The 188,681-nt window shown below is 39.6% G+C and carries 180 protein-coding genes, 1 tRNA gene, 3 pseudogenes, 1 riboswitch and 1 other annotated feature (1 of these 186 cut by a window edge); of the genes and pseudogenes, 46 read left to right on the top strand and 138 right to left on the bottom strand.

The window, feature by feature from the left end; genetic code table 11:
- Window positions 1–81 precede the first annotated feature (81 nt).
- Together AC1Z3S_RS04870 and AC1Z3S_RS04865 are read left to right on the top strand one after the other, a co-directional pair.
- Entirely contained in the window at window positions 82–486 is a 405-nt protein-coding gene (locus AC1Z3S_RS04870) for a VOC family protein (protein ID WP_461739406.1), read from the top strand.
- Between the two features lie 332 nt (window positions 487–818).
- Window positions 819–1,436, top strand: a complete 618-nt coding sequence (locus AC1Z3S_RS04865; RefSeq protein WP_461739405.1) for a helix-turn-helix domain-containing protein — start codon at window positions 819–821, stop codon at window positions 1,434–1,436.
- A gap of 277 nt (window positions 1,437–1,713) precedes the next feature.
- Here the strand turns inward: AC1Z3S_RS04865 and AC1Z3S_RS04860 are convergent, their stop codons facing one another.
- The 3 genes from AC1Z3S_RS04860 to AC1Z3S_RS04850 all read right to left on the bottom strand — a co-directional run bounded on the left by AC1Z3S_RS04860 (window position 1,714) and on the right by AC1Z3S_RS04850 (window position 4,577).
- Complete coding sequence (locus AC1Z3S_RS04860; protein WP_461739404.1) at window positions 1,714–2,337, bottom strand: DUF6796 family protein; 624 nt, start codon at window positions 2,335–2,337, stop codon at window positions 1,714–1,716.
- Window positions 2,338–2,570: 233 nt separating this feature from the next.
- Window positions 2,571–3,569: an effector binding domain-containing protein gene (locus tag AC1Z3S_RS04855; protein WP_461739403.1), complete on the bottom strand. Its 999-nt coding sequence runs from the start codon at window positions 3,567–3,569 to the stop codon at window positions 2,571–2,573.
- Between the two features lie 447 nt (window positions 3,570–4,016).
- Window positions 4,017–4,577: an LOG family protein gene (locus tag AC1Z3S_RS04850; RefSeq protein ID WP_461739402.1), complete on the bottom strand. Its 561-nt coding sequence runs from the start codon at window positions 4,575–4,577 to the stop codon at window positions 4,017–4,019.
- A gap of 71 nt (window positions 4,578–4,648) precedes the next feature.
- On the opposite strand from AC1Z3S_RS04850, the gene AC1Z3S_RS04845 reads away from it, so the two are divergent.
- A complete protein-coding gene (locus tag AC1Z3S_RS04845) occupies window positions 4,649–4,963 on the top strand; it encodes a MazG nucleotide pyrophosphohydrolase domain-containing protein (RefSeq protein ID WP_461739401.1) in 315 nt (104 codons plus the stop codon).
- A gap of 128 nt (window positions 4,964–5,091) precedes the next feature.
- Here the strand turns inward: AC1Z3S_RS04845 and AC1Z3S_RS04840 are convergent, their stop codons facing one another.
- From AC1Z3S_RS04840 to AC1Z3S_RS04760, 17 genes are all read right to left on the bottom strand, one after another.
- Complete coding sequence (locus AC1Z3S_RS04840) at window positions 5,092–6,108, bottom strand: linear amide C-N hydrolase (RefSeq protein ID WP_461739400.1); 1,017 nt, start codon at window positions 6,106–6,108, stop codon at window positions 5,092–5,094.
- Window positions 6,109–7,024: 916 nt separating this feature from the next.
- Window positions 7,025–7,417, bottom strand: coding sequence for a VOC family protein (locus AC1Z3S_RS04835; protein ID WP_461739399.1), 393 nt, complete (start codon window positions 7,415–7,417; stop codon window positions 7,025–7,027).
- A gap of 113 nt (window positions 7,418–7,530) precedes the next feature.
- A complete protein-coding gene (locus AC1Z3S_RS04830) occupies window positions 7,531–7,983 on the bottom strand; it encodes a GNAT family N-acetyltransferase (protein WP_461739398.1) in 453 nt (150 codons plus the stop codon).
- 359 nt (window positions 7,984–8,342) lie between these two features.
- Complete coding sequence (locus tag AC1Z3S_RS04825) at window positions 8,343–9,179, bottom strand: Cof-type HAD-IIB family hydrolase (RefSeq protein WP_461739428.1); 837 nt, start codon at window positions 9,177–9,179, stop codon at window positions 8,343–8,345.
- A 96-nt stretch (window positions 9,180–9,275) separates the two neighbouring features.
- Window positions 9,276–10,247: a tagatose-bisphosphate aldolase gene (gene lacD / locus AC1Z3S_RS04820; RefSeq protein ID WP_461739397.1), complete on the bottom strand. Its 972-nt coding sequence runs from the start codon at window positions 10,245–10,247 to the stop codon at window positions 9,276–9,278.
- Window positions 10,248–10,264: 17 nt separating this feature from the next.
- Window positions 10,265–11,194: a tagatose-6-phosphate kinase gene (lacC, locus tag AC1Z3S_RS04815; protein ID WP_461739396.1), complete on the bottom strand. Its 930-nt coding sequence runs from the start codon at window positions 11,192–11,194 to the stop codon at window positions 10,265–10,267.
- A 17-nt stretch (window positions 11,195–11,211) separates the two neighbouring features.
- Window positions 11,212–11,727, bottom strand: a complete 516-nt coding sequence (gene lacB, locus AC1Z3S_RS04810; protein WP_461739395.1) for a galactose-6-phosphate isomerase subunit LacB — start codon at window positions 11,725–11,727, stop codon at window positions 11,212–11,214.
- A gap of 14 nt (window positions 11,728–11,741) precedes the next feature.
- Window positions 11,742–12,170 (bottom strand): galactose-6-phosphate isomerase subunit LacA, encoded by a 429-nt coding sequence (gene lacA, locus AC1Z3S_RS04805; protein ID WP_461735526.1) that lies wholly within the window; start codon window positions 12,168–12,170, stop codon window positions 11,742–11,744.
- A 34-nt stretch (window positions 12,171–12,204) separates the two neighbouring features.
- Entirely contained in the window at window positions 12,205–12,981 is a 777-nt protein-coding gene (locus AC1Z3S_RS04800) for a DeoR/GlpR family DNA-binding transcription regulator (protein WP_461739394.1), read from the bottom strand.
- 113 nt (window positions 12,982–13,094) lie between these two features.
- On the bottom strand, window positions 13,095–14,501 hold the full coding sequence (gene lacG, locus AC1Z3S_RS04795; protein ID WP_461739393.1) for a 6-phospho-beta-galactosidase: 1,407 nt from the start codon (window positions 14,499–14,501) through the stop codon (window positions 13,095–13,097).
- Window positions 14,502–14,517: 16 nt separating this feature from the next.
- A complete protein-coding gene (locus tag AC1Z3S_RS04790; protein WP_461739392.1) occupies window positions 14,518–16,212 on the bottom strand; it encodes a lactose/cellobiose PTS transporter subunit IIB in 1,695 nt (564 codons plus the stop codon).
- Between the two features lie 31 nt (window positions 16,213–16,243).
- On the bottom strand, window positions 16,244–16,561 hold the full coding sequence (locus tag AC1Z3S_RS04785; protein WP_461739391.1) for a PTS lactose/cellobiose transporter subunit IIA: 318 nt from the start codon (window positions 16,559–16,561) through the stop codon (window positions 16,244–16,246).
- A gap of 26 nt (window positions 16,562–16,587) precedes the next feature.
- Window positions 16,588–17,421, bottom strand: coding sequence for a PRD domain-containing protein (locus AC1Z3S_RS04780; protein ID WP_461739390.1), 834 nt, complete (start codon window positions 17,419–17,421; stop codon window positions 16,588–16,590).
- A gap of 292 nt (window positions 17,422–17,713) precedes the next feature.
- Window positions 17,714–18,559: an aldo/keto reductase gene (locus AC1Z3S_RS04775; protein WP_461739389.1), complete on the bottom strand. Its 846-nt coding sequence runs from the start codon at window positions 18,557–18,559 to the stop codon at window positions 17,714–17,716.
- Between the two features lie 16 nt (window positions 18,560–18,575).
- Window positions 18,576–19,922: an MFS transporter gene (locus AC1Z3S_RS04770; RefSeq protein WP_461739388.1), complete on the bottom strand. Its 1,347-nt coding sequence runs from the start codon at window positions 19,920–19,922 to the stop codon at window positions 18,576–18,578.
- Between the two features lie 49 nt (window positions 19,923–19,971).
- The gene (locus AC1Z3S_RS04765) at window positions 19,972–20,817 is read right to left on the bottom strand and encodes an aldo/keto reductase (RefSeq protein WP_461739387.1); all 846 of its coding nucleotides are present in this window, start codon (window positions 20,815–20,817) and stop codon (window positions 19,972–19,974) included.
- 73 nt (window positions 20,818–20,890) lie between these two features.
- Window positions 20,891–21,739 (bottom strand): aldo/keto reductase, encoded by an 849-nt coding sequence (locus AC1Z3S_RS04760; RefSeq protein WP_461739386.1) that lies wholly within the window; start codon window positions 21,737–21,739, stop codon window positions 20,891–20,893.
- 126 nt (window positions 21,740–21,865) lie between these two features.
- On the opposite strand from AC1Z3S_RS04760, the gene AC1Z3S_RS04755 reads away from it, so the two are divergent.
- On the top strand, window positions 21,866–22,759 hold the full coding sequence (locus tag AC1Z3S_RS04755) for a LysR family transcriptional regulator (protein WP_461739385.1): 894 nt from the start codon (window positions 21,866–21,868) through the stop codon (window positions 22,757–22,759).
- Between the two features lie 79 nt (window positions 22,760–22,838).
- Entirely contained in the window at window positions 22,839–23,372 is a 534-nt protein-coding gene (locus AC1Z3S_RS04750; RefSeq protein ID WP_461739384.1) for a P-loop nucleotide/nucleoside kinase family protein, read from the top strand.
- Window positions 23,373–23,554: 182 nt separating this feature from the next.
- Here AC1Z3S_RS04750 and AC1Z3S_RS04745 read toward each other — a convergent pair whose 3' ends face one another.
- The 5 genes from AC1Z3S_RS04745 to AC1Z3S_RS04725 all read right to left on the bottom strand — a co-directional run bounded on the left by AC1Z3S_RS04745 (window position 23,555) and on the right by AC1Z3S_RS04725 (window position 28,820).
- Complete coding sequence (locus tag AC1Z3S_RS04745; RefSeq protein ID WP_461739383.1) at window positions 23,555–25,021, bottom strand: hypothetical protein; 1,467 nt, start codon at window positions 25,019–25,021, stop codon at window positions 23,555–23,557.
- Window positions 25,018–25,560 carry an RNA polymerase sigma factor gene (locus AC1Z3S_RS04740; protein ID WP_461739382.1) on the bottom strand — a complete coding sequence of 181 codons (543 nt, stop codon included), beginning with the start codon at window positions 25,558–25,560 and terminating at the stop codon, window positions 25,018–25,020. Before AC1Z3S_RS04740 ends, AC1Z3S_RS04745 begins: the two co-directional genes overlap by 4 nt.
- A gap of 362 nt (window positions 25,561–25,922) precedes the next feature.
- Window positions 25,923–26,963: a zinc-binding alcohol dehydrogenase family protein gene (locus AC1Z3S_RS04735; protein ID WP_461739381.1), complete on the bottom strand. Its 1,041-nt coding sequence runs from the start codon at window positions 26,961–26,963 to the stop codon at window positions 25,923–25,925.
- Between the two features lie 134 nt (window positions 26,964–27,097).
- The gene (locus AC1Z3S_RS04730; protein ID WP_461739380.1) at window positions 27,098–27,922 is read right to left on the bottom strand and encodes a prenyltransferase/squalene oxidase repeat-containing protein; all 825 of its coding nucleotides are present in this window, start codon (window positions 27,920–27,922) and stop codon (window positions 27,098–27,100) included.
- 37 nt (window positions 27,923–27,959) lie between these two features.
- Entirely contained in the window at window positions 27,960–28,820 is an 861-nt protein-coding gene (locus AC1Z3S_RS04725) for a LysR family transcriptional regulator (protein ID WP_461739379.1), read from the bottom strand.
- A 149-nt stretch (window positions 28,821–28,969) separates the two neighbouring features.
- On the opposite strand from AC1Z3S_RS04725, the gene citD reads away from it, so the two are divergent.
- Genes citD through citF form a run of 3 tightly spaced genes read left to right on the top strand, consistent with a single transcriptional unit; the run spans window position 28,970 to window position 31,710 of the window.
- A complete protein-coding gene (gene citD, locus AC1Z3S_RS04720; RefSeq protein ID WP_461739378.1) occupies window positions 28,970–29,266 on the top strand; it encodes a citrate lyase acyl carrier protein in 297 nt (98 codons plus the stop codon).
- Window positions 29,267–30,160: an aldolase/citrate lyase family protein gene (locus AC1Z3S_RS04715; protein ID WP_461735508.1), complete on the top strand. Its 894-nt coding sequence runs from the start codon at window positions 29,267–29,269 to the stop codon at window positions 30,158–30,160. It begins immediately after the preceding gene.
- Complete coding sequence (gene citF, locus AC1Z3S_RS04710; protein WP_461739377.1) at window positions 30,157–31,710, top strand: citrate lyase subunit alpha; 1,554 nt, start codon at window positions 30,157–30,159, stop codon at window positions 31,708–31,710. Before AC1Z3S_RS04715 ends, citF begins: the two co-directional genes overlap by 4 nt.
- On the opposite strand, the gene AC1Z3S_RS04705 is transcribed toward citF, so the two are convergent.
- The 11 genes from AC1Z3S_RS04705 to AC1Z3S_RS04655 form a co-directional block, all read right to left on the bottom strand.
- Window positions 31,700–32,218: a DUF2922 domain-containing protein gene (locus AC1Z3S_RS04705; protein ID WP_461739376.1), complete on the bottom strand. Its 519-nt coding sequence runs from the start codon at window positions 32,216–32,218 to the stop codon at window positions 31,700–31,702. The two genes, citF and AC1Z3S_RS04705, sit on opposite strands and share 11 nt — an antisense overlap.
- A 131-nt stretch (window positions 32,219–32,349) precedes the next feature.
- Window positions 32,350–33,738: a gluconokinase gene (locus tag AC1Z3S_RS04700; protein ID WP_461739375.1), complete on the bottom strand. Its 1,389-nt coding sequence runs from the start codon at window positions 33,736–33,738 to the stop codon at window positions 32,350–32,352.
- 75 nt (window positions 33,739–33,813) lie between these two features.
- Window positions 33,814–35,232, bottom strand: a complete 1,419-nt coding sequence (locus tag AC1Z3S_RS04695) for a glycoside hydrolase family 1 protein (RefSeq protein ID WP_461739374.1) — start codon at window positions 35,230–35,232, stop codon at window positions 33,814–33,816.
- Between the two features lie 15 nt (window positions 35,233–35,247).
- A complete protein-coding gene (locus tag AC1Z3S_RS04690; protein WP_461735503.1) occupies window positions 35,248–36,543 on the bottom strand; it encodes a PTS sugar transporter subunit IIC in 1,296 nt (431 codons plus the stop codon).
- Window positions 36,544–36,633: 90 nt separating this feature from the next.
- Window positions 36,634–37,323: a FadR/GntR family transcriptional regulator gene (locus AC1Z3S_RS04685; protein ID WP_461739373.1), complete on the bottom strand. Its 690-nt coding sequence runs from the start codon at window positions 37,321–37,323 to the stop codon at window positions 36,634–36,636.
- A gap of 194 nt (window positions 37,324–37,517) precedes the next feature.
- Window positions 37,518–37,685: a KOW domain-containing RNA-binding protein gene (locus AC1Z3S_RS04680; protein WP_461739372.1), complete on the bottom strand. Its 168-nt coding sequence runs from the start codon at window positions 37,683–37,685 to the stop codon at window positions 37,518–37,520.
- Between the two features lie 20 nt (window positions 37,686–37,705).
- Window positions 37,706–38,065: a hypothetical protein gene (locus AC1Z3S_RS04675; RefSeq protein ID WP_461739371.1), complete on the bottom strand. Its 360-nt coding sequence runs from the start codon at window positions 38,063–38,065 to the stop codon at window positions 37,706–37,708.
- On the bottom strand, window positions 38,058–38,267 hold the full coding sequence (locus tag AC1Z3S_RS04670) for a helix-turn-helix transcriptional regulator (protein WP_461739370.1): 210 nt from the start codon (window positions 38,265–38,267) through the stop codon (window positions 38,058–38,060). The genes AC1Z3S_RS04675 and AC1Z3S_RS04670 overlap by 8 nt, the downstream gene beginning before the upstream one ends.
- A 219-nt stretch (window positions 38,268–38,486) precedes the next feature.
- Window positions 38,487–38,783, bottom strand: a complete 297-nt coding sequence (locus AC1Z3S_RS04665) for a hypothetical protein (protein ID WP_461739369.1) — start codon at window positions 38,781–38,783, stop codon at window positions 38,487–38,489.
- Between the two features lie 157 nt (window positions 38,784–38,940).
- Window positions 38,941–39,552 carry a superoxide dismutase gene (locus tag AC1Z3S_RS04660; RefSeq protein WP_265455576.1) on the bottom strand — a complete coding sequence of 204 codons (612 nt, stop codon included), beginning with the start codon at window positions 39,550–39,552 and terminating at the stop codon, window positions 38,941–38,943.
- A gap of 87 nt (window positions 39,553–39,639) precedes the next feature.
- Entirely contained in the window at window positions 39,640–40,074 is a 435-nt protein-coding gene (locus tag AC1Z3S_RS04655; RefSeq protein ID WP_461735497.1) for a GtrA family protein, read from the bottom strand.
- 269 nt (window positions 40,075–40,343) lie between these two features.
- Between AC1Z3S_RS04655 and AC1Z3S_RS04650 the strand changes: the two genes are divergently transcribed.
- The 4 genes from AC1Z3S_RS04650 (at window position 40,344) to AC1Z3S_RS04635 (ending at window position 46,235) form a co-directional block, all read left to right on the top strand.
- Window positions 40,344–41,153 (top strand): DUF1189 domain-containing protein, encoded by an 810-nt coding sequence (locus AC1Z3S_RS04650; protein ID WP_461739368.1) that lies wholly within the window; start codon window positions 40,344–40,346, stop codon window positions 41,151–41,153.
- A 465-nt stretch (window positions 41,154–41,618) separates the two neighbouring features.
- Window positions 41,619–42,569, top strand: a complete 951-nt coding sequence (locus tag AC1Z3S_RS04645) for an NAD(P)-dependent oxidoreductase (protein ID WP_461739367.1) — start codon at window positions 41,619–41,621, stop codon at window positions 42,567–42,569.
- Window positions 42,570–42,797: 228 nt separating this feature from the next.
- Window positions 42,798–44,342, top strand: a complete 1,545-nt coding sequence (locus AC1Z3S_RS04640; protein ID WP_461739366.1) for a glucosyltransferase domain-containing protein — start codon at window positions 42,798–42,800, stop codon at window positions 44,340–44,342.
- A 255-nt stretch (window positions 44,343–44,597) separates the two neighbouring features.
- A complete protein-coding gene (locus AC1Z3S_RS04635) occupies window positions 44,598–46,235 on the top strand; it encodes a 6-pyruvoyl-tetrahydropterin synthase-related protein (protein ID WP_461739365.1) in 1,638 nt (545 codons plus the stop codon).
- 323 nt (window positions 46,236–46,558) lie between these two features.
- Here the strand turns inward: AC1Z3S_RS04635 and AC1Z3S_RS04630 are convergent, their stop codons facing one another.
- The 3 genes from AC1Z3S_RS04630 to AC1Z3S_RS04620 all read right to left on the bottom strand — a co-directional run bounded on the left by AC1Z3S_RS04630 (window position 46,559) and on the right by AC1Z3S_RS04620 (window position 48,603).
- Window positions 46,559–47,503, bottom strand: a complete 945-nt coding sequence (locus AC1Z3S_RS04630) for a glycosyltransferase family 2 protein (protein WP_461739364.1) — start codon at window positions 47,501–47,503, stop codon at window positions 46,559–46,561.
- 123 nt (window positions 47,504–47,626) lie between these two features.
- On the bottom strand, window positions 47,627–47,917 hold the full coding sequence (locus AC1Z3S_RS04625) for a HesB/YadR/YfhF family protein (RefSeq protein WP_461739363.1): 291 nt from the start codon (window positions 47,915–47,917) through the stop codon (window positions 47,627–47,629).
- A gap of 14 nt (window positions 47,918–47,931) precedes the next feature.
- Window positions 47,932–48,603 (bottom strand): potassium channel family protein, encoded by a 672-nt coding sequence (locus AC1Z3S_RS04620; protein ID WP_461735492.1) that lies wholly within the window; start codon window positions 48,601–48,603, stop codon window positions 47,932–47,934.
- A 218-nt stretch (window positions 48,604–48,821) separates the two neighbouring features.
- On the opposite strand from AC1Z3S_RS04620, the gene AC1Z3S_RS04615 reads away from it, so the two are divergent.
- Together AC1Z3S_RS04615 and AC1Z3S_RS04610 are read left to right on the top strand one after the other, a co-directional pair.
- On the top strand, window positions 48,822–49,481 hold the full coding sequence (locus AC1Z3S_RS04615; protein ID WP_461739362.1) for a GOLPH3/VPS74 family protein: 660 nt from the start codon (window positions 48,822–48,824) through the stop codon (window positions 49,479–49,481).
- Window positions 49,482–49,735: 254 nt separating this feature from the next.
- Window positions 49,736–50,800, top strand: a complete 1,065-nt coding sequence (locus AC1Z3S_RS04610; protein WP_461739361.1) for an AbrB family transcriptional regulator — start codon at window positions 49,736–49,738, stop codon at window positions 50,798–50,800.
- Between the two features lie 74 nt (window positions 50,801–50,874).
- Here the strand turns inward: AC1Z3S_RS04610 and AC1Z3S_RS04605 are convergent, their stop codons facing one another.
- The 3 genes from AC1Z3S_RS04605 to liaF are packed head-to-tail and all read right to left on the bottom strand — an operon-like array spanning window position 50,875 to window position 53,308.
- Window positions 50,875–51,510, bottom strand: a complete 636-nt coding sequence (locus AC1Z3S_RS04605) for a response regulator (protein WP_265455596.1) — start codon at window positions 51,508–51,510, stop codon at window positions 50,875–50,877.
- On the bottom strand, window positions 51,507–52,577 hold the full coding sequence (locus AC1Z3S_RS04600; protein WP_461739360.1) for a sensor histidine kinase: 1,071 nt from the start codon (window positions 52,575–52,577) through the stop codon (window positions 51,507–51,509). Before AC1Z3S_RS04600 ends, AC1Z3S_RS04605 begins: the two co-directional genes overlap by 4 nt.
- The gene (gene liaF / locus AC1Z3S_RS04595; RefSeq protein WP_461735488.1) at window positions 52,574–53,308 is read right to left on the bottom strand and encodes a cell wall-active antibiotics response protein LiaF; all 735 of its coding nucleotides are present in this window, start codon (window positions 53,306–53,308) and stop codon (window positions 52,574–52,576) included. Before liaF ends, AC1Z3S_RS04600 begins: the two co-directional genes overlap by 4 nt.
- 359 nt (window positions 53,309–53,667) lie before the next feature.
- On the opposite strand from liaF, the gene AC1Z3S_RS04590 reads away from it, so the two are divergent.
- Complete coding sequence (locus AC1Z3S_RS04590) at window positions 53,668–54,291, top strand: CPBP family intramembrane glutamic endopeptidase (RefSeq protein ID WP_461739359.1); 624 nt, start codon at window positions 53,668–53,670, stop codon at window positions 54,289–54,291.
- Between the two features lie 82 nt (window positions 54,292–54,373).
- Here the strand turns inward: AC1Z3S_RS04590 and greA are convergent, their stop codons facing one another.
- A complete protein-coding gene (gene greA, locus AC1Z3S_RS04585; protein ID WP_461739358.1) occupies window positions 54,374–54,853 on the bottom strand; it encodes a transcription elongation factor GreA in 480 nt (159 codons plus the stop codon).
- Between the two features lie 152 nt (window positions 54,854–55,005).
- The gene (gene mltG / locus AC1Z3S_RS04580; protein WP_461739427.1) at window positions 55,006–56,424 is read right to left on the bottom strand and encodes an endolytic transglycosylase MltG; all 1,419 of its coding nucleotides are present in this window, start codon (window positions 56,422–56,424) and stop codon (window positions 55,006–55,008) included.
- Between the two features lie 601 nt (window positions 56,425–57,025).
- Here mltG and AC1Z3S_RS04575 point away from each other — a divergent pair.
- Window positions 57,026–58,075 carry an acyltransferase family protein gene (locus AC1Z3S_RS04575; protein WP_461739357.1) on the top strand — a complete coding sequence of 350 codons (1,050 nt, stop codon included), beginning with the start codon at window positions 57,026–57,028 and terminating at the stop codon, window positions 58,073–58,075.
- A gap of 232 nt (window positions 58,076–58,307) precedes the next feature.
- On the opposite strand, the gene AC1Z3S_RS04570 is transcribed toward AC1Z3S_RS04575, so the two are convergent.
- The 17 genes from AC1Z3S_RS04570 to AC1Z3S_RS04490 all read right to left on the bottom strand — a co-directional run bounded on the left by AC1Z3S_RS04570 (window position 58,308) and on the right by AC1Z3S_RS04490 (window position 76,240).
- Window positions 58,308–58,895 (bottom strand): VanZ family protein, encoded by a 588-nt coding sequence (locus tag AC1Z3S_RS04570; RefSeq protein ID WP_461739356.1) that lies wholly within the window; start codon window positions 58,893–58,895, stop codon window positions 58,308–58,310.
- Between the two features lie 25 nt (window positions 58,896–58,920).
- On the bottom strand, window positions 58,921–60,087 hold the full coding sequence (locus AC1Z3S_RS04565) for a nucleotide sugar dehydrogenase (protein WP_461739355.1): 1,167 nt from the start codon (window positions 60,085–60,087) through the stop codon (window positions 58,921–58,923).
- Window positions 60,088–60,140: 53 nt separating this feature from the next.
- On the bottom strand, window positions 60,141–61,538 hold the full coding sequence (locus AC1Z3S_RS04560) for a lipopolysaccharide biosynthesis protein (RefSeq protein WP_461739354.1): 1,398 nt from the start codon (window positions 61,536–61,538) through the stop codon (window positions 60,141–60,143).
- A 2-nt stretch (window positions 61,539–61,540) separates the two neighbouring features.
- Window positions 61,541–62,605, bottom strand: a complete 1,065-nt coding sequence (locus tag AC1Z3S_RS04555; protein WP_461739353.1) for an NAD-dependent epimerase/dehydratase family protein — start codon at window positions 62,603–62,605, stop codon at window positions 61,541–61,543.
- 164 nt (window positions 62,606–62,769) lie between these two features.
- On the bottom strand, window positions 62,770–64,527 hold the full coding sequence (locus tag AC1Z3S_RS04550) for a thiamine pyrophosphate-binding protein (RefSeq protein WP_461739352.1): 1,758 nt from the start codon (window positions 64,525–64,527) through the stop codon (window positions 62,770–62,772).
- Between the two features lie 34 nt (window positions 64,528–64,561).
- Window positions 64,562–65,698 carry a polysaccharide pyruvyl transferase family protein gene (locus AC1Z3S_RS04545; RefSeq protein ID WP_461739351.1) on the bottom strand — a complete coding sequence of 379 codons (1,137 nt, stop codon included), beginning with the start codon at window positions 65,696–65,698 and terminating at the stop codon, window positions 64,562–64,564.
- A 4-nt stretch (window positions 65,699–65,702) separates the two neighbouring features.
- Window positions 65,703–66,761, bottom strand: a complete 1,059-nt coding sequence (locus tag AC1Z3S_RS04540; protein ID WP_461739350.1) for a glycosyltransferase family 4 protein — start codon at window positions 66,759–66,761, stop codon at window positions 65,703–65,705.
- Window positions 66,762–66,763: 2 nt separating this feature from the next.
- Window positions 66,764–68,029, bottom strand: coding sequence for an O-antigen ligase family protein (locus AC1Z3S_RS04535; RefSeq protein WP_461739349.1), 1,266 nt, complete (start codon window positions 68,027–68,029; stop codon window positions 66,764–66,766).
- Between the two features lie 21 nt (window positions 68,030–68,050).
- Complete coding sequence (locus AC1Z3S_RS04530) at window positions 68,051–68,899, bottom strand: glycosyltransferase family 2 protein (protein ID WP_461739348.1); 849 nt, start codon at window positions 68,897–68,899, stop codon at window positions 68,051–68,053.
- 118 nt (window positions 68,900–69,017) lie between these two features.
- Entirely contained in the window at window positions 69,018–70,130 is a 1,113-nt protein-coding gene (locus AC1Z3S_RS04525) for a glycosyltransferase (protein WP_461739347.1), read from the bottom strand.
- 2 nt (window positions 70,131–70,132) lie between these two features.
- On the bottom strand, window positions 70,133–71,311 hold the full coding sequence (gene cps2T / locus AC1Z3S_RS04520; RefSeq protein WP_461739426.1) for a beta 1-4 rhamnosyltransferase Cps2T: 1,179 nt from the start codon (window positions 71,309–71,311) through the stop codon (window positions 70,133–70,135).
- Window positions 71,312–71,320: 9 nt separating this feature from the next.
- On the bottom strand, window positions 71,321–71,953 hold the full coding sequence (locus AC1Z3S_RS04515; protein ID WP_461739425.1) for a sugar transferase: 633 nt from the start codon (window positions 71,951–71,953) through the stop codon (window positions 71,321–71,323).
- A gap of 109 nt (window positions 71,954–72,062) precedes the next feature.
- On the bottom strand, window positions 72,063–72,764 hold the full coding sequence (locus tag AC1Z3S_RS04510; RefSeq protein WP_265455630.1) for a CpsD/CapB family tyrosine-protein kinase: 702 nt from the start codon (window positions 72,762–72,764) through the stop codon (window positions 72,063–72,065).
- A 9-nt stretch (window positions 72,765–72,773) separates the two neighbouring features.
- On the bottom strand, window positions 72,774–73,622 hold the full coding sequence (locus AC1Z3S_RS04505) for a YveK family protein (protein ID WP_461739346.1): 849 nt from the start codon (window positions 73,620–73,622) through the stop codon (window positions 72,774–72,776).
- 35 nt (window positions 73,623–73,657) lie between these two features.
- Window positions 73,658–74,518: a hypothetical protein gene (locus AC1Z3S_RS04500; RefSeq protein WP_461739345.1), complete on the bottom strand. Its 861-nt coding sequence runs from the start codon at window positions 74,516–74,518 to the stop codon at window positions 73,658–73,660.
- A 318-nt stretch (window positions 74,519–74,836) separates the two neighbouring features.
- Complete coding sequence (locus tag AC1Z3S_RS04495; protein WP_461739344.1) at window positions 74,837–75,598, bottom strand: tyrosine-protein phosphatase; 762 nt, start codon at window positions 75,596–75,598, stop codon at window positions 74,837–74,839.
- A 117-nt stretch (window positions 75,599–75,715) separates the two neighbouring features.
- On the bottom strand, window positions 75,716–76,240 hold the full coding sequence (locus tag AC1Z3S_RS04490) for a GNAT family N-acetyltransferase (RefSeq protein WP_461739343.1): 525 nt from the start codon (window positions 76,238–76,240) through the stop codon (window positions 75,716–75,718).
- A 187-nt stretch (window positions 76,241–76,427) separates the two neighbouring features.
- Between AC1Z3S_RS04490 and AC1Z3S_RS04485 the strand changes: the two genes are divergently transcribed.
- Window positions 76,428–77,108 carry a TVP38/TMEM64 family protein gene (locus AC1Z3S_RS04485; RefSeq protein WP_461739342.1) on the top strand — a complete coding sequence of 227 codons (681 nt, stop codon included), beginning with the start codon at window positions 76,428–76,430 and terminating at the stop codon, window positions 77,106–77,108.
- Between the two features lie 63 nt (window positions 77,109–77,171).
- Here the strand turns inward: AC1Z3S_RS04485 and tsaE are convergent, their stop codons facing one another.
- From tsaE to AC1Z3S_RS04465, 4 genes are all read right to left on the bottom strand, one after another.
- Window positions 77,172–77,654, bottom strand: a complete 483-nt coding sequence (tsaE, locus tag AC1Z3S_RS04480) for a tRNA (adenosine(37)-N6)-threonylcarbamoyltransferase complex ATPase subunit type 1 TsaE (RefSeq protein WP_461739341.1) — start codon at window positions 77,652–77,654, stop codon at window positions 77,172–77,174.
- A gap of 209 nt (window positions 77,655–77,863) precedes the next feature.
- Window positions 77,864–78,844, bottom strand: a complete 981-nt coding sequence (pta, locus tag AC1Z3S_RS04475; protein WP_265455640.1) for a phosphate acetyltransferase — start codon at window positions 78,842–78,844, stop codon at window positions 77,864–77,866.
- A 148-nt stretch (window positions 78,845–78,992) separates the two neighbouring features.
- Entirely contained in the window at window positions 78,993–79,673 is a 681-nt protein-coding gene (locus AC1Z3S_RS04470; RefSeq protein ID WP_461739340.1) for a uracil-DNA glycosylase, read from the bottom strand.
- Window positions 79,670–80,296 (bottom strand): DUF1361 domain-containing protein, encoded by a 627-nt coding sequence (locus tag AC1Z3S_RS04465; RefSeq protein ID WP_461739339.1) that lies wholly within the window; start codon window positions 80,294–80,296, stop codon window positions 79,670–79,672. The genes AC1Z3S_RS04470 and AC1Z3S_RS04465 overlap by 4 nt, the downstream gene beginning before the upstream one ends.
- 178 nt (window positions 80,297–80,474) lie before the next feature.
- Between AC1Z3S_RS04465 and AC1Z3S_RS04460 the strand changes: the two genes are divergently transcribed.
- Together AC1Z3S_RS04460 and AC1Z3S_RS04455 are read left to right on the top strand one after the other, a co-directional pair.
- Window positions 80,475–81,344 carry a Cof-type HAD-IIB family hydrolase gene (locus AC1Z3S_RS04460; protein WP_461739338.1) on the top strand — a complete coding sequence of 290 codons (870 nt, stop codon included), beginning with the start codon at window positions 80,475–80,477 and terminating at the stop codon, window positions 81,342–81,344.
- Between the two features lie 31 nt (window positions 81,345–81,375).
- Window positions 81,376–81,894, top strand: coding sequence for an LURP-one-related/scramblase family protein (locus AC1Z3S_RS04455; protein WP_461739337.1), 519 nt, complete (start codon window positions 81,376–81,378; stop codon window positions 81,892–81,894).
- Between the two features lie 75 nt (window positions 81,895–81,969).
- Here the strand turns inward: AC1Z3S_RS04455 and AC1Z3S_RS04450 are convergent, their stop codons facing one another.
- The 6 genes from AC1Z3S_RS04450 to AC1Z3S_RS04425 form a co-directional block, all read right to left on the bottom strand.
- Window positions 81,970–82,533 (bottom strand): GNAT family N-acetyltransferase, encoded by a 564-nt coding sequence (locus tag AC1Z3S_RS04450; RefSeq protein ID WP_461739336.1) that lies wholly within the window; start codon window positions 82,531–82,533, stop codon window positions 81,970–81,972.
- Between the two features lie 48 nt (window positions 82,534–82,581).
- Window positions 82,582–82,758 (bottom strand): hypothetical protein, encoded by a 177-nt coding sequence (locus AC1Z3S_RS04445; RefSeq protein ID WP_461739335.1) that lies wholly within the window; start codon window positions 82,756–82,758, stop codon window positions 82,582–82,584.
- Between the two features lie 33 nt (window positions 82,759–82,791).
- Complete coding sequence (gene gloA2, locus AC1Z3S_RS04440) at window positions 82,792–83,172, bottom strand: SMU1112c/YaeR family gloxylase I-like metalloprotein (protein ID WP_461739334.1); 381 nt, start codon at window positions 83,170–83,172, stop codon at window positions 82,792–82,794.
- A 217-nt stretch (window positions 83,173–83,389) separates the two neighbouring features.
- Window positions 83,390–83,602: a DUF2922 domain-containing protein gene (locus AC1Z3S_RS04435; RefSeq protein WP_461739333.1), complete on the bottom strand. Its 213-nt coding sequence runs from the start codon at window positions 83,600–83,602 to the stop codon at window positions 83,390–83,392.
- Between the two features lie 22 nt (window positions 83,603–83,624).
- On the bottom strand, window positions 83,625–83,834 hold the full coding sequence (locus tag AC1Z3S_RS04430; RefSeq protein WP_265455656.1) for a hypothetical protein: 210 nt from the start codon (window positions 83,832–83,834) through the stop codon (window positions 83,625–83,627).
- Window positions 83,835–83,917: 83 nt separating this feature from the next.
- A complete protein-coding gene (locus AC1Z3S_RS04425) occupies window positions 83,918–84,397 on the bottom strand; it encodes a hypothetical protein (protein ID WP_461739332.1) in 480 nt (159 codons plus the stop codon).
- A 472-nt stretch (window positions 84,398–84,869) separates the two neighbouring features.
- Between AC1Z3S_RS04425 and AC1Z3S_RS04420 the strand changes: the two genes are divergently transcribed.
- Entirely contained in the window at window positions 84,870–85,631 is a 762-nt protein-coding gene (locus AC1Z3S_RS04420) for a hypothetical protein (protein ID WP_461739331.1), read from the top strand.
- Window positions 85,632–85,944: 313 nt separating this feature from the next.
- On the opposite strand, the gene AC1Z3S_RS04415 is transcribed toward AC1Z3S_RS04420, so the two are convergent.
- Together AC1Z3S_RS04415 and rlmN are read right to left on the bottom strand one after the other, a co-directional pair.
- Window positions 85,945–86,877 (bottom strand): LCP family glycopolymer transferase, encoded by a 933-nt coding sequence (locus tag AC1Z3S_RS04415; protein ID WP_461739330.1) that lies wholly within the window; start codon window positions 86,875–86,877, stop codon window positions 85,945–85,947.
- 86 nt (window positions 86,878–86,963) lie between these two features.
- Entirely contained in the window at window positions 86,964–88,031 is a 1,068-nt protein-coding gene (gene rlmN, locus AC1Z3S_RS04410; RefSeq protein WP_461739329.1) for a dual-specificity RNA methyltransferase RlmN, read from the bottom strand.
- A 256-nt stretch (window positions 88,032–88,287) separates the two neighbouring features.
- Between rlmN and AC1Z3S_RS04405 the strand changes: the two genes are divergently transcribed.
- Entirely contained in the window at window positions 88,288–88,461 is a 174-nt protein-coding gene (locus AC1Z3S_RS04405; protein WP_461739328.1) for a hypothetical protein, read from the top strand.
- Between the two features lie 59 nt (window positions 88,462–88,520).
- On the opposite strand, the gene AC1Z3S_RS04400 is transcribed toward AC1Z3S_RS04405, so the two are convergent.
- From AC1Z3S_RS04400 to AC1Z3S_RS04325, 16 genes are all read right to left on the bottom strand, one after another.
- Window positions 88,521–90,347 carry an ABC transporter permease gene (locus AC1Z3S_RS04400; RefSeq protein ID WP_461739327.1) on the bottom strand — a complete coding sequence of 609 codons (1,827 nt, stop codon included), beginning with the start codon at window positions 90,345–90,347 and terminating at the stop codon, window positions 88,521–88,523.
- Complete coding sequence (locus AC1Z3S_RS04395; RefSeq protein WP_461735454.1) at window positions 90,337–91,086, bottom strand: ABC transporter ATP-binding protein; 750 nt, start codon at window positions 91,084–91,086, stop codon at window positions 90,337–90,339. Before AC1Z3S_RS04395 ends, AC1Z3S_RS04400 begins: the two co-directional genes overlap by 11 nt.
- A gap of 380 nt (window positions 91,087–91,466) precedes the next feature.
- Window positions 91,467–92,480 (bottom strand): electron transfer flavoprotein subunit alpha/FixB family protein, encoded by a 1,014-nt coding sequence (locus AC1Z3S_RS04390; protein WP_461735453.1) that lies wholly within the window; start codon window positions 92,478–92,480, stop codon window positions 91,467–91,469.
- Window positions 92,481–92,499: 19 nt separating this feature from the next.
- A complete protein-coding gene (locus tag AC1Z3S_RS04385; RefSeq protein ID WP_461739326.1) occupies window positions 92,500–93,282 on the bottom strand; it encodes an electron transfer flavoprotein subunit beta/FixA family protein in 783 nt (260 codons plus the stop codon).
- A gap of 19 nt (window positions 93,283–93,301) precedes the next feature.
- Window positions 93,302–94,441 (bottom strand): acyl-CoA dehydrogenase, encoded by a 1,140-nt coding sequence (locus tag AC1Z3S_RS04380; protein WP_461735451.1) that lies wholly within the window; start codon window positions 94,439–94,441, stop codon window positions 93,302–93,304.
- Between the two features lie 632 nt (window positions 94,442–95,073).
- Entirely contained in the window at window positions 95,074–95,274 is a 201-nt protein-coding gene (locus AC1Z3S_RS04375) for a cold-shock protein (RefSeq protein WP_071862327.1), read from the bottom strand.
- Between the two features lie 149 nt (window positions 95,275–95,423).
- A complete protein-coding gene (gene radC / locus AC1Z3S_RS04370; protein ID WP_461735449.1) occupies window positions 95,424–96,131 on the bottom strand; it encodes a RadC family protein in 708 nt (235 codons plus the stop codon).
- 56 nt (window positions 96,132–96,187) lie between these two features.
- A complete protein-coding gene (locus AC1Z3S_RS04365) occupies window positions 96,188–96,847 on the bottom strand; it encodes an HAD family hydrolase (protein WP_461739325.1) in 660 nt (219 codons plus the stop codon).
- Window positions 96,834–98,156, bottom strand: coding sequence for a bifunctional folylpolyglutamate synthase/dihydrofolate synthase (locus AC1Z3S_RS04360; RefSeq protein ID WP_461739324.1), 1,323 nt, complete (start codon window positions 98,154–98,156; stop codon window positions 96,834–96,836). The genes AC1Z3S_RS04365 and AC1Z3S_RS04360 overlap by 14 nt, the downstream gene beginning before the upstream one ends.
- A 128-nt stretch (window positions 98,157–98,284) precedes the next feature.
- Window positions 98,285–100,930, bottom strand: coding sequence for a valine--tRNA ligase (locus AC1Z3S_RS04355; protein ID WP_461739323.1), 2,646 nt, complete (start codon window positions 100,928–100,930; stop codon window positions 98,285–98,287).
- Between the two features lie 77 nt (window positions 100,931–101,007).
- Window positions 101,008–101,249, bottom strand: a binding site (T-box leader).
- 46 nt (window positions 101,250–101,295) lie between these two features.
- The gene (locus AC1Z3S_RS04350; RefSeq protein ID WP_461739322.1) at window positions 101,296–101,787 is read right to left on the bottom strand and encodes a thiol peroxidase; all 492 of its coding nucleotides are present in this window, start codon (window positions 101,785–101,787) and stop codon (window positions 101,296–101,298) included.
- A gap of 125 nt (window positions 101,788–101,912) precedes the next feature.
- Entirely contained in the window at window positions 101,913–102,566 is a 654-nt protein-coding gene (locus AC1Z3S_RS04345; protein WP_461739321.1) for a redox-sensing transcriptional repressor Rex, read from the bottom strand.
- 224 nt (window positions 102,567–102,790) lie between these two features.
- Window positions 102,791–103,993, bottom strand: a complete 1,203-nt coding sequence (gene thiI, locus AC1Z3S_RS04340) for a tRNA uracil 4-sulfurtransferase ThiI (RefSeq protein WP_461739320.1) — start codon at window positions 103,991–103,993, stop codon at window positions 102,791–102,793.
- A 26-nt stretch (window positions 103,994–104,019) separates the two neighbouring features.
- Window positions 104,020–105,162 carry a cysteine desulfurase family protein gene (locus tag AC1Z3S_RS04335; RefSeq protein ID WP_461739319.1) on the bottom strand — a complete coding sequence of 381 codons (1,143 nt, stop codon included), beginning with the start codon at window positions 105,160–105,162 and terminating at the stop codon, window positions 104,020–104,022.
- 216 nt (window positions 105,163–105,378) lie between these two features.
- Window positions 105,379–107,106, bottom strand: coding sequence for a septation ring formation regulator EzrA (locus AC1Z3S_RS04330; RefSeq protein ID WP_461739318.1), 1,728 nt, complete (start codon window positions 107,104–107,106; stop codon window positions 105,379–105,381).
- 356 nt (window positions 107,107–107,462) lie between these two features.
- Window positions 107,463–107,879 carry a septation ring formation regulator EzrA gene (locus AC1Z3S_RS04325; RefSeq protein ID WP_461739317.1) on the bottom strand — a complete coding sequence of 139 codons (417 nt, stop codon included), beginning with the start codon at window positions 107,877–107,879 and terminating at the stop codon, window positions 107,463–107,465.
- 267 nt (window positions 107,880–108,146) lie between these two features.
- On the opposite strand from AC1Z3S_RS04325, the gene AC1Z3S_RS04320 reads away from it, so the two are divergent.
- Window positions 108,147–109,496 carry an aspartate kinase gene (locus AC1Z3S_RS04320; protein WP_461735439.1) on the top strand — a complete coding sequence of 450 codons (1,350 nt, stop codon included), beginning with the start codon at window positions 108,147–108,149 and terminating at the stop codon, window positions 109,494–109,496.
- Between the two features lie 87 nt (window positions 109,497–109,583).
- Here the strand turns inward: AC1Z3S_RS04320 and AC1Z3S_RS04315 are convergent, their stop codons facing one another.
- Genes AC1Z3S_RS04315 through AC1Z3S_RS04305 form a run of 3 tightly spaced genes read right to left on the bottom strand, consistent with a single transcriptional unit; the run spans window position 109,584 to window position 111,818 of the window.
- On the bottom strand, window positions 109,584–110,108 hold the full coding sequence (locus AC1Z3S_RS04315; RefSeq protein ID WP_461739316.1) for a pyrophosphohydrolase domain-containing protein: 525 nt from the start codon (window positions 110,106–110,108) through the stop codon (window positions 109,584–109,586).
- A gap of 7 nt (window positions 110,109–110,115) precedes the next feature.
- Window positions 110,116–110,955 carry a Cof-type HAD-IIB family hydrolase gene (locus tag AC1Z3S_RS04310; protein ID WP_461739315.1) on the bottom strand — a complete coding sequence of 280 codons (840 nt, stop codon included), beginning with the start codon at window positions 110,953–110,955 and terminating at the stop codon, window positions 110,116–110,118.
- 29 nt (window positions 110,956–110,984) lie between these two features.
- Complete coding sequence (locus tag AC1Z3S_RS04305; protein ID WP_461739314.1) at window positions 110,985–111,818, bottom strand: DUF72 domain-containing protein; 834 nt, start codon at window positions 111,816–111,818, stop codon at window positions 110,985–110,987.
- Window positions 111,819–111,903: 85 nt separating this feature from the next.
- Between AC1Z3S_RS04305 and AC1Z3S_RS04300 the strand changes: the two genes are divergently transcribed.
- Complete coding sequence (locus AC1Z3S_RS04300) at window positions 111,904–112,866, top strand: asparaginase (RefSeq protein WP_461739313.1); 963 nt, start codon at window positions 111,904–111,906, stop codon at window positions 112,864–112,866.
- Window positions 112,867–112,970: 104 nt separating this feature from the next.
- On the opposite strand, the gene AC1Z3S_RS04295 is transcribed toward AC1Z3S_RS04300, so the two are convergent.
- The gene (locus AC1Z3S_RS04295; protein WP_461739312.1) at window positions 112,971–113,711 is read right to left on the bottom strand and encodes an acyl-ACP thioesterase domain-containing protein; all 741 of its coding nucleotides are present in this window, start codon (window positions 113,709–113,711) and stop codon (window positions 112,971–112,973) included.
- A 266-nt stretch (window positions 113,712–113,977) separates the two neighbouring features.
- Here AC1Z3S_RS04295 and AC1Z3S_RS04290 point away from each other — a divergent pair, with 266 nt between their 5' ends.
- Together AC1Z3S_RS04290 and tenA are read left to right on the top strand one after the other, a co-directional pair.
- On the top strand, window positions 113,978–114,238 hold the full coding sequence (locus tag AC1Z3S_RS04290; RefSeq protein ID WP_265455702.1) for a hypothetical protein: 261 nt from the start codon (window positions 113,978–113,980) through the stop codon (window positions 114,236–114,238).
- 221 nt (window positions 114,239–114,459) lie between these two features.
- Window positions 114,460–114,561: riboswitch (TPP riboswitch) on the top strand.
- 78 nt (window positions 114,562–114,639) lie between these two features.
- Complete coding sequence (tenA, locus tag AC1Z3S_RS04285; RefSeq protein ID WP_461739311.1) at window positions 114,640–115,311, top strand: thiaminase II; 672 nt, start codon at window positions 114,640–114,642, stop codon at window positions 115,309–115,311.
- A gap of 76 nt (window positions 115,312–115,387) precedes the next feature.
- On the opposite strand, the gene AC1Z3S_RS04280 is transcribed toward tenA, so the two are convergent.
- The 13 genes from AC1Z3S_RS04280 to AC1Z3S_RS04220 all read right to left on the bottom strand — a co-directional run bounded on the left by AC1Z3S_RS04280 (window position 115,388) and on the right by AC1Z3S_RS04220 (window position 129,119).
- Window positions 115,388–116,038 (bottom strand): MIP/aquaporin family protein, encoded by a 651-nt coding sequence (locus tag AC1Z3S_RS04280; RefSeq protein WP_461739310.1) that lies wholly within the window; start codon window positions 116,036–116,038, stop codon window positions 115,388–115,390.
- Between the two features lie 197 nt (window positions 116,039–116,235).
- Complete coding sequence (locus AC1Z3S_RS04275; RefSeq protein ID WP_461739309.1) at window positions 116,236–116,646, bottom strand: GNAT family N-acetyltransferase; 411 nt, start codon at window positions 116,644–116,646, stop codon at window positions 116,236–116,238.
- Window positions 116,647–117,039: 393 nt separating this feature from the next.
- Window positions 117,040–118,368, bottom strand: coding sequence for a C1 family peptidase (locus tag AC1Z3S_RS04270; RefSeq protein WP_461739308.1), 1,329 nt, complete (start codon window positions 118,366–118,368; stop codon window positions 117,040–117,042).
- A gap of 197 nt (window positions 118,369–118,565) precedes the next feature.
- Window positions 118,566–118,994 (bottom strand): hypothetical protein, encoded by a 429-nt coding sequence (locus AC1Z3S_RS04265; protein ID WP_461739307.1) that lies wholly within the window; start codon window positions 118,992–118,994, stop codon window positions 118,566–118,568.
- Between the two features lie 301 nt (window positions 118,995–119,295).
- Window positions 119,296–119,934, bottom strand: coding sequence for a TetR/AcrR family transcriptional regulator (locus tag AC1Z3S_RS04260; RefSeq protein WP_461739306.1), 639 nt, complete (start codon window positions 119,932–119,934; stop codon window positions 119,296–119,298).
- 4 nt (window positions 119,935–119,938) lie between these two features.
- Window positions 119,939–121,540 carry an ABC transporter permease gene (locus AC1Z3S_RS04255; protein WP_461739305.1) on the bottom strand — a complete coding sequence of 534 codons (1,602 nt, stop codon included), beginning with the start codon at window positions 121,538–121,540 and terminating at the stop codon, window positions 119,939–119,941.
- Window positions 121,533–122,438: an ABC transporter ATP-binding protein gene (locus AC1Z3S_RS04250; RefSeq protein WP_461739304.1), complete on the bottom strand. Its 906-nt coding sequence runs from the start codon at window positions 122,436–122,438 to the stop codon at window positions 121,533–121,535. Before AC1Z3S_RS04250 ends, AC1Z3S_RS04255 begins: the two co-directional genes overlap by 8 nt.
- Before the next feature lie 191 nt (window positions 122,439–122,629).
- Entirely contained in the window at window positions 122,630–123,274 is a 645-nt protein-coding gene (locus tag AC1Z3S_RS04245) for a DUF6891 domain-containing protein (protein ID WP_461739303.1), read from the bottom strand.
- A 68-nt stretch (window positions 123,275–123,342) separates the two neighbouring features.
- On the bottom strand, window positions 123,343–124,323 hold the full coding sequence (locus tag AC1Z3S_RS04240) for a LacI family DNA-binding transcriptional regulator (protein ID WP_461739302.1): 981 nt from the start codon (window positions 124,321–124,323) through the stop codon (window positions 123,343–123,345).
- Window positions 124,324–124,355: 32 nt separating this feature from the next.
- Window positions 124,356–125,834: a UDP-glucose--hexose-1-phosphate uridylyltransferase gene (galT, locus tag AC1Z3S_RS04235; protein ID WP_461739301.1), complete on the bottom strand. Its 1,479-nt coding sequence runs from the start codon at window positions 125,832–125,834 to the stop codon at window positions 124,356–124,358.
- Window positions 125,835–125,917: 83 nt separating this feature from the next.
- Complete coding sequence (gene galE / locus AC1Z3S_RS04230) at window positions 125,918–126,913, bottom strand: UDP-glucose 4-epimerase GalE (RefSeq protein WP_461739300.1); 996 nt, start codon at window positions 126,911–126,913, stop codon at window positions 125,918–125,920.
- Between the two features lie 20 nt (window positions 126,914–126,933).
- A complete protein-coding gene (locus tag AC1Z3S_RS04225) occupies window positions 126,934–128,091 on the bottom strand; it encodes a galactokinase (protein ID WP_461739299.1) in 1,158 nt (385 codons plus the stop codon).
- 17 nt (window positions 128,092–128,108) lie between these two features.
- Window positions 128,109–129,119, bottom strand: coding sequence for an aldose epimerase family protein (locus tag AC1Z3S_RS04220; RefSeq protein ID WP_461739298.1), 1,011 nt, complete (start codon window positions 129,117–129,119; stop codon window positions 128,109–128,111).
- 261 nt (window positions 129,120–129,380) lie between these two features.
- Here AC1Z3S_RS04220 and AC1Z3S_RS04215 point away from each other — a divergent pair, with 261 nt between their 5' ends.
- Together AC1Z3S_RS04215 and AC1Z3S_RS04210 are read left to right on the top strand one after the other, a co-directional pair.
- On the top strand, window positions 129,381–129,551 hold the full coding sequence (locus AC1Z3S_RS04215; RefSeq protein ID WP_461739297.1) for an HIT family protein: 171 nt from the start codon (window positions 129,381–129,383) through the stop codon (window positions 129,549–129,551).
- Complete coding sequence (locus AC1Z3S_RS04210) at window positions 129,548–129,763, top strand: HIT family protein (protein WP_461739296.1); 216 nt, start codon at window positions 129,548–129,550, stop codon at window positions 129,761–129,763. The genes AC1Z3S_RS04215 and AC1Z3S_RS04210 overlap by 4 nt, the downstream gene beginning before the upstream one ends.
- A 146-nt stretch (window positions 129,764–129,909) precedes the next feature.
- On the opposite strand, the gene AC1Z3S_RS04205 is transcribed toward AC1Z3S_RS04210, so the two are convergent.
- The 3 genes from AC1Z3S_RS04205 to AC1Z3S_RS04195 all read right to left on the bottom strand — a co-directional run bounded on the left by AC1Z3S_RS04205 (window position 129,910) and on the right by AC1Z3S_RS04195 (window position 132,157).
- On the bottom strand, window positions 129,910–130,206 hold the full coding sequence (locus tag AC1Z3S_RS04205; protein ID WP_461735418.1) for a hypothetical protein: 297 nt from the start codon (window positions 130,204–130,206) through the stop codon (window positions 129,910–129,912).
- A gap of 233 nt (window positions 130,207–130,439) precedes the next feature.
- Window positions 130,440–131,486 (bottom strand): HAMP domain-containing sensor histidine kinase, encoded by a 1,047-nt coding sequence (locus AC1Z3S_RS04200; protein WP_461739295.1) that lies wholly within the window; start codon window positions 131,484–131,486, stop codon window positions 130,440–130,442.
- Window positions 131,483–132,157: a response regulator transcription factor gene (locus AC1Z3S_RS04195; RefSeq protein WP_265455731.1), complete on the bottom strand. Its 675-nt coding sequence runs from the start codon at window positions 132,155–132,157 to the stop codon at window positions 131,483–131,485. The genes AC1Z3S_RS04200 and AC1Z3S_RS04195 overlap by 4 nt, the downstream gene beginning before the upstream one ends.
- A 477-nt stretch (window positions 132,158–132,634) precedes the next feature.
- On the opposite strand from AC1Z3S_RS04195, the pseudogene AC1Z3S_RS04190 reads away from it, so the two are divergent.
- A pseudogene (locus AC1Z3S_RS04190) lies at window positions 132,635–133,555 on the top strand (ABC transporter ATP-binding protein); the annotation flags it as partial.
- Window positions 133,556–133,678: 123 nt separating this feature from the next.
- A pseudogene (locus AC1Z3S_RS04185) lies at window positions 133,679–135,001 on the top strand (ABC transporter permease); the annotation flags it as partial.
- A gap of 123 nt (window positions 135,002–135,124) precedes the next feature.
- Here the strand turns inward: AC1Z3S_RS04185 and AC1Z3S_RS04180 are convergent.
- A complete protein-coding gene (locus AC1Z3S_RS04180; RefSeq protein ID WP_461739294.1) occupies window positions 135,125–135,886 on the bottom strand; it encodes an alpha/beta fold hydrolase in 762 nt (253 codons plus the stop codon).
- A 330-nt stretch (window positions 135,887–136,216) separates the two neighbouring features.
- On the opposite strand from AC1Z3S_RS04180, the gene AC1Z3S_RS04175 reads away from it, so the two are divergent.
- Genes AC1Z3S_RS04175 through AC1Z3S_RS04165 form a run of 3 tightly spaced genes read left to right on the top strand, consistent with a single transcriptional unit; the run spans window position 136,217 to window position 140,309 of the window.
- Window positions 136,217–137,539 (top strand): citrate transporter, encoded by a 1,323-nt coding sequence (locus AC1Z3S_RS04175; RefSeq protein WP_461739293.1) that lies wholly within the window; start codon window positions 136,217–136,219, stop codon window positions 137,537–137,539.
- A gap of 12 nt (window positions 137,540–137,551) precedes the next feature.
- A complete protein-coding gene (locus AC1Z3S_RS04170; protein WP_461739292.1) occupies window positions 137,552–139,672 on the top strand; it encodes a hydantoinase/oxoprolinase family protein in 2,121 nt (706 codons plus the stop codon).
- Window positions 139,673–139,688: 16 nt separating this feature from the next.
- Window positions 139,689–140,309: a hypothetical protein gene (locus AC1Z3S_RS04165; protein WP_461739291.1), complete on the top strand. Its 621-nt coding sequence runs from the start codon at window positions 139,689–139,691 to the stop codon at window positions 140,307–140,309.
- Between the two features lie 176 nt (window positions 140,310–140,485).
- Here the strand turns inward: AC1Z3S_RS04165 and AC1Z3S_RS04160 are convergent.
- A pseudogene (locus tag AC1Z3S_RS04160) lies at window positions 140,486–141,682 on the bottom strand (PTS sugar transporter subunit IIC).
- A gap of 139 nt (window positions 141,683–141,821) precedes the next feature.
- Between AC1Z3S_RS04160 and AC1Z3S_RS04155 the strand changes: the two are divergent.
- Window positions 141,822–142,613 (top strand): MurR/RpiR family transcriptional regulator, encoded by a 792-nt coding sequence (locus AC1Z3S_RS04155; protein WP_461739290.1) that lies wholly within the window; start codon window positions 141,822–141,824, stop codon window positions 142,611–142,613.
- A gap of 4 nt (window positions 142,614–142,617) precedes the next feature.
- Here the strand turns inward: AC1Z3S_RS04155 and AC1Z3S_RS04150 are convergent, their stop codons facing one another.
- Together AC1Z3S_RS04150 and AC1Z3S_RS04145 are read right to left on the bottom strand one after the other, a co-directional pair.
- Window positions 142,618–143,994: a glycoside hydrolase family 1 protein gene (locus AC1Z3S_RS04150; RefSeq protein ID WP_461739289.1), complete on the bottom strand. Its 1,377-nt coding sequence runs from the start codon at window positions 143,992–143,994 to the stop codon at window positions 142,618–142,620.
- Between the two features lie 234 nt (window positions 143,995–144,228).
- Window positions 144,229–144,948, bottom strand: a complete 720-nt coding sequence (locus AC1Z3S_RS04145) for a GntR family transcriptional regulator (protein ID WP_461739288.1) — start codon at window positions 144,946–144,948, stop codon at window positions 144,229–144,231.
- Window positions 144,949–145,113: 165 nt separating this feature from the next.
- Here AC1Z3S_RS04145 and AC1Z3S_RS04140 point away from each other — a divergent pair, with 165 nt between their 5' ends.
- The 3 genes from AC1Z3S_RS04140 to AC1Z3S_RS04130 are packed head-to-tail and all read left to right on the top strand — an operon-like array spanning window position 145,114 to window position 149,300.
- Window positions 145,114–146,496 (top strand): glycoside hydrolase family 1 protein, encoded by a 1,383-nt coding sequence (locus tag AC1Z3S_RS04140; RefSeq protein WP_461739287.1) that lies wholly within the window; start codon window positions 145,114–145,116, stop codon window positions 146,494–146,496.
- A gap of 32 nt (window positions 146,497–146,528) precedes the next feature.
- Window positions 146,529–147,842, top strand: a complete 1,314-nt coding sequence (locus tag AC1Z3S_RS04135) for a PTS sugar transporter subunit IIC (protein WP_461735408.1) — start codon at window positions 146,529–146,531, stop codon at window positions 147,840–147,842.
- Window positions 147,843–147,884: 42 nt separating this feature from the next.
- Window positions 147,885–149,300: a glycoside hydrolase family 1 protein gene (locus AC1Z3S_RS04130; protein ID WP_461739286.1), complete on the top strand. Its 1,416-nt coding sequence runs from the start codon at window positions 147,885–147,887 to the stop codon at window positions 149,298–149,300.
- Between the two features lie 185 nt (window positions 149,301–149,485).
- Here AC1Z3S_RS04130 and AC1Z3S_RS04125 read toward each other — a convergent pair whose 3' ends face one another.
- From AC1Z3S_RS04125 to AC1Z3S_RS04105, 5 genes are read right to left on the bottom strand one after another with little or no spacing between them, the layout of a single operon-like run.
- Entirely contained in the window at window positions 149,486–150,817 is a 1,332-nt protein-coding gene (locus AC1Z3S_RS04125) for a glucosaminidase domain-containing protein (RefSeq protein ID WP_461739285.1), read from the bottom strand.
- Window positions 150,818–150,869: 52 nt separating this feature from the next.
- Complete coding sequence (locus tag AC1Z3S_RS04120) at window positions 150,870–151,241, bottom strand: hypothetical protein (RefSeq protein ID WP_461739284.1); 372 nt, start codon at window positions 151,239–151,241, stop codon at window positions 150,870–150,872.
- A gap of 3 nt (window positions 151,242–151,244) precedes the next feature.
- Window positions 151,245–151,742 carry a signal peptidase I gene (gene lepB, locus AC1Z3S_RS04115; protein WP_461739283.1) on the bottom strand — a complete coding sequence of 166 codons (498 nt, stop codon included), beginning with the start codon at window positions 151,740–151,742 and terminating at the stop codon, window positions 151,245–151,247.
- A gap of 12 nt (window positions 151,743–151,754) precedes the next feature.
- The gene (locus AC1Z3S_RS04110; RefSeq protein ID WP_461739282.1) at window positions 151,755–153,065 is read right to left on the bottom strand and encodes a hypothetical protein; all 1,311 of its coding nucleotides are present in this window, start codon (window positions 153,063–153,065) and stop codon (window positions 151,755–151,757) included.
- Window positions 153,066–153,107: 42 nt separating this feature from the next.
- Window positions 153,108–154,334, bottom strand: a complete 1,227-nt coding sequence (locus AC1Z3S_RS04105; protein WP_461739281.1) for a hypothetical protein — start codon at window positions 154,332–154,334, stop codon at window positions 153,108–153,110.
- Window positions 154,335–154,868: 534 nt separating this feature from the next.
- Here AC1Z3S_RS04105 and AC1Z3S_RS04100 point away from each other — a divergent pair.
- Window positions 154,869–154,950, top strand: a tRNA-Leu gene (locus tag AC1Z3S_RS04100).
- 315 nt (window positions 154,951–155,265) lie between these two features.
- Here AC1Z3S_RS04100 and AC1Z3S_RS04095 read toward each other — a convergent pair.
- Complete coding sequence (locus AC1Z3S_RS04095) at window positions 155,266–155,517, bottom strand: hypothetical protein (RefSeq protein WP_461739280.1); 252 nt, start codon at window positions 155,515–155,517, stop codon at window positions 155,266–155,268.
- 144 nt (window positions 155,518–155,661) lie between these two features.
- Here AC1Z3S_RS04095 and AC1Z3S_RS04090 point away from each other — a divergent pair, with 144 nt between their 5' ends.
- The gene (locus AC1Z3S_RS04090; RefSeq protein WP_461739279.1) at window positions 155,662–156,531 is read left to right on the top strand and encodes an aldo/keto reductase; all 870 of its coding nucleotides are present in this window, start codon (window positions 155,662–155,664) and stop codon (window positions 156,529–156,531) included.
- 261 nt (window positions 156,532–156,792) lie between these two features.
- Here AC1Z3S_RS04090 and AC1Z3S_RS04085 read toward each other — a convergent pair whose 3' ends face one another.
- The 3 genes from AC1Z3S_RS04085 to AC1Z3S_RS04075 are packed head-to-tail and all read right to left on the bottom strand — an operon-like array spanning window position 156,793 to window position 160,611.
- Window positions 156,793–158,103: a dihydrolipoyl dehydrogenase family protein gene (locus tag AC1Z3S_RS04085; protein ID WP_461739278.1), complete on the bottom strand. Its 1,311-nt coding sequence runs from the start codon at window positions 158,101–158,103 to the stop codon at window positions 156,793–156,795.
- Entirely contained in the window at window positions 158,090–159,076 is a 987-nt protein-coding gene (locus AC1Z3S_RS04080) for an ABC transporter ATP-binding protein (RefSeq protein ID WP_461739277.1), read from the bottom strand. The genes AC1Z3S_RS04085 and AC1Z3S_RS04080 overlap by 14 nt, the downstream gene beginning before the upstream one ends.
- 2 nt (window positions 159,077–159,078) lie before the next feature.
- Window positions 159,079–160,611: an ABC transporter permease/substrate-binding protein gene (locus tag AC1Z3S_RS04075; RefSeq protein WP_265455773.1), complete on the bottom strand. Its 1,533-nt coding sequence runs from the start codon at window positions 160,609–160,611 to the stop codon at window positions 159,079–159,081.
- A gap of 311 nt (window positions 160,612–160,922) precedes the next feature.
- Between AC1Z3S_RS04075 and ppdK the strand changes: the two genes are divergently transcribed.
- The 3 genes from ppdK to AC1Z3S_RS04060 all read left to right on the top strand — a co-directional run bounded on the left by ppdK (window position 160,923) and on the right by AC1Z3S_RS04060 (window position 165,604).
- On the top strand, window positions 160,923–163,529 hold the full coding sequence (ppdK, locus tag AC1Z3S_RS04070) for a pyruvate, phosphate dikinase (RefSeq protein ID WP_461739276.1): 2,607 nt from the start codon (window positions 160,923–160,925) through the stop codon (window positions 163,527–163,529).
- A gap of 231 nt (window positions 163,530–163,760) precedes the next feature.
- A complete protein-coding gene (locus AC1Z3S_RS04065; RefSeq protein WP_461739275.1) occupies window positions 163,761–164,303 on the top strand; it encodes an NUDIX hydrolase in 543 nt (180 codons plus the stop codon).
- A gap of 95 nt (window positions 164,304–164,398) precedes the next feature.
- On the top strand, window positions 164,399–165,604 hold the full coding sequence (locus tag AC1Z3S_RS04060) for an MFS transporter (protein ID WP_461739274.1): 1,206 nt from the start codon (window positions 164,399–164,401) through the stop codon (window positions 165,602–165,604).
- A gap of 72 nt (window positions 165,605–165,676) precedes the next feature.
- Here AC1Z3S_RS04060 and AC1Z3S_RS04055 read toward each other — a convergent pair whose 3' ends face one another.
- The 6 genes from AC1Z3S_RS04055 to AC1Z3S_RS04030 are packed head-to-tail and all read right to left on the bottom strand — an operon-like array spanning window position 165,677 to window position 171,193.
- The gene (locus AC1Z3S_RS04055) at window positions 165,677–166,336 is read right to left on the bottom strand and encodes a 3-oxoacid CoA-transferase subunit B (protein ID WP_461739273.1); all 660 of its coding nucleotides are present in this window, start codon (window positions 166,334–166,336) and stop codon (window positions 165,677–165,679) included.
- Window positions 166,337–167,020: a CoA transferase subunit A gene (locus AC1Z3S_RS04050; RefSeq protein WP_265455779.1), complete on the bottom strand. Its 684-nt coding sequence runs from the start codon at window positions 167,018–167,020 to the stop codon at window positions 166,337–166,339.
- A 9-nt stretch (window positions 167,021–167,029) separates the two neighbouring features.
- Window positions 167,030–168,208 (bottom strand): acetyl-CoA C-acetyltransferase, encoded by a 1,179-nt coding sequence (locus AC1Z3S_RS04045; protein ID WP_461739272.1) that lies wholly within the window; start codon window positions 168,206–168,208, stop codon window positions 167,030–167,032.
- Window positions 168,209–168,232: 24 nt separating this feature from the next.
- Entirely contained in the window at window positions 168,233–169,525 is a 1,293-nt protein-coding gene (locus tag AC1Z3S_RS04040; RefSeq protein ID WP_461739271.1) for a CitMHS family transporter, read from the bottom strand.
- Window positions 169,526–169,535: 10 nt separating this feature from the next.
- On the bottom strand, window positions 169,536–169,835 hold the full coding sequence (locus AC1Z3S_RS04035; protein WP_461739270.1) for an AtuA-related protein: 300 nt from the start codon (window positions 169,833–169,835) through the stop codon (window positions 169,536–169,538).
- Between the two features lie 2 nt (window positions 169,836–169,837).
- Window positions 169,838–171,193: an acyclic terpene utilization AtuA family protein gene (locus AC1Z3S_RS04030; protein ID WP_461739269.1), complete on the bottom strand. Its 1,356-nt coding sequence runs from the start codon at window positions 171,191–171,193 to the stop codon at window positions 169,838–169,840.
- A gap of 223 nt (window positions 171,194–171,416) precedes the next feature.
- On the opposite strand from AC1Z3S_RS04030, the gene AC1Z3S_RS04025 reads away from it, so the two are divergent.
- Window positions 171,417–172,757 carry a sigma-54 interaction domain-containing protein gene (locus tag AC1Z3S_RS04025; protein WP_461739268.1) on the top strand — a complete coding sequence of 447 codons (1,341 nt, stop codon included), beginning with the start codon at window positions 171,417–171,419 and terminating at the stop codon, window positions 172,755–172,757.
- 10 nt (window positions 172,758–172,767) lie between these two features.
- Entirely contained in the window at window positions 172,768–173,250 is a 483-nt protein-coding gene (locus AC1Z3S_RS04020) for a DNA-deoxyinosine glycosylase (RefSeq protein WP_461739267.1), read from the top strand.
- A 156-nt stretch (window positions 173,251–173,406) separates the two neighbouring features.
- Here the strand turns inward: AC1Z3S_RS04020 and AC1Z3S_RS04015 are convergent, their stop codons facing one another.
- The 6 genes from AC1Z3S_RS04015 to AC1Z3S_RS03990 all read right to left on the bottom strand — a co-directional run bounded on the left by AC1Z3S_RS04015 (window position 173,407) and on the right by AC1Z3S_RS03990 (window position 180,523).
- Complete coding sequence (locus tag AC1Z3S_RS04015; RefSeq protein WP_461739266.1) at window positions 173,407–174,093, bottom strand: ABC transporter ATP-binding protein; 687 nt, start codon at window positions 174,091–174,093, stop codon at window positions 173,407–173,409.
- Complete coding sequence (locus tag AC1Z3S_RS04010; protein WP_461739265.1) at window positions 174,090–175,349, bottom strand: hypothetical protein; 1,260 nt, start codon at window positions 175,347–175,349, stop codon at window positions 174,090–174,092. The genes AC1Z3S_RS04015 and AC1Z3S_RS04010 overlap by 4 nt, the downstream gene beginning before the upstream one ends.
- Window positions 175,346–176,410 (bottom strand): hypothetical protein, encoded by a 1,065-nt coding sequence (locus AC1Z3S_RS04005; protein WP_461739264.1) that lies wholly within the window; start codon window positions 176,408–176,410, stop codon window positions 175,346–175,348. Before AC1Z3S_RS04005 ends, AC1Z3S_RS04010 begins: the two co-directional genes overlap by 4 nt.
- Window positions 176,411–176,441: 31 nt before the next feature.
- Window positions 176,442–177,098, bottom strand: a complete 657-nt coding sequence (locus tag AC1Z3S_RS04000; protein ID WP_461739263.1) for a hypothetical protein — start codon at window positions 177,096–177,098, stop codon at window positions 176,442–176,444.
- Window positions 177,099–177,574: 476 nt separating this feature from the next.
- Window positions 177,575–179,218 carry a DUF2075 domain-containing protein gene (locus AC1Z3S_RS03995; protein WP_461739262.1) on the bottom strand — a complete coding sequence of 548 codons (1,644 nt, stop codon included), beginning with the start codon at window positions 179,216–179,218 and terminating at the stop codon, window positions 177,575–177,577.
- 129 nt (window positions 179,219–179,347) lie between these two features.
- Window positions 179,348–180,523, bottom strand: coding sequence for an MFS transporter (locus tag AC1Z3S_RS03990; RefSeq protein ID WP_461739261.1), 1,176 nt, complete (start codon window positions 180,521–180,523; stop codon window positions 179,348–179,350).
- Between the two features lie 519 nt (window positions 180,524–181,042).
- On the opposite strand from AC1Z3S_RS03990, the gene AC1Z3S_RS03985 reads away from it, so the two are divergent.
- Genes AC1Z3S_RS03985 through AC1Z3S_RS03975 form a run of 3 tightly spaced genes read left to right on the top strand, consistent with a single transcriptional unit; the run spans window position 181,043 to window position 185,198 of the window.
- The gene (locus tag AC1Z3S_RS03985; RefSeq protein WP_461739260.1) at window positions 181,043–182,917 is read left to right on the top strand and encodes a beta-glucoside-specific PTS transporter subunit IIABC; all 1,875 of its coding nucleotides are present in this window, start codon (window positions 181,043–181,045) and stop codon (window positions 182,915–182,917) included.
- Window positions 182,918–182,929: 12 nt separating this feature from the next.
- A complete protein-coding gene (locus AC1Z3S_RS03980; protein ID WP_461739259.1) occupies window positions 182,930–184,330 on the top strand; it encodes a glycoside hydrolase family 1 protein in 1,401 nt (466 codons plus the stop codon).
- A 16-nt stretch (window positions 184,331–184,346) separates the two neighbouring features.
- Window positions 184,347–185,198: a PRD domain-containing protein gene (locus tag AC1Z3S_RS03975; protein WP_461739258.1), complete on the top strand. Its 852-nt coding sequence runs from the start codon at window positions 184,347–184,349 to the stop codon at window positions 185,196–185,198.
- Between the two features lie 256 nt (window positions 185,199–185,454).
- On the opposite strand, the gene AC1Z3S_RS03970 is transcribed toward AC1Z3S_RS03975, so the two are convergent.
- The 4 genes from AC1Z3S_RS03970 to AC1Z3S_RS03955 all read right to left on the bottom strand — a co-directional run.
- Complete coding sequence (locus tag AC1Z3S_RS03970) at window positions 185,455–185,685, bottom strand: hypothetical protein (RefSeq protein WP_265455809.1); 231 nt, start codon at window positions 185,683–185,685, stop codon at window positions 185,455–185,457.
- Between the two features lie 120 nt (window positions 185,686–185,805).
- Window positions 185,806–186,564: a hypothetical protein gene (locus AC1Z3S_RS03965; protein ID WP_461739257.1), complete on the bottom strand. Its 759-nt coding sequence runs from the start codon at window positions 186,562–186,564 to the stop codon at window positions 185,806–185,808.
- A 12-nt stretch (window positions 186,565–186,576) separates the two neighbouring features.
- Window positions 186,577–187,746 (bottom strand): WxLIP family cell surface protein, encoded by a 1,170-nt coding sequence (locus AC1Z3S_RS03960; protein ID WP_461739256.1) that lies wholly within the window; start codon window positions 187,744–187,746, stop codon window positions 186,577–186,579.
- Between the two features lie 328 nt (window positions 187,747–188,074).
- On the bottom strand, window positions 188,075–188,681 hold the 3' portion of the coding sequence (locus tag AC1Z3S_RS03955; protein WP_461739255.1) for a WxL domain-containing protein. It continues 200 nt past the right edge of the window; 607 of the gene's 807 nt are visible here — the last part of the coding sequence; its start codon lies off the right edge, out of view — the gene reads right to left on this strand; its stop codon occupies window positions 188,075–188,077.

Genomic DNA, 188,681 nt, shown 5'->3' with positions numbered 1-188,681 from the left:
GGTTTTATGGACTCAAAGGTAAGAGCTTTCATGATATACTGAGGGGGAATAAGCGAAAAGAGATAAAGGAGCTGAATTATTTTGGACGGAAAGAAAGTTACAACAGGAACAGGGTTACTTGTTGGTGACATTGACACAATGGTCAAATTTTATCGAGATACCTTAGGACTTCATACCGATTGGGAGGGTGGAGACTTTGCTAAGTTTGAAACAGGTAGCGGTGATTTATCTCTATTTATGTATAGTAGAGAACAATTCGTTAAGGCTATCGAGCAAAACTATATCCCACCAAAAGGAATCAACCAGACATTTGAACTTGCTTTATGGCTACAGAGTTATGAAGATGTAGATGTGGAATATAATCGTTTGTCGAAATTAGATGTTGACTTTCCAACTGGTGCTCCAATCACTTATCCATTTGGCATACGTAATTTTTATGTAGCAGATCCTGAAGGTAACTTAATAGAAATTGGTAGTGTTACCTAACAATTCGTATTAGAAAAAAATTTATGAATGATTCTGGCTAATTTAGCTATATCGATTGAATTTTTTAGTCTCCTGTGTCCACTAATGACGGATTTCATCTACTCAGTAAAATTACTATCCACCAAGATAATTCTTGGTGGATTATTTGTTTTTCCTTGTGTATCAAAAACGGATATTTCTGATATAGATTTTGAAGAGTAACATAAAATTCCTTATATTAATAGCCGTAAAAAGGTCTCTATGATTTGTAGAGAGCTTTTTTGACGCACTATTCAACTCATAGATAGGTTATTATTTAGTTACTAAGCATAATTAAGTCAGGAGGTACTATTTTGGAGATTAGCAAAAGAATCAGAGCTTACCGAACAGAAAAAAAATTAACTCAAAAACAATTAGGTGATAAATTGAATGTGTCTGATAAGACAATTTCAAGTTGGGAAAACGGTAGGACCTATCCTGATATTCAAATGATTATTCAAATAGCAGAATTTTTTGATTTATCCCTAGATGAATTTTTAAAGGAGGATAAAAATATAGTGAAAAAAATTTCTACAGATACTTCACTCAGAAAAAAGCAAAGTATAAGAATTAGGTCACTATGGGCCATAGTTATCATTCTGCTATTTGTGGTAGGCTATATTGCTTATCAAAATATAGATATTTCAACCATTAATAAATCAGAAGACATTAGTCAGCTAACATTAGCTGAGGAATCTGTTAGGTTTGATGTAGATTTACCTGTCTACCGAAGTGTTAGAGGCTATATGATAGAATCTCCACCGACAGATGAGGAAGGGGTAGCTAGATTATCAATTATCACAGGTCTTGATTGGACATTCTCAAATATTGAATCTAAAACAGTTTTACTGGATAATTTTAAAGGTATCCATGAGATACAAGTAACGGATAGTGAAGGGAATATTTTAAAAAGTGTAGTAATTTCCAATTGATTTTAAATTATAAAAAGTCTATTAGACAATTAGTGTTAGCCCGCCGACGAGCGTTTGGTGGGTATTTGCTTGTGAAAAAGGCACTTAAATCATTGCTCTAAATAGTTGAATCCTGAGATTACGGACTTTGTAGGAAGAGATAATTAATGAAACAAATTTCCCCATAGATAACCATGTGTAATTTAATTATCTCGAAACTGTTAAAGAAAGTCTAAGTCTTGAGTAGATAAACTTAGGGTTTCATATATTAAGTCTAAAGGCATTAAAAATTTTGGAACTAACCATAGATTAGCAATGCCACATAGTAAATAGTGGATATAAGGTTTCCCCATCCGCCATAGAATATGACTAAAAATGGTTGTGGAAGATATTTCCACAGGGGGTTTAATAGATATAAAATTCCAGGTGAAATGAGACTAAAAAATCTGGGATAAATAGTTTTATCAAACATAAACAAGAGGAATAGACCAAAATAGCTGATTCCTATAAAAATAACTGAAATGGAGCCCATCAGAGTGATTGTTGAGGCTATTTTTTTCATTTGGAAAGAAGAGTCTTGTTTTTTAATTAGCCCAAGATAAATAAATTGCGAATGATAAGCACCACCAATTATAATCCCAAGGCAATAAGTGGCATAAATCATAAACACGAGACTACTGCTTACTGATTCAACAATAAAGAACAGATGATAAAAACCAAAGCAATAGATAAACGCAGCTACAGGACCTAGGATGCTTCCTAGCTTTAAGCGCCACTCAGGAATTTTTGTCATGATATCTATCACAGGATTTAAACTTCCATCAGATTTATAGGGAGTAGTAACAAAATAAAACAACATATCGCCGGAAAACATAATTAGAGAAGCAAGTAATCCTAATCCTAATGAAACTTCTAAGTTCATTTATTTCAGCCCCCTTTTGTCTAGTATAACAAAATTATCAGAGGAAATTGGTTCACTTTAAAGTTCACTAGCGACAGAATTACCAGACTAACTAATCCTCAATAATCCAATCAAAAAAACTAGCTCCCAAAAAATTACCGTAATGGGAGCTAGTTTCTTCATATTCAACCAATCGAATTCCTCATAAGCAAACCTAAAAAATATGGTAACTATTATTATCAAAGTATTTTAAATTACTCTTGGCCCTCTTTCTTTTTCTCGGAAATCGGCACTAATAAATCAAGCTGCAAATTTTCTTTGCTTATTTTTTCTATGTGATTGATAGCATTAAGTGTCTCTTCCATTGCTGGATCAGCATCTTTGGAAGAAGGCATTATTCTTGAGGCGTAATCAAACTCATATTGTCCATTGCTAAGCACCCATTGCCATAAATTTGCCCACTCATGAAAATCACCAAACTTAATCATTTTAGCGCCGTATAGTCCGCCTTGAAAATATTTTTTCACATAAGGCGGCTTCACCGTCAAATCATCGGGAATAGAAACCCACATTTCATATCCTTGGGAAATATTCTCGGCGGCCGCTGGATTATTAAACCCAAATAATCGAAAATCTGGTTTGCTTTTTCTTAATTGATTTTCTACGATAAACTCCCGAATTTTTTGTCCGACAGCTTCCTCATTATTTGGGCCCCCTAATTGAAATGCTGAAACGGTCATTGGCGGAACATAGATAATCCGTAAATCATTGATACTGGCAATCGTTTTGTTCGCTGCATCAAGGCTATGCATGGTTAAACTCTCCTTTCTTTTCAAATTCTGAGGGGAGATATCTCGAATGATACTTAGCACTTGCGTATCATCAAGGTAATTCATTTCAGAATGCTCAAGAGAAACTTTTTTTAGCTCGTCGACAATCATTTTTAAAGCTTGGCGGATGGTCTTCAACGCTACCATCTCACCGTCAACTCCGGCTATTGCCTGTTCCAATATACGAAAAATTTTCTCACTGTTTTTAGATTGGAGGATAATCTGAATCTCCTTTAAAGGAATGCGCAACTTTCGAAAAATTATTATTTGCTGTAAGATGATTAAATTCTCATTATCATACATGCGATAAGCATAGTCTTGAACTTTTTGACTTTGAATTAAGCCTAGTTCTTCATAATATCTCAATGTTCTTGTAGAAATCTCATAGTCTATTGACACCTGCGTGATAGTCTTTAACTCCATGATAGTCTCCTTTCTATCTTCACTATAAACTACGCCACGACGTTAAGGTCAAGTCTTTCTATAGAATAGCTTGTTTGTTTCGCATCTGGTAAAACCTATAAGTATGTATACTCATGAAATCTGCTGATTTTAACAGTATTTGTTTACCCGATTTAATTACAATAGAAAATGTAAACATACAATCTACTTTGCAATAGTTTTTAAGGGTAAATTCGCTATTCTCGTCTATATTCTTTCCATCACATATACATGATAATCTTTTCTATAACAAAATACCCGCCAAATTTTAAATTGGCGGGTTAGTAGACAGAATAATAGCAAATTCCATGTCCAAAAGTTGAATTTTGATTTCGCTAATTCATTTTCCATTGATTGCAACAATTCATCTAAGGAGATACCAAATAGAGCACTTAAACCAAATAAATACCATTGATTTAATCATTCAAATTAATATTTTCGCGTTTGAGGCGGCTGGTAATCTTTGATAAAACGTTCAATTTCAGTCAAATCAGCAGAAAACAAAATTTTACTCCGATCGCTGGAACTCAAAAAATTTTGCTTGACCATATCGTCGTACATTTTTTCTAAAGGTTGATAGTAGTCACCTTCATTAAACAAAATGCAAGGTGCATCATTTTGCCCCACCCTTGACCAAGAAATTGCTTCGGTAATTTCTTCCAATGTGCCAGGGCCACCGGGAAGCGCAATGCAAGCGTCCGCCAATTGCATCATTTTTTTGGTTCGAGTAGCCATATCATCGACAATTTCCAAATCCGTCAGCTTTGGATGTGCCAACTCTCTTTCTTGTAAAAATGTTGGTATAATTCCTTTGACTTTCTCACCATTTTCTAGGACGGTATCGGCAATAATTCCCATCAAGCCGGCCTTTCCTCCACCAAAAATTAAAGTGTATTGATTTTTGGCAATCCACTTTCCCAGTCGAATTGCAGCTTCGGAATAAATATCGGCGTTGCCAACACTAGCGCCGCAATAAACAGTAATATTCATGCTCCATCCTCTTTCTTTTCTGATTTTTTTAGTATACCATTTAAAGAAATGTCTTTGAAAGGAAAACCAACATGAATATTACCCAATACCAAGCATGGATTAGCGAATTTTATAAGGAACGCAATTGGTATCAATATAATGCCTTTATCCGTTCTAATTTTTTGTCGGAAGAGGTAGGCGAAATCTGTCGGGCAATTCGAACAATTGAAATCGGCCGTGATCGACCTGATGAAATAGCTACTAGTGATGCGGAAAATTTAGCAAATTTAACAGAAGAACTAGGGGATGTTTTGGATAATTTATTTATTATCGCGGATAAATATCAAATTTCCTTAGAAGAGATTATGGATAGTCATCAAAAAAAATTAAGTGCTCGCTATCAATAGTTTCTATTTATTTTAATAGACCGTTTTATTTCCGGATTAAACTCACGCTGGTTTCTTGGCCGCTAACTTCTGCTAGCGGCTTTTTCCAGTTAGGTAAAAATTAACATCCATTTTTATCTTTCTATAGTCTATATATAATAAAAATTGTTATCCAAATTTATATCCTCATAAGTGATGTTCTCTCCTGTTGCATCTAAGCTCTTTGCTGTAAAACAAAGGCCTTCAGCACTCTGAACGACCAGTGTTCTGTTTGACAAATCATAACCGGACCAATAGCGCGTATAATCAGATATGGCATCCGTCTCTTTCTGTTTGCCAATCCCTCTTGGAATAATAAATGGGCGGAAAATAGCATAGAGAGTTGTGAGGCCTTTTGCAGACTCAAAAGAATCAATCATATTTGAAAAGTAAAAGCTGCGTATAAATCGTGAAGGTGAAGTGTAATCACCGGGCATTCCTAGAAGACCGAAGCCCGTACCATTTTCAATTGGATTCAAAGTCACATCATTTTTGTAATTTTTCTTTGACACGTTGATATTTTCCAAACCAATATAATTACGAATATTGGTTTTATGGTAATCATATTCAGGGCTGTTTGTCATCACACCGATATAGTCATACTGTTTGAACTGCCCGTTTAACACGGGTTCTAAAACAATCCCGTCACCGGATTCATCCACAAAAGAGTAATGTAACGGATATTGCAGCTCAATCCCATTAAAATTATAAGCCTGATCAACCAATGTATAATTAGAATAAGCTTTTCTTATTTCTGCAACTGAACTGAAATTAGTTAAGATATAGGTTACAAATTCTTCTGCTAGAACTGGGATATTGCCGCTTTCCAGAATCTTGTCTTTTTCACATCTGGTAGCTTCAATTAACACTTGGGTATCCCCAACTAGACCGCATTCATTAATGCCGTCATATAAAATTGTCGTATTATTGGTGCCAATTCCTAAAACCGAATACTTGCTAACCCATTTATCCAATTGACTGGCTATCTCGTAGTTTTTAGGAAAAGCAACAACTTTTACATCCCCATTTAACCCGGGGTCCTCACCAAACATCGCTGCATTTAAATCCATCGTTCTCCCAAAGAAGATTTTTCCATCTTCGGCAATAAGTTTTATACCTGTACACATAAAAACCCCTCCATTATTGTAAATTCTTTTTGTTTATTATACTCCATCATTAGTTAATTTATAAAACCATATATTGAGACCATACTAGCTTTTATATGAAGTAACATTATTTATTAGACAAAAATTTAATGTAAAAATGACAAATACTATTAGGTTATTTACATTAAAGGAGCCCATCAACGGGACCGATGGGCTAGGATGCTAGTTCAACTTTCAGCAACGCCTAAACAATTTTTCCGCTCACTCCTAGTTGAACTGTTTACGTCCCGGTGTACCTGACAAAAAAGTATTTTTTCTCAGGACAAAAGGGAACCCGCCAGCGGGGACTGGCGGGTTTAGGATGCTAGTTCAACTTTCAACAACGCCTAAACAATTTTTCCGCTCACTCCTAGTTGAACTGTATACGTCCCGGTGTACCTGACAAAAAAGTATTTTTTCTCAGGACAAAAGGGAACCCGTCAGCGGGGACTGGCGGGTTTAGGATGCTAGTTCAACTTTCAGCAACGCCTAAACAATTTTTCCGCTCACTCCTAGTTGAACTGTATACGTCCCGGTGTACCTGACAAAAAAGTATTTTTTCTCAGGACAAAAGGGAACCCGCCAGCGGGGACTGGCGGGTTTAGGAGTAAAAAATGAAAAAGTGTTTTATTGGGTTTGTTTTATTGGGATGAGTTAATAATAGCCTGCAGATGTGAAGCTTCTATGTCTTTCCTATTGTAAAAGATTGAAAAAATATTGTGAATCTGTGAAATCTGTTGTTAGCTGTTTTAAAAACTGGCTTTTTCTTTGCTAAAAAATCCAAAGTTAGAGGTGTTCAGTTGGGAAATTAAATTGGGTTGTTAGATTGTCCTGCATTTTGTTAACAATCTAAAATTAGCTGACCATCTAAATAGGCTCATCAAATTTAAGTTGCTGCTTAACTATCACTATTGACTACCAGTTCGATTTTTATGCGATCTGGCTCTTCAAAAAAGGCTGCATAATAATCTTTGCTTTCAGCATATGGATAGCGCTCTGCATATAATTCATTGCTGCCTGCTAAAAGCAGTTTTTGCCGCAGTTCATCCACTGCCTGCGGGCTAGCCAAGGAAAAAGCCAAGTGATTTAGACCAATATTTTTTCTGTGATAGCCCTTTTCCACAAACTCTTTTTCAGCCTGTACAAAGACAATATATAAACTGTCCATTTTATAACTAAAGCCATCAGGCCACTCTTGAAAGAGCTGATAGCCCAGCTCTGACAACAGAAAGCTATAAAATTTTTTCGATTTTTCTAAATTGCTCACGTAAATTTCAATGTGATTGATCATCTGACTCACCTCGTGGAAATATTTTTAAGCTTTTTTTGCAGCATCTTACTATTCTTGCGAACTTTTAACTCAGTAAACTTTTTTCTGTTATTTTAGATGATTTGATTCACTACTTATAAACCCTTCATCATCTTAATAGTTTTCGTTTGATAGCCAAGCTTTTCATAAAAAGTAACAGCCTTGGTGTTTTGCAAAAACACGTTTAGTCCAATTGCCTTATACTCATTCTCCATAGCCCATTTTTCTGTCAAACTTATTAGTTTCTGGCCTAAGCCTTGGCCTTCTGCCTCTTTACTGACTACCAGCCGCGAAATATACCCATATTCCTCGCCACTAATCCAATCAACTTCTGCTTGAAGCTGAATAAAACCCAACAATTTCTTCCCATCTTTGATTGTCAAAATTTGGCCGGATTTATTTTTTAAGTCTTCTTCCATCATATTGACTTGTTTTAGAATAAATTTTTCCTTGTTCACTCTACTAGGCAACGGAAAATCAGCAAGTCTTACAACAAGGTTGATTAGTTCTGCCTTATCCGTAATTTCATTATAAATATCAATCTGCATTATTTTTCCCTCACAATTTATATAGAGGACTGTTCTTTTAAACACTCACAATTAGAAATTTGCCCATCTTCTATAAATGATAGCAAACTTTCAAAATTTTCTCTAAATGGACTCTTCATAAGCAATAAATTCCACGAGTATTTTCTATATATCAAGGGAATTTATTTCTGTTTCCTTAGCTTTTTGATTATTAATTTGCTAAATCCGGCTTCTGGGAAATTCCTAGCGAGTTTTTTAATCATGCAAAAAAACTCCTACAAATTGGCTTTGGTTAGTCATCTTGTAGGAGGTTGCTATTTTATAGTGTTACTTAAATTTGTGATACCTTATTTCATATTGAAAATAGTCGCAAATAGAACTTACTCAATCAAATCAAAGTGTTTAAAAGCATTATATAATCCGTCTTCGTCGACACTGTCTGTGATAAAGTCAGCCATTTCTTTAATTTCCGGTCCGCCGCTAGCCATGGCAACCCCAACTTCACAATATTCTAGCATTGGAATATCGACTTTCGCGTCACCAAAAGCAAATGTGTTTTTTCGTTCAAGGGACAGATGCTGCAAAATTAAATCAACACCAAAGGCTTTGTCAATATCTTGATTGCCCAAATCACCAAATAGAGCAACTTCACCTTTTCCACCCCATGTTCCAGCCTTTAAATGGGGGAAGTCAGCAGCGGCATCTAGGTAGTCTTGATAACTTTCGAGAATAAAACTGATTTTATTTACATCTCTTCGGCTTAAGTCTGCCTCAAAAATCATTTCTGGAAAAATATCTTTGACCGTGATTTGTTGGACACCTTGTTTCCCTTTGCGCCGGCTATACTCCTGCATAACTGGCTGTCCTCGTTTTGCAAAATTACGACTAGCAAATAAGCCTTCGGTACATTCTAAATAAAATTCGAGTCCTCTTTTTTGCAGCCAATCAACAATCGCCAAAGAATCTGCTGGAGCCAAGGTTTGTTGGAAAATAACTTCCTCTTGGCTTTCAATATAAGCCCCATTGGCACCGATAATACCATCAAAACCAATATCTAAAATCTCATCGTAAATCTCTGCTTTACTTCGCCCTGTACAAATGTAAACAAAATGTCCACGACTTCGTGCTTGGCGAATTGCAGTTACCGCAGAAGCCGGTAAGTGATTTTCATAATCTACCAGAGTCCCATCCACATCGATAAAAATTACTTTAGGCATAGTATCCTCCATCCTGATTCTCCTCTTTGTTTTCATTAAATTGTCAGCTTAAGTATTCCTGAAAACAAATCTATCTACATAGAAACCAGATTTAGCCTACATCTTAATGGGTGTTGCAGTTTCTTGTAGGACTTGATTGAGGGATTCAATATTCTTTTTACCTTGTGTTTGCATCCAGTCCTTGGCCGCTGCTTCACCACCAACGACAAATTGCTCCACTCCGTCAGCCCAGGTAGCTCTTCCGCATAAGACGCCGTTAAATGTCGAGTCAGCAGCTTTGGCAAATTTTAAAGTTTCTTGGAAAAGTTCTGCCGACACACCAGCACTTAAAAAGATAAACGGCAAATCGGTCGCTGCGCTTTGTTCTTTAAAGTATTGCTGAGCTTCTTTTTGAGAATAGACAGCTTCGTCAGAAAAGCCCTCAACAAAATTCATATTAACTGGCACTTCTACCTTTAATACATCCACTCCGTATCGAGGGTGGCTGAATTCCTTCATCGCCTCAATAACTTTTCGCGGCTTCACTAATGCATATTCTTTGGAAGTTGCATCAGGAATCTGCGCATCATAGGACACAACCTCTAAGAAAAAGGGGATATCCTCCGCACTACACTCTGAACCAATTCTTTCCATATAGGCTTTCTTTTGTTCATTGATTTCTGCTGGCTCATCAATATCATAATAAAGTAAGAATTTGCATGCATCTCCACCAGCTTCTTTTAAACGCTTGACTGACCATGTAGACAAACTATCCGGCAAGCGACCTGGTGTAGTCGCATCATAACCAGTTTTTTCATAGGCTAAAAGTAAGCCCGCCTTTGAATCACGAACAGCTGCCGCTGGCAAGCCATATTCTGGATCTAGTAAAATTGCTGAGGCAAAAGGTGTTAACTCAGCTGAGACGATTTTTTTGAAATCAACAATATCTTGGTCCTCTGCTCCAGTTGCTTTGTATTTTGAAATCATCTTTTTTAAAGCTCCCCGCTGATCGATAGCTAGAGCACTGATTATGCCTTTTTCATCACTTAACTGTTTGACGTAGGCATTTTTTCCCTCTGTTAAAACCATCTCTTGATTCCTCCAATTTAAACTTTAATGACTTTTATTTTTTCATATAGGCTCTGATAATTTGTCAGCTGAATCTTGCCTGTTGCGCTTTCCATAGCATTTAACATGCCAAAAGCATTGCCTTGCTTCAAGATTGCTTCGTCGCCTGCAGATTTCTCAATAGCGGCAGCTAAACCAGCAATTGTTGCATCTCCCGAGCCAACCGGATTAACAACGGGAATTTTAGGTATACTAACTTGATAAAAATTTTCACCATGTTTGGCAAAAGCGCCGTTTGCACCTAGGGATACCACAATCCATTCAACGCCATTGAAAATCGGCAGGTTTAAAAGATTTTTTAGTTCCGCTAAATCTCCTGAAACATCTCTAGAAAAAAGTTGAGCTAGTTCCTCACGATTTGGCTTAATTAAAAAGGGTTTGTGTTGCCCCTCTAAAACTGCTCGCAGGGAAGCGCCTGAGCTATCAAACAATACGGGAGTATTTGTCTGGTTGGCAATTGCCAACATTTCGACATAAAAGTCAGGCTCTAAACCAAGGGGCAAGCTTCCGGAAATAGTGACTATATCAGCAGTTTGTGTAAGTTTTTGAAATTTTTCTAAGAAAGCTGTCCCTTCATTCGCAGATACTGTGGGCCCGGCTTCTAAAATTTCCGTCTGTTGATCTTCATGCAAAATCGCAATACAGTTGCGGGTTTCTCCAGAGATTTCAGAGAACTCTTCCCTGATGCCAGCTAGCTTCAGCTCACTACGAATTTTGTCACCTAGAAAGCCCCCTAATAGCCCTGTAGCTGCAACTTCAACGCCAGCATCTTTTAAAACTCGTGTCACATTGAGGCCTTTACCACCAGGGGTTTTATGCGTCACAAATGCTCGGTTAACAGTATCGAGTTGCAGATTCAATTGATATGAGATATCAATTGAAGGATTCATGGTAACAGTGACAATCATTTAGCACCCTCTTTTCTTTAATCGTGGTATTCACCACGGTCCCATTTTTCAAGAAATTCATTAAAGAAATCACTATTAAATTGGTCGGGACTAGCTTGTTCAACGTGGTCGATTTTAGCTATTAATTTTTTGTTCTCTTCAGTTTCATGGTAGTCCGCCTTGATAAAAGCCTCAATGATGTCACAGATTAAAAATTCGCCCGTAATTTTCCCGCCAAAACCAATCACATTTGCATTTAGCTCTTCCTTAGCATAAACGGCAGTAGACATATCTCTGACTAGCGCACTGCGGATTCCCGGAACTTTATTAACAGCATTGTTAATCCCTACACCTGTTCCGCAAATACAGACGCCAAGGTCGGCTTCTCCGTTGACAACTGCCTCACCAACTTTTTTACCATAGATTGGATAGTGGGTCCGCGTAAAATCGTAAGTCCCCATATCCAAAACCTCATAACCTTTTGCTTTTAGAAAATCTGCTACAGCAATTTTCGTGTCTGTCACAATATGATCGCAACCAATCGCAATTTTCATGTATCTCGTCTCCTCTACGCCATTTTATTTAACATATCAACTCTGATTTGATGGCGACCACCATCATAATGGGCCTGTAAAAATTCTCTAACGATGTTTCTCGCTAATCCTTCACCGACAATTTCCGCTCCTAAAGTAATCATGCGGGCATTATTGTGTTCCCGCGTCATATAAGCTGAGCGTTCATCTGATACTTCAGCCGCCACCATGCCTTTGATTTTGGTAGCAGCCATAAAGCTACCTGCGCCATATGCATCAAAAGCGACACCTAGAGCGTCTTCTTCCTGATTGACTGCCTGTGCAATTGCTACTGTTGATTCTACAAAATCAGCAGCCGGCGTTAAACTAACATCAACAACTTCAAAACCAGCTGACTCTAAGTCTTCTTTAATAAAATTTTTTAATTTAATTCCTGCTTGGTCTGAACCAATGATTACTTTCATGTTCGTTCCTCCATTAACCTTCATTTGAAGTAGCTTAGTTGATAATTGTCGTATAAGCCTGATACCGCTTTTTCACATCAGCTGAAATCGTATAGTCCGTAAAGAGCATGTCGATTTGATTCAAGTCATAAAAATTATAAAAATCGCTGTAATCAAATTTGTTGGCATCCGCCACCAAAATTTTCTGGGCGGCTTTATCCAGAGCCAACTTTTGAATCTCGCCTTCTTCAACATTAAAGGTGGAAACAAATTGCTGATCAATACCATTGACACCGATAAAGGCTTTAGTGATGCCGATTTTTTGAATCATTTCATTAGCTGCTAGACCGACAAAAGCTCCAGTTCTCTTACGATAGCTGCCACCAATTAGATACAGCTCATATCCTTCTTTATCCTTTAGCAGATTGAAAACCGGTAAACTATTTGTGACAATTCTTAAACTAGCGTGATTTAAATACTCAGTCATCAACTCAATCGTCGTCCCAGGTCCTAAAAAAATCGTTTCATCGGGGCTATCAATTAGTTGCGCTGCTTTCTTTGCGATGTAATGTTTTTCTTCACTGCGGAGATTTTTCTTTTCCAGATGGGAGAGTTCATGATGGTCTGTTCCTGACTCATTGACTTCTCCATAGGTCACACTCTGGGCGCCACCATGAACACGAACTAATTTTTTGCCATGTTCCAGCTCTGTTAAGTCTCGTCTAATTGTCATATCAGAAACTTTTAGTTCCTCTTGGATAGACTTCACAGAAATGGCCCCAAACTGATTTGTTAAATCTACAATTGCCTTTTGGCGTTCACTCTTCAACATCTTCATCACTCCTCAAGATTATGATAGAACAAATTCAAACATCTATCAACATTAAAGAACACCAGAAGGGAAAGTGAGGGGATAGGCTTTTGCTTGCCTATCCCGGCTTAATCCTATTTCATTTTGGTTTCATTTGAAAGTTCTTTCCACCAAGCAGCACTTGCTTTCGGAATTCTTTCTTGCGTTTCAAAGTCAACATAGAAAAGGCCATAGCGTTTATTGTAACCATTCGTCCAAGAGAACATATCCTGCAACGACCAGATAAAGTACCCTTTTACGTTTACGCCGACCTCAATAGCTTTTTGGACAGCTGCTAAATGTTGAGCTACATAATCAATCCGCGGCTGATCATCGACTTTGCCATCAACAACTTGATCTTTATAGCCTAAGCCATTTTCAGTAATATAAATGGCTTTGTAGTTTGCATAACGATTTTTGATATAGACTAACATGTCATACAGGCCTTTAGGATAAATGACCCAATCCCAATCTGTGCGAGGAATCTCTGCATTATAGGTTCGTTCAGCGACACTTTTAATTCGAGATACAGCTGTTCCTTTTTCACCAGTTCCATTATGGTGAATATAGCTTTCCCCTTCATATGGTTTCACAAAGTGGCTTTGATAATAGTTCAAGCCAAGGAAGTCATTATATTTAGCAGCCTTTGCCAATGCGGATAAATCCTCTGCTGTCACTTCTAAAGTTCCATTATTTTTAGCTAGGACATCATTCACCACTAATAAAGTGTCGTTATCGTAGAAGCCTTTGTATAAGGCATCCAGCATAAATTGATTAAAAAGGACATTGCCGCTATTGGCTGCGGCCACGTTTTCCACTGCATCATCAGCAGGGTAATAAGATTCTAAGATATGAACGATACCGATTTCGCCATTGTAATCTTGCTCTTTAAAAGCATTGACCACTCTGGCATGAGCCACCATCTGATTGTGCATTGCCTGAACCGCTTTAGGAATATCATATTTGATATTCGGCGGAAAACTTCCCATGATGTATGCGGCTTGAGCTGTTGAAGCCGGCTCGTTAATCGTAATCCATTTTTTTACCTTATCGCCATATTCAGCAAAACAAAAATTAGCATAATCTACAAATGCATCAATCGTCTTGCGGCTTAACCAATCGCCGCCAGTATGCAGTGGTAAAGGTGTATCAAAGTGGTGCAGCGTCACATAAGGTTCGACACCTTGCTTTAAACATTCATCAATCAAATTGTGATAGAAGGCGACTCCCTTTGGATTTACCGCGCCAGTACCTTCTGGAAAAATCCGTGACCAGGCGATGGAAATGCGAATCGCATCCACACCAAACTCAGAGGACAACTGCAAATCTTCAGCGTAGCGATTATAAAAATCACTAGCCGGATCTGGTGAAAAGCGGCCATCTTTTTCCAACAAAACATCCCAACAAACTTGCCCTTTGCCATCAACTTTAGTAGAGCCTTCTACTTGATATGCTGCTGTTGCACCACCAAAGACGAATTCTTTCGGTAAGCTTAATTTCATTTATCTTTCCTCCAATTTAATTTTTGGTTTTTCTTTCCTTGATAATTTTTGAAACAAAATTCAATGCTTTTTCAGGATCTCGAGTCAAAGCGATATACTCAGCCCCTTCTGTAGCAATTGCTTCAATGTTTAACGGATCAGTTTCCTTCTTCAATTCAGGTAAATTTGTTGCAACTTGCGGTGCTAAGACGACTAAATCATAATCTGGGAGCATATCTTGGTGAACACCCCAAGAAGTGGCAGCCTCAGTTACCGCGGCATGATGTTCTTTTGCACCTTTATTTAAAGCATTGGCTAAGAGACCACTAGTACCGCCACCGGCACAAACGACTAAAACAGAAACCTCTTTGTCATCTTCTGTTGGCAATTCATCAATGGCTTCCATTAAATCGCCAGCGGCAACAGCTACGCTACCTGCTCCTGCAATAACTTCCAAATCTTCATTTTTCAGTTCTTCTTCGTATTTTTCCTGGTCATAAGCCTTAAAGAATGGATAATAGATTAAGACATCGACGACTATCAAGACTACAGCGAGAACAAAGGACATTGGACTGAAGCCTGTTCCCATCACTAATCCGATTGGTCCAGGGAATGTCCATGGCAAAACATACAAGAAACTGTTCATACCTAAAAAATCAACAAAGGCTTTGAACAACCAGACGTTTGCAATTGGCGCTAAAATAAATGGCACGAAGAATACTGGGTTTAACACCAACGGGCCCCCGAAAAGAATCGGTTCATTGACCCCAAAGGAAGTCGGCACGACAGCCGCCTTCCCAACGGCTTTATTCGCCTTGGACTTGGCTAGGAAAATAAACATAAATGGTACAACAAAGGTAGCACCTGTACCACCTAAAGTAGCTACAAAGTATTGTAAACCCGGTGTTAACAAATCAGTGGCTTGACCACCGGCTTGAAATGCGGAAATATTGGCGGCAATGTTGACATAGTAAATTGCCGAAACAGCAGGCTCAACAATCGACGGACCATGAATTCCGATAAACCAGAAGAAGGCCATCGCACCGTAAATTACCGCCAAACCAACCCAACCGTCTGCTGCGGTAAATAAAGGTTGGAAAAATTGAATAACCCCTTGTGCAAAATTGACACCGGTTAGATTTCTAAACACTAAATCGAACAACCAAAAGATGATGATGGAAAATCCAAAAGGAATAATATCTTTAAATGCTTGAGAAATATTCGGTGGCACTTCTTCAGGCAAACGGATAGTAATATTGCGTTTTACACAAAAACGATACACAATACAGGTAACAAAGGCCACAACAAATGCTGCCAATAACCCACTTGAGCCAAGGTAACTGGTGGAAATCCCACCGTCTAATGGATCGGTGGCTAACAATAAAATTCCACAGATAGCCGCCAGCATCGTGGCAACTGTGCTGATTTGATTGGTTTTCGGCATATCCCGATTAAAGTTTTCCGTTACAGCCTTGGCGGTTGTTGCCGCCACTCCAACGGATAGAAAGCCCATCGTAAAATTATATGGTTTTAGAAGAATGGCTTCCATTGATTCTGACCAGTAAAAATTAAAAATATTAGGTACATAGGCAATCAAAAGAAAAATACTAGAAAATACGACAATTGGCATACAGGCGATAAACCCATTTTTAATACCGCTTAAGTAATTATTTTTGGAAACCTTCTCAAAAAAGGGTTTCCATTTTTCAATTTGTGCAACTAACTTATTCATATTTGTCCCTCCTTAATTTCTTCGCCTCTTTTTATGACTCTGTCCGTTGATACAATTCAATCATGTCGAAAATGATATCCCGCAGTAGTAAAGTCGTCATTAGATGATCTTGTCCATGGACGAAAATAAAGCCAAGCTCCACCTCTTCCCCTCCTGATTCAAGCGCTAACATTTGGGTTTGTGATTCATGAGCCTGTTTCAGCAATTCATCGACTTTTGCCATCACCTCTGTCACGTTTTCACTATTTCCACCACGAACTTCCTTCAATAGATTCAATAATTTTGACCGGGCATCCCCTGAATAGGCCACGATTTCAAATCCTAACATTGCTACTTCTTCTTTATTCATCCTGATTTCCTCCTGTATATGACAATTTAAATGACTCGTTGTATATGAATAGTTAAATAAACTTTTTCATTGCTACTCAGCTCAATTCCCATCTTATTCACAACCGTTTGATAAATTTCTTCTGCTATTTGATACGCTTTAGGATAATTTTTCCGTAATTCTGAATCCATCTTCTGGGTGAACTCATCAATTTCAGAGATATTTTCATCCCGCTCCAACATGTAGCGGAGATGGATCATCATCCGGTCGTAGAAATTCTGGTTGTGACTATTCCGGGCAATTTGCTCTTTTTCAAAAATTTGTTCGATTAAATCAAGGGTTGTTTGTTTTTTATCGATTTTAGATTCATCATTTTTTTCCGTTTTCCCCTGGGCATTTATAAAATGAAGAGCGATGTTTTTTTGTTCTTCTACTGGAAAATCAATCGCCAAACGTTGTTTTAAAATAACTAAGGCATCTTTAGCAATTGCGTATTCAACGGGAAATTGAGCTTCGATTTCCGGTAACAGACTTTTTTGATACTCCCCTTTGATTAAACGCTGATAATTCCAAAAAATATGGTCTGTCAAGGTCACATAAATATATTCTTGGACAGAATAATTATAGTTTTTTATCGCATTATCAATAATCTCATAAGTAGTCGTGATAAAGTCTAACGGGACGTCCTTCAGTAGGGTTGAGAAGTTTTCTTGGGACTCTCGATTTTTTAGAACAAATAAATTTTGAATGATTTCATCGGCAATTAAGTCCCCCTTCTTTTTTTGAAAAACAATTCCTTTTCCCATTGCTATTGCTTGCTCATCAAACTGATTTCTTACAATAGCTACGTTATTATTTAAGACTTGAATAACACGATACACAGCCACCCCTCCTTTAAAAAATAAAAAAACCGCAAAATGACAGAGGTCGCCTCTGAGTCATTTGCGGTTTTTGCCTAATTGAATAGTAACAATCCACTTGATATTTATTATAGGGTTATACTAGCACATGAATTTTTAATTGTAAACCCTTTCTGAATATTTTTTTGTTCTTTTGTTTGATTTTGTTTGAAAAAAATTTATAGATATTCCATCACTAGCTGTCCAATATTCAGCTCTCTGCTATTTAAAATAGTCCAGCAATTATAAAAATTGCTGAACTATCTATTCATTCTTACTCAAACTGCCCTAAAATATCCAGCATCTTAGGATTATCATGTAATACATCGCCAATGGAAGTCTTTTGATCCATGCCTTTGATTAGAGCCATTTCCTCAGTGGACAAAGTAAAGTCGAAAATGTCAAAATTTTCTTGAATCCGTGTCAGATGACTGGCCTTTGGGATGGCGATGATGTTCCGCTGCATAAACCAGCGCAGGATGACCTGAGCCACCGTTTTATTGTGGGTACTAGCAATTGTTTTCAAAATGGGGCTCTGAAGAATTTCCTCCTTGCCGCGACCTAAAGGACTCCAGGCTTCTAATTGGACGCCGTCTTTAGCCAGCCATTCCTCTGTTTCCCATTGTTGATTCAAAGGATGGGTTTCTCTTTGGACCACCATCGGGGCAATCTCGTTGTGCTGTGCTAAGTCCCGCAGGCGGTCGGGATAAAAATTGCTGACCCCGATTGCGCGGATTAAGCCTTCTGCGTACAATTCTTCCATCGCCCGCCAAGCACCATAATAATCATTAAAAGGTTGATGGATTAAATATAAATCTAAATAGTCTAAGCCTAATTTTTCTAAGGAGAGCTTAAAGGCTTTTTTGGTATTTTCATAGCCGGCATCTTTGTACCACAGCTTAGTTGTGATAAACAGTTCTTCCCGCGGTACACCACTTTTTTTCAAAGCGGCGCCCACTTCTTCTTCGTTATAATAACGTGAGGCAGTATCAATCAGCCGATAGCCAACCTTGATTGCATCTAAAACGGCAGCCTCCGCTTCACCGGGTTCGTTCATCAGAAATACACCAAAGCCTAGTTTGGGCACTTGAACACCATTTCTTAACGTAATATATTCCATGTTTACTTCCTCCATATTAATTAATTTTTCGACTGCCACGATAAATAATGACCACAGCTGCGGCCAAAGACAAAATCAGCAGCAAGGTACACAGGATGATTTCCCGGTGATAAGTTGCAACGGCACCAGTTATCCCGCTGGATAAAGTCGTGATCAAAGCCAGACCGACTGAACCGCCCATTTGATGGATCGTGTTAACCAGTCCCGAAGCCGAGCCAGCTTGATCTTCAGAAGTTCCGATGACACCAAGGGAGGTCAACGGACTTAAAGTTAACCCTTGGCCAATACCGATGACCACCATTGGTAGCGCAACACCTAATAGATAACTTGTTTGCTCTGTTAAAAATAACGTCATGCCATAGCCTAATACAGATAACATCAAGCCAATGATTAAGATGCGGATGTTCCCATATTTTTCCGTCAAAGCAGCAGTTTGGTAAGAAAAGAAAAAGACAGCTAAGGTAAGCGGAAAAAAGGCAAAGCCTGTCAGCAGCGGCGAAAATCCAAAATGATTTTGCAACAACTGTGGCGTATTAAACCAGTAAGTGAAACTGGCGGCTGTAAATAAAAATCTAGCAAGATAAGCGCCACTGCGACGTTTATCATGGAATAAATTCATTGGGACTAACGGTGAGGCAATCTTATGCTCCACTAAGATAAACACGATTAAAATGACTACGGCGCCGAGAATAATCGACAGTTGATAAGCCTCCGCAGAAATACCATAAATCAAAGCTGACATGCCTAAGACGGATAGTAAACTGCCAAGCAAATCAATTTTGGCCTTCACAGCATGGCTGCTTTCAATAAACTTTAAACTGGCCAAAATCAAAATAATAGCGATTGGCACATTGATAAAAAAACCATCCCGCCAACTAAAGACGCTGGCAAAAAAGCCGCCTAAAACGAGACCAATGCTGGCACCGATTCCGGCGGTGGCGCCATAAAGGGCAATCGCCTTAACCCGTCTTTTTCCTTGATAATTATCCAAAATCAAGGCCAAGGTCGCAGGAGCTAAAATGGCTGAGCCGATACCTTGGAAGAAACGAGCAATGATAATTTGAGTAGCCGAGCCCGCCATGCCAACAAATAATGAGGCAATCGCAAAAATCACCATACCTAAAATAAACATCCGGCGGCGACCAAAAATATCGCCGGCCCGACCGCCAAAGAGCAATAGCCCGCCAAAGGTTAGCGCATAGGCATTGCTGACCCAGGTTAATTGCAGCGGATTTAAATTTAAATCTGCTGCAATTTGCACTGAGCCGGTGAAGACAATCGAGTTATCTAATAAAATCATAAAGTAGCTTACTAAAATAATCGGCAAAATCCAATCAATTTTTCTAACGCTTGTTGTTTCCATGGGTATCCTTAAACTTCCTTCCAAGAGGTAAATCTGTTTTTTATTTCGTTTAGCTGCCAAAGCTGGTCAAAAATTTGACCGTTTCTGGATCATAGTGGGAGAAAAATAGACTTTCCCTTTGATCCAGATTGAAAATCTCTGCCATTTCGCCATCAGTTAAGGCGAAATCAAAGACTGAAAAGTTTTCCGTCATGCGTTCTCGGCTGACCGTTTTGGGAATGACCACCACATTTCGTTGAATCAAATAACGCAGTGCCACTTGAGCAACTGACTTGCCATGATTTCCACCAATTTCTTTTAAAACAGTATTATTAAAGAAATCATTTTTCCCTTCAGCAAAGGGAGCCCATGACTCAATCTGAGTGCCGTATTCCTGCATAATTTCCTGAGCTTGGCTTTGCTGATTGAAAATGTGAGTTTCCACCTGGTTGACCATCGGCTTGATGCGACTATAAGTTGCGATATCAATGAAACGGTCCGGATAAAAATTGCTGACGCCAATGGCTTTCAATTTGCCAGCGTCATAAGCTTCTTCCATCGCCCGATAGGTGCCGTAATAATCATTGAAGGGCTGATGAATCAGCATTAAATCCAAATAATCGGTCTGCAGTAAACGCAGCGATTCCTCAATCGAAGCTTTGGCCTTTTCGTAACCGCCATTTGTAATCCAAATCTTTGAAGTGATAAAAAATTCCGAACGAGGAAGGCCGCTTTTTTTAACGGCATTACCGACAGCCGCCTCATTACCATAGGCTTGGGCGGTATCGATTGAACGGTAACCGGTTTGAATCGCTTCACTGACAACGCGTTTGCATTCTTCTAAATCGGGAATCTGATAGACGCCAAAACCTAAAATTGGCATTTTCAGACCATTGTTTAATGTTACATATTCCATAATTATTCCTACTTTCTGTTTTTTGAATCTAAGTTGCTTTGGGATAATTTCGATAAAAATTAGTTGCGAATTCTCAACTAATTTTCCACGAGTTCATATTGCGGGCAACTTTTGGATTTGTCTTTTCGTTAAATAAGCTGTGCTTTTGATCCAGTTGCTTTATTTGCGCCAGCTCGGCTCTGGTCAATTGGAAATCGAAAATTTCGTAATTTTCCTGCAGGTGATTTGGTTTCACTGATTTAGGAATCACGGGAATTCCTGATTGGATTTGCCAGCGTAGAGCAATTTGAGCCGGCGTCTTTTGGTATTTTTCGCCTATCTCAAAGAGCAGTGGATTGCTGAAGAAACAATTTTTACCTTCTGCCAATGGCGCCCAACTTTGAATCGTAAAACCAAAATTTGCAGCAATTTCCCTTTGCTGCTGCTGTTGAAAAAAAGGATGCAGCTCAATCTGGTTGATGGCCGGCTTCGTTTCTGTGTTCATAAAAAAATCGACCATCCGACTCGGATAGAAATTGGACACGCCAATGGCCCGAATTTTACCAGCGGCATAAAGTTCTTCTAAAGCTCGCCAAGCACCAAAAACATCATTGTAGGGTTGATGAATTAAATATAAATCCAGATAGTCCAAGCCTAGATTGTCCAAGCTTTTTTCAAAAGCGGCGCTGGCATGCTGATAGCTGGCATCTTGAATCCAAAGCTTCGATGTAATAAAAAGTTCCTCCCGAGGCAGGCCGCTTTGTGCAATCGCTTGGCCAACTGCGGCTTCATTGCCATAGGCGCTAGCGGTATCAATTAGACGATAACCAATGTCCAAAGCTGTGCTGACAGCCGCCTTGCATTCCGCCAAGTCGGTCATTTGAAAGGTGCCCAAGCCTAGCAGCGGCATTTCAACACCATTATTTAATGTTAATTTTTCCATGATGGCCTCCTCAAAACCAGCGTCCTAACTTGATGTGATTTATGATACTCCATCAGGTTTTGACAGGGAATCTCCAATAAGTTACCATTGCATCAACTAAAAGTTTATACAAAAGGTGTGATTCTTATGCTGAGTCCAGCAGTTCAAGTATTTCTAACCGTCGCCAAAGAAGGCAGCTTCAGTAAAGCTGCCCAAAAACTCTTTATCACCAGTACGGCTGTCATGAAGCAGATAAATAATTTAGAAGCCCAGCTGGGTTTTGCCCTTTTTACTCGGACAAATCAAGGTGTGCTGCTGACCGATGCCGGTGAGAGTCTCAATAAAGACTGCCTCAGCCTGCAAAAAACTGCCAAAGAAGCTCTCCAAAAGGCGCGTAAATTATCCGACACAACAACGATTATCCGCTTGGGGACCGCCTCGTTGTCACCGGGTAAACCCTTGATTGACCTGTGGAACAGCTCCTATGGTAATTTTCCCGACTTTCAGCTCAACGTGGTTCCCTTCAATGAAAATCATACCCAAATTCTTACTGTTCTAGATAATTTAGGCACTGATTTTGATTTATTTGTTTCCCCCTGTGATGCTAAAAGCTGGCTAGAACACGCCAATTTTCTACAATTGGGCAACTATTCAGTTGAAATGGCGCTGCCGCGAAATCATCCCTTGGCCAGCAAAAAAATGCTGGAGCCCGCAGACTTCAGCGGCAAAACGATTATTATTTTTAAAGAAGGCGAGTCCGACACTTTGGACCAAGTTCGCCGCCTATTGCAGGAAAAAAATACTAATATCACGATTGAGAGCACTGACTTTTATGACATCGACACCTTCAATTACTGCATTAAAAATAATTATTCCCTTTTGACCTTAGATGGCTGGCAGGACATCCATCCTGCTTTTAAAACCGTTCCAGTCAAATGGAACTTCCAGATTCCCTATGGCATTTTGTATGCAAAACAGCCCGCACCCTTAGTTGCAGATTTTATTGAAATTGTGACAGCGATTCAGACTTCACAGCCTTAGGGAGATAGAAAAATTCATGCTGGCCTAAATTTCAAATATTAAAGCTAATAAATAATATCTTATCTCAAAAGGAGACCTTATGATTATTTGGATTAACGGTGCATTTGGCGCTGGCAAAACAACGATGGCGGAGCTTTTAGTAGAAAAACTCGAAAATGCCTATTTATATGATCCGGAAAATGTCGGTGATTTTCTGCGAAAAAATTTGCCAAAAGAGCTGCAAAAGGCTGACTTTCAAGATTATCCTGAGTGGCGTCAGTGGAATGTTCAGATGCTGAAAAAAATCTATCAGGAATATAACGGAGATATCGTCGTGCCAATGACAGTGCATCGGCCGCAAATTTTTGCCGAGCTGATTGGTGAACTGCGGCAAAACGAGATTCCCTTGTGTCATCTCCAATTAGAGGCCAGTCAGGAAACCGTTTTGGCCCGCTTGCAAGAGCGTAACCCCGAGCTAATTGCTTGGGGAGTTAGCAAATTAGACGTGATATTAAATAACTTTCAAGCTTTCCCGTTGTCAGAAAAAATAAACAATGACAACCGTGATAAAGAGGTGGTTATTTCGGAAATGTTGGAAAAAATTGAGGAATATCGCCAAGGTGAAGATCTCTAACTGTGTTTTACAACACAGCAAACGCAAAAAAACTGGGAAAAGCCAGCTTTGTACCGACTTCAAAAATCTAACTTTTGGGTCGGTACATTTTTGCGCTAACTTTCACCAGTCGTTTTAATACTCATTCAAAAATTGACACTCATTTTTAACCTAATCTTCTCTTTTTTCTTCCTTCAATTTCCTTATTCAAACAACTTTACCCGTTCCAGTCCCGCTTCATAACCTTCTTCATAACTATAGGTCGTTCCATCTAAGAATAAATCCTCCATATCACTAGCGGGAACCAAGTAGCCAACTTCAAAGGTGACTGTTTCTTGCCCGGCAATAGTACCGATATTGTAATACCCCTTTCCCTCACCGTGATTACTGAGATAGACGAGGTCACTAGAGTTGCGATAGCCAATATCCGCATATTGCTGTTCCCAATCAAAGAGATATTTAGGCTGATAAAAACCAGCTACTGCTGTTAAGATTGAAGCATTGGCTTGAAAGTAAAAATCAGGAAAAGCCTCTGGACTCAAATTTTTCAAGGTAACATTTAGCTTAACTAGCTTCATCTGGTCTTGGGTTTCAGCGGCCACTGTATCTAAAGTATCTTTTCCATCACCACGGTTATACAAAGTATCTGTGTATGTCAAAAAATTACCTGCTTCATCAACTAAGCCCTGTTCCTTCAATCGCTCAAAGAACTCCTGCACAGACCAGTCACTATCAGCATTTTCAACCTCAAATAAATTGTCACTAACCGTCACATCATTGACCGTCAAGGCAAAATCCGTCTCATCATCTAGCTGCTGGCTCAAGCTAAAATGTTGTTCTTCGCCAATTTTTTTAATCAAATTGCTGTCCGTTGGTATGCGCCAAGGTGCTTCGTTGCTGCTCATTTCTGTATCAGAAGTCGTCGCTGTCTCTTCTTCAAAATCTGAAATCAGATAAGAATCTGAGGCGAGGCCATCACCAGCAGGAACTAAATCGAGATTACGAATAAATTCCAGCAGCTCCGATTCTGGAATATCTTTGCCAATGAACAATTGCAGCACATATCCTTCCTCCTCAAAAAGGACAAAGGCCGTTCGATCAAGACTGTTTGAGGCTTCATTAGTTTTTTTATGAATCAGCCAAACTTTGCGACCCGCTAGCGTCATTTCTTCAGCCGAATCGGTATAAAAAGTCTCCAAGTCCGTCTGCCCTTCATCAATTTGCAGCAACAAGGTGGAAATAGTCGCATCAGTAGCATCTGGATTGTAAAATTTCGCCGGAACTTCTCCTTCATTCTGGGGAATTGGTTGCAAGCCTTCCGGTAAATAATTTACTTCTAAGCGATATTTCTGTTCTTGTTTTTTTTCCTGATTGGTAATTGAAATCAAGCTACTATAATTATGTTGTGAAAAGTATGTTTGCCAAACTTTACTGGCCCCGTAAACTGTTCCAGGAATAATAAAAAAACTAGCTAGCGCAGCAACAATTGTCAAATTTCGTTTAGAATAACGAATTTTGTCTAGCCAAGTAAGCTTTTCACCAGCCAATAAAACCTGTCGCTGGATATTTTTTTCGCTATTAGTATCAAATTGATGGCCCATCATAGCGATAAATTGATCTAGATTTTCATCGGATAGGCGGCTTAAAGGTATTTCTTCATAAGCTTTCATTTATTTAGACCTCCTTGGGCTAATAATAAAAATTCCATCTCTTTACGAATTTTCTTCTTGCCTTGGTACAGACGATTTTTGACTTCCTTCAAATCCATACCCATATTTACAGCAATCACTTTCGGTTTTAATTCATAAAAAAACCGCTGCAGACAAATTTCCTTTGTCGGCTCATCAATTAATAACAGGGCTTCAAAAAAGATATCCCAAATATCCGCATTTTCTTTTTCCGCCTCCGGTAAATCCTCCAATGGAAAATCGGTGATTTTTTCAAATAGGCGTTTGTTTTGCTTGAGCTTGTTTAAGCTCATACTTTTGGTTAATAGCGCTAGGTAATTCTTTAAAGAGCCTTTTTCCGGATTGTAATTACTTTGATTTTGCCAATAGCGTAAAAAGACATCACTTACCAATTCCTCGACGTCTTCTTTGCTGGCATGACGGCCTAAAATTGATAATGCTACCGCATATAACAATTTAGAATATTCTTGAATCAAGTCTGCTAATTCGACTTCCTTTGTCGCAGCAATCTCTTCTTTCATCAATCTGCCATCCCCCCTTCGCCTATATATACAAAGAAATTTTCAAAAAGACTTAACTTATGCCAAATTTTTTCAATTTTATTTTAGTCCTTCTTCGCCAATGTGGATAGTCTTTACAATTAATAATATCTGCTACACTCGTTCAAATAAAAATAGAAATAGCAGAATACTTTGACAGCCTGTTTACAAATAAAAAATCGAGCATCCTCCCTCTTCGAAATAGAAACGAAGAAAGGTTAGATACTCGATTTTAAGTTATTTTTTTGTGAATTAGAAAGTTAGCTTACCTAAAAAGTTATTAGCTTCTTTTTTACTCCGGCAAAACTGGTCACTGACCTCATCTAAAAGTTAAACAGATTCTTTTATATGCCATTAAACGGACCGCTGACGACCACTTTTCCCAGCATATGACCGGTTTCCACATCTTTCGTTGCTCGTTTTAAATTTGCAGCGTTGATTCCATTGTCATAAACTTTATTGACAGTCGACTGCAGTTCGCCTTGCTCGGCCAAATCGGCAATTAAAGCTAGGGCGGCACCTTGAGAGTCCAGTAAATAATCATGATCGGTTTTGGCAAACATGTATTCCCAATCGAAACTCACGGACAGATTTTTCCAGGCGCTCAAATCAAGCGCTTGCGTGACGCCGACAATCGTACCAACGTGACCAAAGGGCCGAATCAAAGGGGTAATTTGTTCAAGATAGGCGGTAATATCAAATAAAACCGCAATATAATCAACTTTGTCAACGCCTAATTCCTGTAGGCTTTGGGCCAAATCCTGACGATAATCAAGGGGCTGGTCAGCGCCAAATTTTTGCAGCCAAGGGAAATTTTTCTGACTTGCTGTGGCATAGACCTCCAGTCCGGCCCATTTTGCCAACTGATTTAAAATCGAACCGACGCCACCGGCTCCATTAATGACCAGAATTTTTTTGCCAGAATTGGCATTTTTGGCTGGAATCAAGCCAAATTTATCAAAAAGCAGTTCATAAGCTGTCAATGAGGTTAAAGGTAATGCAGCTGCTTCTTCGTTACTTAAATTTATCGGGGCTAAAGCGACAATTCGTTCATCGACTAGTTGAAAGGCTTGGTTGCTCCCAGCTCGTGTAGTGGTGCCGGCATAAAAAACCCGCTGACCTACTTTAAATTTTTCGACTTGGCTGCCGATCGCTGCGACTTCGCCAACGGCATCAAAACCCAAAATCCGTAGATGCTGGCTTTTTGTGGTCGTTTGCCGCAATTTTGTATCGACAGGATTCACTGAAAGCGCCTGCACCTTGACTAAAATGTCCCGCGGTTTTGGTGTTGGAACTTCAACTTTTACATCAATAAAGCTTTCCTTTTCATCAATCGGCAGGCCTTCGTAAAAGCCGATTGCTGACATCATCTGTTTTTCTGGCATATTCTCCGCCTCCTTCTACTACTAAATTATGGAACAAAGGGGCCAAAATGAAAATAATTTTGCCTTTTAAACAGCAAACTATTCAATTCAGCAGCTAGAAGGCCTGTCTGAAAACCGATAAAAGTTCTTTTCAGCTACAGCCCGAGATTCTCTAAAATCTGCTGATAACGCTTGGTGGCCAGTTCACTCACCTGGCCTTTTTTACAAAATTCCAGTTTATTTAACTTGGGCGAATGCCGCTCCACTACAATTTTTCCGTCTTGCGTTTTGCTTTGTAAATAAGCAAAAGCTTCTAAAAAGCGGGCATCTGTTTGGGCTGTTGGATAATGGGACAACACGTAGACATATTGAAATAAATTGTAAACAGCAAAGGGATATTCCACTTGTTTAAACAGCTTGCCAATTCCATAATGGCAAGGACTGATGGGCGTTTTAATTTCCCAATGCTTTAACAAAAATGCCACTGCTGCAGCTGCTTGCGGATTTTTGCTAAATTTTTCTCGGTATAAAAAGGCATGCAAGACTAGTAAGGTGGTCAATGGCGTTGAAAACTCTGTTTCAGCTCCCCGGCCATAACTATATTTATTGCATTTCCAACCGCCATCAGATTCTTGTGTTTCCAAAAAATAGCTAAAGGTTTTATCTAATCGGAAATCCTGAGCCTGTCCCAGCTGGCACAGACTCAGTAAAGCTAAGGCTGTATAACAAGGGAAAATGCCGCCCTTTGGATAAAGTTTGAAACGACCATCTTCTTTTAAGACAGAAAACAACAGTTCCACACTTTCTTGAATGACAGGCTCTGAAACTGGAACCCCTAACTCCACTAAATACGTTGGTGCGATAACTGCATTTAAGGGACTGCCCTTCAACAGACGCAAATCAGGAGTGGTCCAATAATCAAAATCAAACTGGTTTTTATAGCTGAGAATCCATTCGATATCTGCTTGATGGGTGTGCATGTTTTGCCTCCTTTAGACTTCTAGTTGGCTATCCTCTTTACTTTAATTTTTCCTCCACCACTTCTTTAAATAACCGAGCCGGCGCAATTTCCAAGGCCCTCTCTTTGTACATCAAATAAGTGCGGCGGATAAAAGAGCTGCCATCTTTAAATGCAATCTCCTTTTTATAGCCTTCATAATTGACTAAGGTAATCTCGGGAACAATTGCCCAGCCCAGTCCTTGATGGACAAACTCAACACAGGAATTAGCGTTGTCCACCAGAATATTTTCACTGGATAAGGTCAGCAAGTCATTTTCAATCAGCCAGCGATTGACCTCTTCTTGAAAATAAAAATCGCTTTTACGGGAGATAAATGGCCGCTTGCGCAATTCTTCAAAGGATAATTCCTCTTGACTGATAAGATAAATGCGGTCCTCTGCAATCAATTGCCGCAGAAAATTCCCGCCAAATTCGCCCCGGATAATCGCAATATCAATCTCATCAGCCACTAATTTTTGATAAATGGTGCGGCTGTAATCCGCTGTGATATTTAATTTGACTAGCGGGTTTTGCTGATGAAAAACCGCCACTAGCTTGGGCAGTTCGTACTGGGAAAAATTAATCGAACAGCCGAGATTCAGGCTGCCCCGCACGCCATTTTCAGCAAATTGTAGCTGATCTTTCAGTTTGTTCAAGAGGTGCTGGATTTGAATGGCGACAGCTAAAACTTCTTCGCCTTCTGGTGTAAAGCTGACGCCGTTTTTTGAACGCAAGAATAATCTAACACCTAGCTTCGTCTCTAATAGTGACAGGCGTTTTGACAAAGACGACTGATTGATAAATAACAACTGGGCCGCCTGTGTAATATTGCGGGTCTGCTGTAAGGCCAGCAGCATCTCAATATCTTTTTCGTCCATCTCTCTCAACTCCTTTAAACACTCTTTATTTTCATATTTTACCATAACTGTCATTCCTTTTACGCATAGATACAATGCTTTTTTTACCTTTTAATCTCATGCTGAAATCGGTTACTTTTAAAGGGTAGAAATTTTAGAGGAGGCAGCATATGAAAATCGAAAAAGCAGCAATTGCCGGCACTTTGGAATCCAGTGACGTCCAAGTTACCATCACCCCGAGTCAAGCCGGCAACCAATTTTTAATTGAGAGCAGTGTCATGAGTCAATACGGGAATCAAATTACCGCCTTGGCTCAAAAGGTGGCGGAAAATTTGGAGATGGAAAATGCCCAGATTAAAATCGTCGATAAAGGGGCTTTGGATTGCACGATTAAAGCTCGGATTGAAACCGCCTATTTCCGCAGTATCGGCAAAAATAAAAATATCGCTTGGAAGGAGCTGATTTAAATGGCAGAAAAAATTAGACGTTCGATGATCTTCTTAAATGCGCAACGGGCGACTTTGGTCAAAGACGCCTTTGTCTATCAGCCGGACTGCGTGATTTTTGATTTGGAGGATGCCGTGGCGGAAAAGGAAAAAGATTCCGCTCGCATTCAGTTATTTAATACTTTGCGGGATATTGACTATCAGGGAGTGGAGCGCTGGGTGCGGATTAATGCGCTAGATTCTGATTTATTCGAAGAAGATATTCGGGCAGCTGTCGCCGGCGGAGCTGAGGGCATCCGCCTACCCAAAACCGAGACTGCCGCAGATGTTCAATTAGTTGAGAAACTCGTGGCAGCAGCCGAAAAAGAATTTAACGTACCAGTCGGACACACCATGCTGATGGCGGCGTTAGAATCGCCGCTTGCCATTATCAATGCTTACGAGATTGCCAAAAGCAGTGAGCGTTTGATGGGCATTGCTTTGAGTGGCGGCGATTTCACCCGCACGATGCATTCCAAACGGACGATTGCCGGTCAAGAACTATTCGTGGCCCGCTCCCAAATGTTGATGGCAGCCCGGGCAGCTGGCGTGATGGCTTTTGATACGGTGTATACGGATATTGATAATCCGGAGGGCTTTGTCGAGGAAGTCAACTTTATTAAAGACCTTGGCTTTGACGGCAAGTCGCTAATTAGTCCTAAGCAAATCAGCGTCACCCATGCAGCCTTTACGCCAGATGCTGCTGAAGTCTATCACGCTGAGCATGTGATTCAGGCAATTGAAGATAATAAAGAAGCCGGCATTGGTGTTTTGATTGTCGACGGCAAAATGGTCGATATTGCCCACGTTGAAGGGGCTCAAAGAATTTTGAAACTGGCAAAAGCTGCCGGTACCTATAAGGGGGAATTAGTGTGATTAATCAATTAGGTCGTGAGATTCCAGATAAATATTTAACTGATGGTCGGGAAGTTTTTCAAGGGCAATACTACCGTGATGGCTATGAGTTCACAAAGAGTGCCCCCACTGTTAAAGCTCACGTTAAACCACAAGAAAGTAAATTAGTCGCTTCTATCCGTGAAGCTGTTATCGCCGCTGAGCTAAAAGATGGCATGACAATTTCCTTTCACCACCACCTGCGCAATGGGGATTATGTTGTCAATCTAGTGATGAAGGAAATTCACGCATTGGGAATCAAGGATTTGTTAGTCTGTGCTTCTAGCTTAAATACCGCACATAATTATTTAGTGCCTTGTATTGAAGATGGCACGGTCACCGGCATTTCTACCAGCGGGATTCGTGATGAAATCGGCGAAACAGTTTCTGCTGGCAAATTAAAAAATCCAGCAATTATCCGCACCCACGGCGGTCGAGCTCGGGCAATCGAAGACGGTTCCGTTAAAATTGATGTCGCCTTCTTGGCAGCCCCAACCAGCGATAAATGGGGCAACGCCAGCGGAAAAGGCGGAAAATCTGATACTGGTGTTCTTTCTTATGTTGACGGTGACGCCCGTTACGCTGATAAAGTGGTCATCATCACAGACACTTTAGTTCCCGCACCAAATTTCCCTGCCAGCATCAAAGGGATTGATGTTGATTATGTGGTGGAGGTCGATTCAATCGGCGATGCGTCAAAAATTGCCACCGGCGTGCTGCGCCTAACGACGGACACTAGAGAATTAATGCTCGCTGAAAATGCCGCCAAATGTATGTATCACTCCGGCTTATTCAAAGACGGCTTCTCCTTTCAAACTGGCGGTGGTGGACCTTCTCTAGCGACCACGACCTTTTTGAAGGAATTTATGGACAAAGCCAATGTCAGATGCGGCTGGGCCATGGGGGGCATCACTGAACCTATCGTCAATTTATACCGTGACGGCTACATCAACACCTTATTAGACGATCAAGCCTTTGATTTGGCTTCGGTCGCTTCGGCCCATAGCGACCCACGGCATTTTGAAATCTCCGCTTCCCAATATGCTAATCCCTTTAACAAAGGAGCCTTTGTTAATCAGCTAGACTTTGTCATCTTAGGCGCTTTAGAGGTCGATATTGATTTCAATGTCAATGTTGTCCAAGGCTCCACTGGTATCCTTCAAGGAGCTCCCGGCGGTCATACCGATACTGCTGCCGGTTCAAAAATTGCGATCATTGTGGCGCCGTTGATTCGCAGCCGGCTAGCAACTGTCCGCAATCATGTGACCTCTGTGACGACACCCGGAGAAAGTATTGATATCGTCGTCACCGATTATGGCGTTGCGGTAAATCCTGCCCGTCAAGATTTACTGGAAGCCTTTAAAGATACCGATATTCCGCTAAAAACTATTGAAGAATTGAGGGACTTGGCCTATCAGTATGCCGGAGAACCAGAAGATATCGAATTTGACGACCAAGTTGTCGCCTTGATTGAATATCGCGACGGCACTTTGATTGACGTTGTTAGAAAACCCAAGAACTTTAATAAATAATCCGCTGATTGAGGTTGCTAAAACTGCGGGAATTCCGCAGTTTCAGCCGCCTCAGTTTTTTTGTTGAAACGTGTTTAACAGTCTCTTTTAGAGAATACAAGAATCTTTGAAAGAACCTTTTCGAGAGACTTTTTGTTTCCTTATTAAGCTCGATAAATTTTAAATTAAACTCAGATTGCTCTATCGATGATACTCCTGCTGGCTCAACAACTGCCTCAGCCTGCAGCTGTTCTTTCACCAGCTGCTCTGTTTGAGCAACCGCCGTTTTTTCCTTTAGAGGGCGGCTATTCCCATCATCAAAAATTATAGTAATCCGCTTCTCAACATATTTTGCCCCAACAATTTCTGTATAAAGCTGCACGCCATTGCGCTCAAATAGCTTTAAAGCAATAATCTCCTCCATCGCCCTGCGTACTGATTCAGCGGATAAATTCTGATGACAACACTCCACCACAATCCGCTTGCGGCTGCCGTCTGCATTTTTAAATAGTAGATGTAGTTTGCGCATGTTTTCGACTCCCCTTTTTATGAAAATAGCTTGTCATAATATATACAACCTGAGGGAGGGAAAAATCAACAGGTGAGGTGAAAAAAAAACTGCCAAGAAAAAAATCTCAGCAGCTCATCTGTATTATTTAATTAATAAATAAAGTAATTGGCAAACAACTTTTCATACTCTTGATGCCGTGTTTCATCTGGCACAAAATAATTTTCTTGAACCTCAGGCGTTAAGTCTTCTGTCTGATGCAAATAATATAAACCAAAAATCGGTTCATTTTTTTCCGTCAAATAACAAGTTGCACCTAAGACATCCGCTGTCATCTGTGAAAGCTCGGTGGTTTGGAAAAAACCGCCGTTAACGGTAATTTCAATCATTTCTCCGAGGCTTTCCTGTAGTGTTCGAATGTTCATCAAAACACCCTCGGTCACGGCCCGCACAAAGTCAGCCTTGCGATGCTGACTCGTAATTTTCTGAAAACCAGCCGTTTGATCCATATCCCATAAAGGGGCCCGCTCGCCATTCAGATAAGGGGCAAAACGCAGACCTTTAGCACCGATTGGAGAAGCTGCTAATGCTGTTGGCAGCCCTTGATAAAAGTGGGCGGTTTCTTCAAACAAAATATCACTGGCCCAAGCTAAGACATTGCCACCGTTGTTTGACGGTGCGCCGGTTACGTATAGTTCGTGATGCAGATAATAACAAAAATTTTGCCGGATTGGATCAAGGCGGGGACTGGTTCGCAACTTCCGCAAAGCCGCACTAGTCCCAATGGTTAAACTATTTGGAATACCACTGGTTTTAAAGCCAGCATAGGTAGCCAAGCTGCCGTCACTGGCCCCAATCATAATTTGACAATCTGTTGGCAATGAAAAGTCATTCGCAGTTTCAGCCAAAATCGGAAACAACTCGGTAGTGTCCGTCAAAGGTGCTAATTGTTTTTCTGTTAAATTTAGAAAATCTAAAATTTCTGCATCCCAACTTAAGGAATTTAGATTGAGCAGACCAGTCGCTGAGGCCGTGGCCAAGTCTAGCCGCCATTGACCAGTGAACAGTTGCATCAAACACTCTTTGAGTCCATACCATGACATATTTTGAGGGTAGGTCCCCTGCTCATTAAAGTACATAATCTTAGCAAAGGGAGTCATCGGATGAATTGGTGTGCCAGTTTTTAAATAAAACTGGCGGGCAGTATCACTGCTTTTAAATTCTTTGATTGTCTCTTTAGCTTGAGCATCTGACCAAAGGAAAATATTCTCGGAAGAGTCATTTTCATAAGGAAATAAACTGTGCATCGCCACACTAAAGCCAATTGTTTTTATCCGCTGTCGCAACTCATCTGGAATAGCCGCAATTCCTGCTTTTAGCTCCTGATAAAGCTCACTGCGTTTTTGAAAACGGGCAGCCCCCACTTGATAAGTTTTTGACAGCTGTAAAGTTTCCCAGACAAGCTGACTGTTGTCAATTAGACCAAATTTAATGGCGGTGGTACCGATGTCGATACTTAAAAAGAGTGTTTGATTTTGCATGATAATCCCATCCTTGTTCCTGTAAAAATTGCAAAAATGCTGAACTGCGCCAGAGCCAGAGTTCAGCATTTTTACCTATTTATATTCCTGTTCGTCTGCTACTTCAAATTGGCGGGTCTCGATAATTGATTTATACCACTGTCCCGATTTTTTCATAGAACGGGTGCGCTCTTCATTTAGCTCAATTCGCACCAAACCATAGCGATTTTTGAAGGCATTCATCGGAGAAACACAATCGGTAAAGGCCCAAAGCATATAGCCTTCACAGTTAGCTCCTTCTTCGACGGCTTTAATTAAATAGCGTAAGTGCTGGCTGATAAAATCAATGCGATAGCTATCCTGCACCATCCCAGTTTCATCTTGATACTGCTCTTCATTCTCCCGGCCCATGCCATTTTCAGTAATCAGCCATGGGATATTGCCATAATTATTTTTCAAATAAAGGGCCATATCATACATCACCTGCGGATAAATTTCCCAACCACGGGAATTATTCATCTGTTTACCAGGCAAATCGAAGGTGTCATAGAAAATTTCTGGATGGAAAGGTGTCTCTGCATTTGGTGCGTATTTTGGTGAACGAACTCGTTTAGGATAATACTGGTTCACCCCTAAAAAGTCCAATGTATTTTCCTTAATAGTCGCCAAATCTTCAGCAGCTGTTTCAATCCAAACCCCATGAGCTTGACAAATATCAATCAATTCCTGTGGAAAAATTCCTTTAATCATTGGTGTAAAGAAAATTTGATTAAAAAATAAATCATACATAGCAGCTGCTTTTTGGTCAGCCTCGGAGCTAGAACGGGCATAAACCATCTCAGGATTTAAAACACAGCCAATCCGGCCACCTTGATTTAGTTCATGGTAGATTTCAACAGCCTTGGCACTAGCTAAAACTTTATGGTAATTCCACAGCAACCACTTCTGCGTGTTTTGCTCGTGAGGCCAGCGAATCGCATCTAAATAAATGCGGGTCTGCGGCACAATCGGTTCGTTAAAGGTAAACCACTGTTTGACCCTGTCGCCAAAACGTTCAAAGGCGATTTTGGCATAGCCGGCATATAAATCAACGACTTTTCGCGAAGACCAGCCATCATATTTATCAGATAAGACTGCCGGTACCTCGTAATGCTCCAAGCACAGCATTGGTTCTACACCGGCTGCTAATAGCGCATTAATCACATCACTGATGTGCTGGGCGTAGTCCTCATCGACAATTAATTGTTCGTGATCAGTGAAAAAGCGGGCCCAATTGATGGAGGTCCGATAATGAGTTAGCTTGATTTCCTTCATCAAGTCAACGTCATCTTGGTATTTTTCCATAAAATTGGTAGCAACTGCTGGGCCATAGCCATTGTGCCAAACAAATTTTTCATTTTTATACCAACGATCTAAATAGGAATCCTGGTTTTCCTTTTTGCCAACCCAGCCTTCAGTTTGCCAAGCGGATGAAGCGGCTCCGATAATAAAATTTTCAGGGATTGTGATTTTCATAAAGCTCTCCTTTGATTAACGACTTTCTTTATTAGAAATCTTAACGAATGGTAAATAAATCAAAATAGCGACAACAATACAGATTGCCTGGGTGATGACTGCACCGATATCACCAGCAGTTGCCAAGTAGGCATTTACGATTGGCGGCATTGGCCATGGCACCATCACGACGGCTTTTGCAGCAAATCCTAATGAAGTCGCAAAGTAACCGATTGTCCCAGTTACTAAAGGCGTGATGATGAAAGGAATCGCCAAAATCGGGTTCAACATAATCGGCATTCCGAAAATTACTGGTTCATTAATATTAAAGATACCAGGAGCCAGAGATAACTTGGTAATTTCCCGCATGTCATCTCGTTTACCTACTAATAAAATAGCAACTAACAGACCAATGGTAACACCAGAACCACCCATACTCATATACATATCCCAAAACGGCATCGTGATAATGTTAGGAATTTCTCTGCCCGCTTCAAAAGCCTCTGTATTGACGGCAATCGCAGCTAACAGCAACGGTTCACGGATTGGTTTAACCATCTGATTACCATGAATCCCAATCACCCAAAAGACTTGGGCAACCAGCATTAGAATTAAAATCCCTGGTAAACCTTGCACAACACTTTCTAAAGGTCGTTGAACAATATTATAAATAATGTCATAAGCATACTGACCGGTGATTGCTTTGATAGCAAAACCCGCACTGGCAATTACTGCTACTGTAATAATTGTGGGAAATAGCGCCGAAAAACTAGCAGATACATTACTCGGTACTGTGTCCGGCATTTTAATTTTCAAGCCGTCACGTTTTCCTAACCAGCTATATAATTCGACTGAGACAATTGCAACAAACATTCCTAGAAATAACCCTTTAGTGTCAGTATATTGTTTAGCTAACACGTTTTCCACTAAAACTGTCGTATCATTATTGACTAGCTCATAGGTGGTGGGATTAACGGATAAATAAGACATCACTGCTAAAATCCCCGGAAATACCCCGCTGATTTTATTGAGCTTAGCTAACTCAATCCCTATTAGAAATACAGCATAAATAGTTAAAAAGCTCAGTGTTACATAACTCACTGCTGATGCAATCGGTTTCAATTCCTCTAAAAACCGCAAGGCATTAATTTGTGCTAAACCATTGTCAGCATCAAAAACCATCGCTGAGAATAATGTTCCAAAAGCTCCCGTAATAATTACTGGAATTAATGCAGAGAATGCATTTTTAATGACCATGATGTAGCGCAGATTATTAATCTTGTTTGCAAAACTTCCTAGCACATCGGTTAGTTTGTCCATAAAACCACTCATTCTTTCTCCTCCTCAAAATAAAAAAGTCATCTGATGTATTTCAATATAAAATACATCAGATGACTTGTCAACTTTTTTTTAAAGCGTTTTCTATTTTTTTTTCATTATCTTGCGAAACTCCTTGCGGTTAGTGGCCATATGAACTGTCATCGTATCAAAAGCTTCCAGCTGATCATGGTTAGCAATCGCCTCAACAATATCTGAATGTAGAGCAATAGTTTCAATCTTCAGCCGTTCGACATTATAACTCTTATTAAATAGGGCGATCGACTCATTAATTACTGGAATGATGTGCGTCAAGCCAACATTTCCGCTAGCCTCAGCAATCGTCGTGTGCAATTCAATATCCAATTGAATGTGGTCATCCGTTCCTTCTAAAAATGAAATTTCAATTTCATCCTTCAAATAGGTGATTCGCTCGATTTGTTTAGCGGAGGCATTTTGAGCGGCCAAGGCGGCCATTTTAGGCTCCAACAAGTAACGCAGCTCAAATAAATCTAAAATCATCTTATCTTGGTCTTTAATCAAAGAAAAGCCTAAAGGGTCTGTTGCGATGCCCCGCTTATCACTAATAAAAGTCCCTGACCCTTGGCGGACTTCTAAAATATTACGGGAAACTAGCACACGAACTGCTTCCCGTAAAGTGCTACGCCCAACATCTAGCTCTTGGGATAACTGGTACTCATTGGGAAGTTTATTGCCAATCTTCAAATCATGCGTTTTGATAAAAGCAATAATTTTATCTGTTGTCTGCTCAACCAAAGTTTTCGTCGCTTCCACTTGCATGCCCCTTTCAAAATTCATCTGATGTATATGCTTTCATTCTAATTACTTTTTGCATTTTTTTCAAGTCAAAAAATAGCAACTTCTTTTGTTCTATAAAAACATCTGATGATATTGAAGTACAATTTTTAGCATCAGCAACGGATATCAGATATAAATTCTTTCCGTAAGTATTACCGAGAGTGTTCTTCTCACTTCTCCCACAACCGTAAATCCACCTCAGCAAAATACAACTGCTGACTGCCGGTAAAACGAACCAAAACCTGTTCTTTTTCATCATAGTAAACGACAACACCATAGATTCCCTTAAATGGTCCATCCAAGGGAGTGACACCATCGCCAATTTTAAATTGTTTCATATTATTTTTCCTGCTTTCTTTTACATTTTTTTATCTAGTATAAATAGAGAGCTGATGCGGGTGCCAATCAGCAGATATGGTGTTATGATGCCCATAAAATAGAGAAATTGAAAAAGATTTTCCTTTTGAAAGGCTAGTTCAAAAAAACTAATGCGTTTTAAGAAACCAAAATCTGAACATAGCAAGACAATTAAGACAAAGGTTGCCAAGATAGACGCTGCACCATAAGTAATCTGATTGCCTTTACTGACAATCAACTGCCAGCGTTCATCATTTTGATAAACACGGCGCTTTCTCAGTTCAAATAGCACAGTGCCGAAAGCGGCAAGTCCTAAGATCAGCAAGCCAAAAATATTGAGTAACTCAAGCACATCATTCATCTTCTTCTCTCTCCTGACTAAACACTTCTGTGATTGGCACCGCAAAGACTTTGGCTAAAGTAAAGGCCAAGTCCAAGGAAGGCGTGTATTTGTATTTCTCAATCGAAATGACCGCCTGCCGCGATATACCAGCCCGCTTGGCTAAATCAGATTGCGTCCAATCTCTCTCAGCCCGCAAAACTTTCAAACGGTTTTTTATCATAACTCCGTCTCCTTTAGTAACAGCTACTAAACATATTGTAATCACTTAGTTACATTTAGTCAATAAGAAAAGACAAAAAATATTCAGCCCCACATCTAGTCTTGGCTGAATACTAAAAAAAATTTTATTTAATTTTGGCAAATTGACAGGTGATTTTAAATTTGACTATTCAAACGGCTTTACAAAAATATGCCACAAGCTTTATGAAATTCTCAGCACCTACACTCCTGTATATTTAGCAAAATACAAAACTCCTAACGCCGGTTCAAGGGTAAAACGGTCCAATCTTGTTTGCGTAGCTGAATCAACTGGCGGATTTTCAACTGCATAGATGATTTCACCGTTTTCAAAAAATTCCACCGGCGAGACATCGCTGGTTATCGCTACTAGCGGATGGCCGGAAAAAAATAAATGCGTGCGTAAGGCTGCTTCGGTTGAGATATGCAGCAGAAAAAAGCCCGCAATCACTATGCCCAAGCCCCAGCCTAAAATAAGATTTATCTTCTTTGCTTTCATTTGCTCCCCCCATAAATTAAGCCCTTTCAAAATAGTATAATTGATTTGTGCCTCGACAGGGAGAAGTTACGAGAAAAATTGTTGTTCTTTAAAAATTTTTACAAAAAATCCCGCCACTCTTTTTACATATGGCGGGAAAAATCGTATTGCTTAAGCTTTAGATAGTTGCTTCTTCAAAGTTTTTATTTACCTGATCCCAGTTGATAACTTCCCAGAAAGCTGCGATGTAATCAGGGCGTACGTTTTTGTATTTCAAGTAGTAAGCATGTTCCCAAACATCAAGACCAATCACTGGTGTTTTACCATCAGTTAATGGAGAATCTTGGTTGCCTGTTGAGGTAATTTCTAATTTGCCGTTGTTGACTACTAGCCAAGCCCAGCCTGAACCGAAACGGCCAGTTGCAGCAGTTTTAAAGGCTTCTTTGAATTTTTCAAAATCGCCAAATGCATCATTGATGGCATCTGCGATTGGGCCAGTTGGCTTGCCGCCAGCGTTTGGTCCCATAATTTTCCAGAAGAAGCTATGGTTAGCGTGGCCGCCGCCATTGTTGCGCACAGCTCCACGAATATCTTCAGGGACTTCATTTAAGTTCGTTACTAATTCTTCAACAGTTTGTTCGCCAAGTTCTGGATATTTTTCAATTGCTGCATTCAAATTAGTCACGTAAGTGTTGTGGTGTTTGTCATGATGCAAATGCATAGTTTCAACATCGATATAAGGTTCCAAAGCATCATAAGCGTAAGGTAATTCTGGTAAAGTGTAAGCCATTTTAAAGTCCTCCTCAAATTTTAAGTACAAGATAAGAGTACCATTCACTTGTGAAATCTTCAAAAGATATGCTTCCTTATTTTCCCGCTATTCTTCCGTTGTTTTTTTAAAAATGAACAATTTACTGAAGGCATAATTGGCAACCACAACCAGCACTTGGGATACCAGCTTGCCAACAAAGACATTCCATTTGAAAACGTCAACAATCACATACAAGGAACCGTTATCTATTCCTAATGATAAAATCCGGTAAAACATAAATTTCAGCCATTCCCAGACCAGCTGACCGACAGTCTCGCTCTTTGTTTGGAAGACAAAAATTTTATTGGTGACAAAAGCAAAGAGGACCGAGATAAACCAGGCGATTGTATTCGCCACAATATAATGATGCAAAAAGGCGTTGGCGATAAAAAAGACGCCCATATTGACGACTGTCGTTGCCCCGCCGAAAAATAAATAGGATAAAATTTCCCAATAGCCTTTATCTTCTAAGATTTTTTTCCATTTTTTAAAAAATTCCATAACCTGCTCCTTCAAAAAGTTCTCCTATCTATCTTAAAATAAAAAGCCGCAGAATACTAGTCATCCCCGCCACAAATCTGTTCATAGTCAATTCATTGAAAAAAGTCATAATAAAAAACGTGTCCGCCGAATTCTCCAGCAAATCGCGGGCTAATTGAGGCAACTAGTCGTCAATAAAAAACAATCTTCAAGAAAAAACGGGACTTACCTTGTGTTTAGGGCCGCTCTTCGATAAAATACAAACTAGACAGATTAAGAAAGGAACCATCATGACAAACTGGAAATTATTTTTAGCTTCTTTTTATCAATTCGACCAATTGCAGGCTGCCCGCAAAATTCCTTTTTGGAAAACGATTCTCTACGCCTTGTTTTTAGGGGTGATTTTAGCACTGCCGATTGCCCAAGGGGTCTTCTCCTTTGTCGGCGATATTCAAACTGACGGGACCCAGATTGCCGCTGAGATTCCTGATTTTCATTTTGAAAACGGCGAAATCGTCACCGATGATACCAAGGGCTTCATTTATCAAACCGACACAATTGTCTTTACCTTTGACCCTGAAGGCCAGCGCACGCCCGAAGAAATTTCAAGTGATTTGGTGGGAAACTTGTTCAGTATCGGCTTTTCTAAAAATGAACTGATTATCGCTTTTGCCAATTCCGATATGATTTCGGCCGTCTTTGGCTCCAATATTTTTGAAATTCCTTATGATAATGAAACTCTAGCGCAACTGACCGGTGCCGATATCCGTCAGATGCTGACAGAGACCCAGCTGCCTTTTTGGATGGAAGCCCTAGTCTTTCTATTTTTACTCTATCCTGTTTGGCTGAGCCTGATGTTCACCCTTCTCTTTGGAGGCATCACTTGCTTTTTATTCAGCACACTGCGGCGGATTCGCTTAACCTTCTTTGAAACCTTAAAAATTTCCGTCTACAGCGCAACGGTGCCGATTATTTTATCCGCACTGATTTCCTTCTTTTTACCAAGCTTTGACGTATCATTATTTACAATGCTCTTGACCCTCTTCATCTTTTCAAGAGCTACCAAATCATTGGCGCCCAAGCCACCTGTTATCAAATAAAGATAAAATCCGTTAGTTTTCCGCTCTCCACCCACTTGGAAGAGCTGAGAGCTAATGGTTTTTTTAGCCAAGTTTTTCAAGAGTGTTGAGGGCATTGAGGTGGTACAAACTTTTTCTTTCTATAATCTCTAACCGATTCATTAGCCTTTCTTTTTGCTAAACCTTGCCATTTTGAAAATGGCTCGATTTTTGAGGGCAACTTCTTATAAAGTACTCTCTCATTACTCAATTTCTTTCTACGCAGTTTTTCCTAAGCAATTTCTTCCAAAAAAATTTTCTAAAAATGTAATTTGCTAAACCAATGAGTCTTTCACTCCACAAAAGGAACCACTCTTTCACTGACAGCTTTTTTATATAGTCAATCAATCAGCCTTTCTCACCACTAAACAGCGAGATATTTTGCTGAAAAAGGTCGCCTTTGCTACAATGTAACTAGCAAAATTTACACAGAAAGAGGTTTGCTTTATGACACAGCCAATTATTTATGCATCACGAAACTTTAAAGACGAGTTTTTAGATCAAATCAAAACGATTGCCCCAGACTATCGTTTCCAAACCGAGCTAGCGCCAGAGGACATAGCAAATGTAGAAATCACTATCGGCTGGGATAAAAAGCTCGCTCCAGAGTTACTAACCAACAACCGTTTGAAATGGGTCCAAGCAATTTCAGCCGGTGTCGATTATCTGCCCCTTAAAGACTATCAAAAAAATAATATCCTGCTTTCAAATTCCAGCGGCATCCATGCCACGGCGATTACTGAGCATATTATCGGTGTTTTATTGGCTTATTACCGGGATTTGCTGACGATTGCGCAACATCAGGAAAATACGCTATGGCAGCATCGCAACGAGCTGACAGTTGGCCAATTAGCGGAGAAGAAAATGCTGATTGTCGGTACCGGTCATATCGGTCAAAAAACGGCTCAAGCAGCCGGCGCTCTTGGCGTTCAAGTCTATGGCGTGAACACAACTGGACATCAAGTAGATGGCTTCTTTGAAACTTACACCTTTAAAAATTTAAACAAAGTCGCACAAGGCATGGATATTATCGTCAACATTCTGCCTTTGACAGCAGAAACAACGGCTATCTATGACAGTACCTTCTTTAGCGGACTGCATCCTGATAGTATTTTTATCAATGTTGGCCGCGGTCCTTCCGTTGTCGAAGATGATTTGGCGACGGCTTTAGAAACAGGCGAATTGGCCTTCGCCGCTCTGGATGTCTTCAAGACTGAGCCATTACCAGCAGATAGCATTTTATGGCAGACAAAAAATCTGCTAATTACTCCTCACATGTCTGGTGAATTAGTCGGCTTCCAAAAGAAATTTATGAAAATTTTCTTAGCCAATTTGAAATCCTATGTCGCCGATGGAAAATTAGTGAAAAATGAAGTGAGTCTGGATAAGGGGTATTAAAATAGAAACCTGTCGATTGTTCGGCAGGTTTCTATTTTTTTGAAAAAGTCTAAAGACAAAGAGAGTTCCATGCCTCGTAAAATTTCTTCTACTTCTATTTTGTAACCCTTATCAGTCTCATAAGCACTAATTACAGACTAGTTTTCCTCAAAATCCACTGGTATAATCAATTTATTACGTTTTAAGCACCTCAAATACGTGAAATAAATGACAGAGGATTTAATTTAAATGCCCACAACTTCAAAGGAATCCACAAGTATTTTTGCCTTTTTAAAGCAACAACTGGGCTTAACTATTTTTTGTTTAGTGGCTGTTGCACTTGTTTACGCCCCTAAAATTTTCAATTATAGTTTTAGTATCGATACGGAAAGAATGATGGCAGACCCAGAGGGAACATTGAGCTGGTGGCTGGCTCTAAACCGCTATGGCTTAGTATTTTTGAAAAGAGTTTTACCCTGGGGTACTTCCATTTATCCTGTTTTTATAAATGTAATGACTTACTTTTTGTTGACAGTAACTGTGCTCCTACTCTGTTACATGTTTTGGCGATCCTCAAAAAAAATTTCTACGCCAATCCTCTTTGCGGCTTCGCTAGTCGCCATCACTGCCCCTAGCACGATTGAGCAGACTAACTTCATATTGCAAAGTATAGAAGTCCAGCTAGCTGTTATTTTTCAACTAATAGCTATTTTGATGATTCAAATGGCTTTTGAGAAGAAAACTAAAACTGTGTCTGCTGTATTGCTGATAGCTGCCCTTTTCTTATCAACTTTTTCGTTTGCCATCTATCAATCCTTACAGGTTTCTTTTGTTGTCCTAGCAATCCTTAGTGTCTACTTAAAAACCAACGAAGAGACCACTATTGTTGATTATCTTAAACAAGCTATCCCATATATCGCAGTCCTTGTTTTATCTTTTATTGGTTATTTACTCATCAATAAACTAGTCTATCAGATGTTTAATATTGCTGCGAATGGTTATATCTCCTTTGATTTTTATTTTTTACAGATCCCATTTAAGAATTACATTGTTGAAACTGCTTGGCTGCTGATTCGAAATTTATTTTCCATTCACAGGCCTTTTTTCCTAGGTTTTTTCTCTGTATTTGGAGTGCTATTTCTTCTGGCTGTCCTTTTTAATCGGAAAAATACGTTGCAACGAAAGATTTCTTTAACCATTACTGTTGGTGTGTTATTTTTATGTGTCAGTTTCCTAATCTTGACACTCGGATGGGTAGGACCTATTCGCAGTTACTATCCAACTATATATTTCGTATTGTTCTTCTTGACAGCTGCGATTGCTACTGAGCTTGATTCTCTAAAAATCAAGCGTGGCTTACTACTATTTTCCTTAGTTATCAGCCTGTTTCAAGGTTTTTCAACTTTCCGTTTAGGTCAGACTACCAATATGATTTTTCAACAAGAACAGACAATTGCTGAAAGCATTCAAACTGAAATTGCTAATCTAGGGATTACTGACCCTGAAAATTACCAACTTGTTGCTTACGGGGAAATTGATTTTTCTGGTTTACAAATTTTGAAAGGTGAAATCATAGGCGCTTCTTTTTTTGAATTCGACACGGATGCGCCAACTGGAAACACCCGTAGAATCGCTGATTTTCTTTTCGCTGAAGGTTTTCCCATCGGCTATTCTGAAGATTCAGCCAAATATCAAGAATTAGCCGCAGTCGCACAGTCCATGCCAAGTTATCCAGAGGATGGCTATTTGCAGGTTATTGATCATTATGTAGTGGTGAACCTTGGGGAGCAATAGCTAGTCTATCTTCATTTCTTGAAATGAATGATGGACCTAAAAAAAGGAGACATAGCTATTATCTGCCAATTTCTATCAATAAAAAGGATTACAAATTAATAGTTAATAAGGAAAAATAGAGTTTTCTCAAATGAATTTATATTTACCCACTCAGTTAATTTTATTTATGTTAAACTGAGTCGTATATTACGAATAATCGACCGGCTTTAACTTTAAAAAGAGTCTTGTAGTCGAATAGAAACAAGGAGGATTTATTTGAATACAGAAAGAGCCACGTCAAAAAAGAATTGGAAATTTAAAGTTATCGAAATAGCTTTAATTGTTTTTGGATATTTTATTCTGAGCTTTTTAGCAACAGGTTTTTCCCTTAATAATCACATCATTTTTGACGGTAACGATATGAATTTTCACCTCAACCGAATCTTAAGTTTGGAAAACGTGCTCCAGTCACCGGTAAACTTAGAAGTTCTTCATTCTGTAGGCTTGCAAGTAAATAATTTTTACGGTTGGCTGACATTGTATCCAGCTTTATTATTAGTAAAACTAGTTGATAATATTGGCGTTGGATATAACCTTTATATGCTATTTATCACATTATTGACTTTTTTAAATTCGCATTACTCTGCCCTCAAAATAACTCACAGTCACCGAATTGGTTTCATATTCTCTTTACTATACGTCTTTTCAACATATCGAATGGTTAACATTTATACTAGAGCAGCACTAGGTGAAGTTATCGCAATGACTTTTCTCCCTTTAGTTTTCTGTGGAGTTTTCTTAATACTTAAAAACAATAAGCAAGGAATCTTGATGCTGGCCTTCAGCTTTTCTTTAATTATATATAGTCATGTAATTACTTCATTCCTCGCTTTTTTATTTGTTGTATTATGCTATCTATTTTATGGTATCACCCATCAAAAAAAATTTATTGCTGTCACACTATCTTTCGTTAAGTCAGGATTACTAATTTTACTACTTAGTTTAGGTTTTCTAGTACCATTATTAATTAATAGTGAGTTTCAAGAATTAAATATGCCGTTTATTGCAGATTTAGCTTCAAATAGTTTTAATAGTGGTACGCTTATAGTAGAAGGATTAAATAATTCATACAGTACGATTTCACTTGGCTTATTGATTACAGCGCTTTTAGTCACAATGCTATTACAATTCAAAAACTTAAATAAAGTTCAGAAAATAAGCTTAATTCTAGGAGCTTTAGCATTCATTATGTCAACAAAGCTTTTCCCTTGGTCAATTTTACAGTCAACTCTTTTTACCAACATTCAATTTCCTTGGCGCTTCTTGGGTCTTACTTCGTTATTTATAGGCTTTGCTGGAGCAATTTATATCCATGAATTAATTGAAACAACCCGATTTAGGAAATTAGCTATTGCCATATTTGCACTAATTTTAATAGTGTTAAATATGGGATCTATACGTGCATCATCTGAAAGTTTAAATGCTACTGACTATTCACAAGTTACTTTTGATAGTGTGACCAGAAATGTCAGTCTAGGGCGTGTTGATTATTCACCAGTATATTCAAAGGAGCAAGAAGACCAGCTTAGCCAACAAATAGTCACTGCAAATGGATTGCCTATTGAAGCAGAAATTACTATCTCCGCAAATCAACAAAACTACAGTTTTATTGCTGAAAATCAGGCAGAAATTGTCTTACCAGTTTTTAGATATGCTGGATTAACTCTGACAAATAATGGCCAGGAAATTGAATCTGAAGATAACGGACCATTAGTCTCATTTCAAAGTCAGCAGGGAGAAAATAATATAGTAGTCTCTTACCATTATCCATTATTAAGTAAATTAGCTTGGATTATATCAATAACTAGCTTCTTAGTAGTGATAGGGTACCAACTATTTCGGAAATACAGATGACAGAACAACAAGGAGAAAAAGAGCTACCTCATCCTTTGAGTGCTTAGTAAAAATTTATATTCAATTTCTCAAAAAATATTATAATCTTTTTTTATTTCACAGATGCACGGAGCCGGATTCTAAACAATTACTTAAGCATATTTCATGTTCACAATAAATCCCATGAAGATTGGCGCCGTCAAAAGATTTAAAATAAGCAAGTTCCAAAATAAAAAACTACTCTTTAAATCAAAGAGTAGTTTTTTAATATTTCACTAACATATTACTTTGAAAAGTACACACAAGAGTCCAGCTATCCTCAAAATGTCTAGTGTCTAAAAATGCTATTCTTCCTCAACCCGTACCTTCTCCTCTGTCTCCTTGACAATATAAACCGGCCGATTTTTTGTTTCTAAAAAAATCTTGCCGATGTACTTGCCGATAATTCCTAGAGACATCAGCTGCAAGCCACCGACAAAAAGGAAAATGGAGACCATTGATGGCCAGCCGCTAGTCGGATCACCATAGAAAAACGTCCGAAAAATAATAATCAGCATAGCGATTCCTGAGCCGAGACAGGAGAAAAAGCCCATAAAAGAAGCAATATTCAAGGGCATATCAGAGAAATTAATAATACCGTCAATTGAATAATTCAACAAAGACCAAAAGGACCAAGAGGTATCACCGGCAACCCGTTCACGATTTTCATAGGAAAGGTATTCGGTTTTAAAGCCGACCCAGCTGAAAAGGCCTTTAGAAAAACGGTTATATTCCCGTAGCTCTAAAATAGCGTCCACCATTTGACGGGTCATTAGGCGAAAGTCGCGAGCGCCGTCCACCATCTCCGCTTGACCGATTTTATTGATAATTTTATAAAACATGCGGGCAAAGAAGCTGCGGATGGCTGGCTCGCCTTCCCGGTCAGCTCGTCGGGTACCGACACAATCTAAATCAGGATCGGCTGCTAGCATGGCAATCATCTGTGGCAGTAATTCTGGTGGATCTTGTAAGTCAGCATCCATCACCGTCACCAATTGGCCCCGGGTCGCTTCTAAGCCGGCTAAAAGGCCGGCTTCTTTGCCAAAATTGCGGGAAAACGAGATATAGCGGACCTTATGATCCTGCTGAGCTAATTCCCGCAGGACGCCAAGGGTATTATCCTTTGAGCCGTCATTGACAAAAATATATTCAAACTCATCCTCCACCAGCTGCTGAACTTTTTCCATCTCAGCGTAAAATAATGGAATTGACTCTTCTTCATTATAACAAGGCACTACAATTGATAGCATAGTTGATAAAATCCTCCAAAAATTCCTTTAAACGTACTAATTCTAAAGTTATTGTAATATAACTGGCGCCAAAAAGAAACAAGCGCCGGCTTTTTTAAGCTGCGCTTGTGAATACTTCAATATTTATTCGCTGAAAGTATAATTTGGTTCTTCTAATTTTTCATCATAATCCACCAGTAAATCATAATCGGCAAAGAACCAAGCATCCGTTTCTTCTACGAAAAATAAAATACCATCGATGGTTTCCGAATAAATTGGTGCTACCGGCTGGTCAACTGACATCCCAACGGAAAAGCCTTCATGGACATTTGTTGCTCCGTAAACTTTTCCATAAAAATGCACGCCGCTGCCTGCTGGAAAGGTCAGCTCCTTTTTAAACCACGCCAACGCTTGATCTGTTACAGTAATTTTCACAATTAGCCCACCTTTTATTGATTCATCTTCTCATCTAAATATTCTACATCATCTGTCTCCCCAATTACCAATAAATTGTCTGCCTGCTGCACAATTTCATCAGCAGCCGGTGAGACCACGACTTGACCATTTTTGCGGCGAATAGCCACGACAGTCAAGCCAAAATGCTGACGGAAGTTCAGCTCCATCAATGACTTATTGTAGAATTTTTCATTTTCGACATGGATTTCAGCCAAGGTGAATTTATCAGAGAGCTCCAGATAATCCAAAATATTTTTAGAAACCAGCTGATGGGCAATTCGTTCCCCCATGTCCCGCTCTGGATGAACAACTTTATCGGCGCCGATTTTTTCCAGCACCCGCGCGTGATAATCATTAACCGCTTTGGCTAACACATTCGGTACTCCCAGCTCTTTGACCATCAAAGTTGCCAAAATGCTGGCCTGAATATCTTCACCAATCGCCACTACAACACAGTCAAAATTACGAATCCCCAAAGAACGCAGCGTCATCTCGTCTTGCGCATTGGCGACAACCGCATGGGTCGCAATATTCATATATTCATTTACCCGATCTTCACTGCTATCAATCGCCAGCACTTCCATGCCCGCCTCAATCAAAGTCCGACAAATACTGCCACCAAAACGACCTAATCCAATAATCGCAAAGTTCTGCTTCGTGCTCATCCTTCTGCCTCATTTCCTAAAATAGCTTCATAAGGAAGTATATCAAAGGGGGCCTAAAAAAACTAGCCGGCTGAAAGGAAACTTAACAGTCTAATCTGTTAAAAATCAAAGGAAAACTCCTCATCCAATCAACTGCTATTTTTAAGGCTCTTTGACAAATGAATAGCTTTTGATAGACTTTAATTAAGTCATAATTTTAAAAAAATGGAGGAAATACAATGGGAAAAAGTTTTACACAAGATTATTTTTTATGCTCGTTAAATCCTAAAGGCGCCGCTGAATTGGTTAACAGCGACGAAGGAGCGGCTATTTTGTTTGCCAGCGCCATATTAGAGTTGCAATTTGCTGGAATCATCGAGTTGGACAACAAAAAAAGATTTGTCGTCGGAAAGGAGCTTCCTCCTCAACTAAACTATCTGCAACCGGTCTATGATTTTATTAAAGATAACAAACCCAAAAAAATTGAAAGCTTAGGCGAAGACTTCTATTTCAATGATAAGCTGCCAAAAGCCCTCTTTACATCAGTCGGAGAGTCTTTAGTTCAATTAGGCGTTGCAACCGAAAAACCCAATCAAGGCCTGTTTAAAAATAAGACCTACCTGCTACCGGAAGAAAAGATGGTCATTGCGATTATCGAAAAGATCCGGGCAGAACTATTGGAAGATGGCAAAATTACCGATGAAGTTGTAATACTATCGGCCCTTTTAGAAAAAAACTCGCTAATTAGAAAGTATTTTTCTAAATACGAGCGTGACTTAATCAAACAGCGCTTAAAGGAAATTCGCAAGTCAGATTCCTTTCAGCTGATAACCAAGCTATTGGATGCTATGGATTCATGGATTGCCATCTTCACAACTACCTTTATTACCATGACCTGATAAAAGCTAAAAATTAGGACTTTAATGATTGAAACAGCAGTCATTAAAGTCCTATTTTCTCTAAAGCAACAGAAAAAAGTGTTCTTTTGTTGTCTTTTTTCATCCAAGATAATGAAAACAATTAGGTAAAAGTTCGATTTTCTTTGCTACAAAGCCATTTTGGTGATTTTTGACTGTGGCTCCCTTGAAATTTTCTTCACAATTATTCTAGAAAATTTGCTACAATCTAGTTAAAAAAGACAGGCGGTAACTCCGTGTTTAAAACTATTCTTCTCACTTTTATCGTGGCCTTGATCAGTGCTAAAATTGCCCAGCGGTTAAAATTGCCGGCCCCATTTATGACCGGCAGCATGATTGGTGTGGCTCTTTACTCTGTTTTTGTCCATGATTTATTTATGCCCAGTTATTTTAAGACCTTTGCGCAAATTGTCAGCGGGGCTTATATCGGCCAGCAGATTTCTAAACGGGACCTGCAGACCTTCCCCAAAATGGCCAAGCCGATTCTCTTTTTGCTGCTGCTATTTACGATTAATACCTTTGCAATGGGCTTTTTATTTTTCAAATTGTTTGATTTTGACTTGATTACCAGCCTGCTTTCCTGTTTGCCGGGGGGCATTATGGATGTTTCCCTTATCAGTATCGACATGGGGGCAAAATCAGAAATTGTCGCCACGATGCAGCTGATTCGTTTAGTGGGGATGTTATTAATTCTACCTTATTGGATAGAGTTTTTAATCAAAAAGCTCAATAAAAATCAAGACCCGCCCGTTGAGGTTGCCGAACCCAAATTGGAAAAAACTTTGAATCACGGCACTAATTCAGCTTTGGCTAATAACCTTTTGATTCTTGTGGTGGCTGCTATAGGCGGGCTGATTGGTGTCTTTTTACAAATTCCAGTTGGTGCCTTAAGCTTATCGCTAGTCTTTTCTATTGGCATCAAGCTCTTGAAAAATACAGCGCCATTATCCAAGCATATTCGCTTTTTTGCTCAATTGATTGCCGGTTCGATTATCGGCAGTACGATTACCAGAGACAGCATTTTAAATATGGGTAGTTTGATTTTACCGGCGATTATTTTGCTCTCCAGTTATCTAGTGATCAATGTGATTTTTGGTGTGACCATTTCCCGTCGCAAGCTGTTAGATTTCCGTTCCGCCCTCTTTGCCTCATCACCAGCCGGAGCGACTGATATTTCCTTGATTGCCGGTGATTTAGGCGGCGATATGACAAAAATCGCCTTAGTTCAAATTAGCCGTACCCTCTACACAGTTATTTTTCTACCGCAATTTATCCGTATTGTCGTGGCCTTTGTCAGTTAAAATTTCACTCAAAATAAAACTGCCAGCTCAGTTCTGCTTCATTTTTGAAGACAGCCACTGTGCTGACAGTTTTTTTATGATTTAACTAAGCCGTGTTTAAAGGCATAAATTGCCGCCTGCGTGCGGTCCTCGACTTCCAATTTGGAAAGAATATTGGAGACGTGAGTCTTCACCGTTTTCAAGGTAATAAATAACTCATCGGCGATTTCTTGATTGCTCATCCCTTGGGTAATCAGCATCAAAATTTCAACCTCTCGATTGGTTAAATCCTCATGCAACACTGGCTCATTTTTCCGGCTGAGGCGCTCCATCATCTTGGTGGTGACTTCTGGTTCTAAAACCCGTTCCCCCCGCTGTGTTGCTCGAATCGCTTCGGCAATTTCACTTGCCGTTGAGGTTTTCAATAAATAGCCCGCCGCTCCCGCTTCAATCGCCGGATAAACCTTTTCGTCATCAATAAAACTTGTGACGATGATAATCTTCGCTTCTGGCCATTCCTTTAAAATTAATTTAGTGGACTCAATACCGTCCATTTCGTCCATCACTAAATCCATTAAAATCACATCTGGTCGCAATTCCAAGGCCAATTCATAGCCTTGGCGACCGTTTTCTGCTTCTCCTACCACTTCAATATCGCTTTGAATCGACAGGTATGACGACACGCCTAGACGCACCATCTCATGATCATCCACCAGCATTACACGAATCATGCAGATTCCTCCTCTAAAATTGGAACCTTGATTTCAACGCTGGTTCCTTGATTTTTAAAACTGATTATCTTGACGGTCCCGCCGACACCAGCGACCCGTTCACGAATATTATTCAACCCATAACTACCAGCCCGGCTTTCGGTGACATCGAAGCCGACACCGTCATCCACTACCCGCAGCAAGACATTCGGGCCAATTCGATGCAGATAGACTTCCAATTCCTTGGCTTTGGAATGCCGCAAAGTATTCGATAATAATTCCTGCACCACTCTAAACAATTGATCTTCAATGTTCGCTGACAATTTGACTTCCTCAGCATCCCACTTCAACTCAATTTGAATTTTCGTCTGCAATTCCTTCAGCAGCTGCTCAATCCCCTGTTTCAAGCTCTTACCCTCAAGGCTGACCGGCCGTAGATGCAACAAGAGCGCCCGCATTTCCGATTGAGAGGAATTGATGATGGACGTCACTGTATCCAATTGCTTACGCAAAGGCGCCAGATTTTCATCCTGATTGGCGATTTCATTTAAGGCCGACAATAACATCATCGCCGCAAATAATTGCTGAGAAACGGAATCATGAAGCTCCCGCGCCAAACGATGGCGCTCCTGCTCCAAGATTTCCTCTTTGGTACTGCCATCCACTAGTTGCGGCAGACTGTTTAAAGCCTGCAGCTCCCGGGAAATTTCCACTAATTTTTCTTGAATCCGCAGAACATCTCGGTTCATCTCATTCAAGTAAATATTATTGGAATAATCAATTTCCTCGGTTAATTTAGGATTATCATAATTGCCATTGGCTAATAAACGCAATTTTTCTTCAATCGCTTTACTACCAGAGCGCTGCAGCCAGTTAACAATAAAATAAGTCAGCAGCCCCAACACCGCAGCAATCACCACCAGATACACTAGGTAGGGGATAAAGAAAATTTTTTGAGTGACCAGTTCCACCCACCAATGAGTGGTGCCGCTCGCGTAAAAAAAAGTAAAAAGAATAAACAGGAATAACACAAAGTAGGCAAGCATAGCATACAATGCAATCAAAAGGCGACCAGGTTTTTGCATCATACGCGGATCACCTCTAAGTCACCTACCAACGTGTTAGTCAAAATCTTCAAACGGCGGGGATTTTGGTCGTAATCGCCGCTATACAGCGTCACTGTTTCATTCTTCAAAGCATCCTGAGTATTTTCAAATTCGATTTGACCATAGAGGGCCGAGTGCTGCAATTGAATGCCCACCCCCAGTGGTACTAAAATCCGGGTCCGGCCAAAGCCTTTGCGAATAATGACAATACTGTCGTCTTTCGGTAACAATGTATTGCCCAAATCAACAATCGTATCACCAGCCAGCAGATTCAAGTTGATGTCATTCCATTCATAAACATCATCGCCAATCCGTTCACTACCCAGCCACTGCATTTTTTCTTTTTGCTTATCATGCTGCTGCGGCTCCGTCGTCTTCACGATAATCATCTGCTTTTTGCGCCAGAAGGAATTTTTCGTGATATCAACCCCAGAAATTTCAATGCCCTTTAAGCCGATGTACAATACCGCTAAAATCACCATTATCCAAAAAGCCGGCGAACTCGCCATGCCTAAGAAAATCATAAATAAACCAAAAATCAATTCAAAACTTTGGAAATTCCCCCGGCCCCGCTTGCGTTTGCGCAAGCCTAAATAGACACAAAATATTCCAAAGGCTAATAACAATAACAGCGCCGGATTGGTTAACACCTGATAGACGCCAAATAAAAATAGTAAGATTTCAACTACAATAAAAAAACGTAGTGAGCCCATGAAATTGCCCCCTTCTTCCGTGATTCTATATCTATCTTAAAGCTTTTCAGCTCCATTTACATTGGACCTAAGACCTAATTGTTAACTATAGCAGTTTTGAAAAAATCAGTAAATAACTTTTAAAGCTATTTTGCAAAATAATTGCGCAAAATAGCTATTCAAATTCTTTTTATCCTTAAAAAATTAAGATAGTCCGTCATCGAAGTTTTCCCCCGCCTTTTTCCATCCACAAAACACAAAATTTCCTCAGACGAAACTAACGAACAATTTCGTCACCTTGTTACCTATCATTTTTAAATTTGTTATCTATAGGATTATAATTACTGCATAAAAAAGGTTTTATGGGAAGGATAATCACTATGGTTAAAAACAAAAATGCTGTCGCTCTAATCTTGGTTACCATTGCAGTCGCTATTTCTTATTTATTGTTACACTTGACTGGTTTGAGCACCAACATACTGACAATTCTCGGAAGCGGCTGGAATGCTGTTTTAGCAGGATTGGCTGGCTATTTTCTACTGAAGAAACTTTTTACCGACCAATTTAAGCACTTTAGTTTAAAAACCAGCCTATGGGGAGTTCCTCTAACACTAATAGTCGGTCTTGGCTTTGGTCTGCTCTATTCGACACTTTTTGGAAGCATTACTCAAAATACAATCGAAAATAACTTTCAGCCAATGATTTTATTAACGCAGGTACCCCTGATGATTATGGGAGAAGAAATCATCAGCACCAATCTCTTACTAGCCTTAAAAAAACTTGGTCTCTCCTTTACCGTTGCTTCAATTATTGTAAGTATTCTGTTTGCTTTCTGGCACGTCACCGCCTATGGACTGCATCCGTTACAGTTATTATTTACCCTAGCTCCCGTACGTTTTTTGCTTAATTACCTCTGGCATAAATCTAATAGCATCTGGGTCAGCTGGCTCTGCCATTATCTTTATGATGTCGTGACTTTGCTGCTTCCGCTTTTGGGAAGATAGGAAACATACTATAAAAAACCACGCTACCGCAATCCCCTTTTCAAGGAATTGCGACAGCGTGTTTTTTATCTTTTAAATTAAATCAAATCATTTCAACCTTAGTAATTTTCACCTGCATGTCGCCGCCGGGTGTGGCGATGGCTACGACGTCATCCACTTTTTTGCCAAGCAAGGCTTGGGCAATTGGTGAATCATTTGAGATGCGACCAGCAAATGGGTCAGCTTCGGCACTGCCGACGATGGTGTATTCTTCTTCTTCGCCGTCAGGCATTTCGATAAAGGTCACCGTTTTACCGATAGAAACCTCATCGCTATTCACATTGTTATTGTCAATGATTTCCGCAAAACGCAGCATTGTTTCAATTGTGGTAATGCGGCCTTCAACAAAGGCTTGCTCATCTTTTGCTGATTCGTACTCTGAGTTTTCAGAAAGGTCGCCGAAACTGCGGGCCACTTTGATACGTTCGATGATTTCTCCACGTTTTACTGTTTTTAAATTTTCTAATTCTTCTTCTAACTTGGCTTTGCCATCAAGTGTCATTGGATAAACTTTATCCGCCATACTAATCTTCCCCTTTTTTTCTTCCATCTATTATAGTCTTGATTTAATTTAATTGTTATTGATTGGTCTATTTCTCGGGTTAAATTGAAAGCAACCCCTTGCAGAGAAAAATCACTCCACAAAAGGTTACCATGACTTAGAATAATTGTAAACTAGTTATTCACATATTCCTCAACTAGTTGTTGATGTTCTTCATATGTTTCTGCGAAATAGACATCTCCTGTATCAACGTCAGCGACAAAGTAGTAATAATCATTTGGCGTCGGACTCAAGGTCGCCTCAATCGAAGCCAAACCTGGCGAATCAAACGGCCCTGGTCCATAACCAGTATTGTTATAGAGATTATACGGTGAGTCCACCTCTAAATCGTCATATGTGACAACTTCCTTGTGCACACCTAACGCATACAAAATCGAAATATCTGACTGCAACGCCATGCCAGCATTAATCCGGTTAATAAAGACTTGCGCAATATTTGCCCGATCTTCAGCCGTCACACCTTCCCGCTCAACCAATGAAGCCAGCGTTAAGAATTGTTGCACAGTGTAGCCTTGATTTTGAATACTTTCAAAATAAGGACTCAAGGTATCATACATCGCCGCCAACATTTGATCTGCTAAGCCTTCAGCAGTCGTCGTGTCTGCGTAAAAATCATAAGTCGCTGGGAATAAATAACCCTCCAAGCGATATCTCACACCCTCCGCCTCGCTCGCGCTCGTCAGCATTTGCGGATACAGCGCTAAAACTTTTTGGAAATAGGCATCGTCGTTCATCAAAGCTAAGAAATCATCAGCGGTAATCGCACCCTCCGTTGAGGTTTCGATAATATCGGCAATGCTGGCGATATCATTGCCCTCCGGAATAACGATCTTAGCATCGGCAATCGCCTGCGGCTCAGCCGTTCCGCCGGCCTGCAGCAACGTCGAAATTTCATCCAGCGTCATGTCAGGCGACATTTGGTAGTAGCCCGACTGGAAGCCGTCGACATTGTTAAATTTTGTCCAATAATTAAAGACTAATCCGCTGACAATCACATTGTCATTTTCCAAAATCTCGCCAATCTCTTTATTTGAAGATCCGCTTGGAATATTGACCTGTACCAGCTGTGAATCCTCTGCATCCCGCGGCTGCAAAGCCCCTTGAACAAAGTTGTAGAAGGTCACACCTAAAATCGTTCCCAAGACAATCAGCGTTGCCACCACAATTAAAACAATCCGCCGTACAACTTTTCGTTCCTTCTTGCGGGTTTCAAATTTTCTTTGACGAGGCGGCAGCTCAGCAATCTCTTCAAGAGTCGGCTCTGGCTCTTCCTTTTTAGTCTCGTGATTATCCTGCGACCGTGAACCGACGCTGGAATAATCAATATCCTCAAGACTTGGCGTTGGCTGCTCGTTAACTGGCGGCAGCGGCCCTTCGGTGGTATCAGAAAAATCATTAGACTCTCGCCAACTAGGCGTCCCCGCTTCTGGCGGTGTTGGCGTATTTTCTAGATTACTGTCAACCGAATTTGTATCATTGGACTCAGTATTTGTTGATTGTGTCGGCTCATTGGTTTCATTCCTCGGCGCAATCGGCTCATCCATCCCCAGCGGCGTGGCATCATCAAAAATCCGCCGGGAAAACCGTGTCTCCCGTGCCCGCTCTTCATCCGTTTTTGCCCCGCCATTATCAGCACCATTATTACTGTCAGTCCCACCATTTAGGGACTGCATAATTTTGTCTTTAAAGGATTCCTCTGGTTTTTTATTATTATCGTCAGCCAAAGTTTTTCCTCCTTCATTTCATTCATTTAGTCATGCTTTCAGCCATTTCACAAAATAAAAAAGATGGCTAGCATCTCCTCGCTTCAGTGTTTTCTATAAAACAACACACTGCCTCACTATCATAACTCCTACAATTATACATGAAAGCCCCTCAAAAGAAAACCTGAAATCAAGGATTCCCCCACAAGTCAAGCCCCTGTAATGATTGCAAAATTGGTGCAATAAAAGAGCCTAATTATTCTTAGAAAGTTACTTGATAGCGTTCTCTAAATCTTCTTCTTAATGTAATTCATTTGGTTTTCATTGCACTTTTATATTTGAATGAAGAGTGAGATTAAAAACTTGGTCAAATTGAAAGGTAATTATGATAAAATGAATTGAATAAAAATACTTTATAGGTTGGTGCAAAATGAAAAAAAAATTTATTGGATTAGATGGTTTAAGGGGGTGGGGATGTCTTGGTATTGTTGCCATGCATATACTATCCAATGGAAATTATTTGCGAATCCAAGGTATTTCTAGAACTATAATAATTTCATGGACCGACTTTGTGTTTATCTTTTTTATCATAAGTTCATTCGGATTGTGCTATGGCTACCTTGAAAAATTTAAAACAAATTCTATCGACATTAAGTCTTTTTACAAAAAGCGATATTTGAAAGTTCTGCCCTTTTTCAGTGTCCTAGTTACGATTGGACTTTTGATTGAGCACTCAAAAGAAGCGCTTGTTGAAGCATTTACTGAACTAACAATGCTTTTCGGATTCCTACCAAAAAATCAATTAGAGTTTTTAGGGGTTAGTTGGTTCTTAGGAGTAATCTTCGTTTTTTATTTCTTTTTTCCATTTTTTGTAAGTGTTATTTCAAACAAAAAAATGACCTGGTTAAGTCTCTTGGTTACAATAATCATTAGTCAATTATGCGCCTTGTATTTTTTCACCGATAAATATGTTCAAGAAGATTTTATCCCAAGACAATCGTTTATATATTGCCTCCCGTTTTTTGTAATTGGTGGTTTATTATTTCACTATGTAGAAAAAATTTCATTTTTGTCAAATAAATATAAAACAATTACATTGGTCCTATTTTTTTTTACAACACTTATGTACTTCATTTTACCTAATAACATTTTAGGGCTGGACTTTCAATTATTCAAACAATTAGTTGTAGTATCAACATGGGTAATCGTCTCTATAGGTACGAACAATTGGTTGCTTGAGAACAAAGTCATTCAATTTTTTGGGGCTATTAGCTTAGAAATATATCTATCTCATATGATAATATTTAGGGGTATAGAACGATTGGGACTGACAACAATATTTGGAGATGGATACTTATCTTACTTCCTCACTTTTATATTGGTAATCCTACTTTTAATTCCTTTTATTTTCATTGTCAAGCTTCTTTTAAAACAATTGAAAGCCTTTCTTATAAAATTTTCTTCTATAACCAAAAGTTGATTTTTAAGCAGTTATACAAACAACTCTATTTTGTATGATTACCTTTCTAAAATCATACAAAATAGAGTAAACAAAAACACTATCATAATATTTTATCGACCGTGATAACGTTTTCGGGAGATTTTAAACAAGAAAAATTTAATTTTGAAGAAAGTTATTCAGCTTTAAATTGTTTTAATGATAGATTGAAGATACATTTACACTCAATTTATATGGCTGTTTATAATGACTCTCAAATCGTCTGATTAAATTTTCGCAGCAAAAATTTCGCCACCGCCCAACCAATCGTGGTCCCGATGAAATTCAAAATAATATCACTCAAGGCAAAAGTTCCCAGATAAAACACATATTGGATTGTTTCAATCCCCAGAATTGTCAGCAGCGCCGTCACAACATACTGCCAACGATTCGTCCCCAACCCATAAATCATTCCCAATGGAATCAGAAACACAATGTTTAGGACTGCCTCAGAAAGCACTCGGTCATCCGCCTGAATAAAATCAAACGGATTTAAAGACAACGCCTGATAACCTGTCGCTTTAGCAAATAACATGATGAACAATAAGAATAAATAAGTGCTAATTACCAAATACAAAAAGACCATCGAAATCTTCTTTAACTGATATTGAATGAAAAATAGCCACATCGCCAAAAAAAGAAACAAAAATAGAACCTGATAGGTATATTCAAAACGCTCCACTGCCCTCAGTAACCGAGGATAATGGGCGACCGTCGGCATCACGATAAAACGAATCAGAACATACGAAACAAACGCAAAAACGAAGGCTGATAGCGTAAATGAAAAAACGTTTTTCTTCATTTACTATTCACCTCCGTTTAGTCGTTTAATTTTCGTTGAAAATATCTCGGGTATAAACTTTCTCCTTCACATCTGCCAATTCAGGCTCAAAGCGATTCGAGACAATCACATCCGACATTTCTTTAAATTCTGCTAAATCTTTAATTACCTTCGAATTATAAAAATCATCGGCATCCAAAGTCGGTTCATACACGACGACCTCAATGCCCTTCGCCTTAATCCGTTTCATAATCCCCTGAATTGAAGAATAGCGGAAATTATCCGAATGGGCCTTCATCGTCAAACGATAAATTCCCACCCGCTTAGGATTTCTTGCTAATATCTGCTCAGCGATAAAGTCTTTTCTCGTCGTATTTGCTTCTACAATTGCACCAATTAAATTATTTGGAACCTTATCATAATTAGCCCGCAGTTGCTTAGTATCCTTTGGCAGGCAATAACCACCATAGCCAAAAGATGGGTTATTGTAATGACTACCGATCCGCGGATCAAGCCCAACACCTTCAATAATCTGTTTACTATTCAGACCACGGGACTCCGCATAAGTGTCCAGCTCATTAAAGTAGGCTACTCTCAATGCTAGATAGGTATTGGAAAATAACTTAATGGCTTCTGCTTCGGTTGAGTGAGTTAACAACACTTCCACATCTTCTTTGCGGGCATTTTCTTTAAACATGTCAGCAATTTCCTGTCCACGCCCAGAACACTCTCCTACAATAATTCGTGATGGGTATAAATTATCATATAAAGCTTTACCTTCCCGCAAAAATTCAGGAGAGAAGATGATATTTTCTGTCTGATATCTTTCTTTAATGCTTTCAACATAACCTACAGGAACCGTTGACTTAATGATAAAAACAGCATCAGGTCGAATTGCCAAAGCTTGTTCAATGACATTCTCCACTGTAGAGGTATCAAAGTAATTTTTCTTCTCATCATAATCTGTCGGTGTTGCAATAATCAGATAGTCACCAAATAAAACGGCTTTTTCAAAGTCACTAGTGAACTCAACCTGCAAATCATCCCGCTCTAAAAACTCATGAACTTCCTGATCTTCAAGCGGTGAGAAACCTTTTTGCAGCATCGAGATTTTTTCTGGAACAATATCATACGCCATTACTTCTTCTTTTTGGGCTAAGAGTAATGAGTTAGCTAGGCCGACATAGCCTAGGCCGAATGTTGAGATTTTCATGGATTACCCCACTTTAGTTTATTAGTTACCATTCCATTTTCAACAATCAGTAACTAGCCAAATTTATTTTTTAAAACTTCAAAAAAACTTTTAATCAAAGCTTTATTAACAAATAGTAACAAAATAAAACAAACCAAGGAAAAAAAGAAACCTTGTAAAGTAGTAAAAAAATAGAGACAAGCTATTTGTACAAAAATTATGGCATGATTTATTATCATATTACTTTTATCGACTTTAATTTCAGCATATCTTTTTGTACTTCTTTGTCTAATTAACCACAAAAAGAAAAAACTTAACGTTGAACTTAACCCTGCTCCATAAAGTCCAAATAAAGGAATGAAGATTCCATTTAAAATTAGGCTGATTACTGCACCATATATTGTCGTTGTAAACGCATTTTTTGTCTCCATTGCTGCCGCATAAAAATTCCCTAAAAAACTAGAAAAGCTTGAGTAGACTATAGCGAGAAGTAATAAAGGTACATATTTCCACGCAATATAAAATTCAGATGATACAAGAAAAGATAAAATTGGTTTTATAACTAAAATTACAAAACTTGTAGCAAGCAACATAAACTGTGAATACATAGAAAATATTTTGGAATAAAAAATGGCCCTGTCTTGTGAACTATACTCCTCGATTGCTGATAGTTGCCAAGCTTGAAAAAAAATGGAATTGAATACATTTATCAAATTTGGTATTTTATTAGCAATTGCATATATTCCATTAGCAGATGCACCTGAGAAAAAAAGAATGAAATATCTGCTTAAAGCATTAGTACTCCACCAAGCAATTGAGTTAGGTATTAACGGCATACTATATGTTAGCATCGAAACTATTGTATTCCGCCTTACTAAAGACCATTTAAAACTCGAAGATAAATGTAGAGAACAAAATAGCCAGATTGTAGAGACAAGATTTGCTAGCAGTATAGAAGCTAGGTATCCGAATAATCCCCATTCAACAAAAACAAGAAGAATTAAGTTGAAACCCGCAGTTAATATTGAAACTAAGATTCCATTTATAGCAAATAATTTTACTTTTCCAATTGCTTTTGCATATTGTGAGAATAAAGTTTGAAAAATTTGGATTCCCACAATCAAACAAATAAACCCTATGTAACTAACCCTAAATATTGTCCCTAAAACAAACATTAGAAAAATTACTATTGTCCCGCCGAATGTGACAACAAGACTATTAGAATATACACTTTCATAGTTAATATCTTTTTCCATTGCAAATCTAAGGACAGCATCAAAAATACTTAATGACATGATAGGTAGCAATAAGGAAACAGTAGTTATAATTAAATCACTTACTCCCAAGTCACTTTGTGATAGCTTCCATGTATATAAAGGTAACATTATGAAGCTCATAAATTTACTGCCAAGATTTCCTACTGCAAATACTATTGAATTATTTGCCAATTTTTTTAATCTTTTATTTTCCATTTTTACTTAGATAACCTCATTCTAGTGTAATTCAAACAATAACTAATCCGATTTTTTAGAGTAGCCTCCTCTAAACTCATTTTTACATTTGTAATGAAATCCATCTTAGCCTGATCTCGAAAATTTATATATACCTTGCTATCAGATGCAATAAATTGTTGGATTTCTTGAGCCAAGCCTAGCTTAATTGAAGTCAAATTCTCTTGAGAAAGACTTGAATATTTTAATATTTTCCTATTGTCCAACTCTCTATCAATAAGTCGATCATACATAACCTGATACTTATTAGTGGCAAATTTAAAATAATCATTTAAACCTATTTCTACAATTTTTAAACCAATGGTATCTTCATAGATTTTTGCAACCTCTTGCCATGTTAATGACTCAGCTGTTACGACATTAAAATCCTGCCCATATGAATCATTATTATTTGCTAACCCTGAAATCATTGATGCAACATCTCCAGCCCAAGTCATAGTTGTTTTTCTTTCAAGAATTTCTTTGGGTAATCCAACAGGTAGATGGTTCGCAGCTCTGCTGAAAATAATATCCGCTTCCATTGTTGCTAATTGGAACCTTTGTTTTGAATAAGTTATTGAAGGTCGGATTATTGTCCAATTCTTACTAGCACTGTTCCTTAATATTTTTTCTTGGCGAGATTTGGCTAATGCATATTCATCACTTCTTAAGTAATCTTTATCATTTAAAACATCTAATAAATGAGGTGAAGACTCAGTTATTAATGATTCTGATTTTGCAAATACACGATAAGAAGACACAAATATATATTGCTCAGTTTTATGTAACAACAAATTCACTCTATTTTTAAATTCTTCAGTAGAATAAATCATAAAATCAACAATTATATTCCAGTGATTCTTATTCAAAACCCCTGACAAAAATTCATCTTCCATAGCATTACCTTGTAAAAATATAATATCTTCAACACTTGATTTTTTGGGGGTTCGCGAAGTCACGAAAACGGTGTATCCCCTCTTTTTTAATTCATCAGACAAATACACTCCCATAGCTCCAGTACCACCAAGTAAAAGCGCTTTTTTTTCCATAATGCCTCCAAATAAAATTGCTCAAACAATTCCCAACAAACTTAATTTATAAACAATTTTTATTTACGTTAATTTTAATTTATTTAATAACACTTCAAATACTAAAAACTATTTTGACAATATTGAAGGATGCAATAAAGTTATCTTTATAATAATTGATTATACTAATCACGCTTAATAATGTTCTTTAATGTACCTATTCCCTTTTCTCCAATTATACTTTTAGCAATCTTTTTTGTAGAAGACTTCAATGCTTCTCTAGAAGTAACCTCACTAGTGTTTATAAGTTCTATAGCCAGACTCTCATCTTCGGATTCCGTAAAAACTTCAAATAATATCGGTTTCTCTCCAACAGTATCATTTAGAAAAAAGTTCTTTTTTTCAAGATACTCTTCTTTATTATGAGCTGACATATACTCAAAACCTAGGTTTTCAGAGTATGCTTTAACTAATTTTTTCGATTTTTCCCCAAAATGTCCTGCTGCTGCCATATATAAGTCAGCTTCTTCTTGAAATTTTGCTGCATTGTGATTATAGTTTCTAAATTCAGTACCTTTACCATTATTAATTACCATTAAACGAATGTTTTTACCTACATGCCTGTTTCCTATTGAGTTCATATCATAAAAAAATGCTAAGTCTCCAACTATGCCAAAATACAACTTCTCCTTATTTTCTATTGATGCTCCTATTAAACTGGATACACATCCATCAATCCCAAATCCTCCAGTATTGCAATATGCTGCTATTTCTTTCGGCAAATTAAAGAAATCCCAAGAACGTAGTGAGTTCAAAATACCTAAGTGCAATACTGAACTTGAAGGCAAATCCTGTATGGTATTCTGAGCTATCCATGGATTAGAAAAGGGCAACTCAGGAATTTTATTTAAAATCCTATCACATTCATCTTTCCAACTATTAAAATAGCTAAGCTCATTATTGTCACCTAAGTGCATGTCATTAAACGTTTCGAAAAAATCAACTTCATCCATTTCATAGACAGTTGAAAGCTTTTTAAAAGTGTCTCTTACTTCGCCATCTGGATTCACACGCCAAACCTCTTTTGGGTTCAACGCAATTGCAGAACCAGAAACTTCTCCTATATGTATTAAAACATCCAAATTCCTTAATGGTGATTTATAATGAGTTTGACTACATACTAAGCTAGCATTTATTTTGTATTTCCCTTGAAAATTACTCGTATGGTCACAGATGACGGCAGCATTATAGGATTCACAAAATTTATCAACTGCTTTTGTTAGCCTGTCTGACCAGACTTTATGAGCTCCAACAAAAATGCCAATTTTTTTATTTGTGAAGTTAGGTGAGTCAGCAATTTTAGAAACTCTTTTTACTGGTACGAATTCAGGCAACTCTTTTGTAGTAAAGTTTGAGCTATATTGAGTTGTTAAGTTAATGTGCACAGGTCCTCCGCCTCTATGAAATAGCTCAAGAATTGCTTTATTCATCATTAATCTGTACGCCCACTCATCTTCCTTATCATGAATCGATGGAATCTGTACACTTAAGTTAACAGTATCTTTTAAACTTACACTTCTATCAATGACTTGGGGGATATAGTGCCCCACTCTACCCGTGTGTTGAGTTGAAGTAACTGCGAGAATTGGTAACTTCCTATAGTAGGCTTCTGTCAATCCCGATACATAATTTCTAGAGGCAGTTGCTCCCGTACAACTCAATACTACAGCTTCGTTAGTTTCAGCAGACAGACCACAAGCAATATATGCTGCTGATCTTTCGTCTACCGCAGAATATACTTCGAAGTAAGCATCATTTTGGATGCTTCCGACAAAGGTAACATTTGTTGCTCCTGGACTAGCTACGATTTTTTTTATGCCGAAATACTTCAGTAAAGAAATTAATATCAAAACATTTTTTTCGTCTGTATACAAAGTTTCCATTCACTTATCCTCCAAATTCATTTAAACAATATTATCATTGATCTATTAAAGATTTTTCTAAAAAATTAATCCCAAGGCTTCTTAATTGCGTCTTAGTTATTTTTATTGATTCAAGATTTTCTGGTGATAACTCAGTATTTAAAGTGTATTGCAAATTTTCTCCATCAATAAGCCTTTCATCGAGATTAAATGTATCTAATAGTGTTTCCAATCTGGAATTCATTGATATTTTATCATGTTTTTTAAAACGGTTTAAGACAAAAAAGTTTTTGTCGAAAATAATTGAAAACACTGCCCCATGGAAAGAGTCAGTAATTACCATATTGGCATCCTTTATATAACTCAAAAAACTAGATACCTCATAATTTTTTGCCATATATTGCATATGTTTCTTGTCCCAGTCTATCATATCTCTATTTAGGTATGGTACAAATACAAGCTCTAAATTTCGAGCTTTTGCAAAATCAACAATTCTCTCTCTCTGCTGAATATCTTTACCTAGTAAGTATGCAAAAATATAATCTTTCTTATCAGATTTCTTATCTTTAATCAAAATTTTCCATTCATTTTCAGTTAATAATAATGTTGGGTCTGGCATCACATCAATAGTTATATCACTACAAAACTTTTCCATTATATCTTTACTTTTTTTTTCTCTGATTGATACAGAATTAAATTTTTTTAAATAATTATACATAAAGTTTAACTCTTGATTAGTTAATGAATCCCTTGCTATACTTGCTGCATATGAAATCTTTCTTTTGTCATCTGAGACAAAATCAAGAAAAAAAGAGGGCTGCCAACCTATCGGATTCCATATTTGATCACTTCCACAAACAAAAAAATCGAAATTATCTGATAATTTGTGAATATTTTTTTTCTTAACTAATCTTGTGTGAGGGATTTCTCTTGCAAAAATATCTGTTTGTTTTTTTCTCCTGTAATCTAATAGTGTCCATTCCAAATATTTTATTTTCCTTAAATGACTCTTTATTCTCTCACTATATTTTTCTTTTTTATTTTTATACATGCGTCCTGATTCTGCATTATAATCGATTTGTTTTGCATCAAAACCGAGATTGTTTAGAACCTTTTGCAAAGCATACGCTTGTAGGAGCCCCCCATAATTTGAGCTGTTATTATATAAAGTTAAAATTGCAACTTTTTTCATTTAACTAGTAATCCTCCAATATAATTCTCAATTGACTGATAGCTCTATCCCATGAAAATTTTTTTGCCGATAACACACCATTCTGTGCTAACTCAATTCTTTTTTTTTCATTCAAAAATAGCATTGAAACATTCTCCACTAATCCATCAACATTTTCTACAGGTGACAACAGGGCATTTACCCCATCAACAGCATACTCTTTTACACCGCTATAATTAGTAGAGACTAGTGCAGCTCCACAAGCCATTGCTTCAAGACCGGTTAAACCAAAGCCTTCTTCAATAGCACCACTCAAAAAAACACTAACTTTATTGTAAATCTTTATCGTTTCCGATTGAGAAGCTCCTCGGGTATAATTCACCCAAGCTGGAAGATTCTGAGGACGTTTTGGCGTTCCGAACATCTCAACTTGTAAATCACTAAACCTTTCTTTCAAAACTTTTAATGCTGCAATAGAATAGTCCAAACCTTTCATTTTACTTTGGTGGTATAAAATACCTATTTTTCTAGATGACCTAGATTCAATTGGATTGGTTACTCTGTATTTTTTAATATCTATTGGATTACTAATCAAAATTGACTCTGCCTTGCCGTAAAAATCCACTTTTCTTTTCAACCAATTTGATACTACGATGTTAGTCATATTTTCTGAATAAGTCTTATGTAAATATGATTCATCTGTATGCCAATTCTCATATCCTTGAATAAAATAAAATTTCCTCGAATTTGAAAAAAGATCAAGAACCGTTTCCACAGTCTCTACTCCAGTAGCAAAGACAACATCAATTTCACGTAGTTTAAAAGTATAATTTTTTTCCAAGTTAGATATTTTCAAAACCTTTTTATCAAGTGGAAACCAAGTTGGTTCAATCTTGGTCAAGTAATTTGCTATAATGGGTTTAACTTTTTTTGGAAGATGATATTTTTTCAAGACGTCATCGTTTAAAAAAAGAATGGATACATCATACCCTGCCGAAGCTAGCCTATTTGCATATTCAAAAACAATCTTATATCCACCAATAGGTTGTCTGGTAAATGCTGGCAACACATAACAAATTTTCATGTTCAAGAGCTCCTAAAATTATAATTTGTCCTGTTATTTCCTAATAGTCCACAAACAAAAATATTAAAAACTACAAAAGCCGAAGACATCGTTCCAAGTAACTCAAAAAAATACATTGCTATAAACAGGGCTATCAAAGATAAGCTAAATACACTTTGCAAACTATCTTTAGATTTCCAAAATGAACTTAATATAATTGAGAACATTAAAATTATTAGCAGCAAGCCCGCTATACCAGTATCCATTAAAATAGTAACATATTGATTATCAATTGCTGCGTCCCACCAGTTATAAGGGTTTTGCTCTAACCAATTTAATGCAAAACCACTTCCGCCTCCAAAGAGTATATATAATATTCCCCTAGTAAAAATATATCTTGTCCCGTAAATCAATGTATAACCTCGAACTCCTCCAAAAATCGGTACTGATGCAGTGGATGTAGACTGATAATCGAAAATAGCTAGAATTCTATCCAAACTGTTTATAATTACTGTAGACAAGGAATCTTTTAGAAAAACTACACCTAATACAATAGCAAAAAGAACAAGATAAAAATAAACAATGTATTTTACTTTTAATTTTGGTCTAAAGTGCTTAATCAAAAGAAAAAAGAAACAGATTACAAGTGTTACCCAAATATTCCTTGTATATGTCAATAAAACATTAAATAAAAAAATAGAGTTTACAAAAAAATCCAGATAAATATTGTGAAAAGAAAAATAATATTGGATAATCAACGAAATTGTTAAAAAAACTCCATAAAAATGCCTATATTCAAATATAGTAGAAATCCCACCTCCTACATTTAAATCAACCGAATAATACACAGTCCCAGATTTTAACACTGAAAAAAAATCTATATTAAATATATATCCCACTATTGAAATTATGGAAAGAACTAAAATAATATTTTTGAAATAAATTAAATATTTTTTTGGGTTCCAATATCTTGTCAAAATATAAACTATCAAAAAAACACAAATTTCATTTAAACTTGTTATGATATTCCCTGTTCTCTTCATAAATATTGTGGAAAAAAAAGTTAAAGCAATAAATGAAGTCCAAACTAAAGAAAGTTTATTTTTTACAAATCCTTTCGTAAAACCATCATTCTTCATAACTAATAGAAAAAGTGAAATAGCTAAATAAACAATTATTATATAACTATTTATTTGTTTATATGAGCCAAATGCAACTAAGATTGGAAAGCTTAACAATATAAAGTTTACAACAGTACCTAAACTTATTTTACCTTTATCTAAATTCATTTTATATTTCTCCAACTATATTTAACTTATTTTATATAGAAGTAACTTCCATGCAATATCATAATTTTTAAAATAACTAAATATCTTTCTATACAGTCCTCTTCCTTCGTAATAGTGTCTCATGTTAATTCTTCTAACACTAATATCGATAAGTCTTTGATTTTTCACTATTAAATTTGCTATCTTGACAACTTCTAAAGCAGATTGATACATTTGCTCTTCATTATTGGAAACATTAGTCCCTACGTTTTTATGTGTATAAATTTTTTCAGGATTCAACTTAAAATTGATTCCGTTAACAAGATATTCTAGCCAAAGTAACCAATCATCAGCACCATTAATACTAATAGTATTCTCATACCAGTTTTCAGGAATCTTATTCCTTCTCAACATGCACATTCCTGGTGAGACAATAAGATTTCCAATGTAAAAAAACAATTCCAAATTATTAATTTTCTGCTGTTGTTGAAAATTTTTAAACAGAGGCTTTTTTTTCCCATCTTTGTCCTCGTTATAGCCATTTCCAACTACTACATCACCATCTTCAATAGTTTCAAGCTGTGATTTCAAAGCATTTCTCTCTAAATAGTCATCTTGATCTAACATAATAATATATTCACCCATAGCTGTCTTTATACCTTGAATTCGAGATTTATGAATCCCTAAATTGTCAGTATTAATGACTTCTTTAACATTTAAGTTTTTAATCAAAGATAAATCATACTTCAAATCAATTTCTGGACTATCATTAACTAATATAAGCTCTATTTCCACTTCATTTAACACGCTTAGATTATCTTCCAAATTTAAAATCAAAGAATCAATATATCTATTACCTTTATAAATTGGTGTAATAATACTAATATCCATTAATAACTCCTTAATCTTTAGGTTTCTTACATCATCATTACTTCAAAGTGATGATGATATTTTTCAAAATAAGTATATTTATTAATTATTTTCAGGATTTTTATTTTGTCCAGCTGATTTACTCAACTAGAACCTTTTTCTCCCACTCAGAAATTATTGTATCTACTTTCAGATCTTCAACTCTTCTCAAAGATTTCTTTGAGTATTCAATCATTTCATCCTTGTTATCAAATAAGTTGTTTATCCAAGCTGCCATACTCTCAACATCACCAAAATCTATGAGTTTTCCGTACTTACCATCATCCGTGACTTCTCTCAAAGAAGGAATGTCAAAAGCTACAATAGGAAGACCAAATGACATCGCTTCAGCTGCTACTAAAGGGAACCCCTCATATCTGCTAGTCATTAAGAATATACTAGAATTACGATAATGCTCTTTTAATTGTTCTTCTTTTAAAGCTTTTTTCCAAAATATTTTATTTTCTAGTTTATTATCTTTTATTAGTTCGAGGAATTTTTTTTCATTTTTAGCGTCACCTGATCCAGCAACATTAATAATGATACCCTCATCCAAAAATTTTGCAACATTACACAAATAATCTATACCTTTACTATCTATATGTATTCTCCCCACAAAAGAAACAACCTTTGATTCCAATGAACTTATTTTCCCATCATTATCAATGGTGACAGGGTTGTGTATTATTAATGTACTTGGATTTATACTCTTCCATTTACTTGCTGTATACTTCTCCAAAGAAATAATTTGATCGGCAGCGGCCATATTGGTAAATAATTCCAATTTCTGATTTTTAAATCTATCATCTACATAATTTTCATAAAGATTATGCGTCCAACAAACAATTTTTTTTGTTGTAATTATTTCATTTTTTAGCTTATTTACAAACAGTATATATGGGTTCAATAAAATTACCACATCGTAATCTTTACCAGTTAATGTAGATTTTAAGTTGCGAAAATGCCAATCGTCAGCCACTACTTTCTTTTTAAAATTTAATTTAGATAAAGCAACAATAACAGTCAATATTAAATTTTTAAGTTGTGTTATTTTACTAGGTCGAATAGTATTTAAACCACTTAAGTCGAAAAAATCATAGTTCTCATAATATACTTGAACCTCGTAGTTTTTACTCAACTCTTTTGCTATTGTAAGTAAGACCTTCTGTTGTCCACCCATCTTGAATTGTGTTTGACAAAAAAGAATTTTCAATACTATTCACCACATTCCATAAAAACTTTCTCGTAATCATTTATAATTTTGCGCCATGTATAATGATCTTCAATTGTTCTTTTAGCTCTAATCTCATACTGTTGAATTTCCTTTGATGACAGCTGTTCAGCTTTTGAAATAACCTCTTGCAGCTGATTTTTGTTCCAATATAATGCAGAATCCTTACCTACCTCTTTGTTAAACCCAACATTCAATAGCAAGTTAATCTTCGTAGAGGCTAGGGCCTCTAACAGAGATGGATTCGTTCCTCCTACCTCATGTCCATGAATATACGCAAATGCATTTTCTCTAATGTACTTTAATAATTCTTGATTATAAACCGTCCCAACAAACTTAATTCTATTATCTTCGTCAAAATGAGTTTTCTTTTTCAACTTTTCATAAAATTTGTTTTCTTGGATATTTGTAACCAGAACAAAGTCTCTTCTTGATGAAGAGCTCATAAAACCTCTAATCATGGACTCATAATTATTTTCTGGAACAAAGCGACCTACTACAAGATAATAATTATTTTCATTTAATGAATTATTACTAAACCAAGAAATTACCTCGCTACTTTTTTGACTTAATTCAGATTTATTAGTCTCAGTACCATAAGCAATATAATCAGTTTTGGGCTTGTATGCTTCATAAACTTTTAATATATATTTTTCAATATTCTTACTATCACAAATTAGTAAATCTGCATTCTTTACCATAAGTCGCTCAGAATATTTCCAATATTTTCTTACTGGATAACTCCATTTTGCACGTTTCCATTCATGGCCGTCAGGATTTACAAATAATTTACCGTTTAACTTATCAATTTTCTTTTTCAGTTTCCCAATAAATGGACCTATACGAGAAGCAAGTACGTAAAAAATTGGATTTACATCATTGTTTTTCTCTGCCAATTTTACTGCATAATTTAGAGCAGCAATATCATAGAAAATAGCTTTAGCTGGCCCTATATTGGGTACATCAATATTAAAGCACTTTGCGCCGTTATGCTCAAAGTGCTTGTCTCTAATCCCAGATTTTAACGAGTTGTCAGCCATGCATGCAACATGATACTGAATATTATCATTTTTCTTATACTCGGTCAGCTTTTCTACAAAAGTTTCAAAGCCACCATATCTTGCTGGTATACCTTTTGAACCAACTATATATACATTTTTTATTTGATCCACTTAATACGCCCCGTTTTTTCCAAATAGAATAGTAATTGTCTTTATAATTATCTTCAAATCATTTCGAATTGATTGATTTTTAACGTACTCAATATCCCACTCAACCATTTGGCTAAAATGAACATCATTACGACCTCTAACTTGCCATAAGCCGGTACATCCTGGCTTAACAAGCAGTCGTTGTAAATCATACGATGTATACTCTTTAACCTCCCTTGGCAAAGGTGGTCTTGGACCTACTAGGCTCATATCTCCAAGGATAACATTTACAAATTGTGGCAACTCATCAATGCTTTTTTTCCGAATTTTCTTCCCAATTTTAGTCACTCTAGGATCTTCCTTAGCTTTAAACATAGCACCTTCAATTTCGTTTAAATGAGCTACTTCAGCTAGTTTTGCCTCGGCATCTACACACATTGAGCGTACCTTATACATTTTGAAAGTCTTGCCATTTTTTCCAACACGGGTTTGGGAAAATAGAAATGGCCCGTTGGGCTCTTCCCTCTTCATCATTATCCAAACAACTAAGAGAATCGGCAATGATAGTATCAATCCTACAACCCCTCCTACTATATCCATTGTCCTTTTTACAAATAAGAAAAAGAAGTGTTGATTCGTGTCCTCAACCTTCATTAGTTTAGCAGTTGCATTACTAAGCTCAGGATTCAAAAATGTATCTTCCTTAGATGTATTTCTTCCCATTTCCACCATTCATCATCCCCGTTTAATTTTTTTCTAATGTCTAATTTCCGTAATAATAATAATATCCTTTATCACTAGCATCCTTAGAGCCGTTATACACAACTCCAAGCACATGTGCTTTTGTTAATTCAAGTAATTCCTTAGCCTTCATTACGGCATCTTTTCTTGTTACATCTTCCCGAACAACTAAGATAGTCCCATCTGCTTTTGAAGAAACAATTTGTGCATCTGTCACTGTGACAACAGGTGGCATGTCGAAAATGATAATGTCGTATAGCCGACTTAGTTCATCCATTACGACATCAAATCTTACAGAACCTAATAATTCTGAAGGATTTGGTGGTTTAATTCCACTAGTTACTACAAACAAGTTAGGAACATGAGTAGCATTCACAACATCGCCAACTTGCGTTTCTGTACTTAAAATCGTACTCAAGCCTCGATTGTTTGTTAAGCCAAACGATTTATGAACAGTTGGTTTACGCATATCCGCATCAACTAATAAAGTCCTCTGCCCAGAATTAGCAAAAACAACTGCTAAGTTAGCTGATGTTGTTGACTTGCCTTCACCTGGACCAGAAGAAGTAATAACAATGGTTTTAATTCGTTTATCCGCTGAAGAAGAAAATTGTATATTAGTCCTAATAGTCCGATATTGCTCAGTGATTGGTGAGCTTTGATCCACCATACTAATCAAGCTTACTGCAGAAGTTTCTTGTTCTTTATTATGCTTTTTTGCCATGATATCCTCCTACACCCGTCGCCGCGTTCTTCTTGAGATTTCTTCATTGATATTTTCGGAGCTTAAGCTCTGAGTTTGCGGAGTACCAGATTGAATAGCTGGTCCAGTACTTGTTTCAGTTGCTTGATTAATTGTTGTCGCTTTTTTAATAGAAGAGTTTAATTCTTTAGCAGCCATATTAGGTACGACTCCCAACACTGTGAACTCAAGATTTTCGCTCACAAAACGGTCATCCTTTACAGTACGATCAAGTAATTCAAATAAGAAAGCCAAACCAACTCCTAAGATAAAACCAAGAACAATACCAATCAGAAGATTTCTTGTGTTATTCGGAGATACAGGAGACATTTCAGCTTGTGCCGAAGAAATAATCGAAATCTGATCAATCGTATTGTTCAAAACTTCTGCGGCAGTTGTTTGGAAAATATTTGAAGTGACATTCGCAATATTTTGCGACATCACCGGATCATCGGTTAATGCCTGAATATAAAACATCAAAGAATTATCTGTATTTTGAACAACTGAGATAGCTTCACGTAATGCACCAGTAGATGAATCATAACCATATTCTTCAGATAAGGATTGTTGCACAGCATCAATCACTCGGTCACTAGTGATTAATTCAGTATAAGTATTAATCATTTGTAAATTCGTATTGACATCATTGACAGTAGTAGTGCCTGAAGCATTCTGTGGCAAAGTCACGATAATTTGCGACCGTGAGCTGTATTCCGGTGTGATTACAAAGAAAGTTATTACACTAGCAACGCCTAACCCAACAAAGGTCAAGGTGATAATCAATGCCAGACGTTTTTTCAAAATGTTAAATATTTCCCTTAAACTAATTGTCTCTTCCATCTTATCTCTCTCTCTTGTATGAATTGCATACTAAATTAATAATTGTAAGTAGTTCCGTAATCTGTTGAGCTGGAGCTAGTGCCATAGCTGCTATCAGACGAACTATTTGAAGAACTGCTGCTCGAACTTGAGCTTCCGCCCAGTAGACTTAATAAAGTAGCTAGCTGAGCTTCTAACTCGCCACGAATATTAGTGTTAGCAACATTGCCGATACTGCTTTGTAACGAATAGTAATTATCATAATCGGCATCGTTGATTAAAGCACCATCAGCCATTAAATTATTGAACTCTGCTCGAATGGTATCCACTGTTGTGACTTGTTCAGATACATGGTTAAGATATGCATTGGCTAATTCTTTCCAAGCGCCATCTTCAAAGTTGGCAACTTCAGCTTGGACACCAGCAACTTCATCTGCGGTTAAATCATCCCGCATTACTGTACCCTCAGCATAATTTACCCAATCACTTGGCGCGACTGAGAAAAGAGCGTTGATGGAGTCTTGCATCCGCACCTTGTCTAAGGCTTGTTGTGATAAAGCCAGTAAAGCTGTCTTTTGGTTGGCAATATCTTGTAGTGAGCTTGGCAGGTCACTGTCAGAAATATCAAAGTCAGAACTTGAGGTTAAAATTTGATTTAGTTGGGTGATGCCTTGATTAATAGTATCAACTGTAACACCCGCTGTTATAAATTGCTGATTTTCATCGGTAAAGTAGCCGTTGACTGTGGCAGTTAAGGCAGCGATAGTTGCGGCACTTTCATCTGCACTGCTTTCAGCATGTTCTACCCTTGCTTGATTAATTCGGCTGGCATAGCTGCGGTACCCAATAAAACAAGTTCCCACTGAAGCTATAATAATGACCCCTACTAAGACCGTTCTCAGGAAGGACGACTTCATTCACTTCACTCCTACAAAAATTATTTATTTTTTGAAAATGAAACTATTATTTCATCCATTTTCATTTTTCTTAAGTTAATTTCATGTTATCCACCCATATCCACAGGCATACCATAACAATTCTACTTTGGCGAAAAACCTTTGTCAATGTAAATCGGATTTAAAAAACTTCAGAAAAACAATTGCTCTTTATATAAAATAGGTTTTTTGAAGTAAAAAATAACAATTATGACTAATTCCTTAGTTTCCGCGGAATTAATCAGTGGATTCTGCTGATAAGCAGAATCTTAATTTTTTTTTAAGCTCGGCTATTACTTTTTAAAACCAGCTAAGACTTTTCTTAACTTTCTTGATTTCCGGAATATCGACTGGATCACCATTCACCAAATTTCTGGTGATATCCATCATCTCATCAACCTTTTCTTGGCCATAACGCTTACCGATTTCTTCATAGGCCTCCTGCAAATAAAAATTGCGGCGGTTAATCCCATGAGCATCTGAAGCAACCATATGCAAAAGGTTGCGGTCCATCATATCAATTGCGGTTTTCTTAATGGATTTCCCAAATTTTCCGACAATACTTGGGGCGGTCAGCTGAGTCAGCACTCCCATTTCAATAAATGGTTCCAGACGAGTGATGTCTTCTCTAAAGCCGGCGTTCCGTTCTGGATGTACAATCACTGGGACTTTTCCGCGACTCAGGAGTTCATAGAAAACTTCTTCGGCGTAATTAGGGATTTCTGATGAAGGAAATTCAATCAGAATATATGTATTGTCCAAATCGGTGAATAAAATCTCACCTTTATTGATGGCTGGCAGTAAATCGCCAAACAACCGCACTTCCTGACCTTCCATCAAAGTAATCTCAATCTGGTTGTCATCAAAAACTTCTTGTAGCTCGCCAACTTTGCGAATAATATCAGCAGCGTAGTTCAGATAGACACCATTATGGTGATGGGGGGTGCATAGAATATGGGTGATTCCCTGGCTGACTGCTTTGCGACCCATGTCAAGACTGTCTTGAATCGTTTGGGCGCCATCGTCAACATCCGGCAAGATATGACAATGTAAATCAATCATGCTGCATCTCTCCTCAAGCTTTTCTTGTATTTAATAGGTATGTTTTTTTCAATCTGCTCTACATTATACACCAAAACACTGGTGCTTGCAGTGGATTTTTAAAAACATAACACATTTTCAATCAATCATTTTGCTCATCAGCCAGACATCTAAGAATGTGCCTTCTACTGTAACCGCTCCCCTTTCCATCACGGCCTCTCGTTGAAAGCCGAAATTTTGATAGAGGTTGACAGCCCGTTGATTACGGGCTTGAACAGTTAATTCCAAGCGCCGGGTTATTTCAGTTTCTTGAGCCCAGAAAATTAATTCTTCTAATAAGGCGGTTCCTAGTCCCATCCCACAGAATTCTTTTAGAATGCTGATACCGATTTCGCCGATGTGGGCAGTCTTCGGCGAGCTATCACTGTGAATGGAAGCTAAGCCGACGATGGCTTCGTTGGCTAGTGCCACAAACAAGACATTATTCTCGCTTTCGTAAATGGCGGCCAGCTGTAAAGCTTCTTGTTCTTCGGTTAAATTCAAGCCGGTTTCATCCATCACGAGAAAATCGGTTTCGCCACCGATTTTTTTACTCAGTATTAAAATTGCTGCTGCATCTTCCGGCACAGCCTCTCTGATGGTGATTTCAATTTCTTCTGCCATGTTCTGCCTCCAAATGTGTTAATAATTTATTTTAGCTCAAGGAAATAATTTGGTAAACTGAGGAAAAGGAATTTTATTTAAAATAGAAGGCACACTTTTTCAACTTCTTATTTATATAACAAGTTTAGTCATGTGGAGTAACTTTATAATAAAATTTGCGAGAGCTTACATAGAAAAGGGGTAAACTGTGAAACATAAAAAACGCTGGCTGATAATTCTCGGCCTTTTACTTATTTTAGGATTAGGTTTTTTGATTGTGCGGGACAATCATCAGGCGCTTGTCCATTTGCTTCATCCACAAATTTCTTCAAAGGAATTGCTGGCGGATTTTCGAGCCCATCAGTTTGGTGATGGTTTTGTGCTGATTGCCTTAATTATGGTGATGTGTGCTGTGCCGGGGGTGCCGAATTCTGTGGTCTGCATTTTTGCGGGGGTTTGCTATGGACCGCTATGGGGCTTGGCAATTAATTTGGTTGGCAATGTCGGTGGCAATTTACTCAGTACACTGGTGACTAAAAAATTTGGTGTCTCTAAAGATACTCAGAAAATTGCCCATATTATGGATGATATTTCTAATTTTAAATATCCTTTAGTTGGAGTGACCATTGGCTACATGGTGCCCTTTATCCCCTCTTTTTTAGTGAATTATACTGCGGCTCATTTAAAATTTAAGTTTCCCGCACTGCTGACAGCCATTGTCCTAGGCTGTTTGCCTAGTTCTTATCTTTATGCCTTTGGTGGGGATGCGATTTTTAATGGTTCCCATGAAAAAGCCATTGTAGCGATTGCCGCTGTGCTTTTATTGGTTTTACTGTATGGTTTTATTCGCCGGCGCCATCGCCAAGCGCCGAAAACTAAAAAAAGCTGAGACATATGAAGCGCCCCTCAAAGGTTAGGCTTAAAAATAACTTTTGAGGGGCACTTTTTTTTCTTAATCCGCCGACAGCAATTTTGACTCTTCAATTTTAGCAAAAATTCTTTTTTCAAAGTCGTGGCTTTTTGCGCCATTGCTTTGAAAATCAATTTGCCGTTGATTTTCGTTGTGCTCATTTTTTTCGATAATTAATTCAAGGTAATCCTCTGGCAAGTTATCCTCCAAAAGCGTGCCCCACTCAATGACCGATAAACCCTCACCTTCAAAATATTCATCTAAGCCGAGATCATCTGTTTGCCCCATGAGGCGATAGACGTCCATATGATAAAGCGGCAGGCGGCCATTTTCATATTCGCGAATGATGGTGTAGGTCGGACTTTTTATCATCTGAGGGATGCCTAAGCCGTTGGCAATCCCTTTTGTCAGGGTTGTCTTGCCGGCACCTAAATCACCGGTCAACACCAAATTGTCGCCGGCTGCAGCGACTTGGCCGATAATTTCCGCTAATTTTTCAGTGTCGTCTAAATTTTTAAGCAGCATAATTTTCTCCTTAGTGCATCCAATTTTTCCTAGCATAGCACGGATTGACCGAAAAAATAAACTACTTTCTTTCCGCAAAAAAAGCTGCGACTAATTTCAACAGCCAATTAAGGAAAAGAGCGGTTTTTTCGTAACAGGTTTGCCTACAAAATTACCGATTTCACTTAAATTGGTGCAAATTAGCTCGCAGCTAACCGATTTGGCCTTTTTTAGTCCAAAAGTGTTTGAGTTGCAGTGATAATTGCCAGTTTATACACGTCTTCTTCGTTCGCTCCCCGAGATAAATCGGAAACTGGTTTATTTAAGCCTTGCAGGATTGGTCCGATTGCTTCAAAGCCACCGAAACGTTGGGCGATTTTGTAGCCGATGTTGCCTGATTGTAAATCTGGGAAAACAAAGACAGTTGCTTGGCCAGCTACTTCAGAATTTGGTGCCTTCAAAGCCGCTACTGAAGGAACATAAGAGGCATCAAATTGTAATTCGCCGTCAGCTTTTAAATCAGGAGCCATTTCATGGACTAATTTAGTTGCTTCAATCACTTTATCAACTTCTGGTGATTTTGCTGAACCCTTTGTTGAGAAGCTAAGTAAAGCTACTTTAGGGTCAATGTCAAACAAGGTCGCTGTTTTGGCAGAATCTACTGCGATTTCAGCCAACTCTTGTGCATTTGGATTAATATTGATACCGCAGTCAGAGAAAATATATTTTTCTTGGTCACGGCCACGAACCATTAGCATCGCGCCACTTGTGCGGCTGATACCAGGTTTTGTTTTAATAATTTGTAAGGCAGGACGTACTGTTTCACCCGTTGAATGAATGATTCCGCTAACCATGCCATCAGTAATGCCCATGTAAGTCAACATCGTACCAAAATAATTGACGTCTTTTAAAATCTTTTCAGCGTCTTCTTTGGTCGCTTTACCTTTACGGCGTTCTACAAAAGACTCAACCATTTCGTCCCAACGATCAAATTTGTCTGGGTCAATGATGGTAAATCTTTCCGTTTTCAACCCACGATCATGAGCGGCTGCAACGATTTCTTCTTTGTTACCGATTAAAACCGGTTCCAATAATTCCTCAGCGTATAAACGAGCTACAGCGCCTAAGATACGAGGATCAGTTGCTTCTGGAAAAACGATTTTAATGTTACGGTCTGCGATTTTTTGTTTCATACTTTCAAAAAGTTCCACGGGATTTCCCTCCACACAATTTATAATTACCCACATATACTAACACAAATTGAATACAGTTTCCAGAACTGTGTTAGCTATCTTAACTGAATTTTTTCAAGATTTTACGAAAAAAAATTTGTTTTTATTGTAACAGACAAGAATAATTTTAAACAGAAGGCGGCAGCTGCCAATCAATCGGTGTTTCTCCTAAAGCAATCAAAGCCTGATTAGCTTTTGAAAAGGGTTTAGAGCCGAAAAAACCACGATAAGCCGATAGCGGACTAGGATGCGGCGCCATTAGGATAATATGGCGGTTGCCTTCAATCATCTTGGCTTTTTCCTGAGCTGGTTTGCCCCACAAAATAAAAACAATCGGCTGCTTTCGTTCATTTAATTTTTCGATGATGGCATTGGTCAGCTCTTCCCAACCGTGATTTCGATGAGAATTGGCTTGACCGTTTCTCACTGTCAAAACGGTGTTCAATAAAAGCACGCCTTGTTTAGCCCAAGCAACTAAATTACCATGCTTGACTGGCTCAATGCCTAAATCATTCTGCAGCTCTTTGTAAATATTAACTAACGAAGGCGGGATTTTAACTCCCGGCTGCACAGAAAAGGCTAAGCCGTGAGCCTGATTCGGTCCATGATAAGGATCTTGCCCTAACATCACGACTTTGACCTTTTCATAAGGTGTCAGCTCTAAGGCTTCATAGATGTGATACATATCCGGATAAATTGTCTGACTCTGATATTCCTGTTTCAAAAACTGTCGCAGCTGCTGGTAATAAGGTTTTTGAAATTCCTCGGCTAAAATTTCCTGCCAGCTATTCTCAATAATTGTTTTCATTTTTCCTCCTTCTCTGCTATATAGCTTGGGTCCTGCAATATTTTGTGATTCAACAAAAGACAGCTGACTAACACTAGCTGATACAGGGTGAACAATCCAATAAATTCAATTTTTTTTACGCTCCAGGTTAAAAAGATGATGTCCAATACCCGCAGTGGATCTGTCAGAAAATAAATTGAATGCAGCCGTGGTGCAAAACGACCGGCATACATGGCCAGTGCGGATAAAATACAAATGGTCACTACAAAAATTGGTCGAAAATATTTTCCCAGTGAAAAGCGCTCTTGGTAAAATTTTGCCAGCAGCAGCATTTGCGTGAAGCCCCAGCTTAAAAAGGCCACTACTACAATGGCCAACAATAAAATTTGCCCCCAGCCGAATAGATTTTCTTGGCTGACTCGAGTGGCATTGTCATAAAGCTGATATAAATCCGTGTGAACGATGTCTGTGCCCAAATAAGGGATGTTGGGGAAAAACAGCAGCCAAAATGCTGAGGCCCCTAAAAGCAGCCACTTATTTTTCAACTTAGGGATTTGAAATGCTATTTCTATGGGAATGTAGGCTAAAAAGCCATTTAATACTAAAAAATCAAAGGGGGTGTCATAGGTGATTGCGATTAACAAGACCACCATCCCCCGAATCAGCCAGCGATAAATAAGTTTTCCTCCTCAAAATTTCTCAAGTTTTATTATGCCAGTTCTGCTGAGAAATTTCTACTTGGAAGTTGATGAGATTCTCGGTAAATAACAAGAAAACTCACGAAAAATATGATAAACTGGATTGGTGGAAGGTTGGTGTAAAATGATAAAATTAATCGCCTCAGATATGGATGGTACTATCCTAAATACACAAATGCTGATTTCAGAAGAAAATACGCAGGCTGTAAAGGATGCTCAAGCACAGGGCATTGAGTTTATGGTAGCGACTGGTCGCAATCGCCAAGAAGCTCTATCAGCACTGGATGACGCTGGAATTCACTGCGCTATGATTTGTTTAAATGGCGCTCAGGTCTTCGATAAAGAGGGCAACATCCTCTTTAATGCGACGATTTCAAAGGAAGAAACCTTAAAAGTTCTCGATGTTTTAGATCAGGCCGGTATCTATTACGAAGTTGCCACCAATAACGGTGTCTATTCAGAAAATCAAACCAAACGAATCGAAAGCTTTGTCGCAATGATTACAGGCCATTTAGAACATATCACCTATAAAATGGCAGTGGCGATGGCCTCAGCTAATTTAAAACTGTTGTCGATTCATTACGTAGATAGTATCCGAGAAGAATTGAAAAATCCGGATATCGAAGTCTTAAAGGTTATCTGTTTTTCTATTGAAGGCGGCAAAATTTTAGAGCCTGTTGGGGAAAAAGTTTCCGCGTTAGGCAGCGTTGTCGTGACTTCTTCAGGCTTTAATAATATCGAAATCAATCACAAGGATGCCCAAAAAGGGATTGCTTTACGGCATGTCGCTAAAGATCGGGGCATTGACTTAGACGATGTGATGGCCATCGGTGATAATTTCAATGATGTCAGTATGCTACAGATTGCTGGTGTCAGCTTTGCAATGGGCAATGCTGAGCCGGGGGTCAAGAATTTTGCAAAATATGAAACAGACACCAATTTAGAAAATGGTGTCGGCAAAGCAATTAAACGGGCGATTGCCGAAAAATTGTAAGCTGTAATCGGGTTGTTGAGGAGGTGTCATAGTGGCAGAATATTTTATTCAAGAGCGGCAGTTGAGTAGCGTGACCCGCACCATCGTCAAAGACGAAGCTGGAAAATCGCTTTTTCTTTTAGTAGGACGCTGGGGCACTCGCGGCGATGCCCTCTCCTTATATACGATGAATGGTGAATTAGTCGCCAGCATCAAACAAGTCGGCCTAACCTTTGGCACCCGCTTTGAACTCTATTCCCATTTTAAAAAGGTCGGCACGATGCAGAAAATCTTTAACTGGCCGGGGGATTTTTATTATATCCGCCAGCTCCATTGGACGGCTCAGGGAAATATTTACAATCATCAGTATAAAATCCACCATTTCAATAAAAAAATTATGACGATGGATAAGGCTTCAATGCTGACGGGCGATTATTATGTCTTAGATATCCCGGATGCCAGAGATGCGCCAGTCTGTATCTGTGTTGCAGCGGTGCTGGATTATTGGCTCTATAATCGCAAAAAAACTTTAAGTCCGAGTAATAACAGTTTTGTCTGGGCCTTGGATTAAACAAAAAACGATTTTTCAGCCTCCGCATTTTGAAAATGCGGGAGGAAATGAAAAATCGTTTTTTCTATTTAGAAATTATAGTTCTTTTTGCATGTGCTCATAGAGATGACCGCTTAAAATCTTCTCCCCAACTACTTTAAAGCCTTGGCGGGTGTATAATTTTTTGGCAAGGGGATTGCCAGTGTCCACGCTGAGTCCGATAATTTTTTTATCGGCTTTGTGGGCTAATTGCGGCAAAGCGCTCAATAAAGACGAGCCGATGCCATGACCTTGAAACCGAGGATTGACAGCAATCGAATCTAGATACCACTCATTCGGAAAGGTTTCTTTTTCAATAAATAGCCGTTGGTCGCTGGGAACCTTGTAGGCTGGCAACAGTTTTTGAAAAGCTTGGTCAATCTGATCTTCCTGATCGTCGCCATAGCCAAAGGAAACTCCGGCGATTTGACCGTCGATTTCATCAACTAAGCCATTCCCGTATGCGTAACGATAAGTGGCATCCTCCATCGCCTCCAGCATAATTTCTTTGGTCAAATCGGCCCCCTGTTCTTTGACAAAGTCTAGTTCCATATCTTTAAAAATAATCATCAGCAGGTCAACAATTGCTGGTCCGTCTTCTCTTTTAGCAAAACGAATCATAGTTTATCTACTCCTTCTCACTAAGTTATCTTAAGGCGCTAGCTTTTACTAGTTTTCGCCTTCGATTTTTTGGGTAACAAAATAGCCGTTGCTTGGTTTGCGATCAGCTATCTCATGACAATAAGGGCATTCAATAATCTCATTGTCCACTTTATGTTCTACCACATGGGTCACTTCATAAAAATTAAAGGTGTGACCACAGTGGGGGCAAGTCATCTTATCCATTTTCTTCACTTCCCTCTGATTTTCTTCTGGAAATTATTCATGCAGTTCTAAAGGCAGTCCGTCTGGATCAAAGAAAAAAGTCATCTTTTCACCGGTGAAATCATCTATCCGCACTGGCTCACATGTAATACCTTTTTCAGCCAGCTCAGCAATCACTGCCTCAATATCACTGACTTTAAAGGCTAAGTGCCGCAATCCTTTTGCCTCTGGATAATTCGGTCGCGGTGGCGCAGCTTTGATTCCAAAAATTTCTAGCTCACTGCTGCCAAGCTTTAAATCTAATTTGTAATCATCCCGCTCTGCCCGATAATTTTCCCGCAGCACCTCAAAGCCCAACAAGTCGACATAGAAATGACGGGCCCGCTGATAATCACCAACGATAATTGCCACATGATGAATCGTTTCTAACTTCATCAGACACCAACCTTTCTTAGCTAGTTTACCGTAAAATGAAAATTTTTGCTTGTTAGAAAGCCAGAAATTCTCAGGAAATTAAAAAAATTTCAGAAATAATACAGCGAAAACGAGCTTTATCTTCTAGAGAACACAAAAAGACTGCAATCAGGCGACCAACTAGTTTATCCATCTCCAGCTGACCGCTTGTTGCAGTCTAAAGTGCTTCAGTCACTTTTTAGAAAATGACTGTTTCAATTGTTTCGACATATTTGGCGCTATCAGGTGCAACAAAAAGCTGTTCACGGTTTTTCTCAAAAATCCCCAGCTCGCAAATGCCGCTCATCGCCTGGCGAACAGCTTCTTCTGACAAGCTTTCAGAAGCTAGCGTAGGTCTTAAGGTATGTTTTTTACCGGCTTCATTTAAGAAGGTTAAATGTAATTTTTTCATGGTCTTGCTCCTTTTCTTTTAATTAAATCGGTTCATAGCGGGTGACTTCTGTTTTCAAAGTGCCTAAATAGGTTGTGTCCTCCGGCGAAATCTGATGCATAATCTCGCCAAGCTTTTGAATCGCTTCAGGGTCAGGATTTAAAACGACGTCGTTAAAGTGCTGCTTAGTAATTTTGTCACTGCCAAAGGGTGTCAGCTCAATCGATAGTTTGGTACTTTCCAGTGTTGCCATAATAGTGGCCTCCTAAATTTTTTGGTAAGCTCGCGCGATGACTTACACTATATACACAACTTCAGAACCGAAAAAATCAACACCTAAGCTAAAATTTTTTTCAAGTTGCGACAGATTTTTATTTTCAGGCGACTGACCACCGTGGTACTCACCTGCCAAAATGCTGCAATTTCTCTTTGGGAATACCCCGCCAACCGCAGTTCAATATAAATCCGCTCCCTTTCTGTAAAGGCCGTCTTCAAAGTCAGTACATCCTTCAGCTCACAAATTTCTTCAAAGGACCAGCCGACGGTTTCCTGGTATTCCGTCAAACTTTTTTCCCTTAGCTGGCGCCGCCAATGATTGCGTCGCAGCGTCTGAATATCCCAAGTAAAGCGCTGAAATAAAAAGCCCTGCCACTGTTCAAAGTCTTTTTCAGGATTAGCCTGTAACCAGTCGTATAGATTTAGTCGCAAAATTTGCAGGTAGTCATCATATTCAGGATGTGTTTCAAAAATGAGCAGGCGGCTTAAGATGCCCTTTAACATTTTTTCGGCCTGCAACAAGGTTTGATTGTAATCCATTTTCTATTGCTCCTCTATTTTTTTAATCAACCGGTTGTTGACGCCAGTATAGCGGAACGACAATTCCCCATAGTCTTGAAATCAGTTCAAAGTGTGGGAATTTTGAAGTTCTCCTGAAAACTCCGTAAATTTCCACACTAATTCCAAAAAAGATTTGAAAAGAATTTGTTTCTGAAAATCGCTGTTCTCGCAAATCAATTTTCAATCTATTAAAATTGTTATAGATTAATTAATCTCCTGTAATCAATTGAATGAGATGGTCAATCATTTAAAAAAGGAGCCTAGCGCATAGGTTAAAACAATAGCTATGACCGGATAGAATGTCTGCTGAAAAGGAAACCCAGCAACTTTTAGTTTCTCATTGGGGAATTGGAAACATTCCCAGCTCAGATAATTATCAAAACCACAACTGGATTTATGAAAATTGCACTAGGCAAAACATGCTACAGACTTTAGGATGGAGGAAAAAAATATGGATAAATCAATCGATGCTTCTAATCAAAATGAAAAAACCGGTAGCCAAAGTTTTCAGCAACTCAATACCCTTTTGAAAAAGGGCTATTCCATCGTAGAAGCCGCTTCTCAGGCGGCAGAAGGTTTGATTCCCAGCACAATCAGTCCGATTGACAATCGTATTTTGGCCATTTTGCCACTTCATCAGGCCAAGCGACAAAAGCAGTCGTTAATCGTCTCTGACGGCTGTGTCAAACTGATTTTGGAATCCCCTAAAAATTGCTTAGACACGTTACTTTTTTACCAGTTAGGCGTCAAAGAGCCGCAAGCCTTCTTCGCTAGCTTTAGAAACTTCATCGGTAACTGCCGCTACAAACTCCCTTGCGCCACGGTCAACTTCACCTTATTTTCCATTGAGTCCGTCGAAAATGGCGCCTGGCTGAACATCAGCACAATTAAAGACATCCACTACCAAGAAAAAGGCGCCCAGATTCAATTGTTGGATGGCTCCATTTTGCCAGTCTTCACCTGCAAGCGCTCCTTAAGCAATCAGTTAAAACTGGCTTATCAATGTGCCTATATCATTAAGCTGAATTTCAGCATTCTGCTGCAAATTAGCGATGTACCTAGCGTCAATGAGTTGCTGAATGTTCCTGTCAATGAGTTTAATAAAAAAATTCTCCATGAAATTGAGAGGAAAACGAACTGGCCCCGCAGTTGGGAGTTTTCTCAGTGTTATCAAGAAAATGTCTTTAGTGCCCGTTTGAAAAAAGAACGTTAAAAATAATAGATTTTTATTTTAAACTTGTTGGTAGGCTTTGCTATGTAGCCTCGTGTTAGATTTTCCAGTCTCTTACGATTCAGACTCTACTGACGATCACCTAGATTTCTTAGAGATGATTTAGCAGAATTAAAAGTACACAAAAAAACGAGCTGCAACATCAGCCAGTTTGCACCAATTAGTCAGGCAGCTCAAACCAATAAAATGGCTCGAAAACTAATGATTGCAATGCTGATGTTACTGCTCGTTTTTATTTTATTTTTGAGTAGCTAATCTAAGTTTATCCTTATTTCGTTAAATCATACGTTAGAAATTACTCTGTAATTCCTAATTGTTCATCGGCAATTGCTTTGACCCGCGCGATTTCTTCGGCAGAAACGCTTTGGTAAGAAACACCGTCTTGCATAAAGCCGGTTCCCTGTAATTGATCTCCGACAATATTTGTGAAACTATTGCGATAATTCAAGGCAATTGACGTCATTTCATCAAAGGTAAAGTCGGTTGTCATGTTGCTGGAAATCGCATTTAAAATGCTTTGATATTCCGTTACACCAGACAGGCTCAATACTTTTTGAGCAATCGCTGCGATAACTTTTCTTTGCCGTTCTTGACGGCCGTAATTACCATTAGGATCATCATAACGCATTCTAGAATATTTCAAGGCGTCTTCGCCATTCAAGTTGATAGTACCAATACTAAAATTGGTGCCTTCATAATCAAAGGTGAAGGAATTGTTTACAGTAATGCCGCCAACCGCGTCTACCAATTCTTCTAATCCAGCCATGTTAATCGTGATGTAATGATCGACTGGCACACTCAATAGACTTTCAACAGTGTCCATCGCCATCGCCACTCCACCATAGGCATAGGCAGCATTTAATTTTTCAGTGGTGCCATGACCCACGATTTCCGTGTAGGTGTCCCGTTCAAGGGAAATCATCGTCGTTTGACCCAATTGAGGATTGACAGTTGCCAAAATCATCGTATCAGACCGACCCTGTTCATCGCGACCTAATGCGCCTGTATCAATTCCTAATAAAAGGACTGAGAAGGGCTCTTGCTCTGAAATTTCAGCTGTCGTACCAGTTTCTTCCCGCAAAGTGGTGCTCCGCTCTGCACTTGCATAAGTATCATTCGCTGAACTTTTCACGTCATAATATATTTTTGCCGCCACTCCGACAACACCAATAAAGGCTACTAGTAATACGCCAAAAACCCCTAAGATTACCTTTTTCTTCGTAGACATTCCTTCGACTCACTTTCCCTGTTACTAATTATAATTAATAAGTATACTGTAGTTTCTCCACAAAATCATTTCTTTTTTTGAAAAGACTACTTTGCAGCAACTTTTTTCAGCTGTTTGCTGCGCAATTGACCGCAGGCTGCATCAATGTCAGTGCCGTGTTCTTTACGAATTACACAGTTGACGCCGTTTTTCTTAAGAACATCATAAAATTTTAAAACATCCGCCTTCTCGCTGCGGGAATATTGATCGTGCTCGCTGACTGGATTATAAGGAATCAAATTAACATAAGCAAGCTTTTTCTTATCCTTCAATAAGTCCGCCAACTGCTGAGCGTGTTCCGGCCGATCGTTGACATTATTTAACATAATATATTCAAAGGTGATGCGGCGGTTAGTTTTTTCAATATACTCGTCGATTGCGGCCATCAATTTTTCAATCGGGAAGCTGCGATTGATACGCATAATAGAAGTCCGCAGCTCATTGTTAGGCGCATGTAAAGAAATCGCCAAGTTTACCTGTAGGCCATTTTCAGCGAACTCTTTGATTTTGTGGGCTAAGCCACTAGTAGAAACAGTGATATGGCGGGCTCCGATTGCTAAGCCTTTAGCATCATTGATGATATGCAGAAAATCTATTAGATTATTGTAATTGTCAAAGGGTTCACCGATGCCCATGACAACGACATGGGACACCCGTTCATCTTGACCCCGCTCATCAAAATAGTGTTGAACCTGCATGATTTGAGCGACGATTTCACCGGCGGTCAAGTCCCGCTGCTTTTTCAAAAGACCGCTGGCACAAAACGTACAGCCGATATTGCAGCCAACCTGTGTGGTGACACAGACGGACAAGCCGTATTCTTGTCGCATCAGTACGGTTTCAATCATCAATTTGTCTGGCAATTCAAATAAATATTTCACCGTGCCATCGTTTGATTCTTGGACAATCAATTGCTTTAACGGATTGATAACAAAAGCTGCCTCTAATTTTTCAATCAAAGCATGGGACAAATTGGTCATCTCACTAAATTGGTCTACCCGTTTTAAATAAAGCCATTCCCAGACTTGGGTGGCCCGAAATTTCTTTTCCCCCTGCTCTTCAAACCAGGTGATTAATGCTTCTTTATCTAATCCATAAATCGATGTTTTTTCCAAAATATTGCCTCTTTCTCAGAATTCCTCTGTTCAATCTCCTCTGCTACTATATAAAAATAAAACTAGAAAAGCAACCTGCTGCAAAAAATTTAAGCTTCTGTTTATTTCTGAAAAAGGCTTAATAAATAGCTCTTAATCAGCTTTTTAAAGATTCCCGCAAACAAAAAAGTAGACAACGCTAACTTTTATTGTCAACTTTTTTTAAATACGCTGAAACTCGCCTTTTGTTGGTATACTTAATGCAGGAGGTGGCAAAATGAAAAATAATTTGGTGGCCGCGTTGGCGAAGTTTGATTTATTTGGTAAAGACTCCAGTACAATTGTCCTGATGGGAATATTTTTAGTTCTGCTCTTTTTTGTCATAAAGTTTGCCGTTCGAGAAGGGATTAACAGCTCGCAATTGGTGAAGAAAAATCAAGAAAAAGATTAAAAACTGCAGGAAGTCACAGGCCAAGCTAAGAAACTTGGCTGTTGCTTCCCGCAGTTTTTTTAGGCGGTTACTTGAAGATAAACTTTATTAAAGTAGAAGATGCGGGCAATTAAGTAATAAATCACTTGAATAAGCACAAACACACCTAAAACTTCCCAACCCGCCAGTTGCATATCCATATTAAAGACATGATACATTGCCGTGAGGGCCACCGCTCCGTGAATCACTGAGACAATAATCGGCGTGAAAAAGAGGATGCCGACTTGTTGATAAATCATTTTTTTCAATTCTTTTTTCGATAAACCTAGCTTGTAAATCATCCGGAATTTTTCCACATCCACATCCATATCACTATACAGACGGAAATATAGGAAGCTACCAGCTGAAACAAAGAAGACAATTCCGATAAAGATACCGACAAATAGAATTGGTGCGTATCCGTCTAAAGTCGTTTGTCGTAGGAAGGTTTTCGGTTGTGTATCGGCAAACTCAGCGAAGATTTTCTTACCGGTTGCAACCAATGCATCATAATCTGCACCAGGGGCCACCCAATTAGTGGACTGATATTCTGTCATCCCGCTAGTATTAACAGAATCTGGTACTAAGTAATAATTACTGAAAGCAGAGACAACTTGCGTTTGCTCTGTCCCTTTCACTGTGTAATCTGTACCATTGATGCTAACAGAGCTTGGGGCCTCGCCAGTTGTAAAGTTCGTGCTGGATAAAGCTAAAACTTCACCATCAGCTAAACTTAGTTCTGGCAAATCAGCTAAGTTTGCCAATTGATTGTATTCAGAAACGGTCATGTATTGATTGCCGCTGTTTGCATCCAAAAAGTAATGAACAGTTGTTGAATTAACCGAAATATTATCTTCGGCAAACAATTGATTCACCTGTGCTACTTCTTGGTCTAATTCCGCAGAAGGGGTGTTGTACACTGTGACTTCATAAGGATTCAAATCCATTTGACCCACTAGTAATTCCTGCAAACCATATAAAGTCCCAATGGCTGCAAAAGCTACCGTTGTAATAACGGAAACTAAGAAGAAGGAACGGGCATTGTCTTTCATTCTAAATGACAAATCTGAAAAGACAATCATATTCGTTTTTTTCCAAAATAACTTTTGGCGCTTTTTCAAGGATTCAATCAAGCCAACACTAAATTGGTTAAAGAATAAACTCGTCCCAACGATGACGACAAAAATTACTGGTAACATCACGATTGGCACCATTTGTCCGGGGACTAAAATTGCAACTGCATAGCCGCCGCCAATTAAAATCACTGATAAAATAGCTTTTAGTAATGAAGGCTTGATAACCCCTTTACCAAATTCGCCGGCTTTTAATAATTCCTGTAAAGATAATTTTGGCAGGCGGAATTGGATGAAAAAGGAAATCGCTAAAAATAAAATAAAGAAGGAAACAATGGTAATTAAAATGGCCTGTGTTGGAAAATAAAAACCAAAGTCAACGTGGACTAAAAATTTAGAAATCCATAAAATAAGTTGCGAAAAGCCAATCCCAAAGATGCTACCGAAAATTGTCGCAAAAAAACCAATCACGAGATTTTCAATAAACACCATTTTGCGCAGCTGCTTGGGACTCATCCCTTGAATCATTAGCACGCCAAATTCTTTTTTGCGGGATTGTAAAAAGACATCCATTGAATACAGCACGAATAAAAAGGCAAAGCCGTAAATAATCACTGCAGCAGCGGTCATACCCGTCTGTACGCTGGAATTCAGCCCATCGGACAAAGAAGGATGTTGCGCAAAAACATTAAAGGTAAAAAAGACCATTACAGAAAACATTGTGCTTAAAAAGTAAGCCATGTAAAGATGACGATTGCGAATAGTATTGCGGATGACTAATTGATTAAAACTCATTGTCAACACCCTCAATTCTGGCTAGCTCGGTGATAATCCGGTCATAAAAGCGCCCTTGATTGCCATCATTATGCATTTCATCAACAAGTTCTCCATCTTTAATGAAGACAATCCGTTGACAAAAGCTAGCGGCCAAAGGATCATGAGTAACCATCAAGATGGTGGCTTGTTCTTCTTGGTTTAATTGGCGCAGTAGGCCCATAACGTCCCGCGAAGATTTTGTATCCAAATTACCCGTTGGTTCATCGGCCAACAATAATTCTGGATGATGAATCATCGCTCTGGCAACGGCCACCCGTTGCGCTTGACCACCAGAAATTTCACCGATTCTTTTTGGTAATAATGTTTCAATCCCTAAGCGGGGAGCTAAATCCCGCACTTGTTTTTTCATGCGGCTGACTTTTTCACCGTCTAGAGTCAGCGGCAAAACAATATTTTCTTCCACTGTTAAGGTTGGCATTAAATTAAAACTTTGGAAAACAAAGCCTAATTCTTTACGGCGAAACTTGGCAATTTCTTCTTGATTTAAAGTATTTGGGTTCTTCCCATTTAGCATGATGCTGCCACTAGTCGGCTGATCGATAGTCGCCAAAAGGTTTAAGAAAGTTGTCTTCCCACTTCCTGAAGGTCCCATGATGCCGATAAATTCACCATCTTCAACCGTCAGATTAATCCCCTTTAAAGCTTCATATTGTAATTCATTGCCATATACTTTTCTAAGATTCTCAACTTGTAACATCGTCATTACTCCCTTATGTATCATTCTCTTTGTTTGTTAGAAACTGTTAGCCGTTTCTTTTCAAAACAAGGTTAGTATTTTATCCATCGCCTACTATACTCTTTTCAAAAAAATTAGACCATGTAATTTTATTACTTTTCTCTTACAATTTTGCAAGAACTTCAAAATGTCTTTCTAACAAGTCTTCTGGGAAAACTATACGGCTGGCTGACCTTAATTTCATGGGAATAAAGTTTGACTGACGCCTCAGACTTTAGTTGTAGATAAATTGTTTAGTTATTTATAAGCTGCTAGAGAGCAAAAAAAAGAGCCCAGTCCCCACTAGGCTCTTTTGCGACACAAAGGTCATTTATAATTGTGCTTTTTCATTTTCTTAAACTTTATCCTTCAGTATCCCGTTTGGCTTTAATTTCTTTAGTCAATAATGGAACAATCTTGGTGGCATCGCCAACAACACCAAAGTCAGCAACATCAAAAATTGGTGCAGACTCATCTTTATTGATGGCAATGATAATATCACTTTCCTCCATGCCGGCAACGTGCTGAATTGCGCCTGAAATACCGCTGGCAATATAAAGATTTGGCCGAACAGTCTTACCGGTTTGCCCAACTTGCCGATCTTTTTCCTCCCAGCCGGCATCGACGGCTGCCCGTGAAGCTGAAACCGTGCCACCTAAAACATCAGCTAATTCTTCCAGCAGCTTGAAGTTATCCACGCTGCCCATGCCTCGGCCACCGGAAACCAACACGTCAACATCCATGATGTCCACCCGTTCAGTTTCTTTTTTAATGACTTCTAAAATTTCAACATTTTGGTAATTGGCTAAATTAGGCACGCCGTATTTCACCACTTGGCAATCAGGATTTGCCATTTTTTCAGCCTGCTTCATGACACCGGGACGAACTGTCGCCATTTGCGGGCGATGATTTGGACAGAGAATCGTCGCCATCACATTGCCGCCAAATGCTGGCCGAGTCATTAATAAATTATTGGTTTTTTCCTGCACCTCTAAACGCGTACAGTCAGCTGTTAGTCCAGTGCTGCAGCGAGCTGCCACCCGAGGAGCTAAATCCCGACCGATTGCTGTCGCACCATATAAGACAACATCTGGTTTATATTCATTGACGACTTCTGCCATCGAATGAGTATAAGGTTCTGTCATGTACGTTTCTAAAGCGGGATCTTCGACGACAATCACTTTATCAGCGCCATGAGTTGCTAATTTATCCACGAGGGCTTCCAAATGATTGCCCAAAACTACCGCCGTGACTTCCGTATTTAAAGTGGCGGCTAACTTTTTGCCTTCACCGAGTAATTCATAGCTGACCCGAGCAATCTCGCCGTCCACCTGTTCAACAAAAACTAAAACGCCTTTATAATCTTTCATATCCATTTTCTCACCTCCGAATGATTTAAATGATGTATTTGGTTGCTAGTTTATCCATCAGCCATTCCACAGACTCCGCCACATCAAGATTGACTACAGTGCCGGCGCCTTTAGCTTCTTTATCATAAGATTTAAAGACGCGTGTTTTAGAGCCTTTCAAGCCAATTTGATCATCGGCTAAATCTAAATCAGCCTTGGTTAAAATGTGAATTTCTTTAGCGTAAGCATCAATGATTCCCCCTGGCGTCATATAGCGGGGCGCATTTAATTCAGAAAGCGCCGTAATCAGACAAGGCAGTTTAGCTTTTATCAGATGATAGCGGTCTTCAAATTGACGCTTAACGATGATGCTATCTTCCTCCATTTTAATATCTTCCGCGTAACTAATATTGGCAAGGCCGAGGTGTTCAGCAATCTGTGGGCCAACTTGAGCTGTGTCCCCATCAATCGCCTGCCGACCAGTAATAATCAAGTCATAGCCACCGATTTTTTTAATTGCTGAGGCAATTGTAATACTGGTAGCGTAAGTATCCGCACCACCAAAGGCCCGATCAGAAATTAAGTAGGCTTCATCTGCCCCCATTGCCAAGGCTTCCCGCAACGCAACGTCTGCTTGCATGGGTCCCATGGTCACAACAGTGACGGTTGCGCCAAATTGATCTTTTAAGCGCAGGGCTGCTTCCAAGCCGGCCTTATCATCAGGATTAATAATGGTCGGCACGCCTTTACGAATTAGAGTGCCTGTTTCAGGATCAAATTTTACTTCCGTTGTATCGGGAACTTGTTTTATACATACAAAAATATTCATCGAATCATTTCCTCCTGTCTTATCGTAACATTGCGCCGGAAATAACCATCCGCTGCACTTCACTGGTACCTTCGTAAATTTCGGTAATCTTCGCATCCCGCATCATCCGTTCCACCGGATAATCACGAATGTAACCGTAACCGCCGTGCAATTGAACACATTTCGTCGTCACAGACATCGCCGTTTCAGAAGCAAATAATTTTGCAATAGCAGCTTCTTCAGAGAAGGATTTTTGATGTTCCTTGGCATAGGCTGCCTTATAAACTAACAGCCGTGCTGCTTCAATTTGGGCTTTCATGTCAGCTAATTGGAACTGAGTGTTTTGGAAAGCTGCAATACTCCGACCAAACTGCTTACGCTCTTTAACATAAGCTACTGTTTCATCCAAGGCGCCTTGGGCAATCCCTAACGCTTGGGCGGCGATTCCAATGCGGCCGCCATCCAAAGTTCCCATTGCCACGCCAAAACCTTTTCCTTCTGGACGCAAACGATTTTCCTTCGGCACGATACAATTTTCAAAGACTAATTCAGTTGTCGATGAACCCCGAATCCCCATTTTTTGTTCCTTTTTCCCAATGGAGAAACCAGGAAAGTCTTTTTCAACGATAAAGGCAGAGATACCGCGGTTGCCTTTGCTCTTATCCGTCATGGCAAAAATAATATAAATATCTGCAACTCCGCCATTTGTGATAAAAATTTTAGTACCATTTAAGACATAGTGATCGTTGACTAAGACAGCCTTTGTTTGCTGACCAGCTGAATCTGTACCAGCTCCCGGTTCAGTTAAACCGAAGGCGCCTAATTTTTCACCTTTAGCCAGAGGAATCAAATATTTTTCTTTTTGAGCAGCAGTGCCGTATTTACTGATGGGTTCGCAGCACAAAGAAGTATGGGCAGAAACAATAACTCCGGTAGTTCCGCAGACCCGGCTCAACTCTTCCACACACATAGCGTAGGCTAAGGTATTAGCTCCTTCTCCGCCAAATTCTTTATCGATGGGAATGCCCATAAAACCCGCTTTGGCCAGTTTAACAACTGTTTCCGCCGGGAACCGTTCATTCTCATCAATCTCATGGGCTAGCGGTTTAACTTCTGCTTCAGCAAAATCCCGAAACAATTGTCGCATCATGATCTGTTCATTACTCAATTCAAAATCCACACTAATTCCTCCCTAAGTCTAAATTTTTCAAAAAGCCAATTGCATTGCATCTTAAAGCATATTTCAAACTACAGAAGAATTCTGCAGTAATACCAATTTTTCAAAGAAAAAGTTGTTTTCTTATTTGATTTTCAAACGCTAAAAATTTTACTATGTGATAAAAAACACAATATCGCGATTTCGGTAAAAATACAATCTTTGACAGCAAAAAAAGCGCTTACTATTTATTATAAAAACCATAACAGAATTTTATAGCTTTATAATTATAGCTTTATAATATAGAAGAAACTCGCTGTAAAAACTTTTGAATGACTCAATTAATTACTCGTGAATTCAATCTTGTCATTTTGAAAGATTCCTGACAATTCCAACAAAAAATGCCATTCATCATCAAAATGAAAGGAATTTTTTCTGGTTTAGTTTAAAAATAAATTACTTACACGAGTAATTGAAATGACCCATGGGTTTATTATAACATTCTTCACTGCTGTTTTTCCAAAAAAATTATATTGTCAAGTTTTTTGACTTGGCTACTAAATGAGTAAAAAATTTTGAAACAAAATTAGGAGTGAACAAAGAAGAAAACAAAAAACCTCCGAGGAAAACTCCTCAGAGGTTAAAATTTTTAGAAATTAAGCTTTGTTAACGTTAGTAGCTTGAGGGCCACGATCTGATTCTTCAACGTCAAAAGTAACTGCTTGACCTTCTTCTAAAGTTTTGAAGCCGTCACCTTGGATAGCTGAAAAGTGAACAAATACGTCACTTCCGTCTTCGCGAGTGATAAACCCAAAGCCTTTTTCTGCGTTAAACCATTTAACTGTACCGTTTTCCATCTTGATGAACCTCCTTGTGATTAATCACAAATATAATATTGTAACATTTGCTCTTCTTACACAAGAGGTGCAACAATTGTCAACTACCTAGAGCTTAAATAAGACAAACAAATTTACAAAAACAATTTTACTATTATTAGGTCTTTTTTTCAAGTGCCTTGATTTATTTTTTGCCAGAACCCCTCCTCCCGCAGACTAATATAAGATTTTTCGCCCGTGATGATGTGGTCCAACACTTCAATGCCCAGCATCTCGCCGCATTTGATGAGGCGGGCGGTAAAATCCAAATCATTGCTAGAGGGCGTCGGATTGCCGGAAGGATGATTATGGGTAATTAAAATACGGGCCGCTGAACAGCGGACCCCAAAGCGGAAAATCTCTCTCGGATGCGCAATGGACTGATTCAACGATCCAATAAAAATCGTTTTTTTGATAATGATTTCATTTTTCGTATTGAGATACAGCGCCCGCAAGTGTTCTTGATGCCAATCTTTTTGCTGCAAAATTAATTGCTGCGCCAAATCATAACTGGAGGTCACTCGGCCAATCTTAGGTTGTTGCGCCTGCTGAATGCGCCAGCCTAATTCCAAAACAGCCTTTAACTCTAAGGCTTTAATTTGGCCAATGCCTTTAACTGTTTTTAATTCCTGCAGTGTGGCCTGCTTGATTTCATAAAGGCTGGAAAAATGCTGCAACAAGGCACCGGCCAATTCCATAACGTTTTGGCTGGCATAACCAGTCCGCAAAACGATTGCTAACAATTCTTGATCTGACAAAGCCTTTTCCCCAAAATTCAAGAGGCGTTCCCGTGGCAAAGAGTCCGCCGGCATTTCCCTTAGTAATAATTTTTCCTTCATTAAAAAAACTCCTTTGCGTTTTCATTTAAAAATACGCAAAAGAGTTTTTCTTTCAATTAATCGCCAAAATAATCCGGCACTTTTTCCAAAGAATCCAGCACATGCAGCGTCTTCGCCAGCAAATCATCAGTCGGCACTAATAAATCGGGTACCATGATGACCGGAATACCCGCTTTATGAGCGGCAAGCACGCCATTTTGGGAATCCTCTAAGACAAGGGTTTCCTCTTTGGCAGTGTTTAGTCGCTTCACTGCCACTTCAAAAATCTCTGGGTCGGGTTTAGCCCGCTTGACGTCTTCAGAAGAAACGATGTCGATAAATTCATTTTTTAGTTCAGCATTCTCCAACAACAATTCAATCACATGCCGCTGATTGCTAGAGGCAACAATTTTAGGAATTTTCCGTTCATTTAAATAGTCCATTAATTGATGAACTCCGGGTTTCAAGGCCGCTTCGCCTTTTTCAAACATCCGCAAAACTTCCGCATGGGACTCGTTGATAAATTTATCAACGGCTTCTGTTCCTTTATCTGCGTAAATTTGATGATAATTTTCCCAGACTTCCTCATCAGAGACCCCTAAAAAATCTAAGTAGACCTCTTTACTGTAGGCAAAGCCCAAATCATCGGCAACTTTTTGCGTTGCTTTATAATAGAGCATCTCCGTATCAAAAATCAGCCCATCCATATCAAAAATTACACCACTAAGCTTTTTCATCTGCTCCTCCTAATTCTAATAATAATTCCCGCACCTGCGAAATAAAGTACAGCGAACCAGTGACTAACAGCAATTGATTGTCTTCAAAATTTTCTAGAATTTCCGCCAAGCCGAATTGCCATAAAGAAACAATCGTCAACTGCTCATCCACCTCATTGGCGTAATCCTTCAACTCCAATGAACGAGGATAATTAAAAGTGGTCAAATAAATTTCCACATTGGGCAGTTGCTTCAACAATGTTAGCATACCATGAATTTCCTTTGTAGCGACGGCAGAAAACAAAATTTTTATTTGATAGCTGCCAAATTCCCGTTGCAAATTGTCAACTAAGCGCTTGACGGCATGTTCATTGTGGGCACCATCTAAAATAATCAGCGGATTTTCACTCAAACGCTCCATCCGCCCAGGCCATTGAGCTTGCCAAAGGCCTTTTGTCACAAACTTACTTTGAAAATTCTGCTTGGTTAAACGACAGTATTGATAAAATAATTCAATCGCCATCCCCGCATTTTCACTTTGATGCTGACCAATCATCGAGACCCGCAGCTTCGGAATCTTGCCAGCTTCATTGCTGAAATTAAAAACCTCGCCCCATTCTTCATCGGGATGCAGATAGTCGACAAAATATTCTTGATCAAAGCGATAGATAGGCGCTTTTTTATCAGCGGCCTCAGCTTCGATGACCGCAAGTGGGATGCTCTCAATATTGCCGGTTACTACCGGAATGCCGGCTTTAATAATGCCGGCTTTTTGAGCGGCAATCTCCGCTAACGTCTCGCCAAGAATCTCCATGTGATCTAATCCAATCGTTGTGATTCCAGTTAATAAGGGATGCACGACATTAGTTGAGTCCAACAATCCGCCGAGGCCGACTTCAATGATTGCAACATCCACTTTTTCCTGCAAAAAATAATCAAAAGCCATCCCCGTCAATGTTTCAAATTCGGTGATACCGGCAATCGCTTCTTCTTGATCCATTGCTGCCACAATCGGCTGATAACGGGTCACTAATTCTATGATGGCTTCATCAGAAATACCTACGCCGTTAATGGCAATTCGTTCGTTAAATGTTTCAATGTACGGTGAGGTAAAGGTGCCGACAGTCAAACCTAGTTCCTCCAACATACAACGCAGATAGGTTACCGTTGAGCCTTTGCCGTTCGTCCCGGCAATGTGGATTGTCGGAACCTTCAGTTCAGGATGATTTATTTTTTCCAGCAGAGCGCTGACTCGTTCTAAGCCCGGTCTCGAGCCAAAAGGCAGACGGCTGTGAATCCAGTCAATTGCCTCAGCAACAGTTAATGACATTTTCTTTCCCCTCTCCAGATAACTTCCCCGCTTATTATAGCAAAAGTTTTCCTCGATGATGCACCAGATGCTATCGAACCTCAGTAAAAAACTGCCAACAGAAAATTTCCATCGACAGTTTTTTTGCTTTAACTAATCGTCCGCAGATTTTCAATCCGTTCGCGAACGGTTGCTTGTTTATCTAAATAATCTTTTTCTTTGGCTTTTTCACCGGCAACCACATCGTCTGGGGCATTCGCGACAAAGCGTTCATTGGATAATTTTCCTTGAACCCGTTTGACTTCGCCATCCAGCTTGGCCAATTCTTTTTCTAGCCGCTGAATTTCTTCTTCAATGTTAATCAAGCCCGCCAGCGGTAGATAAATTTCAGCGCCGGTTAAAATCGCTGACATTGCCAATTCCGGAGCAATTAAATCACCGCTGATTTGCAGCTCATCAGGATTACAGAAACGTTCAATATAGTTGGTATTTTCAACTAAGAATTTACCAATTACGGGATCGGTCGCTTTAATCAAAAGGGTAATTGGTTTTGATAACGGCGTGTTAACCTCTGCCCGAATATTTCTAACAGAACGAATAAGTTCCGTCAAAACAGCCATCCCCTTAGCCGCATCTTCATCGTCAAATTCTGGTCGAACTACTGGATAGTCGGCAACGACTAATGAACTGCCAGCATGGGGAATCTTATTCCAAATTTTTTCTGTAACAAAAGGCATAATTGGATGCAATAGACGCAAAATCTGATCCAAGGTGTAAACCAAAATACTCTTGTTGGTCTTTTTAGAGGCTTCATCATCCCCGTAAAGAACTTCTTTACTCATCTCAATATACCAGTCACAAAAATCATCCCAGATGAAGTTGTACAGCTGGCGACCAGCTTCACCAAATTCAAAGCGGTCAAAAAGGTCAGTGACTTTGGCGATAGTTTCATTTAAGCGGGTTAAAATCCAGCGGTCTGCCACCGTTTTTTCTCCAGTCAAGTCAATATCTTCAACTGTCATGCCCTCAACGTTCATGATGACAAAGCGTGAGGCGTTCCAAATTTTATTGATGAAATTCCACGCCGCATCCATTTTTTCATAGCTGAAACGCACGTCCTGACCGGGAGCAGAGCCATTGGATAAGAACCAGCGCAGAGCATCGGCGCCATATTTTTCAATGACATCCATTGGGTCAATCCCATTGCCTAATGATTTGCTCATCTTGCGGCCTTGTTCATCGCGAATTAAGCCGTGAATCAAAACATTTTCAAAGGGACGCTCTTCAGTAAATTCCAAACTTTGGAAAATCATCCGGCTCACCCAGAAGAAAATAATGTCATAGCCCGTCACTAAAGTGTTGGTTGGGAAATAACGTTTGAAGTCTTCATTGTCCACATCAGGCCAACCCATTGTTGAAAATGGCCATAGAGCCGAAGAAAACCAAGTATCTAAAACATCAGGGTCTTGTTGCCAATTTTCACTATCCGCTGGCGCTTCCATGCCAACATACATCTCACCAGTTTCTTTATGGTACCAAGCTGGAATCTGATGGCCCCACCACAGCTGCCGTGAAATTACCCAATCATGAACATTTTCCATCCACCGTAGGAAAGTTTGATTAAACCGTGGTGGAAAGAAATCAACAGCGTTGTCAGTTGCTTGATTTTCAATTGCTTTTTCAGACAATGGTGCCATTTTTACAAACCATTGCGTTGACAAACGCGGTTCCACTACCACACCAGTTCTTTCAGAATGACCGACACTGTGATTCACTTTTTCAATTTTTACTAAACGGCCCAGCTCTTCTAAATCTTTAACAATCATTTTGCGGGCTGCAAATCGATCCATGCTGGCATATTTGCCAGCCAACTCATTCATCGAGCCGTCTTCATTCATCACATTAACCCGCGGCAAATCGTGCCGATTGCCGACTTCAAAGTCATTGGGATCATGGGCTGGAGTAATTTTTACAACGCCGGTTCCAAAGTCCATGTCCACATACTCATCGGCAATGATGGGGATTTCTTTTTCCATCAGAGGCAAAATTACCGTTTTACCGATTAAATTTTGATAGCGTTCATCATCTGGATGAACCGCAACGGCAGTATCACCAAGCATTGTTTCTGGGCGGGTCGTCGCAATTTCAACGGCGCCGCTGCCATCCGCCAATGGATAAGTCATGTGATAAAAGGCACCTTCGATATCTTTATGAATGACTTCAATATCTGAAAGAGCGGTGCGGGCTTGCGGGTCCCAGTTAATAATGTATTCCCCACGATAGATTAAATCTTTTTCATATAATTTTACGAAAACTGTGCGAACCGCCTTTGATAAGCCTTCATCTAAAGTGAAACGCTCCCGAGAATAATCTAACGACAAGCCCAATTTGGCCCACTGTTCACGGATATGGCTAGCATACTCGCCCTTCCATTCCCAAACCTGGTCGATAAATTTTTCACGGCCTAAATCATAACGGGAAATTCCCTGCTCTCTTAATTTTTCTTCGACCTTCGCCTGTGTTGCAATACCGGCATGGTCCATGCCTGGCAGCCAAAGCGTATCAAATCCCTGCATTCGTTTTTGGCGAATAATCATGTCCTGCAAAGTCGTATCCCATGCGTGACCTAAATGAAGCTTGCCAGTAACATTGGGGGGCGGAATAACAATTGAATAAGGCTTGGCCTTAGCATCACCACTAGGCTTAAATAAGTCCTGCTCCAACCATTTTTTATAACGCCCAGCTTCTACTTCAAGGGGGTTGTACTTTGTCGATAAATTATTTTCTTCCGTCATAACAAAAGTCTCCTTTTTATTTTTTTCAACACTGCCGCTTTTTTGGAAAAACAAAAAAGCCCTAAGATGCCGAAACACCTTAGGACGTAAGTTGATTGATTACGCGGTACCACCTAAATTGCAGAAAATTCTGCCTCTCAAAAGTGAGGTAACGATCACGATTCGTTTTACTTTACTCGCTGTTGCCAAGTCTCAGCTTCAAGCTTTCAAGCAAAAAACTCCCAAGCTACCTTCACCAACCTTTTGTGAAAATGTTCCACCAATCATTTTCTCTCTCTGACAAAAGCCGTTGGTTACTCCTCTTGTTCTAAGTCTTGCCTCATTCTACAATGTTAAAAAATCAAAGTCAAACAGAATCTGAAAAATTACAGCAATTCTTCTGCCGCCTGCAAAGCTGCCTGATAATCCGGTTCTTGAGTCTGCTCGACAACCAATTCCCGATAACGTAAAACACCTGTCGTATCAACCACAAAAATTGAACGAACTAAACGGCCACTATCTGGAACAAATAAACCATAGACATTCCCAAAGACAGAATTATCATCATGTAAAATTGTTAAAGCCAAGCCTTCAGCAGCACACCAATTAGCCTGTTCTTCTTTGGTATTGTTAGAAATTGTCACAAAGTTCAAGGTTGGATGCTCTCCAGCGGCTTTGGTAAACTGGCGGGTTTGGATAGCGCAGACTCTTGTATCAATATCTGGTACAACGCTGATAATCAAAGGCTTATCCAATAAATCTTTTAGTTGCCAGCTTTTGTCCTGACTATCAGCTAACTGAAAATCTGGGACCTTTTGCCCCACCTCCGGTTGACTTCCGACTACCTCATGAACCTCACCACGTCTTGTAATTTGCATAAATTCTCCTTTTCTAACTTCTTTTTTATTTTAAGGTTAAAGCATTACCTGCTCAAATATCCTGCAGAAAAATTTTCCTGTTAAATTTATTATAGGAGAACCACCGATGAATGCAAAAAAACTGCCTAGAGGGAAGGCAGTTTTTGAAAACTATTATCAAAATAAATCAAGGTCTGCAGCTCGGTGGTCAAATCAATGTACTGCATCGTCACATAATCAGGGACATTCACTCGATCTGGAGCAAAATTTAAAATCGCTGTGATGCCGGCAGCCACCATTTGGTCAACGGCTTCTTGGGAAAACTGGCTGGGCACAGTAGAAATGGCCAGCTTAATATTTTCAGTCGTACAAATATCCGCTAAGTCTGCCATCCCATAAACTTTAACTCCATCAATCTCTTGCCCAATCAAATCGGGATTGTTGTCAAAAATGCAGACAATATTTAAATTTTCGTTGCGGCGAAAATTATTATTAACTAGCGCCCGCCCTAAATTTCCACAGCCGACTAGTGCAATTCGCTTTTCCTCTTGAGTAGCCAACAAACCGCTAAAAACCTCAATTAAATAGGCCACATCATAACCGTAACCGCTGCGTCCTAATTCTCCTAAATAAGAAAAATCCCGGCGAATTGTCGCTGACGGCACTTTAGTAACCTCACTGAAGTCCTTCGATTTGATGCGACTGACTCCTGAATCACTGAGCATTTTTAAATAACGTAAATAGACAGGCATGCGGCGAGCTGTCGCTTTAGGTAATACCTTTTCTTTATTTACTCCCATCACTCAAATCACCTTCCAAAGACTTTGTTAAACGCTTCACATGAATAGTTTAGCACAGAATATCTTTGATAAAAAGAAAAATTTTCTCATAATAAAAACAGAATAGTTTAATTATTACATATTTTGTGAAAAAAGTGACAGCAAAAAACAGCTGAGTCGTTATGAATCAGCTGCTAAAAATTTTACTTCTATTAATATTTTTTGATTAAGAGCTACTAGAAAAATTATAAGAAATCAGCGAACTCCGTTGTTTCCTGTTGAGCTGAAATTTTTTCAACTTTGATGCCGGCAAAAGCTCGAGCTAATAAGCCTTCCACATCGAGACGCTCTTCATATTGATGAACTTTATCAATATTAGGCCGCGTCTTTGGTTGTGGCGGTGCAAAAATCGTGCAGCAGTCTTCAAAAGGCTGCACAGATAGTTCAAAGGTCTCAATTTGTTCCGCAATTTCAATAATTTCCAGCTTATCCATCGTGATGACCGGCCGGATAATTGGCGTAGCCGAAACTTCATTGATGGCGACCATGCTGTGTAAAGTTTGCGAAGCCACTTGGCCTAAAGACTCTCCGTTAATAATTACTAAACCTTTGCGGGCCTCCCGAATCATATCCGTTAAGCGCAGCATCATTCTTCTGGTGATTGTCATCCAGTAACCTTGCGGAAGACTGCGTTTAATTTCTTCTTGAATCTCGGTAAAAGGCACTTCAATAAACTGAATGTCGCCACCGAACGCGACTAATTTTTGTGTCAGGTCTTTGGCTTTTTGCAAGGCTTGCTCACTTGTATAGGGCGGGCTGGCAAAATGAACGGCTTCAATCTCAACGCCGCGTTTCATCGCAAGATAGCCAGCTACCGGCGAATCAATCCCGCCAGAAAGCATTAACATTCCACGACCGCTAGTTCCCACGGGTAAACCGCCAGCACCTTTAATCGTTTCGTAAGAAAGATAAGCCCCTTCATCTCTGACTTCGACCCGCAGGTTAATATCAGGGCGTTTCATTTGAGCTTTGATGTCTGGAAAAATATCAACAATCGCATTGCCTAAAAATAATTGCAGCTGCTGGCTGTCAATTTCAAAGTGATGGTCGCTGCGCTTACCGGTAATTTTGAATGTTTCTGTGCCGGTATAAATTTCTTTCATCATTTCTTGAGCCTTGGCCTTAATCACCGCCAAATCTTTTTCTACTCGAATGCTAGGAGAAAAATTTTGAATGCCGAAAACTTTTGTTAGTTTAGGGATAATCAATTCGCTGTCTTCCCCGTTTAATAGTAAATGCATCCGGTCCCGCTCGCCCCGCACCCGTAAGTCGGGGAATTCTGCCAAAGCCTCTTTAACATTTTGGGCCAGCTGCATAATAAAGGTCCGGCGATTTTTGCCTTTCGTGGACAATTCACCATAACGGACCATAATTTCTGAATATTTCACGTTGGTTCCTCCATTTATCTCGTCTGCTAGTTCACTTTGGAAAAGCGTTGATACAATTGCTGAAAAATAATCATAAACTGTTCCACTTCCGCCATTGTATTGCCCTCATCTAAGCTCACCCGCACAGCACAGGTTGCCAAGCGACTAGGCACATGCATGGCACCTAAAGTTGAGCTGGCCGTTTTTTTGCGGCTAGAGCAGGCACTAGTGGTGGAAAGATAGATTTGCTTTTCTTCAAAGGCGTGGACTAGAACTTCGCCGCGGATTCCTTCAAGAGCGAAGCACAAAATATTAGGCGCAAAATTCTCTTCGCCGGTAAAAAAATGAACCTTCGGAAAAGTTTTTAAAGCCTCGGTTAAGGCTTGCTTCAAATAAGCTGTGTGCTGTGGGTTTTCCGAAATTTTATCCTGGTAAAGTCGCAGTGCTCTAGCAGTAGCGACAATTCCTGGTAAATTCTCAGTGCCGGAGCGCTGATTATTTTCTTGACCGCCGCCATTTAATAATGGGGCTAACTTACGGCCAGCCTTCCAATAAATAAAACCAACACCTCTTGGACCGTGGAATTTATGGGCTGAAAAGGTGGCAAAGTCAACTCTTTCTGTTAGCCATAATTCCTGTGGCACCTTGCCGATGGCCTGTACCGCATCCACATGAAAATGAATTCGCGGATAAGCCTTTAGCAGTTCGCTGATTGCTTGAATCGGCTGAATGCTGCCAATTTCATTATTGACAGCCATCACAGAAACTAATATGGTTTCTTTTTTTATCAGCTTGGCCAATTCCTCCACAAGGACAAATCCTTTTTCATCCACTGGCGCGATGCTGACATCAAAGCCGTTAGCCGCCAATTGTTGAGCCGTTTCACTGACAGCCGGATGCTCAATGCCGGAAATAATTAGATGGTTGCCAAATTCTTTTTTGGCAACGGCAGTACCCTTTAAGACCCAATTATCGCCTTCTGTGCCGCCGCTGGTGAAAAAAATTTCTGCCGGTGCCACCGCCAGCTGTTCTGCAATTTGCTTGCGGGCTTGTTCCAATAAGCGATGGGCCTGATTGCCTAAATCATGCAGGCTGGCCGGGTTCCCAAAAATCCGTTGGCTGGTTTTGGTATATGTATCAAGTGCCAGCGGATAAATTGCTGTCGTTGCACTATTGTCAAAGTAAATCATGGTATAGCCTCTTTTCTAAAATTCTTTCCTATTATAAAGGTTCTGTCACTTCCTTTCAAGGCGTTGAAAATTTTGACGGGTAGCAGCGAGTTGACCTTAAAACTTTTTTAATGAAAGCTCAGGCTGATTCGACAGCAGCACAATTTTGCCCGCAAAAAAGCCCTGAAAAATTTTTCAGGGCTTTTTCTATATTGGAAAAACGTCTTTATCGTATTCTCAGACTAGGTCTGGATTCTTAAAGTAAAAGGATTCAATGCGTTGGAAAGCGCCAGGTTCTACTCTTTCCAGGGCAGTGCCGATCGTATCAAGGGATTCTTGATAGCGATAGCCGTTGTTGAACAACTCCATCGTTTGGGTGATGGCATCGCGGATTTCTTGATGGCTGTTGCGGTAGCGATTTGCATATTGCAACATTTGCTCAGTTAGAGCAGCAGCATCGACGAGATCATCCGTTTTTTGTTGTAAGGTTGCTAAATCTTCTTCTGATAATTGTAAGAGCTGATTGATTTCATCCATATCAATACGAATCTTGTTTAAAGATTTATTGAATTGTTCAATCCGATCAGTCGTTACATAGAAGAATTCCAGATAGTCTTCTGGAAGACCAGGTAAACGTTGTTTTTCAACATAACGTTTTAAGGTCCGCAGGCGGAATTCAAACTCTTCCACCTTAACTTGTGCATCACGTTCACCTTTACGCAGACTACGCATATCATCATCGATTGCCATTTGTTGGTTTTCGATGTCATCTAAGACGCGGTACACGTCTTTGAAAAAGACTTGCGCTTCTGTATAAGGGATCTCGTGATCATTGATTTGGGGTTCCATTTGTTGGTAACGACGCGTTAACTCGTCCAACTCTGTTTGGAAACCACGAGCTCGACCTAACTCATTATGATTTAAAGCATAACTTTGTGAGGTATGATCTAATTCAATCATCAGCTGACGATTGTTTTTCCCAGCGTGATCAATATAGTCTTTGATTACTTGACGGTTTTTCAGCACGTATTTCCGTGCGTTCATTTCCCGTTCTAACGTATCGTACAGGCCATCAATTTGACTGGCTGTATCTCTGTTTGCGACCTCAGCGGTGCTGACTTCAGTTTTTTCGATATCTTTAAGAGAGTTTTCGATACGTTTTTTCACTTGTTCAATACGCTCCGGAAAATCATCCGGCAGCTTGTATTGCTCATCGACCATGCGTTTGTACGCTTCTTCAATTTCTTGAACTTGATCAGGGAATACTCGGTTTAGATCTTCGAAAACGCTAGGAATTCGTTTCACTAAGTCAGATAACTCATAAGTGTGCTGTTCGGCAAGCTCTAACACTTCCCGAGCTTCAATCGGATCACCGGAGGTATTTAAAGTCACAAACTGAGTGAATTCAATTTCAATATTCTTGACTTGTTTTTTCAACTCAGAAAGTGCTGGACCAAAGATTGAGGAATCAGTCTTTAATTCAGCCTGTAACTCTTCATACACATCCAAGGCTTTTTGAACTTCAAGGGAGTTACGTTCTTCTCCATCTCGTAATTCTTCAAGCCCTTTACGGATTTCTTCCACTTCGTTTTCCATCTCATCCATTTTTCCATTTGCGGACTCGATAGCTTGCTTGGCACTGAAAATTTTGCTAGGGCGATTGTTTAAGCCTTCAGCGTCCATAATCATTGTTTCTAAAGTGCCGAACTCAACGGTTGAAACGGCAATCCAACGTTGGCTCCATTCACGGAAAGTATTTTGGCTGGAACCCACCATATGCATCTTCTTGACATCATCAACTTCTTCAAACACCGGTAAGTCAAATAGTTTTTCCTTACGTTTTTCCAGTTCGTCTATTTTACTCAGGTTTTGCCGCCGTAACAGCAGTATAACCAGTCCTAAAATTGCTAAAATCACTACGACCGCGATGAATATGATGATGATGATGTTCACGTTACTTCCCATTATTGTTCCTCCGTTTTTAGTAACACATAATTGTATAAGAAAAACCGAAGTATTTTACACCTACTTATTAGGGCGCAGACATCTAATCTAGATTATATCATAATCATTATTGGATGGCACGGGATAATCCCGAAAAAATTTACATTTTTTTTCATAAGCAAATTTCTAGATTTTCTTGTAATAGCAAGGTTTTTAAGGCAATTTTTGCTGGGTAGTAATGGCTTTTAGCAATTATTTTTGGCCCTTAGTTAGTTTAAGGAAATTTTCAAATGAATACTCTGCTCTCCTTTTGCTGGATTCTTTGACTAGCAAAAAAGTCATTTACATTTGTTTTAGCGAGTAACTAATTGTCTGGACTATGCTTCCTCCTGTAGCTTTGCTAAAGTCTGACGAATCTCAAAAATCGTTTTTTCCATTTCCGCCAACCTTTGATTGGCAGACGCAATCTTCCTTTTAGCAGCAAAAACTTTATTTGGGCGGGCATTTAAACTTTCCGCCTTCATGATTATTGTCTCTAATGTAGCAAAGTCCTCTATTGTAACGGTTTGCCAACGCTGATTCACCTCAGTAAAAACGGCTTTTTGGGCAGCCGTCAAAGAAAGTTTCTCAGCTGCCGTAATTTCATCAAAAACTGTCATATCAAACAATTTTTCCTTTTGTTTTTCGAGCTGTTCGATTTTGTAGCGATTTTGCCAACGCTGAAACAACAAAACTAGCCCGAAACCTAATAGAACGATGATTCCCACAATCAATATGAAAACAACAATTTCCATTTTTTCTCCTTTTTTTGGCAACTTTCCTTTATAACCAGCACTTTAAAAACTAGCTGCCACTGCAAGATTTATTTATAGAAATTATATCACACTCCAGTTAAACGCTTTGAGATGCCAATCATCTCTGGCTAGTTTTTTTTCTTTCTGTTAATTTCTAAATTTTCTTGTAATAACAAGGTTTTCCCTTTAAGTATCCCCAAGAACTACTTGCTTTTATCGACTAGTTTTTGTATTCTTAAAGAATCTAAGAGTTCAGGAGTGAATTTTGTGAAAGTAATAAAATTTGGCGGCAGCTCGTTAGCCTCCGCGAAACAATTAAAAAAAGTTTTGAATATTGTCAGCAGTGACCCCGAACGACGCTTTGTCGTTGTTTCCGCCCCTGGTAAACGGGAAGGCGATGACATTAAAGTCACCGATATGCTGATTGCTTATTACGATACATATGCTTCTGGCGGCGATACTGCAGAAATTTGCGGCGATATCATTGAACGCTATAAAAGCAATACCGATGCACTTGGCATTACCTCCATTATTTTACCGGAAATTGAAAATAATTTAAGAGGATTAGCCCAGCTGCCGATTGAAAATAATCGCCATTTGCGGGATGCTTTTCTGGCAAGCGGTGAAAATAATAACGCGAAACTCGTGGCGGCTTATTTTGCCCATGAAGGTCTACCGGCTCGTTATATCAATCCAAAAGACTTAGGGATGTTTGTCTCTGATGAACCGGGGAATGCTCGGATTTTAAAAGATTCCTTTGCTAAGATTTACCAAAATCGCGATTCAGCTGAAATTTTGGTTGTGCCTGGTTTCTTCGGCTACACAGAAGATGGCGAAATTTGCACCTTCTCAAGAGGTGGCTCAGATATCAGCGGAGCGATTGTCGCAGCTGGTATGCAGGCTGATCTCTATGAAAACTTTACTGATGTTGATGGCATCTTTGCCGCTCACCCAGGCTTGATTCACAATCCTGAACTGATTGAAGAGCTGACTTTTAAAGAAATGCGGGAGCTGGCCTACGCTGGTTTTAAAGTTTTCCACGATGAAGCACTGCACCCAGCTTATACCTTTAACGTGCCGGTGGTGATTAAAAACACCAATAATCCTAGCGCAAAAGGAACCTTTATCCGCAAAAATCGTGAAATTAATCATCAGCCAGTAGTCGGAATTGCTAGTGATTCTGGTTTTTCCAGCTTATATATTACAAAACATTTGATGAACCGTGAAGTTGGTTTTGTGCGACGGATTTTAGAAATTTTTGAAGACTTGAATATCAGCTTTGAACACATGCCATCAGGAATTGATGATGTTTCTATCATTATCCGCGACCGCTACCTGACACCGGAAAAAGAAACGCTATTGATTGAAAAAATTCAAGAAAAATTAGAACCCGATGAAGTTCACATCACCCACGGCCTGAGTTTAATCATGGTCGTTGGCGAAGGTATGCGCCAAAAAATCGGGATCATGGCCAAGAGTGCCAATTCATTTGCCAATAAAGAAGTCAATTTAGAAATGATTAACCAAGGTTCCTCTGAGGTCAGCATCATGTTCGGCATTAAAAGCGAGCACGAAGCTCGCGCGATTCGCTCTTTGTATTACACATTCTTTGACTAATCAATAATTTACATGCAAAAAAGCTTGAAAAGCCAGCCAGTTAAACTAACTGATGACTTTTCAAGCTTTTTTAGATTTTAGCCCTTTTTAGTTTTTAGTCTCTGCTTCTTTGATTTGCCGCTGTAGCTCTGCTGCAATTTTTGCTTCTGGAGCAAAATCAGTTTGCCAATTAGCCGGCTTCATCACTTTATTGGTCACTGGGTCATAATGGGGCCTGCCATCAGGAAAAAGTTTCCCCATATTGGCTTGGTGAACAATTTCAATAATCGTTTCAGGATTAACCCCCATCAATGAAAAAGAACCGTAAATAAAATACAATAAATCCGTTAGCGCGTCCACCTGTCCCACCAATGAATCTGTCACAGGTTCATTTTTGGCCAAGACTTTTTCCTTAGCCAAATCAATACTTTGATGGAGGGTTGTAACAAAATCCTGAAATTTTTTCTGGTCATTGCCAGCCGCTGCATATAAAAATTCCACCAACTCCTCAGCTTTAAAGCCGGTGCGATGAAGCGCATCTGCTTCGTTGAAGGCGGTTGGCTTTAATGGTTTTCTAGGGTCGAAGGTATCATGAAATTCCTCCGCCATTTCAAAAGGGGTTTGTTTACTCATTTTTTCCTCACTCAATCACTCCGTAATGTTTCATGGCAAAAGCAATGCCGTCGCTCTCGTTGGAATGGGTCACAAAATCGGCAATCTCCTTGACCTCTTGGCGCCCATTGCCCATGGCAACACCATAGCCCACATGAGTCAGCATATCAATATCATTTAAATTATCGCCAAAGGCCATGACTTCGGATAGCTTAATATCATGCAGTTGAATAAATGCTTCAATTCCGTGTAATTTTGAACCGCCTTTCGGTGTCACATCCACCGAAAACTGATTGGAGCGCTGAAAATCACAATGGGGCAGACGTTCCCGCAATAGATGGTCACCGGACTCACTGCTCAGCATAATACACTGATAAATCGGCTCATTCAAAATGGACAGGCGATGGTAGCTCTTCTTTTTCCGAGCCTTGCGCAATTTTTGCAAACCAAACTTCAACACTTTAGAAGTTAAATTTTTCGGCACAAATTTCGTTAGACTTTTGGCAAAAACTGAATTGCCAAAAGACACGGTGCGACTGCCATCCAGTCGGTTTCTAGCGCCAAATAAAATTTGCCGATTGTGCCCATCGGCGTAGTCGACAATTTCATTTAGCACCTGTTTAGAAAAAGGATTTTTGTAAATATCCCCCTCTGGCGTATAAACCAATTGGCCATTATAGGTCACGAATACATCCAATTCGATAAAATCAATCATCTCACTTATTTTGACCGGACTGCGGCCTGTCGCAATGCCGCATAGAATCCCTTTTTGGCGGGCCTCGGTAATCGCTGCCTTCGTTGTCGCATCCGCCTGAGAATCACTGCCCACCAGCGTCCCATCTATATCAAAAAAAATTGCCTTAATCATGGCCCCACTCTTTCTTTTCATATTCCCGCTTAAAATAAATCCAGTTGCTTAGGATTTAAACCTTGATAATCCAAACCCAATTCCTTCACCATCATCAAAGCATTGCCGGCTGCATGACCGCCGGAATTATTATTGAAAATGACAGCCACTTCCCGACTGGCCTTAGCCGTTTGTTGAATTGAGGCTGCTAATTGTTTAATCTCTGCCCCATTATAATCATACAAGGTGCGTTTTTGCTGCCAATCAGCGCCATTTTCCTGCCAACCGGGAGCATTGCGGCCATGAAAACGAAACATCGTAAATTCTGGATTGGTTACAAAGTCATCAAAAGGCACGCTGCGATTGGCCACCTGCGGCTCATCAATAATGACCAACGAAAATTGATTTTCCTGCATAAACTTTCGCATGGAGTTTAAAACATTTTCCTGATACCAACTTTCAGAACGAAACTCAATGGCTAAGGGCACATTCGGTAAAAGATGTCGCAGCTTTTGCAGATAGGCCACATTTTCTGAAGTGCAGTCAAAAAAACTGGGAAACTGACAGAGAAAGCAAAAGAGCTGCTTACTGTCAATTAAGGGCTTCAATGCTGTCAGATATGCTTCTGCCATCGCTTCTTCAGAAGAAAAATACTTATCCTCACGATTTTGTTTGGTTAGACCGCCATACATCTTGATAATAAAACGAAAACTCGGCGGCACCTGTGTCAGCCAATTAGCAACCGTCGTCTCCTTAGGAATTGCATAATAAGCCGTATCTAACTCCACTAGCGGTAAATGGCCAGCATATTCAAAGAGACTAGCTTTGGGTTTCCCAGTTAAGTTAATGTGTTCATCAAAACGGGTAAGGCCGATTCTAATCAATTTTATCTGCTCCTCTTGTTTTGTTATTCATATAGTATACAATAAGCAAAGAATGACATGCAAAAAAATTTCCTGAGGTGATGGTATGAAAATTTTAGCGCTGCACACCGGCGGCACAATCGCAATGAAAGAAAATGCAGCAGGCAAAGTAGCACCTGATGCCGGCAATCCCTTATTGACCTCTGCACCAAACTTACCAGCAGGCGTTGACTTAGTCGTAGAAGAAATTTTTAATGTTCCTTCTCCCCATATTACGCCTGAGCATATGCTTTTATTAAAAAATCGAATTCAACGGGCTGAAACTGAAAATTTCAGTGGTGTGGTGATTACCCACGGTACCGATACTTTAGAAGAAACAGCTTATTTTTTAGATACAACCATCGGCGGCCTCATGCCGATTGCAATCACAGGAGCCATGCGTTCCAGCAATGAAATCGGCAGCGACGGCTTGTATAATTTTGAGTCGGCCATTCGGGTGGCCGCTTGCCCAGAGGCTCAAGGCAAAGGTGTCCTCGTGGTGATGAATGATGAAATTCACACCGCCCGCTACGTAACCAAAACCCACACCACTAATGTAGCAACTTTTCGCACGCCAACATTAGGACCAATCGGCATCATCACCAAACTCCATATTCGTTTTATGCAGGAACTGACTGGCAGTGACCGCATCGATATCCAAGCGGTCAACGGGCTGATTCCCATCGTCAAAGGTTACGCGGGAATGCATGGAGATTTGATTGAAGCCCTCTCCGAATCTGCAATCGACGGCTTAGTCATTGAAGGCTTAGGCGCTGGCAATCTACCTCCGCAAACTTTACCGGCCCTCAAAAAATTATTGGCTAAAAAAGTGCCCGTTGTGCTCGTTTCCCGTTGCTTTAACGGCATCGTTGAACCGATTTATGATTATCAAGGTGGCGGTCAAGAGCTGCAGCAATTAGGTGTCATCTTTTGCAATGGCATCAACAGCCAAAAGGCCCGCTTAAAATTATTGATTGCCATTAATAGCCAGTTGCTGGCCGCTGAACGGCAAGAGTTTTTGGAGGAATAGTAAAAAAACTTCAAAAAATTGTGAAAGTCGTGAAACGAAAAGCTAGCCTAACTAGCTGGCTTTTCAAAAGTCACTTCAAGATACAATTTTCTGAAGTTTTTTATTTATTTTATTGGCTCCCAAATAAAATTCGCTTCACAGCAAAGCTCGGTCCCCAGCCGAATTTCATGGCGGGTCAAAAGCTGTCCTTCTTTTTCAACAACTTCCACTAAGCTGTCCACCGTCGCACCATATTCAACCTCTTTATCAAAACGAATGTTGACGCTCAACGGCCGGTGCTCGACTAAAAATTGGTAGTCCAGTGCGTTAATCATCCAATTGAAATAAATTGAATTGTTGACATGATGATTGCTGTCAATATCGTAAAAACGGACCCGAAACGGTAGCGTCTTTCCTGTCTCCACCTTTTCAATTGCTGGAAATCGGCGAATTGATTTTACTTTGGTACTTTCATAAGGGGCAATGACCTCATCCGGCACACTGGTCACTTTGCGGGCTGCCATGTCCATCAAGACAAACACCGACTCAATTGCCACGAGCTCATTGCCAGCTGCATCATGAAACCAAAAGCTGCGATAACAGAAAAATTTATTGTATTCTTTGGCCTCCGTAGTAACTTGGCAAACTTCGCCGACTGTCGGCATTCTTGTGATAGCAATTTGATAATTGGTAATTACCCAACCTAAGCCCAGCTGATGGATATATTCATTCCCTCGATTAAACAACGCACTCTGATCTTCTGAAACCTTCACGGCAACACTTAAGAGTGCTGGAAAGGTCATCTGCTGATTGACATCACATTCATAAAAGGTTACTTCATGCTCTTTTGTATATTTTTTAGCCACAAACCTGCCTCCTCTTTCCTAATCGCAAATTTTGCGACAAAACTAAAGCTTCAATTCATTTTAGCAAATCTAGGAAACTATCAAAAGAAAATCCGAAAAAAAAATCGCTTTTACACCTATTTTTGAAAGGATTTCAAAGTTAGTGCTAGTTAAATCCCGGCTGTTCGCTTTTTGCCAACTGCAAAATCTTTTTTTCACTGTTGAAGCAGATTGTTTCGATAAATATGATTTGTTTGCTATTCTTTTACAAGGAGAGGAGGGAGAAAATGATTTTCTTGCATATTGTATTAGGAATTATTGCCTTTGCTGCATCCGTTAGCCTTGTAGTTGGTTTCCGTGATGTGATGGATCAGTTAAACGGCTTGCAAAAATTTGGTATTATCGGCTCTTTTATCGGAATTATCGGTTCCGCAGTGTTAGGCTTTATGTCTGCCAAAGTGGATATCAGCTTAATTTTCTTAACGTTAGCATTATTAGCAGTCTTCACGATTGTTTTATTTAAGAAAAAAGCACCAAAACAAGATTAATTTTTGCACTTATTTTATAAACTGCTAGCAAACAGTTGGCTTATCTTGAGAAACCTTTTCTAATTTTTTCACTTTATCGACCTTCAAAGATTGGTAAAGTTTCAAAAATTTTAAAACGGCTTTTCTCCAGATAACCACCGCAGCTAGTGGTTTATTTTTTTGCTTATTCTTGACTTCAATCTGACATCTGTTAGCATACTACTTAGCAAGACAAATAAAAAAATTTCTACTAGGGGCGCCTGCGGGCTGAGATAAACAAAAGTTTAGCACCCTTAGAACCTGAACTGGTTAGGACCAGCGGAGGGAAGTAGAGTTTAAGCAAGCTGAGGGTCTATCTGTAGCTGACTTAAACATACCATCCTGCGTCACGTCTTTAGAAGGACTTGAGGAGGATTTTTTTTATGAGAGTTACTGAAGAATTGCGCTTGGCAACAGAAGAAAGTTGGCAAAAAAGTTTACATCATCCTTTTGTAAAAGGAATTGTTCAAGGTGATTTGCTTCTGGAAAAGTTTAAATTTTATATTTTGCAGGACATTTATTATCTTAAGCATTACGGCAAAATCCATGCTATTGCTGCTTCACAAGCCGAGGATTTTGCTCTGACAGCCGTCTTGGCCGAAAAAGCCAAGCTGACTGCTGAAGCTGAGTTAACTGTCCATCAGGAGCACGCAGAAATTTTGAATATCAGTCAACAGGAAATTCAAGAATTGAAACCAGCTCCTACGGCTTATGCTTATACCTCGCACCTTTATCGTGCCAGCATGAGTGGCAGTTTGGCCCACACGATTGCGGCAATTCTCCCGTGTTATTGGTTGTATGCAGATATTGGTAAGACCTATGTCACAGCGCAGCCGGCACCAAAAATTTATCAGAATTGGCTGGCGACCTATGCCAGTGATTGGTTCCAAACCTCAACACAGGAAATGATTGACTTAATGGATGAATTGGCTGCTGACTTAACTAACCAGCAAAAAGCCAAAATTAAAGAGGATTTTATTCTTTCCAAAGAATACGAACTAGCTTTTTGGGAGATGGCCTTCACCGGCGAAACTTGGTTATCAGAAAAAAGCTGAAATTAATTAAAAAAGTGCCCACAAAAGTCAGTTTTGAATGCTAACTTTTGTGGGCACTTCTCGTTGGTTAAATTTTTTATTCTTCACTGCCCATTGCTTTACCTGCAAAAGCTGCCAGTGCTCCACCGACTAATGGAGCTAGTAAAAAGACCCAGTAATGACTGAGAGCCGTACCACCGGCGAACAATGCTGGTCCTAAGCTTCTTGCGGGATTTAAAGAGCCGCCAGTTAAATTCAAGGCCACAATAATTAAGAAGGCCAAGACTAAACCAATCGCAATTGGTGCCATTTGCGCATTACCAAATTGTTTGCTGGTGACCATTAAGATAACAAAAATAAATAAGAAGGTAATGATTACTTCCACCAAGAAAGCCATTCCTGCACTGATTTTTGAAAAATCATTTTGCCCGTATTGACCACTGTCTAAACCTAGGGCTGAAATAAAGATGGATAACACACCAGAAGCAGCGATTGCTCCTAAAGCTTGCGCAACAATATAAATTAGACCATCTTTGACTGACAATCTCTTATTAATCATCATTGCCATTGAGACCGCCGGATTAAAATTCCCACCGGAAACGCCGCCTACCGCATAGGCCATAATCGTGATGGCTAAACCAAAGCTCAAGCCAATTGCTAAAGTATCGCCTTGGGCAATCACAACTGTGCCGGTTCCTAAAAACACCAACATAAAAGTTCCTAAAAATTCTGCAAAATACTTTCTCATCGCTTCCACACCTTTTCTTAAACTGAAATAATTGCAGAGTTAATATAACACAAGTTTTAGAAAAAATTAAAGGATAAGCCTTTGCGAAAGCGTTTTAAATTATCTTTAAAATAGTAATTAAAAGCGAACGTTTTCTTTTTCTGTTTCTTTTAAATAAATGAGAAAATATAACATTTTTTTTGATAAACAAAAAATACTTAGCAGGTCAAGACCATAATAATTTCTCCATTGTCCGGATCAATTTGATGTGTATTCACAAAACCAGTCGCTTCATAAAATTGAAAAATTTTTTTATTTTCCCGATGAACGCTTAAAAGAATCTGAGTTACAGACCAATTTTGTTGCAAGTAATCAAGTAATTTTTTCATAAATCTTTGGCCGTAACCCTGATGCTGAAATTTTTGATCAATCATCAAGCGGTCAAGCCAAATTGTCTTCGTTTTTTCATCAAAAGCCCCCACCATCGCAAAGCCGACAATGATTTCATCATCTTGCAGAGCTAGAGGAAGCCAATTTAGCGATTTGTCATAAGCCGCTTCTAATAAAGAGTCTTTATTTGTTTCAATATAATTTTTTTGGTCAGTTGTTACTGACAAATTTGCTACCACACGCCAATTTTCCTCGGTAATTTCTTTTAGATATAGGATAAAAAACACTCCAATCTGAATTTATAAAACAGTTTTTATTTAAAGATAGCACAAGTTTGTCTTGGAAATGAAGTGTTAAGTTAGTTTGCTAATTTTATTGCTCAACACCAAAAAAAATTCTGAAAACGGCGAACTAAGCAAACGAAAATCCGGCCAATTGAAACGGAAATCATCGGCCCTTGTAATCTAAGTCAAAATGCAAGTTCATTTTTCCAAAGGACTCTGAAACAATATTTGTCGTTGATTTCAATTTTTAATAAAAAATTAGACCTGCTAAAGCTCCAAATGAGTTTTAACAGGTCTATCATTTTATAAATTTGGCCCTTTTTCTTTAACTAGGGTTCAAAAACCTTATTACGCTAACGCTCCCATTGGATCCCATGGAGCCAAAACAGTTGGTTTGGCATCAAAGGCTGCCAATTGCTCGTCAGATAAAAATTCTCGACGGACAACGATTTGATACGTGTATTCATCCATCCAGGCATCGCTCATTACGAAGAAGCCTTTGTCGCCGACTTTTTCACCCCAGCTATTTTCAACTTTCCATTTAGTTGATCGGCCGTCAACGATGTCAACTCCAGTCAAGACCATTGCATGGGTCATCAAACTTTCACCATAATCCAAACGGTCCGCTTTGGTCATCGTAAAGCTAGTGTCAAAAAGACTATTCATGTCATAGGCATCTAATGCCATGATACCAGTATCACGTTTTGAAGATTGACCGACATCGCAACCAAACCAAACGGATTCCCCTTGTTCCAATTGGGCAATCGCTAGCTTTTTAAAGGTGCTCATATCAACGTTCAGATATTTTACAGCTTTAGCACCGACCACATTGCCGAGCATTTCTACTGTATAAGATTTGTTGTAAGGCTTATCGGCAGTTGGTGCATTGATGATGCTGACATATTGATCCAAATCAACGCCAACATATTTATCATAAAAACTCTTCGGTGTTAAGCCGCGATCTAAATAATAATTTTTATCGGCATCTCGGTATTCAAAGTCGAAGGTTTCCGGTGGTGTGCCTAAAGAAATTGCCAAGAAATTATAAACGCCCTCTAGCATTTTTTCTTTGGTGGCTTGGATTTCTTCACTAGAGGCACCATCAGCCACTAATGTCCGCAAGGCAACGGCATCTTTGCGTAATAATTTATTTAAATAGTTGTTCAAATCCCGTGAGCTTGAACTATTTTTGCTTTCCGGCATAGCAGCTTTCGGCACGACGCCGTATTTTTGGAATAAGGCCACAATCATATCCCATTGGCCGCCATCTTGTTGGGGAGTTGCCAGTAAAAAGGCAACCTTGCGACTAGTTAATTCTTCTTTAGCAGTTGCTAAAATATTTTCATAGAAGTAATTCGCCTTTTCATATTTATCCCAAAAGAAAGTGTAGTTTTGCGATAACTCAAAATCTTTTAAGTCAAAGCTATTGATCATTTTGTGGCGGAAAGTATTCAATGCCGCAAACATCCAGCAGCGGCCAGATTGCATTTGATTGGCAACTTTACCCGTTGCTAAATCTGTTGAAAATACCGGCACGTTATTGACGTTGCCTTCTAAAGTTTCTCCGCTAGCACTGATTCCATTTTTGACGACAGCTCTTTGTAGGGCAGTTTGTTTGTCATTTTTGGCAAACGCAGCAGCGAAGCCAGCTGTTAATTCTTTTTTAATTTCTGACATCTTTTCCATTCCTCTCAATTTTCGTGAACTACTGATTGCCAGTCTTTACCGGATTTTTTCGATAGCGTCTGGCTTCATACCATTTCATCTTACTCTTTGCGCTGATAGATTTCAATCATTAACTGCACACAAAAAGGCAGAAAAAACTGCGGTTAACAGTTTCTCTGCCTTAATGGGTAAATACTTTCGATAATGCCTTACTCAATATATTCAGACTCATCTAAAGCCTTCATTAACAGTCCTAAACGGATAATACCAATTTTATTTTCATCAGACGCATATTTGCGGGCATTTTTTAAGGTGAGGGTTTTAATCTTCCGTTCTTCTTCCTCTGCCTCATCAATTCTTAATTCCACATTGTTTAAAGCGTCGCAAATTTCATCCTTCGTATAGAAAACCGTATCATGGGTCCGAATTTTTTGACGTTTGGCTTCCTTAGTTAAAGTAAAAGCCAATTTTAAGCGCATATTTGTTAAATCCTTCAATGGGCCTTGGGCTTCGGTTGTGCGGTAGCTGCGAATCTCCTGTTGATTAACGCCAGTGTGGCGGGCAATTTCATTGCTGCTAACATCTGATTCTAATAGACGTTTGACTAAAGTTGGATTGACTACAAATGATTCTCTCATAACTTTTTACCTCCTTTTTCTTTATACTTTTATTTTACTCAGATTGAATGAAAGTATTAGTTTTTTGATTGTCAGACAGATTTTATCATAAAAAAGAAATATAAAAAGATAACAAAATAAAAAAACAGCTATCTTTTCAGACACCAGAAAAATCGTTATGAAATAAGGAATTCAAAACAACTTTATCTAAAATTTCTGCTTTTAATAACACGCCTCTAGGATAACATCACGACTTTTCTATTTTTTTATTGTCTCTGAAAAAAAAGAAAACCGCTCCCATGAAAATTGGGAGCAGTTTTACCTAGTCTTCAGGCATAAAACCATATTGTAAAATCATTAATTCGCGACGCAAGCGCTGAATAACCGGCGCTAAATCTTCAACAGTTCTCCATTCAGGGTGCAGAGCCAATTCTTTTTGAATTCGCTGGGTTTCAGCACTTAAAATTAAATTCAACAAATCATTGACCTCTTCTCGACTGATTCCTTCCTTCAAAGGAAGCTTAGCGGTTAAAGGCTCCACCAAGGTCAGACTTGTTGAAACGTCAGCTGCTAGTCGTTCAGTCAATGCTAGCTTCAGCGACTCAGGTAAGCTGTTCATCTCCCCATAAGCCCGCATTAAAAATTGAAATTGAATTGGAAAATCCAGCTGCAATTGGATTTTATAGGTCGTAGATTCTACCACCATCTCAATTAAATCATTGGCCTTTTGCCAAACGGATAAATCTAAATTGTCATAAAAAAAATGTGTGACATAATCATACGTTGCCAAATACAACTGACTTTTATTGCCAAAATAATGAAAGACTAAACCTTTTGAAACGCCAGCAGCTTTGGCTATGGCCTCTGTCTTGGTCTCTCTAAAACCTGCTTGACCAAATAGTTCGGCGCTCACCAAAAGCATGGCGGCTTCCTTTTCTGGATCTTTTTGGACTTCTGCCATCTCCTCACCCCTTATCCCTTTGATTGTAGCCAATTAGGCTAAGAACCAAACAACCTAGCACAGCTACTAATATTAAAAGAATTGGCATGAGGCTGAGCTCTTCAAAAGGCACATTGCCAATCCAGCCAAAAGGTGAAACATTATTTAAGTTGTCCGCTAAGTTTAGCAAAGGACCAAACAATTTGATTAATGCGCTGAGACCTAAGTACCCCCAGAAAATCAATTTAAATTTAGGCAGGCAGCCAACAATCACAAAGGCAATACTCAAAAAGAACAGCACCTCTGGTAAGCAGCCAGCCACAGTTTGCCAAAAATAACTTAGCGGGATTTTATTTTCTAGCGTAGCATTTCCTGAGAAAAAAGTTCCGCTGATAGTCGCCAAATAAACTAAGACAGCCTGCAAAGTGCCAACAAATAAATAACTCCCAATTAATTTAGTGCGGGAAGTTGCCGAAGCGGCGATTAAATCTAAATAGCCTTTATCTTCATCTTTGACTAAGCGAAAGACAATTAGCGCACCACTAATTGCGGCTAAAATGACATAAAACACACTGACAAAGCCGATAAAATTTAATAATAAATCTTGGTTTGCAGCATCGACTTGGCCGACGCCTAACAAAGCTTCATAAGTCGGATTGGTTTTGATAATGTCGCCTACAGTATTAAAAATCGAACCGTAAGCTGCCCCCAAAACAACACCGCCCACCAGCCAACCCAGCAGACTATTTCTTTCTAAACGAAGCACTAATGCCAGTGGAGAATTTAACCAGCGACTCGCCTTATCTCTCCCTTGGCGGCTTTCAATTAAGCCGCTGCCAATATCGCGATTTTTTACCAATTGCAGCGCTAATATCCCCATGACCGCTGCCAATAACAACATCAAAAACACTGGCAGCCAATTGTCTACTGTGTAAATTTTTGTTTTTTGCAGCCAGCCAAAAGGAGAAAGCCATGTAAATTTTGGATTGGCAATATCAGTCATCATGCGCATTAAATAAAATACGCCAAAAATTCCATAGCTGAGAAAATAACCACTGCGGGCATTATTGACGATTTGCGCCACGACTAGTGCAATAAAACCAAACATCACACCGACTGCCGCCAGCACGCAGCCCATTAAAATATCGCCAGCATTCGTGGCCCCATTTAAACGAGCTGCTAGCAAACTCAAATAAAAGAGCAGTCCCATGACAGCATTGATTAAAACAATTTCAACTCCCGTGGCTACCACTTGGGAAAGACGAGCCACTGAACGGGAGCGAACCATTTCCAACAGACCACTGTCCTCTTGCGCCCGTGTGTTGCCGATGGCCAGCGAAATATTCATGAACACAACGAACATCCCCATAAAGACTAACATTTCTGACGCAAAAACATTCGCCGTCGTGTAAGGGGGCTCAGCTGTAAATTCACCGAACATCGAGACCATTGCCGGCAATTTTAGCGTGGCAATAATCGCTTCGATATCTGTCTGAGTACCGAATAAAGTATTAAATTTTAATGCAGCCGCCGCAAAAAGGCCGCACAGCACCACAATCCACAGCTGATGGCGAAACCGATTTTGTTTAAGATTGATTTTTAAAAGATCCGTCACATGATTAAGCATCTGCGGACACCTCACCATAATAACGTAAAAATAAATCCTCTAAGGTTGGTGGTGTGGCGGTGATGACCAAGACCGCTTTACTACTAAGATAATTCATAATGCCGGTCATTTCTTCTTGATCAACTGAAAAAACAGCTTCTGTCTCAGTAGTATTATTGAAGCTGACTTTGTGAACACCTTTTTGCTCTGCTAGCTCTGTCATCGGTTCTTTAGTAGTCACAGTCACTTCCATACGAGTCAAATGGCGCATCTCCGCCAAGTCGCCGCTTTCGATAATTACCCCTTCGCGAATAATCGCAATTTTATCGCACATTTTTTCAACCTCAGATAAAATGTGGCTGGATAATAAAACACTTTTGCCAGCTTTTTTTAGATTAAAAACCTCTGTTTGAAACGATTTTTCATTTAGTGGGTCTAAGCCAGAGGTTGGTTCGTCGAATATATATAAATCCGCCACCTGTGACAAAGCGGCAATCAAGGCAATTTTTTGGCGATTGCCTTTAGAATAAGTGCGGGCTTTTTTCTTAGTGTCCAATTGAAAAATGCTAATCAAACGTTCTGTCTCGGCATTGCGCTGCTGATTATTTAAGCGTAAGAGCAAATCAATAATTTCACCGCCAGTTAGATTGGGCCACAAATAAACATCCCCTGGCACATAGGCCACCCGCGGATGAATTTTCATATCATCCCGCCAGACATCTTCACCAAAAATAGTCGCTGAACCGCCACTTTTTTTCAACATGCCTAACAGCACACGAATCGTCGTCGATTTTCCCGCACCATTTGGCCCAATAAAGCCGACAACTTCCCCTTTTCCCACAGTGAAAGTCACATTTTTCAGCGCTTGGAATTTACCAAAGTTTTTTTGCAAGCCTTGAATCTCAATTATATTTTCCACTTTGATCACCTCTTCTGCTTAACAATACTCTTGATTGACTTTCAAGTCAATGACTTGCGGGTCAATCAATTTTAAAATAAAAAACTAGAGAAAACCACAGTCAAAACTGTGCATTTTCTCTAGTATTCCGTTTATCAAAATTTCTTAGCAACAAGTCAATTTTGAAAAAATCATTTTGATAGCTTCTTTAATTAAAAAGCTGCCTTCATGATGCGGATGGCCCGTTCAACACCATAATCAGTCTCTGCATCAAAAACTTTATCCCACTCAAAATTTAAAAGACAAATACGTTCGTCCAAACTGCCATCCCAACGTGGTTGCAAGCCTGCTTCGGTAAACAACTCGACTATTTTTTCGGCAACTCGTAAGGCCTGCTCTTCGTCACCATTCGTACTGTGAAAAGCGAGATATAGTATGCGAGATTCCGAATCCAAAGCCCGTTCAATATCCTGCTGATGGCAAAAGCAATATCCTTGGCGGGGAATCTGCTGCTCTTGCATAAAACGAACAACTTCTCCAACATCTTCAAGTCCTTCACTGATATCAAAGCCAGCAAAATCAATCGCAATAATGCCTTGCTGATTCAATTGATCGAAAATTTTCCGCAGCCGCAAATAATTCATTTGCTTGTCAGCTGAATGAGCTTGCTGAACTGCTTGAGTGATTTCCTGAATCGTTTCTCCAGATGGTTTTGGTAATTCGTAATCTTCGAAAATCTCACTTAGATACTCGGTCGCTAATTCTTGTATTTCGCTAACCGAAAAATAACCACTATTGATGGTAAAATTTAGCGCCTCAATGATTTCTTCCTGCAGGTCTATATCCAAATTGTTCATCCGCATTCCCTCCCTCAAGCTACAATAAATTTCACTAGTTCTATCTGCTTAATAAATTCCAACAATTCTTAAAATGATTCCCGCTGAATAAAGCTCGTACCCAACTCAATTTTTAAAGGCACTGGCGGCTTTTCTTCGCTGATGGCCAACAGTGTGTCGACAGCGTGGCGTCCCAGCCACTCGGTATAAACTTTGACAGTGCTCAAAGCCGGATTGGTATATTTGGCAACGCTAGTGTCATTGAAACTGATTAAAGCAACCTCAGTTGGAACGCTGATTTTCGCTTCTTGTAAAGCACGTAAAGCTCCGATGGCAATTGCATCATTGGAGATGAAAAAAACTTCTGGTAATGGTTTTTCTTCAGCTAAGAAGTTTTTCATCACCTGATAGCCTTCGTCAACTGTAAAACCACTAACCAATTGCCACTCTTCGTTAAATAAATTGACATTTTCTAAAGCTTCTTTGAAATAGCGATAGCGTAAATCCTCTAATAGCTGATGTTCCGTCTTGGTATATTCAGCTTCGGCAATCATGCCGATTTTTTGATAGCCTTTTGCTTGAATGGCTGTCATCACCTGCTGAATTGCTTGTTGAAAATCGACAAAAATAGAGGAATGGCCAGCTTCTGTAGCATCGAAATCAACAAATAACAGTTGCTCATTGGCAGTCTCCAATTGCTTGATTTCGGTCTGGTCAAATTTACCGAGGGCAATCAAGCCATCTGCTTTTTCGCCGCTTAGATTCGATAATTTTTCCCGTTTAATTTGTAAATTTAACTCTTCGGCACGCTTTTCAATCCCTAAGCGAATAGCCAAATAGTATAAATCTTCTAATTCTTCGGCCTCGTTGTACCACTGGACCAATTGAAAACTGGTTTCACGAGGCGCCCGCTTATTTTGATGCTTGGTGTAATTTAAAGCCTCCGCTACTTCAAAAATTTTTCGCTTGGTCTCTTCGGAAACCGAAATTGTGCCGTCATAATTTAAAACGCGGGAAACCGTCGCTGAAGAAACGCCGGCTTGGTCGGCAATATCTTTGATTGTCGCCACTTGATTCCCCCCTTTGTGCTAGTCTTTGAATTTTATAAAGTATCAATGAATTTTTTAAAGGCGTTTTGCCCTTCTGCATCCCGTTTGAAAACACCTGCGTCTTCTAACACTCGTAAAAAGACATAGCCGATTTCATCTTGCAAAATCTGAGTCACATTGGCCGGTGTGATTTCGTGTTTTTCTTTAATAGCTGCTGCCCAAGCATGATGGTATTGTGCTAATGCATTTTCTTGGTCCAGTAAATATTTTTCAACTTCGGCCATCTCTTCTTTAAGACGTGGCGGTAAAATCGCCAAGCCCATCACTTCAATTAGACCGATATTTTCTTTTTTAATGTGCTGAACATCTTGATGAGGATGAAAAATTCCATCGGGAAATTCTTCGGACACATTGTTGTCCCGCAATACCAAATCTAATTCAAATAACTCACCGTTTTTGCGGGCAATCGGTGTGATGGTGTGATGCGGCGTGCCATCTTCAGAAAATGCCTTGACGCTGACACTTTCATCTGAGTAATTTTTCCAGCTGGCCAAAATATATTCAGCTGCATTGACTAGCTCGTTGGTTTCTATACCTTGCAGACGGATTATCGACATCGGCCATTTGACAATCCCAGCCTGCACTTTGTCAAAGCCTAGCAACGTGAATTCTTTTTCGATTGGTGCTAACGCCATCGGAAAATCATGTCGCCCCGCTTGATAGTGATCATGGGACAAAATTGAACCACCGACAATCGGCAAATCTGCATTGGAACCCACAAAATAATGGGGCAGGACTTCAATGATTTGCAAGAGTCTTGCGAAGGTTTCCCGACCAATTCGCATTGGCCGATGCTCCTCTGATAGAACTATCGAATGCTCGTTGAAATAAGCATAAGGTGAATATTGAAAGCCCCAGCTCTCGCCGGCTAAATTCATGCGGATAATCCGATGATTGGTGCGGGCCGGATAATTTGGCCGGCCGAGATAGCCTTCGTTTTCCATACAGAGCATACACTTCGGATAATTGACCTGAACAGCGTTGCGCTCAGCTGCAATTTGTTTAGGATCTTTTTCCGGCTTCGACAAATTAATCGTGATGCCTAAATCACCGTAGGCCGTTTCGACTGGAAACTCAATGTTTTTGGCAATTGCCCGAGTTTTGATGTAGTCATTATTCTTACTGAGGGCAAAGAAATAGTCTGTGGCTTCCTGTGGTGAATTGGCATAATGCTGCGCAAAAAAAGCATTCACAACAGATGGCGGCGGTGTTAAAAGGTCCATCAGTTGAGCTTCTAAAATATCGACCGCCCATTGCGCGTCTTCAATAGCGTCATTTTTTTGGGCGGTGGATATTAGTTCATCTAAAAGCTCGACAGCTGGCCGCTCAGTTTTTTCTAAAGGCTCATCAGCTAAAGATTGTTCACCGATTAAGGCAATCACACGATTTTGTAGATATAGGCGGTCCATTTCCATCCAGCCGCCGTTTTCAATGGCGTAAGTTACAAATTGTTTGACTGTTTGACTCGTCATTTCTCACGACTCCTCTATTTTCAATTCCAGTTTTATTGAAGAAAGCCAGCCAACTGAAACCAGCGACTGGCAAGTTTTAAAGCTTATTTTTGATCATCGTAGCCTTTAGGATGACTGACATGCCAATTCCAAGCCGTGGCAATAATATCTTCCACACTCGTGTACTTCGGCTGCCAACCTAGAATTTCTTTGGCCTTTTCGCTAGAGGCCACTAAAGCACTGGGGTCCCCTGCCCGACGTGGCGAAATTTTCGCCGGAATTTCTTTGCCGGTAACTTTGCGGGCTGCCTCTAACATTTCTTTGACAGAGTAGCCATTGTTGCTGCCGAGATTAAAAGTATTGCTCTCATTGCCAGCCTTTAAATATTCCAAAGCTAAAATATGGGCGGCAATTAAATCTTCGACGTGGACATAATCACGAATATTAGTCCCATCAGGGGTATCATAGTCGTCTCCGAAAATCTGTAAAATTTCCCGCTGACCTAATGCCACCTGCAGGATGATCGGTACTAAATGAGTTTCAGGCGTATGGTCTTCGCCAATCGAAGCGTCGGCTTTTGCGCCAGCCACATTAAAGTAGCGCAAGGCAACAAACTTCATGTCGTAGGCACCGTCACACCACTTCATCATTTTTTCCATCATCAGCTTGCTTTCGCCGTATGGATTTTTTGGGTTAGTTGGTGTTGTTTCTTTAATCGGCATTTCCTTTGGCTCGCCATAAGTTGCAGCGGTGGACGAAAAGACAATGTGCTTAACATTGAATTCCTGCATGACTTCCAATAAAATTTCCATGCCGTATACGTTGTTGTTGAAATATTTTAAGGGATTCGCCACAGATTCCGCCACTAATGAGCTAGCCGCAAAATGGATGACGCCTTCAATGCTTTCTTTTTTAAAGACACTTGTTAAAAAAGTTTTGTCCCGCACGTCGCCTTCGTAAAAACGGGCATCTGGGTGGACGGCTTTTCGATGGCCGGTCAATAAATTATCCACGACGGCGACATCATATCCCTTTTCGATTAATTGATCAACTGCATGGGAACCGATATAACCGGCTCCGCCTAAGACTAAAACTGTCATCTTTTCACCTCGTAGATTTTTTATAATTTGCGGGCACCATCATCGATATTGGCTTTATAAAAATCAGCATTGTAGCCGATTTTTTCTTCATAAGCAGTTCCAACTGCTTTTGTGAAATTGTCTAATTCACTTTCTTTTACCAAGGCGATGGCACAGCCGCCAAAACCAGCACCCGTCATGCGGGCTCCTAAAACACCAGGCTGAGCTTGGGCATTGGCCACTAATGTATCCAACTCGATGCCGGTTACTTCATAATCATCTTTTAGAGATTGATGGGAGGCATTTAATAGCTGGCCAAACTCAACCAAATCTCCTGCCTGCAAAGCGGCTTTAGCTTTTAAAGTCCGCTGATTTTCATAGACTGCATGTTTTGCCCGGCGGATTAAGACTTCGTCGCCGATTAAAGCTGTGTTGGCTTCAAATGTTGCTTCGTCTAATTCGCCTAAACTTTGAATATCAAGTTTGGTTTGCAGGCGTTTCAGTGCTTCTTCACATTCACTGCGGCGCTCGTTGTATTTTGAATCCGCTAATTCCCGACGCTTATTGGTATTCATAATGGCAATCACATAGTCCCCAAAGGCGGCCGGTACTAATTCATATTTCAAGGTATTAGTATCCAATAAAATCGCCATATCTTTTTTGCCCATGCCAATCGCAAACTGATCCATAATGCCAGAATTAACACCGATAAATTCATTTTCGACTTTTTTCCCAGTTTTCACTAAGTCCAGCATTGAGACATCTAAATTAAACAAATCCTTCAAGACAACGCCGGTTAACAATTCAATCGATGCTGATGATGAAAGCCCAGCTCCATTAGGAATAGTGCCGTAATACAACACATCAAAGCCTTCGTCAATTTGATAGCCGGCTTCTTGTAAATATTTGACCATTCCTTTAGGATAATTCGTCCAATTATCCTCTTTGCGGTAATCTAAATTTTCCAAAGGAACTTCAATCACTTCCAACGCCGCAAAATTTTCTGAATAAAAGCGGATTTTTTGGCTACCGTTTTTGCGGGCATAGCCATAAGTGCCGATTGTGATAGAAGCTGGAAAGACATGGCCGCCGTTATAGTCAGTGTGTTCGCCGATTAAATTAATTCGGCCTGGTGCAAAATAAGCACCGGTGGCTTCAATACCAAAGACTTCTGTAAATCTTTTTTTTAAGTTTTCCATTTCTGTTTCCTCCAAATTTAAAAGATAAATTTGAATGTCGTATGACTTTCAAATGTTTCATCTGCCGCCAATTCAATTTCACCGAAGCCTTCGTGATTACTTGCATCCGGCAGGACTTGTGTTTCCAACGTAAAGGCGCCGTGAGTTATAATCGAATCGATCGGGTCAGCCCCCCAATTGTAGGTATAAATCACGACTGAGTCTTCTTCGGTGGTCAACTCCACTTGCAAACTGCCATCTTCATTAGACACCTTGACTTGTGGTGTCGTTGCTTTATTCAAAAGCCATGGATGGTCATAACCATTAGCCAATTTATTTTGTGGAAAATCATTATCAAAGCCTTGTTTAAAAGCAGCACCCTTGCGAAAATCAAAGGAGGTCCCAGCAACATCCAAGATTTTACCAGTTGGCAGGTTATCTTCCTGTAATTCTAAAAATTGATCCGCCAAAAGCTCCATGCGATGATTGTCAATTGGCTGTTTGAAATCGCCGTTTAAATTAAAATACACATGATTGGTTGGATTCAACAGAGTCGCTTTTTCAGTCGTTCCCCGATATTGAATCTTTAATTCATTGTCTTCTGTCAATTGATATTTGACCTGCAAATAAATTGGTCCGGGGAAACCATTAAATCCGTCCGGCACTGTTACATAAAATTTTACTGAATTTTTTTCTTCCTTCACCTGATAATCCCAATAAAATGTTTCCAAGCTATCAGGACCGCCATGCAAAGTGCTGCCCTTTTCATTGGTGGTAAATTGATGAGTGACACCTTGAATCTTTGTTTCACCCTGGCTGATACGCCCAGCCACCGGCCCGACAATTGCTCCTACATAAGGATCATTTGCCAAGTAGGCTTCATCACTTTCGTAACCAAAGGCAATATTTGTGGCTTTGCCCTTTAACGGCACAATAATTTTCACAATGCGAGCACCGAAGTTACTCACTGCCACCTGCATGCCATTATTATTTTCCAGTGTTAAAAGTTTTGCTTTTTCAGAACCAAAATTTGTCGTTGTAATCGCCATCTCTGTATCCCCTTTCATGCATTCATTATAAATCATTTGTTTTGATTTTGGAATAGAAAAGTAAAATATTTAGTAAATTTATTACTGAGTTGTGATTTGTCTTGAAAAATTAGTAGTGGAAAGACGACAGGGCATGGGTTTTTGCAACTAATTTTCTTCATCAGCTTTTGATTGATTTTTTTGATTGCATTTTTCCTCAAAAATTTCTTTGCTATACTAAATAGAATTAGTCGATAAACGGGAGGAAATCAACATGCAGCATTGTGTCTTTTGTCATGGAATCAACGCGAAGCAAATTTTAAAGGAAACGGCCTATTTTTTGTTGTTTTGGACATTGATCCTATTCAAGAAGGTCATCTCTTGCTTATCGCCAAAAAACACTATCACAGCCGTATAGAAATCCCAGAAGAAGAACTGATGGATTTATTTTGACTGGAAAAAAACTGTTGCTGTTGTTTGAAGAACATTTTTCATTGCTTGGCGTGAGCTTTATTCAAAATAACGGCAATGCTATGGATGCCGGCACTCATTTTCACCTTCATCTGATTCCCCGCTACCTTAAAGATAATTTTTGGGAAAATCAAGAAGTAGCCTGGCAATCTTTGGATTTAACTTTATTAAAAGAAGTAATTTTGGATAGTTAACGGCATGTCCCCTTTTTGGATAGGCAACAAGCTTCACGAATTAACAGTGAATGACGACATTATTAGGCAAAGAAATAGCGCCTTATCTCTAAGACGCCAAGTTCCTGTTTATTCGATTGTTTAGTTAAGTTTCCGACTGCCAATATCTATGCTTGAAACTCCATAATTGGGCGGAAGGTAATGACCTGCATTTTCCGGTAGAAATCTGCTGGTAATTTTTTCCAAGAGGCGATTAGGCGTTGGAAGAAAGTCGGTTCAGCACTGATTTCATATTCATTTAATGTATAGCCAAAGGATTTTTCGCAATCACCACTGGCAAGTTTTTCAAATTCTATAACAGCGTCGGCTTCCGTTTCAGCAACACTTACTGTATCAATTTCAATATATGAGCCTTCAATACTTTTTGTTTGTTCGATAAAATAAATTTTTTTAATCTCTTTCATATAAATCACCTTTATTCAGTAGATTTAGTTGCTTGTTTGATTAGTTGTTTTATTGCTATGAGACTACTTTAAAGCAAATTAATTAACTATTTATGAACAAAAAGTATAAATTTTGAAAAGAATCATTAAGTTAGCTTAAAGATTCTTGGCTTTCTTTAAAGACCTCTTACCACGCTTGGCAAATCAATCTCAGAAGAGTACAATGCGGATTTTTTTATTAACAAGCTAAGTACCTACTCTGTCACCTGTTTTGGTAACCAGACCTGCATCAAGGTCCCACGATTTTCTAAACTCTCAACAGAAATCTTTCCATGATATAAATCAATAATCTGCTTCACTAAAGCTAAACCTAAGCCATTTCCTTTGGCTTTATGAGCCGTGTCCCCTTGATAAAATTTATCAAACATATGTTTTTGAATTTCCGGTGACATGCCCACGCCATTGTCTTCAATCTGCACTAAAATTTCATTTTGCTCCTCCAATAGTTTGACGCTGATTTGGGCGTCAGCGGCGCTGTACTTAATGGCATTTTCTAAAAGATTCAACCAGACTTGATAAATAATTTCTTCATTGGCCACACAAGTCACCTTTGGCAGCTCAATTTCCCAGTCGATATTCAAAGCATTCCATTCCGGCTCTAAAAATAAAATCACATTGCGAATTTGTTCATCCAACCGAAACGGCTCCTGCTCCAAAATAACGCCTTGAGATTCGATCTTGCTAATTTTTAGAATATTTTCCGTCAAATGGCTCAGCTGGGTCGTACCATCTAAAATCCGCTGAATATATTCCTGCCGTTCCTCTTCCGCTAAATTCGGATTTTGAATCAGCTGCACATAGCCGCGAATGGTTGCTAGCGGCGTCTTAAATTCATGGGAAACGTTGGCGATAAAATCACTTCGCAGTGTTTCAATACTGTTTAGTTCCCGCACCATGCTGTTGAAGTCATGGGAAAGCTGCTCCAATTCGGTAATTTTATAGCCTTCAGGGACTTGGATACTAAAGTCCCCTTTCGCCACTTGGCCCATTTTTTCACTGAGATTGGTGATAGGCCGCAGAATTTTGCGGGCCACTAAAATGGAGACACCGGTGGCTACAATCACCGTTACATATAAAAAGAAAATTAAAAAGAATAGCGGCCGTTCCTGATGGGCGCCAATCACATTAAAATAAAAAAGAAAAGCTCCGACTAACGACAGCAGACAGGCGGTTAAGAGCAGCATGCCAAAAATTATGCAGGCAAAATAAATCCACAGCTGCGAATGAATTTTCTTTTTCATGTCTTTTGCACCGCCTTATAGCCGAGACCGCGAATCGTGATGATTTCAAAATCATCACTGTCGGCAAATTTATCTCTTAACCGTTTGACATGAACATCGACAGTCCGCTCCAAAGTATCCGTGTCCATCCCCCAAATTTCCTCCATCAACTGCTGGCGGGTAAAAATTTTATTGGGATACGACAGCAACTTATATAGAAGTAAAAACTCTTTTTGCGGCAGCTCGGTCACCTGCTCGCCTTTTGTGACTTCATAGGTCTCCTGGTTTAACAAGGTCTTTCCCACTGCCAGTTCTTTTTCATGGGCAATCCGGGCTCGCCGTAAAAGAGCTTCTACCCGTAGAACCATTTCGTTGACATCGATTGGTTTGACCATATAATCATCCACGCCGATGCCAAAGCCTTTGCGTTTGTCTTCATAGGATTCCTTGGCGGTAATAACTAAAATCGGCAGCTCAAAGCCGCTTTGCCGCAGCTCCTTGGCCAACTCAAAGCCATCCATTTCCGGCATCATTATATCTGTGATAATTAAATCAACATGGTGCTCTTCTAAAACGGTCAGCGCCTCTTCACCATTATTGGCGGAGAGAATTTTAAACCCAGCCGTCTTTAAAACGCTCTGGTACAATGCGTTCAAATTTTCGTCATCTTCTACGATTAAAATTGTAATCATCTTTTCACATCCTGTTTGCCTGTCGCAAGATTTATTCTCATTATACTAAATATAGGCAACTTCTATTAACTAACTGTGAAGTCTTTTATTGAAAAATTAGCCTGCTGTTCACAAACAGTTAATAATGATTGCCTATTATCAGCCCATTCACCAGAAAAATTGCCAATGTCGAGACAAAATGAATCAATTCTGACAAGTTGTTCCTAGTCGCTTCATTGGTATTTTTGTTCATTTTAGGTTAATAATAGAATGATAGTTTTAGTCAAATGGAATTGTCGGCAGCTTTTTTCAAATAAAACCAAGCCTGTTTTACCTCCTTCTTTTAAATGTTCTTGATGCAAATGTCTTTATGTAAAACAGATTTGGTTATCTTTTAGAAGCTCGCCGCAACTGCAAAAAAAGCCTGAGACCATCACACACCTCAGGCTTTTTCTGCGGCCTAAAATAAATTTTTTTGCAATGAAGGGATGTTGTTTAATGTTAGAACTAAAGGATATCAAAAAATATTATAAAGTCGGCGACACAATTACCAAGGCTTTGGATGGTGTCTCCGTGGCCTTTCGCAAAAAGGAGTTTGTCGCTATTTTAGGTCAGAGTGGTTCTGGGAAAACCACCATGCTAAACGTCATCGGCGGCTTAGACAATTATGATTCCGGTGACATGGTTATTAACGGCAAGTCGACAAAAACTTTTAAAGACGCCGATTGGGATGCCTACCGCAATAATTCTATCGGTTTTGTCTTTCAAAGCTACAACCTAATCAGCCATCTGGGAATTATCGAAAATGTTGAGCTGGGGATGACTTTAAGCGGTGTGCCGCGGGAAGAGAAAAAGAAAAAAGCAGAGGAGGCTTTGATTCGTGTGGGCTTAGAAGCCCACATGCACAAAAAGCCTAATCAATTATCCGGTGGACAAATGCAGCGGGTGGCTATTGCCCGAGCGCTGGCCAATGACCCAGACATTCTACTTTGTGACGAACCGACGGGCGCACTGGATTCAGAAACCAGCCTGCAGATTATGGAATTGATTCAAGAGCTGTCTAAAGAAAAATTAGTGGTGATGGTGACGCATAATCCTGAGCTGGCCAAAAATTATGCCGACCGGATTATCGAATTTTCCGACGGTCGAATTATCAGTGACTCCCATCCCCACATTGAAGGAAAAAAAGGCGATGAATTTACTCTAAAACGCACCAAAATGCGTTTTGTCACAGCTTTGAATCTTTCCTTCAACAATATTCGCACTAAAAAAGGCCGTACCTTTTTAACGGCCTTTGCCTCCAGTATTGGCATTATCGGGATTGCGATTGTTTTATCTTTGTCGACAGGTTTTCAAACACAAATCGACAATACTCAGACGGAAACCTTGTCTCAGTTTCCCATCACGATTTCTCAGGTAACCACGGCAGCCATTGGTTCAACGGGCACAACCACGACTGACAGTTCAGATACCGACACAACAGACAGCAGCAGTGACAATCAAGCGGCAGCTGATAATCAAATAATTGCCCAAACTAGTCAGCAGGATGCGGCAACCCATATCAACAAAATTGATCAGGATTTTGTCGATTATATCAACGACCTTGATGCTGATTTATCCAATAATATCGGCTATTCCCGTGGCGTCAATATGAATTTAATTCGTGACATTGACGGCAGCTATCAGCAGGTCAGCTTCTCAAATCAAGCGACCACCTCTAACAGTGCGGCCAATTCTTTTTCTAGTGCCTCTGGTGTTGGGATTTCAACATTTCCCCATCAGCAATCAACTGACAACGGTAGTTTTTTAGAGGAAAATTATGATTTATTAGACGGCAGCTATCCTAGTGCGGCCACCGATGTCGTTTTAATTGTCGATGAGGACAACACGACAAATATCAATGCCCTGACCAACTTAGGCTTTGATGTCACGAACGGTGAAGCAATTGATTACAGTCAAATTGTCGGCACGACTATTGATGTCGTGAATAATAATGACTACTATAGCCAATTACCAACAGGAACATTTATTCCAAATACTGATTTGGAAAGCCTGTATAACAATAGCAACAATACAACTTTGACAATTTCGGGTATTTTACGGATTAAAGCTGATTCCAACTTAAATCTTTTGGCAACCGGCATTGCCTACAGCGATACTTTGAGCCAACAAATTATTGACGACAATCAAAATTCGGCAATTGTTGAAGCACAGGAAAATAGCAGTACCAATGTGATGACCGGTGAAGCCTTGGACAACACTGGCAAAGAACAACTATTAGCTTATCTAGGTGGCTCTAGCTTGCCAACAACAATTTATATTTATCCGAATAGTTTTAATGATAAAACAGAAATTCTAGCTTATTTAGATGCCTACAATGAAGGCAAAGACGAAGCGGACCAAATTGTTTATACCGATTTAGCGGGAACTGTGACCACTTTGACTGGCGGTATTATGGACGCCATCACCTATGTCTTGATTGCCTTTGCGGCGATTTCGTTGGTGACCTCGATGATTATGATTTCTATCATCACCTACACTTCTGTTATTGAACGCACCAAGGAAATTGGTGTGTTAAAAGCTTTAGGTGCCCGTAAAAAAGATATCACCCGCGTCTTTGATGCTGAAACCTTTATTTTAGGGATCGCCTCTGGAGCTTTAGGGGTGCTGATTGCTTGGCTGGCAACCTTCCCAATTAACGCAATCTTGTACAATATGACCGACTTAGAAAATGTGGCCCGCTTAGAACCAATGCAGGGCATCATCTTAATTCTAGTCAGTACAATTCTTACCATGCTAGGCGGTCACATTCCAGCCCGCATGGCAGCTAAAAAAGATGCGGCGATTGCCTTACGCGCAGATTAGTTTCACTTCAAAAAAAGTCAGAGAGCCTGTTACGGCCTTCTGACTTTTTTGCTGCTGATGACAATTGTGATAACTCAAAAGACAGTTTTCATTTCTAACCTCAGATTACTTCAACCTTTGCGATTAGTCTCGGTCAATCAACATTTCCTTTAAAAAGAAACTGGCTTTTTCCATCGTGGGAATTTTTAATAAATGACCTTCACCGACACCAATATGCAGCGAGATGTTGCGGCCTGCCTCTGTATTGCGATTTTCGTCAACAAATTTTACCACGCTGTCAATCGGAATTTTCCAATCCTCTGTTCCATGCCAGAAAAATAAAGGGCGGCCATTAAGCGTTTCTGGATGAGCGCTTAAATCATAGGCCGGTGTCCAACTCATTAAATCGCGATAATCACTAGGCAAAAAGATATTCGCTTCTTTACGACGCATAATTGTTGTATCAACGAAGGCCTTAGGGCTAGGCGTACCCATCAAACAGACAGCAGCATCAATTTCCGGGTGGTGGGTTAATAAAGCAGCCGTCGTCATGCCCCCCATTGAAAAACCACCGACGCCAAGGCGACCATTATTCGGTCGATTTTTTAAAAAGAAATCACGAATTTTTTCAAATTCAAAAAGATTACCATGAATCGTTTCCCAAAAAGTTAACGAAGGTACTGTTGAAACCGGCTGATGCCGCTCCCCGTGATTCGGAGCATCCGGCAAACACACCCGAAAGCCTAGTCCTGCTAGCCGGCGAGCTTGCGTCATCGCCAAATTTTTATTGGTCTGCCAACCATGGTAATAAATAATTAGCGGCAGCTCGGCCTCCTGCAAAGCTTCCTCCACCACTTCAAATGCCGGAATATCATCAATCATTAGATGAATTTTTTTACTAGGCATTTTAAAAACCCCTTTCATTTGTCTTCATTATAGCAAAAATTATTTTAGGATTCTCACGATTGGCTTATGACTTTTTGCACGAAAGAAATACTGGCGCTTGACTGTTTCAACTTGTAAAAAATATTTAGATGAGATTTTTATTAGAAATAATTTTTCATTCCCCTATGAAAAAAGTTTGCAAAATAAATTCCCAGCTATCTTTTTTGGAAAAATCTGAGGAAAATCAAGCTCTTTTCTCTGAGTTCAAGTAAAGATATCTGATGAAAAGTATTTAATAATTCTTTCAGAAAGAGTATAATAAGCCAATAATCTTTTCTTGAGGAGTGCGTTATGGATTTACTTATTGGCATTATTTTAATTTTATCTTTCTTTGGGCTAGTCCTTTATTCAGTAAAGGGCTTTAACCTTATGGTCGGCTTTTTTTTAATGGCTTCCTTGTGGACCATTTTGCCGATTATCGGCCATCTTTCTGAAGGTGTCAGCTGGTCTGAAATCGGTACGATGCTGCAGGCTGTTTATCAAAATGCACCGGAAACCTGGGGTGCCGTTTTAGTCAATGTCTTCTTTGGGGCTTTTTTTGGACGAGTCCTCTTAGATACCGGGATTGCGGCGACGATTATTCGTAAATCAGTCGAGCTTGGCGGTGACAATAGCGGTTTAATACTAGTTATTGTGAATGTTATAACAGGTATCATTTTTACCTCTCTAGCTGGTGCTGGTCCGGTAATTTCAATTGCTATCGTTGTTTTACCGATTTTATTTTCAATTGGAATTCCCAAGGCGGTTGCTCTATTTTCTTTTACCGGCTCGGTGGCGGCTGGTATTTTTATCAATCCGATAAATTTTACCCAGTACCATGCGTTTTTTGAAACAGGCTCAAGTTATACCTATAACCAATATTTTAATTTTGGGATTATTGGTTTTATCGTGATGCTTGCGGTTGTCTCAGCCTTTGCCCTCTTCTTTTTGAAAAGAGCCAATCCGGTCTTCAATTGGGATAGTGCCGACATCGAAGAAGATGAAAGTGACGTCAAAAATGCACCGAATATTGCTCTATTAACCCCCTTTCTCCCGGTAATTGGAGTAATCTTCTTAAAACTGCCGGTGATTCTCTGCTTTATTTTGGCCTCAATTTTTGCTTTAGTTGTTTGCCGAGAATTAACTGAGGGCTTCCGTGCGGCCAGCCGAACCTTTACAAAATTATACTCTGATGCTGTCAAGGATACTTCAGCTCTAGTTGGTTTTTGGATGGCCTTGTCGATGTTTAATGCCGCTTCTTCTTTTGCTGGCCCTTATTTTCAAACAGTCATTGGCGGAATTATTCCGACTTCGGCTTTGGCCCTTTGTATTTTATTTATTGTTCTGAGTCCTTTAACTTGGTTTAGAGGACCGATGAATTTAGTCGGCTCTGGTGCGGCCATCTTAGCCGTGATTATGCAGGTGAATCCCGACTTACCGATTACTTTTTTATATCCCCTCTTCCTGTCGATTTTAGTCGGCATGGGTCACTTTGATATCACGACTTCTTGGATTTCATGGGGGCTGGGCTATGCCAAGGTTGAGAGCCGCGATTATATGAAGATGGCGCTGATTCCCGGGATGCTGATTTGTCTGATTTTAGAAATGCTAACCTTTATCTGGTTTGGCAATTAAGGAGGTCCACCAATGAATAGAAAAGTCCGTGTCGGCATTGATGTTGGCGGAACCCATACAAAAGCGGTGGCGATTGACAATGCCACCAAAGAAATTATCGGAAAATCTTCTGTCAAAACGACCCATGACGATCAAAAAGGGGTCGCAACTGGTGTGGTCAATGCCTTTTTAAAATGTCTTCAGGAATATTCAATTGCCCCTGAAGAAGTCGTTTTTGTTGCCCATAGTACCACACAGGCGACCAATGCTCTACTTGAAGGCGATGTCGCTAAAATTGGGATTATTTCTACAGCGGAGGGGTTCTTTGAAGGCTTAATTACCCGCAAACAAATGAACATGAAAAATATTGATTTAGGCACCGGACGGGAAATTGAAATTCACAGTCGTTTTATTAAGCCTAGAGAGTTCAATCCTAGCCGGGTTAATCAAGCCATCGATGAGCTCCATGATTTAGGAGTGGAGGTCTTTGTTGTGACCAGCGCTTTTGGGGTTGATAGCAGCAAAAAAGAGCGCCTGATTGCTGAGACTATAAAAAAACGCGGCTACCTCTACACTGTCGCTTCAGAAATGACAAAATTGTACGGCCTTTCCCGTCGGACTCGCACCGCCGTCTTGAACGGCTCAATTTTACCGAAGATGTTGGAAACTGCCAATTCAACAGAAGCCAGTGTTCATTCCTCTGGGGTGGATGTGCCATTGATGATTATGCGGGGCGACGGTGGCGTCATGGACGTCGCCGAAATGAAAAAAAGACCCGTGCTGACCATGCTGTCCGGGCCAGCCGCTAGTGTCATGGGCTCTCTTATTTATTTGCGGGCCTCAAATGGTGTTTACTTTGAAGTTGGCGGCACCTCCACCAATATTGGTGTCATTAAAGATGGTCGCCCAGCCATTGACTATTCCCAAATTAGCGGTCGCAATACGTATATCAGTTCCTTAGATGTCAAAGTTTTAGGGGTGGCTGGCGGCAGTATGGTGCGGGCCAATCAGCAGCAATTGGCTGATGTCGGACCTCGAAGCGCCCATATTGCAGGTTTAGACTATGCCGTTTTTACCCCTCTTGAAGAAATTGTCGACCCGCAATTAGAATTTTTTGCACCAAAAGAAGGCGATCCTAAAGACTATGTTGCTATTCACTTGGCCAGTGGCAAACGAGTCACCATCACCACTACTTGTGCCGCCAATATCTTGGGCTTAGTTAATCCAGAACATTTTTCTTATGGAAACGTTGAATCCGCCCGCAAAGCCATTCAGCCTTTAGCAGATTATCTGCAGCAGACTCCTGAAGAAGTCGCAGAAGGCATTTTGGAAAAAGCCTTTGCTAAAATTAAACCCGTGATTCTTGGCTTAGCCAATAAATACAAGCTAGAGCAAGAACAGATTTCTTTAGTTGGCGTTGGCGGTGGCGCCTCTTCCTTGATCGTCTATTGTGCCGACAAGCTCGGCTTGAAGTACAGCATTCCTGAAAATGCTGAGGTCATTTCTTCAATTGGTGTCGCCTTGGCTCTCGTTCAAGATGTAGTGGAACGGATGATTCCTAATCCCAGCAAAAATGATATCAAACAAATTAAACAAGAAGCTATGGATAAGGCAATTGAAAGTGGCGCAACCAAAGAAAGCGTTGAAGTCCATATCGACATTGACTCGCAAACACAAAAAGTAACAGCGATTGCCACAGGCTCCACCGAAGTTCAAACTGGCGAAGACAATTTGAAAATTTCCCAAGCTGAAGCCTTTGAGTTAGCCCGGCAAGATTTCCAAGCTCTGCCGGAAGCGGTTAGTTTAATCGACAGCACCAATTATTTTTCGGTCTTTGGCATGAATGCAGCCACTGGTGAAGCGATTCGTTTATTGGACGACAAAGGCTTTATTAAGGTCCAGCGGGGCAATGCTCGTGTCCGTAAAACCTTTATTCAAAATTATTTAGATGTCCTGCAAAACTTCTGGGAGGACATGGCAAATTATAAATCAGATTTAATTATTCGCCCTGATTTTTATATCTGCGTCGGTCCTAGACTAATGGATTTTTCAACCCAGGATTTCCAGCAATTATTAATGCTTGTGGACTTGGAGTTGGCCAATCTCAACTCGGAAGAAGAAGTCATGATTATCGCTGCCAATCAACTTTATTAACAGGAGGCTTATGGCTATGCTAACTGATTTGGAATTAGCCTATTGGCAGCTAAAAAAAGACCGCCTCTTTTTTAAAATCCCTAAAAAAGAGATTTTACCTGAATGCCGTCTAGCCTTAAAAAAAGGCCATGATTATTTTGAAGCTTTTCAAAAGTATGACAGCTTTGCACTATTAGAAACCTTGCCCATCACCCTGATTGAATCAGAAAAAGAAACTTCTCTGCGGGGGCAACTGGAAATTTTTCCAAAAAGACAACAGGCTGAGTTGACCATTTTCACAACCACGATAAAAAAATTAGAGCAGCAAACAGGACTACCCTTTTCACAAATAAAAAAATTGATTATTGCCCATGAGCTTTACCATTATCTCAGCGAATTTCAACTTGGTCCGCAAAGGGAATACCCAAAATTGCAAATAACCGCCTTTCGCTTGGGTCCGCTACATTCTGTTGCAAATTTGCAGGAGTCAAAAGAAATCACAGCCCATAAATTTGCTCAACTAATGACAGGCCTTCCCTATTTAGGAAATGCTCTGGATTTTTCAGACTTGTGGCAGCCGGAAGGGGCGAGCAGTCGAAGAGTTAGGCAGATTCAAGAGGAAGTTGCTGGGCTTCTGCAAAGTATCCAATTGTTTTAGGCTATTACATGCTTCATCCTTTTTCAAGATTTATTTTAGATTTTATATCTGCAAGCCTGAAGTGGGAAGACTTCAGGCTTTTCTTATATTTCTACGATTAAAAAGCAGAATTGACTACACTGTTTCAACCTAATCATTATCGACAAAGGACAAAAATACTAATTTCTAGTTTTTAGCTAGTCTAGTCCTTGCTCTTTTAATAATTCTTGGCGATCCAAAGCCTTAATAAATGGCAGATAAAAGATGACCATTATCACCATGCTGACAATTCGTAAGACAAGTCCTTGCCAGCCCATAACAATAAAGCTCGAAATAACTTTAGGAACAGTCCAAATAGTTGCCATTCCAATTGCTAAGCTTGGATCATAATGAGCAATAAAACCACTGGCCGAACCAAGATAACCGATGACAGCTGTCACGAAGGTGCTGAAGAAAAATGGAATGAAAAGAACCGGATTTAACATCACCGGCATCCCAAAAATAACTGGTTCGTTAATGTTGAAGATATTAGGAATTGCCGAAATTTTAGCAAAAGAACGATAGCGTTTGCTCTTACAGAATAATAGAATGGCAATCAACAAGCTTAACGTACTACCTACCGCATCATTATTTAAAAAGGTATTTACAATCATAATATCTTGATATGGCATAGTCTCGCCAGCCTGAAATGTCGTCAAATTGACTAAAGCCATGTTCATTAATAATGGTTATAATGCACTATTAATTGCATTCGGGTGAATCCCGAAAAAGAATAATCCATTCGCAATCATGCCAATAAAAATAAATGCCGGTATCGAGCTACCTAATTTAGTTATCGGATTACCAATAAAAGTCTGAATAAGGTTAAAAATATTTTCCATTGATGTATAACTCAAACCAATCCGCAAGACTACCACACCGATTAAAATGATAATTGCGACGACTAAAGGCTCAAAAGACTGACTAACCATGGGGGGCACACCTTCAGGCATCCGAATTAGTAATCTTTTATTTTGTGCTAAGCCAATATAAATTCTGCTAATAATAATTCCCAACACGATTGCTACGAACATACCTGAACTGCCTAAGTAGTCATAAGATAGGGCAGACAAATTTTCTTCCCCAACAGTTTGCGGCATCAAGGTAATAAATGATGCCACTGAGATGAAGGCAGCTAGTAATGGATTGGTATTTGACTTATTTAAAAGCTTTGTGTAAGAATAAGGAATAGAAAAAGCAATTAACAAGGCGATTATATTCAAGGTACCGCCTAATAAAGCGTTAAAATGAACGGTTAAACCTACTTCATTAAACCAAGTATTCACAGAAGCTATTGGGAAATTTCCTAAAATTGAAAAAATCGAAGCGCCTAAAGTTAACGGCACCGTATACATCAAGCCACCCGAAATTGCTTGGATTACTTTATTAGAACCAAACTTAGTGGCAATTGGTAAAAATTTCTGATCAATGACATTTTGAAATTTTTCATAAGAACTACTCATTTTTTACTACACCCTTTCTACTGGAGGAATTATGGATCCTTTATCGAAGCTTTATACATATTTTAATACTGAGGGTAGCCAAGCTACTTACTATAAATTGGCCGAATTCGTACTACAAAATATTAACCGATTACCCGACCTCTCCATTACTCAGTTTGCTGAAGAAACTTACGTCTCAAAGGCCACCATCACACGTTTTATTCATTTTTTAGATATGGACAGCTATCAAGAATTCAAGCGCTATTTTAGCCTTGTGACTGGAATTTCAAAGTTATTTTTCTTAAAGATGACTATTCCAGAGGCAAAAGAGGTTCAAGACCACCCAGAAAACTTTTTACAACAATACACCCAACAAATTACTGATGTTATCCAAGACACTGCGGCAACACTGAACATTGCTGAAGTTGATGAATTGATTGAATCAGTCAAGGCAGCTCCGCAAGTCGCTTTTGTCGGTTACAGCGATTCAAATTATATCGCCAAAGATATTCAGTTGGGCTGCTTTTTAATTGGTAAAACCATTGAAGTTGCCGAAAGCCGGAAAAAATTTGATGATATTTTGGAGCGCTTTGGTAAGGAAGATTTAGTGGTTGTCCTATCTAACTATGGAAATTTTTTCACCCGTCATAAAGATTTTTATGATGAGCTAATCGCGAAAGAAATCCCTCTTGTTTTAGTCACACAAAATTATAGCTCGATGGAGTCCTTCCGTTTTAAGCAAACTATTTATCTGACTTCAAAGCGCCAATTAAATATTGGTAATTACCCCATGCGTATCTTTTCAGAGTACTTTGTAAGACGATTTTTATTACAAAATGAATAAACCTTTATGAGTTAGCTTTGATTAATTTTTGATAAAAATTAAAGCTATCTTTTTTATATCTGCGCATTGTTTTCTCTTCAAAATTAGTGCGATCAACATAGACCATCCCATAGCGTTTTTCCATGCCATCCCCGACACTTAGTAAATCAATAAATGACCAAGGATTAAAGGAAATCACATTTACACCATCTTGAATTGCTAAAGCCATTTGTTCAATGTGCTGCTCAAGATATTCAATCCGATCTTGATCATGCACGCGACCATCCACTAACTCCTCTTCTTCAGACCAGCCACATTCCGTAATCACGATTGGAACAGTTCCATAGCGATCTAGTAATTGCCGCAGCCCATATCGTAACCCTACTGGATCAAAATTCCAGCCCCAGTCCGTATGGCGCAACTCTTTATCTTGAATTCTGGTCATTCGTTTAAATATAGACTGTTCCTCTTTAGCTTTTTGATTCGCCTCAACGATTGTCGTGCAATACCAATTCGCACCTAAGTAATTAGCCTTCCCTGATTGTAAAACCTCCGCATCATTCGCCTCTGTCTCAATTAAGATATCTAGTTTAGCTAATTCATTTTGAAAATAAACGGGAATCTCACCATGAAGGGCTACCTCTATTTGTGCAAAGGAATAAAAATCTTCTAGCTCTTTAGCCGCCATCATATCATATGATTTTTTACTAGCAGGCAAGGTGGTTATATAAGAAACTGCTGGCCCAATCTTACTGTCAGGGAATTGGTCTAAACAGAGTTTGCAGACTTCAGCTTGCGCTAACCACATGTGATAATTTGCTTGGAAGGCTGCTTGATAACGGTCTTTAAGCGGCTGATCCAAATCAATTCCAATCATATCGGACGCCACCACCAAAACAGCCTGTTCATTGATAGTCAGCCAGTATTTCACTTTTTTGCCAAATTCTGCAAGGAGACACTTGCCATATTTTACAAAATCAGCAACTGATTGCCTTGAGACCCAACCGCCGTATTTTTCAATTAAACCAAGCGGCTGATCAAAATGATACATCGTGACAATCGGCTCAATATCATTTTCTAATAAGGCATCAATCAGCTGATGATAAAATTTTAAACCTGCTTGATTTGGTTTCATCTCGTCCCCATTTGGAAAAATTCTTGGCCAGCTAATGGAGAAACGATAACTTTTCAAACCAAGCTCCTTCATCAGTTGAACGTCTTCTCGCCAATGATGGTAATGGTCGACTGTGACTTTAGTATCTAGTTGCTTATCACTTTTCTTGAAAGAACGAACATCTGCAATTGAAAGACCTTTGCCATCCTCTCGATAGGCTCCCTCCACTTGGAAGGCACTAGTTGATGCTCCCCACAAAAATTTTTTTGATAGGTGATTATATTTCATCTTTGTCGCTCCTTTTTTATAATTCTATTTTAATGGTAACGGATTCATTTTTGGTTTCGATTCTTTATCTGCTAGTTGCAAAACAGAGCTGATAGTTTCATCTTCATGAAACTATCAACAAAAAACCACTGAAGACAAAATCATTATGGATTTTGTCTTCAGTGGTTTTGAAATTTCCGTCACCTGAATATTTCGGATATAAAAAAGCCTCAAATCTTTATCTCAAACTTTCGTTTACTTCTTACTCGCCTGAATCATCAAGACATCCCCTTTGTCATACCGCCTTCTGGTTTTTGAGTATTCAAAAGGGACTCCAGAATTTAAATAGACGACTTGTTCGACTTCAAGCACAGGATCGGTTATTTCGCAGTCAAGATATTGTTGATCCAGCTCACTTGGTTTATCGGCATGGATACGCCGATTGGCTAGCCCCATTTCCAGCCCCAAATCATGTTTTATATAATGATAAATCGAACTGTTCAAGACCTCTTCAGAAACTCTAGGAATAACCTCAACTGGCATAATTGTATATTCTAATAAAAGTGGCTCACCGTTAAAAAAACGTAGCCGATTGATTTCATAAACTGCCGAGGATTTGGGAATTAATAATTTTTCCATCTCCAACGGGCTTGGAAAACGAACATCAAAGCTTAAAATCTGACTAGTAATTTCACCTTGTGAGCTAAAGCTGGCTGTCACACCATCATAGACATCAATCTGATTGTCTAAATTCGCTAAGGTATTGGTATTTTCTTTAACAAAAGTACCTGAGCCCTGTCGACTGTATATTAGCCCCTCTGCTTTTAAGATATCCAAAGCTTTTTGGATAGTTACCCGACTCGTCTGATACTCTTTGGCCAATAAAACCTGTTCTGGTAACGCGTTGCCGCCGACATAACTGCCTTCTAAAATTTTTGAACGCAAATCAGCCGCAATTCTTTTATATAAACTCATCTCCACAACCTCATTTCTCATTTTCAAATTCATTATATTGGTTCTTATAAAAGAACACAACTATATTTGTATTTACAAATTTTTATATTTGAGTTGTCATGTTGGAAAAATCGTGCTAAACTATCTTTTGAAAGCGTTACAAAAAGAAAGGAGCGCATGAATTTGATGAAGAAAGAAAAATTTTTTTGGGGCAATTCGGTTTCAAGTATGCAAACGGAAGGTGGCTGGAATGAGGGCGGAAAAAGCTTATCTGTCTATGATATTCGCGAAGCCACCGAGACGGCCAGCGATTGGAAAGTAGCTAACGATAATTTCCATTCCTATGATGAGGATTTTGATTTTATCAAAGACCTCGGCATGAATATGTATCGTTTCCAAATTTCTTGGAGCAGAGTTGTTACAGATGGCGATGGCGAATTTAACGAAGAAGGAATTGCCTATTACGACAAATTGATTGATGCCTTATTGGAACGTGGAATTGAACCGATGATTTGTCTTTATCATTTCGATATGCCGTTACATCTTGCTGAAAAATATAACGGCTTTATGAGTAAAGAAGTCTTAGCTGCTTTTGTGCGATACGGCAATGAGATGGTCAAACGTTTTGCTAGCAAAGTTAAATACTGGATTATTTTTAATGAGCAAAATCTTTATCACACACCCGAAGCTTTCAGAATCAGCGGCTATCAAACGGGTGAAAAAAATATCGATGATTTGTATAAAATTTTGCATAACGTGATGGTTGCCCATGCCCGCATCGCCACTTTTATTAATGAACAAACTTCAGCTTATGTTGGTGGGATGTTGGCTTATTCTGAAGTTTATCCAGCTACTAGTAAACCTGAAGATATTTTAGCTGCTCGTAAATGGGATGAGTTTATCAACTATACCTTGCTAGATGCTTATACAAAGGGCGTTTACTCCAAAGAGATGATAACCTTTGTTAAGACGAACAATATTAAAATGAACATTTTAGATGGTGAATTAGCCGATATCAAAAAAATGAAAAATGATTTTCTCAGCTTTAGCTATTATGCATCTACTACGGTTAATTCAGAAAAGATTCCTGAAGGGACAGCTCCTAATTTTTACTTGTCCTTTGGTAAGCAAGACAATCCCAACATTCCAACCACCGAATGGAATTGGCAAATTGATCCTCTTGGTTTTAGAGATGTCTTAAATAAAATGTATCAACGTTATCGTCTGCCGGTCTTTCCAATTGAAAATGGCGTCGGTGTTCAAGAGGAATGGGACGGCAGCAATCCAATTGATGACCAATACCGCATTGATTATCATAAAAATCATTTACAGGCGATGTATGACGCCATGTTTATTGATGGCGTTGAGGTGATGGGCTATCTAGGCTGGGGCTTAATCGATATCTTGAGTTCTCAAGGAGATATGCGCAAGAGATACGGTCTGGTCTATGTCAACAGAACCAATCATGATTTGCGGGATATGAAGCGTGTTCCGAAGAAAAGCTATTATTGGTTTAAAGATGTTATCGCCAGCAATGGTGAGTTGATTTACAAAAAACAAGCAGATTAAATACAGAAGGTTTAGTTTAGGAGGTTTTTTAAATGGATGGTAAATCATCAAAAAGAATGGATAAGTTTGTTGAGATTGCTTCAAAAGTTGGGGAACAAATTCATTTACGATCTTTGAGGGATTCCTTTGCGACAATTATGCCGCTATTTATTCTCGCTGGGTTGGCGGTACTCGTCAACTCGGTTATATTCCCTTTTTTATTTGAAGGTGATTTTTTAGTCACCGTTCAGCAATTTGGGACAGCAATTACCAACGGAACACTGAATATTGCCGGATTATTGTTATGTCCGACCATTGGTTACTTTTTATCAAGAAATCGGAATTTTGAAAATCCGATTTCAGCCGCAATTATGGCTTTAGCAACTTTAATTGTAATGATGCCCTTGCAGCTCTCGATTTCATCGGTAACCGGTGATGTTGAAATTGCAGCAACCGGAGTTCTTTCCTTCTCAAATCTTGGAACTTCATCAATGTTTGCCGGAATTATTATCGGATTAGTCGAAACAGAATTATTAGTATTCCTTTCAAAAAGAAAACATTTAAAAATTAATTTAGGGGAAGATGTCCCGCCAGCGGTGTCGAAATCATTTAACGTTTTGATTCCAGCAATTTTAAGTATCTCAGTTTTTGCTGTGTTGGCTTTAGTGCTGAACATCACTTTAGGAACAGATTTAATCACCTTGATTGTGAATTTAATCCAAGAACCATTACGAGGCATTAGTACCAGCCTCTTTGGCTATATTTTCTTGTATAGCTTTGGTAATTTTCTGTTTACCTTTGGGATTCACCAATCGGTTATTAACGGCTCCTTCACTGAGCCATTTATGACACAAAATATCAATGACAATATGCTCGCCTTTGCCAATGGTATCGAGCCGCCACATATTTTGACGGTTTCATTTCAAACCGCCTTTGCACAGATGGGGGGTACTGGCGCGACCATTTCGCTAGTAATTGCTATTTTAATCTTTTCTAAGTTTAAACCTTACCGGGAAATTGCTAAATTAGGGGCGGCACCAAGTCTTTTTGAAATCAACGAGCCGATCATTTTTGGTTTGCCAATTGTCTTTAATATTCCAATGATGATTCCCTTCGTTTGCTTGCCTGCTCTGCAAACTTTAATCGCTTATTTTGCAACGTCGATTGGATTAGTCAGTAAGACTGTGGTCCTCGTTCCATGGATAACGCCACCTGTAATCAGCGGCTGGTTAGCGACTGCCGGCGATTGGCGAGCTCCTGTCCTCCAGGTATTGCTGATTGTCTTAGGAGTTATCATCTATCTGCCTTTCCTTAAAATCAGTGAAAAAGTATCGATTAAACAGGCAGAATTAGCACGTGAGTTTTAATCAGTCAACTATTGAAATTATTTTTTGTAAAGAAGGTATGTTATGAACAAGCAACTTAAATTTCCGGAAAATTTTTGGTGGGGTTCAGCCTGGTCAGCAGAACAGGCTGAAGGCCGCGGAACCACCGGCAAAGCTGAAACCATTTGGGAGCGCTGGTTTAAAGAAGAACCCAATCGCTTTTATCAAGGCGTCAGTTCTGCCGTGACGGATGACCATCTCCATCGTTTCAAAGAAGATGTCGCATTGATGGTCGCAACGGGACATAATTCATTTCGAACTTCGATTTCTTGGGCTAGAATGTTTCCTGATGGCGGTACTGGAGAAGTCAATCCGCAAGCCATCACCTTTTATCGAGCATTATTTGCTGAAATGAAGTCCAATGGTATAAAAGTTTTTGCTAATTTATATCACTTCGACATGCCCGCTAAGCTACAGGACATCGGCGGCTGGGAATCCCGGGAAGTTGTGGCGGCTTATGTTCATTTCGCAGATACTTGTTTTAAAGAATTTGGTGATTTAGTTGAGCATTGGTTCACTTTTAATGAACCCCTTGGACCAATTTTAGGTGGTTATTTGGAGGACTTTCACTATCCAAACCTGATTGATTTTAAACGAGGTGCTCAAGCTGCTTTCTTTACAATCCTAGCTCATGCAAAGGCCATTGAAGCCTTCAAACACCACCAGCTTCCCAGTAAGATTGGCGTCATTTTAAACCTGAGCCCAACTTATCCTCGAAGTAAAAATGAAGCAGATGTCAAAGCTGCTGAGATTGCCGATTTGTTCTATACGAGAAGCTTTTTAGATCCGATGGTGAAAGGTGTTTTTCCAAGTAAGTTAGTTCAGCTGCTTGAAGAATACAATCAATTGCCACTTGATTTTCAACCAGCCGATTTCGACTGTATCAAAAATAATGTCGCCCAGATTTTAGGTTTGAATTATTATGAACCCCGCCGGGTAAAAGCCCGCTTGACCGCGATTAATGAAGCGGGCCCTTTTCTACCAGACTGGTTTTTTGAGCACCATATTATGCCCGGCCGGCGCATGAATGAATACCGAGGCTGGGAGATTTATCCTAAAGGCATTTTGGATCTCTGTCTGGATATTAAAAATAATTACGGAAATATCGAAGCCTTTATCTCAGAAAATGGCATGGGGGTTGCGGATGAGGAACGCTTTATGAATCAAGCGGGTCAGATTGAAGATACCTACCGCATTGATTATATTAAAGATCATCTAGCTTATGTCTGGTTGGCAATTGACGCCGGCTGTAATCTCAAAGGGTATCATCTCTGGACTTTTATTGACTGCTGGTCTTGGATTAATGCCTACAAAAATCGCTATGGCTTAGTTTCTCTAGATTTGGCCACGCAAAAGCGAACCATCAAACAAAGCGGCATTTTTTACAAAAATTTGAGTTCTGCAAATGGCTTCGAGTATGATACAGAAAATCTAAGCTAATTATCAAACTGAAGGATTTCAAAAAAATCAGTCACGCCCCTAGTGCAATTGCTTTAGGGAATGACTGATTTTTGTTTGGAAATTTTATTTAAAAATGTCTCTGCCTCTGACTAATTTCTTATTAAAAAACCACCTGACTCCATCTGATAGACAATGGTCTACAGAGAGAATCAGGTGATTTAAGTTTATCGATTAATTTTATTCCATGGTGAAAGACTACCTAAAATTTGGTTCGCTGGGCTTTGAATAATCGATTTAGTAATGACATCATTGGCTAAGCTATTGCCGGAAATTTTAGTGGCAGCAATCGTTGCCCCTTGGCTGCTTCGATTATTTGTTGAAATGCTGTTGACCTTTGTATTGCCAGAGAGCTGTGCTGAGTTGTTACTAGCTTCAGCGGACTCAGTAGCGGCGGAACTAGTTTCGCCAGCATTTGGTTTTTGATCGTAGTCAGTTAAATTATAGGCTTCAATCAACGCATTTAATTTCAAGTTATAGTTGGTATCCGTAGCGTAACGGCCAGTTAAAAAGGCGGTGACGTCTTGATAAGAGTCAGCATTGACCTTCCAAGTTTGGCTGTAGAAGGAACTGTTACCTTGAATTCCCCCCCGCAAAAGTTCAGCGTAATCTTCTAAAGATTGACGGTAGCTAGGATATTTTCTGAAGCTGGCTTGAATGGTATATAAAGTACCTGAGCCGTCATCTTCTTGGGTGTTAAAGCTGACACTTTCACCGTTGTAGCTGCCTTTAATCCCAAATAAATTAAAGTTTGGCTCTGATGATAGACGGCTATTCCCTGAGCCGGTTTCTAAAATGGCTTGGGCAATCATAACAGATGCATATAAATCAGCATTCCAAGCGATTTCTTGGGCATCTTTTCCGATGGCTTCAATAAATTCTGCCGTTGTTTTGTTGGCAGTGACAGAATAATTATAATTGCTTTCAACAGAACCGCTAGTTAATGGCGGTTGAATCGCTTGAATTACCTGCTGTTCGGCAGGTGTTGCCGTTGTTGTTTCCTCAGGAGCCGGTGTTGGCGTTGGTGTCGGCGTTTCTGTGTTGCCTCCTGCTGGATTTTCTGGTGCTGGTGTCGTCGAGCTATCGGTAGTCGATGAGTCATCAGTAGCCGTGCTTGAACTGGAGTCAGTCGTTTCAGACGGCTCAGTTGAAGAACTTTCTATCGGCGCTTCGCTACTTGAAGTGGATTCAGTTGGCTCGGTGCTGACGGAAGGCGCCGTTGTTGATTCTGTCACTGGCGGTGTTGTTGATTCGACAACCGGCTGTGAGCTTTCGGAAGTCTCTTCAACTATCACAGCAGAACTCTCTGAGCTGACAACATCAGCAATTTCCTGACTGTTGTCGCTAACAGTCGCACTCTCGCTGCTTTGCACAACTATTTCTGATTGCTCCTGAGCAGATGTTTCATTAAATAAATGGGACTGAAGATAAAAGGCGCCAGCGCTGACCAACACAGCACTGCAAATCAACAGACCATTGACAACTTTTTTATATTTCATTTTTCAGTGTTCCTCCCTAGCAGACTTGCATAAAACAGAGTCCCGTATTCCTCTAATATCTTTCTTTTTTACCTGAAACCGAAATCCTCTTGCGGGAACGATTCCCCCCACTGATTCGATTGCGGTTTGGATTCAAATTGCTTTTAAGCTTCACTGGTGCTTTGGCTTTTTCTTTACTGGGCTCGCTATCATCGCGATTCGCCATTCTTTCATAATTAAAGGCGTTAAAGCGGAGATAAAAGACCATTAACAAACAGAAAAGCAGGAAAAACAAGTGACTAATTGTGACATTATCCCGAAAAGGCGTGAGATAAAAGACAATCAACAGAATTAAAAATAATAACATAAAGACAAGCGAGGCAATAAAGTAAATTAATGTCAGTAGCTTGTATTGTTTTGTCAGTGCATCTTTGCTAAATTTCATTAACTATCCTCCAACAATTCCAATAATCTCCTCTTGGGAAACCAACCCAAAAATTCGACTATCTAAAGATATTTCCCGGTTATCCCCTAAAACTAAATAATAGTTGGCGGGAATTTCTTCAATCCCAAACAATTCTTTAAGGGAAAAATTATTCGTAATTGTCGAAAATGTATCACCGACTGGAAGACCGTTTATGTACAATTGCCCATCTGCATAATATACATTTTCACCTGGCAAACCAATTACCCGTTTGATATAGGTTTCCTCCTCATCCGTTGGGGGATGAAGAACGACAACATCAAACCGTTCCGGTTCACCGTGACTGGTGATTTGGACAATTTCATCACTTACTAACGTGGGTTCCATAGATTCGCCATGCACGATATACTTTGGAAAAATAAAACCATAAAGCAGCATACCGCAATTTGCCAGTAGTAATACTAGACCGGCGATTATTAAACTAATCATCAATTTTGACTTGTTTGCCACTTTATTTTCCAACATTAAGCTCCTTTAGTCAATATCAGCTCGATCTTCACTGGCGATTTTTTCTAAGATAATCGTTTCGCCCTGTAATAAATCGAAGTAAGCCGCTTTGCTGACTAGATTATCATAATCCATTTTCATGATTTTAACATGGGGTTTGCCGATGCCAAACCATGTTCTAGCGTGAACTTTAACCCGCTGTTCAATCATCTGCGATTCGTAAAGCGCAAAACTGATTTCGTTAGCGGAAAAATTATCTTTAATATGGTCTACTTGGCTGCGTTCATAAGTAATCCGGTCGCTAGAAACCGTCATTCTTTCAGAACGATTTAACATTTTACCATTCATCTGCCACATTTGTTCCAAGTATTTAGTTTTCTGAATCAGATAGGTGTATTCCCGTAAATCAATTTTAAGAATCTTATCCCAATCTTCATCTGCTTCGTCGGCTTCACCAAAATAGCTAATGCTATTAGCTATCAATGATTGTTCTAAGCGCTCAATCATCAGCTCCAATTTTTTATTAGTATTCTTCACCTTTTGACGGTTAAGTTTTTCGTGTTTCAGCCGATTTTGCAAATCCTCGACTTTTAAGGCTAGTTCTGGAAAAACTTCATCCTCAGTAAGCGAAAGCGTCTCGGTCAGGACCTCTGCCTCAGCTTCTTCCTCAAACTCTTCGTCGTCAGCTAACACTTCGTCGACTGCTTCTTCAAAGGCCTCATCGACTTCTACTTCAGCTAGTTCTTCTTCAAGGTCTTCGGGTTCTTCAAGTTGGTCAAGTTCTGCTTGTAGCTCCTCCAAGGAAATCATTTCCTCGCTGGAAGCCATATCACCGCTATTTTGAACCGCCTGTTGAATCTCACGAATCATCTCGGAAATTTTTTCCTCCACCAAAGCCATCGCCTTGCCGGAAACTGACGCAAACTGTTGAAGCACACTTTCTTGAAAATTAATCTCAAAAGGAAATAGTTTCTCCGTACTAGCCAACGGAACAAAAGATGCATAATAGAGATATTGCTGACGGCTTTCCGTCTCCTTCAAAAAAATCCAGGCGAATTGCGGAAAAGCTGCCTCCAGCTGCTGCCAAAGCTCTTGGGTCATTGACAGCGGCTGATCGGCAATAATTTCCACATGGTAGGTTGGATCTGTAAGTTGAAAAATATTTTGAAAATAGTCGCGAATCGCTTCATCTGAAGGCGCTCCTGTCAGCTGTTTGTTTTCAATCATCTGACGACAAGCTGCCGTTAAACTCTGAAACTTATCTTTTTCAATTATCGTTACTCCAACCGCCGGTGCTGGCGTTGGATAGATAGCGGTTTGAATCGTTTGATTTTTCAAGCTATCCTTCCTTTCCAATGGTTTGATTTGATTGTGAGAAGTTTAATCTAAATACTGATCAAATACTTCCATTGTTTCGCCTTTGATTTTAGCTAAAGTTTCTTTGAACTTGTTGATTTCATCTTCATATTCCTGCACCCGCGCTTGGGCTTCAGCAATCATCTGCTGAGCTTCCAGCTGGGCATCGGCAATAATCCGCTCACTCTCTGCTCTGGCGTCAAAAATCATATTTTCTTCTGCTTCAGATAATTTCGGAGCAACCGGTGTTGGTTGTTCCACAGCAACTACAGGCTCTGTTGATGTAATAACCGGTTCTTCAACTGCAGCAAATGCCGCATCCATTTCTTCAACGACAGCTGCCGCTTCAACTGTCGGCTCTATCACAGGTTCCGCCTCCACTGGAGTTGAAACTGGCTCTTGCAATGCTTGAGCTTCTTTTTCAGCCAACTGTTGCTGGAGTATTTCTACTGATTTAGCTAGCTCATCGTTTTTATTCGTAATCTCAGCTTGCAATTGTTTTTCCTGCTGGCTGATTGTTTCGGCCATTCGCGCGTATTCTTGATCTCTTTGGGACAGCTGTTCCTGCAGCTTGGAAACAATCGCTTCAAATTCTTGAGTGACCGCAGCTGGTGCTGGTTCTGGTGCAACAACCGGGGCCTTCTCCGCAAAGCTCGTTGCAATTCTAGTCACTTCTTCTTGTTTTAATTCTAATTGTTCCTTCAAACGAGCCACGGTTTCCTCTAAGCGATCAATTTCTGCTGTAGATTGCGGTTCTGCTGTTTCAGAATAATAAGCTTGATCAGGGGTTTCATAGCCAGACTGTTTTTTCTTAGGACTGGATTTAGGACTAGCTTTAGCTGCTGGTTTTTTCTTACGAACAGGTTCTTCATACTCTTCCTCTTCATCCTCATCATCCCAGTCATCGTCGTCTTCGTCTTCATCCCAATCGTCATCATCTTCGTCGTCCCAGTCCTCATCATCCTCGTCGTCATCGTCCCAGTCGTCGTCATCTTTTTTCTTACGACCAAAACCAAAGAAGCCGCGTTTTTTCTTTACTGGTTCGTCATCTTCATCGTCGTCCCAGTCGTCATCATCATCTTCATCGTCCCAGTCCTCATCGTCGTCATCATAATCCTCATCATCTTCGTCGTCCCAGTCTTCCTCGTCTTCGTCGTCCCAATCTTCTTCATCATATTCGTCATATTCATCTTCAAACTCTTCATCGTAACGACGTTTTTTATTTTTTTTGTTTTTCCCTTTACCAAACATAGTGATCCTCCAAGATTTTTAATTTTCTATTCATATATACAATAAGTTCTTTCCATAATTTCCCTTAAGAAAATGCTGATGTAAGCAATTATCTGAAAAATTGCTATATATATTAAATTATAGTATTAATCGGCTTTCTGGTCAATTTAATTATGAATTTTTCGGATATAAGAAAATGACTTATAAAAAAAGCAGAATAATAGCTTCTTCACTTAATCACAGGAAAATTATTAGTTACATAAAACAGGGATTTTCTCTGATAAACACTGAGTTTTTGCAGCATTTACCAACTTTAATCCACAATGATGATACTATGCTGACAGCTGAGCTTCTTGATAGCCAAAAACAACAGCAATCCTTTTGACGACAGTCCCTACTAATTATAACTTAGTTGCCGGACAATATTGGATATTAATGAAAAAAATAATAAAAAAAGTTTTTAATCGTTTTTTTAATCCCACTCATTTATTGACAAGGTAAAAAATTTTTAGTTGCTTTATTCGATATTTTGGACTATTCTATTGCTAGTCAAATGCGGAAGTGGCGGAATGGCAGACGCGCACGCTTCAGGCGCGTGTGAGCTTAGCTCGTGTGGGTTCAACTCCCATCTTCCGCATAAAAATCGATTGAGGGTGCCTGAAATTTCAGGCACCCTCATTTTTTTGTTTAAAAACACTACACGTACAACTTTCGGTAGTATAAAATTAATATGTCGAAACACTATTCACACTAAGAATCGCTAAACAATTTCAATTTGCGTTTCACAGCTTCAAATTGTCGAAACACTCGCACTTTTTCTTCAAATCTTACAAGACCCAGAGACTATTCAAACTGGTTCTGTGAATTATAATCTCAAAAAAACTTGACCTGCACTTTTTTGCTTCCACAGAGAGCTACCATACAGATAAAACAGATAAAAAATTTCCGTTTATTAGCTGATAATTCCTGCCACAAAAAAGACTAGTCCAAGCACCAGACAAGTGATGGCTGCGAGCTGTCGACGTTTAACTAATTTAGTATCCTTTTGACCAGCGCCGATTGGTACATTAATTATGCGAACAAAAAATTCCGTTTTTGTGAAATAAACCACTCCAGCTAATAGTAGCAAAAGAACCCCCGCCAAAAGAAGCAACACACGAGCTGACGGTAATCCAAGCTGTCCCAAATATAAAATATACTGCATTTTCACCACATCCTTTTAATATTTCTAGCTCCCTTTAATTATATCATGTCTATTGAAAAAAAATTTCAAACTTTCTACTTGCCTTAAATAAAGTCAGCTTTAAGTTGTATGATGGGTTTACAAACTTAGAAAGAAGGAATACAGATGTTAAATGAAACTTATACCTTAGCAAACGGCCTATCCATTCCTAAAATCGGTTTTGGAACTTGGATGATTGCCGATGAAAAGGTCGCTGACGATGTCAAAAACGCGATTGCAGTCGGTTATCGCCATATTGATACCGCTCAAGCCTATGCAAATGAAGTCGGAGTTGGAGCAGGCGTTAGAGATTCAGGCGTAGCAAGAGAAGACCTTTTTGTGACAACTAAACTCGCGGCTGAAATTAAAGATTATGATCAGGCAGTGGCTGCAATTGATGAGTCGTTAAAAAAATTAGACCTCGGTTACATTGATTTAATGATTATCCACAGTCCTAAGCCTTGGGCGGAATTCCAAAATGACGAAGAGCGCTTCTTTGAAGGCAATCTAGCAGCTTGGAAGGCTTTAGAAGAAGCCTATGAAGCAGGAAAAATCAAAGCGATTGGCGTTTCAAACTTTGAAGAAGCCGACCTGCAAAATCTTTTAGACCATGCCAAAATTAAACCGATGGTCAATCAAGTGCTGGCTCATATTGGCCACACACCTTTTGATGTTATTGAATTTTCGCAAAAACACGAAATCTTAGTAGAGGCTTATTCGCCAATTGCCCATGGCGAAATGATGAGCAATCCGCAAATTACTGAAATGGCCGCAAAATATGGCGTCTCTATTCCGCAATTAGCGATTCGCTATTGTTTGCAATTGAATCTGCTGCCATTGCCAAAAACTGAAAGTGTTGACCATATGAAAAACAATGCGGATGTTGCTTTTGAGATTTCAGCCGCAGACATGGCTATTTTAAAAGCCATCAATGACTTTGATTACGGCACCAACAGTGACATCCCCGTCTTTAAACGTGCATCAAAAAATAATTGAGGACTGCAACAAAGTCTCAAGATGGCTTTAGTTTTTAACTTGAAAAGCCAATTGCCTAACTCCCACAGCAAAGTTGCCAGAGTTGATTAGAACAATTGGCTTATCCTCCTTTCCAATTAGGTTTGGAGAGATATTGTAGAATAGTTTTTTAAACCTCAATCAGTTTTTTGACAAGTATCAAAACAACAGGAAAAAAATAAATTTGCACCGCCTCGTAAAGGGAGGCCGATGCAAATTTATTTTTTTATTTTAAATTCTTTTTTAAACTAAATACGCTAAATCACTGGCAACGGTTGGATAACCGATAATATAGTCCTTCATCGTATCATGGGAAATTTTTTGGTCGATAACCAGCGCTAGATAATTTATCAATTCATCGGCTTGACCACTTAAAGTCGTCGCCCCTACCAACTGGTTATTTTGATCAAAATAAAGTTTTGCTTTAGCAGTTGGTTCATTTAATCGTTGATAAGTAAACCAAGCAGTCAAATCCTGCTCTACCATTTTGATGCCGTTCCCCTCGTTGGTAACGCCAACTTTTGCTAGTTTAGGACTGCCATAGACAATTGTCGGAATTGTCGAGTAGCTGATAGGAGTTTGGTTGCCTAGCATAGCCGAGACTGCGTATTCACCTTCAAAAGTTGAAACCGGTGTTAAGCGTGGCTGTGTTTTTGCTAAGACATCTCCGCAGGCATAAATATTTTCAGCAGAAGTCTGCAAATAGTCATTGACGCTGATGCCTTTTTTTGAATACTCAACTTGAGCTGCCTCGAGATTTAACTCTTCGACATTAGGAATCCGACCAGTAGCACACAAGACAAAATCAGCCTCCAAATTTGTATCATCAGCTGAAAGGTGATAGCCCTCGGCCGTTTTTACTATTTTTTTGATATCTGTATCGTATATGAAGCGAATTCCCCGCTCCTTTAATTGAGCAACCATTTCATCAACTAATGCTGCATCAAATTCTTTTAATGGGCGGCGATTATGCAAAATAATCGTCACCTCTGAGCCGGCTGCATTGGCAATTGTTGCCAACTCAAAGGCAATATAGCCACCGCCGATAACGGCCATTCTTTTTGGCATGTGGGATAAAGCCAAAAAGTCGGTGCTATTGCTTAAATATTCTTGCCCATCCAAATTTAACAGATTAGCCCGCTGACCTGTCGCAATTAAAAATTGCGCAGCTTCAATCTCTTCTTCATTGACCGTGATGTGATTAGCATCTATAAAACGAGCTTGGCCATAAATAGTTGTAACACCGTAGTCGGCTAAGCCTTTTTGACGGCTTTCAGGCACCGGGTCGGTGAAGCTGCGTTTAAAGGCTTCAATCTCCTCCCAATTCATCGGTGCTAGTTCATTGAAACCTTTGCCGACCAATTGATTTACCCGATCACGGGCTTCCACGCCGGCAATTAGAATTTTTTTGGGATCACAGCCGCGATTTGGACAGGTGCCTCCCCAAAGGTCTTCTTCAATGATGGCGACTTTTTTGCCGGCATCCTTTAATTTATAAGCAGCGCTGAGACCAGCGACGCCGGAACCGATGACAACAGCATCAAACTTCAACATGGGTTTTTCCTCCTTTTTTTTGACTGAGGTATTGGAAAACATTTTTACTAGTTAAGTGACCAATCACTTGCTGCGTGTGATCAACAATTTGCAATTTTTCTGCATCGGCTAATAAAACATAGGCCTGATCTAACGTCTCACTCAAAGAGATTTTCGGCAATGGCAATGTATCAGCAGCCGTCGCCTCTTCGTAAAAGCCATCCTCTACCAACAATCCAATGGAGATAAAATCAGCTTGAATCTCACCCTCTTCTTCAAAAAAGGCTTCGATAAAATCAGACTCCGGATGAGCCAAAATTTGTTCCGGAGTATCGCATTGCAGCACTTTACCATCCCGCATCACGGCAATTCGGTCACCCAATTTTAACGCTTCTTTCATGTTATGGGTAACAAAGACAATCGTCGTTTTTAAATCTTGATGAATTTTCAAAACAAGCTCCTGTAAGGCTGTCCGAGAAATTGGATCTAAGGCGCTAAAGGGTTCATCCATCAAGATAACTTCTGGGCTGGCAGCCAGCGCCCGCAAAATACCAATCCGCTGTTGTTCCCCGCCGGATAATTCACTCGGCAGGCGGTGGCGATATTCTTCTGGGTCTAAATCCACCTGAGCCAATAATTGATCGACTCGGGCATGCCGTTTTTCCTTTTCCCAGCCTAACATTTCCGGGATAACTTCAATATTTTGGCGGACAGTCATTGTTGGAAAAAGCGCAATTTGTTGCAGCACATAGCCCATTTGCCAGCGCATTTTTTTGATGTCGTAGTCTTTAATCCGCTGTTCTTTAAAGTAAACATTGCCATCAGTCGGCACTGTTAAACCGTTAATCATTTTCATCGTGGTGGTCTTTCCGCTCCCGGAAGGACCTACCATTACAAAAATTTCACCTTTATTAATTGTCAGATTTAAATTTTCAATGACGCGATTACCATTAAATTCTTTGCTGACCTCTTTAAACTCAATTATTTTTTCCATTTTTATTCCTCCAACAAGCCTTGATCTACTAAAAAGTCGTGGGCCACATCGGCAGGATCGGCACCTTCTACATTGACCTGATAATTCATATTACTCATCTGTTCCTCTGTAATCAGCCCTTGCAATTTATTTAAAGCCGTCACCACTTCCGGATGTTCGTCGGCAAAGCTAGTCTTCATCAACGGTGCCCCTTGATATGGCGGGAATAAGGCCCGGTCATCTTGTAAGACTACTAAATCATATTGCGCAATTTCACTATCTGTCGAATAAGCATCCAACAAATTAATATCGCCATTATTAATCGCTTGGTACCGCAACGCAGGCTCCATACTTTGCACACTTGGGAAGTTCAAGCCGTACAATTCTTGAATGCCTTTATAGCCGTCTTCCCGGTCGATAAACTCTAAAGTGAAACCGGCTTTGATTTGATCTTGGACCTTCATCAAATCAGAAATTGTCGTAATATCATTGGCTTCAGCAAAGTCTTTTTTGACCGCTAAGGCATAGGTATTTTGGTAAGCCATCGGTTCTAAGAAACTCATTTGGAATTGTTCATCCAATAATTTCTTGGCCTCGGTATAAGTATCCTCAGCAGAGAATTTCACCCCTTGGTCATCTTCGGGCAAGGTGACTAAGCTTTCTAAAACTGTTCCAGTAAATTCTGGATAAATATCAATTTGATCATTTTCCAGTGCACTAAATAAGAAACTCGTTTTCCCAAAGTTTTCTTTTAATTCAACATTTGCATCTGGATCTTCTTGTTCAATTAGTTCCTTATACATATTGATTAAAATATCTGGTTCTGCACCTAATTTCCCGGCAATCGTGATGGTGTCCTTTGCAAAAAAGCCACTTTGATAAACGGAGAAGCCACCAAAAATTAAGACCAAGACAGCTAAAGTAAGCACAGTAAATTTTGGTTTCAAATACTGCATCAATTTGATTAGACCAGAGAAAATAATTGCCAGTAAAGCCGAACAAATCGCACCAATTAAAGTTAATGTCGGATCGTTACGATCAATCCCTAACATGATAAATGTTCCGAGACCGCCAGCTCCGATTAAGGCTGCCAATGTGGCTGTTCCGATAATTAAAACCAGTGCTGTCCGAATACCCGAAACAATCACCGGTAAAGCAATCGGTAGTTCAACTTTAATCAAACGGCGCATCCGCGACATCCCAAAGGCTGTTGCCGCTTCTTCAATTGAAGGATCAATTTCTGAAAGACCAATATAAGTATTTTGAAAAATTGGCAAAAGCGCATAGACTACTAGCGCAATCAACGCTGGCGCTGTCCCAATCCCGACAAAAGGAATTAGTAATCCTAATAAAGCGAGTGACGGAATAGTTTGCAGCACGCTGGTAATTTGCAACATCACTTCCGCCATTCGTTTATGGTTGGCCAGCCAAATGGCCAACGGCACCGCAATCAAAATTGCAATCAACAAGGCAATAATCGAAATCGATAAATGCTGGAAGGTGGCGGTTAATAAATCGTCCTTCCGTTCTAAAAACGTAGAAATTAAATTGTCCATAATAAACTTAACCCATTCCTCTTTTAAATTTATTTTAAGTATAGCGAAAGCCCCCTTTTCCACCAAGCAGGTTGACTTGCTTCAGAGAAAAGAGCTAAAGATGGATATTTTTGAGAAAGCGGTAGAAGCCCATCTTCGCCGACTAACTTTACAATGCGCCACTTCTCTTCATTTTTTTAAATAAAAATAAATTTTTGACTTTCCGCTGCTAGAAAATGTTTTTTATTAGAGTATACTATTGACATTTATTATGTCATACTATATATTTTTTTTAGATTGATAAGAACATCACATTAAAAGGAGAGCAGTAGATGAGCAAACTTATTTATGATTTTTCAGAGGGTACAAAGGAAGATTTGGACTTATTAGGCGGTAAAGGAGCAAACTTAGCGGAGATGACCAGCTTAGAATTACCCGTGCCTTTTGGCTTCACCATCACCACTGGCGCCTGCATGGATTATTTAGATACCCTTTGCCTTTCCCAAAACTTACTGGAGACAATCAAACAGTATGTCACATTACTGGAAAATAAAACAAATAAACAATTTGGTGCTACTCGCAATCCCCTCTTGGTGTCAGTCCGCAGCGGGTCAAAATTTTCGATGCCCGGCATGATGGACACTATTTTAAATTTAGGTTTAAACGACCAAACCGTGGTAGCTTTGGCAACAGCTACCGACAATCCGGCCTTTGCCTATGATTGCTACCGTCGGCTAATTCAAATGTATGCCGATGTTGTCAAAGGCGTTGACCGCAGTTATTTTGAAAATTATTTAGACCATTACAAAAAAGAACATGATTATACAGAAGATAATCAATTAACAGGGGCTGACTGGCAGCGGGTCACAGAAGCCTATCAGTTAATTTATATGGAACATATTAAAGAAAAATTTCCACAAGATCCTTTTGAGCAATTAACCGCAGCGGTGCAGGCAGTTTTTGCCTCTTGGAATAATCCTCGAGCCAAAACCTATCGCCGGCTGCATCAAATTTCTGATGATTTGGGTACTGCCGTCAATATCCAAGCGATGGTCTTTGGCAATACTGGCGACCAAAGCGGCACAGGCGTGGCCTTCACCCGCAATCCCGCAACAGGCGAGACTGGTATTTTTGGAGAATATTTAATCAACGCTCAAGGAGAAGATGTCGTTGCGGGGATTCGAACCCCTAAAGAAATCAGTCAGCTACAAACAGAGCAGCCCGAGGTCTATCAACAATTTGAAAAAATTTGTACAATTTTAGAAGACCATAATCGGGATATGCAGGATATCGAATTCACGATTGAAAATGGTGAATTATTTATTTTGCAAACTAGAAACGGTAAGCGGACTGCCAAAGCCGCCATGAAAATTGCGATTGATTTAGCTGAAAGCGGAGCAATTACAAAACAAGAGGCCTTGAATCGAATTACGCCAGAAATGATTAATCAATCTCTCCATCCTGTGTTCGATGAAGAAGCCTTAAAAACTGCCGAGCCATTAGTCAGCGGTTTGCCAGCAAGTCCCGGTGCTGCTACCGGAAAAATTTATTTCACAGCAGCAGCGGCGAAGGATGCCCATGACGCCGGTGAAAAAGTTATTTTGCTGCGGCAAGACACTTCCCCAGAAGATATTGAGGGCATGGTGGTCAGTGAAGCCATCGTCACATCCAGAGGCGGCATGACTTCCCACGCGGCCGTGGTCGCCCGTGGAATGGGGACCTGCTGTATTGTGGGCTGTGAGGCCTTAGAGGTGGATGAATTTATGAAACGGGCCAAAACCGGTGACGTTGTTTTAGAAGAAGGCGACGTTATTTCCGTGAACGGCAGCAGCGGCAAAGTTTATCTCGGCAAAATCCCGACAACCTTAGACAATGATTTTTCAAAATTATCGAAGATTTTGGAATGGGGCTTAACGCTTGGCGATTTAAAAGTGCGCGCCAACGCTGAAACTGCTGAAGATATTCAGACAGCTTTAAAATTTGGCGCTGCCGGCATCGGCTTAGCCCGCACTGAGCACATGTTTTTCGGCGAAGAGCGCATTTGGGAAATGCGCAAAATGATTTTAGCTGATACTAAAGCCAGCCGTGAACAGGCTTTAGCTAATTTAGAAGTCTTTCAGATTCAAGATTTCCGGGAAATTTTTAGTTTGACGGCTGGCCTGCCCTGCACCATTCGCCTGTTAGATCCGCCATTGCACGAATTTGTGCCAAAGGAAGAAGACTTGAAACGGGCCGCTACTGAAACCCGTAAAAGTCTAAGCGATATTCGCCAGCGGATTGCTGAATTAGAAGAGGTCAACCCAATGCTCGGTCATCGAGGTTGTCGTCTGGGGGTTACCTACCCCGAGATTTATGAGATGCAGACTAGAGCGATTATCAAAGCCGCTCTAGAAATTTCTCAGACGCAAAACATTCAGGTGATTCCAGAAATTATGCTGCCGTTGATCAGTGAGAAAGGTGAGTTGGATTTTCTGCGGGAGGTTTTAGAAAAAACGATTCAGGAAGTCTTTGACGAATATAATTTTGCGACGCCGTATAAAATCGGCTCGATGCTAGAAATTCCTCGGGCTTGCTTGACAGCGGATCAGCTAGCAGAAAACAGCGACTTCTTTAGCTTTGGTACAAACGATTTGACCCAGCTAACTTACGGTTTTTCTCGGGATGATTCTGTTAAATTTATTCCCGAGTACATGGAAAAACATATTTTAGCTAATGACCCGTATCAACATTTAGATACGCAGGGGGTTGGTGAGTTGATGCGTACGGCGGTGAATAAAGTCAAACCGCTGAATCAAAAAATTTCTTTTGGCGTCTGCGGAGAAGTCGGTGGTGATCCTGCTTCAATCACCTTTTTAAGAGAAATCGGCGTCGATTACGTTTCTTGTTCTCCTTATCGGATTCCCGCTGCTATTTTGGCAGTCGCCCAAAGTAGCGTTTAATTTATAGCAACAGGAGTTTGAAGAGGTTGTATAATTAGTCTTTTAGCAGATTAAAAACCAAACTATATTGTATTTGCTCTTCGGTCCATTAGGTCCTCGGCGCAAATCAGCAATATTTAGTGATTTTACTAGATGTTGTTTGTAAAGTTCGGTTCTGCTTTAACTAATTACACAGCCTCTTCATTCTTTTTGCTATGATAAAGGAAAAAGTTTTCTAAAAGGAGTTTTATGATGTCACTCTTTCACCGTCAGCACCGTAAGATTATTTTAGAAAATCCTTGGTATAATCTTTATCTCGATGCTATCACCCAGGAGAGAACCGGACAAAAGTTGAATTATTATGTCATTGATGTCCCCAACGAATCTGTGGCGGGAATTATTTTAAACCCTCGCCAAGAAATTTTATTTGTGGCAGTGCCCCGATATTTACTAGACACTCTTAGCTGGGAAATTCCCGCTGGCAGTCTTGAAGCCGCTGAAACTCCCGAAACAGCATTGGCAAGGGAATGTCTGGAGGAAACCGGCTATCAAGTAACAATCACTGAAAAACTCTATGAGTATTATCCTAGTAATAGCATCACCAACCAAAAATTTGCGATTTATTTAGGCTATTTACAAGAAGAACTACCGCAAAAAGTCTTTGACCAAAATGAAGTGCAACAAGTCGAATGGCTGACTCTGACCAAGGTCAGAGAATTAATTCAACAAAATACGATTACTGATGGGCTGACCCTGACCGCCTTATTACTCTATTTGCAATATTTGACTGAATAAATCTGCATTTTTTGTGCAACATGCAATTGAGTTTTTCTTGCGACTACCTTAAAATAACTTTATTAACAAAATTTATAAAGTTATTGGAGACTGCTATGAAAAATTATCAAAAAACTCTCTACGCTTGTTTCACAGGCTATATTGTTCAGGCTATTTTAAATAATTTTATTCCCTTATTGTTTTTGACCTTCCGCAGTCAATACGGAATTTCTCTGACCCAGATTTCATTGCTGATTTCAGGAAATTTCTTATTGCAGCTGGCAGTGGACTTTGCGGCAATCTTTTTTGTCGACCGGATTGGTTATCGGTTTTCGATTGTCTTAGCCCATCTGTTTGCCTTTATCGGCTTAGGAAGCTTGGCCATTTTACCCAATATACTGCCAGATCCATTTATTGGCTTATTATTATCCGTTTTAATTTATGCGATTGGTGGCGGTCTATTAGAAGTCTTAGTCAGCCCAATTGTTGAAGCCTGTCCGACTGACAATAAAGAAAAAGCCATGAGTCTGCTCCACTCCTTTTACTGCTGGGGTTATGTTGCCGTGGTTTTAGTCTCGACAATTTTCTTTGCGATTTTCGGCATTGCCAATTGGCCGATATTAGCAGTGATATGGGCCTTAATTCCTCTAGCAAATATGTTTATTTTCACCAAAGTACCGTTGGCTCCAGTTGTGCCTGAGGGCGAAGTCAGCTTAAGCAACCGGCAGCTTTTTGGTTTGAAAAGTTTTTGGCTCTTTTTGGTGATGATGGTAGCCGCCGGAGCCAGCGAGCAATCCATCAGTCAGTGGGCCTCGACTTTTGCCGAGCAGGCCTTAGGTGTCTCCAAAGCTCTCGGAGATTTGGCTGGCCCAATGCTTTTTGCAATTATGATGGGACTTTCCCGTTTACTCTATGGAAAATATGGTGAAAAAATCCAATTAAATAAATTTATGCAGGCGAGCGGCTTTCTCTGTCTAGCAGCCTACTTGCTCGTTGGACTAAGCGGTAATCCTATATTTGGTTTTATCGGCTGCGCTTTAAGCGGCTTTTCGGTTGGCATTTTATGGCCGGGAACCTTTAGTCTTTCTTCTAAATATATTCGTAACGGTGGGACAGCGATGTTTGCCTACCTGGCTTTAGCCGGGGATTTGGGTTGTTCGATTGGACCGGCGCTAGTGGGAACCGTTGCCCAAAATTCTGGTAATTCATTACAGGCAGGGATTCTTAGCGGCAGTATTTTCCCACTCATGCTAGTTGCCTGTGTCTTTTTAGTTGGTGTGATGAGTCGTAGGCGGGCTAGTGTTGTGTTGAAAAAGGTTTAAAATTTTCTACAAAAAAAGATTTACCTAACGTTGCCGGAAACATCTCAGGCAAGGCTGGGTAAATCTTTTTCTTTAGCTGATGGCGGTCAGCTTATTTTTTAAAGCCACCGTAAAATGGGCTGCTGTTTTTTCTTGAATTTCCTCTAAACTGGAATTGTCATTGATTTCTGTTAAAGTCAGTGCTCCGTTTATAAATTCAAACACCGCTAATTCGGTGACAATCATATTAACACAATTCATTCCCGTTAAAGGTAAAGTACAATCAGTTAAAATTTTGACTTTTCCCTTTGCGGTATGTTCCATGGCTACGATGACTTTTTTGGCACCGGAAACTAAATCCATGGCCCCGCCCATGCCCGGCACCATTTTTCCGGGGATAATCCAATTGGCAAGATTGGCTTTTTCATCCACTTGTAATGCGCCTAAGACGGTAAAATCAACGTGACCGCCACGGATTAAGGCGAATGATGTGGCGGAATCAACAAAGGCTGCTGCTTGAGAAATTTGTGCCGGTTGACCACCAGCGTCGGTGACATAGGCTGGATCAAAATCGCCAGTATTGCCGGCACCGACAATGCCATTTTCCGTTTGAATCGTCACGTCGACACCCTCAGGTAAAAAACTAGGAATCAGCGTCGGCAGTCCAATGCCTAAATTCACCAGAGCACCATCAATAAATTCTTCTGCCACTCTTTTGGCGATAATTTGTTTTGTTGTCAATTGCTTTTCCATTTAGCTCACCTTCTTTGCTGTGACAAAATCTACTAGAACTCCCGGCGTCACGATATTTTCTGGCTCAATCGCAGACACGAGATGATCTGCTTCAACGATTACTGTTTCTGCTGCTAAAGCCATCAGCGGGCCAAAGGTTCTCGTCGTTCCTCGATACCAGACATTGCCGCTTTCATCTACTTGAAAGCCGCTGATTAAAGCGATATCCGCTTTTAAAGGCCGTTGAATTAAATATTGTTTGCCATCTATTTCCGTTTTACCGATGGTATAACTTTGATCTTCAACGATTGTGCCCACGCCTGTTGGAGTAATGATTCCCCCAAGACCGGCACCGCCTGCGCGAATCATTTCGGCTAGAGAACCTTGTGGAATTAAAATAACCTCCAGCTCACCAGCGTTCATCTGCTGCGCCACTTCAGGATTTAAGCCAACATGAGATGCAATTAAAGTTTTAACCTGATGATTATGAATCAGCTTCGCAATGCCGTAAAAGTCCTCCCCTTGAGGGCCAACGGGCATTGAAGCGTCATTGGCAATCACGGTTAAATCTTTAACTCCACTAGCTGCCAACGCTTCAATAATTTTATGGGGGTTGCCACAGCCCATAAAACCGTTAATCATCAGCGTGGCACCGCTAGGAATTTTTGCCACGACTTCTGCAATCGAAATTTGTTTATTTTTCATTCGTTTCACCTAAACCTTTTCTACAATCAGAGCCGTTCCCATGCCACCACCGATACATAAAGTGGCCAAGCCTTTTTTAGCCTCAGGTCGTTTTTGCATTTCATGCAGGAGGGTCACAACAATTCTGGCTCCTGATGCGCCGATTGGATGACCAAGGGCAATTGCACCCCCGTTGACATTGGTGATTTCCGGATTGATTTTTAATTCCTGTAAATCAGCTAACGCCTGCGCTGCAAAAGCTTCATTTGCTTCGACTAAATCTAAATCAGCCACCGTCAGGCCAGCTTTTTTCAAAGCATTTTTAGTGGCCGGTACCGGTCCCATGCCCATAATAGAAGGGTCGACGCCCCCTTGCCCCCAGCTGATAATTTTTGCCAACGGTTTAAGTCCGTGGGCTTCGACGGCTTCTTTTGAAGCAATGATTAAAGCTGCTGCACCGTCATTAATGCCAGAAGCGTTGCCGGCGGTCACCTTGCCATCTTTTTTAAAGGCTGGCTTTAGACTGGCTAATTTTTCGGCTGTTGTTTTGCGAGGGTGCTCATCAGTATCGACGACAATTGTTTCCCGTCGATTTTTCACAGTTATCGGAACAATTTCATCTTTGAAACGACCAGCTTCAATCGCCGCAAACGCTTTGTTTTGTGAATTAAGGGCAAAATCATCCATTGCCTTTCTGGAGAGCTGCCATTGTTCCGCAATATTTTCTGCGGTGATACCCATGTGATAATCATTGAAGGCATCCCAGAGACCATCATGAATCATTGTATCGACAAGCTCCGTATTTCCCATCCGGGCACCAAAGCGGGCTGTTTCTGAAACGTAGGGCGCATTACTCATGCTTTCTGCGCCACCAGCGACAACAATTTGATTATCGCCAGCTAAGATTGAACGCAGGCCTTCGATAATTGTTTTCATACCGGAACCGCAGACCATATTAATTGTGGTCGCCGGTACTTCTACCGGCAGGCCGGCTTTGATGGCAATTTGTCGTGCGACATTTTGCCCTTGTCCCGCTTGTAAAGTTGCGCCGAAAAAGACTTCATCGACAGCCTCAACTGGCACCTGACTTTTTTCTAAAACTTTTTCAAGAACAGCCGTCCCTAAATCAACGGTTTTTAAACTGCTTAACGCACCGCCGAAAGATCCGATGGGGCTGCGTAAAGCTGCTACAATATAAACTTCAGTCATCTAAATTTCTCCTTTACGTGCCAATTAAATGGCACCAGTGATAAGTCCTGATACTAAGATAATGATTGAGACCAGATAGGCCCATGGAATGGTTTTTCGCTGATGTTCCCCAAGGTCGATACCAACTAAACCTATCAATAAGAAAGTCGCTGGTGTTAATGGGCTAATTGGAAAACCAGTCGTCATTTGACCGACAATCGCCGCATGACCGACGCTTAACGGATCAACGCCAACTTGAGCGGCGGTTGATGCCAAGACTGGTAAAATTCCGAAGTAAAAGGAATCTGGGTCAAAGAGTAAACTCATCGGCATCGCTAAAATTCCGACAACTAACGGCAGAGAACCGGCCATTGAAGCAGGCACGATTGAAACTAAACCATCCGCCATCGCTGTAATCATGCCACTGTTGGTCATGATACCAGTAAAGGAACCGGCCGCAAATAAAACGCTGGCCATCGTCAAAGCTTCATTGCCATGAGCTTTAATTCGTTGATTTTGTTCAGCCGGTGTGCGGTAGTTCACTAATAAAGCTAAACAGAAGGCAATCATAAAGACAGTTGCCGGCGGTAACACGCCAGAAATAATGGTAGCAATCGCAACGATAATTAAAATCAAGTTAGGAATAAACATTTTAGGCCGAGCAAATTCACTAGCCGTTGAAAATTCTGTGTGGTCAAATTCAATTTCTTCAAAGCCACCTTCTGCAATTAAGCGGCGTTTTTCCCGCAGGCCTAAATAACCAGAAATTACAATGGCCGCAACCATCCCGATACACACTGGGATAAACATCGTACCGTAAAAACTCATCGGCGAGTCAGCTTCTAAAGCGCTCGCTGCCCGGATGACCGGTCCACTCCAAGGTAAAATATTGGCACCGGCTGCAATTGCGACAATTGTCGCTAATGTTGAACGGCGCATGTTTAATTTTTCAAAAATTGGTAAGAAGGCTGGTACTACAACTAAGAAAGTCACGGCGCCTGAGCCATCCAAGTGAATAAACATGGCTAAAATGGCCATGCCGACTGCAATTTTTACGGGATCTTTTCCCACCACCTTCAAAATTCCCCGGATAATCGGGTCAAAGGTGCCTGCGTCATTTAAAACTCCAAAGAATAAGACCGCAAAGATAAACATAACACCGGTGCCGGAAATAGATTGAATCCCATCCAGCATAAACGCGCCGAGTTGCGGGCCGAAGCCCGCAAACAGCGCTGTTAGAACCGGTACGATAATTAAAGCCATAACTGGAATCATTTTTTTGCTCATGATTAACAGTAATAAGACGACAATTGTAATTATTCCCCAAATTGCTAACATAAGGAACCTCCTAAATATCCATTTCTAATAAAGCACTGCTGAGGGCTTTACCGTGGGTATCAACTGCCAGCGAACGAGTGACTCCGCCCCCCAAGGTATTGTCTAAAACAAAATTCAAAGCGTTTAATTGCGGTAATTCATAACGATCGACTTTGGTTGTGCCAAATTCACTAAACCATTCCATAACTTTTTCACTCGTCACCGCGGCTTTAATCACTTCATAATTTTTTTCTTCATAGGCAATCAAAGAAATTGTCGAAATATTTCCCTTGTCACCAGTTCTTGAGTGTGCAATATTATATAATTTCATTTTTATACTTCCTCCCAAACTAATTCTAAACTTGGTAAATCTTCCGGAACTAAAACAGAGGCCACTGAGACAATTGAAGTTACTTTACCTCGAGCGCCACCGCCAGCACTTGGTCCGTTAGTATATAGTGCTTCAACTTCTTGACCGACTTTAACGGCTAATGCTTTGTCGTGGGTTCTAGCAGCAATCCGCAAGCGAATTTCAGAAAAGCTCGGGTCACTACCTAAGAATTTATTGCCTAATTTGTCTTTGTAGAGACTATCGACGCCGATGTAATCAATCCGCAATTCTTCATAGTGATAACCTAATAATTCAAAGCGTTTTTCGATAATCTCTGCTGCCAGTTGCGCCCGTTTTAAGGCGTTATGACCGCCGTAAGAAATCTCTCCTTCACCGATAAAGCCATCGGTATAACCAACGCTGACTTTTAAGCTGCCAGTACGAGCTTTACCTGTTGCCCCAGCAACTGCAACTCGATTGGTAGCAATTTCCGTCAGCGTAACTTTAGAAAAATCAGCGACGACATCTGGTGTTTGATAATTAGTTGGGTCTTGAATTTCATATAATAATTGTTCTGTGACCGTATCAACGGTCACTTCGCCGCCTTTATCGGACAGCTTTGTAATTATGATTTCGCCGTTTTCGCTCACTTCGGCAATTGGAAAACCTAAATTCCACAAGTCCGCAACATCTTTGTATCCAGGATCAGCAAAGTAGCCGCCAGTCACTTGACCGGCACATTCTAATAAATGGCCGACAACCGTGCCTTTGCCGAGAAAATCAAAATCATTAAATTCATGACCAAATTCATGCATCATTGGGCCAATCACCAAGGCTGGGTCAGCAACCCGACCGGTGATAATAATATCCGCACCGCCTGCTAAAGCCTCCGTAATTTTTTCGCCGCCGATGTAGGCATTTGCCGATAAAATATTTTCTGCTAATTCAGCCAGTGGTCGACCGGTTTCCATCACAGGTTCATTTTCAAATTCAGCTAATTTTTCAACAATGTCATCGCCGATTAATGCGGCGATTTTCAAGCCACCAACGCCATGCTTTTTAGCTAGCTCTTTAACTTTTCTAGCGGCAAAAATGGGATTTGCAGCCCCCATGTTAGTGATGATTTTAACTGGGTGTTCTTTTAGTAGTGGTAAGATTTTTTCAAAGCGGTATTCCAATAATGGGTTATAGCCCTTTGTTTCATCGGCTAATTTTTCTTTTTGTGCTAATGCAATAGTCCGTTCAGCCAAACATTCAAAGATAATATAATCTAAGTTGCCCTCCTTGATTAAATCCAAGGCCGGTTCAATCCGGTCGCCACCATAACCTGCTCCTGAGCCAATTCTAATTGTTTTCATTTAGTTACTTCCTTTCAAGTTTTCTACACTTCACTATTAAGCAAGTAGCGTGCCAACCTTTTTTGAATAGAAATCAGGGTTTGTCGCAAAGAATTTTTTATAATTTCTAAAAAATTAGAATAAAATGGAAGCGATTACCTTGAAATCCTTTTCAAACCAAGTATAGTAGGAGTATGATCAGAAAATTCTAAAATTCTAGAATTTTAGGAAAGGTGGTTCCCAAATGAAAGTCTCACCAGAAACCCAATTAATTTTAAATGCGATTTATTCGCCTTTGTTGATGATTGACCCTGAAGGCACGATAACCTTTGCCAACCAAGGCTATAAAAAAATGACCGATTTAATTCCCGCTGAAATTATCGGCAAAAAATTAAAAGACGTCCGCCCTGATTCGCGTTTAACCGAAGTTTTAGACTTAAAGCATCCCCTGCTGACGATTCGTAGAGAAATTAAAGGCAAAGAATTTTTCACCAATCTCGTGCCGATTATCGAAAATAATCAGGTCGTCGGGGCGATTTCCAGCTCAATTGAATCGACTGATTTAAAAATGTATAAAGAACGGCTGCAAAAATCAGAAGTCACCATTAAACAATTGAAAAATAAAGTCTATGCCACCCGCTACACCTTTGACAGTATTCAAGGGCATTCTTCTGCCCTCTTAGCTACTATTCAACTGGCCAAAAAAATGGCCAAAAGAGATTCCACCGTCTTGATTCAAGGGGAGAGCGGCACCGGAAAAGAACTGTTCGCCCAATCAATTCACAATAGCAGCGAGCGGCAAAATGCGCCCTTCATCCCCATTAACTGTGCCTCGTTGAACACTGAAATGCTGGAGAGTGAACTATTCGGCTACACTAGCGGGTCTTTTACTGGTGCTAAAAAAGAGGGTAAGAACGGTGTCTTTGTCGAAGCGGAAGGCGGCACAGTTTTTCTCGATGAAATTGGTGAGATGGATTTATCTGTCCAAACCAAATTACTGCGGGTTTTTCAAGAGCGGCGGATTCGTCCCCTTGGCAGTAGCAAGGAAATTCCTATCAATGTCCGAATTATTTGTGCCTCCAATCGAGACTTAGACGGGTTAGTAAAAAGCAAAAAATTCAAACATGACCTCTTCTTCCGTTTGGCAACTTTTACTTTAAATATTCCCGCCCTTAGAGAGCGCAAAGAAGATATCATCCCACTTGCTGAATTTTTCTTAGAACGACAAGGCTCTGCTATCATGATGGACAGCGCCTTTGAAGGCTTCCTGAAAGCCTATGAATGGCCCGGCAATATCCGTGAGCTGCAAAATGTGATTGAATATTGCAGCGTCATGACCACCAATGATAAGCTGACTACTGATTTACTGCCAAAATATCTCGCCAATTATCAGCATACTGTCACGCCAACTACCGAATTGGCCGAAGAAGACATCATTCCTTTAAAGCAATATGTTAAGCAGAAGGAAAATGACTACATCGCAGAACTTTTCAAGCGCAACGGCACTGATATCGAAGGCAAGAAAAAAACCGCCAAGCAATTGGGCATCTCGCTGGCGACTTTGTACAATAAATTAGGCATCTAAGGAGTTCAATATGGAACAAGGTCTAGCACCGATTTACAATCAACAAATAGAAATACTAATTCTCGGCAGCGCCCCCAGCCAAATTTCGTTAAAAAGACAGCAGTATTACGGCAATAACGGCAATCAATTTTGGAAAATCCTCTTTGAATACTTCGACTTATCTTTATCCACCGACTACAATCTGCGGATAGAGGAACTATTGAAGCATCACTTGGGCCTGTGGGATGTCTATGCCAATTTTAATCGAGCTGGCAGTTTGGACAGCTCCTTTAAAGAAACTCAGCTGAATGACTTTCAAAAATTGCGGAAAGAAACTCCACATTTACGTCTTATTATTGCCAATGGTCGAAAAGCCTACAGCGAAATTTTTGCCCATGATTTATTTCCTGACTTGCCAGTGGTGAGTTGTCACTCTACCAGTGGGGCCAATAATGGAAATTCAGTGGTGCGAAAAGCGCAGTGGTTTGAGGCGTTGGGGAAAAAGCTTACGTGAATTTAACTTGACAGAGCTTAACTTAGTCGAGATTCTTCTATAGCAGAACTTCACCGAATATATCGCAGGTGAAGAACAAACTTGGTTGATTGAAAAAAATAAGCAAAACATCTATGCCAAGCAGCCATTCAAAAAAAGAGTAATTGGATTTGCCAATTACTCTTTTTCAAAGTGTCTGTTTTCGTTAATTTTACCGTCTTTAATCCCCACAATTCGGTCACATTGCCGGGCAATGGCTTGGTCGTGGGTCACTAAAATAACCGTCTTACCTTTTTGATGCTCTTGCTTCAATAAATCGATGACTCGTTGTGAATTGCTGGAATCTAAATTTCCAGTGGGTTCATCTGCCAAAATTAAATTGGCATCGTTAATTAAAGCTCTAGCAAAGGCCACTCGTTGCTGTTGACCTCTAGACAACTGGCGAGGATATTTTTTCAATTGTTCACTGATATTAAGCTGCTCAGCAATTTCAGCTAGATGATTGATTTTAGCTGCTCGTTCACCTCTGGCCAAATACTTAACCGGCAATAAAATATTTTCTTTGACAGTATAATCTTCAATTAGTCCGAAGGTTTGCAGGACAAAGCCAATTTCCTGATTCCGAAGCTTAGCTTGTTCCTTGGCTGAAAGCTGTGCAGTCTCCTGTTGATTAAATTGATAGCTGCCAGCTTCAAAATTGTCCAATAAACCAAGAATCCGCAGCAGCGTTGTCTTACCGCTACCAGACTCCCCAACAATCGCAAGCATCTCTCCTTTTGAGCAGGTAAAGTTGGCAATCTCCAACGCTGTAAAATCAGTCTCACCACTTCGATAAACTTTTTGAATCCCATTTAAAGTAATCATTGTTCTCTCCTAAAAAATCTGCCATTTTTGAAAAGTTTGCTGCCTAACGTCGCAATTGTGACCACTGAAAAACTGCAGAAATAAAATAATCCCCCAGCAATCTGCGCTTGCCTGCTCCAAATTTCTTGAAGATAAAAGCTGTTGAAAAGGAACATCAGCGCCCATGCCACCACAAATAATAGCAAGTATTCAAAAATTAAAAACAGAAAAATTTCTAACTTGGTAGAACCGATTGAAAAATAAATTTCATAGACTGACTGTCTTTTTTTGAAGGTGAAACTAATAATTACCCCCAGCTGAATAAAGGAAAACACTAATAATAGACCTAGCAGGTACAACTTATTCTGATATTGATATTGATAATTTTGGATAGCACTATTATAGACGCTCCGATCATTTTGAAATTCTAAAAGCTGATACCCATTAGCTTGGCCGATTTCCCGAATTTCTTCAGCGAGGGTCAGATAGGATAATGCTTGGTCTTCTTCTGGAGACACTAAAAAGAAAAAGCCGGTGGTTTGCACATCCATTGACGAGCTTTCCCCGTGAAGCGCAGCGGTTGTCTGGGGTAAAATTAACATGCTATCCAGTGAAATACTATTTGTGCTACCCTGCCAATAATTCAGCATTTCAAAATCTTTTGAAATAAACCCTCTGATTTGATAGTGACTCTTCACCGTTTCTAATAAATTTTCAGCTGATGCGCCAACAACTTCCTCTAAGGTGATTTCATCACCAATTTCATGGGAATTCTGATAAAAACTCCCTAGCAAAATCCCTTGAGTTTCTCCAGAAAAATCACTTTCTAAGAAAAATTCTCCTTCTACAATTGGTAGCCCAACCTTCGCTAAAAGAGCTCGGTTCATGATTGCGAGATTAGGATGAATTAACTTCTCACCAGTTTCAGCTACAGATGTCGGTTGTCCTTCAGCCGGAATTAATCCTTCTGACTCAGCTACCAGCTTTCCTTGATTTCCCAAGTAGTAAAAGGCTTCTGTTGAAAATAGCTCTTCTGCACGACTGATAATTTGCGCAATATTTTTACTGGGAATTGCTTCATAGGAGTTTTCAAATAAACGAAAAGAAGAATTTTGTCCAATACTCTCGTTTAAGGCTTCAGTATTATTACGATATTCAAAAAATGCTTGAAAAAATTGCACTGAGCAAAGGGAAACAATGCCAATCATCAGTACCAACAACAGCTTTATAAAAAAGTGAGAGGTGATTTCAGTCACGAGATAATTTAGTTTTCTCATTCCTCTACCCCTGTTAAAATGTCAACCACACTCACTTTTCTGACATAGACGGCGGAAAAGATAAAGAGCAGGCTGAGCAATAAAGCATATACAGCAAAAACTTGGAGCAGCCCTAGAAAAATAGCATTCCAAGAAACGCTAAAATAACTGCTAAAGGCCATTCGCCCGACACAGATTATCAGACTGGCAAAAACAAAAGCTGTTGTAATCAGCAGAAAAAATTTTTTAAAGGTATCACCAACCAGTTGCAAAGTGTTGGCACCAACCATTTTGCGAATGCCTAACTCAAACTGCCATGATTCAAAACGCTGATAAAAATGAATTCCCAAAGACAACAAGACTACTAAAAACAATTGCAGAAAAATACCATAATACTGTTGCATAATTTCATTAAAGGGATTGTTGCCAAAACTGAGGGAAAATTCTGAAATCTGCCCCATGTAGGTCTCTTCATTCTCAGCATAGGATAGTAGCTTACTAATCTTTGTCATTGCCTCTTGAGAAGAATCGCTCAGCAATTCCGCGTCCACAATATTTTCTGAAATCCGTGGCACCGCTAGTGCTGAATCAGCCTTCAGCAGAATGTCACTGTTAAAGGGCGAATCAGCCAAAATCCCCTGAATAGCAAATTGTTTCCCGTAAATTTCTACAGACCGACTGCTTTTCTCAGAAGGGCTTAAGGTCGCCAGAACATTTTTACCAATCAATACCGTATCTTCAGCAGCATTGGTTGAGGAAAAACTTCCCTCCAACATCTCAATCTGCTTTGGGAACCGTTCAGGAAAATAGATTTTAACTCCTGATGCATTATTGTAGGCAGGTAGTGAAAATAAGAAAAGATCCGTAGCCGCCGTCTCTTCTACTACCTGATCTGAAAAGCTTTCACTGTCAATCGTCAGATTAAGGACATCCAGACCAACCCCTTTTTTACTATAATAATCTTGATAAGAAGTGAAAAATCGCACCTGATTATTTACCAAAGCACAAATATACATAAAAATGGCAAAGGTAATTACCATAATCAACCAAACGAAACTATTTTTCTTCAACCGTGTTATCATTTTATCCCGCCCCAACTAAAAGTATCAGAATTTAAGCAAATGTTTCGTCATTAATAGAGACTGTTAAATCAACTTCCATTTCTGCGCTTGGATGTTCACCTAAAGGCATCTTAAACACAAGTAAACCTTTTGTGGAATTCGTTTCAGCATCATAAACTGGTGTTTCAGTATATTCCTCCCACAATTCCAACTCCTGATTGTTAAAAAGAGCCGTCGCTTTATAAGACATCTCGGCTGCCTCAACATCTCCAGGAATCACCAAATAGACAGGAATCGGATTCCATCCTTCATTTTCGCCATAGAAACTGAATGGTAAATCTGAATCAGCAGAATAACTATACGTCGTAATCCCGTCGGCATCTGTGACCCCTGCTGATTCCGGCTGGCTATTGGAGTCTGGTAAATACATAAAACTTTCAAAGATTGTACCTGCTTGAATAAATCGCAACTCCTTGTCTTCTCCTTGCAGAGTCCCTTCATAAGCACTTTCACCTTTTAAACTCACCTTGAGAGTATTCGTAACAAATTCATCATAAGTCATTTTTGGGCTGTTTACCTGGGTACTAATGACTTCATCAATTGGATATGATTGAATCTCAACTTCTGGTGTAGAATCTCTTAAAAAGAAAACCACAGCCGACAAAACAAAAATCAGACCAACAACACCAACGATTATTTTTCTCTTCATGATAGCCTCCAATTAAATAATTAAGTTCAGACTGTGACATGGCAATGGTGAGAGCGGGAACGAACTTTCACTAAAATGCGACGAAAACTCAGCAATAAATACTTCTTTGCCTTAATAAATTTCTGTTAAAACTATTTTTATATCTTATATAAATAGTTTAGCAAAGGTCGTAAAAACTCACAATGGGAATAATAAGTAATATTTTTTTAGTTTTTTGGAGAAATTTGGCAGGAAATATATTGTGGATTAACTTATTGGTCATCATTTGGGTTGTTCAATCTAAATTTACATTTATTCAAATATACAAAAAAGACAACTAACATGAGTCTTTGATGGATAATGACTCAGATTAGTTGTCTTTTGAATTTTCTAATTTCTTAATGCAAGATTTAAAATTGTATAATGGGGGGGATAGTTGATAATTGTTTACCGTGGCTAGTATTTAGCTGTTCATTTACAAAATAAACTTAAGAAAATCAGTTTCTATTTTGAAGTTCTAGTAGTTTTTTTCGTAATTTAGGATTAACGGGATAGATGTACAAACCATGAATAGCTCGCTTCATCAGGGTATTGATAGAGTTTAAAATAATTTGTTCCTTAGCTTTCAGAAGTTCATCTGAATTCATGTCTTTACGTCCAATGAATCCACCCGTATCCTTGTAATTTTCAGGAATAATAACTAATTCATTAAGTTCTTCATCATAATCAATGGATGGTCCAAGTATCAATCCAACGTTATTAAAATCAAAACCTTGAGCAGTATAGATTGAGCCAACTTCATTGATAGTCTCCGTCCTCTCCGCCCAAGTTATTTTCGAATTGGTTGTATTCCATGGTAGATTTACACCATCAGGATCCACATAATATATTTCATCATCCTTTTTATGAAGGTAATCGAAGGTTGATAAAATTCTGGATAAGCCAAAATCCTTATTTAATTTAACTATTTCACTTTTTAGTTCCTCTGGGGTTGCTGCAATTTTAAACGTAAAGTCTTCTGTCGAATCGGGTAAAGGTCCAAGCCTTCGATTTACAAAATCGTCAATCCAGAGCAGTGTTTCTTCAGAACTCATCATCCGAAATTGATTATTCAAACGAAAATATTTACTGTTAGGTTGCTTGCGGTATTTATCCATTAATAAATCATGACCATAGCTTTTTGTACGGAGAACCTGTCTGGAATCATAAATAAAAATTGTTATCTTCGCTCGTTTAACAATTTCATCTAACTGATTTTCATACTTAAAACTATTATAGGCATCCTTCATGGTCAACAATAAATGGGCCTCATCTACAACCACAATATCCGCCTTTTCATTTTTCTTATCCATCAAATTGATAAATTGTGTTGGCTTAATAATATTTTTCTTTTTGAGATTTGGCAGCCCTTCTGCCATTGAATGATACGTTTTTAGCATTTCCGAGTGATTGACCAATAAATAATTATTAGTCCCTTGAAGAGCTGAATCTGTTTTTGATAAGTCCTGAATAGTATTATACAAAGATGCTAAAACAACACTTTTTCCGGTCCCTGCATCTCCTTCAATCATGAATATTTTCTCATCTTCTGCTCCAATGTTGTGCAGACAATAATCTAAAATCTCTTGTTTAATTTCCATTTGTTCTGCAGAAAGCTCTTTGTAAGGAGATACTTTGAAAATATCTTTATTATGAATTGCATCAATTGAATTATTTACTAAGCCTAAATTTTTTAGCTCATTCCATAACCTGCTAAAGATGATTTCATCGTAAAAATCTTTATCGTAATAACGATGGCTTTGTGTTTTTCTTGTTTGACTAACATTTTGCAAAATGAATTTTTCATCACCAATAAAATGATTAATCAAATTGGTCTCAATATTGTATGTTGCAGACTGATTAAATCTCTCATGACCGATAAAAACAGTATTTGTGATTGTCTTTCTGCGTTTATCTTTGAGGTGTTGGTTCATGCGCTTGTCAACTTGAACCGTTTGACCGATGTAAGCAACAGGTCTTTTTTTTGAATTCCGATTATACAAAATGTAGACTATTGGGTAACCAGCAATAAATGTTGTGGAAATTTTTGCCAATTCTCCTTTAGTGAATGTATGTTCTTCAATTATCAGTTCATTTTCCATAAATAGTCAAATCCTTCTTGGAACAATTATCTATACAAATTTTACCACACCAACTCTGGAACATAAAATTCCAAAAAAGTGTTCTTCATAACTTCTTTCATCTCATAGATTGTCTAGTAAACTGTTCCCTCAATAACTCTCCCAGCCCAACTTCTCGCCAACCTTTCCATACACATAAAATGAACTGCCCGCCAGTAAGGCCATAAATCCTAAAAAGAAATAAGCAGTTGTCATGGAAAAGGAATCATTTAGCGTGCCAGCAATGATGGGGAACAAGGTCATGCCAATGGCGTAAATGGCTTGGAAAAAGCCCATTGCCGTTGATTTCTTTTCAGCTGGAACCTCCATCATGGCCTCGGAAGTCAGGAGTGAGAATAAAATACCGGTTGCCATGCCAGGAATCAGCTGCAAAAAATAAATCAAGGCAACCGAAGGGCTTAAGGGAACGGCCACACAATAAACCGCTAACAAAATGAAACTGAGAATAATCCAATTTTTCTTTGGTAACCTGTCGATGAAATCAGTCGAAGCTAAGCGGGCAAAAAAGACGGCAGCAACCATGTAAATTATTGAAGATATTCCCACTAAAAGACTTGAACCACTCAATGTTTGAATAATCTGATTGGTAAAAGACATCGTCGTTGACATCTGAATCCCTTGTTGGATAAGTGCCAATAAAGAAAACAATAACAAACGGCGATTTTTGCCAATCTGCAATAATTCCCCTAATTTGATAGTAGAAGGTTGACTTTTTTGATTGACAACAAAAAGTGAAAAGCCAAAACCGATGAGACCGGCTAGTAAACTAAAGAGACAGATAATTCGCATCCCCAACATGTTAAATAACAATGTGCTAGTGATAAATCCTAATAACATGCCCAGATTATTCGCCATGATGATTTTACTTGTTGCACTCGTTTGCTGCAGCTTAGAAAAATAACTTAGATATAAAACCATAAATGAAATCCAAGTAGCGCTGGCAAATCCAGATAAAATATTTGCCACTAAAAAACCGATGCCGTCTGGACTAATTATTCGGATTAGTGATGCAAATCCCGCAAATAAAACACCTACTGTGATGAAGAACTTATGATTTCCTCGCAAATCAGCCATGACTCCGACGGGTAGACGTAATAATAATTGCGAAATTCCGTAAGCGCCAACAATTATACCGACAAAATTTGTCGACACATTGATAGCTGCTAAGTATGGGGTTTGATAAGGAATATAAACATACTGGGCGAACCAGAATAAAATAACTATCAACAAAATTAATTTAGGCTGTTTTTGACTTGTGATTTTCATAACAAATTCCTCCTCGATAAACTAGTGACTATCTTAACGGTCAGAAAAAGAATTTGCAAATCTTTTTTTAGGGAAAAATTCACGAAAAATTTTTTTCGGAAAAATCTTGACTATTTTTTGTAAGCGTGTTAATTTTGAATCAAATAAAACAAGATGCAGTTTGACATGTTACTGGTAAAGCAGGCAAGATCGAATGTACCTGAATGATATCCATGGGCGACCGATGGTGTTATTTAAGTATGTTTGATCTTTTTTTGTTAGCTGACATCATTTCCGCTGGCCAACGGAGCAAACCTGATTTTATTTTTTTAGAAAAATATCGTTTTGCTTTTTATTTAACAAAAGCGCTTACTGTTTTGCTGTAACAGAAGTTGTAGCAATCTTTGAGAAGGCTTACCAACTTCAGCAAATGCTATACTCGAAAGCATCTCAGCAATGATTTTACTTATTCAAGCAGCCCCCAAAAAACAAATTCATGTTTTTTTCCAATAGTGTCTCTGAAAACAAGGAGGAACCCAAATGAACTACAAAGAAACAGCTCAAACAATTTTACAGCAAGTTGGCGGCAAGGAAAATGTCAGCGGCCTGACCCATTGTTTTACCCGTTTACGGTTTAATTTGAAGGATAAATCGATTCCTGATAAGGAACAGATTTCCAATATCGAAGGTGTTATCTCAGTTGTCGAGAGCAGCGGTCAATATCAAGTGGTCCTAGGCAATAAAGTCGAAAAAGTCTATCAGGAATTAGAACCCCTTTTAGGTGATTTAGATCAGATGCCAGCGACGGAAGAAAAAGTCGGTTTCGGCACCCGCATTTTAAATGCGGTGGCGGCGATTTTTACACCAACTGTCCCAGCAATTGCCGCTTCAGGGATGTTAAAAGGGATTTTATCGGTAGCGGTGATTATTGCCAATAATTTTTATCAGACGGATATCACAACTTTTTCAACCTATACGATTTTAAATGCGACGTCTGATGCCCTCTTTTATTTTATGCCAGTCATCTTAGGCTACTCGGCTTCAAAAGTCTTCAAGTGTAACGAATACATTGCCATGATTGTCGGAGCAACCCTGTGTTATCCAGCGATTGTTGCGCTAATGACTGGCGATGCGGCGGTCACATTATTCGGCTTGCCTGTGACGCAAGCAAGCTACACCTCTTCAGTGATTCCGATTATTATTGCAGTATTTATTTTGTCTTATGTCCAACGCTTTTTGGATCGCGTTATCCCAGAAGTTTTAAAAATTGTCATGGTACCGACCTTCTCACTGTTAGTTATGATTCCAGCAACGCTGTTGATTTTTGGCCCGATTGGCATTTACATCGGTGAATTCATCAACTTTATCTACTATTATATTATGGGACTTAGCCCGATTTTATTGGGCGCCTTTATCGGTGGTATTTGGTGTGTCTTGGTTATCTTTGGTGCTCACCGGGCGATTATTCCAATTGGGATTAATGATGTGGCTCAAACTGGTCGCCAAAATCTTTTGGCTTTTGCCGGTGCTGCCAACTTCTCACAAGCCGGTGCAGCCTTAGGAGTCTTTTTGAAAACAAAAAATAAAGGCTTGAAAACTGTCGCAGCCTCTGCAACAGTCACCGCCCTCTTTGGGATTACCGAGCCAGCGATTTATGGAGCCAACCTGCGTTTGAAAAAACCGATGATTTATGCGGTAATCAGCGGGGCTTTAGGTGGAGCTTTGATGGGCTGGGGTGGTTCATATGGGACAGCCTTTGCCAATCAAGGAATTTTAACCATTCCGGTTTACGCAGATGCGGGAACGAAAGCTTTTGTTTGTTACTTACTAGGCTCAGCAATTGCCTTTTTCGGTGCGTGTGCCTTGACCGTCATTTTAGGCTTTAAAGATTTACCAGAAGACGAAAAGGAAAAAGCGGCAACCGCAACAGAAGCAACCTCAGAATATGCTATTTCAGATACAGATTTAAAAACCTTGTCACCTGTTAAAGGGATGACAATTCCTTTAACTGAAGTTAAAGATGAAGTCTTTGCCTCTGGTGCAATGGGCCAAGGAATTGCCGTCTATCCAGAAATCGGTGAAGTTTTAGCTCCGATGGATTGCGAAGTCTCAGTCCTTTATCCGAGTTTGCACGCTATTGGGTTGAAATTAGATAATGGTATTGAAATGTTGATTCATGTTGGCATTGACACCGTTGAGCTTAACGGGCAATTTTTTGAAGGCTTTGTTAAAGCGGGTGACCACATTTCCAAAGGAACTAAAATTGTCAGCTTTGATCTTGATAAAATCAAAGCGGCTGGCTATGATCCGACAACTTCGATTATTGTCACCAATACAGCGCAGTATCAAGCAGTTGGCTCAAGCCAGCAGGCAACCATTGATTTTGATGAAGACTTATTATTTATTCGAGAATAGGAGATTTTTAAGATGAAACGTTTTGCAGATAATTTTTTATGGGGTGCCTCGTCCTCCGCTTTTCAAATTGAAGGCGGCTGGGACACTGATGGCAAAGGGATGAGCGTTGCCGACTATAATTCTTTTAAGCGCTCTGCTGTTCAGGCAGATAGCAAAGTAGCCAGTGATTTTTATCATCACTATCAAGAAGACATTCAGTTAATGAAGGAAATGGGTTTGAAGACTTACCGTTTTTCCCTTTCATGGGCCCGCATTATTCCTGATGGCGATGGTGAAGTCAACCAAGCAGGGATTGACTTTTATAATCAAGTCATTGATGCTTTATTAGCGGCAGATATTTTGCCTTTTATTACCCTGTATCATTTTGATTTACCCTTTGCATTAGTTGAAAAATACAACGGCTGGGAAGATCGCCGCTGTGTGGAGGCTTTTCAACGTTACGCTCAGGTTTGTTATCAAGCTTTTGGTGACCGGGTGAAGGACTGGCAGGTCAATAATGAGCAGAATTTAATGATTCGGGTCAACGAGCGGATGAACATGTATGATGTAGCCCCGGAAGAGGCTGAAAAAGTTCGAGCGCAGATGGATTATCATATGTTTGTCGCCCACGCCTTAGCCACCAACGACTGTCACAAACTGGTGGAAAATGGTAAAATTGGACCAGCTGTTTCCTCAACAATGACCTATCCCAGTTCTAATCGACCTGAGGATGTTTGGGCTGCAAAAATGAACGATAATTTCAAAACCAATTACGGTTTAGAGATGTATTGCTTTGGAGATTATCCCGGATATTATAAAGAGTATCTAACTAAATGTGGTATCTATCCGAAAACACAACCAGAGGACGCCGCTATTTTAAAAGCGGCCAAACCGGATTTTATTGCCTTAAATTATTATCGAACGCTTGTTGCCAGCTATCTGCCTGTCGATGAACAGCATCCCTACGGCACAAAAGAAAAGGATATCGATTTTGATTTGTATGGTTTCTTTAAAGTGGAGCGCAACGAACATTTGGCCTCTTCAAAATACGGTGCCCAAATCGACCCAATGGGCCTGCGCCTAGTCTTAAATGAATATTATCGTCAATACCGTTTGCCATTGATTATTACTGAAAATGGCTTAGGTACTCCTGATGTTTTAACAGAAGATGGAAAAATCCACGATGATTATCGCATTGACTATATCCGTGACCATATTGCCGCTTGTTATGATGCTATTCAAGATGGCGTTGAACTCTTTGGCTATTGTCCATGGTCTGTTATGGATTTACTCAGTTCCCATCAAGGTTTCAAAAAACGGTACGGCTTTATTTTTGTCAATCGAGAAGACCATGAGTTGAAGGACTTGGCCCGCATCAAAAAAGATAGCTTCTATTGGTATCAAGAGGTAATAAAACACAACGGCTTAGAATAAAAATGGAGAACACGCGATGCAAATACTGAAGGTTATGAATAATTCTTTAGTCCTCGCCCTCGATGAGACCGGTACTGAATGTGTCTTAATGGGTAAAGGCATTGGCTTTAAACAGTCCATCGGTAATCCCGTTGACGATGAGAAGATAGAAAAAGTCTTCCTATTAAAAGATAAAAAAGTCCTGCTGAATTTTGTTCAGCTAGCCAGTGAGTTAGATGACATCTACTTTCAGTTGGTGCAAAAGATTGTCGCTTATGCCCATGACACTTTTAAGATGGAAGTCATGGACTATCTCTACCTCTCCTTGTCTGACCACATTGCCTTTGTGGTCAGACGCCTGGAAAACGGAAATAACGGCGAAAATTTCACTTACATCGAAGTGATCAATCATCACCGGGAAGAATATTTGATTGGCAAGTTTGCCGTTCAATTAATCAATCAAGAATTGAACATTCAGCTACCGGAAAGTGAAGCTACCGCCATTGGTCTTCATTTTGTCAATGCCAAGCTCAACTCATCGGCTTTCCAAAAAGAGCAGGAGGTTGCCGCCCTCGTAAAAAATATCGAACGGCTTGTCACCCGCTCCTTAAATCTTGAATTTGACAAGGACAGCTTTTCTTATTCCCGATTCTTAACTCATCTAACTTATTTTGCCGAACGAGTCTATGAAGAAAAACTTTTTGAAGATAAAGAATCCGAAGTCCTTTTTAAGTCTTTGCAGGAAAACATGCCTCAAGAAAGCGTCGCTATACAAAATATTCAGCAGTTTATCTTAACCAAATATCACCAAGAGCTTTCCAAGCAAGAAAAAATCTATCTACTGGTTCATTTACACCGACTTGTCAGTGAAGCCAATAGCCACGCTTGAATGAATAATACAGTCTCAGCAGCATCTTTCAGACACATTAGCAAACTAGCCGAATAGTTTGCTGACCATCTTGAAAGAACTGCTGAGTTTTTTGTTTGATTAATATAGAAGATACCCTTCCTGTACGCGATTCGCTAAAATTTCAACGAACAAAAAAACAACCACTCAAAAGCCTTAATCAGTAAACTGACCTGCTTTTAAGTGGCTGTTCAACCTTTTTATTTCGTTCATGCAACACCAAAACCGCTACATATGCTTAACCAAAAAATTCATCCATAAAATCATCGTATTCTTTTTGATCGTATTTTTCGAATTTACCAGCTTCATGTAAAATCTTCTTGATTTCGTAAATCGCTTTGCGTTGTTCAGCCCAAGCTTTGATTCTGCTGTCAGTGTCTTCGAATTTTTCTAAAGTAACATCCAATTTGTCGATTGTATCGGCAATTTTTTCTAAAGCTTTTTCTTCTTTTGCATCATAATTTGTCATGATAAAGCCTCCTCAAATTGGTTATCTTACACAAAATAGTATAACGCTTTTGTGTAGATAATTTAAATAATATGATTCTTTTATGATAAACAGACTATTTTATATGTTTTTTTCTACATTTTAAGTCTGGCGTTCCAAAATAAAACTTGTTTGTGATATAGCCTCACTGCGGACTCGTAAGTCCTGTGGAAACAGCTCATATTTGAAATCTTCCAATGTGAAATAAAACATCCGCTCTAAATCGTTGGTAAAAGCTGAGGCAAGGGCTTCATCTGTGTATTGCAGCTTCAAGGTCTCATCATCTTCTGCGACAACCGTATATAAATTCTCCTGTTCCTTAACAGTTGCCAGCTCATCATCTGAAAGACCTTCCTTGTCTACGTCTAGATAGACAGAGACATTTTCTAAACGATAACGATTCGTTCCCGTTGCCTTCAAATCACCTTCAAAAACCATATTGATATAATCGGTATTTTGAACATTTTTGATGGTAAAACTGGTTTGCTCCTCTTTAACATCTAGCTGATAAGTCGGATTATCAGATGCAGTCCACGTTCCCATGATTTTGTTATGAAAGGGGTAAAAACGATAGATGCCAAACGCCAAGAGCAACAGCATCACGGCAATCGCCCCATAAATCAGCCGATAGACTTTTTTTGACACAGTCGGTAGCTTAGCCAAGTTCTCATCAGAGATAAGTTCTTCATCTTCTGACATTTCCTCAACTACTTCCGTGTCTAGCGGGCTGTCATTTTCAGCTGTTGTTTCATCAGACTTTGTTGAATCGGTTGCTACAGTCTTTTCCTCTTGCAGAAGTTCTGCTTGTTTTTGCTGGTCTTTGGTTACTTCTTCTAATGATTTGTTTTCGTCATTTTTCATTGGTCAGCCCTCCTAGACATCATTTCTTGGGGGGCGTTTTTTTGAGGAATTCGGCTTTTTTTGCGGTCCTTTTTTCCCCTGCATTTGTTGGCGCTTTTTACGTTCCCGCAGCTTGCGTCTCCGCAACGCTTCTTCCCGGCGACGACGATCTTTGCGTTTTTTCAAGTAAACTAATAACACAATCAAAAGAATTACTAAGCCTAAGATGGACAATCCGATAATGATATACAACAGCGTATTGTCTTCGTCTAAATCAATCGCTGATTCATTTAATTTTCGAGCTTCATCTGCTGTAATTTCAAAAGTCTGATCCCATTCCCAATGCTGACCAGTCGCTTCTGAATCGGCCGTCATCCGCAAGCGGTAAGTTCCCGCTTGGAAACGTTGACCTTCCCAACTAATCACATAATCAAAATGTGAATTAGGTGCAAAGCGATAGCCCGTGACATTGGCTTCATGTAACACTTCATCACTGCCATCACGGTAAACTTGCGCAGAATAAGTAATGTCTTCTAAAACATTGGCTTGATTATTTTGCAGTGTCACCAAAACCGCATTTCTACCAGAAGTCTGGCCGGCTGCTACATTGAGTAAATCTAATTCTGCCGGTACTTCAGTATCTGTTTCTTGCAATTTCAAGCCAACAGTATAAGCAATTTGATTTTTTATGGAGACACCCGAACCTGAATCAGCCGTTTCGCTTTCTTCATCTTCTGGCAAAGAGACCCGCACGGCGCCTAAAATCATACCATCAAAAGATTCTTCCGGCATGTTAACGGACAATTGAGTCGAGACTGTGCTGTTAGCAGGCACGGTAACCGTCTCAGGTACCGTTACCAAATCGCTCATTCCAATCTGCAAAGTATTGTCCCGTTCATATTCCTCTCCCCGCAAGGAGTAATCAATTGAACCGGTCGAATTAGTCGTGGCATTGGTAATCGTTAAAGAAACCGTCTGCTCCTGATCTGAGCTATTGGTTAATTGCAGCTCTAAATCCTGCTGCTGTCCTGGTGTCATCCGCAAATCATAATAGGTGACATCTGATGCTTGATTTTCCGGCAGAATTGCTTTTACTGATACTTGTAAGTTATCAGATGCTGCTTGGGCTAATTGCGGCCAGCTGACAAAAAGCAGCGCCAAAAAGAAAATTCCTGCAAAGGCCTTAAAAATTTTGCTGTTCATGTAGAATGCTCCTTAAGTTAATCACTAGTATGTACAAAGAGATTGCACTTGAGTCAGATGAGACTGTGTCATTAGCCTTTTTACAGAGGAAATTTCAAACTAGATAGTTCGTAAATTTCAGTTCTGTTTTAACTAATGTCTCAGCCTCATTTTTTCTGTCAAAGGAAAAAATGCTTTTCAGATCAAGAAAATTTAGTCACTTATCTGATGGAAAGCACTGACTCATAGCGGCAATCCCATTTCGCAGATTTTTAAAAATAAGTGAGAGAGACTGTTTATTCCATTGCTAGATTAAAATCTCAGCTGAAAACTTATCTTCTATCTGTTTTTATAAAGTATCGTCTAAACTCCAAGTCAGCGTTGAACTGTAATTGCCGGCAATCATTTCATTTGAAGGCACGAACAATTGAACTTGGTCATTTGTTGTTGCAGTAGTATCAGTCGCAGCTGCATAAGCATTATTGAATACTAATGAAGAAACAGAACCGTTTGACGTATTGCCAGTAGAAGTCGTTGTTTTCATTAATTCATAAGAGCTGCCTGGTGTTAATTCTACGTAATCACCAGAAATAGCCAAAGCTGACAATAGACTGCCGTTAGTTACAGTTGTATTGTATTGTTGGTTATTCGTTGTTGTGAAGCCTGATAGACGAATCCGTGTGTTAGTTAAAGATGTTGTTGGTGAAGTTGGGCTATCTGCAAAAGTTGTCGCAGACAAGCTCACTTTAAAATTGCTGCTTGCATTACCAGTCATATCTTGAACTTGCACAAATTGATAAATATTTCCGCCAGTCCCAACAGAAGTGTCGTCGTAAGTATAAGCGTGAATTTTTGAATCAATTACTTGGTCATAGGCTGTTGCTGAAACTGTGCCAAAATCAAAATTAGGTACCCAGTTAAAGCGTAAAGTTGCTGTAGTGGAACCATTTTTACCA

The organism is Enterococcus sp. LJL90 (genome assembly GCF_056924355.1).
Note: the sequence above shows the minus strand (reverse complement) of the source record. Positions and strands in the feature narration are given on the sequence as shown.

What these genes read in the sequence shown, in the direction of transcription:
- AC1Z3S_RS04860 (WP_461739404.1), bottom strand. Translation starts at nt 2,337, where the DNA reads ATGAACTTAGAAGTTTCATTAGGATTAGGATTACTTGCTTCTCTAATT.
- AC1Z3S_RS04855 (WP_461739403.1), bottom strand. Translation starts at nt 3,569, where the DNA reads ATGGAGTTAAAGACTATCACGCAGGTGTCAATAGACTATGAGATTTCT.
- AC1Z3S_RS04850 (WP_461739402.1), bottom strand. Translation starts at nt 4,577, where the DNA reads ATGAATATTACTGTTTATTGCGGCGCTAGTGTTGGCAACGCCGATATT.
- AC1Z3S_RS04845 (WP_461739401.1), top strand. Translation starts at nt 4,649, where the DNA reads ATGAATATTACCCAATACCAAGCATGGATTAGCGAATTTTATAAGGAA.
- AC1Z3S_RS04840 (WP_461739400.1), bottom strand. Translation starts at nt 6,108, where the DNA reads ATGTGTACAGGTATAAAACTTATTGCCGAAGATGGAAAAATCTTCTTT.
- AC1Z3S_RS04835 (WP_461739399.1), bottom strand. Translation starts at nt 7,417, where the DNA reads ATGATCAATCACATTGAAATTTACGTGAGCAATTTAGAAAAATCGAAA.
- AC1Z3S_RS04830 (WP_461739398.1), bottom strand. Translation starts at nt 7,983, where the DNA reads ATGCAGATTGATATTTATAATGAAATTACGGATAAGGCAGAACTAATC.
- AC1Z3S_RS04825 (WP_461739428.1), bottom strand. Translation starts at nt 9,179, where the DNA reads ATGCCTAAAGTAATTTTTATCGATGTGGATGGGACTCTGGTAGATTAT.
- lacD (WP_461739397.1), bottom strand. Translation starts at nt 10,247, where the DNA reads ATGGTTTTAACAGAGGGAAAAAATGCCTACGTCAAACAGTTAAGTGAT.
- lacC (WP_461739396.1), bottom strand. Translation starts at nt 11,194, where the DNA reads ATGATTGTCACTGTTACCATGAATCCTTCAATTGATATCTCATATCAA.
- lacB (WP_461739395.1), bottom strand. Translation starts at nt 11,727, where the DNA reads ATGAAAATTGCGATTGGTTGCGATCATATTGTGACAGACACGAAAATT.
- lacA (WP_461735526.1), bottom strand. Translation starts at nt 12,170, where the DNA reads ATGAAAGTAATCATTGGTTCAGACCAAGCAGGAATTAAATTAAAAAAT.
- AC1Z3S_RS04800 (WP_461739394.1), bottom strand. Translation starts at nt 12,981, where the DNA reads ATGTTGAAGAGTGAACGCCAAAAGGCAATTGTAGATTTAACAAATCAG.
- lacG (WP_461739393.1), bottom strand. Translation starts at nt 14,501, where the DNA reads ATGAAATTAAGCTTACCGAAAGAATTCGTCTTTGGTGGTGCAACAGCA.
- AC1Z3S_RS04790 (WP_461739392.1), bottom strand. Translation starts at nt 16,212, where the DNA reads ATGAATAAGTTAGTTGCACAAATTGAAAAATGGAAACCCTTTTTTGAG.
- AC1Z3S_RS04785 (WP_461739391.1), bottom strand. Translation starts at nt 16,561, where the DNA reads ATGAATAAAGAAGAAGTAGCAATGTTAGGATTTGAAATCGTGGCCTAT.
- AC1Z3S_RS04775 (WP_461739389.1), bottom strand. Translation starts at nt 18,559, where the DNA reads ATGGAATATATTACGTTAAGAAATGGTGTTCAAGTGCCCAAACTAGGC.
- AC1Z3S_RS04770 (WP_461739388.1), bottom strand. Translation starts at nt 19,922, where the DNA reads ATGGAAACAACAAGCGTTAGAAAAATTGATTGGATTTTGCCGATTATT.
- AC1Z3S_RS04765 (WP_461739387.1), bottom strand. Translation starts at nt 20,817, where the DNA reads ATGGAATATGTAACATTAAACAATGGTCTGAAAATGCCAATTTTAGGT.
- AC1Z3S_RS04760 (WP_461739386.1), bottom strand. Translation starts at nt 21,739, where the DNA reads ATGGAAAAATTAACATTAAATAATGGTGTTGAAATGCCGCTGCTAGGC.
- AC1Z3S_RS04755 (WP_461739385.1), top strand. Translation starts at nt 21,866, where the DNA reads ATGCTGAGTCCAGCAGTTCAAGTATTTCTAACCGTCGCCAAAGAAGGC.
- AC1Z3S_RS04750 (WP_461739384.1), top strand. Translation starts at nt 22,839, where the DNA reads ATGATTATTTGGATTAACGGTGCATTTGGCGCTGGCAAAACAACGATG.
- AC1Z3S_RS04745 (WP_461739383.1), bottom strand. Translation starts at nt 25,021, where the DNA reads ATGAAAGCTTATGAAGAAATACCTTTAAGCCGCCTATCCGATGAAAAT.
- AC1Z3S_RS04740 (WP_461739382.1), bottom strand. Translation starts at nt 25,560, where the DNA reads ATGAAAGAAGAGATTGCTGCGACAAAGGAAGTCGAATTAGCAGACTTG.
- AC1Z3S_RS04735 (WP_461739381.1), bottom strand. Translation starts at nt 26,963, where the DNA reads ATGCCAGAAAAACAGATGATGTCAGCAATCGGCTTTTACGAAGGCCTG.
- AC1Z3S_RS04730 (WP_461739380.1), bottom strand. Translation starts at nt 27,922, where the DNA reads ATGCACACCCATCAAGCAGATATCGAATGGATTCTCAGCTATAAAAAC.
- AC1Z3S_RS04725 (WP_461739379.1), bottom strand. Translation starts at nt 28,820, where the DNA reads ATGGACGAAAAAGATATTGAGATGCTGCTGGCCTTACAGCAGACCCGC.
- citD (WP_461739378.1), top strand. Translation starts at nt 28,970, where the DNA reads ATGAAAATCGAAAAAGCAGCAATTGCCGGCACTTTGGAATCCAGTGAC.
- AC1Z3S_RS04715 (WP_461735508.1), top strand. Translation starts at nt 29,267, where the DNA reads ATGGCAGAAAAAATTAGACGTTCGATGATCTTCTTAAATGCGCAACGG.
- AC1Z3S_RS04705 (WP_461739376.1), bottom strand. Translation starts at nt 32,218, where the DNA reads ATGCGCAAACTACATCTACTATTTAAAAATGCAGACGGCAGCCGCAAG.
- AC1Z3S_RS04700 (WP_461739375.1), bottom strand. Translation starts at nt 33,738, where the DNA reads ATGCAAAATCAAACACTCTTTTTAAGTATCGACATCGGTACCACCGCC.
- AC1Z3S_RS04695 (WP_461739374.1), bottom strand. Translation starts at nt 35,232, where the DNA reads ATGAAAATCACAATCCCTGAAAATTTTATTATCGGAGCCGCTTCATCC.
- AC1Z3S_RS04690 (WP_461735503.1), bottom strand. Translation starts at nt 36,543, where the DNA reads ATGAGTGGTTTTATGGACAAACTAACCGATGTGCTAGGAAGTTTTGCA.
- AC1Z3S_RS04680 (WP_461739372.1), bottom strand. Translation starts at nt 37,685, where the DNA reads ATGAAACAATTTAAAATTGGCGATGGTGTCACTCCCTTGGATGGACCA.
- AC1Z3S_RS04675 (WP_461739371.1), bottom strand. Translation starts at nt 38,065, where the DNA reads ATGAATGATGTGCTTGAGTTACTCAATATTTTTGGCTTGCTGATCTTA.
- AC1Z3S_RS04670 (WP_461739370.1), bottom strand. Translation starts at nt 38,267, where the DNA reads ATGATAAAAAACCGTTTGAAAGTTTTGCGGGCTGAGAGAGATTGGACG.
- AC1Z3S_RS04665 (WP_461739369.1), bottom strand. Translation starts at nt 38,783, where the DNA reads ATGAAAGCAAAGAAGATAAATCTTATTTTAGGCTGGGGCTTGGGCATA.
- AC1Z3S_RS04660 (WP_265455576.1), bottom strand. Translation starts at nt 39,552, where the DNA reads ATGGCTTACACTTTACCAGAATTACCTTACGCTTATGATGCTTTGGAA.
- AC1Z3S_RS04655 (WP_461735497.1), bottom strand. Translation starts at nt 40,074, where the DNA reads ATGGAATTTTTTAAAAAATGGAAAAAAATCTTAGAAGATAAAGGCTAT.
- AC1Z3S_RS04650 (WP_461739368.1), top strand. Translation starts at nt 40,344, where the DNA reads ATGACAAACTGGAAATTATTTTTAGCTTCTTTTTATCAATTCGACCAA.
- AC1Z3S_RS04645 (WP_461739367.1), top strand. Translation starts at nt 41,619, where the DNA reads ATGACACAGCCAATTATTTATGCATCACGAAACTTTAAAGACGAGTTT.
- AC1Z3S_RS04640 (WP_461739366.1), top strand. Translation starts at nt 42,798, where the DNA reads ATGCCCACAACTTCAAAGGAATCCACAAGTATTTTTGCCTTTTTAAAG.
- AC1Z3S_RS04630 (WP_461739364.1), bottom strand. Translation starts at nt 47,503, where the DNA reads ATGCTATCAATTGTAGTGCCTTGTTATAATGAAGAAGAGTCAATTCCA.
- AC1Z3S_RS04620 (WP_461735492.1), bottom strand. Translation starts at nt 48,603, where the DNA reads ATGAGCACGAAGCAGAACTTTGCGATTATTGGATTAGGTCGTTTTGGT.
- AC1Z3S_RS04615 (WP_461739362.1), top strand. Translation starts at nt 48,822, where the DNA reads ATGGGAAAAAGTTTTACACAAGATTATTTTTTATGCTCGTTAAATCCT.
- AC1Z3S_RS04605 (WP_265455596.1), bottom strand. Translation starts at nt 51,510, where the DNA reads ATGATTCGTGTAATGCTGGTGGATGATCATGAGATGGTGCGTCTAGGC.
- AC1Z3S_RS04600 (WP_461739360.1), bottom strand. Translation starts at nt 52,577, where the DNA reads ATGATGCAAAAACCTGGTCGCCTTTTGATTGCATTGTATGCTATGCTT.
- liaF (WP_461735488.1), bottom strand. Translation starts at nt 53,308, where the DNA reads ATGGGCTCACTACGTTTTTTTATTGTAGTTGAAATCTTACTATTTTTA.
- AC1Z3S_RS04590 (WP_461739359.1), top strand. Translation starts at nt 53,668, where the DNA reads ATGGTTAAAAACAAAAATGCTGTCGCTCTAATCTTGGTTACCATTGCA.
- greA (WP_461739358.1), bottom strand. Translation starts at nt 54,853, where the DNA reads ATGGCGGATAAAGTTTATCCAATGACACTTGATGGCAAAGCCAAGTTA.
- AC1Z3S_RS04575 (WP_461739357.1), top strand. Translation starts at nt 57,026, where the DNA reads ATGAAAAAAAAATTTATTGGATTAGATGGTTTAAGGGGGTGGGGATGT.
- AC1Z3S_RS04570 (WP_461739356.1), bottom strand. Translation starts at nt 58,895, where the DNA reads ATGAAGAAAAACGTTTTTTCATTTACGCTATCAGCCTTCGTTTTTGCG.
- AC1Z3S_RS04565 (WP_461739355.1), bottom strand. Translation starts at nt 60,087, where the DNA reads ATGAAAATCTCAACATTCGGCCTAGGCTATGTCGGCCTAGCTAACTCA.
- AC1Z3S_RS04560 (WP_461739354.1), bottom strand. Translation starts at nt 61,538, where the DNA reads ATGGAAAATAAAAGATTAAAAAAATTGGCAAATAATTCAATAGTATTT.
- AC1Z3S_RS04555 (WP_461739353.1), bottom strand. Translation starts at nt 62,605, where the DNA reads ATGGAAAAAAAAGCGCTTTTACTTGGTGGTACTGGAGCTATGGGAGTG.
- AC1Z3S_RS04550 (WP_461739352.1), bottom strand. Translation starts at nt 64,527, where the DNA reads ATGGAAACTTTGTATACAGACGAAAAAAATGTTTTGATATTAATTTCT.
- AC1Z3S_RS04545 (WP_461739351.1), bottom strand. Translation starts at nt 65,698, where the DNA reads ATGAAAAAAGTTGCAATTTTAACTTTATATAATAACAGCTCAAATTAT.
- AC1Z3S_RS04540 (WP_461739350.1), bottom strand. Translation starts at nt 66,761, where the DNA reads ATGAAAATTTGTTATGTGTTGCCAGCATTTACCAGACAACCTATTGGT.
- AC1Z3S_RS04535 (WP_461739349.1), bottom strand. Translation starts at nt 68,029, where the DNA reads ATGAATTTAGATAAAGGTAAAATAAGTTTAGGTACTGTTGTAAACTTT.
- AC1Z3S_RS04530 (WP_461739348.1), bottom strand. Translation starts at nt 68,899, where the DNA reads ATGGATATTAGTATTATTACACCAATTTATAAAGGTAATAGATATATT.
- AC1Z3S_RS04515 (WP_461739425.1), bottom strand. Translation starts at nt 71,953, where the DNA reads ATGAAGGTTGAGGACACGAATCAACACTTCTTTTTCTTATTTGTAAAA.
- AC1Z3S_RS04510 (WP_265455630.1), bottom strand. Translation starts at nt 72,764, where the DNA reads ATGGCAAAAAAGCATAATAAAGAACAAGAAACTTCTGCAGTAAGCTTG.
- AC1Z3S_RS04505 (WP_461739346.1), bottom strand. Translation starts at nt 73,622, where the DNA reads ATGGAAGAGACAATTAGTTTAAGGGAAATATTTAACATTTTGAAAAAA.
- AC1Z3S_RS04500 (WP_461739345.1), bottom strand. Translation starts at nt 74,518, where the DNA reads ATGAAGTCGTCCTTCCTGAGAACGGTCTTAGTAGGGGTCATTATTATA.
- AC1Z3S_RS04495 (WP_461739344.1), bottom strand. Translation starts at nt 75,598, where the DNA reads ATGATTGATTTACATTGTCATATCTTGCCGGATGTTGACGATGGCGCC.
- AC1Z3S_RS04490 (WP_461739343.1), bottom strand. Translation starts at nt 76,240, where the DNA reads ATGGCAGAAGAAATTGAAATCACCATCAGAGAGGCTGTGCCGGAAGAT.
- tsaE (WP_461739341.1), bottom strand. Translation starts at nt 77,654, where the DNA reads ATGCTGCTTAAAAATTTAGACGACACTGAAAAATTAGCGGAAATTATC.
- AC1Z3S_RS04470 (WP_461739340.1), bottom strand. Translation starts at nt 79,673, where the DNA reads ATGAAAACAATTATTGAGAATAGCTGGCAGGAAATTTTAGCCGAGGAA.
- AC1Z3S_RS04460 (WP_461739338.1), top strand. Translation starts at nt 80,475, where the DNA reads ATGATAAAATTAATCGCCTCAGATATGGATGGTACTATCCTAAATACA.
- AC1Z3S_RS04450 (WP_461739336.1), bottom strand. Translation starts at nt 82,533, where the DNA reads ATGATTCGTTTTGCTAAAAGAGAAGACGGACCAGCAATTGTTGACCTG.
- AC1Z3S_RS04445 (WP_461739335.1), bottom strand. Translation starts at nt 82,758, where the DNA reads ATGGATAAGATGACTTGCCCCCACTGTGGTCACACCTTTAATTTTTAT.
- gloA2 (WP_461739334.1), bottom strand. Translation starts at nt 83,172, where the DNA reads ATGAAGTTAGAAACGATTCATCATGTGGCAATTATCGTTGGTGATTAT.
- AC1Z3S_RS04435 (WP_461739333.1), bottom strand. Translation starts at nt 83,602, where the DNA reads ATGAAAAAATTACATTTAACCTTCTTAAATGAAGCCGGTAAAAAACAT.
- AC1Z3S_RS04430 (WP_265455656.1), bottom strand. Translation starts at nt 83,834, where the DNA reads ATGGCAACACTGGAAAGTACCAAACTATCGATTGAGCTGACACCCTTT.
- AC1Z3S_RS04425 (WP_461739332.1), bottom strand. Translation starts at nt 84,397, where the DNA reads ATGGATTACAATCAAACCTTGTTGCAGGCCGAAAAAATGTTAAAGGGC.
- AC1Z3S_RS04420 (WP_461739331.1), top strand. Translation starts at nt 84,870, where the DNA reads ATGGATAAATCAATCGATGCTTCTAATCAAAATGAAAAAACCGGTAGC.
- AC1Z3S_RS04415 (WP_461739330.1), bottom strand. Translation starts at nt 86,877, where the DNA reads ATGTCTACGAAGAAAAAGGTAATCTTAGGGGTTTTTGGCGTATTACTA.
- AC1Z3S_RS04405 (WP_461739328.1), top strand. Translation starts at nt 88,288, where the DNA reads ATGAAAAATAATTTGGTGGCCGCGTTGGCGAAGTTTGATTTATTTGGT.
- AC1Z3S_RS04400 (WP_461739327.1), bottom strand. Translation starts at nt 90,347, where the DNA reads ATGAGTTTTAATCAATTAGTCATCCGCAATACTATTCGCAATCGTCAT.
- AC1Z3S_RS04395 (WP_461735454.1), bottom strand. Translation starts at nt 91,086, where the DNA reads ATGTTACAAGTTGAGAATCTTAGAAAAGTATATGGCAATGAATTACAA.
- AC1Z3S_RS04390 (WP_461735453.1), bottom strand. Translation starts at nt 92,480, where the DNA reads ATGGATATGAAAGATTATAAAGGCGTTTTAGTTTTTGTTGAACAGGTG.
- AC1Z3S_RS04385 (WP_461739326.1), bottom strand. Translation starts at nt 93,282, where the DNA reads ATGAATATTTTTGTATGTATAAAACAAGTTCCCGATACAACGGAAGTA.
- AC1Z3S_RS04375 (WP_071862327.1), bottom strand. Translation starts at nt 95,274, where the DNA reads ATGGAAAACGGTACAGTTAAATGGTTTAACGCAGAAAAAGGCTTTGGG.
- radC (WP_461735449.1), bottom strand. Translation starts at nt 96,131, where the DNA reads ATGAAGGAAAAATTATTACTAAGGGAAATGCCGGCGGACTCTTTGCCA.
- AC1Z3S_RS04365 (WP_461739325.1), bottom strand. Translation starts at nt 96,847, where the DNA reads ATGAAAAAGCTTAGTGGTGTAATTTTTGATATGGATGGGCTGATTTTT.
- AC1Z3S_RS04360 (WP_461739324.1), bottom strand. Translation starts at nt 98,156, where the DNA reads ATGTCATTAACTGTTGCTGAGGCAATTGACTGGATTCACAGCCGTCTG.
- AC1Z3S_RS04355 (WP_461739323.1), bottom strand. Translation starts at nt 100,930, where the DNA reads ATGACGGAAGAAAATAATTTATCGACAAAGTACAACCCCCTTGAAGTA.
- AC1Z3S_RS04350 (WP_461739322.1), bottom strand. Translation starts at nt 101,787, where the DNA reads ATGCAAATTACAAGACGTGGTGAGGTTCATGAGGTAGTCGGAAGTCAA.
- AC1Z3S_RS04345 (WP_461739321.1), bottom strand. Translation starts at nt 102,566, where the DNA reads ATGGGAGTAAATAAAGAAAAGGTATTACCTAAAGCGACAGCTCGCCGC.
- AC1Z3S_RS04335 (WP_461739319.1), bottom strand. Translation starts at nt 105,162, where the DNA reads ATGATTTACTTTGACAATAGTGCAACGACAGCAATTTATCCGCTGGCA.
- AC1Z3S_RS04330 (WP_461739318.1), bottom strand. Translation starts at nt 107,106, where the DNA reads ATGGGAAGTAACGTGAACATCATCATCATCATATTCATCGCGGTCGTA.
- AC1Z3S_RS04325 (WP_461739317.1), bottom strand. Translation starts at nt 107,879, where the DNA reads ATGGAAATTGTTGTTTTCATATTGATTGTGGGAATCATCGTTCTATTA.
- AC1Z3S_RS04315 (WP_461739316.1), bottom strand. Translation starts at nt 110,108, where the DNA reads ATGAGTAAACAAACCCCTTTTGAAATGGCGGAGGAATTTCATGATACC.
- AC1Z3S_RS04310 (WP_461739315.1), bottom strand. Translation starts at nt 110,955, where the DNA reads ATGATTAAGGCAATTTTTTTTGATATAGATGGGACGCTGGTGGGCAGT.
- AC1Z3S_RS04300 (WP_461739313.1), top strand. Translation starts at nt 111,904, where the DNA reads ATGAAAATTTTAGCGCTGCACACCGGCGGCACAATCGCAATGAAAGAA.
- AC1Z3S_RS04290 (WP_265455702.1), top strand. Translation starts at nt 113,978, where the DNA reads ATGATTTTCTTGCATATTGTATTAGGAATTATTGCCTTTGCTGCATCC.
- tenA (WP_461739311.1), top strand. Translation starts at nt 114,640, where the DNA reads ATGAGAGTTACTGAAGAATTGCGCTTGGCAACAGAAGAAAGTTGGCAA.
- AC1Z3S_RS04280 (WP_461739310.1), bottom strand. Translation starts at nt 116,038, where the DNA reads ATGAGAAAGTATTTTGCAGAATTTTTAGGAACTTTTATGTTGGTGTTT.
- AC1Z3S_RS04270 (WP_461739308.1), bottom strand. Translation starts at nt 118,368, where the DNA reads ATGTCAGAAATTAAAAAAGAATTAACAGCTGGCTTCGCTGCTGCGTTT.
- AC1Z3S_RS04265 (WP_461739307.1), bottom strand. Translation starts at nt 118,994, where the DNA reads ATGAGAGAATCATTTGTAGTCAATCCAACTTTAGTCAAACGTCTATTA.
- AC1Z3S_RS04260 (WP_461739306.1), bottom strand. Translation starts at nt 119,934, where the DNA reads ATGGCAGAAGTCCAAAAAGATCCAGAAAAGGAAGCCGCCATGCTTTTG.
- AC1Z3S_RS04255 (WP_461739305.1), bottom strand. Translation starts at nt 121,540, where the DNA reads ATGCTTAATCATGTGACGGATCTTTTAAAAATCAATCTTAAACAAAAT.
- AC1Z3S_RS04245 (WP_461739303.1), bottom strand. Translation starts at nt 123,274, where the DNA reads ATGAACAATTTGGATATAGACCTGCAGGAAGAAATCATTGAGGCGCTA.
- galT (WP_461739301.1), bottom strand. Translation starts at nt 125,834, where the DNA reads ATGACGAGTCAAACAGTCAAACAATTTGTAACTTACGCCATTGAAAAC.
- galE (WP_461739300.1), bottom strand. Translation starts at nt 126,913, where the DNA reads ATGACAGTTTTAGTCTTAGGCGGAGCCGGTTATATCGGTTCCCATGCA.
- AC1Z3S_RS04225 (WP_461739299.1), bottom strand. Translation starts at nt 128,091, where the DNA reads ATGGAAAACTTAAAAAAAAGATTTACAGAAGTCTTTGGTATTGAAGCC.
- AC1Z3S_RS04220 (WP_461739298.1), bottom strand. Translation starts at nt 129,119, where the DNA reads ATGGCGATTACAACGACAAATTTTGGTTCTGAAAAAGCAAAACTTTTA.
- AC1Z3S_RS04205 (WP_461735418.1), bottom strand. Translation starts at nt 130,206, where the DNA reads ATGAAAGAGATTAAAAAAATTTATTTTATCGAACAAACAAAAAGTATT.
- AC1Z3S_RS04200 (WP_461739295.1), bottom strand. Translation starts at nt 131,486, where the DNA reads ATGAAAAAGAAAATTCATTCGCAGCTGTGGATTTATTTTGCCTGCATA.
- AC1Z3S_RS04195 (WP_265455731.1), bottom strand. Translation starts at nt 132,157, where the DNA reads ATGATTACAATTTTAATCGTAGAAGATGACGAAAATTTGAACGCATTG.
- AC1Z3S_RS04180 (WP_461739294.1), bottom strand. Translation starts at nt 135,886, where the DNA reads ATGCCTAGTAAAAAAATTCATCTAATGATTGATGATATTCCGGCATTT.
- AC1Z3S_RS04175 (WP_461739293.1), top strand. Translation starts at nt 136,217, where the DNA reads ATGGATTTACTTATTGGCATTATTTTAATTTTATCTTTCTTTGGGCTA.
- AC1Z3S_RS04170 (WP_461739292.1), top strand. Translation starts at nt 137,552, where the DNA reads ATGAATAGAAAAGTCCGTGTCGGCATTGATGTTGGCGGAACCCATACA.
- AC1Z3S_RS04165 (WP_461739291.1), top strand. Translation starts at nt 139,689, where the DNA reads ATGCTAACTGATTTGGAATTAGCCTATTGGCAGCTAAAAAAAGACCGC.
- AC1Z3S_RS04155 (WP_461739290.1), top strand. Translation starts at nt 141,822, where the DNA reads ATGGATCCTTTATCGAAGCTTTATACATATTTTAATACTGAGGGTAGC.
- AC1Z3S_RS04150 (WP_461739289.1), bottom strand. Translation starts at nt 143,994, where the DNA reads ATGAAATATAATCACCTATCAAAAAAATTTTTGTGGGGAGCATCAACT.
- AC1Z3S_RS04145 (WP_461739288.1), bottom strand. Translation starts at nt 144,948, where the DNA reads ATGAGTTTATATAAAAGAATTGCGGCTGATTTGCGTTCAAAAATTTTA.
- AC1Z3S_RS04140 (WP_461739287.1), top strand. Translation starts at nt 145,114, where the DNA reads ATGAAGAAAGAAAAATTTTTTTGGGGCAATTCGGTTTCAAGTATGCAA.
- AC1Z3S_RS04135 (WP_461735408.1), top strand. Translation starts at nt 146,529, where the DNA reads ATGGATGGTAAATCATCAAAAAGAATGGATAAGTTTGTTGAGATTGCT.
- AC1Z3S_RS04130 (WP_461739286.1), top strand. Translation starts at nt 147,885, where the DNA reads ATGAACAAGCAACTTAAATTTCCGGAAAATTTTTGGTGGGGTTCAGCC.
- AC1Z3S_RS04125 (WP_461739285.1), bottom strand. Translation starts at nt 150,817, where the DNA reads ATGAAATATAAAAAAGTTGTCAATGGTCTGTTGATTTGCAGTGCTGTG.
- AC1Z3S_RS04120 (WP_461739284.1), bottom strand. Translation starts at nt 151,241, where the DNA reads ATGAAATTTAGCAAAGATGCACTGACAAAACAATACAAGCTACTGACA.
- AC1Z3S_RS04105 (WP_461739281.1), bottom strand. Translation starts at nt 154,334, where the DNA reads ATGTTTGGTAAAGGGAAAAACAAAAAAAATAAAAAACGTCGTTACGAT.
- AC1Z3S_RS04095 (WP_461739280.1), bottom strand. Translation starts at nt 155,517, where the DNA reads ATGCAGTATATTTTATATTTGGGACAGCTTGGATTACCGTCAGCTCGT.
- AC1Z3S_RS04090 (WP_461739279.1), top strand. Translation starts at nt 155,662, where the DNA reads ATGTTAAATGAAACTTATACCTTAGCAAACGGCCTATCCATTCCTAAA.
- AC1Z3S_RS04085 (WP_461739278.1), bottom strand. Translation starts at nt 158,103, where the DNA reads ATGTTGAAGTTTGATGCTGTTGTCATCGGTTCCGGCGTCGCTGGTCTC.
- AC1Z3S_RS04080 (WP_461739277.1), bottom strand. Translation starts at nt 159,076, where the DNA reads ATGGAAAAAATAATTGAGTTTAAAGAGGTCAGCAAAGAATTTAATGGT.
- AC1Z3S_RS04075 (WP_265455773.1), bottom strand. Translation starts at nt 160,611, where the DNA reads ATGGACAATTTAATTTCTACGTTTTTAGAACGGAAGGACGATTTATTA.
- ppdK (WP_461739276.1), top strand. Translation starts at nt 160,923, where the DNA reads ATGAGCAAACTTATTTATGATTTTTCAGAGGGTACAAAGGAAGATTTG.
- AC1Z3S_RS04065 (WP_461739275.1), top strand. Translation starts at nt 163,761, where the DNA reads ATGTCACTCTTTCACCGTCAGCACCGTAAGATTATTTTAGAAAATCCT.
- AC1Z3S_RS04060 (WP_461739274.1), top strand. Translation starts at nt 164,399, where the DNA reads ATGAAAAATTATCAAAAAACTCTCTACGCTTGTTTCACAGGCTATATT.
- AC1Z3S_RS04055 (WP_461739273.1), bottom strand. Translation starts at nt 166,336, where the DNA reads ATGGAAAAGCAATTGACAACAAAACAAATTATCGCCAAAAGAGTGGCA.
- AC1Z3S_RS04050 (WP_265455779.1), bottom strand. Translation starts at nt 167,020, where the DNA reads ATGAAAAATAAACAAATTTCGATTGCAGAAGTCGTGGCAAAAATTCCT.
- AC1Z3S_RS04045 (WP_461739272.1), bottom strand. Translation starts at nt 168,208, where the DNA reads ATGACTGAAGTTTATATTGTAGCAGCTTTACGCAGCCCCATCGGATCT.
- AC1Z3S_RS04040 (WP_461739271.1), bottom strand. Translation starts at nt 169,525, where the DNA reads ATGTTAGCAATTTGGGGAATAATTACAATTGTCGTCTTATTACTGTTA.
- AC1Z3S_RS04035 (WP_461739270.1), bottom strand. Translation starts at nt 169,835, where the DNA reads ATGAAATTATATAATATTGCACACTCAAGAACTGGTGACAAGGGAAAT.
- AC1Z3S_RS04030 (WP_461739269.1), bottom strand. Translation starts at nt 171,193, where the DNA reads ATGAAAACAATTAGAATTGGCTCAGGAGCAGGTTATGGTGGCGACCGG.
- AC1Z3S_RS04025 (WP_461739268.1), top strand. Translation starts at nt 171,417, where the DNA reads ATGAAAGTCTCACCAGAAACCCAATTAATTTTAAATGCGATTTATTCG.
- AC1Z3S_RS04020 (WP_461739267.1), top strand. Translation starts at nt 172,768, where the DNA reads ATGGAACAAGGTCTAGCACCGATTTACAATCAACAAATAGAAATACTA.
- AC1Z3S_RS04015 (WP_461739266.1), bottom strand. Translation starts at nt 174,093, where the DNA reads ATGATTACTTTAAATGGGATTCAAAAAGTTTATCGAAGTGGTGAGACT.
- AC1Z3S_RS04010 (WP_461739265.1), bottom strand. Translation starts at nt 175,349, where the DNA reads ATGAGAAAACTAAATTATCTCGTGACTGAAATCACCTCTCACTTTTTT.
- AC1Z3S_RS04005 (WP_461739264.1), bottom strand. Translation starts at nt 176,410, where the DNA reads ATGATAACACGGTTGAAGAAAAATAGTTTCGTTTGGTTGATTATGGTA.
- AC1Z3S_RS04000 (WP_461739263.1), bottom strand. Translation starts at nt 177,098, where the DNA reads ATGAAGAGAAAAATAATCGTTGGTGTTGTTGGTCTGATTTTTGTTTTG.
- AC1Z3S_RS03995 (WP_461739262.1), bottom strand. Translation starts at nt 179,218, where the DNA reads ATGGAAAATGAACTGATAATTGAAGAACATACATTCACTAAAGGAGAA.
- AC1Z3S_RS03990 (WP_461739261.1), bottom strand. Translation starts at nt 180,523, where the DNA reads ATGAAAATCACAAGTCAAAAACAGCCTAAATTAATTTTGTTGATAGTT.
- AC1Z3S_RS03985 (WP_461739260.1), top strand. Translation starts at nt 181,043, where the DNA reads ATGAACTACAAAGAAACAGCTCAAACAATTTTACAGCAAGTTGGCGGC.
- AC1Z3S_RS03980 (WP_461739259.1), top strand. Translation starts at nt 182,930, where the DNA reads ATGAAACGTTTTGCAGATAATTTTTTATGGGGTGCCTCGTCCTCCGCT.
- AC1Z3S_RS03975 (WP_461739258.1), top strand. Translation starts at nt 184,347, where the DNA reads ATGCAAATACTGAAGGTTATGAATAATTCTTTAGTCCTCGCCCTCGAT.
- AC1Z3S_RS03970 (WP_265455809.1), bottom strand. Translation starts at nt 185,685, where the DNA reads ATGACAAATTATGATGCAAAAGAAGAAAAAGCTTTAGAAAAAATTGCC.
- AC1Z3S_RS03965 (WP_461739257.1), bottom strand. Translation starts at nt 186,564, where the DNA reads ATGAAAAATGACGAAAACAAATCATTAGAAGAAGTAACCAAAGACCAG.
- AC1Z3S_RS03960 (WP_461739256.1), bottom strand. Translation starts at nt 187,746, where the DNA reads ATGAACAGCAAAATTTTTAAGGCCTTTGCAGGAATTTTCTTTTTGGCG.